General features: G+C 59.6%; 192 protein-coding genes and 12 pseudogenes (1 of these 204 cut by a window edge). 97 read left to right on the top strand and 107 right to left on the bottom strand.

The features are described from left to right. From ASG35_RS30150 to ASG35_RS31730, 6 genes are all read right to left on the bottom strand, one after another. Positions 1-324, bottom strand: partial view of a type II toxin-antitoxin system VapC family toxin gene (locus tag ASG35_RS30150; protein ID WP_056366683.1) — the 5' portion only. The gene continues 78 nt to the left of window position 1, outside the view; 324 of the gene's 402 nt are visible here — the first part of the coding sequence; it begins with the start codon at positions 322-324; its stop codon lies beyond the left edge, outside the window. Beyond that, positions 324-560 carry an antitoxin gene (locus ASG35_RS30145; protein WP_056366680.1) on the bottom strand — a complete coding sequence of 79 codons (237 nt, stop codon included), beginning with the start codon at positions 558-560 and terminating at the stop codon, positions 324-326. Before ASG35_RS30145 ends, ASG35_RS30150 begins: the two co-directional genes overlap by 1 nt. A gap of 318 nt (positions 561-878) precedes the next feature. After that, complete coding sequence (locus ASG35_RS30140; RefSeq protein ID WP_056366678.1) at positions 879-1,499, bottom strand: hypothetical protein; 621 nt, start codon at positions 1,497-1,499, stop codon at positions 879-881. Between the two features lie 54 nt (positions 1,500-1,553). Beyond that, on the bottom strand, positions 1,554-1,982 hold the full coding sequence (locus ASG35_RS30135; protein ID WP_056366675.1) for a DUF3597 domain-containing protein: 429 nt from the start codon (positions 1,980-1,982) through the stop codon (positions 1,554-1,556). Positions 1,983-2,285: 303 nt separating this feature from the next. Further along, positions 2,286-4,415, bottom strand: a complete 2,130-nt coding sequence (locus tag ASG35_RS30130; protein ID WP_056366672.1) for a phosphocholine-specific phospholipase C — start codon at positions 4,413-4,415, stop codon at positions 2,286-2,288. A 75-nt stretch (positions 4,416-4,490) separates the two neighbouring features. Next, on the bottom strand, positions 4,491-4,748 hold the full coding sequence (locus ASG35_RS31730; protein WP_156393446.1) for a hypothetical protein: 258 nt from the start codon (positions 4,746-4,748) through the stop codon (positions 4,491-4,493). 225 nt (positions 4,749-4,973) lie between these two features. On the opposite strand from ASG35_RS31730, the gene ASG35_RS30125 reads away from it, so the two are divergent. Then, complete coding sequence (locus ASG35_RS30125) at positions 4,974-5,390, top strand: MarR family winged helix-turn-helix transcriptional regulator (protein ID WP_056366669.1); 417 nt, start codon at positions 4,974-4,976, stop codon at positions 5,388-5,390. Positions 5,391-5,434: 44 nt separating this feature from the next. Continuing rightward, positions 5,435-5,824, top strand: a complete 390-nt coding sequence (locus tag ASG35_RS30120) for a tautomerase family protein (RefSeq protein ID WP_056366966.1) — start codon at positions 5,435-5,437, stop codon at positions 5,822-5,824. A gap of 32 nt (positions 5,825-5,856) precedes the next feature. On the opposite strand, the gene ASG35_RS30115 is transcribed toward ASG35_RS30120, so the two are convergent. Then, on the bottom strand, positions 5,857-6,678 hold the full coding sequence (locus ASG35_RS30115) for a response regulator transcription factor (RefSeq protein ID WP_056366665.1): 822 nt from the start codon (positions 6,676-6,678) through the stop codon (positions 5,857-5,859). Between the two features lie 154 nt (positions 6,679-6,832). Between ASG35_RS30115 and ASG35_RS30110 the strand changes: the two genes are divergently transcribed. Together ASG35_RS30110 and ASG35_RS30105 are read left to right on the top strand one after the other, a co-directional pair. Further along, complete coding sequence (locus ASG35_RS30110) at positions 6,833-7,678, top strand: carbon-nitrogen hydrolase family protein (protein ID WP_056366965.1); 846 nt, start codon at positions 6,833-6,835, stop codon at positions 7,676-7,678. A gap of 89 nt (positions 7,679-7,767) precedes the next feature. Continuing rightward, on the top strand, positions 7,768-9,126 hold the full coding sequence (locus ASG35_RS30105) for an APC family permease (RefSeq protein ID WP_056366963.1): 1,359 nt from the start codon (positions 7,768-7,770) through the stop codon (positions 9,124-9,126). A 60-nt stretch (positions 9,127-9,186) separates the two neighbouring features. Here the strand turns inward: ASG35_RS30105 and ASG35_RS30100 are convergent, their stop codons facing one another. Next, the gene (locus tag ASG35_RS30100) at positions 9,187-9,375 is read right to left on the bottom strand and encodes a hypothetical protein (RefSeq protein WP_056366662.1); all 189 of its coding nucleotides are present in this window, start codon (positions 9,373-9,375) and stop codon (positions 9,187-9,189) included. Beyond that, on the bottom strand, positions 9,359-10,114 hold the full coding sequence (locus ASG35_RS30095; protein ID WP_235527785.1) for an AraC family transcriptional regulator: 756 nt from the start codon (positions 10,112-10,114) through the stop codon (positions 9,359-9,361). Before ASG35_RS30095 ends, ASG35_RS30100 begins: the two co-directional genes overlap by 17 nt. A 148-nt stretch (positions 10,115-10,262) precedes the next feature. On the opposite strand from ASG35_RS30095, the gene ASG35_RS30090 reads away from it, so the two are divergent. Beyond that, positions 10,263-11,489 carry a CynX/NimT family MFS transporter gene (locus tag ASG35_RS30090; RefSeq protein WP_056366657.1) on the top strand — a complete coding sequence of 409 codons (1,227 nt, stop codon included), beginning with the start codon at positions 10,263-10,265 and terminating at the stop codon, positions 11,487-11,489. A gap of 69 nt (positions 11,490-11,558) precedes the next feature. On the opposite strand, the gene ASG35_RS30085 is transcribed toward ASG35_RS30090, so the two are convergent. Further along, a complete protein-coding gene (locus ASG35_RS30085; RefSeq protein ID WP_056366654.1) occupies positions 11,559-12,308 on the bottom strand; it encodes a glucose 1-dehydrogenase in 750 nt (249 codons plus the stop codon). Between the two features lie 361 nt (positions 12,309-12,669). Here ASG35_RS30085 and dhaK point away from each other — a divergent pair, with 361 nt between their 5' ends. The 3 genes from dhaK to ASG35_RS30070 all read left to right on the top strand — a co-directional run bounded on the left by dhaK (position 12,670) and on the right by ASG35_RS30070 (position 17,325). After that, positions 12,670-14,373 carry a dihydroxyacetone kinase subunit DhaK gene (gene dhaK, locus ASG35_RS30080; RefSeq protein ID WP_056366651.1) on the top strand — a complete coding sequence of 568 codons (1,704 nt, stop codon included), beginning with the start codon at positions 12,670-12,672 and terminating at the stop codon, positions 14,371-14,373. 63 nt (positions 14,374-14,436) lie between these two features. Then, positions 14,437-15,228, top strand: coding sequence for an SDR family NAD(P)-dependent oxidoreductase (locus ASG35_RS30075; RefSeq protein WP_056366646.1), 792 nt, complete (start codon positions 14,437-14,439; stop codon positions 15,226-15,228). A 525-nt stretch (positions 15,229-15,753) separates the two neighbouring features. Then, positions 15,754-17,325 carry an RNA-directed DNA polymerase gene (locus ASG35_RS30070; protein ID WP_056366643.1) on the top strand — a complete coding sequence of 524 codons (1,572 nt, stop codon included), beginning with the start codon at positions 15,754-15,756 and terminating at the stop codon, positions 17,323-17,325. A 165-nt stretch (positions 17,326-17,490) separates the two neighbouring features. Here the strand turns inward: ASG35_RS30070 and ASG35_RS30065 are convergent, their stop codons facing one another. The 6 genes and pseudogenes from ASG35_RS30065 to manD all read right to left on the bottom strand — a co-directional run bounded on the left by ASG35_RS30065 (position 17,491) and on the right by manD (position 25,883). Beyond that, positions 17,491-18,318, bottom strand: a complete 828-nt coding sequence (locus tag ASG35_RS30065) for a DUF6216 family protein (RefSeq protein ID WP_056366639.1) — start codon at positions 18,316-18,318, stop codon at positions 17,491-17,493. Positions 18,319-18,747: 429 nt separating this feature from the next. Further along, the gene (locus ASG35_RS30060; protein WP_056366636.1) at positions 18,748-20,985 is read right to left on the bottom strand and encodes an NADP-dependent isocitrate dehydrogenase; all 2,238 of its coding nucleotides are present in this window, start codon (positions 20,983-20,985) and stop codon (positions 18,748-18,750) included. A gap of 226 nt (positions 20,986-21,211) precedes the next feature. Then, on the bottom strand, positions 21,212-22,084 hold the full coding sequence (locus ASG35_RS30055; protein ID WP_082508688.1) for a GntR family transcriptional regulator: 873 nt from the start codon (positions 22,082-22,084) through the stop codon (positions 21,212-21,214). 118 nt (positions 22,085-22,202) lie between these two features. Next, a pseudogene (locus tag ASG35_RS30050) lies at positions 22,203-23,500 on the bottom strand (MFS transporter). 60 nt (positions 23,501-23,560) lie between these two features. Next, entirely contained in the window at positions 23,561-24,598 is a 1,038-nt protein-coding gene (locus tag ASG35_RS30045; RefSeq protein WP_056366633.1) for an L-idonate 5-dehydrogenase, read from the bottom strand. Positions 24,599-24,674: 76 nt separating this feature from the next. After that, positions 24,675-25,883, bottom strand: coding sequence for a D-mannonate dehydratase ManD (gene manD, locus ASG35_RS30040; protein WP_056366629.1), 1,209 nt, complete (start codon positions 25,881-25,883; stop codon positions 24,675-24,677). Positions 25,884-25,977: 94 nt separating this feature from the next. Between manD and ASG35_RS30035 the strand changes: the two genes are divergently transcribed. After that, positions 25,978-27,465 (top strand): mannitol dehydrogenase family protein, encoded by a 1,488-nt coding sequence (locus ASG35_RS30035; protein ID WP_056366626.1) that lies wholly within the window; start codon positions 25,978-25,980, stop codon positions 27,463-27,465. Positions 27,466-27,502: 37 nt separating this feature from the next. Here ASG35_RS30035 and ASG35_RS30030 read toward each other — a convergent pair whose 3' ends face one another. The 4 genes from ASG35_RS30030 to ASG35_RS30015 all read right to left on the bottom strand — a co-directional run bounded on the left by ASG35_RS30030 (position 27,503) and on the right by ASG35_RS30015 (position 29,619). Further along, positions 27,503-27,838: a copper resistance CopC family protein gene (locus ASG35_RS30030; protein ID WP_056366624.1), complete on the bottom strand. Its 336-nt coding sequence runs from the start codon at positions 27,836-27,838 to the stop codon at positions 27,503-27,505. A gap of 32 nt (positions 27,839-27,870) precedes the next feature. Continuing rightward, a complete protein-coding gene (locus ASG35_RS30025; RefSeq protein ID WP_056366621.1) occupies positions 27,871-28,767 on the bottom strand; it encodes a hypothetical protein in 897 nt (298 codons plus the stop codon). Between the two features lie 93 nt (positions 28,768-28,860). After that, positions 28,861-29,247, bottom strand: coding sequence for a DUF2946 domain-containing protein (locus ASG35_RS30020; RefSeq protein ID WP_056366619.1), 387 nt, complete (start codon positions 29,245-29,247; stop codon positions 28,861-28,863). Positions 29,248-29,304: 57 nt separating this feature from the next. After that, positions 29,305-29,619, bottom strand: a complete 315-nt coding sequence (locus ASG35_RS30015) for a putative hemolysin (protein WP_327019675.1) — start codon at positions 29,617-29,619, stop codon at positions 29,305-29,307. Positions 29,620-29,913: 294 nt separating this feature from the next. Here ASG35_RS30015 and ASG35_RS32870 point away from each other — a divergent pair. The 10 genes and pseudogenes from ASG35_RS32870 to ASG35_RS29970 form a co-directional block, all read left to right on the top strand. Beyond that, positions 29,914-32,529: pseudogene (locus ASG35_RS32870) on the top strand (two-partner secretion domain-containing protein); the annotation flags it as partial. A 162-nt stretch (positions 32,530-32,691) separates the two neighbouring features. Then, a pseudogene (locus ASG35_RS30010) lies at positions 32,692-38,483 on the top strand (hemagglutinin repeat-containing protein); the annotation flags it as partial. Positions 38,484-38,840: 357 nt separating this feature from the next. Then, positions 38,841-39,957, top strand: a pseudogene (locus ASG35_RS32415) (hemagglutinin repeat-containing protein); the annotation flags it as partial. A gap of 1 nt (position 39,958) precedes the next feature. Then, positions 39,959-41,485 (top strand): annotated as a pseudogene (locus ASG35_RS32410) (filamentous hemagglutinin); the annotation flags it as partial. Positions 41,486-41,685: 200 nt separating this feature from the next. Then, a pseudogene (locus ASG35_RS32405) lies at positions 41,686-42,241 on the top strand (hemagglutinin repeat-containing protein); the annotation flags it as partial. 32 nt (positions 42,242-42,273) lie between these two features. Further along, positions 42,274-43,194, top strand: a pseudogene (locus ASG35_RS32400) (hemagglutinin repeat-containing protein); the annotation flags it as partial. 1 nt (position 43,195) lies between these two features. Then, a pseudogene (locus ASG35_RS31860) lies at positions 43,196-44,743 on the top strand (hemagglutinin repeat-containing protein); the annotation flags it as partial. 262 nt (positions 44,744-45,005) lie between these two features. Beyond that, positions 45,006-45,914 (top strand): hypothetical protein, encoded by a 909-nt coding sequence (locus tag ASG35_RS29980; RefSeq protein WP_056366597.1) that lies wholly within the window; start codon positions 45,006-45,008, stop codon positions 45,912-45,914. Continuing rightward, positions 45,911-46,183: a hypothetical protein gene (locus ASG35_RS29975; RefSeq protein WP_056366595.1), complete on the top strand. Its 273-nt coding sequence runs from the start codon at positions 45,911-45,913 to the stop codon at positions 46,181-46,183. The genes ASG35_RS29980 and ASG35_RS29975 overlap by 4 nt, the downstream gene beginning before the upstream one ends. Before the next feature lie 438 nt (positions 46,184-46,621). Further along, a complete protein-coding gene (locus tag ASG35_RS29970) occupies positions 46,622-48,376 on the top strand; it encodes a ShlB/FhaC/HecB family hemolysin secretion/activation protein (protein ID WP_056366590.1) in 1,755 nt (584 codons plus the stop codon). A gap of 64 nt (positions 48,377-48,440) precedes the next feature. On the opposite strand, the gene ASG35_RS29965 is transcribed toward ASG35_RS29970, so the two are convergent. From ASG35_RS29965 to ASG35_RS29950, 4 genes are all read right to left on the bottom strand, one after another. Then, entirely contained in the window at positions 48,441-50,684 is a 2,244-nt protein-coding gene (locus ASG35_RS29965; protein ID WP_056366586.1) for a DEAD/DEAH box helicase, read from the bottom strand. Further along, a complete protein-coding gene (locus tag ASG35_RS29960) occupies positions 50,656-51,966 on the bottom strand; it encodes an ATP-binding protein (protein WP_056366583.1) in 1,311 nt (436 codons plus the stop codon). Before ASG35_RS29960 ends, ASG35_RS29965 begins: the two co-directional genes overlap by 29 nt. Further along, positions 51,963-54,092, bottom strand: coding sequence for a tellurite resistance TerB family protein (locus ASG35_RS29955; protein ID WP_056366579.1), 2,130 nt, complete (start codon positions 54,090-54,092; stop codon positions 51,963-51,965). Before ASG35_RS29955 ends, ASG35_RS29960 begins: the two co-directional genes overlap by 4 nt. A 205-nt stretch (positions 54,093-54,297) precedes the next feature. Continuing rightward, positions 54,298-55,185, bottom strand: a complete 888-nt coding sequence (locus tag ASG35_RS29950; protein WP_056366577.1) for a LysR family transcriptional regulator — start codon at positions 55,183-55,185, stop codon at positions 54,298-54,300. A 166-nt stretch (positions 55,186-55,351) separates the two neighbouring features. Here ASG35_RS29950 and ASG35_RS29945 point away from each other — a divergent pair, with 166 nt between their 5' ends. The 4 genes from ASG35_RS29945 (at position 55,352) to ASG35_RS29930 (ending at position 58,547) form a co-directional block, all read left to right on the top strand. Continuing rightward, complete coding sequence (locus ASG35_RS29945) at positions 55,352-56,098, top strand: SDR family NAD(P)-dependent oxidoreductase (protein ID WP_056366958.1); 747 nt, start codon at positions 55,352-55,354, stop codon at positions 56,096-56,098. A 98-nt stretch (positions 56,099-56,196) separates the two neighbouring features. Next, the gene (locus ASG35_RS29940) at positions 56,197-57,186 is read left to right on the top strand and encodes a zinc-dependent alcohol dehydrogenase family protein (RefSeq protein ID WP_056366574.1); all 990 of its coding nucleotides are present in this window, start codon (positions 56,197-56,199) and stop codon (positions 57,184-57,186) included. A 25-nt stretch (positions 57,187-57,211) separates the two neighbouring features. Next, positions 57,212-57,961 (top strand): SDR family NAD(P)-dependent oxidoreductase, encoded by a 750-nt coding sequence (locus ASG35_RS29935; protein WP_056366571.1) that lies wholly within the window; start codon positions 57,212-57,214, stop codon positions 57,959-57,961. Between the two features lie 139 nt (positions 57,962-58,100). Then, positions 58,101-58,547: an SRPBCC family protein gene (locus ASG35_RS29930; protein WP_056366567.1), complete on the top strand. Its 447-nt coding sequence runs from the start codon at positions 58,101-58,103 to the stop codon at positions 58,545-58,547. Positions 58,548-58,618: 71 nt separating this feature from the next. Here the strand turns inward: ASG35_RS29930 and ASG35_RS29925 are convergent, their stop codons facing one another. Then, positions 58,619-59,332: a dienelactone hydrolase family protein gene (locus ASG35_RS29925; protein ID WP_056366564.1), complete on the bottom strand. Its 714-nt coding sequence runs from the start codon at positions 59,330-59,332 to the stop codon at positions 58,619-58,621. Positions 59,333-59,578: 246 nt separating this feature from the next. Here ASG35_RS29925 and ASG35_RS29920 point away from each other — a divergent pair, with 246 nt between their 5' ends. Both ASG35_RS29920 and ASG35_RS29915 read left to right on the top strand, forming a co-directional pair. Then, complete coding sequence (locus ASG35_RS29920) at positions 59,579-60,301, top strand: ABC transporter substrate-binding protein (protein WP_056366561.1); 723 nt, start codon at positions 59,579-59,581, stop codon at positions 60,299-60,301. A gap of 89 nt (positions 60,302-60,390) precedes the next feature. Next, positions 60,391-61,020 carry an ABC transporter ATP-binding protein gene (locus ASG35_RS29915; protein ID WP_056366557.1) on the top strand — a complete coding sequence of 210 codons (630 nt, stop codon included), beginning with the start codon at positions 60,391-60,393 and terminating at the stop codon, positions 61,018-61,020. Positions 61,021-61,025: 5 nt separating this feature from the next. Here ASG35_RS29915 and ASG35_RS29910 read toward each other — a convergent pair whose 3' ends face one another. Beyond that, positions 61,026-61,580: a TetR/AcrR family transcriptional regulator gene (locus ASG35_RS29910; RefSeq protein ID WP_235527784.1), complete on the bottom strand. Its 555-nt coding sequence runs from the start codon at positions 61,578-61,580 to the stop codon at positions 61,026-61,028. Positions 61,581-61,824: 244 nt separating this feature from the next. Here ASG35_RS29910 and ASG35_RS29905 point away from each other — a divergent pair, with 244 nt between their 5' ends. After that, a complete protein-coding gene (locus ASG35_RS29905) occupies positions 61,825-62,115 on the top strand; it encodes a hypothetical protein (protein ID WP_082508700.1) in 291 nt (96 codons plus the stop codon). 71 nt (positions 62,116-62,186) lie between these two features. Here the strand turns inward: ASG35_RS29905 and ASG35_RS29900 are convergent, their stop codons facing one another. Both ASG35_RS29900 and ASG35_RS29895 read right to left on the bottom strand, forming a co-directional pair. Beyond that, on the bottom strand, positions 62,187-63,689 hold the full coding sequence (locus ASG35_RS29900; RefSeq protein ID WP_056366954.1) for a Dyp-type peroxidase: 1,503 nt from the start codon (positions 63,687-63,689) through the stop codon (positions 62,187-62,189). Positions 63,690-63,846: 157 nt separating this feature from the next. Next, positions 63,847-64,704: a DUF4148 domain-containing protein gene (locus tag ASG35_RS29895; RefSeq protein ID WP_162244449.1), complete on the bottom strand. Its 858-nt coding sequence runs from the start codon at positions 64,702-64,704 to the stop codon at positions 63,847-63,849. Between the two features lie 411 nt (positions 64,705-65,115). Between ASG35_RS29895 and ASG35_RS29890 the strand changes: the two genes are divergently transcribed. Then, positions 65,116-66,498 (top strand): tetratricopeptide repeat protein, encoded by a 1,383-nt coding sequence (locus ASG35_RS29890; RefSeq protein ID WP_056366547.1) that lies wholly within the window; start codon positions 65,116-65,118, stop codon positions 66,496-66,498. 21 nt (positions 66,499-66,519) lie between these two features. Here the strand turns inward: ASG35_RS29890 and ASG35_RS29885 are convergent, their stop codons facing one another. After that, positions 66,520-67,425 (bottom strand): DUF72 domain-containing protein, encoded by a 906-nt coding sequence (locus tag ASG35_RS29885; protein ID WP_056366546.1) that lies wholly within the window; start codon positions 67,423-67,425, stop codon positions 66,520-66,522. A gap of 115 nt (positions 67,426-67,540) precedes the next feature. On the opposite strand from ASG35_RS29885, the gene imuA reads away from it, so the two are divergent. From imuA to ASG35_RS31720, 4 genes are all read left to right on the top strand, one after another. Continuing rightward, on the top strand, positions 67,541-68,248 hold the full coding sequence (gene imuA, locus ASG35_RS29880) for a translesion DNA synthesis-associated protein ImuA (RefSeq protein ID WP_056366545.1): 708 nt from the start codon (positions 67,541-67,543) through the stop codon (positions 68,246-68,248). After that, a complete protein-coding gene (locus ASG35_RS29875) occupies positions 68,178-69,668 on the top strand; it encodes a Y-family DNA polymerase (RefSeq protein ID WP_056366544.1) in 1,491 nt (496 codons plus the stop codon). Before imuA ends, ASG35_RS29875 begins: the two co-directional genes overlap by 71 nt. 6 nt (positions 69,669-69,674) lie before the next feature. Continuing rightward, positions 69,675-72,824: an error-prone DNA polymerase gene (locus tag ASG35_RS29870; RefSeq protein ID WP_056366543.1), complete on the top strand. Its 3,150-nt coding sequence runs from the start codon at positions 69,675-69,677 to the stop codon at positions 72,822-72,824. Between the two features lie 194 nt (positions 72,825-73,018). Then, positions 73,019-73,834: a hypothetical protein gene (locus ASG35_RS31720; RefSeq protein WP_156393444.1), complete on the top strand. Its 816-nt coding sequence runs from the start codon at positions 73,019-73,021 to the stop codon at positions 73,832-73,834. Positions 73,835-73,873: 39 nt separating this feature from the next. Here ASG35_RS31720 and ASG35_RS29855 read toward each other — a convergent pair whose 3' ends face one another. The 5 genes from ASG35_RS29855 to ASG35_RS29835 all read right to left on the bottom strand — a co-directional run bounded on the left by ASG35_RS29855 (position 73,874) and on the right by ASG35_RS29835 (position 79,001). Next, positions 73,874-75,298, bottom strand: a complete 1,425-nt coding sequence (locus tag ASG35_RS29855; RefSeq protein ID WP_056366536.1) for an amidohydrolase family protein — start codon at positions 75,296-75,298, stop codon at positions 73,874-73,876. A gap of 10 nt (positions 75,299-75,308) precedes the next feature. Beyond that, positions 75,309-76,067, bottom strand: coding sequence for an ABC transporter permease (locus ASG35_RS29850; RefSeq protein WP_056366951.1), 759 nt, complete (start codon positions 76,065-76,067; stop codon positions 75,309-75,311). Positions 76,068-76,153: 86 nt separating this feature from the next. Further along, the gene (locus tag ASG35_RS29845) at positions 76,154-76,957 is read right to left on the bottom strand and encodes an ABC transporter ATP-binding protein (protein WP_056366533.1); all 804 of its coding nucleotides are present in this window, start codon (positions 76,955-76,957) and stop codon (positions 76,154-76,156) included. Next, the gene (locus ASG35_RS29840) at positions 76,954-77,994 is read right to left on the bottom strand and encodes an aromatic ring-hydroxylating oxygenase subunit alpha (protein ID WP_056366530.1); all 1,041 of its coding nucleotides are present in this window, start codon (positions 77,992-77,994) and stop codon (positions 76,954-76,956) included. Before ASG35_RS29840 ends, ASG35_RS29845 begins: the two co-directional genes overlap by 4 nt. 26 nt (positions 77,995-78,020) lie before the next feature. Beyond that, a complete protein-coding gene (locus ASG35_RS29835; RefSeq protein WP_056366527.1) occupies positions 78,021-79,001 on the bottom strand; it encodes an ABC transporter substrate-binding protein in 981 nt (326 codons plus the stop codon). Between the two features lie 444 nt (positions 79,002-79,445). Between ASG35_RS29835 and ASG35_RS29830 the strand changes: the two genes are divergently transcribed. The 8 genes from ASG35_RS29830 (at position 79,446) to ASG35_RS29795 (ending at position 88,685) form a co-directional block, all read left to right on the top strand. Continuing rightward, positions 79,446-80,468 carry a LacI family DNA-binding transcriptional regulator gene (locus ASG35_RS29830; protein ID WP_056366950.1) on the top strand — a complete coding sequence of 341 codons (1,023 nt, stop codon included), beginning with the start codon at positions 79,446-79,448 and terminating at the stop codon, positions 80,466-80,468. Between the two features lie 357 nt (positions 80,469-80,825). Further along, the gene (locus tag ASG35_RS29825) at positions 80,826-81,770 is read left to right on the top strand and encodes a substrate-binding domain-containing protein (protein WP_056366524.1); all 945 of its coding nucleotides are present in this window, start codon (positions 80,826-80,828) and stop codon (positions 81,768-81,770) included. Positions 81,771-81,780: 10 nt separating this feature from the next. Next, complete coding sequence (locus ASG35_RS29820) at positions 81,781-82,569, top strand: ATP-binding cassette domain-containing protein (RefSeq protein ID WP_056366521.1); 789 nt, start codon at positions 81,781-81,783, stop codon at positions 82,567-82,569. 1 nt (position 82,570) lies between these two features. Beyond that, positions 82,571-83,572 carry an ABC transporter permease gene (locus ASG35_RS29815; RefSeq protein WP_056366518.1) on the top strand — a complete coding sequence of 334 codons (1,002 nt, stop codon included), beginning with the start codon at positions 82,571-82,573 and terminating at the stop codon, positions 83,570-83,572. Between the two features lie 3 nt (positions 83,573-83,575). Beyond that, entirely contained in the window at positions 83,576-84,661 is a 1,086-nt protein-coding gene (locus ASG35_RS29810) for a phosphotriesterase family protein (protein ID WP_056366516.1), read from the top strand. Positions 84,662-84,736: 75 nt separating this feature from the next. Next, the gene (locus ASG35_RS29805; RefSeq protein WP_056366513.1) at positions 84,737-85,495 is read left to right on the top strand and encodes a glutamine amidotransferase; all 759 of its coding nucleotides are present in this window, start codon (positions 84,737-84,739) and stop codon (positions 85,493-85,495) included. A gap of 88 nt (positions 85,496-85,583) precedes the next feature. Continuing rightward, on the top strand, positions 85,584-88,022 hold the full coding sequence (locus ASG35_RS29800; protein WP_056366510.1) for a penicillin acylase family protein: 2,439 nt from the start codon (positions 85,584-85,586) through the stop codon (positions 88,020-88,022). 183 nt (positions 88,023-88,205) lie between these two features. Further along, positions 88,206-88,685 carry a DUF2501 domain-containing protein gene (locus tag ASG35_RS29795; protein WP_056366508.1) on the top strand — a complete coding sequence of 160 codons (480 nt, stop codon included), beginning with the start codon at positions 88,206-88,208 and terminating at the stop codon, positions 88,683-88,685. A gap of 89 nt (positions 88,686-88,774) precedes the next feature. On the opposite strand, the gene ASG35_RS29790 is transcribed toward ASG35_RS29795, so the two are convergent. Then, complete coding sequence (locus tag ASG35_RS29790; RefSeq protein ID WP_056366505.1) at positions 88,775-90,643, bottom strand: ABC transporter ATP-binding protein; 1,869 nt, start codon at positions 90,641-90,643, stop codon at positions 88,775-88,777. 478 nt (positions 90,644-91,121) lie between these two features. Between ASG35_RS29790 and ASG35_RS29785 the strand changes: the two genes are divergently transcribed. The 8 genes from ASG35_RS29785 to ASG35_RS29750 all read left to right on the top strand — a co-directional run bounded on the left by ASG35_RS29785 (position 91,122) and on the right by ASG35_RS29750 (position 97,831). Continuing rightward, positions 91,122-91,706 carry an RNA polymerase sigma factor gene (locus ASG35_RS29785; protein WP_056366502.1) on the top strand — a complete coding sequence of 195 codons (585 nt, stop codon included), beginning with the start codon at positions 91,122-91,124 and terminating at the stop codon, positions 91,704-91,706. After that, positions 91,703-92,143: a hypothetical protein gene (locus ASG35_RS29780; RefSeq protein ID WP_056366499.1), complete on the top strand. Its 441-nt coding sequence runs from the start codon at positions 91,703-91,705 to the stop codon at positions 92,141-92,143. The genes ASG35_RS29785 and ASG35_RS29780 overlap by 4 nt, the downstream gene beginning before the upstream one ends. Continuing rightward, positions 92,140-92,625, top strand: coding sequence for a periplasmic heavy metal sensor (locus ASG35_RS29775; RefSeq protein ID WP_235527783.1), 486 nt, complete (start codon positions 92,140-92,142; stop codon positions 92,623-92,625). Before ASG35_RS29780 ends, ASG35_RS29775 begins: the two co-directional genes overlap by 4 nt. 63 nt (positions 92,626-92,688) lie before the next feature. After that, positions 92,689-94,092, top strand: coding sequence for a DUF1800 domain-containing protein (locus ASG35_RS29770; protein WP_056366496.1), 1,404 nt, complete (start codon positions 92,689-92,691; stop codon positions 94,090-94,092). A gap of 4 nt (positions 94,093-94,096) precedes the next feature. After that, the gene (locus ASG35_RS29765) at positions 94,097-95,245 is read left to right on the top strand and encodes a DUF1501 domain-containing protein (RefSeq protein WP_056366493.1); all 1,149 of its coding nucleotides are present in this window, start codon (positions 94,097-94,099) and stop codon (positions 95,243-95,245) included. A 173-nt stretch (positions 95,246-95,418) separates the two neighbouring features. Continuing rightward, on the top strand, positions 95,419-96,048 hold the full coding sequence (locus tag ASG35_RS29760; protein WP_056366490.1) for a cysteine hydrolase: 630 nt from the start codon (positions 95,419-95,421) through the stop codon (positions 96,046-96,048). A 29-nt stretch (positions 96,049-96,077) separates the two neighbouring features. Next, on the top strand, positions 96,078-96,593 hold the full coding sequence (locus tag ASG35_RS29755; protein ID WP_056366487.1) for a winged helix-turn-helix transcriptional regulator: 516 nt from the start codon (positions 96,078-96,080) through the stop codon (positions 96,591-96,593). 167 nt (positions 96,594-96,760) lie between these two features. Next, positions 96,761-97,831, top strand: a complete 1,071-nt coding sequence (locus ASG35_RS29750) for a threonine aldolase family protein (protein ID WP_056366485.1) — start codon at positions 96,761-96,763, stop codon at positions 97,829-97,831. 13 nt (positions 97,832-97,844) lie between these two features. Here the strand turns inward: ASG35_RS29750 and ASG35_RS29745 are convergent, their stop codons facing one another. Then, on the bottom strand, positions 97,845-98,654 hold the full coding sequence (locus tag ASG35_RS29745) for an AraC family transcriptional regulator (protein WP_056366947.1): 810 nt from the start codon (positions 98,652-98,654) through the stop codon (positions 97,845-97,847). A 264-nt stretch (positions 98,655-98,918) separates the two neighbouring features. On the opposite strand from ASG35_RS29745, the gene ASG35_RS29740 reads away from it, so the two are divergent. Together ASG35_RS29740 and ASG35_RS29735 are read left to right on the top strand one after the other, a co-directional pair. Further along, a complete protein-coding gene (locus tag ASG35_RS29740) occupies positions 98,919-99,416 on the top strand; it encodes a hypothetical protein (RefSeq protein ID WP_235527782.1) in 498 nt (165 codons plus the stop codon). Positions 99,417-99,452: 36 nt separating this feature from the next. After that, positions 99,453-100,616 (top strand): PAS domain-containing sensor histidine kinase, encoded by a 1,164-nt coding sequence (locus tag ASG35_RS29735; RefSeq protein WP_056366482.1) that lies wholly within the window; start codon positions 99,453-99,455, stop codon positions 100,614-100,616. A 3-nt stretch (positions 100,617-100,619) separates the two neighbouring features. Here ASG35_RS29735 and ASG35_RS29730 read toward each other — a convergent pair whose 3' ends face one another. Continuing rightward, the gene (locus tag ASG35_RS29730) at positions 100,620-102,113 is read right to left on the bottom strand and encodes an MDR family MFS transporter (RefSeq protein ID WP_056366479.1); all 1,494 of its coding nucleotides are present in this window, start codon (positions 102,111-102,113) and stop codon (positions 100,620-100,622) included. Positions 102,114-102,296: 183 nt separating this feature from the next. On the opposite strand from ASG35_RS29730, the gene ASG35_RS29725 reads away from it, so the two are divergent. Then, a complete protein-coding gene (locus ASG35_RS29725; RefSeq protein WP_056366476.1) occupies positions 102,297-102,722 on the top strand; it encodes a GFA family protein in 426 nt (141 codons plus the stop codon). Positions 102,723-102,754: 32 nt separating this feature from the next. Here ASG35_RS29725 and ASG35_RS29720 read toward each other — a convergent pair whose 3' ends face one another. The 3 genes and pseudogenes from ASG35_RS29720 to pdxR all read right to left on the bottom strand — a co-directional run bounded on the left by ASG35_RS29720 (position 102,755) and on the right by pdxR (position 108,655). Further along, the gene (locus ASG35_RS29720) at positions 102,755-106,225 is read right to left on the bottom strand and encodes a response regulator (RefSeq protein ID WP_056366473.1); all 3,471 of its coding nucleotides are present in this window, start codon (positions 106,223-106,225) and stop codon (positions 102,755-102,757) included. Positions 106,226-106,448: 223 nt separating this feature from the next. Next, positions 106,449-107,171: pseudogene (gene mnmD / locus ASG35_RS29715) on the bottom strand (tRNA (5-methylaminomethyl-2-thiouridine)(34)-methyltransferase MnmD); the annotation flags it as partial. A 20-nt stretch (positions 107,172-107,191) separates the two neighbouring features. Then, positions 107,192-108,655: a MocR-like pyridoxine biosynthesis transcription factor PdxR gene (gene pdxR, locus ASG35_RS29710; RefSeq protein WP_056366466.1), complete on the bottom strand. Its 1,464-nt coding sequence runs from the start codon at positions 108,653-108,655 to the stop codon at positions 107,192-107,194. Between the two features lie 142 nt (positions 108,656-108,797). Between pdxR and ASG35_RS29705 the strand changes: the two genes are divergently transcribed. Together ASG35_RS29705 and ASG35_RS29700 are read left to right on the top strand one after the other, a co-directional pair. Next, complete coding sequence (locus tag ASG35_RS29705; protein ID WP_056366463.1) at positions 108,798-109,508, top strand: GNAT family N-acetyltransferase; 711 nt, start codon at positions 108,798-108,800, stop codon at positions 109,506-109,508. Next, positions 109,509-109,970 (top strand): GNAT family N-acetyltransferase, encoded by a 462-nt coding sequence (locus ASG35_RS29700; RefSeq protein WP_056366460.1) that lies wholly within the window; start codon positions 109,509-109,511, stop codon positions 109,968-109,970. A gap of 51 nt (positions 109,971-110,021) precedes the next feature. Here ASG35_RS29700 and ASG35_RS29695 read toward each other — a convergent pair whose 3' ends face one another. From ASG35_RS29695 to ASG35_RS29670, 6 genes are all read right to left on the bottom strand, one after another. Beyond that, positions 110,022-111,824, bottom strand: a complete 1,803-nt coding sequence (locus tag ASG35_RS29695; protein WP_056366457.1) for an NAD(P)/FAD-dependent oxidoreductase — start codon at positions 111,822-111,824, stop codon at positions 110,022-110,024. Between the two features lie 84 nt (positions 111,825-111,908). Continuing rightward, the gene (locus ASG35_RS29690; protein ID WP_056366453.1) at positions 111,909-113,051 is read right to left on the bottom strand and encodes a sigma-54-dependent Fis family transcriptional regulator; all 1,143 of its coding nucleotides are present in this window, start codon (positions 113,049-113,051) and stop codon (positions 111,909-111,911) included. A 152-nt stretch (positions 113,052-113,203) separates the two neighbouring features. Then, positions 113,204-115,156 carry a sigma-54-dependent Fis family transcriptional regulator gene (locus ASG35_RS29685; RefSeq protein WP_235527781.1) on the bottom strand — a complete coding sequence of 651 codons (1,953 nt, stop codon included), beginning with the start codon at positions 115,154-115,156 and terminating at the stop codon, positions 113,204-113,206. A gap of 101 nt (positions 115,157-115,257) precedes the next feature. Continuing rightward, positions 115,258-115,650: a DUF779 domain-containing protein gene (locus ASG35_RS29680; RefSeq protein ID WP_056366450.1), complete on the bottom strand. Its 393-nt coding sequence runs from the start codon at positions 115,648-115,650 to the stop codon at positions 115,258-115,260. A gap of 77 nt (positions 115,651-115,727) precedes the next feature. After that, positions 115,728-117,248, bottom strand: coding sequence for an aldehyde dehydrogenase (adh, locus tag ASG35_RS29675; RefSeq protein ID WP_056366447.1), 1,521 nt, complete (start codon positions 117,246-117,248; stop codon positions 115,728-115,730). Positions 117,249-117,448: 200 nt separating this feature from the next. Further along, positions 117,449-118,798 carry a hypothetical protein gene (locus ASG35_RS29670; protein ID WP_056366444.1) on the bottom strand — a complete coding sequence of 450 codons (1,350 nt, stop codon included), beginning with the start codon at positions 118,796-118,798 and terminating at the stop codon, positions 117,449-117,451. A gap of 218 nt (positions 118,799-119,016) precedes the next feature. Between ASG35_RS29670 and ASG35_RS29665 the strand changes: the two genes are divergently transcribed. From ASG35_RS29665 to ASG35_RS29655, 4 genes are read left to right on the top strand one after another with little or no spacing between them, the layout of a single operon-like run. Then, the gene (locus ASG35_RS29665) at positions 119,017-119,565 is read left to right on the top strand and encodes a lysozyme (protein ID WP_056366441.1); all 549 of its coding nucleotides are present in this window, start codon (positions 119,017-119,019) and stop codon (positions 119,563-119,565) included. Positions 119,566-119,578: 13 nt separating this feature from the next. Then, positions 119,579-120,613 carry a hypothetical protein gene (locus tag ASG35_RS29660; RefSeq protein WP_156393441.1) on the top strand — a complete coding sequence of 345 codons (1,035 nt, stop codon included), beginning with the start codon at positions 119,579-119,581 and terminating at the stop codon, positions 120,611-120,613. 35 nt (positions 120,614-120,648) lie between these two features. After that, complete coding sequence (locus ASG35_RS31715; protein ID WP_156393439.1) at positions 120,649-120,816, top strand: DUF2235 domain-containing protein; 168 nt, start codon at positions 120,649-120,651, stop codon at positions 120,814-120,816. Continuing rightward, positions 120,783-121,853, top strand: a complete 1,071-nt coding sequence (locus ASG35_RS29655) for a DUF2235 domain-containing protein (protein ID WP_056366436.1) — start codon at positions 120,783-120,785, stop codon at positions 121,851-121,853. Before ASG35_RS31715 ends, ASG35_RS29655 begins: the two co-directional genes overlap by 34 nt. Positions 121,854-121,907: 54 nt before the next feature. Here ASG35_RS29655 and ASG35_RS29650 read toward each other — a convergent pair whose 3' ends face one another. From ASG35_RS29650 to ASG35_RS29625, 6 genes are all read right to left on the bottom strand, one after another. Then, positions 121,908-122,240, bottom strand: coding sequence for a DUF4148 domain-containing protein (locus tag ASG35_RS29650; RefSeq protein WP_056366433.1), 333 nt, complete (start codon positions 122,238-122,240; stop codon positions 121,908-121,910). Positions 122,241-122,584: 344 nt separating this feature from the next. Further along, positions 122,585-123,652, bottom strand: coding sequence for a LacI family DNA-binding transcriptional regulator (locus tag ASG35_RS29645; protein ID WP_056366429.1), 1,068 nt, complete (start codon positions 123,650-123,652; stop codon positions 122,585-122,587). A gap of 52 nt (positions 123,653-123,704) precedes the next feature. Further along, complete coding sequence (locus ASG35_RS29640; RefSeq protein ID WP_056366943.1) at positions 123,705-125,036, bottom strand: MFS transporter; 1,332 nt, start codon at positions 125,034-125,036, stop codon at positions 123,705-123,707. Next, positions 125,036-125,767, bottom strand: coding sequence for a ribonuclease activity regulator RraA (locus tag ASG35_RS29635; protein ID WP_056366426.1), 732 nt, complete (start codon positions 125,765-125,767; stop codon positions 125,036-125,038). The genes ASG35_RS29640 and ASG35_RS29635 overlap by 1 nt, the downstream gene beginning before the upstream one ends. A gap of 22 nt (positions 125,768-125,789) precedes the next feature. Further along, on the bottom strand, positions 125,790-127,577 hold the full coding sequence (gene araD / locus ASG35_RS29630) for an L-arabinonate dehydratase (RefSeq protein WP_056366941.1): 1,788 nt from the start codon (positions 127,575-127,577) through the stop codon (positions 125,790-125,792). Between the two features lie 122 nt (positions 127,578-127,699). Next, positions 127,700-128,374, bottom strand: coding sequence for a TetR/AcrR family transcriptional regulator (locus tag ASG35_RS29625; RefSeq protein ID WP_056366425.1), 675 nt, complete (start codon positions 128,372-128,374; stop codon positions 127,700-127,702). 282 nt (positions 128,375-128,656) lie between these two features. Here ASG35_RS29625 and ASG35_RS29620 point away from each other — a divergent pair, with 282 nt between their 5' ends. Then, positions 128,657-129,007 carry a response regulator gene (locus ASG35_RS29620; protein WP_056366422.1) on the top strand — a complete coding sequence of 117 codons (351 nt, stop codon included), beginning with the start codon at positions 128,657-128,659 and terminating at the stop codon, positions 129,005-129,007. An 8-nt stretch (positions 129,008-129,015) separates the two neighbouring features. Here the strand turns inward: ASG35_RS29620 and ASG35_RS29615 are convergent, their stop codons facing one another. Then, positions 129,016-129,861 carry a phytanoyl-CoA dioxygenase family protein gene (locus ASG35_RS29615; protein ID WP_056366418.1) on the bottom strand — a complete coding sequence of 282 codons (846 nt, stop codon included), beginning with the start codon at positions 129,859-129,861 and terminating at the stop codon, positions 129,016-129,018. Between the two features lie 260 nt (positions 129,862-130,121). On the opposite strand from ASG35_RS29615, the gene ASG35_RS29605 reads away from it, so the two are divergent. The 3 genes from ASG35_RS29605 (at position 130,122) to ASG35_RS29595 (ending at position 132,509) form a co-directional block, all read left to right on the top strand. Beyond that, positions 130,122-130,655, top strand: coding sequence for a YbaK/EbsC family protein (locus ASG35_RS29605; RefSeq protein WP_056366412.1), 534 nt, complete (start codon positions 130,122-130,124; stop codon positions 130,653-130,655). A 97-nt stretch (positions 130,656-130,752) separates the two neighbouring features. Further along, positions 130,753-131,607: a CmcJ/NvfI family oxidoreductase gene (locus ASG35_RS29600; protein WP_056366940.1), complete on the top strand. Its 855-nt coding sequence runs from the start codon at positions 130,753-130,755 to the stop codon at positions 131,605-131,607. An 80-nt stretch (positions 131,608-131,687) separates the two neighbouring features. Next, positions 131,688-132,509, top strand: coding sequence for a MetQ/NlpA family ABC transporter substrate-binding protein (locus tag ASG35_RS29595; RefSeq protein WP_056366410.1), 822 nt, complete (start codon positions 131,688-131,690; stop codon positions 132,507-132,509). A 54-nt stretch (positions 132,510-132,563) separates the two neighbouring features. Here the strand turns inward: ASG35_RS29595 and ASG35_RS29590 are convergent, their stop codons facing one another. From ASG35_RS29590 to ASG35_RS29575, 4 genes are read right to left on the bottom strand one after another with little or no spacing between them, the layout of a single operon-like run. Further along, positions 132,564-133,370, bottom strand: a complete 807-nt coding sequence (locus ASG35_RS29590) for an ABC transporter permease (protein WP_056366407.1) — start codon at positions 133,368-133,370, stop codon at positions 132,564-132,566. Next, entirely contained in the window at positions 133,367-134,125 is a 759-nt protein-coding gene (locus tag ASG35_RS29585; RefSeq protein ID WP_056366404.1) for an ABC transporter ATP-binding protein, read from the bottom strand. Before ASG35_RS29585 ends, ASG35_RS29590 begins: the two co-directional genes overlap by 4 nt. Beyond that, positions 134,122-135,429, bottom strand: a complete 1,308-nt coding sequence (locus ASG35_RS29580) for an acyl-CoA thioester hydrolase/BAAT C-terminal domain-containing protein (RefSeq protein ID WP_056366401.1) — start codon at positions 135,427-135,429, stop codon at positions 134,122-134,124. Before ASG35_RS29580 ends, ASG35_RS29585 begins: the two co-directional genes overlap by 4 nt. Next, complete coding sequence (locus tag ASG35_RS29575; protein WP_235527778.1) at positions 135,426-136,529, bottom strand: ABC transporter substrate-binding protein; 1,104 nt, start codon at positions 136,527-136,529, stop codon at positions 135,426-135,428. The genes ASG35_RS29580 and ASG35_RS29575 overlap by 4 nt, the downstream gene beginning before the upstream one ends. 192 nt (positions 136,530-136,721) lie before the next feature. On the opposite strand from ASG35_RS29575, the gene ASG35_RS29570 reads away from it, so the two are divergent. Continuing rightward, positions 136,722-137,882: a GDSL-type esterase/lipase family protein gene (locus ASG35_RS29570; RefSeq protein ID WP_056366394.1), complete on the top strand. Its 1,161-nt coding sequence runs from the start codon at positions 136,722-136,724 to the stop codon at positions 137,880-137,882. A 31-nt stretch (positions 137,883-137,913) separates the two neighbouring features. Here ASG35_RS29570 and ASG35_RS29565 read toward each other — a convergent pair whose 3' ends face one another. Both ASG35_RS29565 and ASG35_RS29560 read right to left on the bottom strand, forming a co-directional pair. Next, positions 137,914-139,596 carry a purple acid phosphatase family protein gene (locus ASG35_RS29565; protein WP_056366391.1) on the bottom strand — a complete coding sequence of 561 codons (1,683 nt, stop codon included), beginning with the start codon at positions 139,594-139,596 and terminating at the stop codon, positions 137,914-137,916. 113 nt (positions 139,597-139,709) lie between these two features. Further along, entirely contained in the window at positions 139,710-140,624 is a 915-nt protein-coding gene (locus tag ASG35_RS29560; protein ID WP_056366937.1) for an AraC family transcriptional regulator, read from the bottom strand. Positions 140,625-140,779: 155 nt separating this feature from the next. On the opposite strand from ASG35_RS29560, the gene ASG35_RS29555 reads away from it, so the two are divergent. Further along, complete coding sequence (locus ASG35_RS29555) at positions 140,780-141,547, top strand: SDR family NAD(P)-dependent oxidoreductase (protein WP_056366388.1); 768 nt, start codon at positions 140,780-140,782, stop codon at positions 141,545-141,547. A gap of 45 nt (positions 141,548-141,592) precedes the next feature. On the opposite strand, the gene ASG35_RS29550 is transcribed toward ASG35_RS29555, so the two are convergent. Then, positions 141,593-142,477, bottom strand: coding sequence for a LysR family transcriptional regulator (locus ASG35_RS29550; protein WP_056366386.1), 885 nt, complete (start codon positions 142,475-142,477; stop codon positions 141,593-141,595). A gap of 99 nt (positions 142,478-142,576) precedes the next feature. On the opposite strand from ASG35_RS29550, the gene ASG35_RS29545 reads away from it, so the two are divergent. Next, positions 142,577-143,878, top strand: a complete 1,302-nt coding sequence (locus tag ASG35_RS29545; protein ID WP_056366383.1) for an aspartate aminotransferase family protein — start codon at positions 142,577-142,579, stop codon at positions 143,876-143,878. Here ASG35_RS29545 and ASG35_RS29540 read toward each other — a convergent pair whose 3' ends face one another. Then, on the bottom strand, positions 143,879-144,823 hold the full coding sequence (locus ASG35_RS29540; RefSeq protein ID WP_056366382.1) for a LysR family transcriptional regulator: 945 nt from the start codon (positions 144,821-144,823) through the stop codon (positions 143,879-143,881). A 146-nt stretch (positions 144,824-144,969) separates the two neighbouring features. Here ASG35_RS29540 and ASG35_RS29535 point away from each other — a divergent pair, with 146 nt between their 5' ends. After that, entirely contained in the window at positions 144,970-145,374 is a 405-nt protein-coding gene (locus tag ASG35_RS29535) for a RidA family protein (protein WP_056366379.1), read from the top strand. Positions 145,375-145,378: 4 nt separating this feature from the next. On the opposite strand, the gene ASG35_RS29530 is transcribed toward ASG35_RS29535, so the two are convergent. Beyond that, positions 145,379-145,666: an ArsR/SmtB family transcription factor gene (locus ASG35_RS29530; protein ID WP_056366376.1), complete on the bottom strand. Its 288-nt coding sequence runs from the start codon at positions 145,664-145,666 to the stop codon at positions 145,379-145,381. A 55-nt stretch (positions 145,667-145,721) separates the two neighbouring features. Beyond that, the gene (locus tag ASG35_RS29525) at positions 145,722-146,471 is read right to left on the bottom strand and encodes an SDR family NAD(P)-dependent oxidoreductase (RefSeq protein WP_056366373.1); all 750 of its coding nucleotides are present in this window, start codon (positions 146,469-146,471) and stop codon (positions 145,722-145,724) included. Positions 146,472-146,732: 261 nt separating this feature from the next. Between ASG35_RS29525 and ASG35_RS29520 the strand changes: the two genes are divergently transcribed. Further along, a complete protein-coding gene (locus ASG35_RS29520; RefSeq protein WP_056366369.1) occupies positions 146,733-147,416 on the top strand; it encodes a peroxiredoxin-like family protein in 684 nt (227 codons plus the stop codon). Positions 147,417-147,469: 53 nt separating this feature from the next. Here ASG35_RS29520 and ASG35_RS29515 read toward each other — a convergent pair whose 3' ends face one another. The 3 genes from ASG35_RS29515 to lpxA all read right to left on the bottom strand — a co-directional run bounded on the left by ASG35_RS29515 (position 147,470) and on the right by lpxA (position 149,857). After that, positions 147,470-148,372 (bottom strand): LysR family transcriptional regulator, encoded by a 903-nt coding sequence (locus ASG35_RS29515; protein ID WP_056366366.1) that lies wholly within the window; start codon positions 148,370-148,372, stop codon positions 147,470-147,472. Between the two features lie 103 nt (positions 148,373-148,475). Beyond that, entirely contained in the window at positions 148,476-148,949 is a 474-nt protein-coding gene (locus ASG35_RS29510) for a VOC family protein (RefSeq protein ID WP_056366363.1), read from the bottom strand. A gap of 119 nt (positions 148,950-149,068) precedes the next feature. Continuing rightward, the gene (lpxA, locus tag ASG35_RS29505; RefSeq protein WP_056366360.1) at positions 149,069-149,857 is read right to left on the bottom strand and encodes an acyl-ACP--UDP-N-acetylglucosamine O-acyltransferase; all 789 of its coding nucleotides are present in this window, start codon (positions 149,855-149,857) and stop codon (positions 149,069-149,071) included. Positions 149,858-150,041: 184 nt separating this feature from the next. Between lpxA and ASG35_RS29500 the strand changes: the two genes are divergently transcribed. The 3 genes from ASG35_RS29500 (at position 150,042) to ASG35_RS29490 (ending at position 152,145) form a co-directional block, all read left to right on the top strand. Next, positions 150,042-150,494, top strand: a complete 453-nt coding sequence (locus tag ASG35_RS29500) for a MarR family winged helix-turn-helix transcriptional regulator (protein WP_056366358.1) — start codon at positions 150,042-150,044, stop codon at positions 150,492-150,494. A 95-nt stretch (positions 150,495-150,589) separates the two neighbouring features. Continuing rightward, positions 150,590-150,919, top strand: a complete 330-nt coding sequence (locus ASG35_RS29495) for a hypothetical protein (RefSeq protein ID WP_056366355.1) — start codon at positions 150,590-150,592, stop codon at positions 150,917-150,919. Continuing rightward, positions 150,916-152,145: an MFS transporter gene (locus ASG35_RS29490; RefSeq protein ID WP_056366349.1), complete on the top strand. Its 1,230-nt coding sequence runs from the start codon at positions 150,916-150,918 to the stop codon at positions 152,143-152,145. Before ASG35_RS29495 ends, ASG35_RS29490 begins: the two co-directional genes overlap by 4 nt. 49 nt (positions 152,146-152,194) lie before the next feature. On the opposite strand, the gene ASG35_RS29485 is transcribed toward ASG35_RS29490, so the two are convergent. Beyond that, positions 152,195-152,740: a LysE family translocator gene (locus ASG35_RS29485; RefSeq protein WP_235527796.1), complete on the bottom strand. Its 546-nt coding sequence runs from the start codon at positions 152,738-152,740 to the stop codon at positions 152,195-152,197. Between ASG35_RS29485 and ASG35_RS32395 the strand changes: the two genes are divergently transcribed. Next, the gene (locus ASG35_RS32395; protein WP_235527802.1) at positions 152,646-152,840 is read left to right on the top strand and encodes a hypothetical protein; all 195 of its coding nucleotides are present in this window, start codon (positions 152,646-152,648) and stop codon (positions 152,838-152,840) included. The genes ASG35_RS29485 and ASG35_RS32395 overlap by 95 nt on opposite strands. Before the next feature lie 342 nt (positions 152,841-153,182). Here the strand turns inward: ASG35_RS32395 and alaE are convergent, their stop codons facing one another. After that, positions 153,183-153,647: an L-alanine exporter AlaE gene (gene alaE / locus ASG35_RS29480; protein WP_056366347.1), complete on the bottom strand. Its 465-nt coding sequence runs from the start codon at positions 153,645-153,647 to the stop codon at positions 153,183-153,185. Between the two features lie 145 nt (positions 153,648-153,792). On the opposite strand from alaE, the gene ASG35_RS29475 reads away from it, so the two are divergent. The 3 genes from ASG35_RS29475 (at position 153,793) to ASG35_RS29465 (ending at position 157,435) form a co-directional block, all read left to right on the top strand. Continuing rightward, positions 153,793-154,854: a catalase family peroxidase gene (locus ASG35_RS29475; RefSeq protein ID WP_056366345.1), complete on the top strand. Its 1,062-nt coding sequence runs from the start codon at positions 153,793-153,795 to the stop codon at positions 154,852-154,854. Beyond that, entirely contained in the window at positions 154,851-155,414 is a 564-nt protein-coding gene (locus tag ASG35_RS29470; RefSeq protein ID WP_056366342.1) for a cytochrome b, read from the top strand. The genes ASG35_RS29475 and ASG35_RS29470 overlap by 4 nt, the downstream gene beginning before the upstream one ends. 284 nt (positions 155,415-155,698) lie before the next feature. Beyond that, positions 155,699-157,435: an NPCBM/NEW2 domain-containing protein gene (locus ASG35_RS29465; RefSeq protein ID WP_082508679.1), complete on the top strand. Its 1,737-nt coding sequence runs from the start codon at positions 155,699-155,701 to the stop codon at positions 157,433-157,435. Positions 157,436-157,883: 448 nt separating this feature from the next. Here the strand turns inward: ASG35_RS29465 and ASG35_RS29460 are convergent, their stop codons facing one another. Next, a complete protein-coding gene (locus tag ASG35_RS29460; RefSeq protein ID WP_056366335.1) occupies positions 157,884-158,591 on the bottom strand; it encodes a GntR family transcriptional regulator in 708 nt (235 codons plus the stop codon). Between the two features lie 226 nt (positions 158,592-158,817). Here ASG35_RS29460 and ASG35_RS29455 point away from each other — a divergent pair. The 8 genes and pseudogenes from ASG35_RS29455 (at position 158,818) to ASG35_RS29420 (ending at position 169,239) form a co-directional block, all read left to right on the top strand. Beyond that, positions 158,818-160,285 (top strand): annotated as a pseudogene (locus tag ASG35_RS29455) (MmgE/PrpD family protein). A gap of 178 nt (positions 160,286-160,463) precedes the next feature. Then, on the top strand, positions 160,464-160,796 hold the full coding sequence (locus ASG35_RS31135; protein ID WP_082508678.1) for an ArsR/SmtB family transcription factor: 333 nt from the start codon (positions 160,464-160,466) through the stop codon (positions 160,794-160,796). Positions 160,797-160,923: 127 nt separating this feature from the next. Then, positions 160,924-161,694 (top strand): arsenical resistance protein ArsH, encoded by a 771-nt coding sequence (gene arsH, locus ASG35_RS29445; RefSeq protein WP_056366330.1) that lies wholly within the window; start codon positions 160,924-160,926, stop codon positions 161,692-161,694. 73 nt (positions 161,695-161,767) lie between these two features. Then, positions 161,768-162,169, top strand: coding sequence for a GFA family protein (locus tag ASG35_RS29440; RefSeq protein ID WP_056366328.1), 402 nt, complete (start codon positions 161,768-161,770; stop codon positions 162,167-162,169). Between the two features lie 266 nt (positions 162,170-162,435). Beyond that, positions 162,436-163,008: a DUF2760 domain-containing protein gene (locus ASG35_RS29435; RefSeq protein WP_056366326.1), complete on the top strand. Its 573-nt coding sequence runs from the start codon at positions 162,436-162,438 to the stop codon at positions 163,006-163,008. Next, entirely contained in the window at positions 163,005-164,858 is a 1,854-nt protein-coding gene (locus ASG35_RS29430) for an Hsp70 family protein (RefSeq protein ID WP_056366324.1), read from the top strand. The genes ASG35_RS29435 and ASG35_RS29430 overlap by 4 nt, the downstream gene beginning before the upstream one ends. A gap of 20 nt (positions 164,859-164,878) precedes the next feature. Beyond that, a complete protein-coding gene (locus tag ASG35_RS29425) occupies positions 164,879-167,668 on the top strand; it encodes an Hsp70 family protein (RefSeq protein WP_056366321.1) in 2,790 nt (929 codons plus the stop codon). Positions 167,669-167,742: 74 nt separating this feature from the next. After that, complete coding sequence (locus ASG35_RS29420) at positions 167,743-169,239, top strand: lyase family protein (protein ID WP_056366319.1); 1,497 nt, start codon at positions 167,743-167,745, stop codon at positions 169,237-169,239. On the opposite strand, the gene ASG35_RS29415 is transcribed toward ASG35_RS29420, so the two are convergent. Beyond that, entirely contained in the window at positions 169,233-169,526 is a 294-nt protein-coding gene (locus ASG35_RS29415) for a hypothetical protein (protein ID WP_156393435.1), read from the bottom strand. The genes ASG35_RS29420 and ASG35_RS29415 overlap by 7 nt on opposite strands. A 329-nt stretch (positions 169,527-169,855) precedes the next feature. On the opposite strand from ASG35_RS29415, the gene ASG35_RS29410 reads away from it, so the two are divergent. Next, positions 169,856-170,053 (top strand): hypothetical protein, encoded by a 198-nt coding sequence (locus tag ASG35_RS29410; RefSeq protein ID WP_056366313.1) that lies wholly within the window; start codon positions 169,856-169,858, stop codon positions 170,051-170,053. A 23-nt stretch (positions 170,054-170,076) separates the two neighbouring features. Here ASG35_RS29410 and ASG35_RS29405 read toward each other — a convergent pair whose 3' ends face one another. From ASG35_RS29405 to ASG35_RS29380, 6 genes are all read right to left on the bottom strand, one after another. Further along, the gene (locus ASG35_RS29405; protein ID WP_056366935.1) at positions 170,077-170,619 is read right to left on the bottom strand and encodes a DUF6622 family protein; all 543 of its coding nucleotides are present in this window, start codon (positions 170,617-170,619) and stop codon (positions 170,077-170,079) included. Positions 170,620-170,787: 168 nt separating this feature from the next. Further along, a complete protein-coding gene (locus ASG35_RS29400; RefSeq protein ID WP_056366310.1) occupies positions 170,788-171,639 on the bottom strand; it encodes a carbohydrate ABC transporter permease in 852 nt (283 codons plus the stop codon). Between the two features lie 17 nt (positions 171,640-171,656). Then, positions 171,657-172,565 carry a carbohydrate ABC transporter permease gene (locus ASG35_RS29395; RefSeq protein WP_056366309.1) on the bottom strand — a complete coding sequence of 303 codons (909 nt, stop codon included), beginning with the start codon at positions 172,563-172,565 and terminating at the stop codon, positions 171,657-171,659. 59 nt (positions 172,566-172,624) lie between these two features. Then, complete coding sequence (locus ASG35_RS29390; protein WP_056366308.1) at positions 172,625-173,869, bottom strand: ABC transporter substrate-binding protein; 1,245 nt, start codon at positions 173,867-173,869, stop codon at positions 172,625-172,627. A 10-nt stretch (positions 173,870-173,879) separates the two neighbouring features. Next, complete coding sequence (locus ASG35_RS29385) at positions 173,880-175,835, bottom strand: beta-galactosidase (RefSeq protein WP_056366306.1); 1,956 nt, start codon at positions 175,833-175,835, stop codon at positions 173,880-173,882. 11 nt (positions 175,836-175,846) lie between these two features. Further along, positions 175,847-176,989: an ABC transporter ATP-binding protein gene (locus tag ASG35_RS29380; protein WP_056366303.1), complete on the bottom strand. Its 1,143-nt coding sequence runs from the start codon at positions 176,987-176,989 to the stop codon at positions 175,847-175,849. Between the two features lie 280 nt (positions 176,990-177,269). Between ASG35_RS29380 and ASG35_RS29375 the strand changes: the two genes are divergently transcribed. Next, positions 177,270-178,289: a LacI family DNA-binding transcriptional regulator gene (locus ASG35_RS29375; RefSeq protein WP_056366302.1), complete on the top strand. Its 1,020-nt coding sequence runs from the start codon at positions 177,270-177,272 to the stop codon at positions 178,287-178,289. A 1-nt stretch (position 178,290) separates the two neighbouring features. On the opposite strand, the gene ASG35_RS29370 is transcribed toward ASG35_RS29375, so the two are convergent. Next, a complete protein-coding gene (locus ASG35_RS29370; protein WP_056366301.1) occupies positions 178,291-179,676 on the bottom strand; it encodes a dihydrolipoyl dehydrogenase family protein in 1,386 nt (461 codons plus the stop codon). Between the two features lie 171 nt (positions 179,677-179,847). Between ASG35_RS29370 and ASG35_RS29365 the strand changes: the two genes are divergently transcribed. Beyond that, a complete protein-coding gene (locus tag ASG35_RS29365; protein ID WP_056366300.1) occupies positions 179,848-180,765 on the top strand; it encodes an AraC family transcriptional regulator in 918 nt (305 codons plus the stop codon). A 6-nt stretch (positions 180,766-180,771) separates the two neighbouring features. Here ASG35_RS29365 and ASG35_RS29360 read toward each other — a convergent pair whose 3' ends face one another. Beyond that, positions 180,772-181,122 (bottom strand): DOPA 4,5-dioxygenase family protein, encoded by a 351-nt coding sequence (locus ASG35_RS29360; RefSeq protein ID WP_056366299.1) that lies wholly within the window; start codon positions 181,120-181,122, stop codon positions 180,772-180,774. 193 nt (positions 181,123-181,315) lie between these two features. Continuing rightward, entirely contained in the window at positions 181,316-182,827 is a 1,512-nt protein-coding gene (locus tag ASG35_RS29355) for a CoA-acylating methylmalonate-semialdehyde dehydrogenase (RefSeq protein ID WP_056366298.1), read from the bottom strand. A gap of 112 nt (positions 182,828-182,939) precedes the next feature. Between ASG35_RS29355 and ASG35_RS29350 the strand changes: the two genes are divergently transcribed. After that, positions 182,940-183,881: a LysR family transcriptional regulator gene (locus ASG35_RS29350; protein WP_056366933.1), complete on the top strand. Its 942-nt coding sequence runs from the start codon at positions 182,940-182,942 to the stop codon at positions 183,879-183,881. A gap of 27 nt (positions 183,882-183,908) precedes the next feature. Here the strand turns inward: ASG35_RS29350 and ASG35_RS29345 are convergent, their stop codons facing one another. Continuing rightward, complete coding sequence (locus ASG35_RS29345) at positions 183,909-184,415, bottom strand: RrF2 family transcriptional regulator (protein WP_056366297.1); 507 nt, start codon at positions 184,413-184,415, stop codon at positions 183,909-183,911. Positions 184,416-184,655: 240 nt separating this feature from the next. Between ASG35_RS29345 and ASG35_RS29340 the strand changes: the two genes are divergently transcribed. After that, entirely contained in the window at positions 184,656-185,876 is a 1,221-nt protein-coding gene (locus ASG35_RS29340) for an NAD(P)/FAD-dependent oxidoreductase (protein ID WP_056366295.1), read from the top strand. Here the strand turns inward: ASG35_RS29340 and ASG35_RS29335 are convergent. Continuing rightward, on the bottom strand, positions 185,807-187,081 hold the full coding sequence (locus ASG35_RS29335; RefSeq protein ID WP_056366294.1) for a diaminopropionate ammonia-lyase: 1,275 nt from the start codon (positions 187,079-187,081) through the stop codon (positions 185,807-185,809). The genes ASG35_RS29340 and ASG35_RS29335 overlap by 70 nt on opposite strands. Then, positions 187,081-188,256, bottom strand: coding sequence for a M20 aminoacylase family protein (locus ASG35_RS29330; RefSeq protein ID WP_056366293.1), 1,176 nt, complete (start codon positions 188,254-188,256; stop codon positions 187,081-187,083). The genes ASG35_RS29335 and ASG35_RS29330 overlap by 1 nt, the downstream gene beginning before the upstream one ends. A 146-nt stretch (positions 188,257-188,402) precedes the next feature. Here ASG35_RS29330 and ASG35_RS29325 point away from each other — a divergent pair, with 146 nt between their 5' ends. Beyond that, the gene (locus ASG35_RS29325) at positions 188,403-188,882 is read left to right on the top strand and encodes an Lrp/AsnC family transcriptional regulator (RefSeq protein WP_056366290.1); all 480 of its coding nucleotides are present in this window, start codon (positions 188,403-188,405) and stop codon (positions 188,880-188,882) included. Positions 188,883-188,885: 3 nt separating this feature from the next. Here ASG35_RS29325 and ASG35_RS29320 read toward each other — a convergent pair whose 3' ends face one another. Both ASG35_RS29320 and ASG35_RS29315 read right to left on the bottom strand, forming a co-directional pair. Then, positions 188,886-190,064, bottom strand: coding sequence for a pyridoxal phosphate-dependent aminotransferase (locus tag ASG35_RS29320; protein WP_056366280.1), 1,179 nt, complete (start codon positions 190,062-190,064; stop codon positions 188,886-188,888). Between the two features lie 47 nt (positions 190,065-190,111). Further along, complete coding sequence (locus ASG35_RS29315) at positions 190,112-191,035, bottom strand: LysR family transcriptional regulator (protein ID WP_056366277.1); 924 nt, start codon at positions 191,033-191,035, stop codon at positions 190,112-190,114. Between the two features lie 77 nt (positions 191,036-191,112). Between ASG35_RS29315 and ASG35_RS29310 the strand changes: the two genes are divergently transcribed. From ASG35_RS29310 to ASG35_RS29270, 9 genes are all read left to right on the top strand, one after another. Beyond that, complete coding sequence (locus ASG35_RS29310) at positions 191,113-191,784, top strand: HAD-IA family hydrolase (RefSeq protein ID WP_056366274.1); 672 nt, start codon at positions 191,113-191,115, stop codon at positions 191,782-191,784. Then, on the top strand, positions 191,781-192,911 hold the full coding sequence (locus ASG35_RS29305) for a DSD1 family PLP-dependent enzyme (RefSeq protein ID WP_056366271.1): 1,131 nt from the start codon (positions 191,781-191,783) through the stop codon (positions 192,909-192,911). The genes ASG35_RS29310 and ASG35_RS29305 overlap by 4 nt, the downstream gene beginning before the upstream one ends. Before the next feature lie 202 nt (positions 192,912-193,113). Continuing rightward, positions 193,114-194,196 carry a catalase family peroxidase gene (locus ASG35_RS29300; RefSeq protein WP_056366270.1) on the top strand — a complete coding sequence of 361 codons (1,083 nt, stop codon included), beginning with the start codon at positions 193,114-193,116 and terminating at the stop codon, positions 194,194-194,196. Between the two features lie 138 nt (positions 194,197-194,334). Then, positions 194,335-194,880 (top strand): RNA polymerase sigma factor, encoded by a 546-nt coding sequence (locus tag ASG35_RS29295; protein WP_056366257.1) that lies wholly within the window; start codon positions 194,335-194,337, stop codon positions 194,878-194,880. Next, positions 194,877-195,767 (top strand): anti-sigma factor family protein, encoded by an 891-nt coding sequence (locus ASG35_RS29290; RefSeq protein WP_056366254.1) that lies wholly within the window; start codon positions 194,877-194,879, stop codon positions 195,765-195,767. Before ASG35_RS29295 ends, ASG35_RS29290 begins: the two co-directional genes overlap by 4 nt. A gap of 515 nt (positions 195,768-196,282) precedes the next feature. Next, a complete protein-coding gene (locus ASG35_RS29285; protein WP_082508677.1) occupies positions 196,283-197,260 on the top strand; it encodes an anti-sigma factor family protein in 978 nt (325 codons plus the stop codon). Between the two features lie 88 nt (positions 197,261-197,348). Next, entirely contained in the window at positions 197,349-198,293 is a 945-nt protein-coding gene (locus ASG35_RS29280) for a hypothetical protein (protein WP_056366252.1), read from the top strand. Beyond that, entirely contained in the window at positions 198,290-199,183 is an 894-nt protein-coding gene (locus ASG35_RS29275) for a c-type heme family protein (protein ID WP_056366249.1), read from the top strand. Before ASG35_RS29280 ends, ASG35_RS29275 begins: the two co-directional genes overlap by 4 nt. A 2-nt stretch (positions 199,184-199,185) precedes the next feature. After that, complete coding sequence (locus ASG35_RS29270) at positions 199,186-200,577, top strand: serine/threonine-protein kinase (RefSeq protein WP_056366246.1); 1,392 nt, start codon at positions 199,186-199,188, stop codon at positions 200,575-200,577. Between the two features lies 1 nt (position 200,578). Here ASG35_RS29270 and tagF read toward each other — a convergent pair whose 3' ends face one another. From tagF to ASG35_RS29185, 17 genes are all read right to left on the bottom strand, one after another. Continuing rightward, positions 200,579-201,163, bottom strand: coding sequence for a type VI secretion system-associated protein TagF (gene tagF / locus ASG35_RS29265; protein WP_056366244.1), 585 nt, complete (start codon positions 201,161-201,163; stop codon positions 200,579-200,581). After that, entirely contained in the window at positions 201,160-204,717 is a 3,558-nt protein-coding gene (gene tssM, locus ASG35_RS29260; RefSeq protein ID WP_056366241.1) for a type VI secretion system membrane subunit TssM, read from the bottom strand. Before tssM ends, tagF begins: the two co-directional genes overlap by 4 nt. Further along, positions 204,714-206,042: a type VI secretion system protein TssL, long form gene (gene tssL / locus ASG35_RS29255; RefSeq protein WP_056366239.1), complete on the bottom strand. Its 1,329-nt coding sequence runs from the start codon at positions 206,040-206,042 to the stop codon at positions 204,714-204,716. Before tssL ends, tssM begins: the two co-directional genes overlap by 4 nt. Positions 206,043-206,057: 15 nt before the next feature. Further along, positions 206,058-207,392, bottom strand: coding sequence for a type VI secretion system baseplate subunit TssK (gene tssK, locus ASG35_RS29250; protein WP_056366237.1), 1,335 nt, complete (start codon positions 207,390-207,392; stop codon positions 206,058-206,060). Between the two features lie 4 nt (positions 207,393-207,396). Continuing rightward, entirely contained in the window at positions 207,397-208,845 is a 1,449-nt protein-coding gene (tagH, locus tag ASG35_RS29245) for a type VI secretion system-associated FHA domain protein TagH (RefSeq protein WP_056366234.1), read from the bottom strand. Between the two features lie 9 nt (positions 208,846-208,854). Continuing rightward, positions 208,855-210,831 (bottom strand): type VI secretion system Vgr family protein, encoded by a 1,977-nt coding sequence (locus ASG35_RS29240; protein ID WP_056366232.1) that lies wholly within the window; start codon positions 210,829-210,831, stop codon positions 208,855-208,857. Next, a complete protein-coding gene (gene tssH / locus ASG35_RS29235; RefSeq protein ID WP_056366229.1) occupies positions 210,818-213,421 on the bottom strand; it encodes a type VI secretion system ATPase TssH in 2,604 nt (867 codons plus the stop codon). The genes ASG35_RS29240 and tssH overlap by 14 nt, the downstream gene beginning before the upstream one ends. 2 nt (positions 213,422-213,423) lie before the next feature. Continuing rightward, positions 213,424-214,461, bottom strand: coding sequence for a type VI secretion system baseplate subunit TssG (gene tssG / locus ASG35_RS29230; RefSeq protein ID WP_056366226.1), 1,038 nt, complete (start codon positions 214,459-214,461; stop codon positions 213,424-213,426). Next, positions 214,446-216,302 carry a type VI secretion system baseplate subunit TssF gene (tssF, locus tag ASG35_RS29225; RefSeq protein WP_056366224.1) on the bottom strand — a complete coding sequence of 619 codons (1,857 nt, stop codon included), beginning with the start codon at positions 216,300-216,302 and terminating at the stop codon, positions 214,446-214,448. The genes tssG (ASG35_RS29230) and tssF (ASG35_RS29225) overlap by 16 nt, the downstream gene beginning before the upstream one ends. 33 nt (positions 216,303-216,335) lie before the next feature. Further along, positions 216,336-216,860: a type VI secretion system baseplate subunit TssE gene (gene tssE / locus ASG35_RS29220; protein ID WP_082508697.1), complete on the bottom strand. Its 525-nt coding sequence runs from the start codon at positions 216,858-216,860 to the stop codon at positions 216,336-216,338. 2 nt (positions 216,861-216,862) lie between these two features. Beyond that, on the bottom strand, positions 216,863-217,354 hold the full coding sequence (locus ASG35_RS29215; RefSeq protein WP_056366219.1) for an Hcp family type VI secretion system effector: 492 nt from the start codon (positions 217,352-217,354) through the stop codon (positions 216,863-216,865). A 68-nt stretch (positions 217,355-217,422) separates the two neighbouring features. Next, positions 217,423-218,919, bottom strand: coding sequence for a type VI secretion system contractile sheath large subunit (gene tssC / locus ASG35_RS29210; RefSeq protein ID WP_056366929.1), 1,497 nt, complete (start codon positions 218,917-218,919; stop codon positions 217,423-217,425). A gap of 69 nt (positions 218,920-218,988) precedes the next feature. Beyond that, a complete protein-coding gene (gene tssB / locus ASG35_RS29205; RefSeq protein ID WP_056366216.1) occupies positions 218,989-219,489 on the bottom strand; it encodes a type VI secretion system contractile sheath small subunit in 501 nt (166 codons plus the stop codon). A gap of 32 nt (positions 219,490-219,521) precedes the next feature. Then, positions 219,522-220,583 carry a type VI secretion system protein TssA gene (gene tssA / locus ASG35_RS29200; protein WP_056366213.1) on the bottom strand — a complete coding sequence of 354 codons (1,062 nt, stop codon included), beginning with the start codon at positions 220,581-220,583 and terminating at the stop codon, positions 219,522-219,524. 276 nt (positions 220,584-220,859) lie between these two features. After that, positions 220,860-221,522, bottom strand: coding sequence for a YceI family protein (locus tag ASG35_RS29195; RefSeq protein WP_056366927.1), 663 nt, complete (start codon positions 221,520-221,522; stop codon positions 220,860-220,862). Between the two features lie 18 nt (positions 221,523-221,540). Then, a complete protein-coding gene (locus ASG35_RS29190) occupies positions 221,541-222,023 on the bottom strand; it encodes a DUF3455 domain-containing protein (RefSeq protein ID WP_056366925.1) in 483 nt (160 codons plus the stop codon). 201 nt (positions 222,024-222,224) lie between these two features. Beyond that, positions 222,225-223,241: a 1-aminocyclopropane-1-carboxylate deaminase gene (locus ASG35_RS29185; RefSeq protein ID WP_056366210.1), complete on the bottom strand. Its 1,017-nt coding sequence runs from the start codon at positions 223,239-223,241 to the stop codon at positions 222,225-222,227. A gap of 159 nt (positions 223,242-223,400) precedes the next feature. Between ASG35_RS29185 and ASG35_RS29180 the strand changes: the two genes are divergently transcribed. Continuing rightward, positions 223,401-223,922 (top strand): Lrp/AsnC family transcriptional regulator, encoded by a 522-nt coding sequence (locus ASG35_RS29180; RefSeq protein WP_056366206.1) that lies wholly within the window; start codon positions 223,401-223,403, stop codon positions 223,920-223,922. 57 nt (positions 223,923-223,979) lie between these two features. Then, positions 223,980-224,324 carry a pyrimidine/purine nucleoside phosphorylase gene (gene ppnP / locus ASG35_RS29175; RefSeq protein WP_056366203.1) on the top strand — a complete coding sequence of 115 codons (345 nt, stop codon included), beginning with the start codon at positions 223,980-223,982 and terminating at the stop codon, positions 224,322-224,324. Positions 224,325-224,347: 23 nt separating this feature from the next. Here ppnP and tssJ read toward each other — a convergent pair whose 3' ends face one another. The 6 genes and pseudogenes from tssJ to ASG35_RS32380 all read right to left on the bottom strand — a co-directional run. Further along, a complete protein-coding gene (gene tssJ, locus ASG35_RS29170; protein ID WP_056366200.1) occupies positions 224,348-225,031 on the bottom strand; it encodes a type VI secretion system lipoprotein TssJ in 684 nt (227 codons plus the stop codon). Further along, the gene (tssG, locus tag ASG35_RS29165; RefSeq protein ID WP_056366924.1) at positions 225,028-225,996 is read right to left on the bottom strand and encodes a type VI secretion system baseplate subunit TssG; all 969 of its coding nucleotides are present in this window, start codon (positions 225,994-225,996) and stop codon (positions 225,028-225,030) included. Before tssG (ASG35_RS29165) ends, tssJ begins: the two co-directional genes overlap by 4 nt. A 74-nt stretch (positions 225,997-226,070) precedes the next feature. Further along, positions 226,071-227,885, bottom strand: a complete 1,815-nt coding sequence (gene tssF / locus ASG35_RS29160; protein WP_268761145.1) for a type VI secretion system baseplate subunit TssF — start codon at positions 227,883-227,885, stop codon at positions 226,071-226,073. After that, entirely contained in the window at positions 227,882-229,516 is a 1,635-nt protein-coding gene (tssA, locus tag ASG35_RS29155) for a type VI secretion system protein TssA (RefSeq protein ID WP_056366197.1), read from the bottom strand. Before tssA (ASG35_RS29155) ends, tssF (ASG35_RS29160) begins: the two co-directional genes overlap by 4 nt. Before the next feature lie 14 nt (positions 229,517-229,530). Then, positions 229,531-230,209: pseudogene (locus tag ASG35_RS32385) on the bottom strand (type VI secretion IcmF C-terminal domain-containing protein); the annotation flags it as partial. 1 nt (position 230,210) lies between these two features. After that, positions 230,211-230,686: pseudogene (locus tag ASG35_RS32380) on the bottom strand (ImcF-related family protein); the annotation flags it as partial.

Genomic DNA, 230,686 nt, shown 5'->3' with positions numbered 1-230,686 from the left:
GTCGAGCGCGACGGCGTGCGCTGCTATCAGCTTTTGCAGATGGTCTTTCTTCCGTCCACGCGTTGCTTCTCTTAAAGGTCCGTAGGCAGTTGCGGCGGCCACGTCGAACGGAACAACCTGGATATCTTGTCTCAACGCTTCGAGATTGCGTCGTTCTCGCTTCGGATTGGCCGCGACGCTTGCGCCATATTCCAGCTCAGCGAAAGTAATTGCCGACATCACAACATCACCAACGTAGCATTGTTCGAAACGCCGGGCGACCTGCTCCGGCTGATTCTTGATTAGATAAATGCACATGTTTGTGTCGAGCATGTAGATCGGCATTACAAAGTATCCCGATCTGCTTGTTCATGTTCGCCGCGATCGCCCACTGTGAAGTCTGGCGAAAACTTGGCGAACGTCTTTAATACGCTTCCTAGTGACTTGCGCGCTGGCCGAATTCGCAATTCATCGCCAACGCGCTCGATCTCGACCTCCAGATCCGTGCGATCGTAAGCCATTTCTGCAGGAATACGGACAGCCTGCGAATTTCCGTTTCGAAAGATCCTCGTGGTCGGCATGCTTGCTCCTTTGTGTGCACAAGGATGTACATTACAGCAAGATCAAACCCTTGTATATCCACGTGTGTACAGGCCTTTTTTTAATCACGCAACGCCATGAAAGCGTCGATCTCCAGTGCATCCGGCGATGTCGCGGGGCCATAACGCGTCACGGCAATTGCAGAAGTGCGCTCAACCGATGCACCGACAATAGCCACTTTATTCCGGTTTCCTTACCAGTTACTTCAGACGGGCGATCTCCACGCCTTTGTTGCACGGGTGAAGGGAAATTTGTGAGAACCGGGCCGCTGCGGGTACGCCCGGTTTTATGCACGTAGCTTAGCCGGCGTCCCCGTCACTGATCAGCGTCTGTGCGCCGCGAAGATGATCGACCAAATAACGCAGCAACGCGGCAATATCCCCGAACTCCACAAAGCCAGGAGTCACGCCATCGTCGAACAGCGGCGAGCCGTTCAGCTTCTCCGTGATCGTCAGGCCGTTGAACGATGCCACCGGAATGCGTTCTCCCGGTTCTATGCGAAACGTGTTGCCGCTCGTGGCGGCATCGCGAATACGCATCAGGAACTGGACCTCTGGCGTTCTCAACTCGGAGAAATCGTGCGCTTCAAAAAAGTCGGCAATGGCCAGAATCGCATTTGTCCCCGCAACGCGCAACACCACGGACAAACGTTGCGGATCCTGATGGAACGCCGTCCAAGACTCCCCCAAACCGAGCGCTTCACCTTCCACGCCAGGCGTTCCATCTTCTATGTGCGTCTGCGGCTCAGAGCGTGAACGCTTGCGTCTGAGCAACGTGTTCGCGGCCGCCAGATCGGGCGGCGTCTTGTCCTTATCGATCCATGTTCCGACCGTGCTCGCATACAGCACGAGCGCGAGCAATTGTTCCTCGATCAAGGCGATACCCAGCTCCACCGGGTCCATGCCGTTTTTCCTGACCATGTTCGTCTCCTTGTTGTTCAGCCGATTCGATTCATGAGCCGACGAAATTTGTTTTCAGTTCTTCAGGTCAGCGGGAACCTGACCGCCGTTTTCAGCGAGCTTTTCCATGACGCGTTTATGCAGCCAGATATTCATCGCGGCGCTGTCTTCCGTGCTGCCCGGATAGTTGAGTTCGGCAGCAAGCTCCGTGCGCGCATCCAGGCCGCTGTCCAGATCAAGCAGCTTCAATAAATCGACGATCGATGAACGCCAGTTCAACTGCGTGTTGATTCCAGCTTGCCTTTCGATCAATGCAGCTTCAACGTCGACAGGCGGCAGTGCGGCAACAGGAGGCTGCACGTTGCTTGCCGCAACCGTCGATCCGTTCGATGAATCTGCATTCGGCGATGGCGGGGCGGAAGGCGCGGTTGCGCCCGTCGATGCCGTATTTGCCGGATGATCCTGCGGGAATATCTTGTTAAGAATATTGGTGAAGATGCTCATGACGTTCTCCGATGGGCTTTAAAACGGGTTGTGTGCGTTACAAGCGCAACCTTCGTTCCACCATCGGCATGCGTGCCATGTCGCAAAGGCGTTCAATCCCTTCGCTCATCAATAGCGTGCTTTGCGTGCCGTCCCTGAATTGCAACGATACTGTTCCGTTGCGCATTCCTCCACGAAAAGGGCGCAAAAAAAGGCCCCAGCCGTTTCGGGCGGGGCCTTCCAAAGCCGCACGATCAACCTCTAATGCCTGCGGCAAATCATAAGCTCGGTGCTTCGTGTCAATCGCGACAACGCATTGCCAGATCAGACCAACGTGGTCACCGGCGCGACCGCTGCGGGATCGCTGATGCTCGTGCGGCCGTTTTCAACGTGACCCGCAAGACGACGAATAAACGATGAATCGTCGTTACTGGTCACCGTCAGGTCGTACCAGTGATGACTCGCGGCAAGAATCCACGGCTCTTCGATCGAACCCAGCGGCGGCACGATCACATGGCGTGGCTGCGCGCCATAAGCGTTATCGATCACCGACAATTTCGCGAATCCGCCCTGGCTCGAGAACTTGAGGAACACGTTACCGTTCGCCACATCGTATTGCGCGACGACTTCCGGATGCGCCGGCTTGTTGAAAAGACCGCCGCCCTTCGACTGCGATGCGTTGCCCGCGAATTCACGCACGAAGCCGTTCGGACCATATACGGTGAACGCATAGACGCCTGCGGTCGTGGACAGATCGAACGTTTCGCGCAAGGTCTTGCCCGCTTCGACCGTGTAGCGCCACGGACCATCGGTGCGGTTCGTTGAATACACGTAGAAGTGCGCGCCTTGAGAACCGGTATTGGCGAAATGCAATGCGAACTGCTTGCGGTCTGCATCGACCTGACCATTCACATGCAATTCATAAGGCAGCGCGCGTGCGAAACGCGTACCCGGTTCTTGCGGATCGATCACGCCCGGCACGGCGGGCACCGTCGGCGCCGGCTGCGTGGCGCACTGGTTGTCCGCGATGGTCTTGTAGTTGCTGGTATCCGGCAGCGTCGGCATTTGTGCATCCGGAGTGCGGAAGTCGAATGCCGTGGTCAGGTCGCCGCACACCGCGCGACGCCACGGCGTGATGTTCGGTTCCATCACGCCAAAACGCGTTTCAATGAAGCGAATAACCGAGGTGTGATCGAACACTTGCGAGCACACGAAACCGCCCTTCGTCCACGGCGATACAACCGTCATCGGCACACGCGGGCCGAGGCCGTACGGAAGACCATCGGCGGTATAGCTGCCGCCGCGGCCGGGATTCACGACCGTATGAAGCTCGCCGTCGGTGGTCACCGTCGACAAACCTTGGGAGCGCGATGTAGGCGGTTGCGGCGGCACCACGTGATCGAAGAAACCATCGTTCTCGTCATACATGATGAACAACACGGTCTTGCTCCAGACTTCCGGATTCGCGGTCAGTGCATCCAGAATCTGCGACGTGTATTCCGCCCCGTAAGCCGGCGTGTATTTCGGATGCTCGGAGTAGGCAGCCGGCGGGCACAGCCATGAGACTTGCGGCAGCTTGTTCGCGAGAACGTCGGCCTTGAGGTCGTCGAGAGTACGCACGGCGTTCGCGCGCTGCTGCAACGAAGAACCCTGCGGCGCGTTGATGATGTTGGTGAAGTTCTGCAGGATATTCGTGCCGTAGTTGCCGTTGAGCGGATCGGCGCCAGTGAGACCTTGCTGATAGATCTGCCAGGAGATCCCGGCAGCTTCGAGACGCTCCGGATACGTGGTCCACGAGAGCAATTGATATTGCGGCGGACCGTCGCCATCGACGTAATCATTGTTGTCGAGCAACGGACCACCGAGCGTACCGGTCGGGTCGACGGTGCCCGTCATCAAGTACGAACGGTTTGGATGCGTCGGACCCGGCATCGAGCAGAAATAAGCATCGCAGACGGTGAATGCATCGGCGAGCGCGTAGTGAAACGGAATGTCGCTGCGCAGGTGGTAGCCCATTGTCATGTCCGTCTTGTTCGCGGGCCATTGGTCGTAGCGGCCGGCGTCAATGGCTGCGTGCGTCTTGTACCAGGAATGGTCCAGGTCACCCACGCATTGCGCGCTCGTTGTCAGCGTGTTCAGATGAAACGGCAGCACGGGTTTGGTTGCATCTTTTGCGGACGGCTGGAACCATACCGGCTTGCCGTTTGGCAGCGGAATTGGGAAGCGGTCGTTGTAGCCGCGCACGCCGCGCATATGACCCATGTAGTGATCGAACGAGCGGTTCTCCTGCATGAACACGACAATATGCTCTACGTCGTTGATCGATCCCGACCGATGCGATGCAGGGATCGCGAGCGCCTTGCGAATCGACTCAGGAAAGACCGTCAGCGCGGCGGCAGCGCCGGCTGAAGTTGCGACAGTTTGCAGGAAACGGCGACGGCTATTCAATGTCATCGTGCTTCACCTTTTAGTGTGTATTGAGGGTACGGCGATACTGCTTCGATCGCGGAACGATCGAATGTGGGTGGTTCATTGCGTTGTTTCGGGCGGGGAATGCATTACCGGCGCGACCTGTTCCGCGTCTGCCGCAAGGCTTGTTTGAGCGGCGGCAATGGCGCTGCTGGCCGCCATTTCGCTCGATGGTGCGGCCTGTACCAATGGTTCTATTGCACTCGCCGGAAGAGGTGAATTGGCGGAGGCTTGCGTGGTGCTAAAACTTTCGTGATCATCTGGTCCGCACGCCGTGAGGGCGAGCGTGGTCAACGCGAGTATCGCGGTGCGTCTCATGATGTCTCCGCTTGTTCAATGCGCTTGAATGTCAGCACTAACGTTCTTGTTTCATCGCGGTCGCCAGTGTGCGGATGCTTCAAGAAAATTTTGTGAAACGTTTGCTTAGACTTGGTAAGGGCGGCTTTCTATCAGAAAGCTTACGTATTTATATCTTCGAGCTAACGGACAAACCTATTCGAAAAACTAGTTGCATAGCGAATCACTTTGCTCTATCGTACATACATGTTCGATCACTGCATTTACTTCAACACAACGGCCCTTGCGCGAACTCTCGAGCGTGAGTGGACTGCTGCGTACAAACCGTTCGGCTTGACTCCGCCACAAGGTTTCATGCTGCGTGCGATTCTTGCAAAGCCGGGAATCGTGCAAAGCGAACTTGCTGCGGAACTCGCAATTTCGCGATCCACGGCGACCAGAACGCTGGACGGTTTGCAGAAGCAGATGTTGATCGAGCGTAGATTGACGGTCTCGGACGGCCGCGAAACAGCCCTTTATCCAACCGGCGAAGCGTTGCAGATCAAAGATCAACTCAATGCTGCAAGCGCTGCGGTTACGCGGCGTCTGAAAGCTGAAATGGGCGAAGCGCGTTTTGTGGCGACGGTTGCGAACGTAAAAGAAGCGCGGTCGAGCATCGACTGATTTTTTTCCTCGATAGTTGTATAGCGAACTAAATGGAGATGAAAATGCCAATCCTGAACGTGAAAGTGAGCGGTAAAAAATCGGCTGAAAAGATCTCGGCCATCTCGGACATGCTGCTGGAATTGACTTCTTCCGTGCTGGGCAAAAAGCGCGACGTGACGGCGATCACAATTCAGTTCATCGATGCGGATAGCTGGGTGATCGCGGGAAAGCCGCTGACCGAGCACAAGAAATCAAGCTTCTACATGGACATCAAGGTTACCGACGAAACCAATACCAAAGACGAAAAGGCGCGTTACATAGCCGGGGTCTATGCAGGTTTCGCCCAGATCCTTGGCGAGGTGCACGAAGAGAGCTACATCTATGTTGAGGATGTGCGAGCGGCGTCGTACGGGTACGGCGGACGGACGCAGGAATACAGGTATCACCATTGATCAGTGAGTGAGCACACGCCGGCGCGAATGACTCAAGCGTCGGCGTGTTGCGCCCCGGGTTCGTAAAACAAGGCGAACAACTCCGACTGCGATCCAATCCCCAACTTCGCATAAATATGTTTCTTTTGCGCGCGCACGGTCTCGAACGAGATAGTCAGTTTCTCCGCTATTGCGCGCGATGAAAATCCGCTTAGCGATAACATTGCTACTTCAGTCTCGCGTGCTGTCAGCGCGCCGCGGCCGCTTTTATCGGTCAATACGACAAAGCGCGCAGGCAGTTCTGAATGCATTTCCTCACTAGCGCTCCCCGCGTCTTGCGCAACGCCGAAATTTTCGTATCGCAGACGTTGCTGCATCAATGCCAGCACCCATGGCGAAAACAAGGTCAGCAATGCTACTTCCCGTTCGTCGTAACGGCGTGTATTGCCAAGCGAAAAACCCATCGTGTAGTTTGTGTCGATGACCACGTTAAAATGCACTTCATCGCCCACGATGTTTTTCTTGAAGTAGCGCTCGTAGTATTCGGTCATCCTGAAGTTATCGGGCGCAACGTCGGCAAGCGTATAGAACCCCGATGTGCGTTGCTCGAACGCAGCAAGATAGAACGGATCCAGTTGATACAGCGCGGCAAGATAATCCTGGAACATCAGGTCGACCTTTCCGTCAGGCAGCGCCTGCTCCGCGCATACCAGCGGCGCGGCATTGCGGGCAAAACGCAGCGCGACCCAGCTATCAAAACCGATATGCCGCTCCAGCACGCGTGTAAGGCGTGCCCAGAAATGCGGACCATCGAGCGCGTCGATGGCCGAGCCGATCTCACGATGAAACGCAAGATCGTGCCATTGAAAATCCATGGTCCCCTCCGCTTGGGTCACCGGTGGTGTAACCCGGCCGGGGTAACCCCGGTGGGTAATTTCTAGCCAGAAATAATGGCTCGATAATAGTCCGAACGAAATTGCGGAATTCACAGATTCACGAATGAAAGGCATCTGGAAGGAGACGCTTCACATGCAGGCAGAACTCGCGCAAATCGCGCTGGCCGATAGCAACATTGAACACAACACGCGCCGCGTCATCGAGACTATCGGTCAAGCCGATGTTGAAGGTGGAACCAGGCTAGTGGTTTTCCCGGAAGCCACGCTGTCCGGTTTCCCCACGCGCGACAACATTGCAGATGTGGCGCAGTCTCTCGACGGCGCTGCGTTGACCGCGGTACGCGACGCTGCAAAACGCGCGGGTGTATCGGTGGCAGTGGGAATCGCCGAGCGTGAAGGCGCGCGATTCTACAACACGACTGTGCTGATCGACGAACGCGGCGAGATTGTCCTGCGATATAGAAAGACGCATCTCTGGGCATCGGACGTGGGTGTCTTCACGCCCGGCGATCGCTTCGAAACATGCTTGTGGAATGGCGTGACCGTGGGCTTGCTGATCTGCTATGACATCGAGTTTCCAGAAACGGCGCGCGCGATCGCGGCGCTCGGCACGGACCTCGCGATCGTCACCAACGGCAACATGAATCCGTTCGGGCCGGTGCATCGCAGAGCCATTACCGCGCGTGCGATGGAAAACCAGATGTTCGCGCTGATGGCGAACCGCTGCGGTTCGGGCGACGACGACCTCACCTTTCCTGGCGAGTCCGCATTGATCGACCCGTTCGGCGAAGTGGTCGCGTCAGCGGGTTCGGAAGAAATCGTGCTGACCACGCACATCGACTGGATGCGGCTAGAAGCAAGCCGTGAGCATTACCGCTATCTGCACGACGCTCGAGTGCCGCTCGGCCTCACTCCCGTCAACAACGCGGATGGCTCGCGCGCGCTTTTGATCGACGAGCGCCGCCGACGTATCGACTGAAGTTTTCCGCAGTTCCGTAGCACATGAACCGTCCGGGGCTCGCGCTCCGGGCGCGCCCGCACACGCCTGTTAAAGGTCCCGGAGATATCATGCAAAAAGCGTCAACTGAAACTGAAAATGAAACTGAAGGACAGTCGCATTTGAAACGCACGCTAGGGCTGCCGTCCGTGTTGTTGTTCGGTCTGGCTTATATGGCGCCGTTGATTGTCTACGGCACGTATGGCGTGCTCGCAAAAGCAAGCGATGACACCGCCGCCCTCGCCTATCTCATTGCGTTGGTCGCCATTGCATTTACTGCGCTGAGTTATGGCAAGCTCGCGCGGCTTTATCCGGTGGCCGGTTCCGCATATACCTACACGCGCAAAACGTTTAACGCGCATATTGGTTTTCTCATCGGTTGGGCAACGTTGCTCGATTATTTTTTCCTGCCCATGGTGATCTGGCTGATCGGCGCGGCTTACCTCAACGCGGCGTTTCCTCATGTTCCTGCATGGATCTGGATTGTCGCGTTTATCGTGTTGACGAGTGCGCTGAACATAGTCGGGATTGAACTGGCTGCGCGCTTCAACATCGTATTGATGGTCGTGCAACTCGCGATAGTCGGCTTGTTCGTGGCATTGTGCTGGCACTATGCGACAGCGGCGGCCGGGCCTGGCGGTATTGCGATGGCTGAACCTTTTTTCAAGGCGCATGTTCCGTTTGCGTCGACCATGGCGGGCGCTGCGATTGCGGCTTATTCATATCTTGGCTTCGACGCGGTTTCCACCCTCACCGAAGAGACCATCGATCCCAAGAAAAACATGCCTCGCGCAATTCTCTGGATTGCGTTGATTGGCGGCGCGATTTTTGTTCTCGCCGCTTACACGATGCAACTTGCGCATCCTGGCGTCGATTTCAAGGATACGGATTCGGCCGCGTTCGAAGTCGCCAAGATGGTCGGCGGCGATATCTTCGTGACCATCTTTCTCGCGGGTTTGATCCTCGCGCAATTCGCTTCGGGCATCTCGGCGCAAGCGAGCGTGGGACGTCTTTTATATGCAATGGGCCGCGATGAAATCCTGCCCAAGCGCATCTTCGGTTTCATCCATCCCACGTTCAAGACGCCGGCTATCAACATCGCGATTGCGGGGATCGTGGGCTTGATCGCGTTGAAGCTCGATGTGGCGACATCGACATCGTTCATCAACTTCGGCGCTTTCCTCGCGTTCACCGCGGTTAATCTTTGCGTGGTGCGCTTGTATTTGTCGGGCAATCACGGCGACAAAAGGATTGGTGTGATTGGTGGGCTGATCTTTCCGTTGATCGGCGCGATCGCGGATGTATGGTTGCTTGCGAGTCTTGAGAAAACAGCGCTTATGTTGGGTGCAATCTGGTTTGTGATCGGCATTGTTTATTTGTGCTGGATCACGCGATTGTTCCGACAAGCGCCACCGGAAGTAGTGGTTTGAAGCAGAAGGTAATAGCGCGCGCTAGAGGTGCGCGTTTGATCTTTCCACTTAAACGCCACCTTAACCCGCCAACACCTCCACGATACAAACCACCATGGTGAAGGCCCCGATGCAGCCCGCCAACGTAGCCGCTGCTTTAGCAAAAGGTGACATGTGCGCCCCGATCAATTTAGATTGAGCGCATTTTATATTGATTTGAAATAAAAACGAAAGCAAAAAGAAAGGATGGTTTTTAAGCGCCTTTTCCATCGTCCTTATCGGCGAAATAACGTGCAGGCGGCTTGCCTAGCGCTTTCTTGAACATGGTGATGAACGCGCTGACCGATTCATAGCCAAGATCCTCGGCTACGCGCTGCACGAGCGCGCCGCCAGAAAGCCGCTGCAACGCAATGATGATGTGCAGTTGCTGGCGCCATCGTCCAAAACTCATGCCGGTTTCGCGCAGCACCAAGCGCGTTAACGTACGTTCGCTCAGCGCGACCCGCGCGCCCCATTCGGCTGCGGTGCTTCGGTCGGCGGGGTCGACCGTGAGCGAATTGGCAATGTGACGCAGCTTTGCATCAGCGGAAATAGGCAGATGAAGCTGCTCGGTTTTCATCTGCGTGAGTTCGTCGAGCAAGACGCTTACGAGGCGCCCGGTAGGACCATGCACGTCATAAACCTGCGGAAGCGCGGCAAGCCGCTGAATCAATTCAATCAACAACGGCGTGAGCGATAACGTGCAGCACGTATTCGGCAACGCGGCCGCGTCTGGATCCACATAGAGAAAGCAAAGACGTCCGTTAGCGGTCACGCGATTGCTGTGCAACATGCCGCCAGGCACCCACACGCCGCATTGTGGCGGCACCATCCAGAAACCGTCGGACACTTCACACGTCACTCCGCCACGCAGCGCCACCACGAGTTGTCCCTTGCTGTGCCGATGCATCGGCAATTCGCTTTCGTTCTCCACCACGTCCACGCGCACCGCGTTAGCCGGCTGATCCATGGCGTCCGGACTAAAACTCGTCAGAGTGGCGCGAAGGCTCAACATGGCGTCTTTGACCGTATTTAGAACTATTTTGTCATTATCTCCAGATTCGTAACGGCGTCCAATGCTTAGTCTTAGAGCTTGTTAATGTCGGATCTTATTCATCGTGAATTCTCAAACCAGTCCAGTGCCAAACGTGGCGCGACCGGCCTTGCTGGTGAGCGGCATTTTGTTGATCGCCGCAAATTTGCGTGCGCCTTTTACCGGCGTTGCGCCGTTGCTCGGAATGATTCGCGCGAACGCTGGCTTGACGACCACCGAAGCAGGCATGCTGATCACCCTGCCCTTGCTCGCCTTCGCGATAGTTTCGCCGTTCGCGGCACGCGTCGCTCGCGAATACGGGCTTGAACGTTCGTTGTTCGCGGCGCTGGTTTTGATCGGCGTGGGCATTGCCGTGCGTTCCACTGGAACCGTGTGGTGCTTGTACCTTGGCACGGCGGTCATCGGCGGAGGGATTGCCTTAGGCAACGTGCTGCTGCCGAGTTTGCTCAAGCGCGATTTCTCCGATAGAACCGCTACCCTCACCTCCGCTTACGCACTCACGATGGGCGTTGGCGCAGCGATCGCATCGGTCATCGCCATTCCGCTTGCGCGCGTTTTCAATTCGGATTGGCGGCTCGTCATTGGCGCGTTTATCGTGGTGCCAATCGTCACTGCGTTGATATGGCTTCCGCAACTCGGCAGCCGCACATCGCCCTCAAGAGACACGGCTACGCCTCCTCACGGCGGCGACGTGTGGCGCTCCGCACTCGCTTGGCAAGTGACGTTGTTCCTTGGGCTGAATTCGTTCGTCTATTACGTCGCTGTCAGCTGGCTTCCAGCCATTCTTCACGATGCCGGTTTTTCCGCCGATAAAGCCGGCTCATTGCACGGTGTTCTGCAACTTGCGACAGCCGTTCCCGGCCTGCTGTTATTGCCTATTGTGAGGAAGATGAAGGATCAGCGCATGATTGCGTTTTTAGCGTCCATCACTAGCGCGCTCGGTTTGCTTGGACTGCTTTTGGCACCATCGTTTGCAATGGTGTGGATTATTTTGTTTGGCCTTGGCGCAGGCGCGACGATCATTCTTGGCCTTTCTTTTGCAAGCTTGCGCGCAAGCAATTCGCATCAGGCCGCAGCGTTATCTGGAATGAGCCAATGTGTAGGGTATTTGCTTGCGGCCGCGGGTCCGCCGCTTGTCGGACGCTTGCACGACGCATCGGGAAACTGGAACGTGGCGCTAGCGATTTGCGTAGTGCTGTGTCTGGTCATGGCGTTGCTTGGACTTTTTGCCGGACGCGCGGTCCATATTTCAAGCGCGCCATTCCGTCGAACAACGGCTAAGGTAATCTAAGTGCAAATGCAAAAAGCGGCATCGCTGACTAAAGCCGATGCCGCCAGAATGCCGCTTGCGCACTTACGTTTAGATTGATGCCATACCGCCATCGACCGTGAGTTCGATGCCCGAGATATAGCTGCTATCGTCGGATGCAAGGAACAAAGCCGGCTTGGCGATTTCTTCCGAGAGACCAATACGGCCTAGCGGCACCTGCGAAGTAATCCCTGACTTGAAGCCTTCAATTTGCTCGTCGGTCAAGCCGGTCTTGCCGAAGATCGGTGTATCGATAGGACCCGGGCTGATCGCATTCACGCGGATCTTGCGTGCCTTCAGATCCGTCGTCAACGTACGTGCCAGCGAACGTACCGCAGCTTTAGTGGCCGAATAAACGCTGAACGCTTCCATGCCTTTAGACGATGCAATCGATGCGTTCAAGATGATCGATCCGCCGTCCGGCACCAGCGGAAGCAGCTTCTGCACCGTGAAGTAAGCGCCCTTCACATTGACGTTAAAGGTTTCATCGAATTGTGCTTCCGTGACCTGATCGATTGGAGCAAGCGAACCCAAACCGGCGTTCGCAAAAATCACATCCACGCGGCCGTATTTCGCTTTCACGTGGTCGTGCAGTTTGTCCAGATCCGAGAGCTTGGAGACATCGCCCAGCACGCCTTCTGCATTTGCACCGATGCTTTCCACTGCTGCATCGAGCTCCTTCTGGCGGCGTCCCGTGATGACGACCTTCGCACCTTCCTTAGCGAAGAGTTGCGCCGTTGCCAAACCCATTCCGCTGTTTCCGCCCGTGATTACGGCGACCTTTCCTAATAGCTTTGTCATGTCAGTCCTTACGCTTAAGTGTGTTGACCGAACCAGCCCGCTCCAGGCTTTGCTCGGTCGCTAAGGATTAGCTTTTCCCGCGACCTTTGACATTGGTTGCGCGGGGTTGAGGTGACTATAGGCGCGGTGAATCGCGGGAAATAGTAGGTGGCGACGAATACACTCATCGGCTCAAACGAATAATCAAAATGCTTTCTATATGGCGCCGAGGACTTAAGCGCGTAGTACGGTGAAATTCGATGATCACTTGGCGCAAAGCAAAAGCACGAAGCGCATGCTGCCTTATCATGTAATGCAACATGTAGTACGACAGTCACGTGCTTCTGCCGCAGGTTCGCGGCTTTCAAGGAAAGAATCGGAAATGAAAAAGCTCATCAACGATGTCTCCGCCGTCGTGCCCGAAATGCTGGATGGACTCGCTGCGTTCAATCCTGGTCTGTCGTTGTTGCAAGGCAGCACGATCATTGTGCGAGCCGATGCGGAAGCCGCCGCTGCGCGCGGCGAAGTCGCGCTGATATCCGGCGGCGGTTCGGGGCACGAACCTGCGCACGGCGGTTATGTGGGACCGGGAATGCTTAGCGCGGCGGTGGCCGGCGAAGTGTTTACATCGCCTTCCACCGACGCCGTGCTCGACGCCATTCGCGCCGTCGCCGGTCCTGCGGGCGTGTTGCTTATCGTGAAGAACTACACCGGCGATCGCTTCAATTTCGGACTTGCTGCGGAGATTGCGCGTGCTGAAGGCATCGCGGTCGAAATGGTGATCGTCGCCGATGACGTCGCGTTATCCGCAAGTGGCGAACATGCCGGCCGGCGCGGTTTAGCCGGCACCGTATTCGTTCACAAGATAGCGGGCGCGGCAGCGGCGGAAGGATTGCCGTTGAGCGAAGTCGCGCAAGCGGCGCGGGACGTGGCGGCATCGCTCGGCACCATGGGCGTGGCGCTCACGCCGTGCACCGTGCCCGCAGCAGGCAAGCCCGGCTTCACGCTCGCCGACGATGAAATTGAATGGGGCCTCGGCATTCACGGCGAACCCGGCGTAGAGCGCGGCGCGCTTGTTTCCGCCGATGCCATTGTCGAGCGCTTGCTTGCGAAGATCACAGACGACCTGAAGCTCAGGTCCGGCGATCGAGTTGCGTTGCTCGTAAACAATTTGGGCGGCACGCCATCGAGTGAGTTGAGCATCGTTGCCGGATCGGCGCTTCGGACCCTTGCTGCAAGGCATATAACCGTGGAACGCGCGTGGTCCGGCACCTTCCTGAGCGCGCTGGAAATGGCGGGTGTATCGCTTACGTTAATGCGAGTCGACGATCAACGGCTAGCCCGGCTCGATGCCACCGCAACCACGAGCGCATGGCCTGCGTTGAGCGGACGCGTTGCACTGGCGTCCGTCAAGCAGGCGCCCGCCGCGCCCGTGGTTGCGAGTGGCGCGCGGCTAGCGCGTGAGTCGGCGTTGAGACGGGTTATCGAAGCCGTGTGCGCTCGCCTGCTCGAAGCCGAACCCGAGTTGACCGAGATGGATCAGCGCGTGGGCGACGGCGATCTTGGCATCAGCATGTCGCGCGCGGCGCACAGCATCCTTAAGGAGGTCGATACGTATCCCGCCGAGACCGCGCCAGCCGACGTGCTGCGGACCATGTCGGCGACCATACGACGCGTTGTTGGCGGAACATCCGGGCCGCTGTATGCGGTGATGTTGTTGCGCGCGGCTGCGGCGTTGGATGAAGCGCATGAGCCCGATGCGAAAGCCTGGTCGAAGGCATTCACCGCCGCCGTTGCAGGCGTGATGGATTTGGGCGGCGCGCAACCAGGCAACCGGACGATGGTCGATGCGTTGCATCCTGCTGCGGCCGCGCTGGACGCAGCGCTTGATAAAGGCGCGAGTGTTATCGATGGATTGAAGGCATCCGTCAGTGCCGCCACGCAAGGCGCCGAAGCTACTGCACACATGCATCCACGGCTTGGACGATCGAGTTACGTCGGCGATCGAGCGTTAGGTTTCGCCGATCCTGGCGCGCATGCGGTTGCGCTTTGGCTTGGCGCTATCGAATCGACTTTGCGAGGTTGATCGATTTTTGGTTTCAATTAGCTTAGGTCTTGGCTTTATTTATTAATAACGGAGACGAAGAAAATGGATTTGAATTTGCGCGGGAAAGTGGCTGTGTTGACGGGCGCTAGCGTGGGTATCGGCCTCGCGGTGGCGGAGGCGTTCGCGGCGGAAGGAACGGACCTGTTGTTAGCAGCGCGCAATGAAGAACGGCTAACGGACGCTGCTGAGGGCATCGCCAAGAAGTTCGGCGTCAAGGCGGTAGGTGTTTCCTGCGATGTGGCGACTGCTGCGGGCGTGGATAAGCTGGTCGCCGCGGCCAGAGACAGTTTTGGTGGCGCGGATATTCTGTTCAATAACGCGGGCACGGGCAGCAACGAGACCATCATGGACGCGCCCGATGAAAAGTGGACCGCGTATTGGGACCTGCATGTGATGGCGGCGGTGCGTCTGGCACGCGGCCTGGTGCCGATGATGAAAGCGCGCGGCGGTGGCGCGATTCTGAACAACGCATCGATTTGCGCGAGCCAACCGCTTGGGTATGAGCCGATTTATAACGTGACGAAAGCGGCGCTGATGATGCTTTCGAAAAACATGGCGAACGAGTTTATTAAAGACAACATTCGCGTGAACACGATTAATCCGGGGCTTGTGCTGACGCCGGATTGGGTGAAAACCGCGAAGCAGTTGACGCAGGATTCGGGTGGGGATTGGGAGGGACATCTGCAGCAAGTTGCGGATGAGCATGCGCCTATTCGAAGGTTTGCATCGGCGGAGGAACTGGCGGGGTTTGTGGTGTTTCTTTGTTCGGAGAAGGCGAGTTATAGCGTGGGGTCTACTTATTTTGTCGATGGGGGGATGTTGCGGGGGGTTTGAGGACCTACCCCACTTCCTTGCATCTGATCATCAAACAGAGCAGCAACACAACCCAGCACTAATTGCGAAATCATCGTTGCCACAGGTTAGGACGGTGGAAGGATCGAAGACAATTCGAAAATGAGCGTACCGCACTCAGTTCGAGACGCTGAAATCGTCAACACGTTTCGTTACTTAATTGTACTAGCCTGCTGACTTGGCCACGCCTAGGTGCTCAAGCCCGATAAGAGTCTCCCATAACGCATCCGATTCCACACAATTTTTCAAAAACTCTGTATTAACCTCGTGCCTACGCGGATTCGTGAATTTTGTCGAAATTGGTGGGTTATCAATCAATGTCCAACGTATTTTTAGGCAATTCGTGAAAAAAATAGTCATGGCAACAAGTATTTGGTCTAGCCCCACCAAACTCTTGATGTCAGCTTCGATGATTCTATTTTTGGTGCTCGTTCCGTATTCTGGAACCCACGGTCGCTCGTAATTTTTTGACCTGCCTATAATTGTTATTTATTTTTTGAGTAAACTATGAATTTGGATACTGCTTGCATCCTCAGCGTTGAGCATTTAGCGACTCACGGTCCTAGCGATATTACAAAGGAAACTCTAGAGACGGTATTGATAAAGACGCACAAACATGACTTAATAGCTGAAGTGCGTTCGAAGGTTCGAAAGGGAAATATACTTGACATGGGTTTTAAGCCTATTCAGTACATTTTAACGCCTAAAAACCGTTATGTATTCGATTATCGAAAGGCCGCCATAATCGACCCACTTTGCTTAGCAAAGTACACATCCATTGTCCTACTGGCCGCCGAGCAGATTGAGGCAGCAAGAGTCCCCATTGCGGAGAAGATTGTATATTCCTCAAGGTTTGCTCCAAAGGACGGAGCACTCTTCGATAAAAATATTGGTTATGGAGACTGGCGTGAACGTGTCAAAGAGTTAGCAAACGATGACAGCTGCACCTACGTAGTTCAATGCGATATCGCAGCCTTCTACGACAGGATTAATATCCATCGAATTCAATCTACGTTGACTGACATCGGCGTAGATGGACAGATTGTAGAATCCATAAATAACCTGTTATTACTTTGGTCCAAAAAAGACAGCTATGGAATTCCAATCGGCAACACGGCAAGTAGAATTATTTCCGAGGCCGCTTTAATCGACGTTGATCGATATCTGATAGACGAAGGGGTACGGTTCGTACGTTATGTCGATGATTTTAGAATTTTTGCGCCAAACCTTGTCACTGCTCAGCGCTGGATGAACTTGCTGACGACACGGTTGTTTAGGGACGGTTTGATGTTGAATACAGGAAAGACAAAACTATATTTATCTTCGAAAAATGACGACGCGCTACTCGTACCTGCAGAAGACACCGCGGATTCCGTTATAAAAAAAGTTACCAAACTTACTGGTGGCTACAATCGCATTGCACGGACTTTCATTATGCCCGCCAGCGAAAAGTATGATGCTTTTATAGGAATTGATATAAATAACGAGATCCAATCGCTCAAAACTCAAGGAATTCCCGAATTTTCTGGAATTCAAAAATTAATAATTGCTTGCTTAGTTCAGCAACAATTTTCATTATTAGAAAAAGTAGCAATACTGTGCGGAGAATATCTATATTCGCTAGATTACTTCGTTGATATGCTTTTAAAAAATAGTGAGGTTATCCCGCAGGAAAACAGAACGGTAATTACGGAACACTACGCGAAAATGGTTTTATCGGATGGATTTGGGTCGTTAGAATGGCATCAGGCAACGTTAGCGAAGCTTCTGTCTAGTGACGGATTTTTCAAAAAAACGGCTCTTATTCACATAATAAAAACCCCAAACAAGGATAGCGTAACTTACCCTTCAATGATCGCCCTTGAAGGGTTAACAGGACATTTGACCCGGGAAGAATTCAGGACAATCCGAGAGTGGTTCGATCGGTGTGATGAATGGGAAAAGCGAAGAATAATTAGTGCTTCGGTTGCACTGCCAGGAGAGGAAAGAAAAGCTTGGGGCCGCGCAATTAAGCCCATGCTGCAGACGGACTTTTTAGCCACGAAAATGGCCGACGACCTTATACGCGGCCGAGCGTAATAGCAGACTAACTGTTCCGATGGATTGTCCAGCAACGTAGACCTGAAAACGACGATCTTTATGCATGGCAGACTTTTGTGTTCAAACCTCCGCGGGCTCCTTAAGGAGCCTTCTTTCTCTAACGCATTAAGGCCTGCGCAGGCTCAGATTTTACGGATGACAGCGTTAATTTTTCACGCACGTTGCTAGTTTGCACGGCGCATTCTCTTTAGACCGTAACTGGTCGATCAATTCGCGTGCTCGCAAAGCGGCAATCACGCGGTGCAGGAGCTTTAACGCGGCTAAGAAGGTCAGTACCGCAATAGTTCCGAGGACTGTGCGCTGTTGCTCTATTGCGTCAATAGTCACCGCCTCAAGCTTTCCATTAGCTAGGCCGTCGCAGATCGCTAACGTCTCCGCGTCAGTCATCTTGGATACGCTAGCACCTGGAAGTGTGCGCTTCATACAGGATTCGGAATTGATTTTCCAGCGTCCCCAAATGGCATCCACGCTGCTTCCGTTACTTGAAAACCATACCTCAGACACCTTCATTTTAAAAAGCGTCGTTTTGGCGGTGAATGTGGTTGTGAGTACGGTAAAGCAGATAATTGACACGAAGAAAACACCGAATTGCCTCCAAATTAGTTTTTTACTCGGGCATTGCAACGGTTCTTCTTTGGATGGGTCAATCCATTTGCGAGCGTGCATAAGGTCTATAGGACTGATTTGGTTTCGATCCATCCAAGCCAGTAGACGATGTAAATCATTGATAGACTGGGCTGGTACACCGTAAACCACGCGAAAGCGCGCCAAGTCGAGCTGCTCGTATGAAAACGATTTAAGTCTCACATCGCTAAAGTCTTTGTCTCCAATAAATGAACTCCACACTTTTTCTCGAATGATCTGTGTGGAATTTAAGCGAAAGATCGCGTAGCCAGCTACAGCAATAAGGCCAAGAATAGGGAGAAAGTATGTAACTAGCGGACCTATTCCCGCAACAAAAATAGCATTCAAAACACGTCACCAATATTAAGTATGAGGGCGCTTCGGCATACAATGTTCTTTGGGTCTTTGCGCGTATACAAGTTTTAAAAAAGTACCCAGCTATACCGCTGCTGTTAAGCCCAAACATTGTTAGCTAAAAATACAGCGGACCACAGCGTGCATTTTCCTTTTACCGGGTGCCGTCCACGGCGGTGATTGGACGGGTTACCGCACAAACGCGGCCCTTCGGTAACTATTGTGCATGGACGAAAGGTGGTATGACGAAGATCGTGCAGCTATTCGGGGCTTTTAACGGGCGCTAATCCGCAACCGTGTCATAAGTCCATCAGCCACTCAGAAATCCCGGTTAGACCATACACAACCTCTGCAGCAATACGCAATTTGGGCACGCACCATCAATCGCCAGAGCGAGCCCAAATCGCGAGATGCCTTCTAACCTCAACCCCTCACCGTCCCCAACGCCGCATTCAGCGTCTTACTAGGCCGCATCACCGCACCAAGCTTCTCGACATCGGGCCAGTAATACCCACCAATATCAGCCGCATTCCCCTGCACCGCGGCCAGCTCGGCAACGATCGTAGCCTCATCCTCAGTCAAACGCTTCGCCAACGGCGCAAACAACCCCGCCAACTCCGCATCATCCGTCTGCTCGGCCAGTTCCTGCGCCCAATACATAGCCAGATAAAACTGGCTACCGCGGTTATCCAGCTGCCCGGTCTTCGGCGACGGATTCTTGTTGTTCTCAAGCAGCAAACCAGTCGCGGCATCGAGCGTCTTCGCAAGAACCTTGGCCTTCGCGTTACCCGTCTTGATGCCCAGATCTTCAAGCGACACAGCCAGCGCCAAGAACTCACCCAGCGAATCCCAACGCAGATGGTTTTCCTCGACCAGCTGCTTCACATGCTTAGGCGCCGAACCACCCGCGCCCGTCTCATACATCCCGCCACCCGCCATCAGCGGAACAATGGAAAGCATCTTCGCGCTGGTGCCCAACTCCATGATCGGGAACAAGTCCGTCAAGTAATCGCGAAGAATATTGCCGGTCACCGAGATCGTATCGAGCCCGCGAATCACGCGCTCAAGCGTGTAACGCATCGCGCGAACCTGCGACATGATCTGAATATCCAGGCCGCTCGTATCGTGATCCTTCAAATACGTCTCGACCTTCTTGATCATCTCGGCTTCGTGCGGACGATACGGGTCCAGCCAGAAAATCGCCGGCATGCCAGAGTTACGCGCACGCGTCACAGCAAGCTTCACCCAGTCGCGAATCGGCGCGTCCTTCACCTGGCACATGCGCCAGATATCGCCCTCTTCCACGTTCTGCGTCAACAACACTTCGCCCGTAGCAATATCGACAATCCGCGCCTCGCCCGCTTCCGGCACTTCGAACGTCTTGTCGTGCGAACCGTATTCCTCAGCCTGCTGCGCCATCAAACCGACGTTCGGCACGGTGCCCATCGTGACCGGATCGAAGTTGCCGTTGGTCTTGCAGAAGTTGATGATCTCCTGATAGATACGCGCAAACGTGCTTTCCGGAATCACGGCCTTGGTGTCTTTCGGCCGGCCATCGGCGCCCCACATCTTTCCGCCAATGCGGATCATCGCGGGCATGGATGCATCCACGATGACGTCGTTCGGCGCGTGCAGATTGGAGATGCCCTTGGCGGAATCGACCATCGCGAGTTCCGGACGATGCTCATGGCAAGCATGCATGTCGCGGATGATTTCTTCGCGCTTGGAACTCGGCAGGCTTTCAATCTTGTCGTACAGATTGACGAGGCCGTTGTTGACGTTCACGCCGAGTTCTTCGAAGAGTTTGCCGTGCTTGGCGAACGCGTCCTTATAGAAGATCTTCACTGCGTGACCGAACACGATGGGGTGCGAGACCTTCATCATGGTGGCCTTCACGTGCAACGAAAGCATCACGCCGGTTTCACGCGCGTCTTCCATCTGCTCTTCATAGAAGTCGCACAGCGCTTTCTTGCTCATGAACATGCTGTCGATGATCTCGCCATCCAGCAGCGATACCTTCGGCTTGAGCACAATGGTCTTGCCGCTCTTGGTGACGAGTTCCATCTTGACGTCGCGCGCGTGGTCGATGGTCATGGATTTTTCGCCATGATAGAAATCGCCGTGCTTCATGTGTGCAACGTGCGTGCGCGAAGCCATGCTCCACTTGGCCATGCTGTGCGGGTTCTTGCGCGCGTAGTTCTTGACGGCGGCGGGCGCGCGGCGGTCGGAGTTGCCTTCGCGCAGCACGGGATTCACAGCGCTGCCGAGACACTTTGAGTAGCGCTGGCGAATAGCCTTTTCTGCGTCGGTCTTCGGGTCTTCGGGAAAGTCGGGGATCTTGTAGCCCTTGCCCTGCAGCTCCTTGATCGCGCCAATCAACTGATGTTGCGATGCGCTGATGTTCGGCAACTTGATGATGTTGGTTTCGGGCAGCAGCGTCAGGCGACCGAGTTCGGCGAGGTTGTCGGGTACGCGTTGTTCTTCGGTCAGGAACTCGGGGAACTCACCCAGGATACGGCCGGCGACCGAGATATCGCTCGTGGTGACGTTGATTCCTGCCGGCGCGGTGAACGTGCGGATGATCGGCAGAAAGGCGTTGGTCGCCAGCAGCGGAGCCTCGTCAGTCAGGGTGTAGATGATCGTGGGTTGTTGGGTGCTCATCGCTAATCCGAGAAAAGGGAAAGAGGTTGAAATGCCGCCGGCCGCGTCACAAACCGGCTTGAATGCTGTTAACTCATGAATTTTGCCTCATTTTTCTTTCGAAGGGATTTAACCGCCTGTTTCGGATCTGGATTCGGCCGGATTTCGGGCCTTGCGGCAAGTGAGACAGCCTTCAGCCCTTGGTGTTTCGGGATGTGGAATGCCCGTGAGCGTCTTTGGCACGCTGCTATAGGGTGAGTTGAACCCGTTCCGGTTCGTCCGGCTCGAACCAGTCTGGGTTGCGCTCGGCAACCGGTTTCAGGGAGGTCAGGATTTCCCGCAGGTGGGCACGCATGGCGTCCTCGGCGCCATCGGCGTCATGCGCCTTCAGTGCGCTCACAATCCGCGCGTGCTGCTTGATGATCAACTCCAGTGGCGACACATCCGGCAAGCTCAGGTATCGCACGCGATCCATCTGCGCCTTGATGTCCTGGATAGTGTCCCACGCGGCCACGCAGTCTATGGATTGCGCGATCAGGAAATGAAAGCGTTCGTCGAGCGCAAGAAACGCGGATGTGTCGTTGACCTTTGCCGCAACTTTCTGATCGCGCAGATTGCTGGCGAGATCTGCAAGTTGCGGGTCCGTGATCGCCACCGCCGCTTTGCGCGCGACAGCGGCCTCGATGGCTTCGCGAATGAACCTGCCTTCGCGGACTCGCCTCGGCGATATCCTCTTGACGAAGGTCCCCCGTTGGGGCAAAACCTGCAGCACGCCGGACTCGACAAGTTTGATGAAGGCCTCGCGAACCGGTTGCCGCGATACCTCGAACATCTCCGACACCTCGGTTTCGGACAGCGACGTGCCGGGCACAAGCAAGCCCGAGAAGATCGCTTCCCGCAACGCGCGAAAAATCTGCTTGCCTATAGGCTCGTGCGAATCCACCTGAAGCTGGCCGCGCAAATTGGGCAGCGCGATTCGCGGTTCGGATGCGCGGCCGCGCCCTGGGGAGGTTGCAAACGCCCCAATCAACGAAGACGCGGCACCTGCCTTATTGTTCACGCTATTTGCCGAAGGCGCGCCTTGTCGCCCGGAAACCGACAGGACCTTTTTTGTCACCATGACCCGCACCTGAACGAGGAAGTAAATAGACGACGAGCCAAGCAAAAACGCTCGGCTCGTCAACTACCATACTACCACGCGACTCTTACCGGATCAGCTCTCCCGGCATTGCCCGAACCTACAACGCAGCCACCCGCCGCGTACCGACGCCTCTACCACGCGGCTCGCGAATCCATATGAATGAGCACAGCGCGCCAAGTACCGCAACGGCGCCCGCGAGCACAAAAGCGCTGCCATACGCGCCGTTTGTTGCCTGCACGATAAATCCGGTCACCGCTGGCCCGATCACTCCGGCAAGATTCGCGAGCAAATGCACGAAGCCGCCAACACCACCAACGTTCTCGCGTCGAACCGTATCCTGGATCACGGCCCAATACACGGCGCCGGTGACGTACAGGAAGAAAATGGATACGGACATCAACGCAACGGCGCCCTGCATACTCTCAACGCGGCCTGCAAAACCCACGCATACGGCCGCCGCGCCAAGGCACACTGACAAGACCATACGACGCGCGAGCAAGGGCTTTCCGGTAAGCCGCAGAATCATGTCGGTGATAAAACCGCCCGCGGCGAGACCAATGCTTCCGAGTACCCACGGGATCACAGTCGCAATACTCATGTCATGCAGCGACATATGATGGGCTTCCATGAGGTAAGTCGGGAACCACGACAGGAAGAAAACAGCACGTAGTTATACGAGAAAAATGCGAACGCCGTCGCAAGAATGATCGGCTGCTTCAGGTAGAAACCCAGGCCGATTTTCTCGCCGGCGGGTGCGCTTTCCATCGATGATGCCTGTTGTTGTCCCTCGACAATCAACGCGAGTTCATCGGCCGAGACGCGCTTGTTTTCCTGCGGCGTTTCGGTAGTGGTCAGCGACCACAAAACGAGCCACAACAGTCCAAGCAACATGATTGCGACAAACGCCCAACGCCAGCCGAACCGTATTGCCAGATAACCCACCACCGGTCCGGCAAGCGCACCACCGAGCGGCGTGCCAGAACTGATCACGCCAATCGCACTCGCTACTTCGCGGCGCGGAAACCAGTTGTTGACCATCTTGCTGTTGGACGAACTGAACGGGCCTTCGCCCATGCCGAACAGCACACGAAGCACGATCAGCGACACCAGGCTGCTTGCCAACGCTGTCGCCCCGCAGAATATCGACCATATCCCCATTGACGCGCCGAACACCTTTTTGGCGCCGATCTTGTCGGACGCCACGCCGCCAATAAAATTGAATAGCGCATAGCCGATAAAAAAGCTGCTGAACACAATGCCCATTTGCGCGTGCGAAAAGTTCAGATCCTTTTGGATCAGCGGCGCGGCGATGGAAAGCGCGGCGCGATCGAGATAGTTGATCACACCCGCAAGAAACAGCAAGCCGACTACGAACCAGCGTTGGCTTTTGAACATGGACGACTCCTGATTTACGCCTCTTTGTAATCGGGCGTTTTGGCAATGCGTAGATGGGTGTCAGTCGAATTGCAAATGGACTTTCATCGACTGGTTTCGGTCGTGCGCGACTTCGAAAGCGCGGTTGGCTTCGGCAAGTGGAAAGACGTGCGTCATCAACGGGCTCAGGTCGATCTTGCCCGTGGCGATCTCTTCGGCGGCGACAGCATATTCGCCAGTGAAACGGAACGACCCTTGGTAGCGCAACTCTTTCGCCATCACCAGGTTGGCCGCAACTGGAGATTGCCCGGCGGGCAGATTTCCCACCTGGATTACCGTGCCGCCAGCGCGGACTGCGCGCAATGCGGTATCGAGTCCGGCGGGACTGCCCGATGCCTCGATCACGACATCGAATGTACCGCGCGATTGCGACCATGCATCGACTTGCGCCTGATCGGTTGCGAGCACGGTCTGATCCGCGCCGAGCGTCGCAGCCATCTGCAACGCCTTCTCGGCCAGATCCAGTGCTACCAGACGATGCGCGCCCGCGCGTCCCGCCACCGACAATAAAATGCAGCCAATCGGTCCGCATCCAACGACAAGCGCACGCGCGCCGACGAGCGATCCTGCATGCCTCAGCGCATGCAATGCAACAGCGAGAGGTTCGGCCATGGACGCCTGCGCGAAGCCGAGCGTGTCGGGCACTGGCACGCATTGGCGCGCGGCGACGGCAATGTACTGCCGGAACATGCCCTGCATATGCGGGAACGTCGATGCACTGCCCATGAAACGCATGTTGAGGCAATGATTTGTCATACCCATCACGCAGAACCGGCATTCGCCGCAGTTGAGTCCGGGGTTCACGGCGACACGCTGCCCAACGCGCAGACTCGTCACGCCCTCGCCCAGCGCGGCAATTTCGCCGGCAACTTCGTGACCTAGCACGAATGGCTCATGCACCGCGAAGTCGCCACTCTTGCCCTTGAAGTAATACGACAGATCCGACCCGCAAATGCCCCCAGCGCGCACGCGGATCTGGACTTGGCCGGGTTGGGGTTGAGGGGCATCGACTTCATCGATACGCAAGCGCTTCGGTTCGTGAAGGACGGCTGCAAGCATGAGAGGCTCCGATAATATTGATGTGCTGCGAGGACATTGAAAAAAGGAACGCGGCAATTTGCCCAGGCAATGCGGATCACCAGTTCCAGAGCGTGCCGTCTTCCAGCCGCGCAACGGGAAGGTACGCCGGGTCGTATCGATAGCGTGCGGCGAGTTCTTCGTTTATGTCCACGCCGTGACCGGGTGCATTGCCGGGATGCATCGTGCCGCGATCGAAGGTCCACGCATGTGGAAAAACATCGAGTGCTTCCGGCGGAAAACCCATGTATTCCTGCACGCCGAAGTTCGGCACCCACAAGTCGAAATGCAACGCGGCGCCCATGCAGACCGGCGACAGATCCGACGGTCCATGACAACCTGTGCGCACCTGATAAAGCGAAGCAAAATCCGCGATGCGTTTCAGGTGTGTGATGCCGCCCGCATGTGTAAGCGTCGCGCGAATATAGTCGATCAGCTGCTCTTCAATGAGCTGCTTGCAATCCCAGATGCTGTTGAACACTTCACCCACGGCGATGGGCGTCACGGTGTGCTCGCGGATCAGGCGAAAACCGGCTTGGTTCTCAGCGGGCGTGGGGTCTTCCATCCAGAAGAGCCGATACGGTTCAACCGATTTTCCGAGACGCGCGGCTTCAATGGGTGTGAGACGGTGATGCACATCGTGTAGCAGGTGGGTATTGAAGCCGAACTTGTCGCGCACGGCTTCAAAGAGTTTCGGCACGAAGTCGAGATACTTTTCCGATGACCACGTCTGCTCTTCCACTACACCTTTCGTTGCGGGCTCATACATGCCCGAGCCCTTCGATACTCCATAAACGGATCGCATATCCGGCACGCCGCACTGAATGCGGATAGCCTGGTAGCCCTGCTCCACATGGTCCGCATAACGGTCCAGCGCTTCGGGAATATCGCGGCCCGTTGCATGCCCGTACACCATCACGCTTTCCCGCGAAGCGCCGCCAAGCAACTTGTATAGCGGCAGGTTCGCAACCTTGCCGAGTATGTCCCACAGCGCCACATCCACCGCGGCAATGGCAGTCATGGTCACCGGCCCACGCCGCCAGTAAGCGCCCTTGTACAAAAGCTGCCACATATCTTCGATGCGACCCGGGTCCCGTCCGATCAGCATCGGGCAAACATGATCCTTCAGGTAGGACGCCACGGCCAGTTCGCGGCCATTCAACGTGGCGTCGCCAATGCCATAAATCCCTTCGTCCGTCACCACTTTCAGCGTGACGAAATTGCGGCCCGGACATGTAACGATGACATCGGCACGAACAATTTTCATGGAGCATTCCTAAAGGTTCTATGGTCAGAAATAATGCTACCATACAAGTAGACTTAAACGTCAATCAAGGGTTTTCCCGGCTTAGGGTCATCAAATGAATGCTAAATCAAGACTTTCCCGCGATGCGCTGGCATCGATCGAAGAGATTTATTTGCTTGGAAGTGGTTGGCGGGATGCATCCATAGGCATCGTGCATCTGGGTATTGGGAATTTTCATCGGGCACACGAAGCCGTCTATACCGAGGAAGCCATGCTTGCCGCCGGTGGCGATTGGGCAATATGCGGCGTGACTTTGCAGGGCGACGTCACCAAGCGCGAGGCGTTGATGGCGCAAGACGGTTTGTATAGCGTGGTGGAACGCGGGCCCGAAGGTGTGAAGACGAACGTCGTGCGCGCCTTGCGTGAAGTGCTTGCCATGCCGCACGATCGTATTCGACTGTCCGAATTGCTCGCCAATACCAATGTTCGCATCGTCTCGCTGACCGTGACGGAAAAGGGCTATTGCCGTGATCCGAGATCCGGAGAAGTAGACTTCGCTCACGCCGGCGTTGCGCATGATCTTCACCACTCCACCGAGCCAGACACCGTTCCCGGCATTCTGTTTGCAGCATTGCGCGCGCGACGCGACGCGGGCATAGCGCCGTTCACGGTGCTTTCGTGCGACAACCTCTCGCACAACGGCGCGGCGTTGCGCCAGGTCGTTTGCTCATATGCCCGCGCGCTCGACGCTGACCTCGCCGCATGGATCGAACACGAAGTGGCATTTCCATCCACGATGGTGGATCGCATTGTCCCCTCCACAACCGACGCGGATCGCGACGCCGCTTCTAGCGCATTAGGCTTGTACGACGCTGCGCCAGTCCCCTGCGAACCCTTCCGGCAATGGGTAATCGAGGACCGGTTTCCGGCAGGCCGCCCTGCTTGGGATCGTGTCGGCGTCCAGTTGGTGGATGACGTCATGCCGTTCGAGCTCGCCAAGTTGCGCATGCTGAACGCAACACATTCAACGCTTGCTTATCTTTCCATGCTTGCCGGTTTCAAGACAATCGACGAGGCCATTTCCTTCCCGCCCATGCGAACGCTGATTCATTCAATGATGACGCACGAGATCGCGCCCACGCTGACCGTTCCTGCCACGTTCGATCTGATGGCGTATCGCGATGCCTTGCTCGAACGCTATTCAAATCCGGCACTCAAGCATCGCTGCGCCCAAATCGCGATGGACGGAAGTCAGAAGATTCCGCCGCGCCTGCTGGGAACGATCTCAGCGCGATTGAAACGCGGCGAATCGATCGCGCGGCTCGCGCTTGGCGTAGCAGCGTGGTTCGTATTCTTGCGCGGCCGCGCTGACGACGGTTCCACGTTTCCGATCAGTGATCCGATGGCTGCAAGGCTCACGTCACTCACGAAAACCGCGGGGAATACGACCGAAGGACTCGTCGATGCAATGCTCGGATGTCGCGAAGTGTTCGACGCCGAGCTGGCCGCGAGTGCAAACTTGCGTCATGAGTTGATTGCAGCGGTCATGCAATTGAACAAGGGGGCAAGAGCCGCGATTGAACATGCGGCTTTGCAAGCATAAAAGCCGTTCAAGGCTGGCGACCCGCCTCGAACTCGCGCTATTTCACGTCGAACGAATAATCGCCGTGCGTTCTGTGGCCGTCATCGGCTACGGCTGCCCAGTGGACCGTGTAATGCCCGGCCGGCAGAACCGGCAGCGCGACGGTCGCGATTGCCGGTTGGCTGGCATCGACCGAAGACTTCGCGGTGTTGACCTGCTTGCCGGTGGCATCGGTGACGGTGAGCGTGGTGAACGCGGGTTCCAGCGGTCCGTCGAAGGTGATCTTCACTTGCGCCGGCGAAGCCACTGAAACGCCCGCTCCCGGCTCCTGGTTTTGCGGAAACACGTGCGCGAACGCGCTGGCGGCGTACAGGAACCCGAAGGCGAGCGCCATCGAATGTATGGGTTTCACGGTGGATCTCCTGGTCACTGGAACAACGGTTTGCCGATGGTTTTTGGCGCGACGTCATCGAAGAAAATATGCGCCTGCACCAGAATGCCCACGTGCGATCCGCTCGCCCGGTTGATCGGAATCTGCGCCTCCACGCCGAACTGTCCATACCGGTTGATCCAGATGAAACCCGGGTTCACCGTGCCCGTGGTCTGCCCCTGGCTGCGCGACAACGGCACTTCAACCAGCGGGACAATGTTCGCAAGCGGCTGCGGCAACCCGAGGTCACGCACGTGCTGCTGCAGGTACGGCAGGCTGTACTGGACCGTGAAGCCGTAGTTGAACGCGTTGGGCTGACCCGCGCCCGTGGTCAGCGCGGGACCCGCTTCCGCAGTGATGGCGATCGGGCGCAAGTACGCAAGCGAATCGGGGAGATCGCCCATGCCCTTGCCGGCAAAAATCGTCGGCGAGATGGTCGAGAAGTTGTCAGCTATCGCGCGGCTTCCGGTGCCGCCAATCTCGGCATCGAGTCCAACGGATGTCATGAACTCGTGCGCCTCGTTGACGTAAAGCAGGTATTTCACGCCGACATCGAGGTTGTCGAAACCGCGCGCCTTCGGGTTGTTCTGCATCACATAGGTCTCGCCAACCGATACCGCCAGCCGCGACGTGATGAGCTTGTCGTATTCGACATCGAAGGTATTGATGCTTTGATCGCCGTCGTCGCCGGGGACGCGTTGATGGCCGTACTGGAAATTGGCTTCATCGCCGACGCCGGGATCGTCCACCGACATGGTCGATGGAAACACGCGGTCGCCCGCAATCGCGTGTGCAAGTGCCGAAGATGGCGTCAGAAAGCAGGAGATGGCAGCGGTCGAAAAAATCGACGACGCAACAAGCGGCGCCGCGCCGCGCGTTATAAGGTTTCGCATGGATGATCCGTTTAGTCTGGTGACAGGTCGCGGTCATGCCGTCGCACGCCGTTTGTCGGGCGTATGACGCAGCTATGTACCGGTGAACTCAACTCAAGACAAAACGGGTGGTGCGCGAGGCTGGACGAACGTGTACGGCTCGGCGCGCACGACGCTTTCAAAGCGCGTGGCAACCTGGTGTTGCGTAAGCCGGACCGTGATTGCGAACAGCGCCTGCACGGTCGGCACGGCTGGCATGTGGACGAGCAAGTTGCAGTAACCGCAATCCTGGCCGTCGGACATCTGGGTGTGTTTATCGGCGTCCGGATTGTCGTCAGCCGGCGCGTCTTGCATGGACTGCATTGGGCAATGTTCGTCCTGCATGCCGTCGTTGGCGTTATTTGCCGCGAGGATATGAGAAGCCGTCGGCGCGAGCGTTGCCATAAGGATCGCAAGCAATCCCAGCAGGCTGCCAATCTTCCGATAGAAACGGCTCGACATGCTGCGCCCGGTTATCCGCGGATCAGTCTCTCGCGGATTATGACATGCGGCAATCGGTCATGGCTGCGGATGATCGCGTCGGAAAAGCACCCATTCGTCGATGACTGTTCCGTCGGGCAAGTGGCAGACGCTGGATTGATTGCCGGCCGTGTCCTTGCGCGTTTCGCGTTTTCCACCAAGGCTGACGCAATAGGTCGATGCAGGATTTGCCAAACCAACGGGCTTGGGTTTTTCCACGGGTTCAGAAGATGCGCATGCGCTCATGGCGGCCGTCAATACCATCATGGCTGCACCGTTGAATAGAGAAATGGACGGGAAATTCATCGCGATAAAACCAGGCTTGTTAAAGATGGCGGCGATTATAGTCGGCATGAAGCACACCATTACTTCCGATAAGAATCAAAGCCTTGCCGCGTGTTCCCAATAGATGTCCACAGCCTTGCAAACATTTTCTGTGGACAACTGGATCGCCACGTGAGCGTCCTGCAGGCAACCGGATCGCAGCTGAACGAGGACGCCACGTCACGCCCGGAATCCCATATAGGACAAATCCGATTTGACCGAATCCGTTGTTTCCGGCTCTGGCTGATGGACTGTTTCACCCTCTGGGGATCATCTGCCGTTATTTTGTGGCTCGTTAAAAAATAGCGATACAAACGAGACCAGATGAACAAGAATAATTATCGGCTAGTCTTCAGCCGGCTGAGAAACATGCTGGTGGCCGTCGAGGAAACCGCCACGGCCTCGGGTAAGGAAGCGGGACAGATTTCGGTGCGCAGCGGAAAATCACCGGGTGTGATTTTCACGCTCCGCCAAATTGCATTCGCTGCGCTTGTGTTACTTGGCGCGCTGCCCTCGTGGTCAGGCGCGCAGATCGTTCCCGGTGGTGCAAACGCGCCGGGCGTCATCTCGACGCAAAACGGATTACCGCAGGTCAACATCAACCGGCCATCGGGCGCGGGTGTCTCGATGAATACCTACGGTCAGTTCGATGTTCAAAAGAACGGCGCCATCCTGAATAACTCGCCGACCATCGTGCAGACGCAACAAGCCGGGATGATCAACGGCAATCCGAATTTCGGGCCGGGTCAGTCGGCGCGCGTGATCGTTAATCAGGTGAACAGCCGGTCGGCGAGTCATATCAATGGGCGTGTCGAGGTCGCGGGGCAACGTGCCGAAGTGGTCATTGCGAACGGCTCGGGCATCAGCGTGAACGGTGGCGGCTTCATCAATACGTCGCGCGCGATCCTGACTACCGGCACGCCGAACTTCGCAGCCGACGGCTCGCTCTCGGGCTTCAACGTGACCGGCGGCAACATCAGCATTCAGGGCGCGGGGCTGAATGCATCGGACATCGACCAGGTGGATCTGATCGCGCGTGCCGTGCAGGCGAACGCGGCGATCTATGCGAAGAACCTGAATGTCGTGACAGGTGCGAACAGCGTGAACCACGACACGCTCAATGCGACGTCGATAGCGGGCGACGGTCCTGCTCCGGGCGTGTCTATCGACGTGAGCAATCTCGGTGGCATGTATGCGAATCGCATCGTGCTGGTGGGAACGGAGAACGGCGTGGGGGTATCGAGTAAAGGCGTGCTCGCGGCGCAAGCAGGCGACCTGACGCTGACCACGCAGGGCAAGCTCGTACTTGCCGGACAGACCAATGCGAGTGGCAACATCAATGTATCCGCGCGCGATGGTTTCGACAATAGCGGCACGACCTACGCGCAGCAGAACGTCGTGGCGAACACGTCAGGCACGCTCACGAATAGCGGCGTGATGGCCGCACAGCAGAACACGACCTTAAATGCCGCCGATGTTGCCTCAACGGGCACGCTTGGCGCGGGCGTGAACAGCGACGGCACGATTGCTAATTCAGGCGACCTGTCGGTGCTTTCGAGCGGCACGCTTACGGCAACGGGGCGAAACGAAGGCGGCGGCAATACGAACATCGGCGGCGCGTCGGTCAATCTGGCGGGTAGCAATACGTCGGCGAACGGCACGCTGGCGATCGTGGCAAACAGCGGCGACATGAACGTTTCAGGCGCGAACACGACCGCTGGCGGCGCGCTCATCGCGAGCGCTGCGGGCACGCTTGTCAATGACAACGGCAAGATGTCGGGAACATCGGTTCAGGCGAGCGCAGCGAGCCTTTCGAACCGCAGCGGTCAGCTCGTCTCAGGCAGCACGCTGAACGTCTCGACGGCACGTGAGGTAGCGAATCAGGCTGGCACGTTGCAAGCAGCAGGCGCGCTGTCCGTCAATGCAGGATCGCTCGATAACACGGGTGGCCATATCGTTTCCCTCAACGGCGACGGGCTTAATATTGCCACGAGCGGTGCGCTGAACAATGGCGCGAGCGGCGTGATTGGCGCAAACGGTGCGTTGAATCTCAACGCAGGCACGCTCGCTAACCAGGGGCAACTCAGTGCTTTAACCAGCGCATGGGTGCGCGCGCAAAGCATCGATAACCGCGCAGGCACGATCACAGCGAGCGGCGCGCTCGATGTCGCATCGGCCAACGCGCTGAACAACCAGGGCGGCACGCTCTCAGGCTCAGCCACGACCATATCCGGTTCATCGATTGACAACACCAGCGGCAACATCGAAGGCGACGCGCTTAGCGTTTCGACTTCCGGCGATCTCATCAACCGCGGTGGCAAACTCACGCAATTTGGTGCAGCGGATCAGGCGGTTCAAGCGGGTGGCACGCTGGATAATACGGGCGGCACGCTGGCATCGAACGCCAGCAATCTGCGCATCAGCGGGCAAGCGGTCACGAACGACAAAGGCAGCATCCAGCACGCAGGCATCGGTGAATTTTCGCTGAACTCGACTGGCACGATGTCGAACGTCGCGGGCAACGTGGTGACCAACGGCGCGCTCACGGCACAGGCTGGCGGGTTGAACAATACGCAAGGCGCGATCCAGGCATCGCGGCGCGCCGATGTGAATGCGGCATCGCGTGATAATACGGCCGGACGTATTGTCTCGCTTAACGGCGATGGCTTGGGGCTTACGGTCGCGGGCGCGCTTACGAACGGCGTGGGTGGGACCATCGGCACGAACGGCGCGTTGGTTATCAGCGCGGACACGCTGTCGAATCAAGGGACGCTCACGGCGACAGGCGATGCATGGCTGCACGCACAGAGCATCGACAATCACGCGGGCGCGATCACGGCGGGCAGCGCACTCACGACAACAAGCGAAGGTGCGCTGAATAACGTAGGCGGCACGCTCTCAGGCGCGGCTACGACCGTATCAGGTTCATCGATTGACAATAGCGACGGCAACATTGAAGGCGATACGCTCGCCCTCTCGGCTTCGGGCAACGTCATCAATCGCGGTGGCAAGCTCACGCAGTTCGGGACAGCCGACCAGACGATTCAGGCCGGCGGCACGCTCGATAATACAGGCGGCACGCTTGCGTCGAACGCCAACAATATGCGTATCAGCGGACAAACCGTCGCGAACGATAAAGGCAACATTCAACATGCAGGCACCGGCACACTTTCGGTGAACTCGACAGGTGGGATATCCAACGTCGCGGGCAATGTGGTGACGAATGGTGCGCTCGCGGTTCGAGCCGCCAGTGGAATGAACAACGCTCAAGGCTCAATCCAGTCATCGCGGCGTGCTGATCTGAGCGCGGCATCGCTCGATAATACGGCTGGGCGTATTGCTTCGCTTAATGGCGATGGCTTAAGTGTTGCAATCGCTGATGCACTCACGAACGGTTCGGGCGGCACGATTGGCACGAACGGCGCGTTGGATGTCCGTGCAGGCGTGCTATCGAATCAAGGGAAGCTGACCGCTGCGGGCGATGCCACGGTGTACGCGCAAAGCATCGATAACCATGCGGGCGCAATCACGGCCGGTAACGCGCTCAATATTGCATCGGCCAACGCACTGAACAACCAGCACGGCACGCTATCAGGGTCTGCCACGACCGTCTCGGCGGCATCGATTGATAACACGAATGGCGATATCAACGGCGATGCGCTCGCAATTTCGGCCTCGGGCGATCTGGTTAATCGTGGCGGTGCGCTCACACAGTACGGCACGGCCGACCAGACGATTCAAGCCGGCGGCACGCTGGATAACACAAGCGGGACGCTGGCCACCAACGCATCGAATCTCGGCATTTCGGCGCAATCCATCGTCAACAATCGCGGCACGATCCAGCATGCAGGCACGGGTACGCTCGCCGTGAACGCGGCAAACGCAGTTTCGAACGTATCAGGCAACGTCCTGAGCAACGGCGCGCTTGCGATCCAGTCAACAGGCGCGATCGACAACCAGTGGGGCACGATGCAGGCCGCGCATCGCACCACGTTTAACGGCGCATCGCTCGATAACACCGGAGGACGGATCGTCTCGCTCAATGGCGATGGACTGAGCGTCACCATGTCGGGTGCGCTCGTGAATGGTACAGCCGGAACCCTCGGCACGAACGGCACGCTGGAGGTAAGCGCTGGGACGCTGTCCAATCAAGGAACGCTCACCGCTGCCGGCGATGCCTGGGTGCGCGCGCAAAGCATCGACAATCATGCAGGCTCGATCACGGCAGGCGGAGCGCTCACCGCAGCGAGCGCTGGTGCGCTGAACAATTCAAGCGGCACGCTCTCGGGTGCGGCGACCTCTATATCCGCCGCATCCGTTGACAACACCAACGGTGATATCAACGGCGATGCGCTGGTCCTTTCCGTGTCGGGCGATCTCACCAATGAGAACGGCGCGCTTACGCAATACGGCACCACCGATCAGACGATTCAAATCGGCGGCGCGCTGAATAACGCGAGCGGTACGATTGCGACCAATGCGTCGAACCTCAGCCTTTCCGCGCAATCGATCAGCAACGATCACGGCATGATCCAGCACGCGGGTGCGGGCGCACTTTCCGTAACTTCGGCTGGCGCCCTGTCGAACGTAGGCGGCAGCGCGCAGACCAATGGCGCGCTCACAGTCGCAAGCGCAAGCTTCGACAACACGTCCGGAACGCTGCTGGCCATGCAGGCTGCGCGCGTCGACGCGGCGTCGGGCATCGTCAATCGCGATGGTTCGCTCTACGGCGGCAACGGTCTTGCCGTAACAACGCAGGGCGGCATCGACAATACGCGTGGATCGGCTCAGACGTCGGGTGATCTGCTTATCGATGCAGGCGGCACGATTACGAACGAGCAAGGCACGATCAGCGCCAACGGTACGCACGGCACGGCAAACGTGAGTGCGGCGAGCATCGATAACTCAAGCGGCAAGCTCACTAACGCGGGAGACGGGGCGACGACCATCAGCGCGTCCGAGATCACAAACACCGGCGGCACGCTCGGCGGCAACGGCGACATGACGGTAAACGCGCAGACGCTTGAAAATGACGCGGGAGCGAATTTGGTTGCGGGCGGTGCGGCGAACTTGAACGTCACGCAGCGCGTGAACAACTCAGGCGGCACGCTCTTTGGCGCCACCGCGCTGAACCTGAACCAGGTGAACGCTGTCGTGATTAACGATCACGGCGCGATACTCGGCGGCCAGGATGTATCGGTGAAGGTCGCATCGATATCCAACACGGCTGGGGCGATCCGCGCGAACCGGGACATCGATGCAAGCGGCATGGTATTGGGCAACGGCGACATGATCGCGGGCCGCGATCTGTCGCTCGCGATCACGGGCGACTATACGAACGACGCCGCCAACAACCTGCATGCCGACGGCAACATGAGCGTGAGCGCAACAGGCACGCTCACCAACACGGGCACGTTGGCGGCGAACGGTGCATTGACGGCAAGCGGCGCGAACGTCGTGAACACAGCCGATGGCGAAATCAATTCGTCATCTACGACCATCAATGCATCGGACGCGATCACGAATGCTGGGCGCATTGAAGGCGATACGGTCACAACTCACAGCGCGAGCCTCGCCAACACCGGAGCAATCATCGGGAATGACGTGACGGCAAACGCGAATGACATTACCAATACTGGCGCGGCGGCGGTCATCGCAGGGGCGAACAGCGTTCACCTTTACGCATCGAATTCCATCACGAACGCCGATGGTGCGCTGATCTACAGTCTGGGCAACCTTGAGATCGCTAGGGACGGCACGCGTGATGCGTCCGGCATGCTCGCAAACCAGACCGGCACGCTTACGAACAGCGCGGCGACCATCGAGGCGGAAGGCGACATCGATATCGCCGCGCGCACGGTGAGCAACGTACGCACGGGTGTCGTGACCGAAGCCGGCACGCCGCAGGACGCGGGCACGGCCACGCTGACCTTGTGGACCGCAGGATTGTCCGCGGGCAGCATGGGCTACTACTACAGCACGCTCTACCCTGAATGGCGATGGAGCGATGGCGCAATCGGAACCGGGGTGATCGGACACCTGATGCATCCGATCACGATCAACGTACCCGCCTCGCAGCTGACGAACCTCGATTCGAATGCGCAGAGCTTCTCGCTTGCCGTGTCGCTCACAGATACTTACTCGGCATTCGTCGGAGGCGATACATCCACGCGCACGATCACGAACAATCCGGTGCAGTATTACCAGAGCCTCACCGACAATGGCAATGGTACGTACTCCATCACGTTCTGGCCGGACTTCGATCCGAACAAAAACATCCGTCCCGATCTGGTGCGGGTGAGCGAAGCCCTGGGCAGTGACAACCACGACTACGTGGAAATGAGCCAGACGACGCAGACCACGACAACGACTGACCAGCTCGTAAGCGCAGGCAACGCGGCGATCATCCAGGCACAGGGCGCGATTCGCATCAACGCGGACAGCGGCAGTATCGACAACACCTCTTCCACCATGGCCGCAGGCGGCGATCTGGTGCGCCGTGCAACCAATGGCAGCGTGAACGACACGGGCACTGTGTTGCAGCAAACGCGCATCGACACCGCCATGTCCGATTGGTACTGGCATCAAAAGACCGGCGGCAGCAACGATTACAAAACCGATGTGCCGGACGGCATCTCGCAGACAACAACAACAGTCGATGCCCTGCCTGCCATCGCAACGTCGAACCAGACGGTGCAGACCGATGCACAGACGATCAGCATCAACTCGGTGAACCGCCAGGGGCAGACCGTGAATGGTTCGGGCGTGACCGGTGGCAGCGCGGACGGCACGCAGCTTGGCACCATTGCTGGGCAGAGCAGCAGTACAGCTGTGAGCGGTACGCAGACTGAAGCCGTTAGCGGCCAGAGCAGTAGCCAAGGCGTGAGCGGCTCGCAAACTGATCGCGTGAGTGGTCAGGGCGGCCAAGGCGGCAGCGTGAGTGGCGCGCAGGCGTCTGGCGTGAGCGGCCAAAGCAGCAACCCGCAAACGGTTGGCAGCGCGACGGGCGGCATCCCGAATCTGAAGCTTCCAGTAAGTGGTCTCTACACGTACAACACTGCACCGGATGCCACGTACCTGATCGTGACCGATCCGCGCTTCACGCAGTATTCGAGCTTCATCAGCAGCGACTACATGCTAGGTCAGCTGGGCCTCGATCCATCGAAGACGGAGAAGCGTTTGGGCGATGGCATGTATGAACAAACACTCATCCGTAACCAGGTCACACAACTGACCGGTCGCACATTCCTCACGGGCTACACCAGCAATCTGGACGAATACACGGCGCTCATGAATAGCGGCGTTGCGTATGCGAAAGAGTTCGGCCTTCAGCCGGGGCTCGCACTTAGTCCCATGCAAATGCAGCAGCTCACGACCGATATGGTATGGCTCGTGTCGCAGGATGTGACGCTGCCGGACGGCTCGCACCGGACGGTGCTGGTACCCCAGGTTTATCTCGCACAGTCGAGCACGGTCGACCTCACCCACAGCGGCGCACTCGTTGCGGGTAATGCGGTGAACCTGAACGCAAGCGGCGACGTGGCCAATAGCGGGCACGTCACGAGCAATCTGGCGACGACGATCATCGGCAACAACGTCGTGAATAGCGGCGTGATTGGCAGTAGCGGGATGACGGCGGTCGTCGCGGTTCAGGACGTGAGGAACACGAGCGGTCGCATTGGCGGCGGCGATGTCATCGTGCAGGCCGGTCGCGATGTCATCAACGAAACGCAGAGCTATGGCGTATCGAAAGACTTCAGCTCGAATTCGCTCACCGGTCGCGTGACGAACACGGGTGTGGATGCCATCGGCACGATTTCGGCGACGGGTAACGCTGTCGTGATCGCGGGGCGCGACGTGAGTCTGAACGGCGCGCTGATCCAGACCGGCGGCAATGCGGCCATCGCGGCCGGACGCGATCTGACTCTCGGCACGACCGCGCTCGTCGCCACGCGAGATGTGCAAACACATGACGCGCTCAACGGCAGCCACGACGCGATCACGCAGAACCTGGGCAGCGCGATCGTTGCAGGCGGCAGTCTCGCCACGGTGTCGGGCCGCGATACCACGCTTACGAGTGCGACCGTGAGCGCCAACGCCGACGCGACGCTGATCGCAGGCGGCAACCTGTTGGTCACAGCGACCAAGGACACGCAAACGCACAACGAGCAGTCGATGGGCGGCGAGCAGGCGCAACACGCCAATTCGAGCTACGACGAAACGGTACGGGGTTCGAACGTTAGCGCAGGCGGTAATGTCACGCTTGCAGCGGGTCAGAACGGCAGCGGCAATCTCACTGTGCTTGGCGCGACGGTCGCCACCGATGCAGCCGGCGGTGGTGTCACACTGATCTCCACGGGCGATATAACCATCGGTAGCGTGAACGAAACCCACGATGCGCAGAACTGGTCGCATAACGCGCACTCCGGGTTCCTGTCGAAAGAAACGGTCAACGACTCAGCGAGTTCGCACCAGGTTATTGCAACCGGCTCGACCGTATCGGGCGATACCGTCACGGGCGCCTCCGGTCACGACATCACGATTAGCGGTTCGACGGTCGCGGCCACGCACGATGTGACGCTTGCTGCAGCCAACAACCTCACGATCAACACCACGCAGGACACGAGCGAGAGCAGCACATTCCACGAGCAGAAGAAGTCCGGCTTCGGCGCGTTGAGCGGCGGCGGCATGACGGTGAGCTACGGCAACAGTGACCAGAAAGACGCGGCGCACGATTCATCGGTGACGAACAACGCGAGTCTCATCGGCAGCACGCATGGCAGCGTGAACCTCGCGGCAGGCAACGACCTGCATGTCACCGGCAGCGATCTGATCGCCGCGCAAAACATCACGGGCACGGGTGCGAACGTGATTATCGATGCAGCGACAGGTACNACCAGAAAGACGCGGCGCACGATTCATCGGTGACGAACAACGCGAGTCTCATCGGCAGCACGCATGGCAGCGTGAACCTCGCGGCAGGCAACGACCTGCATGTCACCGGCAGCGATCTGATCGCCGCGCAAAACATCATGGGTACGGGTGCGAACGTGATTATCGATGCAGCGACAGGTACCACGCACCACGACGAGACGCACGAGCGCAAGCAAAGCGGTTTCACGGCGGGACTTGCGGGCAGCGTGGGCGATGCGTTGAACAACGCGGTATCGCAATCCGAGGGCGTGAGTCGCAACGCGGGCAGTGGCGACAGTCGTGCCGCGGCGCTGCATGGCATCGCGGCGGCGAGCGANACGACCTGCATGTCACCGGCAGCGATCTGATCGCCGCGCAAAACATCACGGGCACGGGTGCGAACGTGATTATCGATGCAGCGACAGGTACCACGCACCACGACGAGACGCACGAGCGCAAGCAAAGCGGTTTCACGGCGGGACTTGCGGGCAGCGTGGGCGACGCGTTGAACAACGCGGTATCGCAATCCGAGGGCGTGAGTCGCAACGCGGGCAGTGGCGACAGTCGTGCCGCGGCGCTGCATGGCATCGCGGCGGCGAGCGAYGCGTACACAGTCGGYAGCGCTGCTGCGGGTGCGGCGACGGGCAAAGGTGTGCCGGACATCGGCGTGCAGGTGTCGTTCGGCTCGGCTAAAAGCAGCAGCGGCGTGAGCGAAGACCAGACGTTGAACAGCGGCGCGAACGTGCAGGCCGGTGGCACGGCGGCGTTCGTCGCAACCGGCAATGGCACGCCGGGATCGGGTAACTTGACCATAGCCGGCTCGAACGTCAGCGCGAATGATGTGATCCTGGCGGCGAAAGACACGCTCAATATCGTCAACACGACGGACACCGACTGGACGCGCAGCTCGAACAGTTCCAATAGCGCGAGCGTGGGGGTATCGGTGACGACCATGGGTGGCGCTGGCATCTCGGCATCGATGCAAAACGCCCACGGCGATGCGAACAGCGACGCGGCGATGCAGAATGCCTCGCATGTGAGCGGTGCGAATAGCGTTACCGTGGTGTCTGGCGGGGATACGAATATCATCGGCTCGCAGGTCAATGGCCGGCAGATTACGGCTGACGTGGGTGGGGATCTGAGCATCGCAAGCGTTCAGGATCTGACCACGAGTGCGGCGCATCAGAGCAGCGCGGGTGGCGGCATCGGGATCAATCAGCATGGCGGCGGTGCGAGCTTCAGCACGCAGAACGGCCATGGAGACGCGAACTACGTGGGCGTGAATGAACAGGCCGGACTTTATGCGGGCGATGGTGGCTTCGACATTACCGTGCATGGCAATACGGACTTGAAGGGTGCGGTGATCGCAAGCGATGCCACGCCGGATAAGAACACCCTGACGACGGGCACCCTCTCCTTCTCGGATATCGCAAACAGCTCGAGCTACGATGCAAANGCGGTGATCGCAAGCGATGCCACGCCGGATAAGAACACCCTGACGACGGGCACCCTCTCCTTCTCGGATATCGCAAACAGCTCGAGCTACGATGCAAAAAGCAGCGGCTTCGCAGCGGGCGGATCGCTCGGGTTGCCGGACAAGGCGGTGGGACCGTCGTCGGTGCCGAACTCGGGCGGGATTACGCCGTCTCTTAGCCAGCATGACAGCGGCAGTGACAGCGCGAGCACACGCAGCGCTGTGAGCGCGGGCACGATCAACGTCACGGACTCGGCGAACCAGACGCAGGATGTGGCGAGTTTGAGCCGCGACACATCGAACACGAACGGCATGGTCGCGAAAACACCGGACGTGAATGCATTGCTGGACAAGCAAGCTGACATGATGAACGCGGCACAAGCGGCCGGTCAGGCGGTGGCGCAGCGCATTGGTGATTATGCGCAGTCGAAGTACAAAGAGGCCGAAGCCAATCACGACCAGGCGGGTATGGACGCGTGGCGTGACGGCGGCAGTTCCAGAGCAGAAATGCAGGCTGCGGGGGCAGCCGTGGTGGCGGGTCTGGGCGGCGGAGCAGGAACGGCGGTAGCGGGCGCAGTGGGTGCGGGCGCGGTGTCGCTCGCGGCCGGTAAGTTAAACGCCCTGAGTGACGCGATAGCGGGCGCGAGTCCTACCGGAAACGCCGAGGTGGACAAGGCGCTGGGTAACATCGTCGCGAACGCGGTGGCTACCGGCGCAGGATATGTTGCCGGAAACGCTGGCGCGTTCGAAGCGGGCAATGTGGACTTGTACAATCGATCATTGCATGAGGACAGCAAGGCTAAAGAGCAGAGTTTGGCGAAGCGATTGGCCGATGCGAGCGCAGGAAAATACACTTCAGAGCAGATCGAAGCTCAGATGGCACAAATGAACCTGACGGTGAATGGTCAGACTGAATCGGGCGGTGTGCGTGTGGCGAGCGGAGCGCAGCCGCAGGATGGTACAGATTGGCAGTCATACGGCGTAAACCAGGCTGGACAGCAAGTCTGGGCTCAGAGACTTGGGCTTGGTGATCCTGATTTGCAGTCGTATATCGTGAACGGTGCGCAGGGTAGCGGCCTGTCGTATCAAGCTACAACGACAGGTTTCAATCCGGGGCTGGTGAGAGCGCCGGACTTCGTGAACTTCCAGGTTGACTACTTCGTGGGTAGTGCGTGGGGGACGTTCACGCGGGATGGAAATTCGTTCTTCGGCGGCGGATTGAATCTAGGCGTACCCAATGCTGTTGGCGCTGGCGTTGGCGTTTCCGCTGGGTACCTCAATACGGCCGAAGTAAGGCCTGGACAAACTAATGACTTCGCTGGTGGATATGCAGGGGGAGGAGCAGCGCTATACAGTGGCTTCGGCGGCGGCGTCATGGTGTCGCCAGGCAATGGGACTGCTACGGTTATAGGGATCGGAGCTGGCGTGAACGTTGGTAAGACTGATAACCCCGTCTCTGTTGGCTGGGGTTTCTCCGTGGATCAAGGAAAAACAGGGATCAGATGGTAATCATGGGACCTTCAATAACTTCAACGCCCAAGACACGAAGGCAGAAAATTATCTGGTGGTGTTGTTTCACCGCGATAATGGGTTTTATTGTGTACGTTGTACTCAAAAACATCTTCGCTTAAAACAACGAACGCGGCCGTGGTCGGGTTTGTTGTTTGCGGAAAAGACCGTTTGCAAATGGTTGTTGGGCCTAGGGAAAAATGCTCTTGCCAACGGCGGGTATATCGGATACGTACCATTTGAATGGTGCACTGATGGTCGCCACCGATGCAAGCGGCGGTGGTGTCACACTGATCTCCACAGGCGATATAACCATCGGCAGCGTGAACGAAACGCACGATGCGCAGAACTGGTCGCATAACGCGCACTCCGGGTTCCTGTCGAAAGAAACGGTCAACGACTCAGCCAGTTCGCACCACGTTATTGCAGCCGGCTCGACCGTATCGGGCGACACCGTCACGGGCGCCTCCGGTCACGACATCACGATTAGCGGTTCGACGGTCGCGGCCACGCACGATGTGACGCTTGCCGCAGCCAATAACCTCACAATCAACACCACGCAGGACACGAGCGAGAGCAGCACATTCCACGAGCACAAGAAGTCGGGCTTCGGCGCGTTGAGCGGCGGCGGCATGACGGTGAGCTACGCCAACAGTAACCAGAAAGACGCGGCGCACGATTCATCGGTGACGAACAACGCGAGTCTCATCGGCAGCACGCATGGCAGCGTGAACCTCGCGGCAGGCAACGACCTGCNGTTGAACAACGCGGTATCGCAATCCGAGGGCGTGAGTCGCAACGCGGGCAGTGGCGACAGTCGTGCCGCGGCGCTGCATGGCATCGCGGCGGCGAGCGATGCGTACACAGTCGGCAGCGCTGCTGCGGGTGCGGCGACGGGCAAAGGTGTGCCGGACATCGGCGTGCAGGTGTCGTTCGGCTCGGCTAAAAGCAGCAGCGGCGCGAGCGAAGACCAGACGTTGAACAGCGGCTCAAATGTGCAGGCCGGTGGCGCGGCGGCATTCGTGGCAACCGGCAATGGCACGCCGGGATCGGGCAACTTGACCATAGCCGGCTCGAACGTCAGCGCGAATGATGTGATCCTGGCGGCGAAGGACACACTCAATATCGTCAACACGACGGACACCGACTGGACGCGCAGCTCGAACAGTTCCAATCGCGCGAGCGTGGGGGTATCGGTGACGACCATGGGTGGCGCGGGCATCTCGGCATCGATGCAAAACGCCCACGGCGATGCGAACAGCGACGCGGCGATGCAAAATGCCTCGCATGTGAGCGGCGCGAATAGCGTTACCGTGGTGTCTGGCGGGGATACGAATATCATCGGCTCGCAGGTCAATGGCCGGCAGATTACGGCTGATGTGGGTGGGGATCTGAGCATCGCAAGCGTTCAGGATCTGACCACGAGTGCGGCGCATCAGAGCAGCGCGGGTGGCGGTATCGGGATCCGTAACGGTGGCGCTGGTGCGAGCTTTAGCGACAGCCACGGTAAGGCTAGCGGCGAGTATGCAGGGATCAATGAACAAGCCGGAATTCACGCAGGCGCTGGTGGCTTCGACATTACCGTGAAGGGCAATACCGATCTGAAAGGGGCGGTGATCGCAAGCGATGCCACGCCGGATAAGAACACCCTGACGACGGGCACCCTCTCCTTCTCGGATATCGCAAACAGCTCGAGCTACGATGCAAAANGCGGTGATCGCAAGCGATGCCACGCCGGATAAGAACACCCTGACGACGGGCACCCTCTCCTTCTCGGATATCGCAAACAGCTCGAGCTACGATGCAAAAAGCAGCGGCTTCTCAGCGGGCGGATCGCTCGGGTTGCCGGACAAGTCGGTGGGACCTTCTTCGGTGCCGAACTCGGGCGGGATTACGCCGTCTCTTAGCCAGCAGGACAGCGGCAATGACAGCGCGAGCACACGCAGCGCTGTGAGCGCAGGCACGATCAACGTCACGGACTCGGCTGACCAGACGCAGGATGTAGCCAGCCTGAACCGCGACACATCCAACACGAACGGTGCGGTCGCGAAAACGCCGGACGTGAATGCATTGCTGGACAAGCAAGCGGACATGATGAACGCGGCACAAGCGGCCGGTCAGGCGGTGGCGCAGCGCATTGGTGATTATGCGCAGTCGAAGTACAAGGAGGCCGAAGCCAATCACGATCAGGCGGGTATGGATGCGTGGCGTGACGGCGGCCCGGCGCGCGCTGAAATGCAGGCAGCGGGTGCTGCGCTCGTGGGTGGGTTAGGCGGAGGCATGACGAGCGCGGCAGGTTCGGCGGCAGGAGCTGGCCTTGCATCAATATCTGCGGGCAAGCTTAACGAACTGAGCGATTCAATCGCAAGTTCCAGTCCAACCGGTAATGCGGATATGGATCGAACGCTCGGTAACATCGTGGCCAACGTCATTGCCACGGGTGCTGGCGCGGCAGTGGGGGGCGATGCAGGAGCCACCACGGCGGCTAATGTCGATCGCTACAATAGACAACTCCACCCGGATGAATATGCGACGGCGAAAAAGGATGCAAAGATTGTCGCGCAGCAACTCGGCATCAGCGAGCAAGAGGCTGAAGGCCGGATCGTTGCTGAAATACTGCGCAACTCGGATCAACAGACGTCCCAAGATTCCGGAGGCAAAAAAGACTATGAAGTACGCAGCATAGTTGGTTGCCAGAATCTGAACTGCGACGGCTACAAGAACGATCCGAACTATGCCGATCACAGTTATAACGGCCAGTACATCGCGAGCAATCAAAGTACAAATAACGCTGGACAACAACAACTCAACGCGGGGATGACTGATGCTGAAATGCGTCAACAAAATCTCGCATACGAGCGCACGGGGAAAGCGGCAATTGCGCTAACCGCATGTCTTGTATCGGGAGGAACTGCCTGCAAAGCAGCTGCGACCGAATTAGGAATCACCACGTTGACGAACTATGCAACGGGCAAACCTGTAACTACGGCGGAGGTGATCGGCGGTTTCGTTGGGGGAGGCATTGGTGGAATCTATGGTGCCAACTTGACGGCGTGGATGGGGGAAGCTGGTGGATTAGTAGAAAAAACGGTGCTCGGTATAACCAAATTCGCTCCGACGTATGCTGGAAAGCAGGCGGGAATTCCGCTTGGCAACGCTACAAATCTAGGCGGATCGGTTGATCCACTCCTAGATCCAGCAACGAACTCGTGGTGGGGATTGAAGAATACGGTGGACAACTTGAAGAGCAAAGACTAATGAACCTCGGAACCGGTGTGCTGCTCATTACTCTGGCGTCTATGCTCTTAACATGGCTTATGTTTGGAGTAGGCATTGATAATTCTAGAAAAAAGCAGATTATCTATTGGTTAAAGTCGACAGTGTTCTTGTGGGCAGCATTAGTCCTGTGGGCTTTGTACAAAGAGCCGGAGATCAGCTTTGTGATAGTAGGAGGGGTTAGCCTGGTGTTCTCCGCACTGGCCAACCTTCTACGTTCAGGGTGGGTCTTCATGCTTCCCTAATGCATGGCAGGCAGCGTCGTGATGATCAACTTCCTTTATTCAACGTGAACACAGACGCGGCTATCGGGTTTGAATCCGACTTGCTCAATCCAGCGAACCATAAGCAGGATCGGTTTAACCGGCAGTTACATGAGGACAACCAGGCGAAGGAAAAGACGCTTGCCAAACAGATTGCCGACAAGAGCGGCGGCATGTACACGCAAGCACAGGTTGAAGATCAGATGCGCATCACGGGCGGTCTGTTTGGTGATTCGCGTGAATCAGGTGCACCTTCAACGTTGATTGGCCAAACACCAAGCGATTCAGGCGCGCAGTGGATATCGGGCGGTAAAACGGAAGACGGAAAAACGATTCTGACGCAGATCACGGCGCAGCCCGATCAAGCGTTGCAGAGTTACATTCTGGCGAATGCCGGATCCATGCCTGGCGGGGATGTGCCGAATATCGTTTATGACCAAATTGGAAAGAAAGGCTTCAGCGTGGACGTAACGGGACCGTTCACCAAGTTCGATCAGTCCGACGTGGATTATGTGCGCAACACGACTGCCGATGCTTCAGCAATGATCTCTACAAATGCTGGTCGATTTAGTGCGGCGACTGCTACTGCGGCGGCTACACCTTCACCTTACTCCGCAGGATTTGCTGCTGCGGCTTACGGTGCGACAGTTGTTATTGGAGTCGGAGCAGACGTGTTGGCCCAGATGGTCAAACCTAATGTGGGGCAGTACGCCATATCAGGTGTTACGGGACTGATCGCAGGGAATGTGTCAGATCGCTTTCCAATGCTGAGCCCAGCGGTAAACGAAACTGCTATTACCTTCAATAACAGTGGATCCGCTCAGAAAGCGCAAGATTCTTTAAATAACTATTGGAGTCAGTTCGTTAACTATTGGAGCGGGAAACGATGAAATTCCAAATCGTCGAAGACGGCAACTTCACAAGATGGGCACGAACGAGCTTACTTGTGATTGGCCTCTTGATAATGGTTCTCTCTTATAAATTTGTGCCGCCAGCGCCGTTTGGAGGGTTCTTGTTGCTTCTCGGACTGGGGATTACTGCTGTTGGGGGGTATGCAAGTAGGGCACACCTACTTCACATTAAGCCCTTTGGCAACGGCTACAAGAAAGCTCGCAAGAGCTACGAAGTGAAGGACGGCGATCAAGACGAGTCACAGTAACAACGAACCCAGCCAAGGCCGGGGTTTGTTGTTTGTGGTGCGTGTTTCAAGCGGGTAATGTGGACTTGTACAATCGGACGGGGTGCTTCTTCCAGCTATCGGCGTGAATTCCAACGGCATCGGGCATTGCTGGCGAGCGCCCCGCTCCGCACTGTTTGCTGTCGAACTAAATGCCGTCACCCCCCCGGCATCAAATTACTTCGTCATGCGATGTTAATGAGATGGGCGAACGTGAACTTCTGGCAAACTCGCGCCCCAAGTACAAAATCGCGTCGGGAAAAATTCGCGGGATCAAATCCGTGTCAGACGAAATCCGTTTGCAAGTGCTTATTGCAAACGGGGAAACGCCATTCGCCAACGGTGGGTGTGTCGGATGCGTGCGACCGGACACAGCAACAACACCGAAATGTAACTCCCAGGCTCCTGAGAAAGCACACCATGAAAATTCGAAAAAGGCTGGCGGCGCTGCCGCTTACGGCTCTCGTATCGCTTGCATCGAACGCGCAGCACGCGCCCACGCCCGCCGATGAAGCCGCGGCCGCCCGTGCCAACGCCGAGCAAAACCAGCAGATTCAACAGCAACGCGACGCACAGCAGCGCGACGCCACCGTGCAAGCGCCAGCAGTACGCTCGGCCCTCCCGATGTTCGAAGGATTCCCGCCTCTGCCAAAGGAAGCACCGTGCTTTCGCATCGAAACGTTCGCGCTCGATGTCCCGACAACTTTGCCCGATACCATACGCAGCAAAGGAGCCTCAGCCCTGTCACTGGACCCGTTCGCTTTCGCCCGCGAATGGCTCGATCACTACAAGGGCCGATGCATTGGCAAGGCGGGTATCGACGTCATGGCGAAGGCGTTGCAACGGACAATCCTTGCGCGCGGCTACGTGACCACGCGTGTCCTGCTGCCTGAGCAGGACCTCTCAAAAGGCACGCTTGCATTCGCTCTCGTTCCCGGTGTCGTGCGACAGATCCGCTTCGCCGACCCCGACACACGCGGCACTTTGATCTCAGCCTTCCCAGCCCGTGACGGCGATCTACTGGACCTTCGCGACCTCGAACAAGGTCTGGAGCAAATGAAGCGCGTTACATCGCAGGACGTGGATATGAAGATCGAGCCAACCGGTAATCCTGGCGAGAGCGATGTCGTCGTGACCGTGAAGCGTTCAAAGCCATTGAGCTTCGTCGCGTCCGTCGATAACTCGGGCACCGACGCGACCGGCAAATGGCAAGGCAACGTGAGCCTTGGCATCGACAACCCGCTCGGCCTGAACGACGTCTTCACGCTCGGCGCGAACCAGGATTTATCGTTCGGCAACAAGTCGCTCGGTTCGCATGGTTTCAATGGTTCGTACTCCGTTCCATGGGGTTACTGGCTCGCAACGCTATCCGGCAACACCAACACCTATTATCAGCAGATTGCGGGGGTGAACCAGACGTTTGTGTCGAGCGGAAATTCGCAAACGGCAACACTCAGACTGGCGCGCGTGCTCAGCCGCAGCCAAACAGATGTGTTCGGCGTGGAGTTTCAGTTATCGAAGCGTTTCGGTCAAAGTTTCATCGACGACACCGACATCCCGCAGCAACGCCGAAACAATACGTTCATTGAAGCTGGGCTGACCGACCGCCATTACTTTGGCGCATCGCAGTTCGATGGAACTCTCGCATACCGTCAGGGAATCGGCGGACTCGGCGCGACAGATGATCCAACACCAAGCGGTCCGACATACCGCTTTCACATGGCCGTGCTCGACGGCAACCTGTCCGTGCCCTTCGCCGTGGCTAAACAAATGTTCCGTTACGTCACGACGCTACATGCGCAGTTCACCAATGACACGCTGTTCTACCTCGATGATCTGAGCATCGGCAGTCGTTACACGGTGCGCGGTTTCGACGGCGAAACGATGCTCGCGGCAGAACGGGGCTTCTTCTGGCGCAACGAACTTCAATGGCCGATATTCCAGACGGGGCAGGCGCTCTATGCCGGGATCGATTACGGGCGCGTGTTCGGGCCTAACACGGCGTTCCTGCCCGGGACACAACTGGCGGGTGCGGTGATTGGCATCCGCGGCGGTCTGCCTGCACGCTTTGGCGGCGTCTCGTACGACCTGTTTGTTGGGACGCCCATCTACAAGCCCAGCGGCTTCCCGACCTCACGCGTGACAGTGGGCATGCAGGCCACGGCGCAGTTCTAGCGCGCCAAGGGGGAAATGGGGAGCATGGGGACATTGGATGTTCAACCGCAGCCACCAAACCCCGCTACAACCGCCCCTGATTCTCCGCCACCAACCGCCGCGCCATCTCGACCCCGCCCTCCATATCCAGCCGCAACGAAGCAAAAGCCGCGCGTTTGACATCGTCGGGAAGCGCCCAATCCCACTTTTCATTCTCTACGTTCTGAATCACGCTCAGCGCACGCGTCAGGTCCGAAGCCGATCGCGTGCCGATCTTCTGCAACACGCTCATCACGGTCTCGAACTTCGATCCCGTGATGCTCACGACCGCGCCCTGATTCCAGGCATCGATGTTCTCAGCGCGCAGCAAAACGACCAGCGCGTCGTTGATCCAATCCCCGGCCCAGGTCGCGAGCATCACGTGATTGCCTTCGCCGAATAGCGACTTGTTTGCAAGATCAGCCGCGGCGAAATATTTGCGCCCTTCTTCAAGAAGCTTCGCCGCTTTTTTATCGATGAAAACCACCGGCTGATCATCCGCCAGAACGCGCTTCATCTCGCGGCGGACTTCGTCGTGAACCATGGCGCTGGCGCCATCGAAGACGGGTGGCGCGCCGCCCCGATCCGCCGATACAAACACCGTCTTGCGCTCGGGATCGACTTCCAACACGCGCCAACGCTGACCGCCAAAGATTATCCCCTGTCCCGGAATCAGCGGACGCGCGACGGGCAGCGACCCAAGCTGCTTGCTTCCGGCAACGATGCGAAATTCGTCGTCGCTGGAAAACGATGCGTAGAACTCATAGTGATTGACGAACTTCTCGCCGCGCACGCCGTGCAACAGCAAGCCGCCTTTCTCCTGCACGATCAAATCAGCCTTGCCGAGGCTGCGCAGGATGGCGGCGAACGTGGGTTTATCGATCATGTCGAACGGACCATTTTCCACGAGCGTTTCCCACAGACCGGTCGCCGTCGCGCCGCCGCGTTCCGCGATCACGGACATGACCTGCTGCACAAAAGTCGATGCATGCAAACCACGCGCTCTCGGCGGCTCGACCCATTTTTTCTGCAGCAGAAAAACGCCGGCTATCGACTGCACGAGTCCTTCGCGAATGCGATCGGAAAAACCGGAATGCGCGTGAAGCTCCGCCTCCACGCAATAGCTGCGCAGGATCGCGGGCTCGTCCTTGCGCCGTCCCGAGCGCCCGAGCCGCTGCATCAACGCGGCCACCGAAGGCGGCGGCCCGACCTGCGCGACACTTTTCACCGCGCCAATATCGATACCCAATTCCAGCGTCGACGTACACACCGCCGTCGCCGGCCGATCGCCCGAACGCAACGCGTTCTCGGCATCTTCGCGCAGCTCCTTCGAGAGACTGCCGTGATGCGGCCAGAACTCGTTCGGATGACCATCGCGTTCGCACGCACGGCGCAACAAATCCGCGTAAAGCTCGACTTGCCGCCGGCTGTTCGGGAACACGAGATTGTTCGCGCCGCGCAGCGCGAGGTACATCTGATTGGCGATCTCGAGCGTGCTGCCGGGTACGGCGTCTTCGAGTTGCGGACTGCGGATATCGGGTTGCGTTTCAACACGCGCCGGCGTCTGCACGAAGCCTTTGATGATGAGCCGTATCTCCCGCGAGCTACCCTTCGATTCGATGATCTCAACCGGCTTCTCAGCCTTCGGCCGCAGAAACTGCGCAGCGAGTTGCATGTCGCCCAGCGTCGCCGATAACCCCACACGCGGCACGAAGCGTCCGCATACGAGATCCACGCGTTTGAGGAGCGACTGCAATTGCATGCCGCGCTCCGAGCCAATGAACGCATGCAATTCATCTACGACGATGTATCGAAGGGAACCGAACGTTGTAGCGAGCGAAGATCCTCGCGTGACGAACATGGCTTCGAGCGATTCGGGCGTGATGAGCAAGACGCCCGATGGCTTCTTGAGAAAGCGCTGCTTGCGGCTCGCCGATACATCGCCGTGCCAGCCGACAACCGGAATCTCCAGCGTCTCGCACAAGCCTTCGAGGCGCGACCATTGATCGTTGATCAGCGCCTTCAACGGGCTGATGTAAAGCACGCTCGCAGCGACGGGTTCATCGCGCAGCAGGTTCGAGAGGATCGGGAAAAACGCCGCCTCGGTTTTGCCCGCCGCCGTGGCCGCCGCGATGATCACGTCGCGATCGGCATCGATCAACGCGGGAACCGAACGCTCCTGCGCGTCGCGCAACTCGGTCCAACCTTCCTGCCAGATCCATCGGCGGATGCGTTCGTCGAGCAGGTCGAAACTTCGGGAATCAGTCGAGCCGGAAGCTGGCGAGTTCATCGTCACCGTCGGTGGGTGAAGCCGGAACCTTGGATACGCTGCCGCCGTCATCGCGCTCGATGGTCAACGCATCGATCAGTTCGCGCCAGTCGCGGCCGGGATTCTGCTCGAGCACCGCGAGAAAATCGATGAACGCCGTGATGGTGGTGCGCGGCGTGCGGAAATACGCCTCGCCCAGACGCGCCGCGCAATGCGCCATGAACGCCGGGATGGCTTCTTCGGGCACGAGCGCCTTGGCCGCGTCTCCAAAGGCGTAGACGATCCGGATCTTGTCGAGCAGCACGTAGAAGTCTTCCGGCGTGAGGCTGGCGAGCCGGATAACAGGTCCGCTGTAATCGACCAGACCGTTAGTCGCAAAAGCGTTTTCGGCAAGACGCGATTGCAGGGCCGGATAGCTGTAGAGACCGCGTTTGGTATCGAGCAGGAATTCAGGCGTGCCGCCGAGCACGAAACCCAGGCCAACGGCCGTACCCTGCAGCGAGTCGTTCAGGATGCGCAGGATCTGCTCGTAGTTCGAGTTGCGCGCGGAAACGTTCGAAAGCTTGTAGAGGTTCACGAGTTCATCGAGGCACACCATCAGGCCGCTATAACCCGCCATGCGCACAAAACGGCCGAGCAACTTCAACTGGTCGTAGATGGTTGCATCGTCGACGATGGTGCGCACGCCCAGCGCCGCGCGTGCGTCGGTGCGCGTGGAGAATTCGCCGCGCAGCCAGCGCACGGCGTCGCTCTTGAGTTGCTCGTTGCCTTCCTCGAAACCCCGGCAATACGCCGCGATGACATCGGCGAAATCGTAGCCGTTCACCATCTCGGTCAACTGGCTCAACTGCGCGCGGATCACTTCTTCGCTGGTTCTGCCCGATGCCTTCGCTTCCGTCTTCGCCTGGCCGATGAACTTCTCGACCACGCCCGCCAGCGCGCCGCCGTCGGGTTTCGTGCGCGTGGACATGTTCTTGACCAGCTCCGCGTACAGCGAACGCGCCTGGCCGCCGGACGCGTGCAAACGGCGATCCGGATTCAGGTCGGCGTGCACGGTCACGAGTTTTTTCTCAAGCGCGATCGCGCGCACGAGGTTCAGGAAGAACGTCTTGCCCGCGCCATATTCACCCACGACGATACGAAAACTCGAGCCGCCATCGGCCACGCGTTCAATGTCCTTCATCAGCGCGTCGAGTTCCCTCGCGCGGCCGACCTGGATCAGATGTTGCCCGATGCGCGGCACAACGCCGGCGCGTAGGGATTGCAGGACCGCATCGCGGTCCCTTGGGCGAATCGTTGTCATGCAGCCAGCCTTTGAGCTAATTCCTGATTGATTTCGACAGGGTCGTCCCCGTCCGTGAGCGGCTCGTCCCAGTTGTCGAGGGCGGCCTCGTTCACTTGTTCAATAGCGCCATCGAGCATCAAGTCGAGCTTTGACGCCGCTTCCTCCAGCTCGGCGCGCGTCCACGAATCGCGCGTAACTAGCAAGCGCAGGAAGTTCGAGTGAGCGCCGTCGAGACCTATCAGCGGCGCCTGCTCAGGCTCGACCGTTTTCAAGGCCGGCGCGGCGTGCGCCTCTTCCACGAACACATCGGCAAGAATCGCCGATACCCGCGCCGTCTCGTGCTTCAACGCGGCGATCCGCGCCGGATCCAGCGTGAAGTTCGCTGCGGGTTTTGCGCTGGACCCGTCCTGGTGAAGCGCGCTGTAAAGCTGTTGCGTATCCATATCCATCATCCGATACACCTTCTCCAGCGCCTTCACTTTTTCCCGCGACACCACGCCGTCCGCATTCGCGACCTGCACGAGGAGCGCCGCCAGGTCCTGCCGCGCTTTACTTGCCAGCGCTTCGATTCTTTTCCTGAATCCCGCGATGGACACGCGCTGCGCGAACTGCACGCGGCTTCTTGCTTTCAGCCGCAGCTTAAATTCTTCCTGTAATTCCGACCCAGTCTCGATTCGCTTGTCGATCACGGAAATTCCAGCGTCCGATGCATTGCCGTCGGCCATGGCCACCGTTGCAGCGAGATCGATCAAAACCGTTGCGACCGAATACGCGTCATCGGCTGGAGGAATGTCCGCATTTGCCGATGCAGCGAACAACGCCAGCGCATCGCCGGGTTTCGGTGTGCGGGCGCCAAGCCTGACATCGGGTTCCACGGCAATACCGCTCTTCCATAACACCGTGCAAAACGCCGTCATCTTGTCGCGCGTCACGTTCCCGGTGAACTTGAAGCGCCCGAGAATTTCGCCGAATGTAGAAACGCGAATCTCCTCTTGCGCAAGTTCGTCTTTGAGAACGTGGAGCGCGTGCTGCATGACGTCCGGCCACAATTCGATGGGCAACATCAGCGTTGCATCGAGCGTTCCCGCTGTGCCCGGAAATCTCCCGAGATAACGGCTATACGAGTCGAGCGCACTCGCCGAATCATTCATCAGCGATTGCAGCCGCCCGCGCGGCCCGTTGATCGCGCCGATATCCGGCAAGCCCACGAGAAAACCGGGCACCGGCAGATTCCGGAGCGCACTGAACGCCGGATCGGGACGGACTTCCAGCGTCGTGCGATTTACCGAAAGCAACATGCCGCTCTTGAAACGTTCGACGTATTTGCGCGCGAACACTTTGTCGAATTCTTCCGGGCAACGCGTCACGGCCGCGCGGCGCACAAGCAGCGGGTCCATCTTTGCCCAGGCGAGCGCCCAGCCGGCCGGGACCGGATGTTTATCGACGGCAGCTTGCGCAAACGCGACGCGCACGTCCATGGGAACCTGATACCCGATTGCCATACCGCGCGGCGCGGGTTTCTCGTACATCTTGCCGTTTCGCGACGACATCAAACCAACCGATTCCAGCAAATTACGCAGATGCTTTTGCCACGAATAATTGGCATCGATATTCAATAAACGACGCAACTCACGCGCAATGTCTTCGAATTCGCCTTCGGTTACTTTTCCGGCCGCGCCGTCGACCAGCACGCGGCGTTCGAGGCCGTAGAGGTAGAAAAACAGATAGCCGGTGTGGATGTCGGATTTTTTGCGGTCGGAGCCAAGCCATTCCAGATAGGTCCGCCGCTGCTCGCTGGTCAGCGTGCCGTAACTCAGCTCCTTGGAACCAAGCGCCGTGACCGGATTCGCGCCCATGTCGGCCAGATCCGCGCGCGGGTCGATCACGCACGCTTCGATTGACCGGGGCGTTGAACGATGAACACTGCCGAAATAGAACATGCCGCCCGAAATGGAGACATCGCCGATATCAACCGTTTGCCCAGGCGGAATCCACGCTACAGAGGATGGCGAAGGATTCCGTGGCGGCTTGATCGAGTGGCCCGTCGCGTCCGGATTTTCCGCGATGGTCACCGATACCAACGTCTCGTCGTCGCTATTGCCGTACGCGTCGCGGTCGTTGTAAGCGCCGGAAGAACTCCCCATGGATTGAACAGGCCCCTCGTGAGCGGTTTTTCAATTAACAAAAATGGTTGCAACAAGTCGAGCCAGAAGCAGGTGGATGGTCGATTAATCCAGCCATTCTTCGTTGCTTTCCTATTGATTATATTACTTATTCCCGTCTTTCACCGTGGTCGCGGGCGGTGCCGGACGGTTTCCAGAAGTGCGGCCGGCTTCATTCTTTCAGCGCTCAAACCCCGGGCGCAATCAGTTCCTGCGCTCTCGCCAGAAACATCTTCAGCACCGGCGATGCGTTCGACTTGCTGTAGCCGATCACGAGATCCACCGTCGGCGCATCGCCTTCCAGCGGCCGGCTGACGACCGACCACGGCAGCAGGTTGTTTGCGTACTCCGGCATCAGCGCAAGCCCTCGTGTGGACGCCACGAGCGACATGGCCATGGCGAGGTTGTCCACGCCGTGCTCGGGCTTGATGTCGAGGTTGTTTTCCTGCAAATACCGCACGATGACATCGTGGAGAACAGTCGCCTTGTTCGTTGCCAGAATGAACGTTTCGCCGATGAAATCCACCGGCCGTATGGCCGAGCGCGCCGTAAGCGGATGATCGCTCGGCATCAGCGTGACCAGCTTTTCACGGCTGACCACGCGATAGTCCAGATCGAAACCCGGTTCCGCCCGCAGGAACGCCAGGTCGAGCTTGCCGCGCGCGAGGGCATCGGCGAGATCGGGTGAATAGTGGCTCGACACGGTGACATCGATATTCGGCAACTCGTCGCGCAGAACCTGCATGGCGCGTGGCAGCCAGGTCATTTCCTGTCCGGTCAGGAAGCCGAGCGCGAAAACCTGCCTAGCCGGGCGCGCCGCGCGGCGCGCGGCTTCCATGGCGGCATCGACTTGCGACAAAGCTAGCCGGGCGTGGTCCAGAAACGCCTTTCCCGCCGCGGTGAGCTCAACGCCGCGCGCACTTCGGCTGAAGAGTTCCGCGCCGACTTCGTCTTCGAGGTCCCGAATCTGACGGCTAAGCGATGGCTGCGACGTATGCAGGCGCTTTTCGGCCGCGACCGTCAGGCTGCCTGTTTCGGCGACTGCTATGAAATACCGTAAATGTCGAAGCTCCATATGCCCTCTCTCTGATTGAGTCATGCTTTTCAGGCATGCCCGCCAGCCTACAAAGTCTTTTTACTTTGTGCAAGCAAAGCCTAGATTACCCATCAGGCCGCGACGCAGCGACCTCTCGCCGCTGACAAGCGCCATGCCTCACATCTATATCGGAGAAAAAAACATCATGAGCAATCTCAGTGGAAAGACGGCGCTTGTAACCGGCGCTTCACGCGGCATTGGACGCGCGGTCGCACTCGCGCTCGCCAAGGAAGGCGCGCAAGTGCTGGTGCATTACAGCCGCGGCGAAAAGGAAGCAGATGCCGTCGTTGCGGACATTCGCGCGGCCGGCGGCAATGCGCAGAAAGTTGGCGCGAACCTGCGCAATGCCGACGGTCCGCATGCGCTCGCGAAAGAAGTGCGCGCGGTCGTGGGACATCGGCTGGATATTCTGGTGGCGAATGCGGGCGTCTCGAAGGCGGCGAGTATCGAAGAAACCACTGTCGAGGACTTCGACGACCTCTTCGCCGTGAACGTCCGCGCGCCCTACTTTCTCGTTCAGCAGTTGCTGCCTGTCATGTGCAAAGGCAGCAGCGTGGTGCTGTTGTCATCGCTTGCGGCGCATGCAGTGGTGGGCAAGCTGTCCGCGTATGCATCGACGAAAGGCGCAGTCGATACCCTCGTCAGGCATTTCGCGTCGGCTTTGGGCGAGCGCGGCATTCGTGTGAACGCGGTTGCGCCGGGCGTGGTCGCCACCGAAATGTCGAGCTTCACCAAGACCGAAGAAGGCCGCAACGCCGCGACCGGCATGCAGGCGCTCAAGCGCGTCGCGCAGCCTGACGACATTGCCAGCGCGGTCGCGTTTCTCGCCTCCGATGCCGCGCGCTGGGTGACCGGCGAAACGCTGCACGTGGACGGCGGCTCGAAGCTCTGATCCGACCTGATTTTTAGCGGGCTCGTTCAAGCAGCATTCCGCTTATTTTCGTACTGTAGAAGCCGCACGGCTTCATCCATTTAATCTGGAGAAATCTCATGTCACGCACAATCAAGTTTGCACAGGCTGGTGGTCCCGACGTGCTCGAATTCATCGATACCGATGTCCCCGCGCCCGGCCCCGACGAAGTCCGCATCAACGTAAAAGCGATCGGCCTCAATCGTGCGGAATCGATGTGGCGCCTCGACGCGTATATCGAGCCGGTCAAGTTTCCGGCGGGTCTCGGCTATGAAGCGGCCGGCGTTGTGGACGCGGTCGGCAGCAACGTCACGGGTTTCGCGCCCGGCGACAAGGTGAACGTGATTCCATCGTTTTCCATGAACCAGTATTTCACCTATGGCGAGACGATCATCGCGCCGGATTACGCGGTCGTGAAGCATCCGGAATCGCTTTCGTTCGGCGAGGCGGCATCGGTCTGGATGATGTTCGTCACGGCGTACGGCGCGCTGGTCGAGGACGCGAAGGTGACCCAGGGCGACTTCGTGATCGTGCCCGCAGCCTCGAGCAGCGTAGGGCTCGCGGCGATCCAGATTGCCAACTATGCGGGCGCGACATCCATTGCGCTCACACGTACCGCCGAGAAAAAACAGCAATTGCTCGATGCAGGCGCCGCGTACGTGATCGTCACCGACGAAACCAGCCTGGTCGATGAAATCATGCGCATCACGGATGGCAAAGGCGCGCGCGTTGCCTTCGATCCCGTTGGCGGTCCGAACTTCGCGAAGCTGATATCGGCGTTGTCGTTCGGCGGTATCGCTTATATCTACGGCGCGCTCAGCGAGGACGTCACGCCGCTGCCCGTGCTCGAGATGATCGCGAAGGTGCTGACAGTGAAGGCGCACAACATCTGGCTGACGAGCGGCGATGAAACCCGCAGGAAGGCGGCCGTGGACTATGTGCTGAAGGGCTTTGAGAGCGGCGCGCTGAAGCCGGTTATCGACCGTACTTTCACGTTCGATGAAATGGTCGATGCGCATCGGTATCTGGAAACCAATGGCCAGTTCGGGAAGATCGTGGTGACGGTTTGAAACCGAGCCCTTCGAGGAGAAGCAAATGTTCAGCAATCCTGTTGTACTCATCACGGGCGCGTTGAGCGGCATTGGCCGCGCGGCCGCCTTCGCGTTCGCGCGTGACAAAGCACGCGTCGTGGTCTCGGGGCGCCGGGCCAAAGAAGGCCGGACGCTTGCTGCGGAACTCATCGCGCTCGGTGCAGAAGCGCTGTTCATACAGGCTGATGTCCGCGATGAAGAGGACGTGCGGAAGCTCGTGAATGGCACAGTCGAACGTTTCGGACGGCTGGATATAGCCGTGAATTCTGCCGGTTCGGAAGGTGAGTCGGCGCCGGTGGTGGAGCAGACGCTGGAACGCTACGCGGCCGTCTTCGATACCAACGTGCTCGGCACCTTGCTCGCCATGAAACACGAACTCCGAGCGATGTCGGCGCAGGGCGGCGGCAGTATCGTGAATATCTCTTCCACGATGGGCGCGCGCGGCGCCGCGAACGCATCGCTGTATGCGGCAAGCAAGCACGCGGTCGAAGGTCTCACCAAATCGGCGGCGCTCGAAGCGGCGGCGTTCGGCGTGCGCGTCAACGCGGTTGCGCCTGGTCCGGTGGAAACCGCCATGCTCGACCGCCTCACCGTGAACGCGGAACGCAAGGCTGCTTTTCTCGCCGCCGTACCGCTCAAGCGGGCAGGAACGCCGGATGAAATTGCGGACGCCATCCTGTTTGTATCGTCGGATAAAGCGAGTTTCATGACCGGCGAAGTCTTGCGCGTCAATGGCGGCCGAACTGCTTCATGAGGTTGGGCTTTTCATATTCGTGCCCGGGTAAAATTCGTCGGCGCCTACGGGTCTTCCCTCGTCTCGACATGTGTCGAAACCAGCGATGCCGGATCGTCGTAGAAGTATGTCCAACTCATTAGTGAAAGGTGAACACATCATGGCTACTGGAACCGTCAACCTCCATCGCGTCTTGCGCGCCACACCTGAACGCGTTTATAGAGCGTTCCTCGAAGCCGATGCGCTCGCCAAGTGGCTGCCGCCCTACGGCTTCACATGCCAGGTCCACCACTTGGATGCACGCGTTGGTGGCACGTTCAAGATGTCGTTCCGTAATTTCAGCTCCGGCAACAGCCATTCGTTCGGCGGCGAATACGTCGAACTCGTGCCGTTCGAGAAGATTCGCTATTGGGACAAATTCGACGACGCCAACCTGCCCGGCCAGATGGACGTCACCATTTCGTTGCGGCAGGTTTCGTGCGGGACCGAGGTAAGCATCGTGCAGGCAGGCATACCGGAAGTCATTCCCGAGGAAATGTGCTACCTCGGCTGGCAGGAATCGCTTCTTCAACTCGCAAAGCTGGTCGAGCCTGAAATTCCGGGCTGACCAAGTGGGTCAGCAGCTTGGCTTGGGATCATTTCAGGTAGCCCACGCGAGCGACCTGAAAGAACGCGCTTTTACTTCTGCGCCCATATCGTTTTGCCGAAGAACGTCAGCGTACGATCCCACGCCATTTGCGCCCAGACAGGGTCGTACTGAGTCCGCGAAATACGTCCGGGCCCAACCGCCGTTTCATTGGCGAACGCGTGATGCGCGAGGTATCGATGAAACTCGACATCGACATTCGCATCGCCAAGCAGCTTTTCAAGCTGGTCCACCGTTTCGCCCGGGAAGAACTCGTCCTGCGTCGCCCAATGCCCGAGCACCGGAACCTTGATCTTCGATGCATCGATGTACTCCAGTGGCGGAAATCCGTACCACACCACGCCCGCCGATACCTCCGGAATATTGCTGAGCGCAAGCAGCGTCAACGCGCCGCCCATGCAATAGCCGGTCACGGCCACGCGCGCGGATTGTGTCTTCAGATATTGCACGGCGCCGCGAATGTCCTGGCCGGCGGCATCGCCGAAATCGAGTTCGGTCAGCAAGTGATTCGCCTCCGCCTCTTCAACCGTGGTCTTGCCGCGAAACAGATCCGGCACGAGCGTTATGTACCCGGCCCGCGCGTAACGGTCGGCAACACCGCGAATCTGGTCGTTCAAGCCCCACCATTCCTGGATCACGACAATCGCCGGCGCGCCTTCGAGCTTTTCCGGCTTCGCGAGATAACCCTGGATTTCCTGCCCGTCGGGGCGCTTAAAGCTGATCATTGATCCTGGCGTCTGTTTCATGATTGGTCCTCGGTCGGTGGAACGGTGAACGGGTGAACGGGTGAACGGGTGAACGGGTGAACGGGAACCGGTAGCATAGCGCCGGCATTCGAAGATTGCGTGAACGGACACCCACGGTTTTATCCGCGCAATATTGCATTTCCTATATAAAGTGCAATCTCGCGGCAACAACGTAAGGATGAGATTCTGCTTGAGGCAGGAGCGAGACCTTACCAATAGCCGCAATATCATCGAGCCTTGACGACCATGACAATCGACGCTTTTACTCCAGCCGGACGCCTGCGTGCATCCATCAACCTAGGCAATCCGATCCTTGCCAATATGGATCCATCGACGGGAAAACCATTCGGTGTATCGATTGATCTCGCCCACGAATTTGCTCGGCGGCTCGGCGTGGAACTCGAACTGATCGTGTTCGATACCGCCGGCAAGTCCGTCGAAGCCGTCGCCGGTGAGCGCGCGGATTTCGGCTTTTTTGCCATCGACCCGGTGCGCGGCGCGAGCATCGCGTTCACGGCGCCGTATGTGCTGATCGAGGGGTTTTATCTCGTGCGCGATGCTTCGCCAATTCGCTCGAACGCCGACGTGGATCAGGCCGCCAATCGCGTCGTGGTCGGCAAAGGCAGCGCGTACGACCTGTTTCTCACGCGCGAATTGAAGGCCGCGCAGATCGTGCGCGCGCCGTCATCGCCGGCGGTGGTGCAGACGTTCATCGACCAGAATCTCGAGGTCGCTGCCGGCGTGAAGCAGCAACTTCAGGCCGATGCCGCGAAGACATCCGGCCTGCGTTTGCTCGATGAACGTTTCATGGTGATTCAGCAAGCCATGGGCACGCCGAAAAGTCGTGGCGAGGACGCTGCCAGGTTTTTGGCGTCATTCGTGGAAGAGATGAAGGCGTCCGGATTTGTCGCCGATGCGCTCAAGCGGCACGGGATTGCCGGGGCTTCGGTGGCGCCGGCGAGCGTGTGAGAGATAAATAGTCCCTGCACCCGGTTCACAATCGCTTCGCTAACCTCGCGCAGCATTCCATAACTCTTCGCGATTACAAACACCAACCCATGCTTCGATTCGAGAACCTTGGCAAACGCTACGCCGACCGCGTCATTTTCGAAGGACTGAACTATCGTGCGGGCGCAGGATGCATCACGCTAAACGATGAAAGCGGCAGCGGCAAGACCACGCTGCTCGGCATTCTTGCCGGATCGATCCCAGCCGATCAAGGCGACGTGTGGATCAACGGGCACTTACTGCGCAGCGGGCCGAAGGTGAAGTCTGCGGTCGCGTACATACCGGATGACTGCCTGCCGGGTTCCATGCAAACCGGGCGCGCGTATTTGGAACAAGTGGCATTGGAAAGGGACACGACCGTGAGCCGTGACGCGCTCGAGCTTGCCGATCGTTTTGGACTGACGCCGCATCTGGAAAAGCGCTTCGAGCAAATGTCGTTTGGAACACGCAAGAAGATCTGCCTGACGGCCGCCGCCATTGGCGGTGCGAAGGTAATCATCGCGGATGAGCCGGTCGCAGGTTTGGACGCTGCCGCGCGCGGCGTTCTGGTCGAGTTGTTCACCGAGCTCGCAAAAACGCGCCTGGTGTTGTTCTCGAGTTACGACGCCGCCTTTACGCAAGCATGCAACGCGCAAACAATCACGTTTGCCGATCTCGCGCGCAACGCGTCACAGCCATGAAACCGTCACCCGGCCGGTTTTTCCTGCACCGGTAACGTGGCGAGAAAGGCATCGATGGCTGAATTCAGCTTCGCCCGTCCCGCGCCGTCGTGAGCGTGGACCGCGAGCCCGGTGAAGAGAACCGCGCATAGCGTGGACAAGCCGTCGATATCCGCCGATACCGCAAACTCACCGTCATCGACGGCCATCGCCATCCGCTTCCTGATCAGGTCGAGGATCTGCTTCTGGCGTTTGTGCAATAGCGTGCGAAGACTTTTCTGGTCAGCACTGACGTTCATTGCGCCGAGCATCACCATGCAGCCGCGTGGTTGCGGACCGCGCGTGAACATCTCGACACTGCGCTTGAGCATGGCGCCGAGCGCATCGCGAATGTTGCGCGGTCCAGACAATGCGCGCTGGGTCGCGTCTCCCTCGAGCGCACCGTAAAGGTCGAGCGCCTCGCGAAACAGATCTTCCTTGCTGCCGAACGCGGCGTAAAGACTCGGCGAATTGATGTTCATCGCCGTGGTCAGGTCGCTGATTGCGCAGCCGTCGAAACCCTTCAGCCAGAACGTGTCCATCGCACGCGTAAGCGCGATTTGCCGGTCAAATGCCCGAGGTCTGCCTCGCCCTTTCGAAACTGCCGCATCCACTGAATCATTCATCATATTTCTCCGCGTCTCCCGATCCGTCACGATCGTGATTTCTATTTTGTAACGACCATAACAAAAAACTGGACACGGGTCAATTTTGACGCTTTAATATTCTGTATCGATCGACACATATTCAAGGCACACGCCTTTTCCGAACGAAATGGAGCTCGAAATGAAACCTGTAATTCGCGGCTTGATTGCTGCAGCTTTGGTCGTGGCATCGTCCGCCGTCGTTGCACAGACAGCTGCCGATACCGCTCAGATGGACGCCGTGGCTTCAGCGAAAAACTTCGCTGTATTTGTCGACACGCCGACAGGCTTCACGTTCGTGAAGCTGCCGGGCGGCTGGAAGTTCGCGGGCAAGGTCGGCCCGAACGACGTGAGGCATTTGCCTTCAACTGTCTTGACGTCCGTCGTCCCCGATGAACCCGTGCAAATGGCGGATGGCCAGACGGGCAAGTGAGGCGGCTATGTAGCGTTGCCATGCGCCAACCCGAACATCGGCTGGCGCATCGCTGCGGAAGCGCCGCTTCCTTATAAGGATTTGATTGCGCTGATGCTTGGCGCAAAGAAGTACGCTCCGCCTTCCAGATGGACAAAGCTCCGGAGATCGACCGTCTGTTTGTCGGCAATATTTTTTGATGCAGGGACCGCGCCGAGAAACGGATTTGTCGGATTCGGCGATTGGCCGATGATCGGATCGATACCACTTTCAGGCTGGACGAAGTTCTGGTTGTTGCACCACGTCTTCTGCACGAACTCGAACTGGTCTTCAATCGATGTGACGTAGCACTTGAAAAGGAGGCCACGTTTTTTATCGTCCGATGAGTGTCCGCTCAACGCTTCCTGTTCCGTCAACTCGGGACCAAATGCAATGCCCCGGCGCAACATGCGGTGCGTTTGCGTAAAGGCTTCGGCTTTATCGGATTCGGTATCGGTTGGCGTCGTATTGCCAAGGACGTCGTCTCGCGGATAAGCCTTCCTGATATGCGCGGCGAATGGACACTTCAAGCCGGTTCGATCATCGCCAAATTCGAATGCGTTGGTGACGGCGGTATCTTCGGCAAAATCCAGATCGTCCGCGGTCGGAGCATTGATCAATGGCGCGCCGCTTTTCCAGCGTCCGACCAGTTGCGCTCCAAACAGATTCGGGCTCGACGGATTTCCCGCGGTATTGATGCTCGCGGAAGCAGCTTTGACAGAGTGGTTGAATTCCGGAACCAGCTGCGCAAGCCGGCGAAAAACGAGGAACGCCCCGTTGTTCATGAACGGAGCCGGAGGCACCGCGTCCGGACCTTTTTCGGTGAACGAAGCAGCGTTCGGGTTTTGACTCGCGTAGCCGAACACGAACTCGCCGGGCCAGAGAAGGTCTTGCCCTTGCTGGCCTTGCGAGTCTTCGGCGCCGGGCAGAGTCGGCGTCAACGGCGTATTTGCCGCGACAATTCCTCTTACGCCGGGCTGGGACACGCCATCGGCGTAACCGAAATGTTCGTGGCCGTTGGTCGGTGCAGGCCGGACCTGACCGACTTCGGTATGAAGCAGTTTCCAACCGTTATCGCTTGCGGGCGAAAGGCGCAACGACACCACGTCCACCACTTCCTCATGCGTCGCCCCCGTGACGATGAACACGCCATGCAACGCGCCCGATGGACGCAGGATGCGCCATTGCGCCGACGGCACATCGTTCAACGCTTGCTGGCTTTTATCCATGCCATTTGCAAACGCCTGGACGCTGGTCGTATCGAAGTTCGTGGCGCCCAGTTCGCTCAGGCCTTCGAACGTAAACGCGAGATTCAGGCCGGGCGCCGGAAACAGCCGCGAACTGCCTTCGGCTTTTTTCTTGTCGACGAAAGCGCGCTGTGCCAGGCATTCCTGCGCGCTGGTAAGCGATAAGGTCTGCAGAAAGTTTCGAAACCGCTGCTTGTCGACGATCTGAAAAAACATCAGGTGTTCGTGCTGTTTTAACAGGCCGACGAGAATATCTCCCTGGATGTCATCGACTGCAAGTTGCGGCTCTAAGGTCAGATCACGTGCCATCGTCATCTCCATGCGCCTCGGCGCTTTGCTCACCACATGAACCGGGTTGCAGACCGCAATCGAGCTTTGCGATACAACCGGTTCGTCCTGCGTGGTAAACGAATGGAAACTGACGGTTTTGAAAGTTGGGATTACCCGGTTTTCTTGCTGCCGGGTTTTATCGATTCAACGTCGATGGCGAGGGTTTCGAAATAGTCGCGACACCCGGGCCGGCCGGATCGGGATTGCCGAAGCGCGGCAGGCTGCCGTCCGTGCGAGCGCGTTCGAGTTCCGCGCGGACTTGCTCGCGAGTCTTGGGTCCCGTCGACGATTCAACCACAGGCGCAGGCGCGGGCCGCACTGTCTGTTGCACGATCACCGGCGAAGACTCGACCACGGGCGCGGGTGCATGCACGACTTCGGGGACGGCATCGACTATTGCGGGCTTTGGTTTCTCGATTACTTCGGGAGTTGAAGTAACCGTTTCAGGCGGCGTATTCGTGACCGTGTTCTCCGCGGCACGGGATTGTGCTTCGCGTGCGTGAAGCGGCGCGCGATGAACAGGTTCGCGTTTTTGCGCAGCCCTTTCAACCGTGCGGCTGGCCCGAGGTATCGCACCGGATTCGGTTCGCTGCGACGCCACCACGCCTTTTCCCGATGTCGTCGGCGCAGCACTTTGCGCGACGCGTGCATCCAGATCGTGCTGGAGCGCAATGGCTTGCGGGTTGTTCATGTCGAGCGTGCGAGCGGCTCGAAGCAGCACTTCTGCCGATGCGAGATCGTTGCGCTGCAAGCTGTCGCGAACCGCCTGAAGAATCCGCGCGGGAGATTCGTCGGTGCGCATTTCCGCCGATACCGCCCCGGACGCCGGCACGCTGTCAGGCATGGCGCTGACAGAGCCGGCGTCGTCGTAGCCATCGCTTGCAGAGTGATTGTGATGAAGCGCGCTTTGCATGAGTCTCGGCAGGTATGAAGTAACCGCGAGCGCTGCAACGAAGATACCTGCAAAGACCAGCCGCTTGGGATGAGTAACCATGGTGTATGCCCTGTTATGCGCGAACATCCGCGTCCGCCAGACCGCAGCAATGCACGGTCCCAGGAATGGCTGGCAGAGGCGATGTCGGTCCGGACCGTAAAAGGCCGGCGCCCTGCCGCGAGCAACCTAATCGAGTAACTACGCGCTCGGGCGGCGTATGGATGCGCCAACATCCAGTGACTTTCGGACAACGATGGTATGAACATTGGCAATCGAACGGCGCAGCTTCCCGCGTTCCTTTATTCGATTTGCGAATTACCTTCGGCGTGAATGTACTTTGTGAAACTGCGAGCCTCTCGCAAAAGGCGGACGCGTGCCTGTTACCCTATCCTTTGCGCGGTCAAGCATCCGGAAACAGCAACGTTTAGTCCGTGCCCGGCCGATAAAAGCAACGACGTTTCAGGTGACCACATGGCGTACGACGCACAAGGACTGTTGATCTCCACGAGTACCGGTGACCGGGCAAGCGATGCATACCACTTCGTCATCGATGGATACACCCACTACAAAGCCGATCTCGGCGCGCGTCTTGCAACGCTGCTGGCACAAGATCCCGGGTTCGCGATGGCGCATGTCCTGAGCGGCTACTTCGCGATGATGCCGCTCAACGCATCGCAGCTTGGCACCGCCCGGCAGGCGCTTGCACGAGCACGACAGTACGCAGTCCACGCAACGCATCGTGAGCGTTCGCATGTCGCTGCGCTCGCGTACTGGATAGACGGCGACCTCGACCGCGCGCTGCTGGTATGGGAGGACATTCTCGCCGACCATCCGCGTGATCTGCTTGCCTTGCGTGTTCATCACAACACCGCGTTCTGGTACGGGCTTCCACAGCGCATGCTTCATCAAGTCACGAAGGTCATGCCGCACTGGAGCGATCAGCTTCCCGGCAACTCCACGATGCTGGCCTGCAGCGCGTTTGCAAACGAGGAATGCGGTCAATACGATGCCGCCGAAAAAGCCGGCTGGGCGGCGATCGAGTCCGAGCCGGAAAATCTCTGGGCAACCCATGCGCTGACCCACGTGATGGAAATGCAGGGGCGTCGCGACGAAGGTATCGAATTTCTCGATGGACTCGAGCCGCACTGGGACGCGGCGAACAATTTCAAGCATCACCTCTGGTGGCATCGTGCAATGTTTCATCTTGAACGGCGCGAATTCGACCAGGTCCTCGATCTCTACGACCAGCGTTTTCGCAACCTCTCTTCGCCGTTGCTGCAAGCAGTTCCTGACTTGTATAACGACGTGCTGAACGCCACGTCCATGCTGTCGCGACTTCAGCTTCATGGTGTAGCTGCAGGCGACCGATGGGAAGAGCTGGCGGATCTCGGCGAGGCGCGCATAGGCGACACGCTCGCGGCCCTGACGCTCCCGCACTGGATGATGGCGCTGGCCGGTGCAGAGCGCTGGCAAGCAGCGGAACGATTGCTCGATGAGATCGCCGACGCAATACCAACGCAGCGCGGCGAGCGGCAATCGATCCTGAAAGAAGCCGCGTTGCCGGTAAGCCGGGCCGTGTTGCTTCACGCGCGGCGCGATTATTCGGCGAGTGTCGATGCAATGCTTCCGGCGCTGCCTAACATGCAGCGGCTCGGCGGCAGTCACGCCCAGCGCGATGTCTTCGAGCAGTTGTTTATTGACGCCGCCATGAAGTCAGATCAGCACACTCTCGTTCGACATCATCTGGACCGGGCGCTTGCCACACATCCTGTGGCGCCGGTGCATCGCATTGGTTACGCCGCGGCGGCACGGCGCGTTGGCGGTTCTGCGCCGGAGCGCATGGTCCGGTCGTAGCCGGGAACATTGGCGGGCGGTTTACGCCTGGTCCAGAAACCCCATCAGTTTCAACGCATTGCGCTGGCCCTGGTCTTCGTAATTGGTATTGAAAATCACGTGGGTCATATCGACGGCTTTCGAGATTTCGATGATCTGGCTAGCGAGGGGATCGAGTTCCTCGTCGTTGTATTCGTAATTGAATCTCGACGACGAAGCCACCGCGCCCTTGATATTCCACGTCTCGTGATTGCGCCCGTGCAGACGGATCAGCGCCAGCCCGGGATGCGTGGTTTCCCAGATGGCCGGAATGCTGTTGGTCGATCCTTGCGGTTCGTCGACCACCACATTCACCAGCCCGCGCTCGCGTTCCATGGCGAGCGTGGAGTCGCGACGTTTTTCGTCGAACCACGTCTGGTTGCGAAATTCGACCGCCATGAGGCAGCCGTCCATGGCGCTCATGACGTCCGCGCAATGCTCGACGTGCCGCATGCCGTGCGGATTGCAGATCACCCACGGCGCGAACTGGAAATGCACCGCGCCGAGCTTGCCGGAAGCACGCAACGGTTCGATAGCTTCGAAATACCGGCACCACAATTCCTGCTGCAATTCCCCCGATAAATCCTTGTAGTACAAGCTCGTCTTGCCGTTCTGCGGCAAGTGCGGCTGCATGTCCGCCGGAAACATGTCGCGCGCCGTCTGGTGCCCCGTGAACAAGCGGAACGCCTTGATATTGAACACAAATCCGGGCGGCGTTCGCTCCGTCCACAACACGGAATTGGTCGCGTTCGGCATGGCGTAATAACTCGAATCCACTTCCACGATGGGAAAAATGGACGCGTAATGCCGCAAACGCGCCTCCGCGCTGGAACACCCCGGCGGATAAAAGCGCTTGCACTTGATGAGCGTGGGATCTGTCCACGAAGCCGTTCCGACCAGAATGCTCACCGCATCTACTCCCGCAATTATTGGCGATGGTTTCCTGCCCGACGTTTAAAAAGGGGCAGTTCCCGCCGGATCAAATTCAAGTAAAGTACTGTACATCCATACAGTTAAATTTGCCATGTCAGCCCTGCCTAAAAACGTCGAAGAGATTCACCCCGCCCTGTGGCGCGGGTCGCAACTCGCACGCTCGCACGGGCAGACGGTCGACACCGGCTACGCCATGCTCTCCGCCGAATTACCGGGCGGCGGCTGGCCGGTGGGAACGCTGATCGAGTTGCTGGTGCAGCAGCCGGGCGTGGGCGAAGTGAGACTGCTGCGCCCGGCGCTCGCTGCCGTGAGCAAACGCCCCATTGCGCTCGTGCAGCCGCCTCATATTCCGAACTCCCTTGCGTTCGCCTATCTCGGCGTGCCGCTCGACAAACTGCTCCGGCTGCGTGCGGCAAAAATGGCCGATGCCCTCTGGTCGGCCGAGCAGATTCTCAAGACCGGCAGTTGCGGCGCACTCGTTTTCTGGCAGCAACATATGCGCCCCGAGTCGCTGCGGCGGCTGCATCTGGCCGCGCAATCGTCTGAAACCCTGTTCCTGATGGTGCGCCCGCTTGCCTGCGCGCCGGATTCGTCGCCGGCTACGTTGCGGCTGGCGGTACGTCCGGCGGGCAGCGGCATTGTTGTCGATGTCATCAAGCGCAAAGGCCCGATCCGCGCCGAAAGACTGTCCGTCACCCTGCAACCTTCTCCCATTTTGCTGAGCCCTCATGCCCGTGTACGTCGGCATTCATCTACCGCGATTGTCGCTGGAAGTGTTCCGTCCACGCTGGTCGCGTAGGCCCGAGCACGGCTGCGTTGTCCTCGACCACGACAAGGTCCTGATCGTGGACCCGGCCGCGCGCGAGGCCGGCGTGCGCGTGGGCATGAAACGCGGCGGCGTGCTGACGTTGTCGCCCGACACGCTGATGTTCGAACGCGACCTGGTGAAGGAACAGGACGTGATGCGCGAGGCCGCTTTCTCGCTGATGAAATTCTCGCCCATGGTCGCCTTGTGCGACGAGGAAACCATCGTCATGGATGTGACGGCGAGCTTGCGGCTGTTCGGCGGCATCTTGAAGTTGTGTCAGCAGATGCGGGATATCGTCGGCGCAATCGGCCTCACCGCGCGCGTGAGTACGTCGCCTACGGGCCAGGGCGCGTGGCTGCTTGCCAAAGCTGCGGGCCGTGTCCATGTCAGACGGCGCGCGCTGAAAATGACGTCGCTCGAACGCAAGCTCGGCGCGCTGCCGTTTCAATCCGTGCAGGAAGTACGCGCGTTCGCGGACTGGTTCGCGGGGCTCGGCTGCAAGACCTTGAACGATATCCGGCGCCTGCCGCGCGCAGGCCTGAAAAAGCGTTGCGGCGTCGCGCTGCTCGATTCGCTGGATCGCGCATACGGCACCGCGCCCGAACTCTACGAATGGCTCGCCGTGCCGCCGGCGTTCAGCGCGCGTATCGAATTGCCGGATCGCATCGAAAATGCGGAAGCCATGCTGTTTTCCGCGCGCCGGCTGATCGTGCAAATGTGCGGCTGGCTGAGCACGCAGCAACTCGCGCTGACACATGCCACGCTCACGCTGGAACATGAGCGCGGGCGTAGCGCCATCGACCCGACGGTTATCCAGATCGCGCTCGCCGAGCCGACCTGGCACGAACATCATCTCGTGCGTCTGTTCAAGGAGCGGCTCGGGCGCACGGAACTCGTGGCGGCGGTTATCGCCATGCGGCTCGCCGCTGCAAAAATCCAGGCGGCCGAACCGCCGACCGAAACGCTTTTTCCCGAACCCGGCGGTTCGCCGGAGGACCATAACCGGCTGCTGGAATTGCTGGTTGCGCGGCTCGGGCCTGAGAACGTGCTGCGGGCGGCGCCGTCGTCGGATCATCGGCCGGAATGTGCGAACCGCTGGATTTCAGTCACCGACACGTCTCTTCCCGCCAAGCCCGAAGGCATGCCCCCGGATTTGCCGCGTCCTGCGTGGCTGCTCGAAAAGCCGTTGCAACTGATGATGAAAAATCATCGGCCGTTTTATGGCTCGCCGCTGAAAACGGTGTCGCCGGCTGAACGCATAGAAGCCGGATGGTTCGATAACAACCTGACCAGCCGCGATTATTTCGTCGCGCAGGCGAACGATCAAAGCTGCTACTGGATTTATCGGGAGCGGCCCGGCAGCGCGGAGGCCGACGATCCGCGCTGGTTTCTCCACGGCCTTTTTGGATGATGCGCCGTGGATACGACCTTCTCCACGCTGCCCGCGTATGCGGAGCTTTTTGCGTTTTCCAATTTCACATTTCTTCACGGTGCGTCGCGTGGAGAAGAGCTGGTCGCGCGCGCCAGGCAACTCGGTTATGCCGGCCTCGCGATCACCGACGAATGCTCGCTCGCGGGTGTCGTGCGCGCGCATGTGGAGGCGAAGAACCTCGACTTTCCGCTCGTGATCGGCTCGTATTTCAAGCTCGTCAACGCCGACCGGTCGCCGGCGTTCGGGCTTATCCTGCTGGCGCAGAACCGCGAGGGTTACGGCAATTTATCGGAGCTGATCACCATTGCGCGGATGCGTTCGAAGAAAGGCGAATACCTGCTCACGCCGAACGATCTCGCGCGCCCCGATAAAGAATTCGCCCATCTGCGCGGCATGCCGGATTGCCTCGCGATCCTCGTGCCCGATTTCCCCGCGAAAGAAGACGCGCTCGATGCCCAGGTCGAATGGCTCGACACCACCTTCCCGCAGCGCGCGTGGGTCGGTTTGACGCTGCATCAGCGCGCACTCGACGACATCCATAGAGGCACCGTCGAACATGTGGCCGCGCGTTACAAGGTACGTGTCGTCGCGACCGGCAACGTGGTAATGCACGTGCGATCGCGCAAGCCCTTGCAGGACACCATGACGGCTATCCGCATTGGCAAGCCTGTGTCCGAGTGCGGTTACGATCTTGCGCCGAATGCCGAGCAGCATCTGCGATCGCGGTTGCGGCTGGCGAATCTCTACCCCGAATACACGCTCGGCGAAACGCTGAACGTGCTCAAGCACTGCACGTTTTCACTCGATGAACTGCGCTACTTGTACCCCGACGAAATCATCCCGCCGGGTTATACGCACACGGCTTATTTGCGGCAGGAAACGTATACCGGCGCAAACCAGCGTTTCCCAAAGGGAATTCCGCATCAGGTTCAGGCCCAGATCGAACATGAACTCGAGTTGATCGAGCACATGAAATATGAGGCGTACTTTCTCACCGTGTATGACATCGTGCGTTTTGCGCGCAGCGAAAATATCCTGTGTCAGGGACGTGGGTCGGCGGCGAACTCGGCGGTCTGTTATTGCCTCGGCGTCACGGCCGTTGACCCGGCGCGCAGCACAATGCTCTTCGAGCGTTTCATCAGCAAGGATCGCGGGGAGCCGCCGGATATCGACGTCGATTTCGAGCATCAGCGGCGCGAGGAAGTGATCCAGTACATCTATCGGAAATATGGGCGGGACCGGACGGCGATTGCGGCGGCGGTATCCACGTACCGGCCGCGCGGCGCCTTGCGTGAAACGGGCAAGGCGCTGGGCGTCGATCCGCAAATTGTGGATCGCGTCGCGAAGTCGCACCAGTGGTTCGATAACAGCCAGGACTTGCTGCAGCGCTTCACGGAATCCGGGCTCGATCCGGCGAATCCGCTGATTCAGTCGTGGGCGTCGCTTGCCGCGCAATTGCTGAATTTTCCCCGGCATTTATCGCAGCATTCCGGCGGGTTTGTGATCAGCCGGGACAAACTCACGCGGCTGGTTCCGGTTGAAAATGCCGCGATGGTCGATCGCAGCGTCATTCAATGGGACAAGGACGATCTGGAAGCGCTCGGGCTTCTAAAAGTCGATGTCCTCGCGCTCGGCATGTTGTCCGCCATTCGACGCACACTCGATATTGTTTCGGAAAAGCGCGGCGAGCGGCTCGAAATGCACGACATTCCGCCTAAGGACAAAGCGACCTACGACATGATCTCGCGCGCGGACACCGTGGGCGTGTTCCAGATCGAATCGCGCGCGCAGATGTCGATGTTGCCGCGGCTCAAGCCGAAAGAATTCTATGACCTCGTGATCGAGGTTGCGATCGTGCGGCCGGGTCCGATTCAGGGCGGCGCGGTGCATCCGTATCTACGCCGGCGTCAGGGACTGGAGGAAGTCAAATATCCCAACGACAACCTGAAAGTCGCGCTCGAAAGAACCCTCGGCGTGCCGATCTTCCAGGAACAGGTCATGCAAATTGCGATGATCGCCGCCGGTTTCACAGCCGGTGAAGCCGATGCCTTGCGCCGCGCCATGGCCGCGTGGAAACGCAAGGGCGGCCTGGGAAAATACTACGACCGGATTGTGAACGGCATGATCGAGCGTGGTTATAAAAGGGAATTTGCAGAAGGCATATTCGAGCAGATCAAAGGCTTTGGCGAATACGGTTTTCCTGAGAGTCACGCAGCGAGTTTTGCGTTGCTCGTGTATGTCAGCAGTTGGTTGAAGTGTCATGAGCCCGCGGCATTTCTCGCCGCCATGCTCAATTCGCAGCCCATGGGTTTTTATGCTCCGTCGCAACTCGTTCAGGACGCGCGGCGACATGGCGTTGTCGTGCTTCCCGTCGATGTAACCATCAGCGGCTGGGACTCGGTGCTCGAGCGCGATGCTGCTGGCAACAAGACCGCAGTGCGAATGGGTTTGTCGCTGTTGCGGGGAATGCGTGACGGTTCGGCCGAGCGCATCGAGACCGCGCGGTCGGTGCGTCAGTTCGCAAGCGTCGGCGATCTTGCGCAACGGGCGCAGCTCGATCGGCACGATCTTCAGGTGCTCGCTGCGGCGAATGCGCTGACATCGCTGGCGGGAAACCGGCGGGAAGCGCTCTGGCAATCGGTTGCTGCCGTGCCCGACAAGGACATGCTGAACGACGCACGCGTGGAAGATGCAACGCCCATGCTCGGCGCGCCATCCGAAGCCGACGATATTGTCAGCGACTACAAGACGGTGGGTTTATCGCTTGGGCGCCATCCGCTTGAATTGCTGCGGGCGGAATTGCTTTTGCATCGATTGATGCCGGCGGCGACCTTGCACAATTATCGCAATGGCAAGCTCGCGCGTGGTTGCGGGCTGGTAACCGTGCGGCAGCGGCCGGGGACGGCGAAGGGCGTGATGTTCGTCACGCTGGAGGACGAGACGGGGAACGTGAATGTGATCGTGTGGCCGAGTCTGCTGGAAAGGCAGCGGCGCGAGGCGCTCGGCGCGACGCTGCTTGCGGTTTATGGCACCTGGCAGTGCGAGGGCGAAGTCAAGCATCTCGTCGCGCAAAGACTGGTGGACATGTCACACATGCTGGGCGGGTTGACGAGCGTCAGCCGGGATTTTCATTGAGGGTGGTTATTCCGCGGGTTTATTCAGTATCGGACTTCTCTTATTGACCGATAAATTCAACGCCCTATATTCGATGACCAGATCATAAGCAGCATCAGTGCGCAATAAGACTGCTCCGATCCTTATCGAATCGTCCGGCGTTTTAGCCCGTGGCGATTTCATTTATAGATCTGTAATCCTTAATAAACCCGTCAATGAAACAGTCCTTCGATTCAAGATTTAAACTCAGCGTGATCTCGATCACGCTCGCAAGCTCATTAATACTGGCAGCTTGCGGTGGTGGCGGTGGATCAGACTCAAGCGCATCACCGACTCCTACACCCACCCCTAAACCAACGCCTGCGCCCACACCAGCCATTTCAGACAACGTCTTTTTCTCTATGTCTCCGTCTGACGGCGTTATCACGACCATCAACAAAGCGGGTTATCTGCGGTCGACGGATATGAGCACCGCCAGTCAACCACTAAACATTGCTCTTGGCAGCACGCCAATGACAGGCACAGGTGCCTTGTCCACAGGGAACGGATGGTTGTCGGCCAACGGGTCCTTCATTCCGAGCACGGTTTCGTTGACTTTGAATTCCGATGCAACGACCTACACGCTAAAATCCCAAAGCTCGAACGGGCAGATCACAAACTCGAAACTGCAAGCATCTACTTACGTTATAACGCCGACGCTTGCCGCGCTTGCCGGCAATTTTGGAATCACCCCTTATTACCTCGTCACGGTGACCGGCGACACTTTCAGCGGACTGTTCGGTTACGAATGCGCATGGCGGGGTACATTAAGCTCGAACAGCAAAACGATCGACCTCACCCACGTGACATTCGAAAATACTAAAAACCCCACCGGCCTTGCATGTGCCCGTACCGGAAAAGAATACACCGGCACGGCCTTTTTAGAAGGTCCAAGCGTTGCCTATCCAAGAGGCACACTCGTCATTAATATAGATGACGGCGGCTCTGGCATGCCGACAATGAGCAAGCTCTATTACTTCATCCGACCGTAACGCCAACAAGGCGGCAGGAGGCGTCGCCAGGCGCGACGTCTACCCCACCTCCGCCAGCATCTCCCTGACCGCGTTTATCGATTCGCGTCTCAACGCCTGCAAATCGACGCCCTCGATAACATCCTCGCTGACGACCTTCCTGCCCGCCGAAAACAGCGCAGCCAATGAAGGCCGTCCGCCCGATGCAACCGGTCCTATCGCGGGATCGTGCAGGCCGAAGTAGCGTGGATCATCCAGCCGATACACTGCTACATCCGCCGAAAAACCCACCTTGATCCGCCCGACTTCCGGCAAGCCCAAAACGTTCGCGCCACCGGCCGTGCCCCAGTGCACGACTTCATCCACCGTCGCGGCATCCGCGCCGCCTTCAAAACTGCCACCCCGATAAACCGCCCGCGCCGCCATCCCGCGCCGCGCCCGTTGCGCGAGCCACGCCATGTGCACCTCGGAAATCATATCGGCGGCTTCATTCGATGCCGCGCCGTCCACGCCGATGGAGACCGGCACGCCCGCATCCGCCATCTCGCGGATCGGCGCAATGCCGCTGCCCAGGCGCCCGTTCGATTGCGGACAATGCGCGACACCCGTGCGCGTTTGCGCGAGCATCGCGATTTCGTCGGCGTCGAGCTTCACGAGATGCGCGTACCAGACATCGCTGCCGAGCCAGTCGTGCTCGCCGCAAAACGCGACCGGCGAACACCCGTGCATGGAATGCGCGCTGTCCTGATACGACACCGTCTCCGACAAATGGCTATGCAAACGCAAGCCGAGCCGACGCGCGACCGCCGCCGTTTGCCGCATTTCCGACGGTGAAACTGAGTACAAAACCGTGGTCGGCGCCATCACGACGCGGCGCATCGCTCGTGGCGATGCATCGTGATAAGTGGCTGCGAGCCGCTCGATATCGGCAACGTATGAATCGATGGATTCAGGCCGCAACGCACTCGGCAATTCCGCTTCCAGTTGCCGCGTTTTTGTCGCGCCGCCTCGCAGCAACACGAAACGCAAGCCGAGCTTTTCGGCTTCATCGAAGAGAATGGCCGAACTGTCGAATGGCATGCCCGGGTAATACACGTAGTTATGGTCGGCAATCGTGGTGCAGCCCGAGCGCATCAACTCGATCATCCCAATGCGCGCAGCGAGGCGGAAGCGCTTTTCATCGAACGATGCACGAAAGCGATACGGCGTCGCCGCCAGCCACGGCGTCAGCGACGCGTTGAGCCCGGCCGTATCGCCCTTGAGCAACGACTGAAACAGATGATGATGCGTGTTGACCCACGCCGGGTACACGACGCAATCCGTGGCGTCGACCACGGTCTCGCCGGCTTGCGGCGCAAGCGCGCCGATCGCCTGAATGATCTCGCCTTCCATGCGGATGTCGGGACCCGCCACGCGCGACGGATCATCAGGACTGCCTACGCCGCCGGTCATGATGGCCGCTGCATTTCGAATCAGAATACTCATGTCATTGCGCTCAAAGTTCGCTTTCGTGCCAGCCGCGCAGACCAACGCGCGACGCCCATGCCGTGATGCCGAACAGCACCACGCCCGTGACCGTGATCAGGAACAACGCAGCGAAGAGCCGCGGAATGTTCAACTGAAAACCTGCTTGCAGGATCTGATACGCGAGCCCCGCGCCGCTGCCGCCCGTGCCCGCCACGAACTCGGCCACCACCGCGCCGATCAGCGACAACCCGCTCGATATCCGCAAGCCGCCAAAAAAATACGGCAGCGCACTCGGGATGCGCAAACGCACGAGCGTCTGCCATCGTGTCGCGCGATTGATGCGGAACAGGTTGATCAGTCCCGGGTTCACGCTGCGCAGTCCAAGCGCCGTGTTCGAGATGATCGGGAACAAGGCAACAAGCGTAGCGCAGATCACAAGCGCGAAGGTCGTATCCTTCACCCAGATGATGATGAGCGGCGCGATCGCGACAATCGGCGTGACCTGCAAAAGAATTGCATACGGGAAAAAGCTCGCTTCGATCATCGGGCTTTGCACGAACAGCAAAGCAATGGTCACGCCAACGAGCGTGGCAAGCGCGAACGCAAGCAACGTGATCTCGAGCGTTGCCTCAAGCGCCGCGAACAACATGGGACCGTCCTTGAACAACTGCATCGCAATGTCATGCGGCGCGGGCACGAGATAAACCGGCACCTTGAACAACGCGCACCAGCACTCCCAAAGCAGCAGCATGACAATGCCTACAACCCACGGAGCCGCGGCTTTCATGGCTCCCGGGCGCTGCAACAGCGGTCGCCGCGGAGCTTTCGCGGTGCGCTTCACCGCGGTACGAGACGTAAGCGTCGGGCTGGCCATCATTGCACTCCCAAAGAGGTTCGATGTGCGTCGCTAATGAGATCGGAAAGCGTCTTGCAATGCTGCATGAAAGGCACGGATACGCGATACGCGTCGTCGCGCTCGGCCGGACCGTCGATCGCCACCTCGGCGATAACCCTGCCCGGCCGCGCCTGCATCACCACCACACGCTCCGACAGATACACCGACTCGTAAATGCTGTGCGTGACGAACACGACCGTCATGCCGCGCTTCTTCCACAGCGTGCGCAGATCGCTGTCGAGCTTGTTGCGCGTGAATTCGTCGAGCGCGCCGAAGGGTTCATCGAGCAGCAGCAGATCAGGCTCGGTAACGAGCGCACGCGCCAGCGACGCACGCATCTGCATGCCACCCGACAATTCGCGCGGACGCACTTTGCCGAAGTTTTCAAGGCCGACGTTTGCGAGCGCATCGGCGACACGCGCATCGGCTTCGCGCCCCGGCACGCCCGCGAGATCGAGCGGCAGACGCACGTTATCGGCGATGCTCGCCCAAGGCATCAGCGTTGCCTCCTGGAAGACCATCGACATGCGGCGGCCGCCGGATCCAACGGTATCGAAAGGCTGGTTCCACCAGCGCATATGTCCGTGCGTGGGTGTCTCGATACCCGCGAACATCTTCAGCAAGGTGCTTTTGCCGCAGCCAGAGGGTCCAAGCAGCGAGACAAAGTCACCTTGAGGAATCGTCAGCCTCACGTCTTCCAGCGCGACCGTGCCGTTTGCATAAATCTTGTCGACGCGCTGCACCGAGAGCGCAGCGGCGGCATCAAAGAGACCGGCGTTCATGCTTCATCCTCCGCCGCAATGCGGAACACTTCGCGCTCGCCATGTTCTTCGAGCAGGTTCAAGAGCATGCGGCGCATCAGCAGACCCGGCTGATCGGACGCCATGTGGCACTCCTGCTGACGGCGTATATCGATACACGCGTCATGGTCGGTCGCTTCCAGAATCTCGCGGTCTTCGTCGGTGATGGGACGGTCCCAGTCGATCAATTCCTGCGTGGAACACGCCTCTTCGCTGTCGTTCCTATAAAGCCATTGCACGAGCATCATGGTCTTGTCGTCGATAGGCGTCGCGCAGTTATAGATGATGTGATGCACGCTGCTCGCGGGATACATGCAGCCGAAGCGCCGCGAAAATGGCATGAACCAGCGGTTCACGAGATGCCGCTCGGTGACGTCGTCGGTCGTGCCCGTGATTCGAAAACTCGCTTGCGGATTGCGAATGGGCACATGCGTCTCCGCTTCGAAGCCCCATTCATTGGGACGAAATTCATACTTCGATGGCTTGGGACTTTCGAAGAGACCGAAGTTGGATTTATGCACGAAGCTGAAATGCGAATTGTCGAACGAGTTCTCCATCATGCGCAGCGGACTCGTATTCCATTGCTCGTAAAATTGCAGGATGCGCCTGTAACCCGGCGCGGATTCCTCGGGAAATTCGGGAATCGGTTGCAGCGGTTCTTCGAGCGCAACCCACGCGTAGCCGTAACGTTCTTCGCATTTGAATGATTCCACAACGGCCCGCGAAGGAATCTCGCCGCCCGCGTTCTGCGGGATCTTCACGCATTGCCCGGTGCAGTCATAGGTCCATCCGTGATAACCGCAGGCAATGTTGCCATCGGCATCCACGAAGCCTTTCGAGAGCTTGGCGGTTCTATGACAACACCGGTCGCGCAATGCATGCGGCTTGCCGCCCGCGCCTTTCCACAACACGATACCAACGCCGAGCAACGTGAACGGCTTGGGGCCATCGTCGAGATCCGACATGGGCATGATTGCGTACCAGAAGCGGCGCAGGACTTTTTGACGTGTAACCAGCATGATTCGATTCCCCTTATAAACGCCGCTTACGGCATGACCTTCGCGGTCTGGATGTACTGCAGCGTGTATGCGCTCTTGTAGTCGGTGCCGGCCTTCAGGAGCTTCGCGCCGACCATGTAGTCGTAGGTCTTTTTCCAGCGGGCATCGGTCATCGCGCCTATGCCGAGCGTGCCGGCATCGCCGCCCGTGACCAGCTTGAGCTTCTTCAGTTGCGCGACGCCGAATGCAAGCTGCGCGTCGGTCATCTCGGGATTGTCTTTCTTGATCAGCGCATTGCCCGGCGCGGGATTGGCGAGATAACTTTTCCAGCCTTCCATCGACGCCTTCACGAAACGCGCGGTGACATCGGGCCGGTCTGCAAGCGTCTTGCGCAAGCCGACGATGGTCGTGTTGTAGGGCGGATAACCATCGTCCGCGAAAAGGAAGAAGTGCGTTTTCACGTGAGCCTGATCCGCCTGGAATGTCTCCGATGACGGATACGCCTGCATCGCGACATTCGGGTCGACAAAGAACGGTTGCAGATTGAACGTGTAGGGACGCGTCTGGCTATCGGTGTAACCGTACTTGGATTTGAGCCACGGCCACCAGCTTGTCCTGCCCGCGCCCGCAACCAGGATTGTCTTGCCCTTGAGGTCGGCGAGATTTTTTACATCGTCGTGAACGAGCATGCCTTGCGGATCGAATTGAAACGATGCCGCCACCGTCGTGACCGGAATTCCCGCCTCCACGCTCGATAGAACCTGGAAGTCATAGCCAAGGATGAAATCCGCCTGTCCGCCCACGAGCAGTTGCATGCCATTGACTTGTGGACCGCCCATCTTGATGGTGACATCGAGCCCGGCCTGCTTGTAAAGCCCGGTTGCGAGCGCCTGATAAAACCCGCCGTGCTCGGCTTGTGCGTACCAGCTCGTAAGCACCGTGACGGAATCCGCGGCGTGAACGGTAGAACCGAAAATAGTGCTTGAAACAAGCACTGAAAGTTGAAAGAAGCGACGCAGGACACGCATTATTTTGACTCCGCGAGTGAACGTGGGGAGCCAGCTGCAACGCTCGAACGTGACCTTCAGGACCGATACACACAACAAGGGGAGATGTCGGGGCAACAACACGCACGCTCCTTGTTGAGCGAGATCGGACGATCCCGTTCAAACGTCGACGCTGGTCGACGTGGGCGCACGATGCGCCCCAAGAGCAATGCCCCATGCTGGTTGAAAACAGACGCACCAGACACTAGCCGCTTCTACTCTGCAATTATTCTAAGCGAGTTTTATGCCAATGGTTTTACGCGGCTTTGGCTCGATGAGCGCGTGATGCCAACGTGCACCACGCACCTGCGCGATGCGCATTCGCACCGGCAAAGTGCTCACGGATGTGGCAGCAGCGAACGACATTACAAACCCTCGCGTTACACTACGCCCGAACCCAGCGCCCAACCTGCGTGGAAACCCGAAGTGGCAAAAGTCTCTACCATTCGCGATGTTGCCGAACTGGCGGATGTATCGAAAGCGACCGTTTCGCGATACCTGAACGGTAGCCTCGTGCTTCCGCCGGACACGGCCAAACGCGTCGATGACGCCGTGCTCGCACTCAATTATCGACAGAACAGCCTTGCCCGGCGACTCAGCCTCGGAAGCAGCGAGACCATAGGTCTCGCCATGCCGGAAGTCGCGAACCCGTTTTTCGCGGAACTCGCCGATGCCGTGGAAGAAGCTGCATCGGCGAGTGGTTATGGCCTCGCGCTGTGCATCACGCGCAACAAACTCGAACGCGAGGCGCTTTATTTACGATGGCTCGACACACGCCATCTCGATGGCCTGATCTTCGCCACGAATCGTCCGGACGACGGATCGCTGAGAAAGCTGATGGGCGAGCGCGCGAACATCGTGCTCGTGGATGAAGACGTGCCGGGCGCGGATGTGCCGCGTGTTTTCGTCGACAACATCGAGGGCGGATATCAGGCAACGCGTCATCTACTCGATGCCGGCCACAAACGGATCGCGCACGTGACCGGTCCCGAAGCGCTCTTCACCGTGCAGGAGCGGCTGGCAGGATACAAACGCGCGCTTGCCGAAGCGCAAGTTCGCTTCGACCCGAAGCTTGTCTACTTCGGTTCATACGACCGCGCTTTTGGACGTGAGATCGGCACCAGGCTGATCGAAAGCGCGAAGCCGCCGACCGCGCTGTTCGCGACCAGCGACTACATTGCGGTCGGCGTGCTCGACGCTCTCCGCGAACGCGCGCTGAGCGTGCCGGACTATATGTCGATAGTCGGCTTCGACGACATGGAGTTCGGCAACCTCCTGATGCCCGCGATCACCACGGTGCGTCAGTCGGCGGCCGAACTCGGGCGCATGAGCGTGGCGCTGCTGGTATCGATGCTGACCGACAACGCGATGTCCCGTCCTCAGGTGCATCGGCTGCCGGTGCGGTTGATCGAGCGTGCGTCGGTTGCGCCGCCACGCGCGGGTTCATAGCGCTTGTCGGCAACCTCTTGAAGCGTTCACTATCAATTCCGGGTCACGCGGTTAAGCGGCCACGAGGTCTGCATCGCCCGCCTGAAGAACGGCTTCAGCCGTGTCAGCGTTGAAACCACCCGCCGCGATAATCACGCCCTTGTAGTGCTCCACGCCGCTCCAACCCTCCCCGTACTTTCCCGCATCTTTTTTTGAAAAGATTGACAGCCCAATACTCGCGGTTTAATTTTTATAAACCGGTTTACAAGCGGGTGGCGCAATGTCGGTTGCGCCCACGAAGTTTCCTTCAATTCCCCGGCCGCGCGGCTTTCAATGACCGTACAAAAAACGGCCGGATCAACCAGGAAAGGGGTTCCGATGAGCGCAGCATTGCATTTCCGCCGCATCACCGCCGTATTGCTGGGCGCGTCCTTGCTCGCCTTCGCGGGAGCCGCCGCGGCCGCCGGCAAAAAAATTGCCATGGTGCAGATCAACCAGGAGGCGCTCTTTTTCACGCAGATGGACCAGGGCGCGCAAGCCGCCGCGAAAGCCGCGGGCGCCGAACTCGCCATCTTCAATTCGAACAACGATCCGAGCGCGCAGAACAGCGCCATCGAAACGTATATCCAGCAGAAGGTCGACGCAATTCTCGTGGTTGCCATCGACGTGAACGGGATCAAACCTGCGATCACCGAAGCCAAGAAAGCGGGCATTCCGGTAGTGACCATCGACGCAGTCGTCGATGGCGACAACGCAGTGCAAGTCGGTGTGGATAACAAGAAGGTCGGCGAGGACATCGGTAAATACACGGCGAATTACATCAAGACAAACCTGGGCGGCAAGGCGAGCATCGGCGTGGTCGGCGCGCTCAACTCGTTCATCCAGAACGTGCGTCTCGACGGCTTCAAGGCGGGCATTGCGACGGTTCCGGGCGCGAAGATCGTTTCCACTGTCGATGGACAAAACGTGCAGGACACGGCGCAAACCGCCGCCGAAAACCTGATCTCCGCGAACCCGAATCTGCAGATCGTTTATGCAACCGGCGAACCCGCGTTGATTGGTTTGGTCGCGGCGACCTCGGCGCAAGATGCAACCAGCCGGGTGAAGATCGTCGGATGGGATTTGAGCGCGCAGGCCATCAAGGGAATCGATGCAGGTTTTGTCACGGCCGTCGTGCAGCAGGATCCTGAAACCGAAGGCCGCGTTGCCGTGAACTCGGCGCTGAAACTGATCAACAAGCAGCCGGTCGAAAAGAACATCTCCGTGCCGGTGACGATCGTGACGAAGGCGAACGTCGGCAAGTACCGCGCGGTGTTCAAGTAAGGAGAAGCCGATGCAAACCAATGCCGCCATCCCACGCGTACGCATGGAAAACATCACCAAGAGCTACGGCGCCGTGCAGTCGCTGCGCGGCGTCAACCTGCACGTCATGCCGGGCGAAGTGCTGGGTCTCGTCGGCGACAACGGCGCGGGTAAATCGACGGTATCGAAGGTATTGTCGGGCGCGGTGGTTCCGGACGGCGGCAGCATAGAAATCGATGGCAAGCCGGTTCATTTCACCGATCCCGGCGACGCTCGCGCGCATCACATCGAGATGGTTTATCAGGACCTGTCGCTGTGCAATACCGTCGATGTCGCCGGCAATCTGTTCCTTGGCCGCGAACCCATGCGACGCGTGTGCGGCGTGTCCGTGCTCGATCATCGAAAGATGCATCACGACGCGCGCGACATGCTGAACAATCTCGGCATTCGCATTCCGAACACGAAGCTCGACGTTGAAAACCTCTCGGGCGGGCAGCGTCAGGCCATCGCGATTTCGCGCGCGGTATCGTTCGATCCGAAAGTATTGATCATGGACGAACCCACCGCCGCGCTCGCGGTCGCCGAAGTCGAGGCGGTGCTCGACCTCGTGCGCACGATCAGCGCGCGTGGCGTGAGCGTGATCCTGATCAGTCATCGGCTGCAGGACCTGTTTCTGGTGTGCGACCGTATCAGCGTGATGTACGAAGGGCAGAACGTGGCGGACCGGAAGATCGGCGAAACGAATCTGGAAGAGATCGTCGATCTGATCGTCGGCCACAAGTTCAGCGCGCGCTCGGCGCGTGCGCTCGCGGAGAATTGACATGGAACTCGCCATGCACGACAAGTCCAAGGCGCCGCGGCTGCCGCTCAAACATATGCTCGGCCGCAATGCGGGCGTGGCGAGCATTGCAGCGTTTTTTATCGTCTGCGCCCTCGCCTTCACGTTCACCACGAACACGTTTCTCACGACCGGCAACCTGCTCAACGTGCTGCGCCAAAGCGCGCCGCTCCTGATCGTCGCCACGACAATGACGCTGGTCATCACAACGGGCGGCATTGATCTGTCGATCGGCTCGACGCTTGCGCTGGTCGGCGCGGTATCGGCGATTGCGTTGCGCGCGGGCGTGCCGGGCATTGTCGTGCTGCTCGGCGGTCTTTCGCTGGGCGCGATCATCGGCGCGATCAACGGGTACTTCATCGCGTTCGCGGGCATGCCGGCGTTTATCGTGACGCTCGGGACGCTGTCCGTTGTACGCGGCATTGCGTTGCTGATCACACAAGGTTTTTCCATACCGATAGAAAACGACGGGTGGTTCGTCGAACTCGGGCGTGGCCGCATTCTCGGCATGCCGACGCCCGCGGTGATCGCGATCGTCACCTTGCTGTGCGGCTTCGTCACGCTTCGGCATACGCGCTTCGGGCGCTACGTGACGGGCATTGGTACGAACGCGGAAGGCGTGCGTCGCGCGGGCGTCAACGTGCGCAGCGTGACCATGAAAGTGTATGTGCTGAGCGGCGCGGCAGCGGCGCTTGCCGGACTCATCACCACCGCGCGCCTGGGCAGCGGTTCATCGAATCAGGGCGTGGGCTTCGAGCTCGCGGTGATCGCCGCCGTCGTACTTGGCAGCACTGATCTGTTCGGCGGACGAGGGACGATTCTGGGCACGGTGCTCGGCGCATTGACCATCGCCGTGCTGGGCAACGGGCTGATCCTGATCAACGTCTCGCCGTTCTATACGCAGATCATTCAAGGCGCGATCATGCTGCTCGCCATCTGGCTCAACACGCGGATTTTTTCGCCGCAACGGCGCAAAAAGGCTTGAGCGATGAGTTCGATCTTTCGTCACAACGCCTCATTGCCAGTCGGAACGCGCAGCGGCCACGTAATGACCGTGCTCGGGCCGCTGCCGGTTTCGAAGATGGGCGTCACGCTGATGCACGAGCACATCTTGCTGGATGCATCGGGCAAATGGGTGCCGCCTGCCTGCTGCGGCGACAGGTTTATCGGCGAGCAGAAAGTGCATATCGGCATACTCGGCGCGCTGCGCATGAACCCGCTGATGAACCGCGACAACTGCCAGCTGTTCGACGCCGATATTGCCGTGGAAGAGCTCATGCGCTTTCGCGAACTCGGCGGCGAAACGGTGATCGATCCGACCAATCTCGGCCTTGGCCGCGATCCCGCCGCGCTGCAAAAGATTGCGCGGCGCACGGGCCTGAACATCGTGATGTCGACGGGGTTCTATCTCGAGCCTTCGCATCCGGATTACGTGAAGCACAAGTCCATCGATGAACTCGCTGCGCAACTGATTTTCGATGTCGGCGGCGCCGATGAAAAACCCGACGTGCTCGCGGGCATGATCGGCGAGATTGGTGTATCGGCGGCGTTCACCGCCAATGAAGAAAAATCGCTGCGCGCCGCCGCGCGCGCCAGCGCCGCTACGCAAGTGCCTTTGTCCGTGCATCTTCCAGGATGGGTGCGGCATGGGCATCGTGTGCTCGACATCGTGGAAGAGGAAGGCGCGGATCTGAACCACACGGTCCTGTGCCACATGAACCCGAGTCACATGGACGTCGAGTATCAGCATACGCTCGCCAAACGCGGCGCATGGCTCGAATACGACATGATCGGCATGGAGTATTTTTACGCCGATGAAAATGCGCAGTCACCATCCGACGAAGAGAACGCGCGCGCGATCAAGGCGTTGATCGACGCTGGTTTTATCGACCGGATTCTGATGTCGCAGGACGTGTTCATGAAGATCATGCTGACGCGCTTCGGCGGTCATGGCTACGGCTACATCCTCAAATATTTCGTGCCTCGTTTGCGGCGTCACGGCGTCACCAACGAACAGATCGAAACCATGATGATCACGAACCCGACGCGGGTTTTTTCGGCAGATAACCGATAACAAAACGATGTAGACCGGTTCCACCTGCGCTGCATTCCGCCGACACGGCGTGCCGCGCGTTCAAGGAGCAAACGCATGACCAAGTCTGTTCTGCTCGCCGGTGAAAGCTGGGCAAGCATGTCGATGCACGTCAAGGGCTTCGACCAGTTTCCGACCGCGACGTATCACAACGGCGCGACGATCTTTCTCGATATCTTCAAGGACAGCGAGTACAAGATCACGCATATGCCGAGTCACGAAGCGCAGGAAATGTTCCCTTCCACGCTCGAAGGCCTGCTTGCTTATGACGCGATCATCCTCTCGGATATTGGCGCGAATACGCTGTTGCTGCACCCGGACACGTGGATCAAGAGCGAGCGCACGCCGAACCGCTTGAAGCTCTTGCGCGATTATGTTGCGGCGGGCCGCGGCCTGATGATGATCGGCGGATATCTGAGTTTTCAGGGTATCAACGGCAGCGCGCGGTTCCGCAATACGCCAGTGGAAGAAGTGCTGCCCGTCACGTGTTTTCCCTACGATGACCGCGTGGAGGTTCCCGAAGGTTTCAACGCTGAAGTCGTCGCTTCGCATCCCGTGGTCGAAGGCCTTGGAACGCAATGGCCGCACTTGCTGGGTTACAACGAAGTGCAGCTCAAGCCGGATGCAACGTTGATTGCGTCGGTTCCTGAAACGGGACATCCGCTGCTCGTGGCCGGTTCGTATGGAAAAGGCCGCACGTTGGCTTGGACCAGCGACATGTCGAGTCACTGGCTGCCGCCTACGTTTTCCGCGTGGGAAGGCAACGCGCGACTGTGGACGAATTGCCTCGGCTGGCTTACATCGGACGAACACTGACCGGCGCGCTCCACGCCGTTGCAACACAGCCGTGCTATGGTTTTCGCCGTCTATCCGATCTTGACGGCGTTATTTCATACCACGCGCAATGAACCGTCCGAGCCACGCTCTCAAGAGACGCTTTTTCGTCTCGCTGACCGCTTTCATTTGTTTCCTGCTGCTGATAGTCGTGGTGGCGGGAATCGCAGGCTGGCTCGCTTTGCGCGGCAGCCTGGCGCAACTCGACGGCACGCTTGCAGCGCCGGCTTTGTCCGCGCAGGTCAGCATGGAACGCGACGCACTCGGCGTGCCGACCATCGAAGGCAGCAACCGCGATGACGTCGCGTTCGGCACCGGCTTCGTACACGCGCAGGATCGCTATTTCCAGATGGATCTGCTGCGCCGCGTCGCTGCCGGCGAGATGTCGGAGCTGGTCGGCCCCGGCGCGCTCGAACTGGACCGGCGCAACCGGCCGCATCGATTCCGCGAACGCGCGCGCAAGGCGTTCAATGCGCTGCCTGCCGCGCAGCGCCGGCTGATCGAGCATTACACGGCGGGCGTGAATGAGGGGCTTGAGGCGCTGGCGTCGCGTCCGTTCGAATACTGGGTGCTGCGTACGCCGCCCGCTCCGTGGCGCGCGGAAGACACGCTGCTGGCGGTGTACGCCATGTACTTCGACCTTCAATCCGATGAAGTCCGCCATATCCTGTCGCGCGCCGCGTTGCGCGAACGCGTGCCGGCCGACGTGTTCGCATTCCTGCTCCCCGCAACGAGCCATTGGGACGCGCCGTTCGACGTCGCCACGGCGTCCGGCGAGCAACTTCCCATACCGCCTGCAACGCGTCCGGACTGGCTGCGGTCATCGAAGGACTCGAAGGACTCCCGGCACAGCAGCACCGCCATCACGGATTCGATGATCGGCAGCAACGGATGGGCAGTCGATGCCGCCCACAGCGTGCATGGCGGCGCAATCCTCGCGAGCGACATGCATCTCGGGTTATCGTTGCCGAACATCTGGTACAGGATGTCGTTGACGTGGCCCAAAGCCGATGGCCAACCGCGCCACATCACGGGCGTCAGTCTGCCCGGTGCGCCGCTGGTGATCGCCGGGAGCAACGGTCAGATTGCGTGGGGTTTCACGAACAGCTATGGCCGTTTCATCGATCTGATTGCGTTGCAGCGCGATCCCGCCGATCCGCTCGCATATCGCGTGGCAGGCGGCAAGTGGGCGCATGCAACCGTTGTTCATGAACGCATTCTGGTCAAGGGCGAAGCGCCCGTGGACTTGCCGGTCGTCGAAACGCAATGGGGTCCGCGGATCGTCGTGGATTCGAAAGCCTTCGCGCTGCGCTGGACCGCGCACGATCCCGAAGCCGTCAACCTGAACCTTCAGCAACTCGAAGACGCCACGAACGTCGCGGACGCGCTTCACGCCGCGCAAATCAGCGGCATTCCCACGCAGAACTTCATGGTCGCGGATTCGCGCGGCGAGATTGGCTGGACGCTGGCCGGACCGCTGCCCATCCGCGATACCGCCGCCGACCCATCCACGGGAGCGCTCAGCGACCTGCCGTTCGATTCGGCGACGTACCGCGGATGGCAGGGTTATCTCGCCCCAAGTGCCTACCCGTCGCGCATCAGCCCGCCGCTTGGGCGGCTCTGGAGCGCGAACAACCGCACGTTGCCGCTCGACCAGGCCGCAATCGCGGGCGATGCCGGCGCCGACCTCGGCGCGCGTGCATCGCAGATTCGCGATGATTTGTTCGCGCTGCCGCACGCCACCGAGCGCGACATGCTCGCAATCCAGACCGACGACCGCGCGCGATGGATCGAAGTCTGGCGCGGCATCGCCCTTTCGGCGCTGGATGCAAACGCGCTGAAAAATCATCCGCAGCGCGCGGAGTTTCGTCGGCTGGTCGAGACTTGGAACGGCCGTGCAGATGTCGATGCAAGCGGCTATCGCCTCGTGCGCGCGTTCTACTTTTCTCTCTACGATGCCTGGTTCGGACAACTCGACATGGACCTCGCCGCAGCGGGTCCCCGGCTCGGCTTTCGCGCGGCGAGTTCGCGTTACAACGCCGTGATGGAAGCGCTCGCCGCGCACCGCGCGTGGATGCCGGATGGATTTGCCGACTGGCGCGCTTTCGTGCTCGACCGGATCGACCACGCGATCGCGCAACTGCCGCCAGAAACGCATCTCGCCGATGCAACCTGGGGCGAGCGTAACCGCGCGGTTATCGAGCATCCGTTTGCACGGCTCGTGCCGGCGTGGCTTCCGTGGGTGCGCGGATGGCTCGGCGCACCGCACGACGCGCTGCCAGGCGACTTCAACATGCCGCGCGTGCAGGCGCAGTCTTTCGGCGCATCGGAGCGCATGATCGTCTCGCCGGGACGCGAGCAGGACGGCATCTTCGAGATGCCCGGCGGTCAGTCAGGCAACCCGCTGTCGCCCTATTTCCTGGCGGGACACGAAGCCTGGGTACGCGGCGATACAACGCCGTTCTTGCCCGGAAAAACGCAGCATCGGCTGCTGCTGATGCAACATTAGAAACCGCGCCCGCCTTTACTTCGGACTATGTAATTGACTATCCGGAAGCGTCTCGCGGAACCAATGCATCGATTACATCCTCTGAACCCTGCGTGAGCGCAAACAAGCCGCGATCCAATCCGGCTTCGCACGCGAAAGGCACTATATTAGAGGTTCGTTTTTTGTTATCCGAAGGAGTACCGCATGAAAATCCGCACAACCCGAAACACCATTGCAGGCATAGCAATCGCGCTGTCATTGCCTTTGTTATCGATGTCCGCCGCGAACGCGCAGCTTGGCAACCTGCTCAAGGGAGGCGGCGGTTCCGACGGTTCATCGAGCGGACTCAGCAGCCTGGGCAGCATGGGCAGCGCGCTCACCGGGCAATCAGTGACATCGGGCAGCACCAGCAACGTGGCGGGCGTGCTGCAGTTCTGCATCAAGAACAATTATGTCAACGCCAACAGCGCGTCGACGGTCAAGGATTCGTTGATGAGCAAGCTGGGCGGCACGTCGGCGGCATCGCAGGACAGCGGTTATACCGACGGCGCGAACGGCCTGCTGAAAAGCAGCAACGGCAAGCAAGTCGACCTGAGCGGCGGCGGCTTGAAAGAACAGGTCACCAAGCAGGTTTGCGACAAGATCCTCTCGCAAGGGAAATCGTTGATCGGCATGGGTCAGTAAGCTATGTAAGCTTGAATTCGCTGATGTCTCGGCGGCAAAAAAAACGGTCCCGAATATGAAATTTCGGGACCGTTTTTTCTTGGCTTACATTATTTGCCCAACGCCAGCTCTGCGTCGCCAATATAACCACTCGCTTTCTTCACGAGCGCGGGTTCATCGAACTCTTTGATCGAGCCGAGCGCCTGCCGTTCATACAGCCGCCGATACAAACCGTTGTCGATCTGAATTAGCTTGTCGTGGCTGCCTTCTTCGGCAATGCGGCCTTTATCGAGCACAAGCAGCCGGTCGAGCGCCCGCACCGTCGAAAGCCGGTGCGCCACCACCAGCGTGGTCCGGCCGATCATCAGCCGTTCCATGGCTTGCTGGATCAGCATTTCGCTTTCGCTATCGAGACTCGACGTTGCTTCGTCCAGGATCAGCACGGGTGCATCTGCGAGAAACGCCCGCGCGATCGCCACGCGCTGGCGCTCACCGCCCGACAACTTGATGCCGCGCTCGCCCACCGGCGTGTCGTAACCCTGCGGCAACCTGGCGATGAAATCATGCGCGCTCGCAAGCCTTGCCGCACGTTCGATTTCCGCGTGCGTCGCGCCGGGCTTCGCATAAGCAATGTTCTCCGCAAGCGACCGATGAAACAACACCGGCTCCTGTTGCACGATCGCAATCTGACCACGCAGTGACGCTTGCCGTACATCGGCAATATTCTGCCCGTCGATAGTAATCTTCCCGCCCGAGACGTCGTAAAGACGCTGGATAAGCTTGATCAGCGTAGTCTTGCCCGAGCCCGAATGTCCAACCAGCCCGACGCGCTCACCCGACGCAATATGCACCGAGAAATCGTCGTAAAGCGGCGTGGTGTGCCCGTCATAGCAAAACGTCACGTGGTCGAAACGAATCTCGCCCTTGCTGATCGCAATGGGCCCGGCGCCCGGCTTGTCTTCAATACCGAGCGGCTGCGCCTCGAGCGAAACAAGTTCTTCCATGTCGTTCACCGAACGCTGCAGGTTGCGCACATGCATGCCGATTTCGCGCAAATAACCTTGGAGCATGAAGAACATGGTGAGCGTGAACGTAATGTCGCCAACGCTGGCCTTGCCGGCATTCCAAAGCAGCAACGCCGCGCCCAGAATGGCCACCTGCATGAGCACCAGCATGCCGCCCTGCACACCGCCGTTGATCGTGCCGCGCGCCCACGTGCGCTTCGTGCGGTGCCGCCACTTGCCGATCACGCGCGCAAGCCGCGCCTCTTCACGCGTTTCCGCGCCGAAGGCCTTCACCACGGTATTGCAACTCACCGCGTCCGCGAGCGCGCCGCCCATGCGCGTATCCCACGCGTTGCCGAGCCGCGCGGCCGGCGCCACGAATCCCAATGACAACGCCACCGTCACGCCGATATAAACCAGCGACCCGATGCCAACCACCACGCCCATCACGGCCCAGTGCGCGCCGAGCAGCGCGGTTGCGCCGACCAACATGACGACCGAAGGCAACAGCGCGATCAACAATGTGTCGTTGAGCAAGTCGAGCGCCCACATGCCGCGCGTGATCTTGCGCACGGTCGATCCGGCGAAGCTGTTGCCATGCCAGTCGGTGGAAAAGCGCTGCACGCGATGAAACGCGTCGGCGGCTATTTCGCTCATCATCCGCAACGTCAGCGCAATGATGTTCATGTACACGAGCTGGCGCAAAAGCGTCGCGCTCAAGCCCAGCGCAGCGAGCGCGCAGAACGCGGTGATCGCAGCCTCCCAGGCGAGCGCCTTGCCGGTGGCGCCGGCCGCGAGTGCATCGACGAGACGTCCCGCGAAAAGCGGCGTCAGCACGTCGGCAAGCGCCGCGAGCAACGCGAGCGCGACGATTGCGACGATCCGCCAAGGCTGTTTGCCCCAGTGAACCACGGTGAAACCGAGAACGTCCTTGAACGCCCGGCCGCCGAAATCGAGTTTTTTTGTATAGGCCATTTGCCACAGCTCGAGGCGCGAAACGCCGCGAAGCTATCCAGTCAAAATGAAAATAGAGCGACAGCCAGAGCGCGCCTGAAGCGAAAGGCGCACTAGTCAAGAACTGTCTGGAATTGGCGCGGGCTTGAGTGCCTGCGCGGACGGCGACTCAGTGATGTCGCGGCGTCGGGGAAAAGACAGCGCAAGGGAGAGCGATAGCCATTGGGTACATATGGTGCCTCCCTTTGAGAGATGAACTGCGATGAAGGATTGAACTCGAGGGTCCAACTGAGTCCCGATTTTATCAGGCGTATGCGATCCTTGCCAACACCCGCGACGAACTTTCGGCCGGGTCGTCCAGTCCGTGAAAAATTTAAAATTACGCGACGGATTTTCGATGCGCGGACGTTTAACGATTCGAAAAGACATCAACGTACGCAGTGCGCCAGGCTCGCTGACGAGCGCCGGCTGTCCAACATGTAGGGCGAGATTCAGCACATTGAACGAAGAAGATCCGGACGCGCGCCTCTTGGCCCGCATAGACGACGAGGAACCCGGCGCAGTTCGCGAGATGGTCGCGCGCAAGCTGCCGCGCCTGCTCGCGCTCGCAACCCGCATGCTGGGCGACCGTGACGAGGCGAGCGACGTGGCGCAGGAGGTGTTCATCCGCATCTGGAAGCAGGCGTCGAGCTGGCAGCGCGGGAATGCGCGCTTCGATACGTGGTTGCATCGCGTGGCGCTGAATCTTTGTTATGACCGCTTGCGCCGCCGCCATGAAGAGCCGCTGGGCGATGACATGCCGGAGCCCGCCGATCATGCGCCGCTGCCGGAAGATCAACTCGACGATACCGCCCGCGGCGAGCGCGTCGCCGTAGCGCTCGCCGCGCTGCCGGCGCGCCAGCGCGAAGCATTGGTGCTGCAGTACTACCAGGAATTATCGAATATTGAAGCCGCTGCCGTGATGGGCATCAGCGTCGACGCGCTGGAAAGCCTGCTCGCGCGAGCGCGCCGCAGCTTGCGCGGCCATCTTGCCGCCGAGCGCAACGACCGCGGCATGCACGTATCTGGAAAGGAACGCCGATGACCCCCGAACGTTTTCGCCGCCTCACCGAGGTCTACGGCGCAATGCCCGAGCATTGGCCGGAAGCCGAACGCGCCGCAGCGCAGGCGCTGATCGCGCAACGCGATCCGGAATCGCTGGCCGCACTCGCCGACGCCAGTTCGCTCGATATGTTGTTATCCGCGCATGGCGTTGCCGCGCCGAGAAACGATCTGATACGGCGCATCGTGGAATCGTCGCCGGAAGGATCTTCAGCGATAAAACCGGCGTGGAAAAAACCGAACTGGTGGCTTTCAGGCGTGGGTTTTGTCGGCGCGGGCGTGGCAGGAATTGCCGCTGGCGTCCTGGTCATTTCGCTGACTACTTCTTTCTCGGGCTCGGCCGGTCAGCCCAGTTTCTTCGATCAAACCGGTGAAAGCACCGTTTTCAGCAGCAACACGTCCGACTGGAGCGATCAATGACCATGCCGGATACCAAACCCAAGACCAAGCTCAAGACGCTGTTTATCGTATCGGCGGTGCTCAATATTTTCTTGCTCGGCACGATCGGCGGCGGCACGTATCGGTGGATGGAAAAGCAGAAAGCCGATGCAATCGCGCAGCAGCGCGGCCTGCGTTTCGCCGCCGCCGAATTGCCTCAGGAACGCCGCGATCAGCTACGCGACGCGCTCAAGCAAACGCGCCGCGAAAGCCTGCCGCTGATTCTCGACGCACGATCGGGCCGGATCGACATTGTGCAGGCGCTGCAATCGCCGCAGTTCGATCGCGCCACGCTCGATGCCGCCCTCGCCCGCACGCGTGACGCCGACATGGCCGTGCGTGCGCGCGTGGAACGCACCGTGGCTGATTTCGCTGCAACGCTTACCGCCGACGAACGGCTGAAACTCGTCGATGCATTGCAGCGTCATGGACCGCTGCACGTGGGTCCCGCGCCGAAAAAATAATGCGACGGATTCACGCGTATCGCAGCGTTCAAGCAACATGAAAATTCCTATTCTGGGGATCCCATGACAGACGTCACACCCGCTGCGATCGCGATGAATCGCTTCGGACTCGGCGCCCGTGCAGGCGAAACGGCGCCCGCCGATCCGAAACAATGGCTCGCGGCGCAGCTCACCGGCGCGACATATCAGCCGGTGCCGCCCGCGCTTGCAAATCAGCCATCGAGCAGCGTGCTCGCCGCGGATTTCGCCGAGCGTCAGAGCGCGATCCGCGCAACCGGCGCCGACGATAAAAAGGGCGTGCGCAAAACCTACAACGAGAAACTGCGCGATACGTATCGCGCCGCCGTCAACGCACGCTTCACGAGCGCGTTGCAGACGCAGGCACCGTTCGTGGAACGGCTGGTGGCGTTCTGGGCGAACCACTTTGCGGTATCGGTGGAGAAACCCGCCGTTGCCATGCTCGCCGGGTCATTCGAAACCGAAGCCATCCGTCCGCATGTGCTGGGCCGCTTCGAGGACATGCTGGTCGCCGCCGAACGTCATCCGGCCATGCAGATTTTTCTGGACCAGGCGCGCTCGGTGGGTCCCGACAGTCCTGCTGCCGAGCGCGCCGCCGCGCGTCATCCGGAGAACAAACCCGGCCTCAACGAGAACCTCGCGCGCGAGATCATGGAACTGCACACGCTCGGCGTGCGCAGCGGGTACGCGCAGGACGATGTGACGGAATTCGCGCGGGCGTTGACGGGCTGGAGTATTGGAGGGATGGGCGGAATGGGCGGCGGTGCGCGCCGCAACGACGCCGCGCCCGGACAATTCGTATTTCGCGCGCCGCAGCACGAGCCGGGAACGCGCACGATCATGGGCCGCCAATACGATCAACCCGGCGAGCAACAGGCGCTTGCCGTGCTGCACGATCTGGCCGCGTCGCCGGCGACGGCGCAGCATATCGCCGGAAAACTCGCTCGGCATTTTGTCGCCGATAACCCGCCGCAATCGCTCGTAGAACGGCTCGCCGGCGTATTCAGCGCAACGAACGGTGACCTTCCGAGCGTGTATCAGGTGCTGATCGATTCGCCGGAAGCGTGGGCGCCCGTCGATGCCAAGTTCAAGACGCCATGGGACTGGACCGTGTCGGCAATGCGAGGTCTCGGTCATGACAATCCAGGCAACATGCAGATCGCGCCCTTGCTCACGCAGCTTGGCCAGCCGGTATGGCGCCCGGGTTCTCCCGCCGGTTACGACGATATCGCCGCGAGCTGGGCCGCGCCCGATGCGCTCGTGCGCCGCGTGGAGATAGCGCAGCGTCTCGCAGCGCGCGTGGGCGATACGCTCGACGCCCGCACGCTCGGCAACCAGCTGCTTGCAGGATCGCTGAGCGATGCTACGGCATCCGAACTATCTCGCGCCGAGAGCGCACCGACCGCGCTTGCGCTTCTGCTTGTTTCCCCCGATTTTCAAAGGAGATGACGCCATGATCACGCGTCGGAATTTCTTGTGGTGCGCCGGTGCGGGCGTAGGCGCCATGCTGGTTGGGTCGCGCATGGCGTTTGCATCGGTGGAATCGGACCGGCGTTTTGTGTTCGTGATCCAGCGTGGCGCTGCCGACGGACTGAACATTGTCGTGCCTTATGCCGATCCCGCTTACGCGAAGTTGCGCGGCGCGCTCGCAATCGACCCGGCATCCGCCACGAAACTCGACGGCACGTTCGCGCTGCATCCATCGCTGGTTGAAACTGCGAAGATGTACGCAGCGCAGCAGGCGATGTTCGTGCACGCGGTTGCATCGCCGTATAGAGACCGCTCGCACTTCGACGGCCAGAACGTGCTTGAGACAGGCGGGACCACGCCGTACCAGATGAAAGACGGATGGCTGAACCGGCTGGTTTCCATGCTGCCTGCGTCGAAGGCCAACGCCATCGCGCTCGCGCCCACGGTGCCGCTCGCATTGCGCGGGCGCGCCGACGTGACGTCCTATGCGCCGTCCGGTCTTCCGCAAGCGCCCGACGATCTGCTCGTACGCGTCACGCAGCTTTATTCCGGCGATGCCCAGCTTCACGCGCTATGGACTTCCGCTATGGACGCACGCGGTCTCGCCGCCGATGCCGGCGCGCGCCAGGACCCTGCAAGTCTCGGCAAGCTTGCAGCGAGCTTCCTGGGGCGCGCGGACGGACCGCGTATTGCGATGATCGAAACCGGCGGATGGGACACGCACACGGCGCAAAACCAGCGGCTCGGCGCGCAACTCAAGGCGCTCGACACAATGATGGCAGCCATGCGCGACGGGCTCGGCGAACATTGGGCGAACACAACCGTGCTGGTCGCGACCGAGTTCGGGCGCATGGCCGCGGCGAACGGCACGGGCGGGACTGATCACGGGACGGCATCGGCGGCAATGTTGTTGGGCGGCGCCGTGCAAGGCGGCCGCATTCTCGCGGACTGGCCTGGGCTCGCGCCTTCCGCGCTCTATCAGGGACGCGATGTACGGCCGACGCTTGGACTCGATTCGTTGATTGCAGCAGCCGCTGGCGAGACGTTCGGTCTCGATCCCGCTCGCGTTCGGGCGACTCTCTTCAATCAGAAAGCCGCGAACCCAATGTCGACGAGGCTGCTTCGAACCTGATTTCCTGAAGCCGTCTTAAGCTTCTTAAGCTCTTAAAGAACATTTAAGGCCGTGTCACGGGCGAAACGCGACGCCCGTGACACGGCTTATTTTTTATTGTGCCTTTATTTTTTGAAGTAACATGCGATCACTGCCGCTGGAATCACCCCGTTCACCTTTTTCCTGGAGCCACCATGTCTGCATCGAATTATGAGCAACACAACACCGCGCTCTTGATCGTCGATCCGTATAACGACTTCATGAGCGAGGGCGGCAAGCTCTTCAATGCAATCAAGGAGACTGCCGACGCATCGCACATGTTCGATAACCTCCGCCAGATCATCCCCACCGTGCGTGCAGCGGGCATACAGGTTTTTATCGTTCCGCATCACCGGTCGCATCCGGATGACTTCGATCATTGGCAGCACATCAACATGTTCCAGCAAGCAGGGCTTCCGACCAAAGCGTTCGAGGCGGGCAGCTGGGGCGGCGAGTTCAATCCTGAATTCGGCCCGCAGCCAGGCGATGTGATCGTCAAGGAACACTGGGCACAAAGCGGTTTTGCAAACACTGATCTCGATCTGCAACTCAAGCAGCACGGAATTCAAAAGATCATTCTGGTTGGATTGATTGCGAACAGTTGCATTGAATCCACGGGGCGTTTCGGCATGGAGCTGGGCTATCATGTGACGCTTGTGAAAGACGCAACCGCCGCGTTCAGCCATGCCGGAATGATCGCGGCGGAGACCAACGGGCCCATGTTCGCGCACGCTATTCTGACGACCGAAGAGTTGCTTTCGAAACTGCCGGTGAACGTTGCGTGAGCGGATTTATCGTTTGACGGAGTGCATTGATGAGCTGGGACGATGTTTGTGAGAGTGTCTGCCCGATCGCGCGATCGCTGAGCGCGGTGGGTGACCGGTGGACACTGCTCATTCTTCGCGAGCTCAGCATGGGCTCGCGGCGCTTCGAGGAAATTCAGGCGCAAACGGGCATGTCGTCGTTCCTGTTGTCTACGCGACTGAAGCGTCTTGAGAAAGATGGCGTGATAGAACGGCGCCTGTATAACGAGCGTCCGCCGCGTTATGAGTATCACGCAACGGCCAAGGGAAAAGACCTCGATGAGGTCCTGCTTCTTCTGAGGGCGTGGCAAATGAAGTGGGACGATCCTCAAGGCGAGCAGGAGCCGGCGGTGAACCTGGTTCATAAGCGCAGCAAGAAGGTGATCGATGCGTCTTGGCGGCCGTCGCCGGGCAGCAAGCCTTTCTCTTTCGACGATACCCACGCAACTATCAGCCCCGCCTTCGCCGCAGAAAGAGAAGAACGGCGCGCGGCGTTTTTGGCGGCGACACGGCGCGGGGATTCTTGAGCAGGCAACGGTGCGTTTAGGTGGCGTTTTAAGTGGCGTTTTAGGTGGCCTTCTGCCTGGCGAATGACCTTTACCCAGCCGATCAATTTTATACAAGCGCGCCTTGGCGCTTTTCTCTAAGCTCACCGGTTTGCATCGGCAAATTCCGCCGTAGAAAGGACAAACCCGTGAATCCGCAAGCTGCATCGACACACAAAAAACCCGCGCTCGGCTTTTCCAGTGACAACATTGCGGGAGCGTCGCCGGAGGTCATCGAGGCCATGGTCGCCTGCAACGACGGCCAGTCTGCGCCATACGGCGGCGACGCGCTCACCGCGCGCGTAGAAGGCAAGCTCACCGATTTGTTCGAGCGCGATGTAGACGTGTTCCTCGTGCCCACCGGCACGACCGCGAATGCGTTGTGCCTCGCGGCCATGACGCCGCCATGGGGCAGCGTCTTCTGCCATCCGTCGAGCCACGTCAACAACGACGAATGCGGCGCGCCCGAGTTCTATACGAACGGTGCAAAGCTCGTTTCCGTCGATGGACCATCGGCGAAGATCGATCCCGCGAAATTGCGCCGCGCCGCGAACGTGAAGGTGGGCGACGTTCACGTGACGCAACCATCGTGCGTCAGCATCACGCAAGCTACGGAAGTGGGCAGCGTCTACAGCATCGATGAAATACGCGAAATCGGCGAGTTGTGCCGCGCGTCGAATATCGGCTTGCACATGGATGGCTCGCGCTTTGCGAACGCCCTCGTTTCGCTCGGTTGCACGCCCGCTGAAATGACCTGGAAAGCGGGCGTGCACGCGCTTTCTTTCGGGGCAACGAAGAACGGGGTTCCGTGCGCGGAAGCCATCGTTTTATTCGATAAAAAGCTGGCCGCCGAAATGGGTTATCGACGCAAACGCGCCGGCCATCTGTTCTCCAAGATGCGCTTTCTTTCCGCGCAGATGGATGCGTATTTGACAGACGATTTATGGCTGCACAATGCACGCCAGGCAAACGATACGGCCAGGCGTCTTCAGGACGGCATCCGGAATGTGCAAGGCGTCGAGATCTTCGGCGCTCCGCAAGCAAATATCCTTTTCTGCCGCTTGCCGGCAGCGGTTATTCAAGGGCTGCTGGCAGCGGGATTCGTCTTTTATCACGACCGATGGGAGCCGGGCGTGGTGCGCTTTGTGACGTCTTTCGCGACCACTATCGACGATGTCGATAACCTGATTGCAAACGTCGCACGCCTCGCCGCGCAATAAAATTGAAGCCGTTTTAATACCGCGATGGAGCCACGCCAAAAGCACGCCGGAACGCGCGATTGAAATGGCTCTGATCATAAAAGCCGACGTCTTGCGCGACATCGGCAATGCTTCTCGACGTGCGATGCAAAATAATCGCGGCGCGCTCCACCCGCAACCGCACCAGCCACGCATGCGGGGTCATGCCGGCAGTCTGCTTGAACAGCTTGAGGAAATGAAACCGCTCCAGTCCACAGAGCGCGGCCAGGTCGTCCAGCGAAATCTTTTGCGCCAGTTGCGCGTGGCAATAATCTTTCACGCGACGCCAGTTATCAGCAGGCAATGTGCCTTTGACAGACTGCGGCACGACCACGCGCGATTGCGTGAACAAGTGGTCGAACAACGTCAGCCATTCCGATTGCAACGACAGCGGCGCAGTGTCTGCGTTCGTCTGCATCGTGCTGTGCAGGTTGATCAGACGCGCCGCGAGCCCCGCGTTTTCGAGCAGCACGCCAGCGAGCGCGGGCTCGGCAGTCGAGCCCGCGATCTCGGCAGTCACTGCGCCGAGAAGCTCCGGCGACAACCGAAACGTCTTGAGCGTATAAGCGCTGTCGCCATGACACACGCCGTCGTGTATTTCGCCTGGCGGCATGAGGGAGATGCGTCCTGGCGCGAGGAAATCCGTATTGCCACGATGCCGCTGCCGTTGAACGCCCTCGGTCACCAAACCCACGTGATAATCGAGGTGGTAATGACGATCGAAACGAAAATCCGAAAAACGCGCTTCCCCGAGCACAAGGCCCGGAGTCGTGTTGCTGCGATGATAGGCGACCCGGTCTGGCATGTTTTTGCGGTTGCGCATGAACTTCGAACAGCAATTCTAGCGTCGATTCGGCGCGTTGATTATTCGTCAATCGGCTCGTCAATTGGCAGGTTGATACGTCGACTCGGAATCTCGCTAAGAACCGCTGTTTCGAAAATCTCCGTCCGGCGCGATATGATCGAGAAATACGAGCGATGCTCGAATGCCATCGTTATCGACTTTTGAACGACAAATAAGCGCTCCAGTCATGCCCAGCCGGGCAGACGCCAGTTTCGGCGGCGACTGGTGCATACGAACAACGACAGAAACAACGGGTCTCAAGCTTTGGATATTTTCTATTACTGGAAAGATTATGCGTCGGACATCAAGGAAGGACGCATCGGAACGCTGGGTTCGAACGGCGACAAGCTGGAGGGAATGAAGGAACGTCTCCCCCGCAAGGTCTGGACGTTTCTGACCCCAAAGACAATGAAGGGCAAGCTCCAGTTGATCGGATCGTTTCTGGTGACCGATACGAAGCCCGAGAACTTCGTACCGAAGTGGAAGCACAATCTTTTCTACGATGCCGCGTCGCCAAAGTCGGTTCTTTATCCGGATTCGGGATCTATTGCGCATATCGACGAAATAAGCGACTTCATCAATACGCGTTTTCACCCAGCAGTTCGCGCGCGATTTCAGGGCGACAAAGCCTTGCTCGAAATGGAAGCCGACGTTGTGCGCGCGCTGGAAAAACTCGTCCAGAACTACGAGACCATCCAGTTGATGGACGGCCTGAAGAAGTAACCGGCTAATCTCTTGCGACCAGAGGCGCGCGCAATCATGGCGGCTTTAAAACAATCCGGGCGGGTCAAGCACGTGCCAGTGGTTCAGCCCGATGACCCACCTTCCTCGCCCGACATTTCGTCAGAGCCCGGCTTCCCGCACGCGCTGAGTGATGTCCACTTCCGGATGCTTGTCGACGCGGTGCAGGATTACGCCATCTTCATGCTCGATCCGCGCGGTCGTGTTGCCAGCTGGAATCGCGGCGCGCAGAGCATCAAGGGCTATGCAGCCGGCGAGATCGTGGGACAGCACTTTTCGGTGTTCTATACGCCCGATGACATCGCGATTCGCAAGCCCGAAACTGAACTGGCGCAAGCGGCGATTGAGGATCGCATAGAGGACGAAGGCTGGCGCGTGCGCAAGGACGGCACGCAGTTTTGGGCAAGCGTCACGATCACCGCGATCCGCGCACCGGATGGCGCGCTTCAAGGCTTTGCAAAAGTAACGCGCGACATGACCGACCGCTTGCGGCTGATCGAATTGCAGCACGCTCGCGCGATGTCCATCCACGTGCAAAACGCGCGCGAGGAAGAAAGAGCGCGGCTTGCGCGCGAGCTTCACGACGATCTCGGCCAGCAACTGATTGCGCTCAAGATGGATGTCGCGTCGCTGGATCGCGCATCGTTGCTTGAATACGAAGAACTGCATCGCGTCAAGGCGCATTCGGCTCACTTGCAAGGCAAGATAGATACGATCATTGCTTCTGCGCGCCGTCTGGCCGGCGGCTTGAGGCCGCCAATGCTCGACGACCTGGGGCTGGAAGCCGCGCTCGAATGGCTTGCGGACGAGTTTCGCAGCCGCTATGACCTCGTTGTTACAGTGAACAACAACGCAGGTCCGCTGGATTTGTCGGCGCCGGCGGCGACAGCCGTTTTCCGGCTCGTACAGGAAGCGCTGACCAATGTCACACGCCATGCCGAGGCCACCTGGGTTCGCATCGAAATACACCAGACGCACTCGTCGCTCCATTTGCATATTGAAGACAACGGCAAAGGCGCGGTACTCGATGGCAACCGGAGCAAGAACAGTTTCGGCCTTCTCGGCATGCAGGAACGCGTGCACGAGTTGAAGGGACGGATAGCCTTTGAAAGCGCACCGTCCGACGGCTTTCGCATTCACATCGAATTGCCTCTGGACGTTGCCACGCGCAAGATCCAATAAGGTTCAGTCCTCGAGCGGCGCAAGACCCTCCACTGGCATCTTCCGCTCGCCGCCTATATCGACCTTCGGCACGAACAACAAAAATCCGACCGAAAATACGGCGATCACAAAAATGGATATGAACGTCAGATGCAACGAGTCGTGCAGCACCTGACGTATTGCGTCGCCGCTGCCAATGCTCGCCGCCTGATTTTGCAACAACGCTTTCAACTGGTCCGACGTCACTGCGGCCACGTCCTTCGAATGGCTCAGCCCGAAATTCAGGACCGCGCCGAACAAGGTCGCGCCGAGCGTGCTCCCGAGATTGCGTGAGAACAAATTCGATGCCGTCGCGCTGCCGCGCTGCGCGACATCGACGATCTCCTGGATCAGCATGAGCGAACTGACACTGGACGTTCCCATGCCAAACCCCATGATGAGCGAACCGAACGCGGCAATCAGCGGCGAACTTCCTGGCGCGAGCGTCAACAGCAACACCGCGCCGATCGGAATGAACATGCTGCCGCCAATCAGGATGGGCCGCAAACCGAAACGATGCAGCGACTTCGCGGCGAACGTCGCGCCTGCGGGCCAGCCGACCATCATCATGGTCAGGGCTAGGCCTGCGATCACAGGGGAACGATGCAACACGCCCTGCACATACATGGGCAGAAAAGTTGTCGAGCCCATCAGGATCATGCCGGACAAGACGGTCGCGCCGTTGCACGCGGCAATCGGGCGGCGGCTCCAGAGCGCGAATGAAATCATCGGCTCGGCCGCGCGTCTTTCCTGCATCAGGAAGAACAACAGGCACACCACGAACGCGCCGCCGGCCATGGATGCTTTTGTGATGTCGTCATCGCCTGCATAGGTCAGCGCCATCATCAACGAAGCGATCGTGACCATGAACAGTCCCGCGCCCGCGAAGTCGATGGACGGTCGCGCGTGCCTTTCGGACTCGCGCAGGAACATGATGAATCCTGCCGCCGATAACAGCCCGATAGGCACGTTCATCCAGAAGATCCATGCCCACGAGAAATCGCGAATGATCAAACCGCCGACCATGGGACCGACCACCGCCGAAATGGCCCACACGCTTGCAAGATAGCCCTGGACCTTGCCGCGTTCGCGCGCCGGATAAAGATCCGCGACAATAGTCAGCGTGACGGGCTGGATTGCGCCCGCGCCTACGCCCTGGATCAGCCGGAACACGATCATGGCGGGCATCGACCACGCAAAACCCGCAAGCACGGACCCGATCAGAAAAATTGCTATGCCGATAAGCGCGATCGGCTTGCGGCCATAGAGATCGGCGAGCTTGCCGAAGATGACGGTCATTGCGGTCTGCGTCAGCAGGAACGACGAGAAGACCCAGCTGTACAAATGCAGGTCGCCGAGTTGCGCAACGATCTGCGGCATGGCAGTGGAAACAATGGTGGCTTCAATGGCGACCATTGCCATCGATGCCATCACCGATGCAATGACTAACGGACGCGACGTCTGTTGGTTGCGAGGCATGAAATTGTTGTAATGGGGAACGTGGAGCGGGCGCGGGGTCTTGCCGCCGCGACGCGTGAAACGGCCGCAGCAAGGCGACCGTCCAATAGTATGAACCCTGCTAGGAATATTCGCTCGGCGGGAAAAGCCGAACCGTTCTTCCCGCATAAACTACGAGCATACGAAACCCTTTCATCCACGATCATGAATTCATCGAACGAGGTTCAGGCGAATGCGTTACTCGGCGGGAAGTGCCTGTGCGGCGCGGTCCGCTACGCGGTAAAGGACGAATTCGTTTATGCGTTGAACTGCCATTGCTCGAATTGCCGGCGTGCAATCGGTTCGGCATTCAAGCCGTTTGCGGGTATCGAGCGTCATAAGCTCACGCTCGTGCAAGGCGAGGACGCGCTGATGATCTACGGCGACGAGAACGCGTCGCACGACGTTCATTGCAAGCATTGCGGCTCACTGATGTATTCCGTCGTGCGTGAAGGCGCGTTCGCTCACGTTGCCATGGGCACGCTCGTGGATAGTCCGGGCATTCGTCCCACGGCGCACATTTTTGTAGGGTCCAAAGCGCCGTGGTACACCATCACCGACGCGTTGCCACAATACGAAGAGTTCGACTGAAACATCGGGTTGTTGCGACGCCGTGAAATGCCTTACGCCCTGATCCTTTCCAATCCCGGCAACCAGACGCGCAACAGCGAATACAACCGGTCCAGGTCGATAGGCTTCGCCAGATAATCCGTCATGCCGGCCGCGCGCGCCTGCTCCTGATCGTCCTTCATGGCCTTCGCCGTGATTGCGATGATCGGCAAGGTCTTGAAGCGGGCATCGGCGCGAATACGGCGTGTGGCTTCGAGCCCGTCCATTGCCGGCATCATCACGTCCATCAGCACCAGGTCTATATCGGGGATATCGTTGAGCTGGTCGATGGCTTCGAAACCATTGCGGGCGATATCGACCGTCATGCCTTTATGCTCAAGCGCGCTGCTGAGCGAAAAGATATTGCGGATATCGTCATCGACCAGAAGAATGCGGCGGCCTTCAAATACGCGATCACGGCCGCGCACGGTTTTCAGCATGGTTTGCCGCTCGGTAGACAGATCGGTCTCCACCTTGTGCAGGAACAGCGTGACCTCATCCAGCAAGCGCTCCGGCGAGCGTGCGCCCTTGATGATGATCGAGCGCGAATACTTGAGGAGGTCGGCTTCCTCTGCGTGCGTCAGGTTGCGTCCCGTGTAGACGATCACCGGCGGGAACGAATACATGTTCTCGCCCGACATGCGCTGAAGCAACTCGCCGCCCTGCATGTCGGGCAGTTTCAAGTCGATGATCATGCAGTCGAAAATGGTCGTGCGCAGCAACGCAAGCGCTTCTTCGCCGAACTCGACAGCGGTGATGTCTATGTCGTCATCGCCAATAAGCTGGACGATGCTTTCACGCTGGCGGGCATCGTCCTCGACCAGCAACACACGTTTGACCTTCTGCGTGAACTTGTCTTCGAGCTTGCGGAAAATGTCCTTGAGCTGGTCGCGCGTAGTCGGCTTGAGCGCATAACCAATGGCGCCGAGATGCAATGCGGCTTCTCCGCTGTCGTTGGCCGAGACCACGTGCACGGGAATATGCCGCGTCTGCGGTCCGTCCTTCAGTTGCTGCAAAACCATGAGGCCCGAACGGTCGGGCAAGCTGATATCGAGCAGGATTGCATCGGGCAAATGCTGCGCGACGAGTTGCATGGCCTCCGCCGCGGTCTGCGCAACCAGGCATCGGTAACGCATCTCGTGCGCGAGGTTGTACAGAATGCCGGCGAAGTCCACATCGTCTTCGATCACCAGCACAGAGCGCGCGCCGGCCTTCGGGTCGTTACGGTCGTCGTCATATGCGGGGACCGCTACGGCCGCGGATTCCAGCAGCGGCGCCTCGATGATCTCGACGGGCGCGGGCGGCGGCGCAGCAAGCGCGACTTCCGCCACGTCTGCGCTATCCGTCCAGCGGACCGGCAAGATCAGTTCGAACGTGCTTCCGGCGCCGAGCGCGCTCGTCACGCGGATCGTGCCGCCCAGCAGCTTCGCGAGATCGCGCGAGATGGAAAGGCCGAGTCCCGTGCCGCCGTATCGGCGGCTTGTGGTGCCGTCGGCCTGACGGAAAGCTTCGAAGATCGTCTGCTGGTTTTCGGGCGCAATACCAATGCCCGTGTCCGTCACCGCGAAGCGCACGCGATTTCCGCTCGTGCTGCTCAACGTGAGCGAGATTGCGCCCGTCTCGGTGAACTTCAACGCATTCGATATCAGGTTCTTCAGGATCTGTTCGAGGCGTCGCGAGTCCGTGAAAATGGACGCCGGCATGCCGGGTTCAATACCCACCGTAAACGCCAGCCGCTTCTGCCCGGCAAGCGGTTCGAACGTCCTCAGCAAGGACTCGGTCATGCGCGATAGCGACACGTCTTCCGGTGCGAGCTCGAGCTTGCCCGCCTCGACCTTGGAGATATCGAGAATGTCGTTGATGAGATTAAGCAGGTCGTTGCCCGCCGAGTAGATGGTGTTCGCGAACTTCACCTGTTCGTCGCTGAGATTGCCCTTGTGATTTTCGGACAGCAGCTTCGCGAGAATCAACGAACTGTTCAGCGGCGTTCGCAACTCGTGCGACATGTTGGCGAGGAACTCGGACTTGTAGCGGCTTGCGCGCTGCAAGTCTTCGGCACGCGCCTCGAGTTCGGTCTGCACCTTGTTGAGCGCTTCGTTTTTTTCATCGAGGGTCAACGCCTGGAACGTGAGCTGCTCATTGATGGTTTCGAGTTCGGCCTTTTGATTGTTCAGGTTGGATTGCGACTCTTCGAGCGCAGCCGTCTGCTCTTCGAGTTCCTCGTTCGCCGATCGCAATTCCTCTTGCTGGACCTGCAGCTCTTCGTTCAGTTGCTGCGTTTCCGCGAGCACGTCCTGCAGGCGTTCACGATACAAAGCCGCTTCCACGGACGCTCCCACGCTCGCCGATATCAGCCTGAGGAAATCGAGTTCCCTCGCCGACGCCGGCTGCATCAAGCCAAGTTCGATCACACCATTCACAGCGCCGTCGTTATCGATGGGCGTCATCACCACACTTTTCGGCGGGCTTGTTCCGAGACCCGAAGTGACCTTCAAATAGTTATCGGGAATGTCGTCGAGTTCAATTAGCCGATGGCTTTCCGCCACTTGCCCCACGAGCGTCTCCGCGTTCTCGAAGAATTGCTCGCGCGCCTCGTTCTCGCGGCTGAAGCCATAGGCAGCGACGCGGCGCAGCTTGCCGCTGTCATCGCGCACGTAAAGCGCCGCGACCACCACGCCGAGATATTGCGAAAGGAAATCGAGCATCGCCCGGCCAAGTCGCGGCAACGTCTGCTGCCCGACGAGACTCTCTGCAAGCTGGCTTTGCCCGGTTCGCAGCCATGCCTGCTGGTGCAGGACCTCGTTGTGTTCGGCCTGGGCTTGCAGTGCGTTGTCGTAGGTCTCCGACAGCTTCATCAACTCGCGGCGTCCGAACACGGCGAGCATCGCGCTCAACGAAAGACTGATCGCGAGGAAAATGGCGACGGCGGTGATCGTGACCTGCCTGGCGGTGGCGGCGCGTTCCCATCGCAGGTTCAGCTCCACGTCCATGAAATCCTTGAACTCGCGGCGGGTTTCATCGAACTCGAGCTTGCCGCGCCCCGTGCGCAGGATGCCCACGACGTCCTGATTCGCTCGCCGCATTGCGATGGTTTGTTCCGCAAAGCGTTCCCATTGCGCTTGCAACGCTTCAATGCGCTTCAGGCGTTCGACTTGTGGCGGGTTATCGCCGACAAGGTCCATCAGCGTGGAAAGCTTCGCGTTGAAACTTGCCTTGCCAAGTTGATAAGGCGCGAGAAAACTGTCGTCGCCGGTAAGCAGAAAACCGCGCTGTCCGGATTCGCGATCGACTGCAAGCTTGATCAGGTCGTTGCCGTCGCCAATCACGCGCTCCGAATGTTCGAGCCAGCTCATGGCCGAGAGCAGATAAAACAGCAGCGCCACGAACACGGCGGCCGTGGCAATTCCCGCGCTGAGCGGCAATGCGATGTTGCGTCGAATGATGCGGCGAAAGCTGTTCTGATCAACAGCACGGTGATCGGGCATTGCTTATCCCTGTTATTGAATTGAGCGCATACAAAGCGCGGTGCAGTGCTTGACGTAGTACGCGACGGCCGTCCAGATCAGGGTCTCCGCGTACGCTGGCGCAGATAATACATTTTCTCCGGCGTACTGTCGGCGATGAAAAGCGATACGACTTTCCGCGCGATTTCATTCGAGACAAAGGCGCGGAAAACGGCAATTTTTGGCCGGTTGAGAAAGTTTAATCCGGTAAATATTTCCCGATCAACATTGCGCGTTTCCAGCCAAAACCCGGGACTTTCTTGTATTGGAAACCTGCATGCAGCAAAGCACGTTTGACGTCGCCCGCACTCGTGTACGTTGAGAACGTCGCACCTTCGTTTGCCAGTGCGCCTAGCGACTCGAACACCGAAGGCGACCAGAGTTCGGGGTTTTTAGCGGGCGCGAATCCGTCGAGGAAAAACGCATCGGCGCGAAGATCCAGCGTGGGCAAGACGGTGACGGCGTCGCCGAAGATCAGCGTCAGGGTGACCTCGCCGTTATCGAAGGCGAGCGTGTGCGTGCCGGGCGTGACTTCGGGCGTGACTTCAGGCCAGGCGTCGGCGAGCGTTTGCGCGAGCGCTGCGACCGGCGCGTCGTCGATGGTCGCAGCGTGCGTGAAACGCAGGTCGCCGGCTGCGAACGGATGTTTTTCTATCGATACAAAATGCAGATGGCCGCCACGCGATGAATCCGCGCGCCACGCGGCCCACGTCGTCAGGAAGTTGATGCCCATGCCGAAGCCCGTTTCCAGCACGGTGAAATTCGGGCGTCCCTGCCACCGCGCTGGAAGGCCGTTGCCTTGCAAGAACACGTATTGCGCCTGCGCGACGCTGCCCACGACGCTGTGATAAATATCGCCATATAGCGGCGAGTAAGGCGAGCCGTTTGGGCGGAATGCGACGGTTGCAGGAATCAGCGGTTCGGACATGGATGGTTGGCGATAAAGGTTCAAGGCAGCATCGATCTTACGATCCGTGCAAGCTTTTCAACGGCGGCGTTCGCCTCGCGCTCGGGCACGCTTGCATATCCCAGCACGAGGCCGTTGTACGCTGCGATGTTGCTATCGGCAAGACAGAATTCACTGACCGGCACCGCCCACAAGCCTTCCGAACGCGCTGCGCTGCAAACGTCCACGTCGCGCAAAGGCGCGTTCAGCCGCGCGGTCAGATGCATGCCACCCGCGCCGCCGGATACCGTCAACAACTCGCCGAAATGTTGTTCGAGCGCGACTTGCAGCGCAACGCGCCTGCGCGAATACAAACCGCGCATGCGCCGCAAATGTCGCGTATATGCACCGCTTCGCATGAAGTCCGCGAGCGCGAGTTGATCGGCGGCGCGGCCCTGTCGCGATATCTCGCCGAGCGTGCGCGCGAACTCGCGTGACAGGCCGGGCGGCACCACCATGAAGCCGATGCGCAATGCGGGGAACATGGTCTTGCTGAACGTGCCGAGATAGATCACGGGCGCATTGCCGGCGAGTCCTTGCATGGCCGCGAACGGTGAGCCAGTATGACGGAACTCGCTGTCGTAATCGTCCTCTATCACCCATGCCTGATGCGCGCGAGCGTCTTCGATGATCTGCATGCGCCGCGCGATACTCAACACACTCCCAAGCGGATACTGATGCGACGGCGTCACGTAGATCAGCTTGGGCGGCGACTGCGTCCAGTGCGAACGCGCAGGCGCAATGCCGTCGGCATCAACCGGTATGGAGACGAGCGAGAGATTTGCTCCTTTGAACGCGGCGCGCGCGCCAGCATAGCCGGGATCTTCCACCCACACGCGGTCGCCGGCATCCGCCAGAATGCGTGCACACAGGTCGAGGCTCGTTTGCGTGCCGTCGGTGATGAACACCTGATCGATATCGCAACGCACGCCTCGCGATACCTTCAGGTAATCAACAAGCGCCTGGCGTAGCTCGGGCGCACCCGCGCTGTTCGCATAGCCAAGGTCGGTTGCTTCGAGCTTTCGCCATGCACGCGCGATGGCTGCGCGCCATTGCGCCATCGGAAATTCATCGAGCGCCGGCAAGCCTGGGCGAAACGATACCGCGAAGGGACTTGTCTGCTGTTCGCGCCTCAATCCGTCGATACGACGCGAAAGCTGCGCGGATTGCAGCTTTCTCTCTACAGGTTTCGATTGCGTCTGAGCGCCGACCGAAGCCACCACGGAGCCGCGCCGGCTGACATGCAGGAATCCCTCTTCGGCAAGTTGCTCGTAAGCGAACATGGCCGAATTGCGCGCAATGCGAAGCTCATTCGCAAGAACGCGTGTTGCGGGCAACCGTGTGGACGCGGGAATCAAGCCATCGAGAATGGCATCGCGCAACGCTTCATACAGCATGCGTTGCTGCGTAATCTTCCTGCCATCGAGGCGGCTTGCAAACGACGAAAAGAGTAAAGCGAGGTCCATGCGACGAGGAAGCGTTCCAAGTTGTGGCTCTAAATAAATCCGGGTTATTGGGTCTATCATTGGCGCCATCGCCATTTTATTCTTATACCAGAACCGGGCCTAAAACCCGCCGTACCAGCCATCCACCTCGACGGAGAATCGCTTGAGCACGTTTCAGAATGAATTTGCACAGCCCATTGGCGCGCCGCTCGCAAACTGGAAAGGCGCCACGCCGCCGTCGCGCATCACGCTCGAAGGCCGCTATTGCCGCCTGGTTCCGGTCGATCCCGCCACGCATCTCAACGATCTCGCCGACGCTTACAATTCAGCCACCGACGCCCGCGACTGGACGTATCTTGCAACGGGACCGTTCAGCACCTTGGAGGCTTATCGGGCGCATCTGGAAAAGCTCGCTTCGACTTCGGACCCCTTGCACTTCGCGGTTATCGACGTAACCAGCGGCAAGGCGCTCGGCACGCTCGCGCTGATGCGCATCGACCCGGCGAGCGGTGTGATCGAGGTCGGGTTTATCGCGTTCTCGCCGCTACTGAAAAAAACGCGCATTGCGACGGAAGCCATCTTCCTGCTGATGCGCCATGTCTTCGATGACCTCGGCTACCGGCGTTTCGAATGGAAGTGCGACTCGCTCAACGCGCCATCGCGCGCGGCTGCCAAGCGCTTCGGCTTCACGTTCGAAGGCATTTTCCGGCAGGCTATTGTGTATCGGTCACGCAATCGCGACACCGCGTGGTTCTCGATCATCGATCCGGAATGGCCGGCGCTCAAGTCTCAATACGAGCGCTGGCTCGATCCAAAAAATTTCGATGCCGACGGCAAGCAACTCCAACGTCTTTCCACCACAACGGAGCGCTGAATGACCGGCACAGTCCACATTCGCCCGGTCGAAGAAACCGATTACGCGGAATGGCAACCCCTTTGGGACGGCTACAACGCGTTCTATGGCCGCGCACAAGAAACCGCCTTGCCGCAGGAAATTACCGACGCAACATGGGCGCGATTTTTCGATAATAACGAACCTGTGCATGCCCTGGTCGCTGAAAGCGATGGCAAGTTGATTGGCCTTGTGCATTTTATTTATCACCGCAGCACGACCTTGCTTGGTCCGATTTGCTATCTGCAGGATTTGTTTACTGCGGAAGCCGCGCGAGGACGCGGCGTGGGCCGCAAGTTGATCAGCGGAGTTTATGCGAGCGCGAAAAGTGCCGGTTCGGAGCGCGTGTACTGGCATACCCACAAGACCAACGCGACCGCAATGAAGCTTTACGACAAGGTCGCGGAAAAGCCCGGCTTCGTGATGTACCGGCAATCTGTTTGAGGGTCGAGAGCGTGCGATGCCTTTCTTCGGCATCGCACACTTGCTACATCATCAAGACAAGTGATGCACTTTCTGCAAGCCATACACCGGCGTTTCAATGCCTTCCATGCGCGCCTTCAATTGCAGCGATAAATACTGCGAGTAATGCCGCGACTGATGCAGGTTGCCGCCATGGAACCACAACGCCTGCTGCTGCGTCGGTTTCCACATGTTGCGCTGCTCGCCTTCCCACGGTCCCGGATCCTTGGTCGTATTCGAACCCAAACCCCACACCTTGCCCACCTTGTCCGCCACCTCTCGCGAGATCAGGTCCGCAGCCCAGCCGTTCATCGATCCATAGCCGGTTGCGTAGACCACGAGATCTGCCGGAAGCTCGCTGCCGTCGCTCAGCACGACCGAATGCTCCTTCAGCTCGACCACGTCCACGCCGCTCTTCAACTTGATCTTGCCGTCCGCAACGAGATCCGAAGCACCCACGTCGATGTAATAACCCGAGCCACGCCGCAGGTATTTCATGAAGAGGCCCGAGCCGTCATCGCCGAAATCGAGCATGAAACCTCTTTTCTCCAGACGATCGTAGAACTCGGCATCGCGCTTCCTGATGGCGTCGTAGACCGGTATCTGGAACTCGTGCAGGATCTTGTATGGAAGCGATGCAAACGTCAGGTCGGCTTTCATCGTCGTCATGCCTGAGGCCACCGCGCGCTCGGAATAAAGGTCGCCGAGCGCGAGATCCATCAGCGAATCGGATTTCACGATATGCGTGGACGAACGCTGCACCATGGTCACGTCGACGCCCGCTTCCCACAACGCCGCGCAGATATCGTGCGATGAATTGTTCGCGCCGATCACAACAACCTTTTTGCCCTTGTACGCGTCAGGTCCCGGATGTTGCGAAGAATGATGCTGTTCGCCCTTGAACACATCCATGCCCTTGAACTTGGGCACGTTCGCTTTTCCCGACATGCCCGTGGCAAGCACGAGTTGCTTTGGCCGCAACGTCACCGTCTCGCCGTTGCGCTCGACTTCCACGATCCACTCGCCCGCAGCTTCGTCGTAGCGCGCGGACTTGCATGCCGTCGAGCCCCAATAGTTCAGCTCCATCACCTTCGTGTACATCTCGAGCCAGTCGCCGACCTTGTCCTTCGGCGAGAACACAGGCCAGTTGTCGGGAAACGGCAAGTACGGCATGTGGTCGTACCAGACTGGATCATGCAGGCACAGCGTTTTGTATCGAGCACGCCATGCGTCGCCCGGCTTCTCGTTCTTGTCCACGATGATAGTCGGCACGCCAAGTTGGCGCATCCGCGCGCCGAGCGCAATACCGCCTTGCCCGCCGCCCACGATCAGGCAATACGGCTGCTTTTCGTAACCCAAAGTCTGGTGCTCGGCCGCGCGTTTTTCCGTCCAGCTCGTACGGTCGGTACGCGCGCCGTGCTCGGCGCCCATCGGACGCCTCTGGCCCTTGGGCTCCTCATGTCCCTTGAGTTCGGTCATCGTGGTAAGCAGCGTCCAGATCAGGCCATCCTTCACGCGGATCAAACCCGTGCCGCGCGCGACGTCCGTTTCAAACGCGATCCACGATTGCGTCACGCCGTCGGCTTCGGTCGCCGTTTCGTTATCGGCAATCCTGAACTTCGACGGCTTGACTGCGTTCAGTTGAGAATCGAGCATCGCGGCAATCTGCTCGCGGCCTTCCATCGTCTTGATGTTCCACGTGAACGCAACGAGATCGCGCCAGTAACCGTCGGGCTGGAATAGCGCAGCGGCGGCTGCCGAGTCACCGCTTCTCAGCGCGGCTTCAAGTGACTCCAGTACTTGGGAAATCGTCTGGTTCGGATTGCTTTTTGGCATGGTCGCTCCTCCATGAGATACGGATCACTAAACATTGGTTGAAGATGGCGGGTTCTTTGCCCGCTGGATAAAATGCTGCTTACGCTAACGCCTGTGAGGCGCAACGATTCCGAATTTTGCAATACGTCTGTAAAGCGTCGCGCGCGAAACGCCCAGCGTTTGTGCGGCGATAGCCGGGCGCCACTTTGCATGGGTCATCGCAGTGATGATCCGGTTGCGCTCAAGTGCATCTGCTTCCGATAACGATGGCTGCGGCGCTTCTTTCGTCTCAAGCGTCGGCGTGCTTCTCGTCGCGCGCGCAACGGGCGGCCTAACGCGTGCATGCAACGGTGCGCCCGAGCCGATCAACCTGAACGAAATGAGGTCGCGTCCCGGGCGTGCATCGAGCAAGCGTTCTGCGCGGATATCGAAGAGTTCGCTGACATGGCGCGGCAACTCGACTAGTCCCGGCACGCATTCCTTCGCGCGCCGGTTTGCGGCGATTGCAAAACCCCGTGCATCGAATGCGATAAGAATTTCCGGCTGCGCCTCGACGTAGTGGCGGCTGCGATGCGCGAGCAACACCCAGCATTGCGTGGTCTCGTTGAGGAAGAATCCATCCTCGATCAGCAACGCGCTTTGACGCACGATATGGTTCACGAGCCGCTGGCTCTCGCGCTCTTCCGGCGAGCGCACGGCGGACGCATCCAGCACGCCGATCAACTCGCCCTGCACGCCGAAAATGGGCGACGCGCTGCACGTGAGCGCGGTGAATGCCGCGCGAAAGTGATCTGTCTTGTGCACGGTGATAGGCTCGGCATCGAGCAACACCGAAGCAACGCCGCACGTGCCCTCTTCGCGTTCGGACCAGCACGAGCCGAGATATAAACCCGCGCGCTTGAATTCGTGGCGCCGGTCGCGATCGACCCGATAGTCGATGGTCACGCCCTCTGCATCGGTCAGCATCACGCAATAATCGGCCTCGCGCACGGTCTCGTGCAGGCGTGACAAACATTGCCCCGACGCACGCAACACCGTTTCCTCACGCTGCTGCACATAACGCAATTCGGGCACGGTCAGAATCCGTGGACCGATGGTCGCGCCGGGATCGAGATGATATTGCTCCAGCGATCTCCTATACGAAGACGCAAGCCTGAGCGAATCAGCGCCCGCGCCCGCGTTCAGCGCGCGCCCTTCAATCACGCTGCGCACGCGGTCGATGTGTCTGGTCGGCGATACATACGGCATGAAAGATCTCCGGCGGATTCTGCTGTGCTCGAAGGTTCACTGAATATCAGCGCATGACGACGTTTTATCATGCGTGTTCAGGGAGATCACACCGCAGTGCACCATCGTCGTGAATGAGACATTTGTCTCATCGCATACGCATACGCATAGCATCAGCGGCGGCGCGTTTCCCCGAGCGCGGCCATCTTCCTGTACAGCGTGTTACGCGATACACCCAGCATGCGCGCCGCGGCGGAGACGTTGCCGCCGTGTGCGTCGAGCGCGGCGGAAACAGCGGAGCGCGCCAGATCATCCAGCCGCACGCTCTCCTTCGCCAAAGGCTGCAGCGTCGCGTCTTCCCGCTCGGCGAAATCTTCCGGAAGATGCTCTAGACGAATGATGGTTTCGTCGTCATCGAGCATAGCGCACGCCGTTCTGAGCACGTTCGTAAGCTGCCTGAAGTTGCCGGGCCAGGAATGCCGCGTGAAGACTTCAAGCACCTCCGAAGAAACCCTGATAACGGGACCTGTCGGGCGTTCGGTCCGAAGGATCTTTTCTATCGTCACGGCGAGGTCCGTGCGCCGGCGCAGCGGCGGCAACGTCACGAGCAAGCCATTGATCCGGTAATACAGGTCCTCACGAAATTCACCGCTGTCCACGCGTTCACGCAAGTTGCGATTGGTCGCGCAAATCAACGCGAAGTCGACGGGCACCGAGCGCGAACTTCCGAGCGGCGTCACCGTGCGTTCCTGCAACACACGCAGCAGACGGCTTTGCAGCGCGAGCGGCATGTCGCCAATTTCATCGAGGAACAAGGTACCGCCGTTGGCTTGCAGAATCTTGCCGGGCGCACCTCGTTTCGATGCTCCCGTAAACGCGCCTTCCTCGTAACCGAACAACTCGGACTCGATCAGCGTGTCGGGAATGGACGCGCAATCCACCGCGACGAACGGCCCGTCGCTTTGCGGCGAATCGCGATGCACGGCGCTTGCAAGCACCTCCTTTCCCGTCCCCGTTTCTCCGCCTATCAGAATAGGAATATTTTTGCCGATGACCTTCCGCACGCGCTCGACCAGCGCCGCGATCTGCGGATCGCCGGTCAGCAAGTAGCGCAGTCCGGACAGCTTGGCATGAGGTTCGGGCGTACGCTTGCGCGTGGTGACGTCGGTGATCTCGCTAGCGTCCGTTGCGAACGCAACCGAGGTCGTTCGCCTGAAGTCCACGTTGGCGAACACGTTCACGCCGCTCGGCAAGCGTAGCGAAACCAGGCGGTCGCCAGGCACGGTCATGCCGCTGCGCATCAGGTCGATCAGTTCGCTGCACGAGACGTTGAACAACGACGACAAGCTATGCGCTTTCAACGACGTCAGCGGCAAACCAAACTGGAATTGCGCGCTGCGATTCGCCGAGAGAAAACGTCCATCGGCGCGAAACGCTGCGATGCCTTCCATCAACGTGCCGATAAATTCAGGGCGGCCATGAAAATGAACACGCAATGCTTCAGGGAACGCACTCGTGAACAAATGATTCTCGATCATCTGCGCCGACATCTTGGCGAGCGCCATTGTGTGGCGACTGTGGCCGCGGCAATCGCCGGAAACATCGAGTACGCCGAGCAACTCGCCGAAGGGATCGAGTATTGGCACGCTGGAACATGCAAGGAACTGGTTGGCGCGCAGATAGTGCTGGTCGCCCAAGATCATGGTGGCGTCGCCGGATGCGATGGTCGTGCCCACCGCGTTGGTGCCCTGCTGCTGTTCGCTCCACAACGCACCGGCGCGCAACGCAACACGATCCGCGCGCGCGAGGAAATCGTCGTCGCCAAGGGAATGGAGAATCAGGCCTTGCGAATCTGTCAGCACAACCATGCTATGCGTGTTCGCGATCTGCCCATAAAGTGTTTCTATGACAGGCAGCGCATGTGTGCATAGCGTGCGGTTTTGCTCGCGCTTGAGCAGGAGATCCGGGTCGCCGAGCACGCTGTAGTCGGGACGCATGGTCTCCGAGAGGCCATAGTTCCGCGACCTTTCGTGAGACTGCCGGATGATGTCGAGTACTTCAATACGGCCGGCGTGATCGCTTGCCAGCGCACTGGTGCGGCCTAAAGAAACCGGGGTCATAACCATTGTCTCCTCCGCCAGCATTCGCGGAAGGAGTCGGTCTTACGCTCCGCCCGTCGCGTGGTCGATCGAGACAATGTACCACTACGCAGGGCGCCTTTTCGGCTTCAACCGGTTACATGTTCAACCGGATGTTCGTCGAGCCATGCAGATTCGGCGTCGTCGAAGAGGCGCGATCGCGTGAGGAAACGCAGGCCGCTCGGCCGCTCCAGCGAAAACATGCCGCCGTTACCCGGCACGCAGTCGATGATCAGTTGCGTGTGCTGCCAATATTCGAATTGCGAATCGCTCATGTAGAACGGCACGCCGCCGATTTCTCCGAGCTTGACGTCGGACGAACCAACCATGAATTCAGCGACCGGGAAGCACATGGGTGCGCTGCCGTCGCAACATCCACCGGACTGGTGAAACAGGATTTGCCCATGTTCGGCCTTGAGCTTGTCGATCAGTTCGATTGCCGCAGGCGTTGCGGTCACGCGCGAAACTTCGTCTTGGCTCATCAGGGTTTCCACTTAGAAAGTCGAGGAGCAAGCCGCGTTGCATTTGCCAATGCGGCTTGCCATTCACACTACCCGCTTTAGAAGAAGCCGAGCGGTTTGTCGCTGTAACTTACCAGGAGGTTTTTCGTCTGCTGATAATGATCGAGCATCATCTTGTGATTCTCGCGGCCAATGCCCGATTGCTTGTAACCACCGAACGCCGCATGCGCCGGATACGCGTGATAACAGTTCGTCCAGACGCGGCCAGCTTGAATATCGCGTCCGAATCGGTAAGCTCGCGTGCCATCGCGCGTCCACACGCCGGCGCCAAGACCGTAGAGCGTGTCGTTGGCAATTTCGAGCGCTTGCGCTTCGTCCTTGAAGGTCGTCACGGACACGACCGGCCCGAAGATTTCCTCCTGGAAAATCCGCATCTTGTTGTGGCCTTTGAAGACGGTCGGCTTGATGTAATAGCCGTTCTTCAATTCGCCATCCAGCGCATTGCGCTCGCCGCCAATCAAACATTCGGCGCCTTCCTGCTTGCCGAGATCGATGTAGGACAGGATCTTTTCGAGCTGCTCTTGCGAGGCTTGCGCGCCGATCATTGTGCTCGAATCCAGCGGATGGCCCTGGCTGATCGCGGCCACGCGCTTGAGCGCACGCTCGATGAACTTGTCGTAGATGCTCTCTTCAATCAACACCCGCGACGGGCATGTACAGACTTCGCCCTGATTCAGCGCGAACATGGCGAAACCTTCGAGCGCTTTGTCGAAGAAGCTGTCGTCGGCGTTCATCACGTCGGCAAAGAAAATATTCGGGCTCTTGCCGCCGAGTTCGAGCGTGACCGGAATCAGGTTCTGGCTCGCGTACTGCATGATCAGGCGGCCCGTGGTGGTTTCGCCGGTGAACGCAATCTTGGAAATGCGTTTGTTCGATGCCAGCGGTTTGCCCGCTTCCAGCCCGAAGCCGTTGACCACATTCAGCACGCCGGCGGGCAGCAAATCTTCGATCAGTTCGAGAAATACGAGCAACGATGCCGGCGTCTGCTCTGCCGGTTTGAGGACCACGCAATTGCCGGCGGCAAGAGCGGGCGCGAGCTTCCAGACTGCCATCAGGATCGGAAAATTCCACGGAATGATCTGCCCGACCACGCCTAGCGGCTCGTGAAAATGATAGGCGACCGTGTCGTTATCGATTTGCGAAATCCCGCCTTCCTGCGCACGCACGGCGCCGGCAAAATAGCGGAAGTGATCGATCGCGAGCGGAATATCGGCGGCCATTGTTTCGCGTAGCGGCTTGCCGTTATCGATTGTTTCCGCCACGGCGATACGCGTCAGATTCGCTTCCATCCGGTCGGCGATCTTGTTCAGGATGTTCGCGCGTTCAGTGGCCGAGGTCTTGCCCCAAGCAGTTTTTGCCTTGTGCGCTGCATCAAGTGCAAGTTCGATATCGGCTTCGCGCGAACGCGGGATGGACGTGAACGCTTCGCCTGTGATCGGCGAAATGTTGTCGAAGTATTCACCGCCTACGGGCTTGACCCATTGTCCACCAATGAAGTTGCCATACTGCTTTTTGTATGGGAAATCGGTGTTCAGGAACTGCATCTCAGCGTGATTCATGTGCGTGCTCCTCGCATGTCGGTGAGTGTGACCGTCGCCGCGAAAACGCCGCGACCGGTGGAGAGACTGCACGCGAGATGCATGCCAAGTGTTGCGCGCGGTGCTGGCGCGGCATTGAGCAATTCAGGGCGTTTTTCATTGCTCCGTTTCGGAACACTTGCGCCATACACACTGTGATCAAACAGAACACTGCGGCGCCACTACTTGGGCGGCGCGTGCCTGTCCTGACTGCTCAAATTGAAAACGCGGTTGGTCAGCGTGTCGAGCATCCGGAAGAAGCCATCGGCGGCGTAACCAGCGAGAAACGCGAGTCCCGAGGCGGTCAGCGTCATGACACCCGCGCCCGCGCTTACCTGCGTTGCAACGGACGACGGACTGAAGAACAAGCCCACCGCAACGCCCGCCATCAAGCCAAGCGGCACGCGCATCAGTGCAAGCGTTTCGTCCCTGGGCGCAAGCAGGTTGTCGGTGATCTTGTTGCCTATATCGCGCAGCAGTGACGCGACCGTGCCAACCAATGCAAAGAGGATTGGTAGGACATAGCTTGCGTAGGCAGACAACACCAGCGTGATCGATTGGATCGCTTCCTGCGGCGCCTTTTGTTCTTCGGCGGGCAAACCTGCCGTAACCAGCTTTCCCTTCTCCCATTCGCCCCTTCCAAACGCCGTGGGAAACATCCACATGAGGACTTTAGAAGGAAAGCTGTTGGCGAATGTCCCGGCGTCCGCGATCGACATCTCATAGCGCGCCTGCATATAGGACCAGTCGTTGCACAGAAGGCGGACCGCATTGGTCTGGTCTTCTATATTCGATGCATCGCATCGCTCCGGTACGGTCTTGCGGTTCGCAACGATTCTCTGACCGGCGGAGCTGGATGCATTTTCCTTATCGGCTTCAGCATAGATTTGCTGTGTGATCGCGGCGGCGGCCCTGCCATCGGTTTCGAAACGCGCGGTGATCTGCACGCCGTACGTGACGAGCCACAACAGCACGGCCGCAAATACCGTCACGGCCACGCCGATGACCGTATTGAACTTATGAATCCAGCGAAACCGGCGGGCGCTTCCAACCAGCCCGGGATAGGCCTCACGCGCCACCGAAGCACGGGTCTGCGCTTCGCGGTCGGAATCGTCCATTCCCTGGATGGGACGTTGCTCTTCCACGAATATATAGGTGTACGCAATGCTCAAACCCGTCGCTGGATACGCAAGACTGTTGAGCCGGTCTTTTACGTAGAACAGCAAGGTGGCGTCGTAGGCCTTGTCGGTTGAAGGCGATGTCGGCGGATAGCGCAGCTTGCAAATCCGCTTGATGGTTTCGAATGCGTCGAGCGTAGTGTCATGCGCCTTGCACGCGCTTTTTTCTCCGGGCGGCGTATCCGCGCTGTCCGAAGGCGATCGCGGGACTTTTCCGTCCAGGTCCCATATGTGTGCATTCGGCCGGCCCGATATGAAATCGAGCAGCAGATGCACTTCGTTCAACTCGCGGCGAAAAATGAGTTCGTCGAATGTGCCGGGATGGTGATGGTTGTTCTGGTCCGATGGCGCCATCGATTACCTCGATTTTTAATGAAGTTTTCCGGCAGTTATCGAGAAGACGATTTGAAAAGTCTGAGATTTCAAACCACGACGTAAACAACGCACGTTGTGTGGTCCAGCGCACGCCGGTTCTCTTTCAAAACTTCTTCCCTTGCTCGTTCTCCACATAGCGCCAGAGCGGCTGAACGCCTCCGCCAAAGATATTCAGCGAGCGAAGTAAGGAGAAGACCATGACCCCTCGGACTGTCTGCGATGCCGCTGTCAACCTCGTGAAGCAATATGAAGGGATCCCGGGATTCGGCGATGGCGCCGGGACTATTCGCCCCTATCTCGATCCGGTGGGTATCTGGACCATCGGCTGGGGACACGCCATTTCAAGCGGCGGCCATTTCCTACGCGGCAACGCAACGCTTGCCGAGGTCAAGGCGCTCTACCCCACCGGCATCACCGTGGCGCAGGCGGAAACGCTGCTGCAAAGCGATCTCATGCAGGCAGGAGCCGGCGTGCTGGCGGTAGTGACCGTTGCCCTCAACGACAACCAGTACGGTGCGCTGACCAGCTTCGCGTTCAACCTCGGCATTGCGAATCTTCGATCGTCCACGCTGCTGACCATGCTCAACGCGGGAAATTTCGCCGGCGCTGCGGACCAGTTTCTTCGCTGGTGCCATGCCAACGGACAAGCGTTGCCGGGATTGCTGAAACGCAGGAACGCCGAGCGCAGCTTGTTTCTGGAGCGCGTTGCGTCGGCGCCAACGGTTGTCGTCGCGCACGCCAGTTGATGCCGGAGGCCTTATGAAACGACTTTGCCGCGCCGCATTTTTGGCGCTTGCTTCAGTGCTGTTCTGCACGGGCTCGCACGCCGAGCCTTCGCTAATAGAAGGGTCACTAGGCGATGTCATCCGGGTTCCAATCGCTGTCGACTGCCCGGCGCAATCCGCTGTCCGGCAATACACGCTGATCGTCGATGGCAACAACACCGGCATCACGGCGCAAGGATGCGCGGACGATCCGCACGCCGTGTCGTTTCTGCTTGGCGGCGCAAGCGGCACGGTGCCGGCAGAGAACGCTGCGGCGTGGCATCGGCTGACCGGCTTTCCGTGGCAAGGCAACGGCTCTGCATTCGTTCGCGAGTTGTCTGCAAGTGTCGCCGATGCCGACGGCAAGCCGATTCCCGGCCCGGGCACCACGCTTAAATTCACATGGTCGCGAGGATGGCGTATTGCGGTGGCCTTTGTCATTGCCATCGCGACAGTGGCGCTCTTTCTCTTACTGGGCGCAAAGACGGCGTTGCTGCGAGACGTGGGCGCCGAGACCACCGTGCCGTTCCAGGACCGCACATTCAGCCTCGCCCGCACGCAGATGGCGTGGTGGACGGCAATCATTCTCGTGTCCTATGTCTTCGAGTGGCTTGCGCTTGGCGGCGTGCCGGCGCTCTCCGCGCAGCCGCTCGTTCTAATGGGTTTCTACAGCGTCCTCGGCGTCACCGCGCGCGGTGTGGACCTGTCGAGGCGCACGCAATTTCCACCCACCACGCCGCATTTCTTCAAGGACCTGACGAGCGATGAAGGCGGCGTCGCCGTGCATCGTGTACAGATGCTCGTCTTCACGATCGTGGTCGGCCTCATGTTTCTCAACCAGGTGTTCACCACTTGCAGCATGCCTCGATTCGATATCAACACGCTTTTGCTGCTTGGCATCAGCGGCGCGACTTACATAGGCTTCAAGACGACTGAAGCACAACCAAAACCCGATGGTTCGGCGACAACCGCCGATACGGCGGCCGACGCTTTCAAGTCGGGCTATTCCACCGGCGACGCTCACCCCTGATTCGCCGAACGTTCTTACAGACAAAAGGATTAGTTATGCCTAAGAATATTATTTTCTGCGCCGACGGCACCTGGAACGGCCCCAACTCCGGCGAGGACGACGACACGCCCAAGGCCACGAACGTATGGAAGCTGTTCCTGAACCTTGCCAGCGATCTGCATTCAGGTGCGTGGTCTACGCAACGGAACAAGAATCGTCGCTGACCGCCAGCGGAAAATGCCTGCAGGTAGCGAAATATCTGCATGGAGTCGGCGACTCGAACAACGCCATCGTCAAGATGCTGGGCGGTGTCTTTGGATGGGGTTTGATCGCGCGAATCGTTCGCGGTTATACCTTCATTTCGCGCAACTACGAAGAAGGCGACCGCATTTTCATCGTCGGGTTCAGCCGGGGTTCATACACCGCGCGAGCACTCGGTGGACTTATCGCCGATCAAGGTTTGCTGAACGCCGGGACGCTCGATCTGGCCGATCCTATAGTCGCTTACCGCAACGGCGTTGCTGCGTGGCGCGCGCATCGTTCGAACCGGGTGGCGACTATATCGAAGACGTGGAACGCCTCCATCGTTTCGTTGTTCAGGGACGTGACGAGCAGGCTGACGCTCAATCCGCCCATCGACCCGAAGGATCTGGTTCCCGGCGTCAAGATCCAGGCAATCGGCGTGTGGGACACGGTTGGCGCGTTGGGCATTCCGCTCTATGTAGAATCGAGAGATAGCCGGGTGGATGTGTTCCGCTTCGCCGATACATCGTTGAGCCCCGCTGTATTGAACGGCTTTCATGCGATCAGTGTGGATGAGCAGCGCGGCGACTTTACGCCAACGCTCTGGGACGAACGCGCGAACGTCACGCAAGTCCTCTTCCCGGGCGCGCATTCCGATGTCGGCGGCGGTTACCCGTCAACGGACAACGAAAGCGGATTGTCCGATGGTTCGCTCGCATGGATGACAAAGAAGCTGGCTACACTGGAAAACGGCATCATCTTCCAGAATCCCTACCTGCCGATGTCGCCAAGCGCCCTTGGCGTTGCCCATCAACCGTGGGCCAGTGGCGTGTTTATCGGTCTCCCGCGTGGTCCGCGCAATTTCCAGAAGTTCCTTCCGCTTCGTGCGCATTGTTCGATTCGTGATCGACTCGCTGGAAAGCCGGTGCTCGGCGATCCGTCGGGCGCGCCCGGTCCCTACATCCCTGCCGCACTTGCGGACTATTTCAAAACGATCACGATATGGGAAGAATGTTGAGGCAGTGCGCGTGGAGCATCGTGCCGAGCCGCGCCCGATGCTCCACTCACTACGTCATTGGCCTCGGTAAAGCGCTTGTGTATCGACTGCGGGTTGTGAACTTCCCGCTTGCGATGAACCGCTGGCCGACGTGCCGTACTCGCTGTTTTGCGGCGCTTGCATCCGGGCTTGCGCTTGATTGTTTTCGGCAATCCGGGCGAGCGCGGCTTGCAGGTCGGCAGGGTAAGCCGTATCGCTTGCGCTGCCGGTGTACCCGGCTTCGCGAAGCTGAACGAGTTCGTTGTTCACTTGCTCGCGGGTGATCGTCCCGCTGTTTTGCTGTGCAAACGAAATGACCGGTGCGGCCAGAACCGATAAAACAATGACCGCATAGATCGACGATTTCATAGTTACCTCCAGAAGGTTGTGTGCTGCGCCTGAATGCCAGATGCGCAGAGTATTTCCCCGGTTTGATGAAAATTAAATCGCCGGTGTTACACACGATTAATAAGTTTTCCTTATATTCCATGTAACGCCGACTCAGCTTGGCCAAGCTCAACCGTGCACCCTTCTTTTCGTAATTTCTTACTACGTGCTTCGATCAATCAAGCCAACCGCATCGACCGCCCCGGTTAATCCGGGAAAGATTGTTTTCGATCGATAAATGTAGTGTCGCCGGCAAGCGGCATTGCTGAAACCGCGCATACGAAGGGACTCGAAGGAGCCCGCCGGAAGGAGGGATACGCGCGGTTTCAGACCGTTTCGCGTTCGACGATCTGAAAGCCCACGTCGGTCACGCTCGCGTGCTGCTCGCCTTTCAAACGTGCGAGCAAACACTGCGCGGCGTTGAGACCAATATGTGTGCCGTCCACGCGCACGGTCGTGAGCGTTGGGCTTGTCTCCGAAGCGAATTCGAGGTCGCCGAATCCGCAGATGGCCAGCTGCGACGGCACGCCGATACCCCGCCGTTTCGCTTCGCCGAGCACGCCGGAGGCAAGCAGATCCGAGCCGCAAAACACGGCGTCGAGGTGAGGCTTACGTGCGAGCAATTCCGGCAGCGCGGCCTTGCCGACCGATACCGAACTCGGCGGCGCGACGATCACTTCGGCAATGTCGTGAATGCCTTCGCGGGCGAGACGTGCGCGAAAACCGGTGATGCGTGCAATGGCGCGATCATCGTTGGCAGATACGAGTCCTGGATACCGGGCGCCTCGCGCAATGAAGCGTTCGGCCACCGCAACGCCCACCTGATAATGCGAAAACCCCACGAGCATGTCGATAGGCGTGTCCGTCATGTCCCATGTCTCGACAATCGGAATGCCGACGTTGCGCAACCGTTCCCGAAGCGAATCCGTATGCGCAACACCCGTGAGCAACACGCCTTCGGGACGCCGGCTCAGCACCGCGTCGAGCAGCGTTTCCTCGCTCGTGTCGCTATAGCCGCTCAGCGCCAGAAGCACCTGATAGCCGGCCTTCGACATCGTTTCGCTGAAGACCTGGATCGTTTCCGAAAACAACGAATGCGCGATAGTCGGCACGATGGCCGCGATCAGCCGTGACTTCGACGAAGACAATCCGCCCGCAAGCCGGTTCGGCACATAACCGAGCTTCTGAACGACTTGCCGCACGCGTTCGAGCGTTTCGGGCGCGACGGTTTCGGGACTGTTGAATACGCGCGAAACGGTGATCGGCGACACGCCCGCAGCCGTGGCTACGTCGGTGATACGCAATCCCTTCGGACCGCCGCGCGTGCGCTTGACGCGTGTTGTGTTACTCGCGGCGTTATCGATGGAAAGCGCGGCGGGCTTGTCATTCGGCATGATTCACTGGAGCTAAGAAGTTCAATGCCGCCATTGTAGTTTGGCGCCGACGCTAAGCCGCTTCGGCGCGACGCTCGCGGGTGCCGCCTAATTGATCACGACGCTCGCGCCGCATCAGGATCAGCGTGACAACACCGAACGTAAACAGACAAGCGGCCGGAATCAGCATGGGCGCTTTGGTGCTGCCGCTCGCCTGCCTGACCCAAGGCACGAGATTCTGCGCTATAAAACCACCCACGTTCCCGAGCGAATTGATCGCCGCAATCCCGGCTGCCGCGCGTGCGCCGGTCAGGAACTTCGGCGGCAACGTCCAGAAACACGGCAACAACAAATACATGCATGGCGCGCCAAGGCTCAGTGCAATGAACCGCAGCGTGTTTGTCGGCAGGAAGACGCTGCCGAGGAAAAAGATTACGCCGAGCACCGCCGCGCACAACATGGCTGTCATCGTGCGGTTCGATGCGCGCAGTTTCGACGGCAGCCACAACAACACGAGCGTGGCGAGCAACCACGGGACGATGTTGATCAGGCCGTTGACTGTATTGCTCACGCCGAAGCCCTTGACCAGCGTCGGCAACCAGTAGCTCACGCCGTAGACGGACATTGAAAGCATCATGTAGTACAGCGCCATGCCGATTACACGCGGTTCGGTCACCACGCTCAGGAAGCTGCTCTTCCCGGACTCGGATTGCGCAGCCAATGCGCGTTCTTTTTCCAGCGTTGCCGCAAGCCATTTCTTTTCGGTATCCGTAATAAATCTGGCTTTGAGTGGAGACTCAGGCAAATACAGCAACACGACGGCGGTGAGCAGTATGGAAGGAATGCCGGTGACAATGAATACGAGCTGCCATCCTTGCAAACCGAACAAGCCGCCTTTGTCGAGCAGCCAGCCGCAAATGGGCGCGCCCACCATGTTGCCGAGGCTGCTGCCAATCGTAAAGTACCCAAGCATGCGTACGCGATGCCGCGATGGAAACCACAGCGTCAGGTAATAGATCACGCCCGGATAAAGCCCTGCTTCGGAAGCACCCAGAAGGAAACGCAGCACATAAAACGAGGTCGCGTTCTTCGTGAATGCAAGCAGTACGGTCACGATGCCCCACGTCAGCATGATCCGCGCGATCCATCGCGGCGCGCCGTAATTATGCAGCAACAAATTGCTCGGCACTTCAAAGATCAGATAGCCGATAAAAAACAGCGATGCACCCAGCCCATACGCGACTTCGCTCAAACCCAGACTGCCGAGCATCTGCAACTTGGCAAAGCTGATATTCGACCGGTCAATATACGCAATCAAATAAAGCAGGCCCAGGAGCGGCATCAGCCTGAGCGCGAGACGGTTGATCAGCGGCGTTTCATCGATTGAATGCTGAGCGGTATCCATCATTTTTGCGCGCGCCATGACGCATAAGCAGCAAGCGTTTCTTCGTTCGGCGGATACGTGCCGCGCAACGGCCTGCCTTCATCGATGCGCTGCGAAATGAAAATTTCCAGTTGCTCCTGGTCGGTCGCATCGCGCGCAACCTCTTCCGCCATTTCGTGCGGCACGATCACTACGCCGTCCACGTCCGCCACCACGATGTCGCCGGGATAAACCGCCACGCCGCCGCACGCTATCGGCACGTTCATATCGACTGCGTGATGTTTCGCGAGATTGAGCGGCGCGCTCGCGCCCGCGCACCAGAGCGGCAGACCGAGGCTGGAGATCGTGCCGCTGTCGCGCACGGCGCCGTCCGACACCATGCCCGCCACGCCGCGCTTTGCAAGCCGCAACGCGAGAATCGATCCTACCGATGCCACCGATCGATCGCCACGGCAATCCTGCACGAGCACGCTTCCCGGCGGCGCGCTCTCGACCGCTTTGCGTTGCGGATGATCGGGGTCCTGAAACACGCCCACGTGATCGATGTCTTCACGCGCCGGGATATTGCGCAGCGTGAACGCTGGACCAACGAGATTCGGGGCGCCCGGTTCAGGCTTGACCAGCGGCGCGACGCCTTGCAGGAAGACATTGCGCAAGCCGCGTTTGAACAATTGCGTGGTGAGCGTTGCCGTGCTGACGTGGCGCAACAGTTCGAGCGCTTCGGCGCTGACGGCGGTATCGGATGAAGTCATTTGGTCAGTACTCGGAATTGAATCAATGGATCTCGGGTTCATCGCGATTCGCGTTCGTCGCGTTCGTCGCGTTAGTCGTGTCCGCGTTCGTCACGGCCGTCAGCGGTTCTTCCAGGAAGTCGAAGTCGCAACCCTTGTTCGCTTGCGTCACGTGAAGCTGGTGCATCACACCGAAACCGCGCTCGAAAGGACGCTTCGGCGCTATCCATGCCGCATTGCGCGCGGCGAGTTCTTCGTCGCTGACATCGAGATGAAGACGCCGGCCAGGGACATCGAGCTCGATCATGTCGCCGTCGCGCACCAACGCGAGCGGACCGCCAACGAACGATTCAGGCGCCACATGCAGCACGCACGCGCCGTAGCTCGTGCCGCTCATGCGTGCGTCGGAGATGCGAACCATGTCGCGCACACCTTGTTTCAAGAGCTTTTGCGGTATGGGCAACTGGCCCCACTCGGGCATGCCCGGCGCGCCTACGGGTCCCGCGTGCTGCAGAACGATCACGGACTCGGCGGTGATCTCGAGCTCTTCGTGGTCGATACGCGCCGCCATGTCCGCGTAGTCCTTGAACACGACAGCAGGGCCGCGCGCTTTCAATAAGTGCGGTTCCATGGCGGCAGGTTTGATCACGGCGCCATCGGGCGCGAGATTGCCGGTCAGCACGGCGAGGCCGTCGCGTTCCACGATCGGGTTGTCGAACTTGCGGATGACATCGACATTGAAAATCTCGGCGCCTTCTATGTTTTCCGCGAGCGTCGTTCCGCTCACCGTCATTTGCGTGCCATCGATAAGCTTGCCCAATTCGACCAGCAGCGCGCGCAGGCCGCCCGCGTAGAAAAAGTCTTCCATCAAGTACTTGCCCGCCGGGCGCAAGTTGGCGAGCACGGGCGTGATGCGCGAGAGTTCATCGAAGCGCGCCGTCGTCAGGTCGATGCCCGCGCGCCGCGCCACCGCGACCAGATGCACGATCGCGTTTGTGGATCCCGACATGGAAAGCACGGTGGTGACGGCGTTGTCGAAGGACTTCGCGGTCAGGATGTCCGATGGTTTCTGGTCCGTCCAGACCATCTCCACGATCCGTTGCCCCGTGAGCGAAGCGAACTGTGCATGGCGCGAGTCCACGGCGGGTATCGATGAAAATCCCGGCAGGATCAGGCCGAGCGCCTCCGTCGCGGTGGTCATGGTCGATGCCGTGCCCATCGTCATGCAATGGCCTGGCGAGCGCGCAATGCCGCTTTCTATGCCCTTCCATTCCTCTTCCGTGATTTTTCCGGCGCGAAGTTCGGCCCAGTATTTCCAGGTATCGGAGCCACTGCCGAGCGTCCGGCCGTTCCAGTTGCCGCGCAACATGGGACCGGCGGGCAGGAAGATGCTCGGCAAATTCATGCTGATGGCGCCCATCAGCAGGCCGGGCGTGGTCTTGTCGCAGCCGCCCATCAGCACGCAGCCGTCGAATTGATACGACTTCAGCAGTTCCTCGGTTTCCATCGCAAGGAAGTTGCGGTAGAGCATGGTCGTGGGTTTCTGGAAGGGCTCGGCAAGCGTCATGACGGGCATCTCGACAGGAAAGCCGCCGGCTTGCCAGACGCCGCGCTTGACCTCTTCCACGCGTTGCTTGAAATGCGTGTGGCACGAGTTGATTTCGCTCCACGTGTTCACGACGGCGATGACGGGTTTGCCCATGTAGTCGGACGGGTGATAGCCCATTTGCGCGGTGCGCGAGCGGTGGCCGAAAGAGCGCAGGTCATTCACGCCATACCATCGAAAGCTTCGGAGTTCTTCTGGGGTCTTGCGTTTTGGCGCCAAGCTGATTCTCCAGGGCGGTTGGATCGTGACAGTGTTGCAAACGATGTCTTGGACGGATGGTAACGCTATCATTCGCGGTCGTCCGTAGGGGCTTTTACGGACAAACTTGCTCTTCAGCGATTGCGCCGCTATTGAATTTGCATCTGCTCGATGGTTGCATCGACCAGCGCATCGGCGTTTTCCACGCCATCGGCCGCGAGCGCAAGTCCGTTGAGACGGCCATCGATAAGCAACGTCGCCAGGCCGTGCACATAAGCCCAGGCGGCGGTCATGGCGACCGCGCGGGCGGCATCGAGCTTTGGCGACTGAGTCACATCCGTGGAGTCGTCGGTCACATCGGACAAGGCCATTGCCGATGCACGCCGCGCTTCGACCAAGGCCGGACGCGTGTTGTCCAGCATGTCCGCCCGCGACATGAGCCGGAACAAATCCGCGTTCGCCACCGCAAAACTCACGTAGCCGCGTGCGATCGCGCGCCGCCGTTGCGAGCCGGGCGGCAAACCGTGCGCGTGTTTTGCCATGGTCTCGGTGAGGCGACGATGCCCAATTGCCGCCAGTTCGCTCAGGACGCCGGCCGTATCGCCGAAATGATGTTGCGGCGCCGTGTGCGACACGCCGGCTTCACGCGCGATAGAGCGCAGGCTCAGGCCGCTGATGCCTTCGGTCCGCAGCACGGTTTCAGCTGCGGCAAGCAACGCGTTGGGGAGCGAGCCATGGTGATACGGCTTTTGCGCGGACGTTGCAGTGGAAACCTGCGTTTGTTTAGACCGTGAAACCGCTGCGGGTTTTCGGCGTTCGTTCATAAGTAAGCGCTGAGAAAACGATAAAAGAAGGTCAAAAACTTTCCAACGGAAACATGCTCTTAGGTTGTCCGGCGATTGTCAAACGCATTTCGCGGGCTTGTAACAATGACCCGCGCGATACAGACAAATGCGCCGCACCCGCGCCCCTGCAGCACTTGCGCAAGCTGGCACTGTCGTTGCATACGTTCTTCTCGAACGCGCGATCTCACTCTCGTTCACTCTTTCCCACCTGCCTTCCGGACGACAAATCCAAGCAGAAACCCGCCTAATTCCGAGGGAATCGTGCATATCCTTTTTATCGACGACCATAAAGATTCAGCCGATGCATTCGGCGAAATTGCCTCGGGCCTGGGACATAAAGTGCAGGTTGCATATGACGGCCGCGCCGCGCTGGAGCTGACGCAAGCGCAAAGCTTCGACGTGGTTTTTTTCGACATAGAATTGCCCGACGCCGACGGCCGGGAGCTTTGCCGTCAGGTGCGCGAAGAAGGTGCATCGCGCGATGCATGCGTGATTGCGGTGACCGGCCGCACCGATCTGCGCGACGACGACCTCGAACCCTTCGACGGTTATCTCCACAAACCCATCAGCCCGGCCGCTCTGGAACGCGCGCTGCGGTTCTCCGAAGGCTAAAACCGACTTCAGCGCACGGCGTTCGTGCGCCCCTCGGCGTTCGTTGCAACCGCGACGGCGTCGAGATTCTGCGGATACGGATAATTCAAGCCGAGCAATTGACGCATTGTCGGACTGGCGTTTTTCACGAACGCCTCGCCGGCCATCGCGCGCAGATCTTCCATCGGCTTGACGAACTTTGGCAGGTATTGAATCAGAACCGCACTGCGGTCCTGCGTGCTGCGATTGGGCATCGCGCAATGCCACGTCGCGCCGAAAAACACGATCGCATCGCCCGGATCCGCTTCCATGCGCTCGCAGCGCTCGAAGAATGCATCGCCTTCGCCCGGATAACGCAATTCGTGCTGCGTGTGCGGCACAAACGCGGTCGCGCCGGTCAGCGGCGTAAATGGATCGAGCGGAATGGTGATCTGCGCATTGAGCGGAAAGCTCGTGTTGATGCCGGTCGGAAACGTGGCGGGCGCGTGAAAATCCCAATACGGATAATCGATGTGCGGTTCCTGTCCCGGCCCGTCCGGCAAGATCCGGTTCGCCGCGATAGAACCCATGATGAAGTCATCGCCGAGGAAAAGGCGCATTGCCTCGACGATTATTGGATGCTCGGCCATCTCTGAAAACACGCTGCCTTTAGCCAGGAGATTCCACACGCGTCGCTGCAAATGCAAACGCTGCTCCTGCGCCGCTTGCCCCTGGAAATGCGTGACTGTTTGCGCGCGATCCTCCGAATGCATCATCACGATCCTGCGCGCCTCCGCGACCTGCGCCGGACTGAACACGTTCTTTATGCGCAACGCGCCGGGGCCTTGCAAAAGGGCATCGACCACGGCATTGGGCGTTACTGCAGTAGCTTCCATGCTGTTCACCGCTGTCTCCTGAAATATCTGCGGCGCTCCGGCCGCTATGCACTCAAGGGTAGAACAGCGCCGATGCCAATGCAACGAGAATTTCATACTTCTTTACCATGGAATTTTTATTCCAATTTTTTCGAGTGACCGGCTGTCGCGATCCGCGGCGCTGAATGCCATAAATGATTCCCTGACCGCGCGCGGCTTTGCGGTTTGCGCTACGCTGACGGCCGGATAAACCCCTTTCGTCACGCGACTTCTGCACGCCAATGAACCTGTACGAAATCAACGCAACAACCGATGTCATCCCCGCCGACCAGTTGAACACGCGCTTGCCGGCGCATGTGGCCGAAGCCATCGAAGGCCGGGACGTGGTCGTGTTCGCCGTCGCCGACGACGCCTCGGACACAGCCGATTGCAGCGCCCGCTATGGCATCCCGCTCGAGGATTGCGCGAACACCATCGTGCTTCGATACAAAAAAGACGGCGACGAACATTTCGCGGCCGTGGTGACGCTCGGTTCTCATCGGCTGGATGTGAACGGCGCCGTGCGGCAAACGCTCGGCGCGAAGAAAGTTTCGTTCGCGCCGCGCGAAGCGGCCGTGGAGCACAGCGCCATGGAATTCGGCGGGATTACCGCGTTCGGCCTGCCGACCGGCTGGCGCGTGCTGATCGAATCCGCGGTCATGACGCGCGCGCAGATCGTGATGGGCGCCGGCATCCGCACCGCAAAGCTGGTACTGACGCCCGCGGTTCTCGCTGCGTTGCCCGGTGCGGAAGTAGCGTCGATGACCGTCGCCTGAAGCACGCGCGTTCATAACCTTATGGCGTTTCCTTCGTTCAGGTTCGGCGCACGCAGGTATAGCTTTGAAAGTCCTGAGCATGGTCACGAGGAACGACATGAGCACGACATTCGAAGAACGTCCGCAGGCGCAGGCACGACGCGCAGTCAAAGCCGAGTTGAATTATCTGAAGGCCGGTGAAGGCCGCCCGGTCAACTACACTTTCGAGCCGCCACCCGGCGTGCCCTGGACCACGGGAGAACTGGAAGCACGGGAAGTGACTCTCCACGACGCCCGCGCGCTTGCCGAAGCAGGCGAGTTATCGCTCGATAAAAGCGGCTTCCAGCATGTGCGTCACGCGAGCGCCGTGAATGATTTCCGCGATGAAACCGCCATCCGCTCGACCTATTATCCCGAAGCGGAAACGTTGCTGATCGCGGCGACAGGCGCTGAAAAAATCGTCATCTTCGATCACACCATTCGTGACAGCAAAAGCGGTTCGCGAAGCACCGCGTACCTTCGCGAACCCGTGCGGCGCGTGCATAACGATCAGACTTTTTCATCGGGTCCACGGCGCGTGCGCGACCATCTTCCCGCCGACGAAGCCGCGCGCCGCCTGAATCACCGGTTCGCCATCATCAACCCGTGGCGGCCGCTCGATGTGGTCGAGCAGTTGCCACTCGCGTTATGCGACGCCCGTTCGATCGCCGCCGCCGACGTGGTGCCCGGCGACCTGGTTTATCCGGACAAGATCGGCGAGACATTCTCGTTCACGTATAACCCTGCGCATCGCTGGTATTACTTCCCCAAGCTTCGTCCCGACGAGGCCTTGCTGCTGAAGATCTACGATTCGCGCGAGGACGGTACCGCGCGCCTGACCGCGCACACGGCGTTCGAAGATCCGACGACGCTCAAAAACGCCGCGCCGCGCAGGAGTATCGAATTGCGAGCGCTGGTTTTCTGGAAGGACTGAGCGGTCGATTTAAGCACCGATCAAAACCTTCATGTTGGCAATCGTTCCGCTCCCCTCTTACCTTTTTCTAATTGCGACCCATGCCTCAATGGAAATCCTTTGCCGCCGCCATCGCGCTCGGCTTAACGTTTGCGTCGCTTGCGAGCCAAGCCGCGGAGACAAACGAATTGCGCATCGGCTTTGTTCCAGGACCCTATGCCGATGAATTCAAACTCGGCGTGGAACCGGTTTTGCGCCAAAAAGGCTATTCGATCAAGTACGTCGAATTCAGTACGGGACTGGAGGCGAATCAGGCTGTGTATCGCGGGGAAATAGCCGCCGATGTCATGCAGCACGAGGTCTACCTGAAGTCCTACAACGATCGCAACGGAACCGATCTGGTCGGCGTGGTGCAAGTTCCCACGCCGCCGATGGGCCTTTATTCCAGGAAGCATCACGCGCTCAACGAAGTCAAGGCGGGCGCGACTGTCGCGGTTCCGAACGACCCCGTCAACCTGGAGCGCGCGCTAAAAATCCTTCAGCGTATTGGCTGGATCAAAATCAAGCCGAACGCAAATCCGGTAGATGTCACCGAGCGCGATGTGATCGCCAACCCGGCGGGAATCAAGATCGTTCCGCTGGAATCGGCGCAAGCGCCGCGCGCATTGGACGACGTGGACTTCGCCGCAATCCAGGGGAATTTTGCGATTTTCAGCGGTTATAAATTGACCGATGCACTTGCGCTCGAACAGATGACGCCGCCCTACATCAACCAGGTCGTGGTCAAGGCCGCAAACAAGAATGCGCCAGTGACGCAAGCGATTGTCAACGCGTACCAGTCGCCTTCGTTTCGGCAAGCAATCCTGAACAATCGCTTCTACGATGGTTTCCGTTTGCCCGAGTACTTTGCGCGCAAGGAATAAAGTTGGATAGCGTCGCCGGTGCTGAAGACCTTGTATGGGCCAGGCAAACCGGTCTCACCCGCTACCCGCATCGGCAACTGTCCGCGTTTCTTGCTGCTCCCAAAACACCACGCGCCGCTGCACCACCCGCACGATCTGCGCGCCGCATACGCCGATCACGGCAAGCAGCACGACGCCGGCAAACATTGTCGCCACGCTCATGTTCACCGAAGCCGAGCTGATCAGGTATCCGAGGCCGCGCTGCGACGAAAGAAACTCGCCGACCACCGCGCCAATCAGCGCCAGCGAAATGCCGATCTGCAGGCCGCTGAATATCTCGGAAGCCGCCGACGGCAACTTTACGTGCAGGAACAAAAACGTGCGTGAAGCAGAAAACGCGCGGCAGGCATCGAGGAGATCCGGATCGGCACGCCGCAGCCCGTTGACCGTATTGATGAACAACGGGAAAAAACATACCAGCACCACGAGCACGATCTTCGATGCACTGCCGTATCCGCACCAGACCAGGATGATCGGGCCGAGCGCGACCTTGGGCATTGCCTGCAAGCCGGCCAGCAGCGGAAACACGAAACGCTCGAACAAGCGCGACTCGGCGAGCATGGCGCCGAACAGCACCGCCAGCACCGAGCCGATCGCGTAACCCGCCAGCGTTTCGAACACGGTCGCGCCGATGTGCGGCCACAAGGTGCCATCGGCGAAACCGCCGGCGAGCGCATTGAAGACCTGCTTCGGCGCGGGCAACACGTAGTCGGGAATGGCAAACAGCCTGACCGCGGCTTGCCACGCGGCAATCACCACGATCAGGCTCACCAGCGGATAAACAAACGCCGGCACGGCGAAGTTCGTGCGTTGCGTGGTCATTGAAAATGCCCTCTCAGGTAACGGCAGGCATCGACGAAAGCGGGCGTCGCCATGGTGTCGGCGGTGCGCGGACGATCGAGCGGAACCGCGAAGTCATCGATGATTCGACCCGGCCGCGCCGACATCACCACTACGCGGTCCGCCAGGAAAACCGCTTCAGGAATGCTGTGCGTGATGAACAGCACCGACTTGCGTTGCGCGAGCCAGATGCGCTGCAATTCGAGCGTGAGCGATTCGCGTGTCATGGCGTCGAGCGCGGCGAACGGCTCGTCCATCAGCAAGAGTTCCGGATCGTGCAGCAACATGCGTGCGAGTCCCACGCGCTGCTGCATTCCGCCCGACAACTCTGCGGGATAGTTGTCCGCGAACGCGGCGAGTCCGACGAGTTCCAGCAATTCCCGCGCGCGCGTCAACGCCGGCGCCTTGGGCAAACGCAAGGTTTGCGCGGGCAGCATGACGTTGTCGAGCACGGTTTTCCACGGCAGCAGGTTCGGCTTCTGGAACGCGACGCCCACATCTCGCCCGGGTTTATCGAGCTCTTTTCCGCCGATGCTCGCGCGGCCTTGCGTCGGCGAAATCAAACCGGCGGCGACTTTTAGCAACGTGGATTTTCCGCAGCCGGATGGTCCGAGCAACGCGACGAACTCGCCCTCTTCAATGCGCAGGTCGATGTCGCGCAACGCATCGATCACGCCAGTGCGCGTCTGGTATCGAACCGAAATATGTTCCGCGATAAAAGCAGCCGTTGCGCTCATGCGGCATGACTCGCCGAACCGCTCGCCGCTTCGATAAACCGCAACACCCGCGGCCACGAATCTTCATTCGCGTGAGCATTGGCGGCGGCCGATCCACCCGCTGTGATGCGCACGCCCGCGACCGGATGCGGCCGCGCAACGAGCGTGGTCGGCACATGGGGAAACAGGATCGAGTGCCCGGCGCCCTCATAGCGCAGATGCTCGACCGAATGCGCGAAACCGCGCTGCTCGAGGTCATCGACGATCATTGCGGCGTATCGGCTCGATGGCCAAAAACCGTCATCCGTTCCCGAGATCAGAAGGATCGGCCCGGCAATCCGCTCGGCTTCAATACGCGATCGCGCTACCGCCTCCGCGTCCTCGAGCGCCGAGACAAACGCGGGCGCCTGACGAATCGGCTCGCCGGGCGCGGGCGGATTCCTGAACGCGCTCCAGTCGGCGTGCCGGTTGTCTTGCCAGACGTGATGCAGCGCTTTGTCGCCGAGCGTCCACGCGATGGAATCCGGCGCTTCGCCGGCGGCGCCCGCGCGCAACGTGCCGTGCAACACCGCGCTCGGCACGTAACCAATCACCGCCGATACACGTTCCGGATACGTTGCGCCGAGCAACAACGCGAGCTCGGCGCCGCGCGACTGACCGGCGATCGCGACGAAGCCGTTTTTGGGTTGCACGGCCTGCCGCAACCAGTCGAGCGCGCCGGCAAAATATTCGAGCGGCGTACAGGAGATGGCCGCTGGCAAACCCGGCGCCTTGAAATAACCGAGCGCAAACGCCGCAATGCCATGCGCCGCGTACAGTGCCGCGCGCGGTTCGTTGACGCCGCCGCCCGAACCATTCAGCACGATCACAGCCGGATACGGCCCGGGCGTAGAAGGAATAAACAGCGTTCCTACGATGCCCTGCTCGCGGACCTCGCGGCGCGTGACACCATCGGCCAGGAACTGCTGGATGAATGCGCCCTGTGCCGTCGTGCCGTGGGTATCGCGAGCTTCGATTTCAGTACGCAATGGCTCGATGCTGTCCACGCCCGGCACTTCCTTCACGCAGCGCATGGACCACACAACACCCATCGCATGCGCCCCGCTCGCCGCGTAGTCGCCCGACACCGGCGCGGCGGCGCGCAGATCGACGCGGCCGGTTTCATCGGCGATAAAGCGGTTGAGGCTTTCCCATTCGCTGCCGTCGTGCTGGTTCTGCCGCGCGATGACATCGACCTCGGCATGCGGCGCGAAACCCGAGAGCACGATGTCCCTCGCCACATCGATCAACGCCGTCTGCGGCGTCACTTCAATCCGCGCGCTCATTGTTGCCTCGCGCGTGCTTGAAGCGCCGCGGCGTCGAAGCGGCTGAACTCGGGCACGAACTGATTCGAAAAGATCTGCCCGACAGGAACATCGCCCTTCGGAAATTCCCCGACCTTCTGCATCTCGGCCAGGTTTGCGCGCACGGCGGGCAGGTTGTACGCGCCCGCCTGCCGCGGTTTGCCATCGGATGTCAGCAGCACGCGATCAAGCCGGCGCTTCACTAGTTCAACCGCTTCGCGCAGGTTCTTCGTTTCGTCGCCTTGCGGTTTCGATTCCGGATGCTCGGCCCAGAACGCCTTGACGCAAAACGCGGGGTTCGCCTGACACACGATCTGCGCCTTCGTGTATGCGCGCCCGAAACGCGCGATGAGATCCGGATGCTCGGTGAACGTATCTCGATGCGCGATAAAACCATTGCCCGCGGTTTCATCGAAGACGGACGGGTAGCGGATGCGCCGGATCGGCGTGCCCGAGAGTTCCAGCATATCGTCCCAGCTGCTGTTGAAATTGAGGGCATCGACAGCGCCGGTTTTCAGCGCATGAAAACCCGCGCCCAGCGCGCCTACAGCAACGTACTCCACGTTCTCGCCGGGTTTGAGCCCTGCTTCGCGAAGCGCCGCGCGACCGCCGGGGATCGTTCCCCAACTGAGCGCGCCGACGCCGATCTTCTTGTTCTTCAGGTCGTCGAGCGTCTTCACCGGCGATGTTGCCAGCACCGCGAATTCCATCGTGTTGGACGGTACGCCGTTATAGAAATAGCGCACGGGTACAGGCGTGCCGCCATTCAGATAACTCGATAAAACCGGCTCGGCCGTTGGATAACCGAACGTGATGCGCTTGCTCGCCACTTGCGGAATCAGCGCGCCCGCACCCTGGAAAACGATCAGTTTGACGTCGAGCCCTTCTTCCTTGAAGAGCCCGAGTTTGTCGGCGGCTGCGTACGGCGCGCCGTCATGCACGGCGGGTGGAATCGCGAGACCGACCGTGACTGCGTCGAGAGCATGCGCGTTGATCGCGTTGATCAGGAGCACTGCGGCGATGATGGCTTTAGGTGGAATAGCGCGAAAACTTTTCATGTCGTGTTGTTGTGAGCTGCTCACATGCTCTCCTTGAAAGACCAACGGACTATCGTAGGCGTTCGTCACGAAATATATAACGAACAAAAGCCGCAATAGATTTGCAGCAGGTCGATAGCGTGAGCGGCTCAACCAACGCATGAAGCGAATGCGGCGTAGAAACCGGGACACTCGCGCTTGTTGTTAAGATCGGCGCTTTCCCGTTATCTCGATCACATGATCACGACGCCCATCATTCCGGCGCTGTTACGCGGTGCCATCGAATACGAACAGACCGCGCGAGGCGTGAAGCCGCATCGTCTGCCCGCTTGGGCTCGCGCGCAATGCGCCGATCCGCAACTGGCGATGGCCGAGTCGCAGCCATCGGGCGTACGGCTTGCGTTTCGCACGCGCGCGACTGATATCGAACTCGACGTCGTGCCCACGCGTTACACGTATGCCGGCGTTCCGCCCCGGCCAGCCGGCATATATGACGTGCTGATAAATGGCAAGCTTGCGCGCCAGAGCAGCGCGACGGGTGGCGACATTGTGACGATCGACATGGCGACCGGCGCTGTATCGAAGCAAACAGGCGCGGTGGCGACCCTACGTTTCATCGATCTGCCCAGCCACGACAAGAGTGTCGAAATCTGGCTGCCGTACAACGAGATCACGGAGCTCGTCGAGTTACGTAGCAACGCGCAAATCGAACCTTTTGCCAGTGAAGACAGAAAGGTTTGGCTGCATCATGGAAGCTCGATCAGCCACGGTTCGAACGGAGACAGCCCGACGTCCATATGGCCCGCTCTCGCCGCCTCTCTCGGCGGCGTTGAACTGATCAATCTCGGCTTCGGCGGCGGCGCGTTGCTCGATCCATTCACCGCACGAACCATGCGCGACACGCCCGCCGATTTGATCAGCGTGAAAATCGGCATCAACCTGGTCAACACCGACCTGATGCGCCTGCGTGCATTCACGCCGGCGGTGCACGGTTTTATCGATACGATCCGCGATTGCCATCCGTTGACGCCGCTGCTGATCGTCTCGCCAATCTACTGCCCGATCCACGAAGACACGCCCGGCCCTGGCGCATTCGATCTCGCCGCGCTCGCAACCGGCAAGGTATCGTTTCGTGCGACGGGCGATCCTGCCGAGCGCATGGCCGGGAAACTGACGCTGACCGTTATCCGGGAAGAACTGCGGCGCATTGTCGAACAACGCGCCGCCGAAGATCGCCATCTGCATTATCTCGATGGCCTCGCGCTCTACGGTCAAGCCGATTTCACCGATCTGCCGCTTCCCGATCAATTACATCCGGACGAAGCCACGCACCGGCGGATCGGAGAACGGTTTGCGAAGTTTGCTTTCGGGCGTGACGGATTGTTCGGCGAGGCGTGATCGAAGATCCGCGAGTATCCAGGCTTGCGCCCTACCCGCGCCGCTTTTTCGACAGCACGATGGTCTCGAAGAGCTCGTAATCCGCGGTCGGCGTCTGGTCGGCGCCGGGCGCGTGATAGTAGTTCATCGTGATCGTGGTGTTGCCATGCCGTGTGCCGGGATCATGATCGAACACAGCAATACCGTAGCCCGTTCCGGTATCGCGTTGCGCCGACCAGATTGCATCCTCCACGGCATCGGCCGGGCGTCGCAGAAAAGTATTCGCCGACGTGCCGGGAACAGGCCGATTCGGCTTGGTGAAGACTTGCGCCTGCGGATTGCCCGTGCCGGCGTCGAGGCCGTAGACATCGAGCGGCGCACTCGTGCCGCCGCCGCCGAGAATCAGGTGAACGGTGCCGCGCGATGTATCAATCGGATCGTTCGCGCGATGCGACGTCATGACCGGTTTCGGTTGCAGCGTATCGACACGCTCGCCGGTGACGGCATCGAATCCCGCATGATGATTGCAGCCGCGAACCGGATGGCTGCGTTCGTAGTCGTGATCGTGACCGCACAACACGAGGTCGACGCCATAGCGATCGAACAGCGGCAGCCACGCTTCGCGAATGCCTTTATCCGAGCCGTTGCCGGTCTTCGATGAACTCAGCGCATCCTGATGCATCTGCACGATGATCCAGTCGATATCGTCGTCGTCCGCTGCATGGCGCAAGGTCTTTTCGAGCCAGCGCGTCTGCTCGCCCTTGCTATAGCCGCGTATGTAGAACGAGGTGCCGGGTTCGATGGGCGGATTGCCGGTGCTCGCGGCCGGCACGAGCGGGGCCGGGCCGGCCACGAACGCGGCGGCATCCTGGTACACGACATCGTCTGCATCCAGCGATACGAACAAGATCGAGCTCACGCGAAAGCTGTACCAGCGCCCACGAAAACGCGTGCCGTTGTCGGGCAGCGTATAACGCGTGAGATATGAATCGAGGCCTTGCTCGCCGTTATGGAACTCGACCTCATGATTGCCGGGACACGGCATCCATGGCCGGTTCGCCGCCGATGTCTGCGCGTTGTTGCCAAAGTCGCGCCAGACTTCCGGCTGATGCGTGGGGTTCAGGTTGGCATAGCAAAGATCGCCGTTGAGGAGATGAAATAGCGGCTGGAAGCGCTCGACAGCTTGCACGGCAAAGCGGCTTTGCGGCGACGACAGCACCCAGCCCGTATTGGGCGTCGCGAGGTCGCCGTAGCTTGTGAAGCGGAACGGCGCGCGGCCGCGCGGCGCGGTCCGGAACGAGGCGCTGAATGGTTGCGCGGTATTGGCGTCGTTATCGGCGGTGACTTCGTATTGATACGACGTGTCCGGCTCGAGACCGTGGATCTGCGCGTGGTACGTGCAGACAATCTCGCCATTCAATCCGTCGGTATACGTGCGCTGAACGCCGTGCACGACCCGCGCGTGGCCGTTGCCAGCGGTGCTTATCCGCACGCGCGGATTCGCGGCCGGTGCGAGCGATGCCCAGCTCACGATGACTTCCTTCGACGGATCCTCGCCCCAGGTCAGGTGAATCTGCTCGGGCGTGCCGTCCGGGGCCGTGTCTGCGGCACGCGCTGCGCCGGTCATGGTGGTGGCGGCACCGGCCAGCGAGGACGCGCCCGCCAGCTTGAGGAAACTGCGCCTTGAAACGGTCGATACAGCGGCAATGGATTCGGGCTTGGTTTTGTTCGGCATGGTCAGGGTCTCGCTCCGGGGATTTTTGGGCCGACAACTGAATCCATTATTACGAGCGGTATTACCCTGTCGTGACATTCCGCGATGCCCATTGAATCAGCGGCGCATTTTCATCAACCTGTCGCTGCCCTCAACGTGACCACATCGCGCCGTGGCGGCATGCCGAACATGCGCGCATATTCGCGGCTGAATTGCGACGCGCTTTCGTAACCGACCTGAAACGCGGCTGTCTCGGCATTGGCGGCATCGGTCAGCATCAGCCGCCGTGCTTCGAGCAGGCGCAACTGCTTCTGGTACTGCAGCGGGGTCATCGACGTCAGCATCTTGAACTGTCGATGAAACGCCGAAGGACTCATCTGCGCCTGCAAGGCAAGCTCCTCGATGCGCACCGCTTCAGCGAACCGGTTGCGCAACGAATGAATCACGCTGACCACGCGATGCGCATGGCTATTGCCGAGCACGATCGCCGCGACATCGGCAGCGCGAGGACCCGTGAGCAGCCAGTAACAGATCTCCCGCATGATCGACGGATAAAGCATCGGGATGGCTTGCGGCGTGCCGAAAAGGCGCATCAGCCGCAACGCGCAATCGGCTAGCGGACCGTCGAAGTCGGTCACGAAAACGCCGTGCGCGGCTTCAACGCTCACGCCCGCCAGTTGCCGCGTGACGCCTTCGGTCGGAGCCAGACCTTCGAGCACGTCGCGCATTACGGCCTGATCGAATTCGATCACGATGCCGAGAAACGGCTCCGTCCTGCTCGCTTCCACCACACGCCCGACCGCCGGCGCCTCCACGCTGACCACGAGCGCCTGACCCGCGCGATAGTGAAACCGCTGGTTGCCGAAAATCGTCCATTTCGCGCCTTGCACGACGATGCACAACGCCGGTTTGAAGATGAGATGCGACGGCTGCTTTTCGCGGTTCGAGCGCAGAATCAACACGCCCTCGATCGGCGTCAGATACGGGCCGTCACCAGGTTGCGCGTCGGTATAACGGGTGACGGCTTCGAGCAGGGCATCATTGGACATAAGCGAAACTCCTTCGGCGCTGGAACCCCGATGATATAGGCGTTCGGGGAAAAATTCGCGCGACAGGAATAGGCAAGAAGTGTCCAAGTTCTGGCATTCAGATATCGATTTTCCAAGCGTATCGTTGGCGGACACGAACACCAACGGAGCCATCCATGTCTCAAGAAAACACCAACAAGATCGCAATCGTCACTGGCGGCAGCCGCGGGCTCGGCCGCAATACGGTGCTGAACCTGGCGAAGCGCGGTATCGATTCGATCTTCACGTATCACTCGAATCGCGCGGAAGCCGATCAGGTCGTCGCCGCGGTTCGCGAAGCGGGGCGCAACGCGATCGCCATTCAACTCGATACCGCCAACACCAGCTCCTTCGATACCTTCGCGCAAGACGTGCGCAAGGCGCTTGCCGAACTCGGCGCGCAGCGTTTCGATTTTCTGGTCAACAACGCGGGTACGTCGTTGCACAAAGCGTTCCACGAAACTACCGAAGCCGAACTGGACGCCGTCTACGCAGTGCATTTCAAAGGCGTGTTTTTCCTCACGCAAAAACTGCTGCCGATCATCAACGACGGCGGCCGCATCGTGAATATCTCTTCGGGTCTTGCGCGCTTTTCGTTTCCTGGAAGCAGCGCGTATGCGTGCATGAAAGGCGCGGTCGAGGTGCTCACGCGCTATCTTGCAAAGGAACTCGGCGAGCGGCGCATTACCGTCAATACGGTGGCGCCCGGCGCGATCGCGACGGACTTCAGCGGCGGCATGGTCCGCGACAATCCCGAAGTGAACAAGCTCGTCGCCAGCATGACAGCGCTTGGCCGCGTGGGTCATCCCGACGATATCGGCCCGATGATCGCGGCGCTGCTTTCCGACGATAACCGCTGGGTCAACGCGCAGCGCATCGAGGTATCGGGCGGGATGATCATCTGATTTGATTTGATCTGATCTGATCTGATCCAAGCCGCGCGCGTTGTTTCATAACAAGGGCAGCGTGATCCTGATGTGATCGGCGAAAACCTTGGTCAAGTGCGACGGGCGCGCGCGCTCGAACTTGAGCGTGATGCCGATGCCCGGCAATGCGGGCAGCGCAGGATCGCCATTGAGGATGCTTAGATCCGGCGCAACGGCGGTCTGCGTGATGACGGCCACGGCCTGTCCCGATCGGACCAGCGCCGTGAGGCCGGCAAGACTGCTGCTTGCATAAGCAATGCGATACGCCCTGCCCGCGCGTTGAAGCGCTTCGCAAGCCGCAACGTGATCGAGCGTGTCCGGGTCGGAAAGCGCCAGCGGCAGCGGGTCGAAGTGCGAGGCATCCAGCCCGGGATAACCGACCCAAACGAGCGGTTCACGTCGAATGATGCCGTCGTTCGCCACATTTTCCGGCAACGAGATCATCGCGAGGTCCAGCGCGTGCATCTCCAGTTGTTCGAGCAATCGCGGCGTGGGCGCGCACACGACCTCCACCAGTGCGTGCGGATGCTGGCTCGCAAACTGACGCAGCAACTGCGGCAGGAAAACGGCGGCGTAGTCGTCGGGGCAGCCAAAGCGGATCGTTCCGGACAACCCTTTGCCGGACAGATCGGCCATTGCCTCGTCGTGCAATCGCAGAATGCGCTGGGCGTGAATCAACAAGCGTTCGCCCGGATTGGTCAGCACCACGCCTCGGCCGGTGCGCTGGAACAGCGGTTGATCGACGATTTCTTCGAGGCGCTTCATCTGCTGGCTCAGCGCGGACTGGGTTCGGCCAATCCGGCTGGCCGCGCGGCTGAACGCCCGGACTTCGGCGATGACCGTAAAGGAGCGCAGCAGATCGATTTCGAGTGAAAGGCTCAAGGTATAAGGCTCACTTCTATCTTCCATTAGAACTATTCGATTCTATGAAACCAGAGAGCGAACTAGACTGCAAGCTATTCCCTCGCAGGTATTCCCTCGATTTGCCATCCGCCAAGGAGCAGCCCGGTGTCCCGAAACGACGATGCAACCTTCTGGCATAACGCCAGACATCACCTCATCCGCTACGGCGGCACCTTCGAGCCGATGATCATCGAGCGCGCCAAGGGGAGTTTTGTCTATGACGCCGACGGTCGCGCGATCCTCGATTTCACATCGGGGCAAATGAGCGCGGTGCTTGGGCATAGCCATCCGGAGATCGTGTCGGTCATCAGCGAATACGCCGGCAAGCTCGACCATCTCTTCAGCGGAATGCTCTCGCGGCCGGTAGTCGATCTCGCCAAGCGCCTCGCCGATATCACGCCGGACGGCCTCGACCGCGCGCTGTTGCTCAGCACCGGCGCGGAATCGAACGAGGCAGCCATTCGCATGGCGAAACTGGTCACGGGCAAATATGAAGTCGTGGGTTTTGCGCAATCCTGGCACGGCATGACGGGAAACGCGGCGTCCGCGACCTACAGCGCGGGCCGCAAAGGTGTCGGTCCGGCGGCGGTCGGCTCGTACGCAATTCCGGCGCCGTTTTTGTATCGGCCGCGTTTTGAGCGCAACGGCGAATACGACTATCTCGCCGAACTGGACTACGCGTTCGATCTCATCGATCGCCAGTCCAGCGGCAATCTCGCGGCGTTTATTGCAGAGCCTATTCTCAGTTCGGGCGGGATCATCGAACTGCCGCCGGGCTACATGGCCGCGCTGAAACGCAAATGCGAGGAGCGCGGCATGCTGCTGATCCTCGATGAAGCGCAAACCGGCGTTGGCCGGACGGGCACCATGTTCGCGTGCGAGCGCGATGGCATCACGCCCGACATCCTCACGTTATCGAAGACGCTCGGCGCGGGTCTGCCGCTCGCGGCCGTCGTGACGTCCGCCGCAATCGAGGAACGCGCGCACGAACTTGGCTACCTGTTCTATACCACGCACGTCTCCGATCCGCTGCCGGCCGCCATCGGCCTGCGCGTGCTGGACGTGGTCGAGCGCGAGGGACTGGTGGCACGCGCGAACGTGATGGGCGACCGGCTCAGGCGCGGGCTTTCCGGCTTGATGGATCGGTTTGATTGCATCGGCGATATTCGCGGGCGCGGGCTGCTTCTCGGCATGGAAATCGTCAAGGATCGACGCACGAAGGAACCGGCCGATGGGCTCGGCGCCAAGATCACGCGCGAGTGCATGAATCTGGGGCTCAGCATGAACATCGTGCAACTGCCTGGCATGGGCGGCGTGTTCAGGATCGCGCCGCCGCTGACTGTGAGCGACGATGAAATCGATCTCGGTCTCGATCTGCTCGGCCAAGCAATAGAACGATCGCTGTAATCACGCATCGCGCGGGCTGGCGAGAGGCGCATGGAGCGCCATCAGCCCGGCGACCCAATCGATGAAAACACGCAGCTTGGTGCTGACATGCCGGTTCGGCGGGAACGCGATGTATAGCGGCATGGGATCGAGGCGCCAGTCTTCGAACAGCGGTATCAGTTCGCCGCGCGCCACGTGTTCCTTCGACATGTATTCCGGTAGCCAAAGCACGCCCATGCCGGCAAGGCCCGCCGCGAGATAGGCGTTGCCGTCATCGACCGCGAGCACGTAGCGGCCTTGCACCTTGATGGTTTCGGTTTCGCTTGCGTCGTTCCCCATAAGACGCATGGCGTACGGAAACGCCTTGCCGGTCCGCGCCCAAAGAAATCCCACGATTCGGTGATGCGTATCCTCCAGTTCCCGCGGATGTGACGGCGTACCCGCGCGTTCCAGATAAGCCGGCGACGCAAAAACGCCGAGTTGCAGATCCCCTACGCGCCGCGCAATCAACGATTGATCCGTGATCTCGCCGCCGCGCACGACACAATCCACAGTCTCTCCGATCAGATCCACCGTGCGGTCGCTCACGCCCATGTCGAGCTGGATGTCGGGGTACTGCGCGTGGAATGCGGGCATGGCCGGCACCAGGATCATGCGTGCGAGCGGACTGGGCACGTCAACCCGCAACCGGCCTCGTGGAGATACCGACGCGCTCGACAGGCCCGTTTCGGCGTCGTCCATATCGGCGAGCAGACGCACCACGCGCTCGTAATAGACGGCGCCGTCCGCGGTCACATTGACCCGGCGCGTGGTGCGGTTGAGGAGGCGTACGCGCAACCGCGCTTCGAGTTGCTGCACGAGCTGCGTCACGCTGGTCTTGCTCATGTGCAGCGTTTCCGCTGCTTTCGTGAAGCTGCCCGATTCCACCACTCGGGCGAATGCCTGCATTGCATCGAAACGGTCCATCTATCCACGCTCCCGAATGTTCGGCGATTGTTTGCATTCTACAAACAGTGATGGCCAAACATCCCGGTTTATCTGAACGAGGCGATTCCCTAAAGTTCTTTCATTGTGATTACGGGTTAATTCCGACCCACTCATGGAGGTAACCGATGGCAACGCGTAACGTGGTTTTTCCTGCCGGACGTCGGGCGCTTTACGACCGCAATCGCTATTCGCCGGCGATCCGGTCCAATGGTTTTCTGTTCGTATCGGGGCAAGTCGGCAGCCGCGAGGACGGCTCGCCAGAACCCGAACTCACGTCGCAGGTCAGGCGCGCGTTCGGTACCCTGAACGCGATCCTCGCGGCAGCCGGCTGCACGTTCGACGACGTGGTCGACGTAACGGTTTTTATGGTCGATCCCGACTCGAACTTCGAGGCGATCTGGGAAGTCGTGCCCGAGTTTTGGGGCGACGCGCCGCACCCGACGCTGACCGCGGTCGGCGTGACCTGGCTGTACGGGTTTCAGTTCGAGATCAAGGTGATCGCGAAGCTGCCGGAGAGCGCCGAAAGCTGAACGGTCATGTCCCGGCGAGGCAATTTTCGCTGAGAAAACAGATGACCTCACGAATTGCATCGGAGTTCGCAGAGTAGTAGATGAACGTCCGCTCGCGGCGCGCGAATACGAGATTCGCGCGCGCCATGTCCTTTAGGTGAAAAGACAGGCTGGACGGAACAATGCCCAGCTTTTCAGAGATCTCGCCCGCAGACATCCCTTGCGGCCCCGCCGTCGAAAGTACTTTGAAAACAGCCATTCGCGACGTGTGCGCGATAGCGGCCAACGCGAGCATCCTGGCGTCTGCGTCCATGCTTATTGTTCGCCGTGTTGGCCGTGTTCGATTGGCCGCGTGGTCAGTGCGTTGCTCAAATCTGAGCCATGCCGCCGTCGACGGGAAGATCGATTCCCGCCACGAAGCTACTGTCGTCCGACGCGAGGAACAGCGCTGCGGCGGCAAGCTCCTCCGGGCGCCCCATGCGGCCAAGCGGAATGGCTTGCGCGAAGGTTTCGCGCAGCTTGTCCGACTCCTCCTTCGTCTCGAATTGCGAGTCGATGATCGGCGTATCCACCGGGCCCGGGCTCAACGTATTGACGCGAATTCCGCGGTCCTTGAGTTCGAGCGTCCAGGTCCGCGCAAATGAGCGGACCGCCGCTTTCGACGCACTGTACGCAGCATAAGACGCGATCGCCTTCACATTGGCGATTGACGAAGCGAGGATGATCGACCCGCCTCGGCCCATCAGCGGCAACGCTTTCTGTACCGTGAACAACAGACCTTTCGTGTTGATGCCGAAGGTTTTATCGAAATGTTCCGGGCTGATCTGATCGATGCTCTGAAGTTCGATAAACCCCGAGTTTGCGAACAGCACGTCGATCACGCCCTTGGTTTCCCTGACCTTCGCAATCAGCCGATCGAGATCGTCCTGATTGGTGACGTCGCCCTGAACCGCAACGACATTCCGGCCGATGGCTTCAACGGCTTTATCGAGTTCTGCCTGCCGCCGTCCCGTGATGAAAACGAATGCGCCTTCTTCGACAAACCGCTTCGCCGTCGCGAAACCGATACCGCTGCTGCCGCCGGTGATGACCGCAACCTTGCCTTCTAACCTGGACATGATGTTTCCCAATGAGAACGTTGTATGTGTGCCGGGCAGTCATGCCCGACCCCGCGACAAAGTTATCGGGTTCGTTTGGGAACGGCTACGCACGCTTTCGAATAACGTGAATTCCAGGCGAGAATAAATGACGCTCGATGAATCCCTATTCCGTTGCGGAATAAACCTTATGTGTTCGAGATCTCTTCCGGACCAGATGAGCACGGAAGATGATTTGATCCGTCGCAAGCAGATCGTCAACTCAACCAGTAAGGGGTATTCATGTCGCTTCAGGAAAAACTCGACGCTTTCAAGGCTGACTTCAAAGGCGGCAAAGCGCCGTACTTCGCGCCGCCGGAAATTCATCCGGTGATGGAACGGGCCACGGCCGAACTCGTTGCATCCGGCCAGGCACGCAATGCGTTGAAAGCCGGCTACATTGCGCCGGCTTTCACGCTCAATGATTCGGAGGGCGAACTGGTTTCATCGGCGGCATTGCTTGAGAAAGGGCCGCTGGTGGTGAGCTTTTATCGGGGAGCGTGGTGCCCTTATTGCAACCTCGAATTGCAGGCGCTGGAAGCATCGCTAGGCGCTTTCAAGGAGCACGGCGCCAGTCTGGTTGCCATTTCACCCCAGAACGCGGTCAATAGCCGCAAGTCCGTTCGAACCAATAATCTGAGCTTCCCGATCCTGACCGATACACATAACGACGTGGCCGCTGCCTTCGGCATCCGGTTCGAACTTCCCGGCTATCTGGTGGATCTCTACAAGGCGCTGAAGAACGATCTCCCCGCGTTCAATGGCGACGGCAGCTGGACCTTGCCGATGCCCGCACGTTACGTGATCGGACAAGACGGCACGATTCTTTATGCCGAGGTCAACCCGGACTATACGCATCGGCCTGAACCCGAGGACATGCTTCCGGTGCTCCGCCAGCAAACCGTCGCGGCGGCCAAGCTGGGCTAGAAAGGTTCCAAAATACAGTCGACAGAAACTGTGCGCGTTGGCCCGGCATCACATCAGGCCACGCGCGACTCCACGCCGGCCAGCGTTTCTTCTACGAAAGCAACGAACGCCCTTGCTTTGGCGCTTGCCATGCGCCCGGTAGGAAAGAGCGCCCACAAATCGACGCCGGGAAGGCTCCAGTCGTCGAGCACGGTAATCACCTCGCCACTTGCAAGCTCGGGCGCCAGCATCCACTCGGAGGTGACGGCGAGGCCCATGTCGGCAAGCACGGCCGCCCGCACGCCCTCCGCAGCCGTAACCCGTACGCGCCCGGAAACCACCACGGAAGTCTCCGCTGCGTCGCGAACGAACGACCAGGCCGACCCGCCGCCACCTTGCTCGTAAACAACGGCCTGATGAGAAGACAAGTCGGCCGGCGTCAGTGGTTTGCCCGCCTTGGCGAAGTACGCGGGCGTACCGAACACCCGGCGCGCGCTCGTGCCGATCTTGCGCGCGGTCATGGTCGAGTCGTCCAGCGCGCCCATTCTCAGGGCGACATCGACGCCGCGTTCAAGCAGGTCGACGTTTTCATCGTCGAGAATGATGTCGATGCAAAGTTCCGGATTGGCGTCGAGAAACATCGGCAGCCTGGGAACGATGTGAAGCCGGGCAAAAGTGACCGCCGCCGATACCCTCAGCCGGCCGGCCAGCCTGCTTGCCGCGCCCTTGGCGGCGAAGTCGGCTTCGTCGGCTTGTTCGATCGCGCGTCTCGCGTGCTCGTAATAAGCTTGACCGGCCTCGGTTGGCGTCAGGCCGCGCGTTGACCGGAGCAACAAACGCACGCCCAGGCGTTCTTCGAGTTGCGCTATAGCCTTCGATACCGCCGGTTGCCCGATGTCGAGCAGTCTCGCCGCCGCCGAAAACGATCCGGATTCGACCACGGACACGAACGTCTCCATTCCAGTCATTCGGTCCACCGCGCGCTCCTTTCTGTCATTTAACGCCCGCCCGAGGCAATCTGAAATTGCCATGCTATCAGGAGCGTTTCATCGAGGCCGCCGCGACGTTCGATCCTTCCGCTCAACCCGCCGTTCCCGCATATGCGGCTCGCAGCGCGGCGGCATCGAACTTGATCATTTTCATCATGGCTTCGGCAACACGCGTGGCTTTTACGTGATCGGTATCGGCCATCATGTCGATGAGATCGCCCGGAATGATTTGCCATGAAACGCCGAAGCGGTCCTTCAGCCAGCCGCACGCTTCGGGCGAGCCGCCGCCTTCGAGAAACGCGTTCCAGTAACGATCGATTTCATCCTGGCTGTCACAGTTGACCAGGAACGATACGGCGTGATTGAACGGGTCGCCTCCGCTCGAGCTCATGGCATAAAAGGGTTGCCCGAACAGGACGAACTCGATGAGCTTCGTGGATCCGGCGCTCGTCACCGCCGTTTTCCGGACGACGCGCGAGTCCGGAAAGATACTGGCGTAAAACGTGGCCGCCTCTTCAGCTTCGTTCGAGTACCACAAAAACGGCGTGATCTTTTGAATCGTCATTGCAATCTCCTGTCAGTGTCGGCGAATACGGCGTGGAGCCGCGTTCCGCCATAAAGACGACGAACGAAGACCATGGAAATCGACATGACGGATCGAAAACGCGAATTCCTGGTTCGAACTTATCGGATCAACCCACGAGTCGAGCGGACCAGAAAGTCGTAGAACGGCTGGACTTCAGCGTGGGCTTTTGCAATCTCGGCGATCTCCGGCTTCGCCTCCTCCAGCGTATTTCCACTTCTATAAAGCACCTTGTAAGCATTGCGGATCGCCTGGATTGCTTCCTTGCTGAAGCCGCGCCGCAGCAATCCCGTTGTGTTCACGCCATTCGGCGAAGCGTGATTGCCCTGCGCAATGACGAACGGCGGCACATCTTGCGCCACGCCTGAACAGCCGCCAACCATGACGTGTGCTCCGATCACACAGAACTGGTGAACCGCGCACATCCCGCCGATGATCACGTAATCGTCCAGGATCACATGACCGCCGAGCGTTGCATTGTTCGCCAGAATGCAATGATTGCCGACAACGCAATCGTGCGCGATATGCGCGTTGACCATCAGCAGGTTGTCGTTGCCGATCTTGGTGAGACCGCCGCCCTGAACCGTGCCTCGATGAATCGTGACGCTCTCGCGGATCTTGTTCCGGTCGCCTATTTCCACCAGCGTCGGTTCTCCGGCGTATTTCAGATCCTGGTTGTCTTCGCCGATGGTGGCGAAGGGGTAGATCGTATTGTCGCGGCCAATGCGCGTATGGCCACTCACAATGACGTGGGACTTGAGGATCGTGCCCTCGCCGATCTCTGCGTGTTCGCCGATGACGCAGTAAGGACCAATGCGAACGCCGGCGCCGATGACGGCCCCGTCTTCAATAACCGCGGTGGGATGGATGACAGCTGTTGCATCGATCATCGATATTGCCTCGTAAAAACGCCGCCTCAGTCTTCGTGGCACAAAGTCCATTGAGGGCGGCTGGATATGCGCGATTATATTGGGCCGCAGCAAGTGCGTGCCGATGACCTTTCGCCTCAGTGTTTCCAGAATATACATACAGCTAAACTGTACAGTTTTGCTGTATGTATGTTAGTCTCCGCCCATGGTCAAACAATCACCCGCTTCAGACACTCCCGAGCTGACGGCGCTTGCCGGCGAGTTGCGCATTTCCATCGGCAAATTGATTCGACGCTTGCGGGAACAGGCGCATCCAGGCGACTTCACGTCCGCCCAGAAGTCGGTTCTCCTGCGTCTCGATCGCGACGGGCCCGCAACCGTTTCCACGCTCGCCCGCGCGGAAAGCGTGCGGCCGCAATCCATGCGCGTCACGGTCGCCAGTCTCGAGACCATGGGCGCGGTCAGCGGCGAGCCGGATCCAGCCGATGGCCGGAAGACGCTCATCGCACTGACGCCCACGTTCCGGAAGACCGTCAAGGCGAGTCGCGCCGCCAAAGAGGACTGGCTGTTACGGGCCTTGCAGGCGCAGTTGTCGCCCGAGGAACAGAGCGAACTCGCGGCGGCTGTGAAACTGTTGCAACGGCTTGCCGACTTCTAGCCATTTCCAGACCCTTCAAAAATGGTGCTTGCCACGCCCGATCCGAACACCGCGCTCATCGTCGTCGATTTCCTCAACATAGGAAGCACCCGAAAATGAACTCCCTGCATCTCGTGCCGTATTTCTTCGGCGGCGTTTTTCTCACGAACGCCGTGCCGCATTTTGTCAGCGGCGTAAGGGGAGAACCGTTTCAAAGCCCGTTCGCCAAGCCGCGCGGGCAAGGCCTTTCGTCGTCGATGGTGAATGTGCTCTGGGGCTTTTTTAATCTCGTTGTGAGCTACATGCTGATCTTCCGCATCGGCGATTTCGAGTTGAAGATCACCGCCGATGCCGTTCCATTCGGGCTCGGCATCCTCGCCATGGGACTGCTGTGCGCGCGGCTGTTTGGACGCTTCCATGGCGGTGCCAAGCCAGAACGTTCATGAGCGCAGCGGCCACGGGCGTCTTCCGTTCGCTGAGGAGCTACAACTATCGGGTCTGGGCAGCCGGCGCGCTGGTGTCCAACATCGGAACCTGGATGCAGCGCACCGCGCAGGACTGGCTGGTGCTTACCCAGCTTACGCATCACAACGCATCGGCGGTGGGCGTGGTCATGTCGCTCCAGTTCGGCCCGCAATTCTTGCTGCTGCCCTGGACAGGCTTCGCGGCCGATCATTACAACCAGCGCAAGCTCCTGATCGCCACGCAGGCGGCAATGGGCGCGCTTGCGCTGGCGTTGGGCGTGCTTACGGTCACGGGCGCCGTCCATCTGTGGCACGTCTATGTGTTTGCGTTTCTGTCCGGCAGCGCCGCGGCATTCGATGCGCCCGTGCGCCAGACCTTCGTCGCGGAACTCGTCGGCGACGACGATCTGTCGAACGCGGTCGCGCTCAATTCGACCTCGTTCAACGCCGCGCGGATGATCGGACCGGCGGTCGCCGGCGTGGTCATCGCCTCGGTCGGAACCGGCTGGGCGTTCATGATCAACGGCGTCAGTTTTATCGCGGTCCTCGCCTCCTTGTCGTTGTTTCGCGTCTCCGAATTGCGCGCAAATGCGAGGGCACGCCGCACCAACGGCAGCTTCACTGAAGGATTCCGCTATGTATGGTCGCGGCCCGATCTGAAGGCGATCCTGGTCATGCTGTTTCTGATCGGCACGTTCGGACTGAACTTTCCGATATTCATATCGACCATGGCCGTGAAGGTCTTTCATACCGATGCCCGCGGTTACGGCCTGCTGTCGTCGATCATGGCCATCGGCACCATCTCTGGCGCCCTGCTCGCGGCAGGCCGTGGCAAACCGAGGTTCGTGTCGCTGCTGATCGGCGCACTGACCTTCGGGCTGGGCTGCACGCTGGCGGCCATCGCTCCGAACTACTGGTTGTTTGCAGGCGCGCTGGTTGTCATCGGCGTGGCGGCGCTGACGATTACCAATGCAACCAACACGCTGATGCAACTCTCGACCGAACCGGCCATGCGGGGACGCGTGATGGCGCTGCGTCTTGGCATCGCGCTCGGTGGCACGCCGATCGGCGCACCGATCGTAGGCTGGATCGCCGACCATCCCGGTCCGCGCTGGTCACTCGGCGTGGGCGCGGCATCGGGTTTTATCGCGGCTGCCGTGGCGGCTTATGCCATGACGCAGCGGGTGCATCGACCTCGTCGGGATTGAACGGATGCGTCCGGCCATCGAAGATGAAGGCGACACGCTTTTATATTTTTTACCTTAACGGCAGCATGATCACGCCCACGATGATCAGCACCGCTCCACCGCAACGCTTGATCAGAAGCATGCGGTCATGCGCGCAGATCTTCCGGTGGAGCAAATGCGTGGCGACCGCATACACCGACATGACCAGCACGACCACCGCCGCATCGATTGCGATAAGCGTGCCGAGTTGAGGGAGCAATGCGGAGCGTACATCGACGAGTCCGGGAATCACGGCGGCGAAAAACCCGAGCGTATTCGGATTCGCAGCCGATACCGCCGACGCTTCCAGGAACAACGCCGTACGCCGTTTGCGCGTGTTGCCCGCGGGTTGCGTCGACGTACTCGGTTTGCGCCTCACCACGCACGCCTTGATGCCGAGATAGATCAGATAGGCCGCGCCGGCAGCCCTGAGCACGATCAACAACAGCGGCGACGCGCTCAGCAACGCACTGAGTCCGAGCATGATGCTGGTCGCCATCGCAATGCGCGCGGCCAGGTTTCCAGACAGCGTGAATGCCGCCGATGACAAGCCGTATCGCGATGTGTTCCGAACCATCAGCAATGCGTTCGGGCCGGGCGAGCCGGTGGCTGCAAGCGTTGCGGTGGCGAAAGCGATCCACGCTCCGGCCGGCATGTCAGTAATCACGCGCGGTTGAAGGAACCAGAAACAGCCGGGCAAGGCGGACTGACAAGCGGATTGACATCGCAGCTCCTCGTGGATCAGTGCGGTGTGCGGATTCCACGCGTTGCATCGATGGAATTGCCTGACCGGGACTTCATTGTTCTTCAATGGCTCGGACGGTCACAGTCCCATTGCGCAGCCCCTCGATGGGAGGGACTCGGGACAAGGCCGAAGCGTCGCATTTAGATAGAACTGGCCGTACTCCGAATTTATTCCCGCTCGATTGCGGAAAGCGCGTACAGGGATGCTGGCAAGAGCAAACGCACAAGGCACGCAATTGTCTGGAGTGAAAAGCGAGGAAAACCCGATGGCGAAACTAGGTGTCGAGGCTCATTGGACGAGCGCCGCCGGGAGGCAGGCCGAACAGCTTTCTTACCGCGTTCAGAAAGGCGCCATAAGGACGTCCCAGGACGAGCATCATGACGGTCGCGCCCAGAATGCCGAACCACAAGCCGCGCCCCGAAGCACCGCTTATCGCGATGATCGCTGCATAGATCGGGACCTGGAAGCTGACGAGCGCAACGCCGTCCCACAGAACCTGGGATAGCCGGTTATCGGCTTGAGCGCGTTGCATCAGATAGTCGCGCCAGACGCCGTATGGTCGTCCTACGGGGACCATCAAGGCCGCGCCCAGGATGCGTGCATGGAGCACCTGATCCCAGCTCATCCCCGCGATAAACCGCTCGTTGATCAATCCCGTGGTCGTGAAAAACAGGATCAGCGCGGTGGTATCGGCAATAAAGGCGCGCCGGCGGTGAGAGTTATCGGTGAGATCGGGCATATTGGAATTTGACGGCGACGTTCGTCAAACGATACCAGCCCGGGCCCCAAGCGCGCGGCTACTTGGCACGCTCCGCTGTTCAATGGCACTATGTCGCCACCCTGCTTGATAACTGCCCAGCCGAATCATTGATCGGGAGAGATCGATGGCCGAGACACCGACTTCCAGTTCGTCCGCAGTTCGTTCGCTGGTCCTGATTGCAATCATCGTGGTCGCGCTGGTCGCGGCCTTCGCCTTCACGGCGGGCTGGCTCACGCCAGGACGACTGACACCATCGAAGATAGTCAATGCACTGGCGCCTCCGGGCGGACCCGTGCTCGGATTCCGCCGCAATCACGCCAAGGGCATCTGCTTTACCGGCAGCTTCGAATCGAATGGCGCGGCCGTGGCTTTATCGAAGGCGCCGATGTTCGCACCGGGCTCATATGCGGTTACCGGGCGATTCAACCTCGCCACGCCCGATCCCAAAGCGCAGGACCCGATGGTCCGGGTACGCGGCCTCAGCCTGCGCATCGTTGCGCCAGGCGGAAGCGAATGGCGCGCGGCGATGATCGACGCACCCTTCTTCCCGGTCGCCACGCCTCAGGCCTTCTATGGCCTGCTTCAGGCATCGGCCAAAACGAACGATCCAGACGCAATGAAGAATTTTGCGGCCGCTCACCCGGAGCTCGGCCATTTTGGCGCGTGGGCCGGCAGCGCACCGTGGACGGCTTCGTATGCGGAGGAGCAGTACAACAGCCTGAACAGTTTCGTCTTCACCAACGCCGCGGGTGAGGATCAGACCGTGCGCTGGTCCTTCGTGCCGGCCGCGAAGGCCGAAGCCGTGTCTCCCGATCAATTGAAGGCGCGCGGCGCCGACTTCCTCGAAACGGACATCACGCAGCGCGTGAAGAGCGGACCACAAAACTGGGCGCTCGTCGTCACCGTTGCCAATCCCGGTGACCCGACCGCCGACCCGAGCAAGGCCTGGCCGGACGACCGACGCAAAGTTGAAGCGGGCACGCTGGTGGTCAACGCCATCGAACCCGAAGCCGACGGGCCATGTCGCGATCTGAACTTCGACCCGACCGTACTCCCGAGCGGCATGCACGTTTCGGACGATCCGTTTCCCGCAGCGCGCTCGGCCGCGTATTCGGTTTCGTTCAACCGGCGCACCGCCGAGGACAAGGACTATCCGCGCCATCCGGCAGGAGGAGCCACGCCATGACCCCGAACAACGGTCGCTTCACCGCGTTGCAGCGCGCGCTTCACTGGCTCATGGCGATTTGCATTCTGGCGATGCTTTTCATCGGCGTCGGGATGGTGTCCACTGTCCGTCCTGATTATCTTTCGCTGGTGTCCATCCATAAGCCGTTGGGTATCGTGATCCTCGTGCTCGCGTTGATTCGCCTGGTGGTGAGATTGACGCGTGGTGCGCCGCCATTGCCGGCGTCCATGCCTGAACCGATGAAACTCGCCGCCCATCTCTCGCATCTCGCGTTCTACCTGCTGATGATCGGCCTTCCGCTGCTCGGCTGGGGCATGTTGTCGGCGGCTGACTATCCTGTAGTCGTGTTCGGCATGCATTTGCCGTCCATCCTGCCGCACAGCAATGGTTTGCACACGGTGCTGTGGAACCTGCACCGTGCGCTCGCGCTGTGCTTTTTCGCGCTGATCGTGGTTCATCTGGCCGCCGCGCTTTTGCATGCATTGGTAAGACGCGACGGCGTTTTCGAAGCAATGGCGCCGTGGCGTTCAGGCCGCGAGAGACGCGCTTCCGGCGACTGAACAACACGCTGTCTTCGAAGAACGCAAGCCCGTCGTTCGCAAACGCGTTCGAGCCGGGTAAACCAAGGCTATGCGTCACACACTAAATGAAAGCATCGACGTAAGCGTTCGTTAATCTCGGTCATATCGCGCCCCGACGAAAGCGAATCCTAGTATGTGGATTCGCTGCGCCGCGTCTTGCATGTGTTTATCTAAACGTCCTAATCTTGTTCCACAACATAGGAACACGATAAGCTACGTACCGGTTTCTACTAGTTAGGAACCCAAAGTAGCAGGAGACGAACATGACGATGCGTGCGGTTGGCCTGGTACACGTTTTACTAGCTCTTATCTTGCTCGCGAGTTGCGGCGGGAACAGTTCCGATGGCGGCGCGGTTTCTTCCGGCAGCCCCGACGCCGGGATCGCAAAAGCGACCGTACGTTATGCGTTGCCGCCCATGGGATGGAACTCATGGAACACGTTCGCCTGCAAGGTCAACGAGAACGTCATCAAGTCGGTAGCAGACACCATTGCCGCGAGCGGCATGGCCGCGGCAGGGTATCAATACGTGACGCAAGACGATTGTTGGGTCGGCGGACGCGATCCCGCCACCGGCCAGCTTTTCGCAAATCCGGCCACGTTTCCAGGCGGCATCAAGGCGCTTGCGGACTATGTCCATAGCAAGGGATTGAAGTTCGGGCTATACACGTCCGGCGGCGCCAACACCTGCGCCGCGCTTGCGCATGGCACGCGACCGCCGACCTATCCGCAAGGCGTCGGCGCGGGCAGCCTGGGCCATGAAAGTGTGGATGCCGCGACCTTCGCAAGCTGGGGTGTTGACTACATTAAGCTCGACTATTGCGGCGGCAATCTCAGCGCCTTCCCGGCCATGCGCGCAGGCATCGCCGCGACCGGCCGGCCGATGTACCTCAGCATCAACCCGTACAGCGCGAACCAGACCTTGCCGACCAACTTTGCATCGGACGGCACCTTGTACGTGCCCGCATATGCCGATACCTCCCGCATCTCGCAGGACATCACGAATACGTTTGCTTCGGTGACATCGATTATCGATATCAGCGCGAAAGACGCGTCGTGGACAATTCCTGGTTATTTCAACGACATGGACATGCTGGAAGTCGGCCGCGGCATGACGCCGGATCAGGACACTGCGCACTTTGCGATGTGGGCAATGATGTTGAGTCCGCTGAACGCAGGTAACGATGTCCGCAGCCAGAGCGCCAGCACGCTTGCGTTGCTGACCAATGCCGGGGCGATCTCGGTGAGTCAGGACGCGCTGGCCTTGCAGGCGGTGCCCGATTCCGCCGATAGTTCCGCCACGCTTCAGGTCTGGACCAAGCCGCTGCAAGCAAGCGGCACGCGCGCTGTCGCCATGCTCAATCGTGGATCGGCGGCTGCCACCGCCACGGTCAACTTTGCCAACCTCGCGTTGAGCGGACCCGTGCAAGTCACGAATTTGCTGACTGGCGCGGTGCTGTCGCCGGGTGGATCGTCTGGAAGTTTCAGCGCCAGCGTGCCGGCAACCGGCGTGGTTCTGCTCAAGCTGACGGGCACCGATCCCCTTGCGCTCAACGCGCCGCTCGCACTTCAGAACTGGATCTATGCGAGCACGCAATCGGGTCAGGTCGCGGCCAAGGTGTGGCCGAGCACCGATGCCTTGCCGGTCGGCGCGATCGCGGCGGCCTCTGTTATCGTCAATGGAACGTCGTATCGCGATGGTTTGACGGTGAGCGCGCCGGCGCAGATGGTTTATCGTCTCGGCGGCCACTGCAGTTCGTTCCAGAGCGATATCGGCCTGGACGCTGCAGCGAAAGGCGCGGGGACCGTGGACTTCCAGGTCTGGGCCGACAACACCATGCTCTATGACAGCGGCGTCATCAACGGATCGTCTCCGACAAAAACCGTGCGTGTGAGCCTGAGCGGTTATCAGACTCTTCGGCTGGTCGTGACCGATGCACAAGACGGTGTCGCCAACGACGTGGCCGATTGGGCAGACCCTACACTCGTTTGCGGATCATGAGAGGAAAGGCCGGCAAGCACTTGGCGTACATATTTGCTGGCATGCGATTTTGATTCAACGATGGATCAAAGAGGAAGCATCGATTATTGAAGTGCAGATAACAGATCGAACGTGATCGATGCTGTCGTTCCCATATGTGCCGCAGCGAACAGAACTGTGAGGAGGAGTGAAGCATTAAGGAGTGGAGAACATTTTCTCGGACAGCTGCGATGGACGAGAACCCTTGGAAGGCAGGATTTAAAGCGGGCCGTCTTGGACACTCCCTGGACGCTTGCCCGGACTATGCGGACGCTGAATTCTGGAACTGGTATTGCGGGTTCATCAGCGGCCGGTCGAAGCCTTTGCGCCTTGTGGTCGAGAATACAGATTCGTTGAATGGAGCGCGTGTTTCACTTCGAGATATTCCAGTGCCCTGACTTTTACATCGAGGGCGCGTGGTGCATTCTAGTCACCGCATGACACCGCTGCTACCTACAGGCACGTGATCCCACGCCAGTTCGATCGCCTGAAGTGCGCTCATCACGATCGACCGGTTCAGCGCTGCAGCAAGCACGCCATCGCGTTCCGCATACGCTTCGCAAAGCCGCTGATGGTCGGCGCAAGAACGCTGCAGACGTCCTGGAAGCGACGTACTTAGCCGCCGCAACCGGTTTGTGCGCATACGCAGGGAATCCAGCACTTCCTTGAAAATGCCGTTGCCGCACACTCGAAGTTCCTCATCGCGAAACGCCACGTTCGCCCAGAAATAACCGTCCACATCGCCCTGCTCCGCAACCTCTGCGAGACGGCCATGCGCTGTCCAAAGCGATTCGATATCAGCTTGCGTCGCGTTCTCGACTATCGCAGCCGCTACTTGTGCGTAGAGAATTCCGCGCAACTGATAGATCTCGCGCACGTCCTTCAGCTTGACCGCCGACACCCGCGGCCGATGGCGCGGCGGCCAGTCGACGAGTCCCTCGCGGCTCAAGACGAACAGCGCTTCGCGCACCGGCGTGCGGCTCACGTTGAAGCGCTTCGATAGATCCACGGAGTTCAAGTCGTCGCCCGGCAGCAGCCGGCCCTCGATAATGCCGCGCGCCACCCAGTCGACGATCTCCGCAACAGGCGTCGATTCGCCGTCCGCTTCGGTCATGCTGCTGTCGATATCGTGGTTCATCGCGTTCCTTTTCGAGTGCTGTATTGCGAGAATCAGGCCGCGCTGGATTCTAGCAAGCGGCGGTTGCGATGCTTATGCCGCAGGCCCAACGATCCCTTTCGCGTTGCCCAAAGTGTGTACACCTCCTCCCGAAATCTTGCCATCCAGCAATCATCTTCGATAAACTGGTAAAAATGTGTCGACACTTTGGTCGATACGATGCCACAAAAATTGAGGAGACAGGCTTATGTCCATGATCGACCGGCGTCATTTTCTGAAGACCAGTGCGGTGGGTGCGCTGGCATCGGCGACCGCCAGCACAACTGTCTTCGCGCAATCGCCGGACGCAAGCAGCGCGGCTTCGGCAGCCGCGGCCGCCGAAGGTCACGCGCATCCTCGCGGAATTTATCGTTAAAACCGGTTATCAGGATTTGCCCTCGGCAGCTCGCAAGGAAGGCGTGCGGACGTTGATGAACTGGGTCGGCGTCGCGGTCGGCGGCTCGCATGACGAAACGGTGAACCGGGCGGTCGCGGCGCTCACCCCGTTTTCCGGACCACCGCAAGCGAATCTGCTCGGCCGCACGGAGCGCTTCGACATCATGAATGCGGCGTTCATCAACGGTGTCAGCAGTCATATCTTCGATTACGACGATACCCATCTGAAGACCATCATCCATCCAGCCGGCCCGGTTGTGTCCGCAATCCTGGCGTATTCGCAATATCGGCCGGTGTCGGGCAAGGACTTTCTGAACGCGCTGGTACTCGGCGTGGAAACGGAATTGCGCATAGGCAATGCCGTATACCCGAATCACTACGATGTCGGCTGGCATATCACCGGCACATGCGGCGTGTTCGGTGCGGCTGCGGCAACCGGCAAGCTGATGGGTTTGAGCGTTCAGCAAATGGTGTGGGCGCTGGGACTGGCGGCATCGCAGCCGGTCGGGTTGCGGGAATCGTTCGGCTCGATGAACAAGAGCTTCAACCCGGGACGCGCCGCCGCGAACGGAATTTTCGCCGCGCTGTTGGCAGAGAAAAACTACACCAGTTCCGATGGCATGATCGAAGCGAAACGGGGTTGGGCGAACACCATCAGCACCAAACAGGATTACCGCGAAATCACCGAAGGGCTGGGTTCACATTACGAGTCGACGTTGAACACGTACAAGCCCTTTGCGTGCGGCATCGTGATTCATCCGGCCATCGACGCCGCAATCCAGCTTCGCAATCAAAACCATCTGACGGCTGACCAGATCGACCATATCGACCTTCGTGTGCATCCGCTCGTTATAGAACTGACTGGCAAGAAGACGCCGCAGATTGGACTGGAGGGCAAGTTCAGCATCTATCACGCGGTGGCGATCGCCATTATCGATGGCGCTGCCGGCGAGAAGCAGTTCAGCGACGCCAAGGTGCGCGACCCGGTAACGATCGCGCTGCGTGACAAGGTGAACGCGATCATTGACCCGTCGATCAAACCCGAACAGGTCGACATGACGATCACGCTGAAGGATGGCCGGAAGCTGCATAAGTTTATCCAGCATGCAATTGGCAGCACCGAAGTGCCTATGACAGATCAACAGCTCGAGAAAAAATTCTCGGATCTGGCCGAAGGCATTCTTTCGCCTGATCGAACGCGCAATTTGATGGATACGTGCTGGCATGTGGAGCAGCTCGATGACGCCGGGAAGATTGCGATGGCGGCGTTGCCGCAGTAGTGGTTCGTTTGTGTTTGCCGGGGAGCGATTGTCGATACGAACGCTCCGTGGCGCAAATTGTTCGCCTTGTGCCTACGAAGCTTCTCTTCTCGCGCGAGCGAATCAATCGAACCGCCAGACCGAGCCATCATTTCAACAATACTTGAAATATCGAATCGAATGCTTTATCGTTCGATGCATGAACGCTGATCTCGTTGTACGCGCCCTTGGCGCGCTTGCCCATGAATCGCGCCTCGCGATTTTTCGCTTGCTGGTCGTCGCCGGATCCGACGGCATGGCCGCCGGTGAAATAGCGAAGCAACTCGGGCTTTCCCCTTCAAGCCTGTCGTTTCATCTCAAGGATTTGTCGCATGCGGAGTTGGTGAAACCTCGGCAAGAAAGCCGCTTTATCATCTACACCGCGAATTTCGATGCCATGACGGGCCTGATCGGATTCCTGACCGAGAATTGCTGCGCCGGCGCGCCATGTGCAGCAAGTGAGCTTCCGGGCTGCTGCGACGATGCAGCTTGAGGCGCGTGCACATGGTTTGGATTTATCGCGTCATATCTGGCCAAATACGCACGATGCGCAAAGGCGATGGCGTCGTCAATCGGTCGCAGCATGGGTACGAAGCAAAACAAAACATCAGGATTCCCGAATGATACAGAATCAGCTTCTTCCGAACGTCAGCACGCCGCATCTCGACACGCCGGATCTCCGCAAACTCGAACCGCGCGCGGTTTCGCAACATGCACCACGAATTTTGCTGCTTTATGGCTCCTTGCGCCCCACGTCGTACAGCCGCTTCCTGACGCTCGAAGCCGAACGCATCCTGCGCCATTTCGGCGCCGAAACGCGGGTCTTCGATCCTCACGGCTTGCCGATAACCGACAGCGTCACGGCCGATCATCCGAAAGTGGCCGAACTGCGGGCGCTTTCGGAGTGGTCGGAAGGACAAGTGTGGTGCAGCCCTGAGCGCCATGGCACGCTGACCGCCGTCTTCAAGAATCAGATCGACTGGCTGCCGCTCGAAAGCGGCGGCGTTCGTCCCACACAAGGCCGAACGCTCGCCGTGATGCAGGTATGCGGCGGATCGCAGTCGTTCAACGCGGTCAATGCGTTACGCCTGCTCGGCCGCTGGATGCGCATGGTGACCATTCCGAACCAGTCGTCGGTGGCGAAGGCATGGCAGGAATTCGACGCGGACGGGCGGATGAAACCATCGGCTTATTACGATCGCGTTATCGATGTAATGGAAGAGCTGTACAAGTTCACGCTGCTCGTGCGCGATCGCTCGGATTACCTGACCGACCGCTACAGCGAGCGCAGGCAAGCGCATCCCGAGTTTGCGACCACGCTGGCGAGCGCCGCGATGGATCATGAAGCGGCCGGCGCCAACGCCGATACCGACGACAACGAAACCGAGTGAAAGCGCAATTCGCAACGCACACTTAAAAAGCCGATCAGGTGTAATGGAACCTTTGAAATCGAGGAGACAAAAAATGAAAGTAGAAGGCCGTTGCCATTGCGGCGCCATTGCTTATGAAGCCATTGTCGATCCCCAAAAGGCGGGGATATGCCATTGCACCGATTGCCAGACGCTTTCCGGCGCGCCCTTTCGCGCGAGCGTTCCCGCAATGGCCGGCGACTTCAGGATCTTGCGCGGCCAGCCGAAGATCTACATCAAGACTGCCGATTCCGGTACGCGACGCGCCCAGGCTTTTTGCGCCGATTGCGGCACGCCCATCTACGCGTCGGCCGCCGATAATCCCACCCAGTTCAACCTCCGCCTGGGCGCGATTGCACAACGCGCGCAGATTCCCGCGCTCAAGCAAGGCTGGTGCAGCTCGGCGCTTGCGTGGGCCAAAGACATCGAAGATTTGCCGGAGTCATCGCAACGTTGAAATCACGTAATGGCGGGCAAAACACCATCGAATAATCGATCCCGCCAAGCTTCCTTTCGCGCCCAAATCAAGCTCATCGAACGTCCGATGCCCGCCTCAGGGCAAAATACGGGTTTCGCGGCCGTTGCGCGCCTTCCGTTCACGGTGGCGCGCGGCTTGCGCCAGTAGCTTGCAATCACATTACCGAATCAAGAAACCCCGCCGGGCGCGCGTCCCGCCGGTGTCAAAGGACAGGTTGTCCTCGAAAAGCACATCAGGAGCCGTTTATGAGTGATTTGAATGCGTCGTTCCTCAGCAGATTTTCGCTGGCCGTTGGAACGTTCTTCGCCATCCTGGGCGATCGCGAAGTCGCAGCCGGCGTGCGCCGCGTGCGCAACGGCGAAGCCGCCGCGCCTGCACCAACGCCGGCCGCCGCCCCTACACCCGCGCCCGCACCCGTAGTCCGGACGATAAAAGAAGCCACCCCCGACGCCGCCCTCCAACTGCTCGGCCTTTTGCAGCGCGACGCACGCTTTATCGATTTCATCGAAGAAGACGTGGCCGCCTATTCCGATGCCGAGATCGGCGCCGCCGCGCGCCTCGTCCACGACGGCTGCCGCACAACGCTGCGCGAACATTTCACCATCCACCCGGTACGCACGGAAGCCGAAGGCAGCCGCGTGACGCTGCAAGATGGTTTCGATGCCAGCGCTATCCGCCTCACCGGCAACGTGGTCGGGCAGGCGCCGTTCAGCGGGAATCTGAGTCATCGCGGCTGGAAGGTCGAACAAGTCCGCCTGCCGAAGATGATGGAAAGCCACGATGCATCGGTGATCGCGCCGGCCGAGGTGGAACTATGAGCGACGCGCGCTATTCCATTGGCATCGACCTGGGTACGACGCATTGCGCGCTTTCCTACGTCGATCTCACCGCGAGCGATGGCGAAAAAACCGCGCAAAGCGTCTTGCCGGTCACGCAGCTCACCGGGCCGGGCGCAATCGAAGAACTCGAGTTGCTGCCGTCGTTTCTCTACCTGCCGCATCCGAGCGAATTCAGCGCCGGCGACCTGAACCTGCCGTGGACGGCCGAGCGGGATTTCGCGGTCGGCGAACTCGCGCGCAATCGCGGGGCGGCAACGCCGATCCGGCTGGTATCGAGTGCGAAAAGCTGGCTTTGCCATCCGGGCGTCAACCGGCGCGCGGCGATCTTGCCAAACGACGCGCCGCCCGAAGTCACGCGCGTTTCGCCGCTCGAAAGCTCGGTGCGTTACCTGACGCATTTGCGCGAGGCGTGGAATCACGCGCATCCGGAGGCGCCGTTCAGTGAGCAGGAAATCACTGTCACGATTCCCGCTTCCTTCGATCCCGCCGCGCGCGATCTCACGGCCGAAGCGGCGGACGCGGCGGGTTTCGGCCGCATGACCTTGCTGGAAGAACCGCAAGCCGCGCTGTATAGCTGGATCGAGATGAGCAACGGCCAGTGGCGCAAGCAGGTCCGCGTCGGCGACGTGATTCTCGTCGTCGATGTCGGCGGCGGCACCACGGACTTCTCGCTGATCGCGGTGATCGAACGCGAAGGAAACCTGGAGTTGCATCGGATTGCCGTTGGCGAGCACATCCTGCTCGGCGGCGACAACATGGACCTCGCACTCGCCTACGTGGTCGCGCGCAAGCTCGCGACGCAAGGCACGCAACCCGACGCATGGCAGCTTCGCGCGCTCACGTACGCGTGCCGGTCGGCGAAGGAAACACTTCTCACCGATCCCGCCACGGAAACCGTGCCGCTCGTGGTGCCGAGCCGGGGATCGAAGCTGATCGGCGGTTCGATCCGCACGGAACTCACGCGCGCCGAACTCACGCAAACCATTCTGGACGGCTTTTTTCCGCAAGCCGATCGTGCCGACCGGCCGGTAAGCCGCGCACGCGTGGGCCTCACGCAACTCGGTCTGCCATATGCGCAGGACGCAGCCATTCCGCGTCATCTCGCGGCGTTCCTTGGCCGTCAGGTGAACGCACTGAACGAGATCGAAGGCCTGCAAAACACGCTCCCCGATGGCGCCAGTTTCCTCCATCCCACTGCCGTGCTGTTCAACGGCGGCGTGTTCAAGTCGGACCTGCTTGCCAGCCGCATTATCGATACCGTCAACGGCTGGCTCGCGGCCGAAAACGCGCCGCCGGCTCGTCTGCTTGCGGGCGGCGACCTCGACCGCGCCGTTGCGCGCGGCGCCGCGTATTACGGTTATGTCCGGCGCGGCAAGGGCGTGCGGATTCGCGGCGGCACGGCGCGTTCGTATTACGTCGCAATCGAATCGGCGATGCCCGCCGTGCCCGGCATCGAACCGCCTGTTCAGGCGCTTTGTCTTGCGCCCTTCGGCATGGAAGAAGGCACGGAAGCCGCGTTGCCGCCGCAGGAATTCGGGCTGGTCGTGGGCGAACCGGTGCATTTCCGGTTCTTCGGTTCATCGGTGAGAAGACAGGATCAGGTCGGCACGTTGCTCGACTTCTGGGGACCCGAAGAATTGCAGGAACTCGAAGAAATCCAGGCGACACTTCCAACCGTTGGCCGCACGCCCGGCGAAGTGGTGCCCGTGAAGCTGCACGCGCGGATCACCGAAGCCGGAACGCTCGAGCTCGAAGCCTTGCCGCGCGATTCGGGCGAGCGCTGGAAGGTCGAGTTCGATGTCCGCGCGAATGCCAGCGCGAACGGCTGAACGCGAATGAAGCAACGTCAATGAAGCAATACTGCGTCGGGATCGATCTCGGCACGAGCAATACGGTCGTGGCTTACGCGGACGCTGATTCGAAAGAAATCCGCGTCTTCGATATCGATCAACTCGTAAGTCCCGGCGAGGTCGCGGGGCGGCCGCTGCTGCCGTCCGCGCGATACCACCCGGCGCCAGGAGAATTGAATCCCGGCGACCTTCAATTGCCGTGGGGCGAAACCCGTCCCGCCGATGGTCCGCAAGCGGTGATCGGCCGCCTTGCGCGCACGCTCGGCGCACAAGTGCCGGGCCGGCTCGTGGCGAGCGCGAAAAGCTGGTTGTCGCATGCATCGGTGGATCGGGTTGCGCCAATCCTGCCGTGGGGCGCGCCGGATGACGTCAGCCGAGTTTCGCCGGTTGCGGCGAGCGCCAGTTATCTCGCCCACGTGCGCGCCGCGTGGAATGCGCATTTCCCGCACTCGCGCCTCGAAACGCAGGACGTGGTGCTGACAGTGCCCGCCTCCTTCGACGACGGCGCCCGCGCCCTCACGCTCGAAGCCGCGCGCATGGCCGGTTTGCCGCAATTGCGTTTGCTCGAGGAACCGCAAGCGGCGTTTTACGACTGGTTGTTCCAGCATCGCGCCACGCTCGATACCGAACTGGCGCAGACGCGTCTCGTCCTGATTTGCGATGTCGGCGGCGGCACGACCGACCTCACGTTGATCAAGGTCGAGCTGAAAGACGGCGAGCCCGCGCTGACACGTATCGGCGTTGGCAATCATCTGATGCTCGGCGGCGACAACATGGATCTGGCGCTCGCCCATCTCGTCGAAGCGCGGATGGCGACGTCGGCGGCGAAGTTATCGGCGGGAAGTTTGTCGCAACTGGTCGAACGATGCCGCGCCGCCAAGGAACAACTGCTCGGCACAAACGCGCCGGAAGCCATGTCGATCACGCTGCTGGGCGCGGGATCGCGGATGATCGGCGGCGCGCGTTCGGTCGAAGTGACGCGGCGCGAAGTGGAACAGATCATCGTCGATGGATTTTTCCCGACGGTTGCATCGGATGAACGGCCGCGGCGCTCGCGCAGCGCGATTGTCGAGTTCGGCTTGCCTTACGCGAACGATGCCGGCATCACGCGCCACATTGCGGCGTTCCTCAACCAGCACACGACGCAATCGCGCGAGGCTTTGGGCGCGCCGGATGCCGATGCCGTCACCTTACCGGTCCCCGACACCCTGCTGCTCAACGGCGGCGTGTTCCGCGCAGAGGCGCTTGTCGCGCGTCTCACCGATACCCTCGGCGCATGGCGCGGCAAACCGCTCCACGCGCTGCACAACGACAATCCGGATGTAGCGGTGGCACGCGGCGCGGTCGCGTATGGCCTCGCGCGCGGCGGGATTGGACCGCGCATTGGCGGCGGCGCGGCGCGCAGCTACTTCCTCGTGCTGGAAGATGAAGTTGGCGGCGACCACAAAAACCAGCAAGGCATTTGTCTCCTGCCGCGCGGCACGGAAGAAGGCCGCGAAGTGTTTCTTCAGGATCGCGTGTTCACGCTGCTGCTTGGACATCCGGTCCGGTTCCATCTGGTTTCATCGACGGGAGACAGGGTTTATCAGCCGGGCGAACTCGTCGATCTTTCCGCGGGCGACTTCGTCCGGCTTCCGCCGATCGCCACCGTCGTCCAGCCGCGCTCGGCGAAAGGTCCGCGCGAAACGCGGGTGCAGCTTTCGGCGTCGTTGACGGAGCTCGGAACGCTGGAAGTGCATTGCATCGATCAAACCGATCCATCCCGGCGATGGCAGCTCGAATTCCAGCTGCGCCGCGAAGCCCCGGCCGACTCGTCGACTGTGCAGGTGCTTCATCCATCGTATGACAAGGCGCTCGAACAGATCGACCGCGCGTTCGGCGACCGCGCGCACGACGTGGACCCGAAGGAAGTCAAACGCCTGCGCGCGCAACTCGAACATCTTCTCGGCCCGCGCGATACGTGGGACAGCGCGCTGCTTCGCGAACTGTTCGGCGCGCTGTGGGAACGCGCGCGACGGCGGCGGCGCTCGGCGGATCACGAACGCCTGTGGCTGAATCTCGCCGGTTATTGCCTGCGCCCGGGCTTTGGTTATCCGCTCGATGAATGGCGCGTCGAACAACTCTGGTCCCTGTTCGACGACGGTATTCAGTATCTCAACGACGCCCAGGTCTGGTCGGAATGGTGGACCTTGTGGCGGCGCGCGGCGGGCGGCTTGAACGCGGATCAGCAAACCGCCGTGCTCGATGCCGTCGATTACGTGCAGTCCATCGCCGCGTCGCGCACGAAAACCAAAGCGCCCTTCGATGCATCGAAAACCGGTTACGCCGATATGGTGCGGCTCACGGCATCGCTTGAACGCGTGCCGGTAGAACGCAAGATCGACGCCGCGCAAAAGCTGTTCGCGCGGCTCGCAAAGCCGTCGGAAAATCATCAGGGATGGTGGGCGATCGGGCGCTTCGGCGCGCGCCGTCCGTTCTACGGCAGCGCGCACGGCGTGGTGCCGCCTGATATCGCCACGCAATGGCTCGATAGAATTGTTGCGCTCGACTGGAAGAAGGTCGAACCCGCGGCGTTCGCCGCTGCGCAGATCGCGCGTCTGACCGGCGACCGTTCGCGCGATCTGCCCGACGACGTTCGCGCGCGCGTGGTTCATCGGCTGGAAAATGCGGGCGCGCCGAAAAGCTGGATCGGGATGGTGCGTGAAGTCGTGGAACTCGATCAAGCCGACGAAGGCCGCGTATTCGGCGAATCGTTGCCGCCGGGGTTGAAACTCGTCACGAGCGCGTGAAAAGCACGTGAAAAACACGTGAGACGCGCGGCGCTTCTATAATCGCGGCTTCCCAATCCGCGACCATTCCTATCATGAGACTGCATGGCTGGGCGTTCCCGGCGGCCGTTTTGCTGTGCGCAGCGCCGGCGTTTGCACAACAGAACCCGCCCCACGATGAATTCTTCTGGCTCGGCGAAATCAACAAGGCAACCGTTGTCATCAACACGGACGAAGGTTTGCTCGACAAATCCATGGCGCCGCGTCTGGCCGCGGGCGTGGCCAAGGTTATCGCGGATGGAAACCAGCCGGGCGCCAAGCGTCCGAAGACGGTGATCACGTTCGAGCCGCTTTTGATCAAAGCCGCCGGCGAGGACATCACGTTGCTGCACGCCGGCCGTTCGAGCCAGGATATGCACGCGACCTATCGCTCGGCCATTTTGCGCGACGACCTGCTCGACCTTGCCGATCAACTGAACCAGACGACTGCGACCATCGTGCGTCTCGCCGATAAATACAAAGCCACCGTCGTGCCGAATTACACGAACGGCGTGGCGGCGCAGCCCAACAGTTACGGCCACTATCTGCTCGGCTACGTTGCAGGACTCGATCGCGATGCACAGCGAATCCGCGAGGCGTACGCGCGCGTGGACCGTTCGTCGATGGGAACAACGGTGCTCAACGGCACGAGCTGGCCGCTCGATCGCGAACGCATGGCGAAGTATCTCGGCTTCAACGCGATCGTGGATAACGCATACGACGCGTCGCAAATTTCCTCCGTCGATGAACCCGTGGAAGCCGGCGCCATTGTCACGAGCGTCGGGTTGCATACCGGCAGTTTCATCCAGGACGTGATGACGCAATACGCCGAATCGCGTCCGTGGATACTCTTGCAGGAAGGCGGCGCGAACACATATGTATCGAGCGCGATGCCGCAAAAGCGCAACCCGGGATTGCTGATCCGCACGCGCACGGACGCATCGACGGCGATATCGCAGGCCGAGGGCGTGGTCATGCTGGCGCACAACCTGCCGCCCGGCATGAGCGATCCGAAGGACGTGAAAGCCAACACCGAGATGATCGAAAGCGGCATTGCCGCGCTGAAGGGCTGGAACGAAGTGATGAACTCGCTCGTGATCAATCCGGAACGCGCGCTCGAAGAACTCAACAGTGACTGGACTGCGTCGCAGGAAGTCGCCGATGTGCTCATGCGCAAATACAAGTTGCCGTTTCGCGTCGGGCACCATTTCGCATCGACCGTGGTGGAATTCGCGCGGCAAAAGGACATCAAGCCGCTCGACTTTCCTTACGCCGACGCACAGCGCATCTACACGCAGACGGTCGCCGGCACGCCTTACGCGGGCGATCTGCCAATGAGCGAAGCCGAATTCCGCTCGACGCTGAATCCGGTTGCAATCGTCAACAATCGCGCGACAACGGGCGGCCCGCAACCGGCCGAAATGGCGCGGATGCTAAATGACGCGAACAAACGCGTGGCCGATCAGGGCAAGTGGATCAAGGACAATCGCGCGCACATTTCGAGTTCGCTTGCCCGGCTCGATACCGACTTCGGCAAAGTGTCCGGTCAGTGACCAAAAAATACATCGCATTGCACCGATCCGCCCACGCATTGCCGCGGGCGTGACATATTGCTCGTGGCGCCGCGTGTATCGGGCATGCCGCCATACGATGTGTCGGACGTGGCCTGCGCCGACATGTTCGCGTCGTGCGCAACGCCGGCTTGTCCGGCCGGACGGGCTTGTAATTGCGCCTGTGATTGCGCTTGCGACTGAGTGTCCTGCTGGCTTTCCTGCGCAATCGCGCTTCCCGCCATTGCAACCAGCAGCGCGCCACCCACAAAGAAGAAACGGGTTTTCATTTCGATACTCCTCGAAACCAGGCGCGTCACCCGTAAGCTTTCTGTGAGCGGCTCGCCACTTTTCTGCACGTGCTTTGCAAACACGTGGCAAGGCCTGACAGGCAAAAGGCGATCGGTCCGCCCTGCCCTTCAGTTATAGGCCGTGCATGGCCGATTTCACAGTGATTCGAGTGTCCTTCGCGACAGCGTCAGCGACGGAACCCTGCTTCGAGTCCCCGCGTAAGTAGGGCTGCACGAAACGGCGGACCGGTCTAATCTGAAGATGTCGTTCGCGGCCCGCTCATTGCTATATATCCCGCAGCGCTCGAACCTGATCCCGGAGAAAACCCATGATTCACCTCACCACCTGGCTTGCATCCATACTGATTGCCATGCTGGCGGTTTTCTTCATCTCGATTGCATTGCCGAATTCAGCGTCGGATGAATTGAACCGGGCATCGGCGGCTCAGGCGATTTTCACCGGCACCGGCGCAAGCGTGCCGTCAAAACATGGGCTTCCGGTTCCGGTACGGCGTAAATCGGATTGAAACCACGCGTTTTGAGTACACGCTCAAACGCGTTCGGCTAGCGTCTCCGGTGAAGCGAGCGTCGAAGCTGAAGCCGAAGCCGGCCTGAACGCCAGGCAATAAACCAGAAAACGTCCCGCGAAAATCCCGGCGACAAGACCTGAAACCAGACCGTCGAGCACAACGTAGAGCGAATCCGTTCCAGCGTGTGTAATTGCCAGTTCGACGCCAAGCCAGAATTTCGACGCAAAAGTTAGCAACATCAGGGCAAGCGGCACGATAGAACCCGGCAGCGTCACCGTCTTTTTCACGCGATCCACCGTCAGCCCTGACCGACGCGCCAGCACGACGCCTATCCCGATTCCGGCCACCGCGCCGACTATCCAGCCCAGCCCGGTATTCCATCCAGCAGCCGGTTCTTTCATCAAATGCAGCAAACCCCAGGCGGCAAACACGACCGGCACGATCGCGAGTTTGCCAAGCGGTGCTGTGGCGCCTTGCATCGCCTTGAAACCGCGCGAGAGCAGATACGCCAACAGGAACCAGACCCACACCGGCGTGCCTTGCAAAATAGCTTCGATAGACATGGTCATCTCCTTGAATCAGTTAATCTTTACAGTGGAAATATTTTGACGCCGAGCCAGATTTGCGTCAATACATCTTTCCATCGTAAAAATTAATGGAGTCGAGCGGATCCATTCCTATGCAGAACCGCCGGCAAAATCGGCTGCATTCACCGGCGGCGCGTGAAACCGTCAGCCCTTCGTTGCCCCGAATGTCAGGCCAGCCACGAAATGCCGCTGCATTGCGAAGAACATCAGCACCGAAGGGAGCGCCGCCAGGATCGACCCGGCCGACACCAGATTCCACGCCGTTACCCATTGGCCCTTGAGCGCGGCCACGCCGACCGTGATCGGCGCGGCTTCGTCGCCCTGCGTCAGACACAAGGCCCAAAAGTAATCGTTCCAGACAAACGTGAAGACGAGAATGGCAAGCGCCGCCAACGCCGGACGAATCAGCGGCAGCACGATCCGAAAGAAAACCGTCCATTCGTTCGCGCCTTCAATGCGCGCCGCCTCGACCAGTTCGAATGGCAGCTGCTTGATGAAGTTGCGCAGGAAAAGCGCGCAAAAACCCGTCTGAAACGAGATATGGAACAGGATCAGCGCACCGACCGTATTGAAGATGCCAAGCTGCAACGACAGATCGCGCACGGGAATCATCAGGATCTGGATAGGTACGAAGTTGCCTGCCACGAACGTCGCGAACAACGCCGTATTGCCGCGAAAGTTATAGATGGCCAACGCGAAACCGGCCATGGACGCAAGCACGATCGACCCAATAACCGCTGGCACCGTGATCAGCACGCTGTTCCACAGGTAGTGAAGCATGGGCGACGTGGTCAATGCATCGCTGTAATTCGCGATCAGCGAAAAGTGCCGCGGCCAACCCCAGTAATTGCCTTCCACGAGTTCATCGGAGGAACGAATGGAGGTGACCATCACCGCGATCAACGGCAAGAGCCAGATCACCAGCGCGACCGGCAGCGACAGCTTGTAAAGCGCCCGGTTGACGGGCTTCCATTTGGCGACGGGCATCGGAAACATAAAGCGCTCCTGACTTCTTAACGTTCGGTCCGCAGCATTCTGCGCAAGTGATAAACGATGTACACCATCATGATGGCGAACAGCACGACGGCAATCGCGGCCGAATAACCAATGCGGTAATACTTGATCGCCTGGTCGTACATGTAATAGGCGAGCACGGTCGAGCTTTCGTACGGACCGCCGCCGCTCATCACCGAGATCAGATCGAAACTTCGCAACGCACCGATGATGGTCACCACGATCGCCATGAACGTGGTCGGGCGCAGTTGCGGCAGGATCACGTGCCACAGCATGGTCCAGCCCTTCGCGCCTTCCATGCGCGCTGCCTCGATCTGCTCCGAGTTGAGCGACGTCAGCCCCGTGAGATACAGGATCATGCAATAGGCGGTCTGCGGCCAGAGCGCGGCGAAGATGATGCCGAAGGTGACGTATCGCGCGTCGCCGAGTACGGGAACGCCGTGGCCCAGAATGACCTTCAGCAAGCCGAAGGTCGGGTCATAGAACCAGCTGAACATCAGGCCGACCACAACACCCGACAACACGAACGGCGCAAAAAACAGCGACTTCACCACGCGTATGCCGCGCACAGCCTGGTTCAGATAAAGCGCGACCGCGAGGCCCATTGGCGGCGCCAGCAGGAACAGAATCAGCCACAAGACATTGTTCTTGAGCGCTGTATAAAACGTCGGCGCCTGAAACAATTCGATGTAGTTATCGAAGCCCGCGAAGGTTTTCTCCGTCATCCCGTCCCAGTTGTAGAAGCTGAGCGTGACGCTGGAAATGATCGGCCAGATCACGTAGATCGCGACCATGATGCACGCGGGCGCCAGGAACAGAAACGCAGCCAGCCGCTGCTGCCGCGCGGTCGCGGACATCCGCTTGCGGCGCTTCGGCTTGAGCTCTGCAACGCTGAGGGTTTCAGACATACGGTGCTCCTGGTCCTTCAAAAAAGAGCGCCCCTTCCCGCGAAGGGACGCCGTCCCGCTTACTTCTTGTAAATGCGCTTACGCGTGGCTTCGAGTTGCGCCAGGATCGCGTCCAGTTTCGTCGGATCGGAGACGAACTGCTGCATGCCCTTCATGCCTTCATCGGCCATTTCCTTGGTCATGTCGCGGTCATAGAACTGCGCGATACCGCCCTTCGTCTGCGACAAGATCTGGAAGCCGATCTTCGAGATGGGATCTTCCGGTTCGGGCGCCTTGCTGTTCGCCGGCAACGACCCAAGACCCTTCGCGAGCTGCGCGCTGATCTCGGGCGTTTCCACGAAAGCCAGGAACGTGTGCGCGTCCGCCTTGTTCTTCGCCTTCGACGGAATGTGCAGCGACTCCACCGGACCATCTTCGGCGGTCGGTACTTGACTGTCGATGATCGGGAACTGGAAGTAACCCATCTGCGGCTTGATGTTCTGCGGGAAACCGGCGGTAATGAAGGTGCCCATCAGCATCATGGCCGCCTTGCCCTGGAACAGGAACGGCTGCACGGCGTCGAGATCGTAGGAAAGCGAGTTGTCGATAAAAACCTTGCTGTCGATCAGTTCCTTCCATGCGGTGTAGACCTTCTTCACGCGCGGGTCGGTATAAGGCACGTCGCCCGCCATCAGCTTCTGGTGGAACGCGTTGCCGTTGATGCGCAAGTCGAGGTAATCGAACCATCCGGCAAGCGTCCATGCATCGCGGCCGGCGACCGCGACCGGCGCAATGCCCGCGGCCTGAAGTTTCTTGCAGGCATCGAGGAATTCAGGCCATGTCTTCGGCTCGGCGGTGATGCCGGCCTTCTGGAACAGGTCCTTCCTGTAGAACATGCCCCACGAGTAATACACGGTCGGCGCCGCGTATTGCTTGCCGTTGTACGTGGACGATTCTTTCGTCGACGCGTACATGGAATCCCAGTTGTTCTTCTTCCAGTCGGGCGTCAGGTCTTCGAACAAACCGCGTTTCGCGTAATACGCCATGCGCTCGCCGTTATGCCAGTTCACAATATCCGGCGCGACCGTCGAGAGCCATCCGGGCAGTTGGACCTTGTACGCTTCTTCATCGACGAAAGACACCTTCACGTCGATATCCGGATGCGCTTTCTTGAACGCGTCGAAGGTCTGTTGCCAGACCGTGCGCTGACTTGCACCCTTGAACGCAATGTTCACCGTCAGCGTACCCGCTTGCGCGAGGCTGGCTGTAGTCAAAGCAACGGCTAACGCCATGCCGGTCAGGCCGTGTCGAATCGAAATTTTCATACGTGTCTCCTCATCGATGAGTGTTGTTTGCTTTGTAAATCGCGACGCCTTGCGGTTCTACCTCTTCCTGCCCGACTATGAAGCTGGCTGCATCAGTTATGCGGTGGACCGTCGTGTTGTAGTTGAAGACGTAAGTCAGCGGGCCGCGCCGGCTGATGCGGATGCCTTCGGGCAATGGTTCTGCATCGAGCCCCGCCGCTTTCGCGGCTTCCTGGAAGACGGCTTGTGTCAGGGCGTCGTCGAAAATACTCGCCAGGTAGCGGATCGATCCGTGACGCAGGATGGCGGGATGACCATCGGCGAAATTGGTTTCGATCTGCACGCCTTCGCCCGCTTCGACCAGGTCGCGCCAATGACGGCCTTCGCCGCGCTTGCCGACCTTCTCGGTCACGTTGGGACGCATCGATTCCACGCGCCAGACGCGCATTGGAATCAGCTGGGCGAGTTCCGCGCCCGGCGGCAACGTGTCGGGAATGGTCAGGTTTTGCGTCTTCGATCCCGTGCGTGGTCCGAGCACGACTTGCGCGCCGCTCGCGGCAAGTCTTGCGGCAAAGTCATCCGGCACGATGGGCAGCGGCGGCACCACGATCAGCGAGTATTTATCGAAGGGCGCATCAACCGGAACGATATCGACGTCGAGGCCGAGGCTGCGCAGCGCGCTGTAGTACTCGAACGCAAAGCGCGGATAGTGAAAGTCGACGCCTTGCGGATGTATCTCGAACAGCCACTTCGCTTCATAGTCCCAGACAAGCGCGACTTTTGCGGCAACGGGCAACTCGCCGTCTTCCGTCACCACGCGATCGATCTCCTTTGCCACGAGCGACGCTTCTTCGCCGCCCAGATCGAGCTGGTTATCGGGCGTATTCAAACCTGCATGCATTTGCTCTTGCGCGAACGGCGCCTGCCGCCAGCGGAAGTACGAAACGCATCCCGCGCCGTGTGCGAAAGCTTCCCAGCTCCAGAGCTTCACCATGCCGGGCAGCGGCGCCGGATTCCAGTGCGCCCAGTTCACAGGTCCGGGTTGCTGTTCCATGACCCAGAACGGCAGCTTCGACATGCCGCGATACACATCGTGGTTGAACGATGCAAAGTCCGGATGCCCGGTGCGCAGCCACTTTGCCTTGATGGACGGATCGAACCATTGCTCTTCGAGCGCGCCGAGCGGATAGCTGTCCCACGTCGCAATATCGAGGTCCGCCGCGACCTTGTAATGATCGAATTCGGTGAAGAGCTGCATGAAGTTGTGCGCGACCGGACGCTCCGGCGAATGCGCGCGGATGATGTCCGTCTGCATGCGGTTGAAGCGCACGACTTCATCGGAGGAAAAACGGCGGAAATCCAGCCGATGCGACGGATGCGCCTCAGTCACGGTCGCGACCGGCAGATCGATCTCGTCGAAGCTGCGATATTCCATGCTCCAGAAGACCGTGCCCCACGCGGTGTTGAGCGCATCGATGCTTTCATAGCGCTGCTTCAGCCAAGCACGAAAGCGCTGCAATGCGGCTGGCGAATAACTTACCACCGTGTTGTGGCAGCCGAACTCATTGTCCGTTTGCCAGAACGCGACGGCGGGATGTTTGCCGTATCGTTCGGCCACCGCCGTGCATATTTTCTGTGATGCCTCGAAGTACGAAGGCGATGAAAAATCGTAATGACGGCGCGATCCGAACGCGCGGGGACGGCCATCCGCGCCTATCGGCAGGATGTCCGGATGACGATCGATCAGCCACTTCGGCGGCGTTGCGGTCGGCGTGCACATGACGACCTTGAGGCCTGCGCGGCCAAGCGTATCGATCGCGCGATCGAGCCAGTCCCACTGATATTCACCCGGCGACGGCTCGATCCGGCTCCACGCAAATTCCGCAATCCGGACGCGATCGATGCCAAGCGCCTTCATGCGCGCCGCATCGTCTTCCCACATCGACTCCGGCCAGTGTTCCGGGTAATAACAGACTCCAAGACGCATACGAAGCGCTCCTACGCAAAGTGAGGAATGGCGGCCGACGTGACGGCAAAACCGTCTTCGGTGAATAGATGACAGGATGCGGGCGGCACGTTGAACGCGACGTTTTCGCCTTGCTTCGGCGTCTTGTCGCCGGGCGCTTTGGCGATGAGAACCGCGCCGCCGGGTTGTTCCAGATGCAGGTAGCTGTGCTCGCCAAGTTGCTCGACAAGCGACACCGTGCGCGTGATGTGCTGCGGCTGGACGTTGCTCGCGACTGGTTCGAGATGCTCAGGACGAATACCGAGCGTCACGGTCTGATTCGGCTTCAACGCGTCGCCGTTGGCGTGGACTTCGATTTGTTCGCCGGTGCCATCGAGCGAGATCAACACACTTTCCCCATTCGCCGAAATCACGCGCGCGGGCAGGAAATTCATTCGCGGCGAGCCGATAAACCCCGCCACGAAGCGGCTCTTCGGCCGGTGATACAGCTCAAGCGGCGCGCCGACTTGCGCGATGCTGCCGTACTTGGCGGTATCGGCGCCGGCGTGCAGCAGCACGATCTTGTCGGCGAGCGTCATGGCCTCGATCTGATCGTGCGTCACGTAGACCACGCTGGCTTTATCGAATTGCTTGTGCAGGCGCGCGATCTCCACGCGCGTTTGTCCGCGCAGCGTAGCGTCGAGATTGGAAAGCGGTTCATCGAAAAGAAATACGCTCGGACTACGTACGATCGCCCGTCCGATCGCAACCCGCTGACGTTGTCCGCCGGACAACTCCTTCGGCCTTCGTTCGAGCAGCGCTTCGAGCTGCAGCACGCGGGCGGCTTCCTTCACCTTTTGATCGATGACGTCTTTTGGCGTCTTCGCGAGCGTCAGCCCGAACGCCATGTTCTGGTAGACGGTCATGTGCGGAAAGAGCGCGTAGCTCTGGAACACCATTGCCACGCCGCGCTGCGCGGCGGGTACTTCGTTGACGAGTTTCCCGTCTATATACAGGTCGCCGTCGGTGATGTCTTCCAGACCGGCGATCATGCGCAAGAGCGTGGATTTGCCGCATCCCGATGGACCGAGGAACACGCAGAACTCGTGCGCGCCGATCTCCAGATCGACATCGCGAATCACGGGCGCGTGGTCGCCATACGCTTTCTGTACTGCTCGTAAAGAGATGCTCGCCATGCCGACGTCTCCGTGTTTTACCGAGGAGACAAACGAAGGTTAAGCGCTTAACCTTCTGCCGGTGAAAAAACGATCCATCTATAGGATCGCTTTGTCTGGCTGTCTCCGTCTTGTGTTTTTGATCTGCCTTGGACGCAAATCTAGCCGTCTCCGCAGAATTACACAAATGCCGGGAAACCATCCCAAAATATGAGAACGGTGAGCGATGCTTGCACATGGCGTCGAGATCGCAGACCTTAGGCGACGTTCTGCTTAGTGTTAACCCTTCCACCGAGATCCGATGACCACTTTGGCCGAAGTTGCCGCGCGCGCGGGCGTCACGCCCGCCACCGTTTCCAACGTGCTGCGCAAACGCGGCAAGGTTGGCGACGCGACGCGGCAACGCGTGCTCGAAGCGGTGGACGCGCTGGGATATCGGCCGCATCTGACAGCGCGCGCGCTCGCTGAAGGCAGTGCGCCGACGCTCGCGCTGATGGTGTCGAGCATCGCGAATCCGTTCTATCCCGAATTTGCGCTCGCCGCCGAACGCGCGGCGCGCAAGAACGGCCGCTTCCTGATCGTCTGCAACACCAACGAAGATCCCGTGATCGCACGTGCGTATCTCGATCAGATTGCGGGGACGTTATCGGAAGGGGTGCTCGTGATGAATGCGCGGCTCGACTTCGATGACCTCGAGAAAACTCTCGCGCGCGGCACGCCGATTGTGTTGTGCATGTGGGAACGGCCGGATGTATCGCCGGGACTGCCTTGTGTGGCCGTCGATTTTTTTGCGGCGGGAACGCTCGCCGCGCAGCATTTGCTCGATCTCGGACATACGCGAATTGGCGCGATCGTCGGGAGCCAGCGCGAAGGCGTGCAAGCGGCCCGGTACGAAGGGTTCTGCAACACGCTGCGAGCGGCGGGCGTTGCGCATCCGGACCACGACGTCCGCTTCACCCGGGACGAAGTACAACGCGGTTATGAAGCTGCATCCGAATTGCTGAGCGCGCGCCCCGACCTCACCGCCATTTTCGCGACCAACGACCTGCCCGCGCTCGGCGCAATGCACGCAGCGGCCGATCGCGGCATGCGCATTCCGCAAGACCTTTCGGTAATCGGTATCACCGATATTCAGCTTGCCCGGGAATCGCGGCCGGGTTTATCGACGATTGCGGTTCCCACCGATGCCGCCGCTGCCATGGCCGTGGAATTGCTCGAAGCGTTGATAGAAAACGGCGGCCGCGACACGGCAGCGCCAATGCGCGTTGCGCCCCAGCCGGTGCTGGTGCAACGCGCATCGACGGGGCCCGTGCGCAGCTGAATCACACGCGTTCCGGCACCTTCGCGAACAGCAGGTTCAGCCCTTCCGCGATGGTCGGATGCGCCAGGATTGCGTCCCGCAACGCGGTGTACGGGAGCTTGCCGAGCATCGCCATTTGCACGACCGCCACGACCTCGCCGGCGTTTGAGCCGAACATCGTGAAGCCGAGGATGCGGTCCGAATCCGCAGCGACGACCGCCTTCATGAAACCGTGTGTGTCGCCCGTTGTGCGAGCGCGCGGGACGCCGGCCATCGGCAATTTGGCGACGCGTACGGCGATTCCCCGGCGTTGTGCGTCGCTTTCGTTGAGGCCGACGCGCGCCAGTTCCGGTTCGATAAACAACGCGTACGGAATCACGCGGTCGCGCGTGGTCAGCGTGCCGCCGGCGAGTTGCGATTTCAGCACGCGGTAATCGTCGAACGATGCATGCGTGAACATCGGCGTACCGGCCACTTCGCCGATCGCCCAGGTGTTCGGCGCGGACGTAGCGAGGCGCTCGTCGACCTTGATGAAACCGCGTGCATCGAGTTCGACGCCCGCCACATCCAGGCCGATGTTCGTAGTACGCGGCACGCGTCCGGTCGCCACGAGAATATGCGATCCGTTGAGGCTCGAACCATCGTCGAGCTCGACGGTGACGGATTCACCCGAGCGACCGCTTACACGCAGCGCCTTCACTGAAACACGCACGTCGATTCCTTCGTTCGCGAATGCGGACTCGATAGCATCGGTTACGTCCGCGTCTTCGCGCACGGCAACGCGCGCCGCTTCCTGAACGACCGTCACCTTGCTGCCAAGCCGGCGGAACGCCTGCGCCATTTCCAGCCCGATATAACCGCCGCCGATCACGATCAGATGTTCCGGCAAGGCGTCGAGCGCGAGTGCTTCGACGTGTGTCATGGGGTTGGCATCGCGCAGTCCGGGGACGTCGGGAACAGCCGCGTACGTGCCCGTGTTGATGAACACGTGATCGCCTTCCACCACACGTTCATGTCCGTCGTTCAATGCAACCTGGATGCGGCGCGGCGCTACGAAACGTCCTGTACCGAGGATCAGGTCGAAGCCCGATGCGGCGAACGCTTTTGCGTTGATATCGACCATGCCGTCCACGACATCGCGCACCCGCCGATGCACCTTCGTCATGTCGACTTTATTATCCGACGTGCCGCCTTGCAGGATGTCTGCCGATTGAACCGCGTGCATGATGCGTGCGCTCTGGATCAGCGCCTTGCTCGGAATACAGGCAATGTTGATACACGATCCGCCGATCATGCCCTCTTCCACCACGGCTACGCGCTTGCCCGATTTCGCGAGTTCCATCGCGAGGGTCTTGCCGCCTTTTCCGCCGCCCAGAAATACGTATTCGAACTTTTCGACTGTAGACATTTCAGCTCCTTTGAGTTGGTTGCGGGCCGTGCCCGTGGTGTGACTGAAATGTAGACTCGGAAAGGTGGAAAGCCCATGTCGCATCGGCTCGATTCACTGCTCGCGCGTCTCATGACGCGAAGAGATGCGCTGGTAAGATCGCTACGCCATCGCTCTCTTCTCGCAAACCTCATGGATCCACTCGACCGTCTGATCCAGTTGTCGCGCCTGCAAGGTGCGCTTGATCTGCGCTGCCTCTTAAGTGGCGAGTGGGCGCTCGACCATCCGCCGGCGCCGCCGAGCGAGGCGGTGTATCACGTCGTGCTCGAAGGGACTTGCTGGCTCAAGTTTCGCGGACAGGAAGATGTAAGGATTGCAGCCGGCGATATCGTGATGTTGCCGCGTGGCGACGCACATGTGCTGCAGGGCGTGGAATCATCGGATCAAATCGTGCCGCGCGAGATGCAGAGCCAATTCAACGGCGCGGTCACCGTGCGCACCAATTGCAGTCCGGGCGCGGCAAGCCTCGACCTGCTTTGCGGGCGATTCAACTACGCCGCGAACGCGTTGCTTATCGATGTCTTGCCGGACATCGTCAAGATGTCGTTCGCACGCGACGACGTGCCCGATCTGACGCGAATGGTAGGCATGATGCGGCGCGAATCGGCCGAGGCTGAACCGGGCGCGCATTCGATCGTATCGGCGTTATCGACCGCACTTTTCACGATGCTGCTGCGCGCGCATCTGGCGCAACAACCATCGAAGACCGACGTGCTCGCGTTGCTTGCGCATCCGCGTCTCGGGGCGTCGATCATCGCGATGCTGGAGCGCCCGGCCGAGAAGTGGACCATCGAAATGCTGGCGCAGCAATCGGCGATGTCGCGCGCGACTTATGCGCGAGCGTTCGGTGCATTGACCGACGACTCGCCGATGACCTTGCTCACGCGCATCCGCATGCAACTCGCAGGAACGTTGCTCGTGCGCACGACAAAAAGCATCGCGGAAATAGCCGACGATGTCGGCTATCAATCGGAATCGGCGTTCAGCAAGAAGTTCAAGGATACGTATGGCGCGGGTCCGGGCGCGTATCGGCAGGCGCGTCTGGCTTGATAGCCGTTACATCAGGCTGGCGAGCACCAGTTCGTGCGAGTGTCCAATCCAGACGGCGGCATCGCGATGATCGCGAAGTGCGTCGCCGGTATTCGGATGCAGGAAGACATCGAGGGAACCGTGATTGAGCGTGAGCCATTCCACGATAACGGCAAACTGCGCGGGCTCGAATGCAAGTTGATAAGACCATTGCGGATGCGGACCCACGGGTTTTTCGTGAAAGCGGCCGAGTTGAAGAATGTCGCTGAAGCGGCTGCCGATTTCCTCGCGGAGTTGCCATGCGGCGTCGCGCGTTGATGCGTTGAAGTAGACGTGGGCGTGCCACGATTTGACGGCGGAAACAGCGGGTGAATTCATGGATGCAAGCACTCAAGGATGATTTTTGCCGCATGCGTGCGGCGATTCCTGAGTGTAGCCAAAACGAGTTATGGGCGCTTGGGGTTGCCCGCAAACATGCCGCTGACAACGTGCGTAGCAAAACCTGAAAGCAGCAATCCGGCGCCAACCCCAACCCGCGAAGTCAGCACCGGATTAAGAAAACCCCTCCAAGTTATTTGCTCGTCGGCATCGCAAACTCCGCGCCCTTCTCCGTGCTTTCCGGCCACCGCTGCATGATCGATTTCTGGCGCGTATAAAACCGCACGCCTTCTTCGCCGTAAGCATGCATATCGCCGAAAAGACTGCGCTTCCAGCCACCAAAACCATGCCAGGCCATCGGCACGGGAATGGGCACATTGATCCCGACCATCCCGACTTCAATGCGGCGCCCGAACTCGCGTGCAACGTGGCCATCGCGCGTGTAGCAGGCCACGCCGTTGCCGAATTCGTGCGCGTTGATCAGATCGACGGCTTCGGTAAAGTCCTTCACCCGCACGCACGCCAGCACCGGTCCGAAAATCTCTTCCTTGTAGATGCGCATCTCGGAAGTCACGTTGTCGAACAGCGTGCCGCCGGTGAAAAAGCCTTCCTCGTGTCCGGGCACCTTCAGGCCGCGACCATCGACCACGAGCGACGCGCCTTCTTCCACGCCCAGCGCGATATAGCCTTCAATACGTTCCAGCGCCTGACGCGTCACGATCGGGCCCATCTCGGCATCGGCTTCCATGCCGTTCTTGACGATCAACGTCCGTGCGCGCTCCGCCAACCGCGGAATCAGTTTGTCCGCGACATCGCCCACCAGCACCGCGACCGAAATCGCCATGCAACGCTCGCCGGCCGATCCATAACCCGCGCCAACGAGTGCATCGATAGCTTGATCGATGTCGGCATCGGGCATCACGACCATGTGATTCTTCGCGCCGCCGAGCGCCTGCACGCGCTTGCCGTGCTGCGCGCCGGTCTGATAGATGTAATTCGCGATCGGCGTGGATCCCACGAAGCTGATGGCCTTGACATCGGGATGCACGAGCAGCGCATCGACCACGACCTTGTCACCCTGCACCACGCTGAACACGCCATCCGGCAAGCCGGCTTCCTGCAACAGCCCCGCCATGAAAAGCGACGCGGACGGATCGCGTTCGCTCGGCTTCAGGATGAAGCAATTGCCCGCCGCGATCGCGACCGGGAACATCCAGCACGGCACCATGCAAGGGAAGTTGAACGGCGTGATGCCGGCAACCACGCCAAGCGCCTGACGCGTCGTCCAGTTATCGATACCCGTAGAAACCTGCTCCGTGAAATCGCCCTTCAGCAGTTGCGGAATGCCGCAAGCAAACTCGATCACATCGATACCGCGCGACACCTCGCCTTGTGCGTCGCTGAATACCTTGCCGTGCTCGGCCGTAATGATTGCCGCGAGTTCGTCGCGATGCTTGTTCATCAATTCGAGGAAACGCAGCATCACGCGTGCACGGCGAATTGGCGGCGTTTCGCTCCAGGCAGCGAACGCTTTTTTCGCGCTGACGACGGCGTCGTCGACATCGGCAACATCGCCCAGGTGCAACGTGCGCGCTTCTGCGCCGGTCGCGGGGTTGAAGATCGGCTGGGTGCGCGTGCCCGTGCCGGGTACACGACGGCCCTGAATGAAATGGCCGACGTCCGCGCGATCGCTGAAGCTTTGCATGATGAGGCACCTGAATTGATTGAAGGAAAGTCTGTTGAGTGTAAGAACCGCGGACGCGCCTGCAAAGACGCTATGATTGAAATGATTGTTTTCTATGGTGAACAATGGGTATATGGAAACGCAACGAGTCGAGTCTCTCTGGACCCACCTTTACTGGCTGACGATCCTCGCGCAGCAAGGCAGTTATACGCGTGCGGCCACGCGCCTCGGCGTGAGCAAGGCGGCCATGAGCCAGAGAATTGTCGAGCTGGAGCGCGCTGCGGGTGTGTCGCTGGTGCAGCGCACCACGCGCAGCGTGCGACTGACGGAAGCGGGGCAACGGCTTGTGGATCAGACGCGCGGGCAATACGAAGGCATTGCGGAGAGTTTCGCGGGTGTGCGCGATTCAGCCGGGATTGCGCGCGGCGAGTTGCGCGTGACGGCACCGGTCGCGTTTGCGCGGCAACAGCTCGTGCCGCATTTATCGGCGTTCCTAAGGGCAAACCCTGAAGTGCGCGTGCAACTGGAAGTATCGGACCGCATCAGTTCGCTTGCAAGCGAAGGTTTCGATCTCGCTATCCGGCATAGCGCCGTTGCGCCCGAAACGCATGTTGCCTGGACGCTTTGCAAGACGCGATCCGTGATCGTGGCGACGCGCGCTTATTTGAAGCGCCGCGGGACGCCGTCCACTCCGCAAGAACTTGCCGCGCACGATTGCCTCTTTTATCCGCGCGCGCAGGAAGCGCCGGCGTGGACCTTCGAGCGAACGACCGGGCGAAAGTCGGCTGCGGGACGCGTCACCGTGCCGATCAGCGGGCCGTTCTCGGCGAACAATAGCGAAACCTTGCGCGATGCCGCCCTCGATGACCTGGGCGTGGCGCTGGTTCCTGATTTCAGCGCACAGGCTGCGCTGCGTGCCGGGCAACTCGTGCGGTTGTTGCCCGAATGGCAGCCTACGGGCGTTTTCGCGGAACAGCTTTATGTGGTTCGTCCATATGCGTCACACGTGCCGCGCGCGGTGACTGCGTTTGTTTCGTATTTGCGCAAGACGTTCGAAAACGGTTTTTCGGATTAACGTCTGCGTTTGAAATTTGCGTGTTTGCTAGCTCGCCGCGCGCTGGTCGATCCATTTGACGATCTCGGCGTGATACGTGCGCGGTGCTTTCGCCACCGTGCGCGCCGCGAGGCCCGCCAACGTCTGCGCTTCGAGCACCTCCTGCATACGCTTCTCCGCTTCGAGCATGACCGCGTGAATGGAACACGTGCCGCTTGTCGCCCACTTGGGTGCGGTATCGCCAAAAATTGCGCAGCGCGCGCGAATCTCGCGGCAATCGAACAACGGCTTAGGGCCATCGACAGCCTGCACTACATCGAGCACCGTGATGCGTTCCGCCGGCCGCGCGAGCGTGAATCCTCCGCGCGCGCCTTCGGTAGCAACCGTCAGGCCAGCCTTGTGAAGCTTGGTGAAAAGCTTGGCGACGTAATCCACCGATAACCCTTGCAATTCCGCCAGATCCCGCACGCTCGCCTCGCTGACGCCGGCCGGCGCATCCGTCAGGTACAGCAGGCAATGCAGCGCGTATTCGACGCCTGAACTGATGTGACTCATTCTTACTCCGACACCCTTAATCCTAGTTTCGCCATTCTATGCGTTTAGGCGATGCAAGGCAACGCTCGCCTTCTCTTTGCCGAAATTCGTAATTTCCAAGCGACATTTCACCATATAGCTGCGTTCTAAATTTTACTGACGTGCGACATTCACGCACTTGCACATTCTATCTCCGACTTGTACAGTCGTAGTTATCGCAGCAGATGACCGCGACAACCGCTTAACGAATGGAACGTGCAAATGACTCATAGTCCCAAAAGAATTCTCGTGATTGGCGCCGGCTTCGCCGGCATGTGGAGCGCGCTCGGCGCAGCTCGCCTGATCGATGCCGCAAACTTGCAAGGCGAATCAATCGAAGTCGCGTTGATTGCGCCCGAACCGCAGCTTCATGTTCGCCCGCGTCTTCACGAAGCCAATCCGCTCGGCTTGAAAGCGCCGCTGTTGCCGCTCTTCAATGCAACGGGCATTCGTTTTATCGAAGGAAGCGTGCGCGATATCAAGGCCGCGGATCATGTAGTCGAGGCAGTGGACGCCAACGGCAATACGTTCGGCGTGCAATACGACAAGCTCGTGCTTGCCAGCGGCAGCGCGCTGTTCCGCCCGAGTGTTCCGGGACTGGACACAGCGGCATTCAGCATCGATCAGATCGCCGATGCAGCGCTCCTCGAAGCACATCTACGTGGACTCGCCGATCAACCGAATACGCCTTCGCGCAATACGGTAGTCGTAGTGGGAGCGGGATTCACCGGCATCGAAATCGCGACTGAACTGCCCGAGCGCCTGCGTTCGTTTATCGACGCGAATACCACCTTTAAGGTAATCGTGATCGAACAAGCCAATGCCGTAGGTCCCGATCTTGGGATCGGACCGCGACCGGTTATCGAACAGGCGTTGAATGAACTCGGCATTGAAGTGCGTCTGAACGTTGCGGTTGGCAGTATCGATAAAGAAGGCATCGTTACGTCGGACGGCGAGCGTATCGATGCGAAGACGGTGATCTGGACGGCGGGCATGCGCGCCAATTCACTGACGAAACAGTTCAACGCCGAGCGTGACTCACTTGGCCGTCTGCACGTGGATGCGAACTTGCGCGTGCTCGGAATGGACGATGTATTCGCCGCCGGCGACGTCGCTTTTGCAGCGACAGACGACGCCGGCAACCACGCGCTGATGTCATGCCAGCATGCGATGAACATGGGCCGCTTCGCCGGGCATAACGTGGCGGCCGACATGATCGGCGGCGCGCTTTTGCCTTATCGTCAGCCTGTTTATGTGACTTGCCTCGACCTCGGATCGTGGGGCGCGGTCTTCACTGAAGGATGGGACAGGCAGATCAAGCTCGTAGGAGATGAAGCGAAGGCATTGAAGCGCCAGATCTGCACCGAGTGGATCTACCCGCCGGCAGCGGATCGCAAAGCTGCATTCGATGCCGCCGATCCAAACGTCACCGTTGTAGCCTGACCCTCGCGCCATTTGCGTTGCGCGCAGAGCACGTCCTCTGCGCGCAACGACGTCAATTCCCGATACAACGCCGGCGCAGTCGCGCCTTCCGTGTTCAGCAACAGCACTTGCGAATGTTTGTCGAGCCCGAGCGCATTACGTTCTTCCGCGTTGCCCGAAGCGTGCATCAATCCAGCGAGACCAGCCGCTCCGGATTCACCCGAAACGATGGGAATATCACGCGTTGAACCTATCGCGAGAATACGCATTGCTTCGATTGCGGCTTCGTCCGGAATGGTCATGAACGCATCGGCGAGAACGTTCAAAAAGCGCCAGGCCAACGGCGACGTTTCTCCGCATGCCAGCCCTGCCATGACCGAATCGACCGAACCTTCGGCGTTGGCCGCGGCTCCTTTCAGCGCGCTTTGATAAAGACAATCCGCCTGCATCGGTTCCACGATCACGAAGCGCGGCCGACGCTCGCCGTCACGCTCGGCGAAATAACTGATCACGCCTGCAGCCAAGCCGCCCACGCCGCCTTGAACGAACACATGCGTATAGGGCCGGCTGTTGTTTTGCTCGAGCGCTTCCGCGGCGATCGTCCCGTAGCCTTGCATCACATCGCGCGGAATGGCCTCATAGCCTTCATAGGAAGTATCGGAGACGACGTGCCACGCATGTTCCTTTGCAAGCCGCGCCGCCTCCTTCACCGACTCGTCATAATTGCCCTCGATCTGCACGATCTCGGCACCAAGCATTTCAATCGCGATCCGGCGTTCATCGTTCACATGTTTGTGCAGCACGATCACACATCGGCAGCCGATACTGCGCGCAGCCGCCGCCAGCGCGCGACCATGATTGCCATCGGTTGCGCTGATCGCGGTGAAGTCATGCAACAAAGCCTTGTAATCGCCGTTAAACAATTTGGTCGGGTCCAGATCCTGTTCCTCGAACAGCCTTCGGATCAGCCGTATCAACGCGATCGGCGCACCGAGCGCCTTAAAGCTCCCGAGCGGCGAGCGATGACCCTCGTCTTTCACGCGAATCGATCCCACGCCGAGTTTCAATGCGATATCCGGCAAGTCCCAAAGCGGAGTCGGTCCCGCGTTCAACCCGTCCCACGCGGATAACCACGCGCGGCTTTCATCGGCGGCGCGAATGTTGAGAACCTGGCGAAGCGAATCGTCGTAAGTACCGCGGCGCGCATTGGCGTTAATGTGAAGCATCAAACTTTCCTCTGGATATTTTCAACTGGTAATTTCAGGCGCACGACCTCAGCGAAATAATGCGCACCGATAGATAAAATGGCGTCATTGAAGTCGTACCGGCCGTTGTGAAGCGGCGTTGCACCCGCTTCGCCATCGGCGCCATTGCCTATGAACGCGAAGTTGCCGGGCACTACTTCAAGGAACGCGCCGAAGTCTTCTGAGATCATCATCGGCGGGACGTTGCCGTCAACGTTCTCTGCGCCCACTACGGCCGTGGCCGCAGCAACCGCGACCGGAACGCAAGAAGGCGTATTCACGGTCGGAACAAATTCATGTGTGTATTCGAAAGTGCAAAACGCGCCGTGCGCTGCGCTTATGCCTTCACACAAAGCGCGCATACGTTTTTCGAGCAGCAGTTGGACCGCTGGCGCATAACTGCGTGTATCGCCCTTGATCACCACCTCACCTGGAATCGCGTTGCGGATGCCGTCGGTGAAAAGCTCGGTGCACGACACGACTGCGGGCACGCCCGGCTCCACGTTTCTCGATACAACCGTCTGCAAAGCCAGAACTATTTCCGCCGCGATCACAATTGGATCGATGGTCATATGCGGTCGCGCCGCATGTCCACCGCGTCCATTGATACGGATAACGAAGTTATCTTCGCTTGCCATGATTCCGCCGGCGCGGGTCGATATAGTGCCTGCGCGAAGACCTGGAATGTTGTGAACGCCGTATATCTCATCGACAGGGAAGCGCTCGAAAAGCTTGTCGGCAATCATCGCCTTCGCGCCTAAGCCGTGTTCTTCCGCCGGCTGGAAAATGAAACGCACCGTGCCGTTGAAATCGCGCCGTTCGCTTAGCAATTTCGCGGCGCCCAGAACCATGCTCATGTGACCGTCATGACCGCACGCGTGCGATTTCCCCGCGTGAACCGATGCGTGGCCGCGTTCAGGCGCCTGCTCATGGATGTTGAGCGCGTCCATTTCAGCACGCAGGCCGATCACGCCGGGCCCGCCGCCGCAAACGAGATTTGCGACAAAGCCCGTCCCGCCGATGCCACGTGTTACGTCGAGTCCGAGACCTTCGAGCACGTCGGCTGCGAACGCACTGGTCTGGTGTTCCTCGAAACCCGTCTCGGGCACACGATGAAACCAGTGCCGCCATTGCAACAATTGCTGCTCGAATTCCATCGCGTGTCTCCGCTGCCGTATATGGACTCCAGTATAAGAACGCCTGATGAGAAAAAATCCCGCGAAATGCTGTATCGCTGATAATTCCAATCGATTTTTGCCACTTACACTCGATCAACACCGCATCTCTTCACCGGAACGCATTCATGGCACTTGATCGGCTTGACGTCCGCATCCTCAACTTGCTGCAAGAAAACGCGGCCACGCCATTGCGCGTTATCGCGACCGAAGCCAATGCGTCGGTCGCAACGTGCCAGCGCCGGATCGCGCAACTCAAGGCCGACGGCGTGTTGCTGAAGGAAGTCGCGATCGTCGACCGCATGCGCGTTGGGCGGCCGCTGACCGTTTTTGTATCGGTGGAACTGGACAAGCAGAACGATTCGCTGCTGCGCGCGTTCGAGCGCCGCATGGCGAACGAAGCCGATGTAATGGCGTGCTACGAGGTATCGGGGGAATTCGATTTTTTGCTGATCGTGAATTCCGCGTCGATGGAGACCTACCACGCGTTCACGCGAAGGCTCTTTTCATCGAACAACAATGTGCGCAACTTCAAGAGCAACTTCGCAATGAACTGCTCGAAGTTCGAGACGAAAATTCCTCTGGATGATCCAGAGGAATCTGCTTGATGCTCAACGCTTAATGCTTGCCACGAACGCTGCAATGCGGTCGCAGGCTTCGGCGAGACGCGCTTCATCGAGTACAAAGCCAAGCCGCACGAAACCCGCCGCGGTGTCGCCGAATGCGCTGGCGTCGAGCACGGACACGCCCTGCGCGCGAAACAATTGCCAACTGAAGTCGTAGGCGCTCAGGCCCGTGCCGGTTACGTCGACCATCATGAACATGCCGGCTTCCGGCAACAGGCAATGCAAGCCGGGCACGTTGCGCAAACGGTCGAACACAATATCGCGACGACGCCGATAAATCTCGCGCATGTCCGCAACGATCTGCGGACGGTTCTCAAGCGCGGTCATTGCGGCTTGCTGGATAAAACCCGGCAAGCCGTAAAGCATGCATAACGCCAAGCGCCCAAGATGTTCTACAAGCGTCTTCGGCCCGATCACCCAACCCACGCGCCATCCGGGCATTGCATGCGATTTCGACAAGCTGCCGATTGTGACAGTGCGCTCGGCCATGCCTTCGAGCAAAGCAATGCTGACATGCTCGCGATCGAACGTAAGGTCGGCGTAGACTTCATCGGAAACGATCCACAGGTCGTGTTTTTTCGCCAATTCGGCAATGCGCTCGAGATCGGCGCGAGGCATGACGACACCCGTAGGATTGCACGGCGTAGCGAAAAAAATGGCTTTGGTGCGCGGCGTGATCGCGGCTTCGAGCGCATCGCAATCGAGGTGAAATGCCTTCGCCGGATCCACGGCCACAGGCACGAGCGTCGCGCCGGTGACACGCACGCTTGCTTCGTAAGTCAGGTACATCGGTTCGGGCACGATGATTTCATCGCCCGCTTCGCACAAGCATAACGATGTTGCAAAGAGCCCGTTCTGTGCGCCCGCGACCACGATCACGTTGGTTTCATCAGTACCTTCAATGCCGGTCTGCCGCACATGATTCCGCGCGATGGCAGCACGAAGCGGCGCACGTCCCACCACTTCCGCGTAATGTGTGTCGCCGTCGCGCAGCGCATGAACCGCGCGGTCGACGATCACTTCAGGCGTCGCGAAATCCGGATCGCCGACGCTTAGAATGATGACGTCGTCGCCTTTATCGAACGCCTGTTGCGCTGCGTGATGAATTTCCCATGCGGCCGTGCGCTTGCCTTGCAGACGCTCGACGAGATTCGAATACTTCATGCGGCCACTCCGTTGAACGCGTTTTCGTTCGATTATAGCGATGGTTTTTATCGGTTATTCGTGGTCGCGGCGCCGAGGTTCGCCGCAAGAAAATTCAGCAGCGCCTGCACACGCGGAGCGCGGCCCTTGCGCGACGGCGCGAGCGCAATAACCGGCGCGCTGCCGAAATCCCAGTCGCCGAGAAGCCGCACGAGCTTGCCCGATGCAACCGCGTCAGCCACGTCCCATTGCGAACGCAGCACGAGTCCCAGACCGTCTTCGGCCCAGTTGCGCGCAACGCTGCCATCGTTCGTGCTGAATGCCGCCGTGACGCGAAGAGGAAGCGGCGTGGAATGTCTCGTGCCGCTTTGAGCGCGGCGCCGGCGCACGCGCCACAGGGTCACGTCTTCATCGTTTTCGCGGATGCAGATGCAATCGTGATCCAGAATTTCGCGCGGTTCACGCGGATACCCGCGCGTCGCCACATAACCGGGACTTGCGCATAACCATCGCTCGTTGGCGAACAATGGCCGCGCGGTCCACGATGTATCGCGCACCGTGCCGATCTGGATCACGACGTCGGCATCGTGACTATGCGGCCAGGGCGTTTCCAGCAGATCGAGTTGCAGCCGGATCTCCGGATTTTCACGCGCAAAACGCGCGAGCAAAGGCGCAACGTGCACGCGGCCAAAGCCGAACGGCGCAGCAATCCGGATATGGCCTGCGAGCCGCGCGGTCTGGTCGCGGAAAGTGTCGGGCAGCGCTTCGATGGCAGCGAGCAAACCCTGCGCTTCGCGTGCGAGCCGGGCGCCGTCCGCGGTCAACGACATGTTGCGTGCGTCGCGCGTGGCGAGCGTGACGCCCAGCGTTTCCTCCAGCTTCTTGAGCCGCATGGAAAGCGCCGATGTCGTCACGTTGAGCACGCGCGCCGCCGCGCTGAGCGATTCCGATCGCGCAAGCGTGGTGACGAGCCTGAGATCGGCGATTTCCATCGTTCAATTTTGCTTAAGGATAATTAAGTCTGAATTTAACCATAGCTTAATGTTTTGTCGATAAAGTCAGGGTCATCATGCCAAATCAATCTGCCTCGATTTATCCGAAAGCGGTGCTGTTCGACCTGCTGACCGCCCTGCTGGATTCATGGAGCTTGTGGAACCGCGCGGCCGGCAGCGAAACCGCGGGACGCACGTGGCGCGCGGAATATCTGCGCCTGACCTACAACTGCGGCGCGTATGTGCCATACGAAGAACTCGTGCGGCAAGCCGCATTGCAAGTCGGCTTGAACGAGTCAGCGGCGCGCATGCTGGACGCGCAATGGCTGCAACTCGCGCCATGGAGCGGCGCCCGCGACACGTTGCGCGAACTCGTCCCGCACTGCAGGCTGGCGATCGTCACGAACTGTTCGAATCGCCTTGGCCAGCAAGCCGCCGAACTGTTCGATATCGACTGGGATGTCATCGTGACAGCGGAAAACGCGGGCTTTTATAAACCCGATCCGCGTCCTTATCAGCTTGCGCTGGAACGGCTGAATGTCAGCGCGCACGATGCCGCGTTCGTCGCCGGATCGAGCTATGACATGTTCGGCACCGCGAAGCTCGGCTTGCGTACTTACTGGCATAACCGAGTGGGACTCGATCTCGTCGATGGCGCGCAAGCGCCCGAAATCGAAGCACCCACGTTCGATGCGCTGCTGCCGTGGCTGCGCGATTTCGGTTCATTGAAGGAAGGCTCTGCACCATGACGCTCGACCAGATAGAAACACCCGCAGCGCTGATCGACCGGCCGCGCATGATGCTCAATATCGAACGTATGCAGGCGCATATGAATGCGCTCGGCGTGGCGTTCAGGCCGCACGTGAAGACATCGAAGTGCGTGGAGGTCGCGCGGGCGCAGCGCAATGCAGGCGCGCGCGGCATCACGGTGTCCACGCTCAAGGAAGCGGAACAGTTCTTCGCGGCCGGCTTCAGCAACATTCTGTATGCAGTGGGAATGGTTGCGTCGAAATTACCGCGCGCACTGGCGCTGAAGCAAGCCGGTTGCGATTTGAAACTGATCGCGGATAACATCGAATCGGCTCAGGCCGTTGCGGAATTCGGCCGGCTGCACAGCGAGACGTTCGAGGTATGGATCGAAATCGATACCGACGGCCATCGCTCTGGCGTCAAGCCTGACGAGCCGCGCTTGATCGATATCGGTCATGCGTTGAATGGAAACGGCGCGCGTCTGGGCGGCGTGCTGACACACGCCGGATCGAGTTACGAACTGAATACGCCCGACGCGCTCGCCGCCCTCGCCGAACAGGAACGCGCCGGTTGCGTGCACGCCGCCGAACGCTTGCGCAAAGCGGGTTTGCCTTGCGACGTCGTCAGCGTTGGTTCCACGCCGACCGCCCTCGCCGCGCGTCATCTCGAAGGCGTGACCGAGGTTCGCGCGGGCGTTTATGTGTTCTTCGATCTCGTGATGCGCAACATCGGCGTTTGCGATACCCGCAATCTCGCGCTGAGCGTGCTGACCACGGTCATCGGTCATCAGGCGGACAAGGGCTGGGCCATTCTCGATGCCGGATGGATGGCGATGAGCCGCGATCGAGGCACGGCGAAACAGGCACACGACTACGGTTACGGCCAGCCATGTACGCTCGATGGCTCACCGCTGGAAGGCTATACATTGACCGGCGCAAATCAGGAACACGGGATTTTGGCGAATACCGGTCACGCAGATACAGACATCGTCAAGCATTTGCCGGTCGGCACGCGGCTTTTGATTCTGCCGAATCACGCCTGCGCGACCGGCGCGCAATACCCGGCTTATCACGCGCGCTCGGCCGATGACGAAGTCGAAGTGTGGGATCGCTTTTACGGCTGGTGATGTACGTCGGGCTCGTCAGACAACAAGTTGCATGACCATTCGCTAAACAAAGCCCGACACACAAACTCACCTCCAGATTTGTGTAGAAGGGTCAACAGACAACTTTTTTGTCGGACTATACTTACGGCCTTCTGACTTCCTGGCTTGCCGGCATCGCCGATCAAAGGTCGATCCCACGTTCAGCCAGAAGCCAAGCATCGCCATGACTGAAAAGCGCCGCCATTCCAGCCTGATATCCCGTTACGCCATCATTGCCGTATCCATTGGCGTCATAGCGGGATTGTTTGCGTGGACCGGCGGATGGATTCATTTAGCCCCGACTCAACAAGCGCTTACTCCAGCCCGGCTGATCGATGCATTCGAAGCCGATACCAGTCCGCATCCCGGCTTCAGGCGCAATCATGCAAAGGGCGTGTGCGTGAGCGGCCGCTTCGAGAGCAATGGCAATGGTGCGCAGCTTTCGCGGGCGAGCGTGTTCAAGCCGGGCGTCGTGCCGTTGGTCGGGCGTCTGTCGGCGCCGGGTTTCGACCCCACGCAAGAAGACGATACCGCCATGGTCCGCAGCTTCGCGCTGCGCTTTACATCGAGCGATGGCGAACAATGGCGCACGGCCATGAATTCCGTGCCCATCTTCGCCGTCAGCACGCCCGACGCGCTGTATGAGCAATTGGCTGCATTGCGGCCGGACGCCGCGAGCGGCCGCGTGGACCCCGCGAAAATGGAGATGTTTCTGGAAAAACACCCTGAAACAAGGGCTTTTCACGAATGGCTGGCGAGTCACCCGGCGTCATCGAACTTTTATAACGCCAGTTATTTCAGCATCAACGCGTTCAAATTTATCAACGCCCAAGGCACCACGCGGTTCGTCCGATGGAGCGTCGTCCCCGAAGCCACATACCAGCCGGTCAGTGCAACCATGACGCGCGATCCGGATTTTCTCGCGCACGACCTGAGCAAGCGGCTCGCGCGCGGTCCGGTGCGCTGGCATCTGATGATCACGCCGGCCGCGCCTGGAGATCCGACGAGCGACGCCACGCGCGTCTGGCCAGAAGAGCGCGAGTTGCATCGTGTGGACGCGGGGGTTTTGGTGATCGACCAGGCGGAATCGCAGATCGATGGCGCCTGCCGCGACATCAATTTCGATCCGCTGATCTTGCCGGCCGGGATCGAGCCATCGGACGATCCGCTGCTGGCGGCGCGTTCGTCGGCTTATGCGGTTTCTTTCAACCGTCGTACACGCGAAGAGGCGCAAACGGCCGAAGCGGCGGCGAACACACGGCGCTAGGCCCGCTCCAAGCCGCGGCTGGCGTGCGGCGAAATGTCCGATCTCACGTTAAACTACGCGGTTCGTTTCATGCAGCGCTCAAGTGCATGCTGCCAGCAGCACTCGGACAAGACACTGGTACCAGGAGATATTCGTTCGATGAACGGTGCAGACTTACCAAGCATGCTTCCCGAGATGCTGCCGCGCTTGTGGGCCTTCGCGCTGCGCATATCGGGCGACCGGCACGACGCCGAGGATCTCGTCCAGCGCGCGTGCCTTCGCGCGCTCGAACGGGCGCATCAGTTGCAGCCCGATACGGCTCCGTTGAGCTGGATGTTTTCGATCGTGCATTCCACCTGGATCAACGAGTTGCGTGCGCGAAGCGTGCGCAAACGTTCCAGCATGGAATGGGACGACGACTTCCTGGAAAACGTCGCCGATCCCGTCGATAAAGGCCCGGAAACCCAGCTCATGCACGGTCAGATCATCAGCGCCGTGGAGCGCCTGCCCGAAGCGCAACGCGTGGTCATGCTGCTGGTCGCCGTCGAAGGCCTGAGTTATCAGGAAGCAGCAGATGTACTCGAGGTTCCTATCGGAACCGTCATGAGCCGCTTATCGCGTGCACGGCAAGCCGTCGGCGCGCAGTTCGGCACGCAAGAACCGAAGCCAAAAGCCTCGGCGACGCGAAAGGATTCAATTGCATGAAAACCGATGAAATTACGTTAATGGCGTATGTGGACGGTGAACTGCCGCCCGACCAGCGCCATGAAGTCGAGGAACACATACGGACGTCGGCCGAAGCCGCCGAGCTGGTCGAACTGCTGAAGGCATCGCGTGTGGATTATCAGGGCGCGTTCGCCACGCAAAATTTGCCGCCTGTACCGGATTCACTGACGCAGAAAATTGAAGCGATGGCTCGGGCGCATGCCGCTCCTTCCGCCGTCAACGACAGTGCTGTGCCGGCGCCGGCCAACGTTCCCGTTCGCTCGCGCATGCGCTCGGTTCCGGCGTGGCTCGCGGCGGCATGCGTGGCCGGCGCGTTCTGCGGCGGATTGTTCCTGCGGCTCGGGCCTTTGCTCGACCATGGTGCATCTGGTTCGATGGCTTCAAGCAACCTTTCGCCATGGGTGCAAGCCGCAACGGGCTATCAAAAACTCTATACACGCGACACGCTGGCCTATGTGAGCGAGACGCAGGGAACATCGTCGAAAACGGTCGATGACATCCGCCGCGAAGACGGTCTTGCGTTACGCATTCCGGATTTGCGCAACGCGGGTCTGACGTTCAAGACGGTGCAGCGCCTGCGTTTCAACAACAAGCCGCTCGTGCAGATCGTGTATCAGCCGGAAAAAGGCGAACCTGTCGCGCTGTGCGTGATGAAAGACGTGAAACCGGATCAGGCGGTAGCGGGTCAGGACGTCGATTCCATGCGCGTGGTCACGTGGCGTCAGGCCGAGCTTAGCTACGCGCTGATCGGCAAGCCCGACGGCGTGGATCTGAATGCGGTCGGCAAGCAGATCTCGAATCGCGAAGTGGATCAACTTTTCAGCGATGCAACTTCCGTAATGCAGCCGGAACCATTGGCTGCTTGACTCTTGCGATTTTCACGCGCCGTGCGTCCATTCCGCGGCGCCGTCTTATGTGATCCACCTCAACACATAACGTGTGGTTTGCACGAAACAACGATTAAGCATCTGCACCAAATCACAGTTACACTTGTTACAGCTGCGGCTTGAGTCCAAACCACGTTGAGTTCCAGGCGTTTGAGATTAATCGCGCGTGCATGGAATTTTGCTGCAAACCCAGGTGTTCTTCATTTAGGACCGGTATAACTTTGATGCGTCGTTTGGGAAAACAACGCGGTCAAAAACCCCCGGCATGCTCCTCGCCGAGCGTTGTCGCAAGCACAACGGGTGGTTATGCTGGTTGTATAGCGGTGACGGCTTGTTTATAAATAAGCCATTAGAGAAACTGTGACGAAGCAGTAGGGTCCTCGAAGGTCGATTGCCATTCCAAATCGAATTGCTCTATTCATAGATGGAATGCAATTAAGCCAAGAGAGAAACAAGAACATAAATCATCAGCGAAAGCACACTGCTTAAGTCTTATGAAATCGGACGATATCCTGCTGATGGCCTACGTGGACGGCGAACTGCCGTTGCACGAACGCGAGGAAGTGGAGCGCGAACTGCGCACCTCTCCCGACGTGGCCGAGCGCGTTGCGCTTCTGCAGGCTTCGCGGCTGCCTTATCGCGATGCTTTTGCCGGGCAGAAGCTGCCGCCCGTTCCCGCCAGCCTCACGGCGAAGATCGAGGAAATGGCGCGAGCGGCCAAGCTCAAGGCCGAAAATCAAACCGCCCATCCCAATGTGGGCGTCAATGATCCAGTGGTAGAACGCGCGCCCGGAAGTCCGGTGGCATCGACCATTCGTTCACGGCTGCGCGTAGCCCCGGCGTGGCTCGCTGTTGCGTTCCTCGGCGGCGCATTCGCATGCGGCCTCGTACTGCGGCTCGGACCCGGCGCGGGGCCGGCATCGAATGTGGGGGCATCGATTGCATCGGTGGGAACGGGCGTGTCGCCGTGGATCACGGCCGCGGCCAGCTACCAGCAACTCTATTCGCGCGACACGGTTGCCAACGTCAATAGCGACACGGACCTCTCCATCAAGACCGTCAACGAAATCCGCCAGGACGATGGCCTTGCGCTGCGCATTCCGGACTTGAGCGCGGCGGGGCTGACGTTCAAGCGCGTGCAGCGGCTGCGCTTCAACAACAAGCCGCTCGTGCAGATTGTGTACTTGCCGAAGGAAGGCGCGCCCATTGCGCTGTGCGTGATGAAAGAGGTCAAGCCGGATGCGCCGGTGGCGGATCAGAAGGTTGCATCGATGACCGTGGTCACCTGGCGCCAGGCCGAACTCGGTTATGCGTTGATCGGGCAGCCGCAAGGCGTCGATCTGACCACGCTCGGCAAGCAGATTTCCAGCAGCCAGGTCGCGCCGCTTTTCAGCCGCGACGACTCTCGCGCGCCAAACGCTGCGCTGCTGGCATCGGTTAAAGTCCCGTTCAATTCCCGCTCCGTTTTCTAGCCGCGCGGAATAATTTCATCGCTTCGCTGTTGTGTTTAATGCGCCGGCCATTTCCTGGCTCGCGGCGCATTAACGCACAGCGAAACGCATGAGATATCGCCGCCTATACGCCCTGTTTCTGTTGCTCTCGCGCAGGTTGCGCCTCGTGCTCGCGTTCGGCTTTCTGTTCGCGGTATCGCAAGCTCACGCCGGCTGGACGATAGCCGCCGCCGACGCCCCGGCAACCGTGATTCGCGCGACGAACGTCTATCAACTAGGCGCGGGCGAAGCGTTGCGCGACGATGACCTGATCGAATCCGCGCCACGCAGCGTGGTGCAGCTTCAGGACGATGCCGGCCGCCTGCTCGCGCTCGGCGCACAGACGCGCGTGCTGCTCCAGGCAGGAACGCGCGTGTCGCTGCTCGATGGCTGGCTGAAGGTCGCGCAGACGTGCGCAACGCAGCCGTGCGCAGCGACAGTCATCGATACAGAACGAGGCGCTCTCGAACTTGGAGCGAACTCAGCGGCGGTCATCGCGGCACTTCCTGGCGCCGAAGGAAGCAAGTCGACCGTCGCCGTCTTCAGCGAAAGCGGCACGCAAACGTTGGCCGCTTCAGCGCACCGAAACGCGGTCGCACCAGGCAGCTTTGCATATGCAATCGCAAACACGCCGCCGCAAATTGCGCAGCGTCCGTCGAGCGCGTTTCTCGCCGACATGCCCGTCGCTTTTCGCGATGCATTGCAACGTGTGCCGGTTACGCCAGCCGCACACGACCACGCGATAAAACCGCTGCGCGCCGCAAGCTACGACGATGTCTCCGCGTGGCTCACAAGCGACCTGCCTGCGCGCAAGCGCTTCCCCGCGCGCTTCCGGCCGCGCCTGAGCGACCCCGCGTTTCGCCGCGCCATCGATCAAAACCTCAAGGCGCTGCCCGAGTGGCGCGTCCTGCTCTATCCGCCCGCGCCGCATCCCGATGCCCGCCAACGCGCGTTGCAAAGCCTTCGCGTCAACACCTCCGCGCTGCCCGCGAACTCACTGTATCAACACCCATGAAACGCAAACTCTCTCTTAGCGCCAAGTTCAACCTCGTCTTCCTGATCGTCTTCGCCATCGGCCTGAGCGCGGCGGGTGTGGTCGCAGACCGTTTGTTGCAAAAGCAGGCGCTCGATGAAACCGTCCACGACGCGAACGTGCTCATCAGCGCGGCTGCGTCGATGCAAAGCTACACCGCGACCCACGTCACGCCGCTGCTCGCCACGCAGATCAAATACCAGTTCGTGCCCGAATCCATTCCGGCGTTCTCGGCCATCGAAATGCTGAACCTGCTGCAAAAGGATTTTCCGAACTTCTCGTACAAGTCGACCATGCTCAATCCGACCAATCCCCGCGACCGGCCGACGGATTGGGAAACGGACGTGATCACGCATCTGCACGATCACCCCGACCTGAAGCAGATGACCGGCCAGCGCGTTTCATCCGGCAACCCGACCTTGTTCCTCGCGCGGCCGAGCCGCATCACGGACGTGGCGTGCATGCAATGCCACAGCACGCCGAGCGCGGCGCCCGCCACCATGATCGATAAATATGGCTCGGCGAACGGTTTCGGCTGGGCCATGAACGACGTGATCGGCGCGGAGTTTGTATCGGTGCCGATGACGCAACCCATAGAACGCGGACGCGCCGTGTGGCGCACGTTCATGCTGTCGCTCACCGCGGTGTTCGCGGTGGTGCTGATCGTGATGAACGTGATGGTGAACCTGCTGATCACGCGGCCCATTCAGTCGCTCTCGCGCGCCGCCGATGAAATGAGTCTCGGCAAGCTCGCCGAAACGCCGCTGCCAACGGGTGGATCGGATGAGATTGCGTCACTGGCGGTATCGTTTGGACGCATGCGGACGAGCTTGATCGAGGCGTTCAAGATCCTCGATGAAAGCGCGAACTGATCATGACCGCATCCGCCGATACCCCGACTGAACTCGGCCGATACCGCATCGAGCGCGTGCTCGGACGTGGCGCGATGGGCGTGGTGTATCTCGCGTTCGATCCGCAGATCGAGCGCCATGTCGCGCTTAAAACCATCCGCAACGAGTTGTTGCCGGCAGGTTCCGACGGCGAGTCGATGCACGACCTGACCGCGCGTTTTCTGAACGAAGCGCGGGCGGCCGGGCGTCTTGCGCATCCGAATATTGTGTCGGTTCATGATTACGGCGAGGCGGGAGACACGGCGTACATCACGATGGAATATGTGCGCGGAGAAAGTCTCGCCGCGCGTCTCGCGCAACATGCCCGCGCTCAGACTCGCATTGAACCGGCGCGTGCTTTGGGTTGCTTTGTGCAACTACTCGATGCACTCGACTACGCGCATCATGAGGGTGTGATTCATCGCGATATCAAGCCGGCAAATTTGCTGATCACGCAGCGCGGCGAATGCAAGATCACGGACTTCGGCATTGCGCGGATTGAAGCGTCGCATCTCACGCAACTGGGCACGGTGATCGGCACGCCCAGCTACATGTCGCCGGAACAGTTCACGGGTGAGACCATCGATGCGCGCGCCGATCTTTTTTCCGCCGCGGTCGTGCTGTATGAAATGCTGACGGGCGTATGTCCGTTCGCCGGCACCCCGACCGCCGTCATGCGGCAAGTGCTGAGCGACACGCCTATGCTGCCATCGGAGCGCGCACCGGGCTTGCCGGCTTTCACCGATGCGATGTTGATGAAAGCGCTTTCGAAGCGGCCCGGGGATCGATATAACTCCGCGCGCGAATGGCGCGACGTGCTGCTGGGCGCGCTCGGCGCCGCTCAATCCAGCGACAGCGATCAGACCGTCATTGCGTTTGCGAAGCCGGTTGCGTTGCTGGAAGCGCCCGAACTCGCCGAGCCTTCAATGGAATGGCCGCCCGAGTTGATCGCGCAACTGGAGGAGCGGCTGGCGAGTCACGTGGGGCCGGTCGCGACGATCCTGCTGCGACGTGCCACGGCCAGGGCTTCGGACTTCAACGCATTGCGCGAGCGGCTCGCCGCGCATTTTCCGACCGATGCCGCACGGCGCGATTTCAATTCGCTTTTGATGCGTCTGGAAACGCCGGGGAATGGCTCGCGGGTTTCATCGAGTATCGGACGGACTGCAACGCCCGCGAGTATCGAACCCGACGTGCTGCAGGACGCAACGCTGAAACTCGCCGCCTATGTCGGGCCGATAGCACGGGTTATCGTGGCGCGCGCCGCCGCGAACGTGCCAGACGTCGATACGTTCTACGAACGTTTGATTGCGTCCGTGCAGGACGCGAAAGACGGCAATGCGTTGCGGCGGGATCTTGGTATCGCGCCTAATTAATTTAGCCTTCCAGCAACCGCAGGAACAACGCTGTATTGAGCGCACCTTCGTGCTTGTGCAGCACTTGCGCGCTCGTCCACCACACGCTCGCCGCATCGCTTTCGCTCAAGAACTGCCTGAACGTATCGCGCCAGACGAGCGTTTCAGCATCGCTATCGAGGTGCTCCAGTTCCGACTCGAACTCCGTCAGCGAGAACTTCGCCTTCAACGTCGATAACGCGAGACCCGCTGCATGTTCGTACCAGACCGGACTGCTACGCAGCCATTCGCCCAAGACCGCCCGATCCATCGACCGCGCGACCACGAACGGAAAATAGCGCCCGACCGCATCGATCCCGGGCATCAACACGCCTGCATATGCGGCGTCATCGATCACGCCCGGTTTCATCGCGAAGCACCATAACGGCATGCCGAGAAAGTCTTGCAGCCATGCATCGCCGAGATGGTGTTGAGCCGTTAGCAAACCGCGTTGCAGCCACGCGTCCCATTGCACGACAAACTCATGCGATAAACCCCGTCCCACGAAATCGCCATGCGTGCGCACTTTTCCGTAGAAGCCCGTGCAGGTCTCTCCAAGCGTGGTCATAGTTGCGCCGGGCAGCGGAAGCGATCGAGCACGCCCGCGCGAAACGGATTGACCACGCTGCTCGCGGTGAGATCGACGGAGACCAGGCCGCCGCCGAACGCCGCTTTGAAATGATCAGGCTGACCGGCGGGCGCGATCCGGGCGGTATCGAGAAGATGAAACAAGGCCCACGGACCGTCCGCGTGCGGCGCACTCGATGATGCCGGATCGAGTTCAACATGCGCCTGTCCCGTGCCCTTGCCGCTCGGCCATTGGAAGGCGGCGGTTGCGCCCGGCGTGCTGTCCGTTGCGACCAGTTGCAGACCGTCTATATCGAGTACGAAACGTTTGACGGATGGATCGATGGACGCGAGCTTCGCCGAAAATCGCACCGATACATCATGGCCGCCGTCGCGAAACAACGCATCGCGAATCTGCGCGGCGTTCTGAAACTGCGCGAGGACGTCATCGGGTATGCCGAGCGAGCGCGCTTCGGGCCGCCAGCGCCACACGGCGCCCGACGTATCCACGCGGTTCTGCAGGTTCTTCTGGAAGAAGTCATCGATCAAACCGCCCGGCCCGAGAATGCGCCCGAAATCATCCGGCGCGGCGTCACGTGTTGAGGTTCGCACCAGCGGATAGCGGCCGTCGAGCGCTTGCCTGCAGGCCGGCGCAACCGTCGACGCCCACAGCGCGCGAAGCTGCGCGCGCTGGCTCTGGACTTGCACGGTATCGGCGTTATCGGCGACGCCTTGCAGCACCGAACCTAGCGGCGCGGGCGCGCCTTGCGCGAGCAGCTTGAGACGGTCGAGCGAACTCGTGGGCGGCAAGGGCAGCGATTGTTTGCGCGCGGAATCGACCGCTTGCAGCGTGGCGGCAGCTTCCTTCAATGCACCAATGGAATCGTCGATAGGCGCACCCGACGTCGCTCCCGGCTTGCCCGCGAGATCATGCAGCGACTGGAAATGCGCGTTGACGAGCGCGGCGCTGTCGGCGGTGGCAGCGGGTTGCGCGGCTGAACTACCGAGGCTCTTGCGCAATGCATCGAATTTGCCGGTGGAAGCGTCCGCGTTCGAAACAGGCGCAACGAACGTAGTCTCATTCGATGCCGCCTCAATCAGCGCGCGCAACGGCGAATTCTGCGAGCCCATCAGGTTCGCCACGCGTGCGCCCTGGTCAGGCGCGGAAAACGGCACGACGCCGACATCGCCAAGCAGACCGTCCCATTGCCGGATGCTTTCCTCGCAATACAAACGCGTCAGCGCCGTGCGAAGGTCATCGATACCCGCAGCATCCGGCTTCGTCTCCGCGCGCCCCAGCACCCAGTCGTCTTTCGCGATATTGGCGAGCGTCATCTCGCGCAAACGCAGGAACGCGGTGAAGCCGGCTTGCGTATAAGCGCCGTCGATACCCTGCGTCAACGGCGTCCCGCTCTTGCGCACGAACACGAGCAGACCACTCGGCCCCGCGGCCTTGGCGATGGAAAAATCCGCGAGATGCAACTGCGTAAGCTGTTGCTGGATGCGGCTGTTCAGGCGTTGCGCAAGCGGCACGCGGCTCAATGTGGAGCGCGCCTGGGCGATCAGGTTCTGGTCGAGCGGCAGGTTTGAATCGAACTGTCCACGACGGAACAGCGCTTCGAGATGCTGGTCGATACTCGCGCGTTGTGCGTCGCTTGCCGTCTTCAGCGGACCGCGTTGCCAGTCACGCATGGCCCAGTTTCTCAGCGCGTCGGGATCGTAATGCGTCGGGTCGCCGAGCATCAGGTACGCGCGCAGCACTTCGTATTGAAGCGCGGCATTGTTGGCGTCGCCCCTGCGCAACTCCTCTTCCATGCGCTGCACAACGATAGGCAACAACGTCTGGCGCAGCAAACGCTGATAGACACGCTGTGCTTCGGCACCGAGCTTCTCGCGTTGATCGAGACCGAGCTTCGCCCACCAGACATCGCCGCCGCTTTCGCGTTCGGCTTCGCCGCCGGGAAGATCACGGGCTGCATCGAGTACGGGAAGAACGGCGAGCGGATCGTCACCCAGCGTGGTTTGCTGCACGCGTTGCTGAAGCGCGGCGATCTGCTGCCGGCTTTCTTCAACGAAGCGGCGGTTCGCGCGATCGCTCACGAAAAGGCCGATCAATCCCGCGATCAGCACCGCGCCGACCACGCCGATGGCAATCTGCTGGAACCGCGCGCGCCGCCGCTCTACACGCGGGTTGCTGCCCGCAAGACCGGCTTCCTCGAAGATCACATCGCGGAGCAGACGCTTCACGAAATACGCGCGTCCACTCGATGTATCGGCGAGCAGCACTTCGCGTTGCAAGCCGAGCGCCGCCGCCATGGAACTCATCATGCGATCCAGCGGACGGCCGCTTTGCGTGCCGCTCGTGAAGTACACGCCGCGCAACAACGCAGCGCGATCAAAGCGCGATTCGCTGAACGCATCGTCGAGAAAACGCTGCAACGACCCTTCTATACCCGCAAATTGCTGCGGGAAGGAATAAATCAGCGCGCGACGCCGCACATCGGTTTCCTGCTGCATGCGTTGCAACACCCGATCCTGAAGTTGCCGATGCAGCAGACGGAATTCATCGGGGAAACGCTGCAGCGGTTGCTCCGCGTTTTCCGTCTCGTCGTCGGGCGAATGCGGGAAGGTCATGCCCCAGACTTGCTCGCGTTCGTCGCGGCCGAGGTCATCGAAAAATTCGGAAAAGCCCGAAAGCATGTCGCTCTTCGTGACCACTACGTACACGGGAAAACGCATGCCGAGCTGCTTGTTCAACTCGCTCAGGCGTTCACGAACCGACGCCGCATGCGCCGAGCGCTGGGCGTCGGTCTGCTGCAACAAATCCGCCGCCGATACCACCACCATCACGCCGTTGAGCGGTCGGCGCGGACGATACTTCCGCAACATCGCGAGGAAGCCGAGCCATGCGCCGCGATCCGCTTCGGCGTGGCTGTCTTGCGTGGTAAAGCGGCCGGCGGTGTCGAGGAGAACGGCGTCGTCAGTGAACCACCAGTCGCAATGACGCGTGCCGCCCACGCCGCCAATGGCTTGCGAGCCTAAACGATCCGCCAAAGGAAAACGCAGACCGGAATGAACCAGCGCCGTGGTCTTCCCGGCGCCCGGCGCACCGACAAACATGTACCAGGGCAAGTCGTAAATGGTCTGGCGGCGCGCGCCGAACCACGACTTCCAGCCTTTGCTGTCTTTACCGGTTGGCGTGCTGCGCAAAGTCTTCAACGCTTCTTCGAAGCGCGTGCGCAGGATGGAAAGATCGGCATCGGCGGCCTTGCGCGCTTCGCTCGGTTCGCGATTCGCCGGGTTCACCGAATCCGCAATCAGGCTGCGCACAAAGCTGGAACTCGCAAGCCGCGCCTTCAAAGCACGCGAACCGAAATACACCGCCCAGCCGGCGAACAGCAGCGCGATCACGATCCATCGGCTTGTTGCACTGCCTAGCGGCGCACTGCTGTTGAACGCAAGCAACGGTCCCTCGAACCACACGATGAACCCCAGCGCCATCACGCCGAAGAACGACACGACGACCGGCTTTCTGAATCCGCTTAACCATCTCATGACGCGGCTCCTGGCGAGAGAATCACGATGGCGACGCGACGATTTTTCGCGCGGCCGGCAGGGGTATCGTTCGATGCGATCGGTTCGGTATCGCCCCGCCCTTCCGAACTCAGACGGGCCGGCGAGTTGATCCGCGCGGCGATGATGGCGCGCACGGTGTCGGCGCGTGCCTGCGAGAGCGCCACGTTCGACGGAAACCGCGCCGAGATGATGCGCTGGTTGTCGGTATGGCCGATCACCACGACATTGCCCGGCTTGTCCTGCAATGCATCCGCAATGCGCTGCATCAACGGCGCGAAATGCGGATCGAGATCGGCGCTGCCCGATGCAAACAATTGCGTGCCCGTCGCCGTGTTGTTGATGGTGACGGTGGTGCGATCCGCGGAATCGCCGACCGTGACCAGGCCTTGCGCGATTTCCGGCGCGAGGAAACCGGCGAGCGTGGCGGCGAGTTTGGGCGCTGCATCGACCTTCGATGCCAGCACGGGCGCGGGCGCCACGCGTATCGACCGCATGGATGCAAATACCGGATCGGAAAAGTCATTGATCCGGAAGCTCAATATCAGGCTCGCGGTAACGAGCACGAACGCGGCGAGCGCAAGCGCGACCCACAGCGGCACGAATTGCAGCAAGCGCTTGCGTTCACGCGGAGCCGGCTGCCAATGCGGCGACAACGCACGCTCGACGGGCGCACGCTGCGCGCGAATCATTTGTTCGAGGCGTTCGCGGATCACGTCGAGTTGCGTCTTGCCGCCTTCGATCAGGCGATATCGTCCGTCGAAACCGAGTGCGAGCATCACGTAGATCAGTTCGAGCAGATCGACATCGATAGCCGGTGTTTGTGCAAGACGTTGCAGGATCACGAACAAACGTTCGCCGCCCGATGCTTCGTTGTGGAACGTCACGAGCAGACTGCGGCGGCCCCATACGCCCGCGCCCCACGGTGTGGCGGCAATCGATTCATCGATAAACGTGCACAGGCAATAGCGCGCCGGACCGAGTTGCGCGTCGGGCACGCCGAACGCGCGGCCATTGGTTTCGAATGTGCGCACCATCTGGATCAGCTGCGTACGCAATGCTTCGAGGTCCGGGTGGCTCGTCAGGCGGCGCAACGGCAACGCGAGTTCGAGCAACGGGTTCGCGGCGCGCAACAGCGGGTTGCGGCCGGCGAGCGTGGCATCGAGCGGCGCCAACGCAGGCGCCGCTGCTGCGGATTTCAGCGTGGCCGGGCGTTCGCGCTTGAGGCCGGGCGTGGGCATCATGATCGTGCGCGCGGCGTCGAGGAAACCCGAATCGTCGACGGCCGGATCTGTTTCGTTAGTCATTGCAGTGTCCTTGTTTCATCGGCGGATGGCCCAGCATTCCATGGTCAAGCCGGGGAATTCGCCGGCCACATGCAACGCCATGCCGGCCGATGCATTGAGCGCTTGCCAGCCATCGTTCTTGTCATCGAGTTCGAAATAGGTAAAACCCGCATGGAACGGAAGCTGGCGCGGCGCGACCGGCAATGCACGCAAGCCGATGCCCGGCAACTGCAGGTTGACGAGATCGCGGATCTTCTCGACTGCGCCGATCTTTACCTGACTGCCGAATGCGGACAGCAGCGTTTCAGTCGATACCTGTGCTCGCACCGCGAGCACGAAGGTCGCATTCGCGAACAGCGAGCGGTCCGCAACCAGCGCCACGCGCAGGCCGTATTTGCGTTCCTCGAGCGGTATCGATACAACGCCTGGATCGGCTACCCGGCTCAAGGCAAGACGCAACGCTTCGATCACCGGCGTGAACGTTTCCTTCAACCGGTCATGCCGATACACTGGGAACACAGGCGGCCGGCGGTCGCGCTGACTGAAGGTCGCAAGCTCGCCCGCAAGCTGCACGGTGGCCTGAAACAGCGCCTCGGGATGCAATCCTGTCATCGATCCAAAATGCGCGACCAGCGGCTGCGCGCGGTTGACGATCTGCAGCAACAGGAAGTCGGAAATCTCCGCCATGCCCGCGGCTTCGGGTTGCGATAACCGCCCCGCTAGCGCCTCGCCACGTTGTTGCAGCAAGCCATGAAGCTCGGTTGAAAAACGCGCGAGCTTGCTCGCCACGGTGAAGTCGAGACACGGCGGGCAATACTCATCGTCGAGCACCACACGCGAATCGCTCAGGCGTTCCACCACGCGCGCGACGCCCACATAAGCATGCGCATTAGCAACATCGGGTTCGAGCGCAAGCTTCAATCGCAGCTTGCCGACTTGCAGCAAGGTGCTGACGGCATCGGGGTCGTTGCTGTCGTGAACATCGAATTCTTCCGCCCGATAACGCGCGAGATTGTCCGCGCGTTCTGGGCCGCCGGATTCAGTGGCGCCCGGCCGGCGCACCGGCAACGCGAGCACGACGAGCAGGTTCGCCGTGCCTTCGGGAATGTCGAGTGGCTCGGGCAGGTCGTCATCGGCGGGAAGGTTGAAAGGCGTGCCGTCGGGCAAGACACCGGCCGCCGAACGCAGCGCGAGTTTGCCGAGTTTCAGCAACGCTTCATCGATTTCCACCGATGTGAATCCCCAACCGTAAGCCCGCAAGCTTTCAACGCGCGCTTCGAGTTGTGTCTGTACGTACCGGTCGTGCTGCTGCAAATGCTGCGGCTGCAGGAACATGCCTTCCGACCAGATGACCTTGCTATTCCAGTACATGGCGTTATTCGCTTGGGGTTGAACGCGTGAGCGCGTCGAGCTGCGCCTGATACGCGCGGCTAAAGGGTTCTCCAAAGGTGCGCTGGAAGTCGTCGCCGGCATCGCGCGCAACGTGCTCCCATGTATCGACGAAACGCTGCCAGAGGCGTGCGCGGCGATTGCTTAGCAGTCCGTCGAGACCCTTCGCCGGTTCCACCGATTTGTCGATGGTCACGGGATCGATCCGCGACATTGCGTGTTCGAGCGCCGCGCGCATGCCTGCGACGACCGCAAGTTCGTGCGCCTGGATATCGTGGAAAGCTTCTTGCAGCGCGTCTTCGGGCGCGAGATAACCTGCGCCGCGCGCACCGAGCATTTGAGTGAGCGCCATGTCAACGTCGGGGAAAAACTTGAGCGGATTGTTGTCGCGCTCTTCGATCAACGTCATTGCAATGCGCGTCTCGCGCTTGGCCATCGAGCGGGAACGCAGTGCGGTCATGGTGCCTTGCGTCGCCACGCGCAACATGCCGCCGACCAGACGCGCGAGGTCGGGCGCGGGAATGTGGCGGACGGTGCTGGCGTCGATGCCGAGGCCTTCGAGAAGCGCAGCGAGCGTGGCGCTGTCGTTGCCATTGCGGTCGGCGATGGGCGCAGCGGGCTTCGGCTCAGGCAGCGGCGCATCGGGCTCCTGCATTTCCATCGGCGGGATAAACGGATCGAAGTCCTCGGGCAGGATTGCAGCCATTGGTTCATCCAACGGCGGCAATGCAGGGACCGAGGACATCGCGCGTTCCGGCGATACATGCTCGAAACCCTTGCTCGATCCCGATACCATGAATGAAGACGCATCCGGTCTGGCCGGACCAAAGCCGAGCGGACGTTCGGACGCACCCAGCGCATCGATCAGTTCCTGATTTGCGTTCACACCGAATCGCGCAGGTTCGCGCAGGAGCGGCGTAGCCGCGAGCGGATCGGGCATGAACGGTGTGTCTGCGCGGCTCTCTCTCGATGCCTCGTGCGGCGCATTCCAGTCGTCAGGAATCAGCGGCGCGACGGGTTTCACGTCCCAGTCCGGCTTTTCCGGCGAAGGCGCGGACGGCGCCGGCACATCCGGACGCGTCATCATGGTCATGTTCTGCATATCCTGCTCGATGGATACAACGAGCGAATACGGTCCGATGCGCAAACGGTTTTTATCGTGAAGTTGCGCCTCGCGCGAACCATCGAGAATCTGATCGTTCAGCACAGTCGGATTGCTGCCTGAATCGATCAACACGAACGACCCGTCGCGCCATTCAATACGTGCCTGCACGCGCGAGATTGCACGTTGCGTATCGGGCAGCACCACGGTGCACTCGGGCGCGCGGCCGAGCGTGCCGCCGGTTGCATCGAGTTCGATGTTCCGCGGCGTGCTCATGTCGCCACCGCTCAGCGTCAGCCCGAGTCTTGCTGTGTTGGCATCATTCAATGACATGCGATCTCCTTATTTGGCGACTTGGCGCGTGCCGTCGTCGGCGTCGCGCGGCGGTGTCGGCGGCGGTGGCGGCACACTCACCGGAACGGGTGGAATGCCGGGACCGATGGGTATTGGGAAGCTCGACATCTCGATGGTCTCCGGACCGATCAAGATGTACGAAGCGCCGGCACGCAACGCGATAGTCGCGGTCGCCTCGATCTCAACGGCCATACCCGCCTTGATCTGCACCACCATGCCGGCATTCAGCGAATACGCTTCGCCAACGAACTGGTTATGCGTGGTCATGGTCGCGGCCGTTACGCCGCCAAGCACGCTCGACTTGCTGCTGCCCATCACGGTGTCGTTCCGGGTGCCGTTCGTCTTCACAAATTCGCTGCCGCTCACGCTTAAATGACGATCGTGTTTTACGTTCATCAGCGCGTCGTGCTTGACCCATGTCTCGTGATCTCGCTCGGCGTGAAAGAACAGTTGTTCATCGCCCTTGCGGTCGTCGAGACGCACTTCGTTGTAACCGCTTCCGCCTTTAGTCGAGTTGCTCTTGAGCGTGGAAATGGCCGCGTTTGCAGGCAGCTCATACGGCGGCATGTTGGTCGAGTTGTAGACCGCGCCCGTTATTACCGGCCGATCCGGATCGCCCTCGATGAACTCCACGAGCACCTCTTGCCCGATGCGCGGAAGCTGCATGGAGCCCCAGCGTTTGTTGGCCCAGCTCTGCGATACACGCACCCAACAACGGTCGAATTTCTGCGCGCCCGATGATTGTGCAAGCTGCTCCCAATGAAACTGGACCTTCACGCGGCCGTATTGATCGGTGAGGATTTCATCGCCATCGGGACCCACGACCACAGCCGTTTGCGGGCCACCAACACGCGGCTCAGGCGTGGTGCGGGCAGTACGGAAAGTGTTATCGGCGCGAATGGCCTTGAAGCTGCAATCGAAGATCGGCAACGTGCTGTCACTCGTCGATACATATGCGTCGGAGACAATCTCCGCGCGCGTTTCCGTGATCAGATACTGACGATCCTGCTCGGTCGCCGGATGATCGCGCAAGCGAATCAGGCCGCCCGGAATGAGACCGCGCGATGTGCTGCGTGCATCGATGGAATCATTTTGGGTCTGATGGATTTCCACGTTCACGCGTGCAAGACGGTCGCCATCGGCGGCCTTGATGTGACCCGTCAAATGCTCCTGCATGACATAGCGCGCGGGATCGAAGGGCGCGGCGCGGGTCGCACGCGAGACGAGCCCGTGACTGTTACTCACCGATGCCTTCTCGAAGTCGTACTCGTTGACTTCATACCGGCCGGTCTGCAACGTTGCGCCCGATACCCACCGGTACACGCATTCCTCGTCCTGGTCAGGCCTGTCCCATGCTTGATATGGAATCGTCTCGTAGTGCGCAATGGGTCTATGTTCGCTGTTTGAATCGGCCAATACGAGCGTGTGTTTGCCGCCCGTATGCTCGAAAAAATAATGGATGCCTTCGCGTTCGAGCAAGCGGCTGACAAAGTCGAAATCGGTCTCGCGATACTGCACGCAATGTTCGAGCGCAGGATAATTTGCGCTGCAGGCGTTGCGAAAGTCGATGTCGAATGGTTCGAATACGGCGCTCACGATCTGCGGCACCGTTTTCTGATAAAAGAACCTTCTATGCGACGATTGCGTCAGCAGCCACAACCTAGGATGCACGATCGCTTCGTAACGTGCCATGCGGTTATGCGTGGTATCGCCGGGAACAATCAAGCGAAGCGTGGTGACAATTCCGTTGAACTGCCGCTCGCCGCTCACCGGATAATCGAGCGTCACGGAAAGGTTCTGGCCAAGCACATCGCCCGGGTCTATGTCATTACGCGGGCTCAGAAAAGCGAGCTGAAACTCGCTCATGCGACCGAGCGCTTCAGTTGTCGACATGCGCATGAACACGGCCGTGTCGCCGAGCGCGGCGCACTCCATGCGAACGTGGCGAGTGCTAGTCGAAGGCATAGGTGAACTCCTCTGCTTCAACGCCTACATGCACGCGAGCAAGCGTCTCTCCATCTATCACGCGAGACAGGAATTCCGTGCTGATACGCGGCAGGAGACTGTTCGTCAAGATCGCATCGATCATGCGGCCGCCGCTTTCAAGACGCGTGCAACGCACGGCGATCTGGGCTACGACGTTTTCATCGAAGGTGAAAGGCACTTGATGTGTACGCGTCACGCGCTCCGCAACGCGGCCCAGTTGCAGACGAATGATGGATCGCAGCATCGCGTCGCTCAGCGGGTAATACGGGATCGTGACCATTCGGCCGAGCAATGCCGGCGGGAACGTGTGCAGGAGTTCCGCGTGCAGTTGTTCTTCAATGGTTTCCATTGCCGGCATGTTCTGCGGATCGCGACACAGATGCGCGATGCACTCGGTTCCCGCATTCGTGGTCAGCAGGATTAGCGTGTTGCGAAAGTCGATGGATCGGCCTTCGCTATCTTCCATCCAGCCTTTGTCGAAGACCTGGAAAAAGAGCTCGTGCACGTCGGGATGCGCCTTCTCCACCTCGTCGAGCAGCACGACGCTATGCGGCCGGCGACGCACCGCTTCGGTCAGCACCCCGCCTTCGCCAAATCCAACATAACCGGGCGGCGCGCCCTTCAACAACGAGACCGTATGTGCTTCCTGATACTCGCTCATGTTGATGGTGATGAGGTTCTGCTCACCTCCATAAAGCAGCTCGGCGAGCGCAAGCGCGGTTTCCGTCTTGCCCACGCCCGAGGTTCCCGCGAGCATGAACACGCCGACCGGTTTGTCCGGATTGTCGAGTCCCGCACGCGACGTGCGAATGCGCCGCGCGATCATCTCGGTTGCGTGACCCTGACCAATGATCCGACGGTCCAGTAACTCACCCAGGCGCAGTACGTTATCGATATCGTTCTTCACCATCTTGAGAACCGGCACCCCGGTCCAGTCCTGGACCACGGCGGCGACCGCCTGACGATCCACGCTGGGCAGTATCAACGGCGCATCGCCCTGGTGGTCGGCGAGCAACGCCTGTTGCGTTCTGAGCGCGGCGAGATCGGCGCCCGGAGCACCATCGCGCAATTGCGCACGGCGCGCGAGAATGTCCTTCACGAGTTCGCGCTCGGTCTTCCACCGCGCGTCGAGCTGAGCGAGCCGTTGCGTTTCTTCTTCCAGCGCCATCAGTGCCACCTCATGACGCGCGGTTGTGTCTATACCGATGAGGCTTTCGCGCGCGATCACTTCCAGTTCGGTCGTCAACGCCGCAATGCGCTTTTGTGCGTCGTCCACTGCGGGTGGTGTCGCGTGCTGGCTTACCGCAACACGCGCGCAGGCGGTATCGAGGAGGCTGACGGACTTGTCGGGCAACTGGCGCGCCGGAATGTATCGATGCGACAAACGCACGGCGGCTTCAATGGCCTCGTCGAGAACCTGCACGCCGTGATGCTGTTCGAGCGCGCCTGCAATGCCACGCATCATGGTGATGGCGCGTGCTTCGTCGGGTTCGCGCACTTGGACGACCTGGAAGCGTCGCGTCAGCGCGGGATCTTTCTCGATGTAACGCCGATACTCCGACCACGTAGTCGCCGCAATCGTGCGGACCGTTCCGCGAGCAAGCGCGGGCTTCAGCAGGTTCGCAGCGTCGCCGGTTCCAGCCGTGCCGCCCGCGCCCACGAGCGTATGCGCTTCATCGATAAAAAGGATCACCGGACGTTGCGCCGACTGCACCTCTTCGAGCACTTGACGCAAACGCGTTTCGAACTCGCCCTTTACGCCGGCGCCGGCTTGAAGCAATGCAACGTCGAGCGTGCGCAGCGTGACGTCGCGAAGCATGGGCGGCACATCGCCAGCAACGATCCGCTGCGCGAGACCTTCGACCACGGCGGTCTTTCCCACGCCCGCTTCGCCCGTCAACAGCGGGTTGTTCTGGCGACGGCGCATGAGGATATCGATAACCTGACGAATCTCTTCGTCGCGTCCAACGATCGCATCGAGCTTGCCCGAGCGCGCTTGTTCCGTCAGGTCGACTGTGAAGCGTTGCAACGCATCCTGGTTGGTTACAGGCGCAGTAGCAACCGCCGGCGTTGCATTGGAGGGCTGCACATTCTCCGGCGAATCCGCGAGCAAAAGATCGAAGTCGTCCACGAGGTCATCGAGATTCACGCGATCGAATTCGCGCGAGATCCCGCGCAGCGCGTTGCGCAAGGACGGCGTCTTCAATGCGCCGACAATCAAATGCGCACTTCTCACTTTCGATGCATTAAACAACAACGACGCATACACCCAGCCGCGCTCGACCGCTTCTTCCAGTTGCGAAGAAATGTCCGTGATCGACGTGGACCCGCGCGGCAATCGATCCAGCGCTTCAGTCAGATCGCGAGCCAGCGCCGATGGCTCCACGCCAAAATGCTTGATGATCCGATGCAGATCCGAGTCGGTCGAATTGAGCACTTGATGCAGCCAGTGCGTCAGCTCGACATACGGATTGCCGCGCAAACGACAGAACGTCGTGGCACTTTCCATCGCGCGATAGCTGAGTGTGTCGAGTTTGCCGAACATCACGGCGCGGCTGATTTCTGCCATGGTTAATCCTGTGCGAGAGTCTTGACGCGGCCGTCGGGGCCGAGCGGTTTGAGTAGGAGTTGCGTTGCATCGGACGATGCAGGACGCGCTAATAACCACGTCGTGTAGCCGAGTCGTTGTTTCGATCCGAGCGCGAGACGCGGCACGTCGGTGCGCCGCAATTGCAGATTCAGGTCCCATTCGAGCGGATCGCGCACGTAGTTGCGGATCCAGTCGGCGAGACGCGCGAGGCTCGCACCGCCAGGCAGGAAGCGCTGATAGTCGACCATCGAAAGCGGACCGAGGACAACGCGAAACTTGTGCTGCCGGTCCCACGCGCGAGCGCCGAGCATGGTTCCAATACCGAGGCGACCGCTTTCATCGGCGGCACCGAGACGGCTCAGCGAACGCGCCGGCAAGTCGATCCAATGACCGACGTTTTGCTTCAATTCGACCGGTACGTTAAAGAAACGCATCAACACCAGACGCAAACCCGCGGCATGACGAGTCGGACCGCTGAGCACGCCGGCGAAGTGAAGCTTCGCGAAATCCGGAATGCTGTCGCGATTGCGCAGCGCCGGTTCGCCGAGTCCGAACGTGCTGCCTACATACGCGGAAAAACGATCACCGTTGTTGCGGTCCAGGCTGACTGTGGGCTGCGCCACCGACCATGATCGATAAAACAGCGATGTCATACGGTGATGGAACACATCGAGAAAGCGCGCGAAGGTCGGATCGTTTGCATTGCGCGTTCTATCGCGAATATATTCGGTCAAGTGCGTCGGCATCGGACCATTCGGCCCGAGTAAGCCGAAGAAATTCACGGTGAGTTTCGGCGCCTTTTCACCGTCGCCGTTCACGCTGAAATTGCGCAGCGTGGTCGGGAAGAAAATGAGGTCGGGTTCCTGACCGAAGCGCACGGCGTCGTCGCGCGGACGAAGCGATGAACCCACGCGCGGCAAGCCCGGATAGGCGCATTCGAGCAAGCGCACGGCCTGGAAAAAGTCGAAGCTCTTTGCGCCGTCAGAGAGGCGATCGAGGATCGTCACAGCGTTTTGCATGATCCGCTCCCCGGCGCCCAGCGCATGATTTCGCCACGCGTCGTGCTCGTGACAACGGTCTCCGTGAACGAGTTCAGCGACACGTATTGCGTAAAGAAGCGCGCGAGCACCGCGCCGAATAGAAACGCGCTTGCACCCTCGAAGCCGGTTTCATCGATAAGCAGGTTGATCTCGAGGCCCCGCCCAAACACGATTGGTCCACGCGATGGCAAACGTCGCGTGACCGCGTGGGTATTGATAGAACGAAGGCCATCGATCTGAAGCGCCGCCGCGCCGTCGCCAGCGGGCGCGTAGAGGCCGAGCAGATCACGCATGGCCTGCGCGCCTTGGCCGTCATCGCTATCCACAAGCGACGCATAATTCAGCGACAAATGACTCAGCAAGCGCCAGGCAACCGGACCCTCCGCGTACGACGGCAACGGCCTGCTCGGACCGCCAATGCAACGCGCGCTGAGCACGGGCACTTCCAGATCGACGGTGAAATCGGTCGCTGAATCGCCGAGCGGCATGGTCAGCGTCAGGTCGCGATTCGTGCACAGCACGTTTAATCCAAGCTGATGAAGTTCGCCCGGATATGGCGCGTCGGTTGTATCGACTAAAGCGATGAACGTCTCGCTGCCGAGGTAATTCGAGCGCATGCCGCGTTCGTTTTGGCGCGATGAAGGCAGGCGTTTCTCGCGGCGTATTTGATAAAACGCACCATCGCCCGAGTCGGGAACACCCATGTCGCGCGCGCGATAAAACGGCTGGAACGGCAACTCGGCGCCGCCGCCCGCGCGATATCCGGTCACGCCCTGGATCTGATAGACCTCGAAGTCCATCGGCCGCGTGCGATCCACCACCACGTGATGCTCGAACTGTTCGCCGGTTACAGCAATGCGGTCGGTGCGCCGAGGAAACAGGTTGATACACGGTGTGCAGTGAAGCGCAAAGTGAGATCCATCGACAAGTTGTTCGAGCGTCTGATCCGCTCGCGAGAGCAAGATGATCAAATCGATTTCGTCGCGGTCGCAACGGGCCATGCTTGGTTTGAGTCCATCGATGGAAACGAACATGAAGCGCTGAGAAAACGCGAAATACTCTTGCAGCAAGCGATATCCGGGAAACGACTGACCGCTCACTGGAAGCAAGGCTTCGTCGTCGGAGAAGCCGATCGGTCGGATAGACGAAGCCGGCAACAGCTTGCCTTCAACGACTACACCAAGCGTCGAGCCGAGCAACAACTCATATAAACGCGCTGGCAAACCCTCTCCGCCGCGCAAATAAAGCGGCAGATTATCGAGCGAAATATCGCTGAATTTTTTGTTGTTCAGCGCGCGCAAGCGCAGGCGCAATCCCGCTTTCACGCCGCGCGGCAAAGCAACGTCCACACCCGCGAGGGAGCCTGTATGCGTGAACAAACGCGCTTCCAACAATTCGATGGGCCACATCGTCATTGCATGCGCCGTGCGGAATTCACAACGCGTGGAACTTTCACCGTCCAGCCTTCCATGCAAGGCCGTTCCGCGGGGAACCTGCACGCCATCGGCGAGCGACGGATGTGTCATGTCGGGCTGCACTTCCACGATCGTCATTGCCGGCGTGGGCGCAAGATAATGCGGGTAGACCAGCTCTGCGAGATGCTGCGTGAAGCGTGGAAACTCGGCGTCGATCTTCATCTGCACGCGCGCCGAGAGAAAGCTAAAACCTTCCAGCAAGCGCTCAACGTACGGATCGGCGCATTCGAAACTTTCAAGCCCGAGTCGTCCCGCGACCTTCGGGAATTCCTTCGCGAATTCCCCGCCCATCTCGCGGACGTGCTGAAGCTCCTGGCTGTAATACTCGATCAGTTTTGGATTCATGGTCGGGGTTCGGGTCGGTGACAACGGGGATTTTTAATTCGCGCCGGGTTGTTCGGACACGTTGACTTTCCCTGCTTCGAGGTCGAGTTCGGTCCGCAGATAAAGACGTTCGGGAACGGGATGCGCATGCAGATCCCCTTCCACGATGAACGCAATCGCGTTGTGCTGACCGGTCGTTACGCCGGACTGCACCGCGCGCACGCGCAACGTGCCGGGAATGATTCGCGGCTCGAACGCGCGGATGGTATCGGCCATCAGACGTTCGATCTGCACGATGTCCACATTCGACGCGCTCTTGCCGGCAAGATCGGAGAAGCCGAAATTCAGCACCGAGTTCGCGACATGCGGAAAATGCCCGATCTCCTGCGCTGCGGATATTCCCTGCGCATTCAAAAGCCAGCCGAGATCGCGCATCACGCTTTGTCGCAGCGCACGCGCCGAACTCGCACGTTGCTCCCGCACTTCGCGGGTGGCATCGCGATCATGATCGGTCAGGCGTTCGAGCAGCGAAGGCTGGATGCGTCCCGCGTTGCGCGCGATCGTCGGCGGCTTTGTCACGATCACGCTTCCGCGTTAGCAGGAATATTCCACTTGCTTTCGACCACGCCACCCAGCGCCGAGCCGGATGTCGGATCCTGCTGCTGATAACTCACGTGAAATTTTTCGAAGTTGAGCGTCACCGTTTCGGTGAAACGATCCTCGCCGTCCGAACCACCCGTCGAATAATTCGTCACCAGTACTTTTTCCAGTTCGATGATGTAGTACTCGAGCGGCTTCGTTCCGCCAGCCTTGCGCACCGTCAGCTTGCCGGTCGGATAATGCTTGCCGGTCGTGCATGCCGTGACGATGGAAGGCGTAGAACGGTCGGTGTATTTGGTGACCGACAGATCCTGGACCGCAACCTTGCCGCCGCCGCCGCCCGTGCCCAGATGCATCGTCCCGGACTGGCTCATGCCCCAGCTCCACGAGAGGATGTCGATCTCATCCTTATGCACCGAATCCAGCGATTCGCCCTTGACGGTACCGAGATCCAAGAAAATATCGACTGCCATGATTTGGGTTCCTAAATAGGTTATTGCGATTGAACAAACGTTCGGGTCGAGCCCGGGACTAAATAAAGCTACGCGGCCTTGGCTGTCGGCAACTTCGAGACAAGGCGCAATGAAACGGTAAGACCTTCGAGTTGATAATGCGGACGCAAGAAGAACTTCGAGGTGTAGTAGCCCGGATTACCTTCCACTTCTTCCACGACCACCTCGGCAGCGGCAAGCGGACGGCGCGCCTTGGTCAACTCCGACGAGTTCTCGGGATCGCCATCCACGTACTGAAGAATCCAGTCCTGCAGCCATCGCTGCATATCGTCCTTCTCCTTGAAACTGCCGACCTTGTCGCGTGCGATGCATTTCAAGTAGTGCGCAAAGCGGCTGCAAGCAAACAGATATGGCAAGCGCGCTGCGAGGTTCGCGTTAGCGGTTGCATCCGGATCTTCGTATTCGACCGGCTTGTTCAAAGATTGCGCACCAATGAACGCGGCAAAGTCCGAGTTCTTCTTGTGCACGAGCGGCATGAAACCGTTCTTGGCAAGTTCAGCTTCACGACGATCGCTGATTGCGATTTCGGTCGGGCACTTCATGTCGACACCGCCGTCATCGGTCGGGAATGCATGAACCGGCAGATTCTCGACCGCGCCACCCGACTCAATGCCGCGAATCCGCGAGCACCATCCGTAGGTCTTGAACGAACGATTGATATTCACAGCCATTGCGTAGGCTGCATTTGCCCAAGCGTATTTTGATGCATCCGCGCCGACCGTATCTTCCTCGAAGTCGAACTCTTCGACCGGGCTCGTCTTTGCGCCATAAGGCGTGCGAGCGAGGAACCGCGGCATGGCCAGGCCGATATAACGTGAATCTTCGGAGTCGCGCAGCGAGCGCCATGCGGCGTGCTCCGGCGTCTGGAATATCTTGGTCAGGTCGCGCGGGTTGGCGAGCTCCTGCCATGAGTCCATCAACATCACCGCCGGGTCGGCACCCGCGATAAACGGTGCATGCGCCGCCGCCGATATCTTGCCCATCTGCGTGAGGAAATCGACGTCGGGGCCGCTGTTGTCGAAGTAATAATCTGCCACTAGCGCACCATAAGGCTCGCCACCAAACTGCCCGTACTCTTCTTCATAGAGCTTCTTAAAGAGCGGACTCTGATCCCACGCCACGCCCTTGTATTTGCGCAACGAACGATGCAAGTCGTTCTTCGATATGTTCAGCACGCGCAGCTTGAGCGTCTCGTCGCTTTCGGTGTTCGTCACCAGATAATGCAGACCGCGCCACGCGCTTTCGAGTTGCTGAAACTGCTCGGTATGCAGGATCACGTTCACTTGCGCGCTGAGCTTTTCATCGATCTTCGCAATCAGCGATTCGATAGTCGCAAGCGCGTCGTCTGATACGAGATGCGTGTCTTGCAGCACTTGTTCCGCGAGCGTGCGGACCGCGGTTTCCACTGCTTCCTTGGCTTTATCCGTGCGCGGCTTGAACGCCTTTTGCAAGAGGCGCCCAAAGTCGCCGGACGCGTCCGCCTCGGTTGTCTGCGTCTCTTGTGGGTTGATCGTCTGTTGTTGCATGTTGTCGCTGGCATCTGCCATGATCGGTCCTCGTGGCTTACTGATTGATTGAGATCCAGGCGCGCGAGATTACTCTTGCGGCTTGGGCGCAGACGCTAGCGCACTGAGAAGTGCCGGGTCTTCCAGCAGCTTGCTGACCAGCTTTTCCGCGTCGGTCTTGCCGTCCATGTAGGTCAGCAGGTTCTGCAACTGGCTGCGTGCCTCGAGCAATTTCGCAAGCGGCTCGACCTTGCGGGCAATCGCCGCCGGCGAGAAGTCGTCCATGCTTTCGAAGGTCATATCCACACCCATCTTGCCGTTGCCCGTCAGCGTGTTTTCGACCTGCATGGCAACGCGCGGCTTCATGGAACGAAGGCGTTCGTCGAAGTTGTCGATGTCGATTTCGAGGAACTTTCGATCCGCCACCGGCTGCAGCGATTCTTCAGGAGTCCCTGACAAATCCGATAAAACACCCATTACAAAAGGCAAATTGACCTTCTTCTCCGAGCCGTAGATCTCGACGTCGTATTCAATTTGCACGCGCGGCGCACGGTTGCGTGCAATGAATTTTTGACTGCTTTCCTTAGCCATCTTCCTGTTCTCCAGTGAATGAATCGAACGAGCTATTCGGGTGCCGACATGCCGGCTGTTCCAACTACGCTGGTCAGTTGAGCCAGCCCTTCGGGTGCAAGGTCCTTCAGTAAATCGACGAACGATTTGTCGACGAGTCCTCGTGCGCGGTGCAACAGCAGCGGCACGGGACTGGAGGGTTCGTGGCGCGCGTAGTAGTCGCAAAGCCGGTCGATCGTGGCGATCACGTCGGCGCGTGTGGCGAGCTGGTTTGCCGACGCCGCCGAGGTGCCTGTTACGGGCGTTGCTTGAGACGGATCGACTGCATCAGGGTCGGACGACTTACCGATACCCAGCTTCGTCAAGCACTCTCCAAGCAGTGCCTCGCCTCGCCTAAGCGGTGTTTTCAATGCAACCAGGTCCAGCGCTTGCGCCACGCCGACGTGTTCCGCCAGTACGGTTTCAATCCGCTCCGCATGCTTCAGTGCGGCGCTGAACGCGGCTTTGAGCGATACAGCGCGATCGATTGCGGCCGCGGTCGCCGCTTCGATTTCCGCAAGGCTCATGACCGCGCGCGCAGCGGGCGGCATCATGTCGCCAGTCGCGTAGAACCACTCACGCAACGTGACCGGCAACGTTTGCGACGGAAGCTGCGGCAACAACGGGGTATCGAGAAGCTCCCCAAGCACGCCGGTTGCATCTACGAACGCCGCGAGCGCATTGATACGTGCGGTTGAATCGTTGCCATCGCTGGCATCGAGTTGCGGGTGTACATCGTCCCAATGACGTTCCAGGAGACCGCTTGCAAGCGCGAGTCCATCAGCGAGGCCCAGCATGCCAACGATCGCGAGCCGCGCACGCGACAAGAACGCGACGACTCTCAAGTCGCGGCTACGCGACATCAGTTCCATGCATAACGCATTCGCCGCAGTCCAGTCGGCGGGCACGGCTGCAACAACGGTCTTGCCATATTCCGCTTCCGGCTTTCCGTTGACTGCGTCCTCCAGCAGCCGGAACGATGTGTCGTATTCAAGATCCACGCCGCACGCAGAGTCCGCCGAGATGTCTTCGAGCCAGGCAGTCCATTCGATGTGCGTGATGAATTCAGGTGTCATGTCGGTGCTTCAGAACGGATCGGTTAGGTAACTTGTTAAAGCGCTGATTGATGCGCCTCTTACCTAACAAAACATCTTGAAGCGCGGTTTATTCCGTATTGTTTTGGCGCGTATTCGATTGAAGATGTTTCCGAATGAAACAAGGGTTTCCTGCGAGAAGGGAAGCAGGTATTTAGTACTTTGGCACGTGGTGACAAAACCATCGGATAACTAAACGATCAGGACTTAAAAAAAGCGCGCCGTATCCAGGGCGCGCTTTCTTATCCTTCGCTTAGCTCATTGAGACGCCGCTGGCGCATCGGCATCGAACTCAGCCTGAATCGCGACATGCACGTCGTCGCCCACTGCGGGATACCATGTCGATAAACCAAATTGAGCGCGGCTGAAATGACTATCGGCGGAAAAACCGATTGTCTCCTTTTTTGTCAGCGGATCTTTCGCGTGCCCGTTGAACGTAACCGCAAGCGTCACCGGACGTGTCGTGCCGCGTATGGTCAGGTCCCCGGTCAACTCGCCCTTTTGATCGCCCGTGCGTTTGAACTGCGTGCTGACAAAACGAATGGTCGGGTACGTGTCCACGTTCAGCACGTCGGTTCCCTTGATCATCTTGTTGAGGATCGGGACGTTGGTGTCGAGACTGTTTGCATCGATAGTCGCCTCAACCGTGCTTTGGTCCATGCCACCCGCGTTCCAGTTCAGTTGTGCATCGACTTTATCGAAGCGCATGACAAAGCGCGAATACTTGAAGTGGTCTACGTCGAAGCTGACATTCCAGTGGTGTTCGTCGAGCTTATAGCGCCCGGCCGGAACGCTGGCTTCATTCGGCGATACAGAATGCGTGACCACGCTTATTGCAGTGCAAGCGGACAGCGAGACCAATCCCGCCACGACCAGTCCGGCCCGAAAGGTGCGCAGGTTCGATAAAAATCTGGATTGCATCATGGCTGTCCTTGCACGCTACTTGTAGAAGACGTAGTTCGCGAGATAGGGAGAACTGCCCGTCTGGTGTTCCGATGTACACGCAGCCGCCGGCATCAGGCCGCCAACGGTATTGATCCGCTGGACATATCGAATGCTGGACAGCGTACCGTTTGCGCCGGCGCTATGCGTTTCGAGTAATAGCTGCGGAATACTTTCAGTCGTGACGCTGGGCGTTTGCGCCAGCACGTGACCGACTATACGACTGCCATCATCTGCTTGCCACGACGGTCCGGCCGCGTGCCTGATCACGGCTTGCCCACTGGGATCGTAGAGCGTTGCGAGTGGACTCTGGAATATCCACGCAAGATGATGTTGCGCATCGTACTCGCAGGAATAGACCTGCACGCCTGAAGCCGTCGTCGACATAACCTGTTCCGCTTGTTGTGGTTCAATTGACGAAGCGTCAAACACGGCCGAACACGTGGTCATTGCTGAAAGAAACAGCACGGCTGCAGGCATGGAACGATCGAACAAAATGGACATGGAATCCCCGTTTGATAGTGGTTTCTCCTGGCTGCTTGTGACACAACACTCCATGCCCCGGGTCTATTCCATCGATAAATAAAACGCTTAGCCGCCGTCAAGTCTTCGTAAGGAACTTAGCGGCGGCTAGGCGCCAATCATTAAACGAATGGAACGCCAAGCTTATTCCCTTGGCGCTCAACCCTCCCGGAAAATGAAGCTATAGGCGTTAAGCGCCGGCACGCCGCCAAGATGCGCGTAAAGCACCTTCGATCCCGACGGAAATTCGCCCCGCTTGACCCGGTCGATCATCCCGTGCATGGACTTGCCTTCGTAGACTGGATCGGTCAGGACGCCTTCCAGCTTTGCGCAGAGCCGGATTGCATCGAGCGTACCCTCATTCGGCAGACCATATTCGGGGCCACCGTAACGCTCGTCCAGAACGATATCCTTTGCCGTGATGTCCCGCCCTAGCTCGACCTTCTCCGCTGTTTGCCGCGCTATCCGGTGGATCTGCTCGCGAGTCTTTTCCGGTTTGGCCGATGCATCGATGCCGATCACGCGATCCGCGCGGCCATCGGCGGCAAAACCGACGACCATGCCCGCTTGCGTGCTGCCCGTCACCGAGCACACCACGATGTAATCGAACTTGAAGCCCAGCTCCGCTTCCTGCTGCCGCACTTCCTCTGCAAAGCCCACGAATCCAAGGCCGCCGAGCGGATGGTCCGAGCAGCCCGCCGGAATGGCGTAAGGTTTGCCGCCAGCCTGCCTGACGCTTTCGAGCGCGTCCTCCCAACTCTTGCGAAAGCCGATATCGAAACCGTCCGCCGCGAGCCGCACATCGGCGCCCATGATTCGCGACATCTGGATATTTCCGACACGGTCATACACCGCGTCCGAATAGTTGACCCAGTTCTCCTGCACCAGCACGCATTTCATGCCCAGATGCGCGGCGACGGCGGCAACCTGGCGCGTCTGGTTCGACTGAATTCCGCCGATGGACACCAGCGTATCGCAACCTTGCGCGATTGCTTCGGGGATCAGATATTCGAGCTTGCGAGTTTTATTGCCGCCAAATGCCAGGCCGCTATTGCAGTCCTCACGCTTGGCATACAACTCGACTTTGCCGCCAAGATGTTCCGACAAACGCTTGAGCGGCTGGATCGGCGTAGGGCCGAAGGTTAGTGCATGCCGCGGAAATTTCTTCAGGTTCATGTCTCGCTCCGATGATCAGCCAAGTCGTCGCAACCATTTGCGTCGATACGAACATGGTAGAAAAATTCCTGGCAATCAGTGTTGCAAAGAAAAATGCTTTATCTTTATTAGCGCGGTTTAATCGGGCTATATGCTTAATTAACGTGTGGATAAACGACAATGAACGCAACAAAAGTTCGTGCCAGTTTAAGGAGCGCTGCCAAGAAGCCCGACTTGTCAGGCAATGAGATTGATCGCGTCGACCGCGCAATCCTTCGGCAGTTGCAACGCGATGCCTCCATCTCCAATGTCGCGCTTGCCGCGAAGGTGAATCTAAGCGCGCCGGCCTGCTTGCGTCGAGTGGAACGGTTAAAGCAGGCGGGGTTTATTAGCGGAATTGTCGCGTTGCTGGCGCCTAAGAAATTGAACGCTGGAATGCTGGTGATGATTGGGGTGGTGCTGGATCGATCGACGCCCGAGTCCTTCGCGGCTTTCGAAAAAGCCGCGCAAAAAGTGTCCGGCTGCATGGAATGCCACGTTGTGACGGGTGAGTTCGATTACTTCATGCTGATCCGCACACGCGACAGCGAGAGCTTCAACAAGCTCCATGCCGAGCAATTGCTTTATTTGCCGGGCGTGCGGCAAGTGCGCAGTTTCATGGTGCTCAAGGAGATTTTATCTACGACGAGTTTTCCCGTATAAACTCCATGATCATATTAAAATGCCGCCAATACTCAACCGCATCAGGGACTCTTACGCATGACATCGGACACGACCAACACCGACACCAACAACACGCAATTCGATAACGCCTCGATCATCAAGCGCGCGAACATCTACTTCGATGGAAAATGCGTTTCGCATACGGTCCTTCTCAGCGACGGAACCCGCAAGACGCTCGGCGTTATCTTTCCTGCGTCGCTGACATTTTCGACACAAGCGGCAGAAAAAATCGATGTCAACGCGGGCCGCTGTCGCGTGCGAAACCCCGGCGAAGAACAATGGCGCGAGTACGGCCCCGGTGAATCGATCTCGGTGCCGGCGAATACGAGTTTCGATATCGAAGTGGTTGAGACGCTGGATTACGTCTGCCATTATTTCTGATTCGTGTTGAGCGCGACCAGATGTCAGTCGGCCGGTCGCGCCCAGTCGTCACGTGAAGAGACGAGCTTTGCTGTTGGTCTCGATACCGCGCCTTGCGTCGTTGAAACCGTTTTACGGGGCTGAGGATCGGCCGTTTGTCGAGGCGTACTGCGTACCGTTGGCTGTTGCGTGACCGCTTGCGATCCCTTGCCAATAAGCGTCATCGAACTATCCCTCACCTCGATGCGAACCGGATCGCCCTGTTTCCACTGCTTGCGTGGCAACACGATCCGCCATGTTTCACGCTGACTGTCTTCTCTAAAGAACGCAACGATCGCAACGAACTGCGCGTCGTCATTCATCGGCTCGCTGATGCTGGCATTCGCGTTAGGTCTAAGCACGACATCCGTTGCGCTCAACAGATCGGGCTTCAAGGCATCCAGATCATTGCTTTCCAACCGCGCGTAGTCGAGTTGCTCGAACGCCTGTGGCGTCTTCAATTGATATACGCGAACCACCGTCGATAACGATTGTCCCGCGCCGCTTGTGTTGATCGACGACCGGCTCACGAGGTCGAGGTTCATGGTCTTGATCTGAGTTGTGAATGCCCATTTCGCTGCGTCCACGGTGCCGGTTTTCACCGATTGCGCCACGCCGCAAGCGCCTAAAGCCAATGTAGTGCAGACCGCGGCGAAAAGGACTGCGCGGTGCATCGTTCTATTAATCATATGCGTCGTTCCGTTGTATTGCTCTGACCGGTCCACGTGCCAAGCTGCACGCGCGTGATTGCGCCCGTTTTGAAAGGGCGCTCGACTTGCTGAAATTGACTTGTGTACCCAAGACGAACCTGCGCTGAAGCAATATCCGCACGTGGCATCAGCTCCGGCAAGACGTGCATTTCCAGTTGTGCATTCGCCTCGTATCCAAGATAAAAGCGCAGCAGCGCCATGATCTCGCTATGGAGTTGGCGACCCGGCGTAAGGCCCAACACCGACTCGCGTGTTGCAGGCGTGATGACCACGCGCACGCAGTTGCCGCGGTCGTAAAATCCGCGTCCGAGTACGCAGTTTTCGCCTAAAGCCGTCGGTTCGAAGTCGTTGAGTTGAATCCAGACAGGATGGAATTCGGTAACGGCGATGTTTGCATCGGGCACGGCATGTTGCAGCACGCCCGCAAGCCCTTCTGCGGTACGCGTGCGCTGGCTCGCCAAGCCCAGCATTGAAAGCAGCTTGCGCGTGCCGACCGTCTGCTCAATTTCTGAATGCCCGATTCCCAATCCCACGAGGCTGACGAGGCAGCGCGAGACATCGTCCGTGCCGCCTTTTTTAAAGCCAGCGGGAAATCGATACTTCCGCCATGCTCTGTAAAACTGCGTTGCGATCCGATGATGAAACATGTCGAGGAACGCCGACAGCGGCTCGGCGCCGTCGCGGTTCTGCGCGATTTCATCGATGAAATACGATGGCATGCGCGCGTCCACACCATAAAGCCCGAGGAACGTCGTGCGCACGGATGCGGGTTTCGATGCATCGTCGTAGTCGTATTCAACTGCATCGATCTCCTTGCCCGGAAAGCCCAGGCGTCGACGCGAACGAAAGCGCACCAGATCGTTCGATGGCGAATCCGTGGTGCCAAGCGGTGCTTCCTCGGGCGCGGCGAGTTCGAGTAACTCGCAAAATCGCATGAAGTTCATCTGCGTGGCGTTTTGCAGCAACGCAGGTAACAGCGCGGGTGACAACGCAGATACCAAGGCAGAAAGCGGCGCGTTCAAAACGGCGCTCCTTCGCCTTTGCAATCGGCGAACGTGATGCGGCGCCCCGTTGGCAACGAGACGATCACGAGTCGCGTGTACAGGTTCACGGTTGCGTAGAGCGCGAGAAAACGATTGAGCATTTCGCCGAACAACGCGAGGTCGCCGTCGCCGGCGAACTTGTCGCTTTGCAGCGTGACTTCAATTTCCACGCCGCGCAGCAAACCGCCTTTGACGAGCTTTTGCAGCGGCCGATGTTTCACATCGGTGATCGCTTCAATGCGACGGCGATTCAGTTCGCCATCGGTCCAGTCGTAGAGCGCGAGCGAGCCGCGCAGGATCTCGGCATCGAGTAACGAGAGATAGTTCGGCGCGAGATGCGAGAGCACGCGCCAATGAAAACGGTCGCCCGTTGGCGGATAAACCGGCAACGTGGGCGCCGTCAGATTCCTCACCGATGTCACGTTCGTAAAACCACTGCTCGTGCGATGGATGCTGGCCTCCCTCAAGCCCTTGCGCGGCAGCATGCCGTTCGTGCCCGTCACCGAAAGCGACAGCGTCTCGTCCTGCAACGCAGTCTCGCTTTCCCACGCGTGACCGCCCAGCACCACCCATGTGTCGAAGCGTCCGGACGGCCCGCGTCGCGAGCGAGTATGAAAATAACGCTCGGGCATTTCATGGCGCAACATGCCGCCCCTATGTCGAAACGATGCAAACGGCGCGTACTCGAAACGCGAGCCGTTCGAGGTTTCGAAGCCGACGACTTCGTCGACCGAATACGCTTCGACAAAATCTCCGCTCTGCTTGACCGCGTGCACCCGATACTCGGTTTCGAAGTGCGAGACGATAAGCGGATCGGCCTGAATCTTGAAGAGATTAATGATCGGCGTGCAAAAGAGCCGCACGTTGTCGGCGGTGAAACGCATGTCGTCGGGATACGGCTGCGCGAGAACGATCTCGACATCGAAATACGGCGCGCTCTGGGGAATCAATTGCATGTCGAGGCCCACGAGATCCACGAACATGAACTTCTCGGGGAACGTGAAATATTCGAGCAGCAGTTGATAGCCGCCGAATGCGTTATCGGCTTTCGGCCACAGACGTTCGTCCGTTCTAAAACCTGCAGGTTCGATGTGCAAGCCGTGCATGCTTTGGGGCAAGCCCGGGCGGTCGACCGGATACCCAGGCACGCGAACGTGCACGGCGAGCGGCGCAGCGGTGAGCGCCGTGTAAAGCGCGAGCGCAACAGGCCGGTCTGCGTTGAGATATACGCGCAACCGTGGAACCTGCATTTGCGCGCGCGGAATCTGCGGCTGCAATTCCAGGCGAAGCTTGATCACCGAGCGGCCGTCCTCGCGCGCGTAGCTATTCGCTTCGATCAGCTTGAGCGGATACAAATCGACGGGTTGCGTCGTGCGGTAAACGCACTCCACGCGCTGCTCGCCGACAGCAATCGGATCGGCGAGCACTTCGAGGCCGGCCGCGAGCACCTCATGACTTTGCAACGATCCATGCGTGGGCGTAACTTCGAGTATCGAAAGCGATGGAATCATCCGAAGATAATGCGGCCACAACATACTGACGAGGCCTTCGGTGAGCTCGGGTAACTCGTCGTCGAGCTTCTGGCGCAAGCGGCCAACGAGGAACGCGAAGCCTTCGAACAAGCGTTCAACGTGTGGATCGCGTTCGCCTACGCGATCGATATTGAGCATGCGCGCACGCTCGGGAAACGCTTGCGCGAATTCCTTGCCCGCGTCGCGCAGGTAGCGCATTTCGGCTTCGTAGTAGCGCAAGACTTCGTTGTCTTTGGAGGGGTGTACGGCTTTAGTCACGATGTCTTGTTCGCTGAATCCAGTGCGACGGCGCGCGCGGCATCGATTGCCGTCAGTTCGCCAATGAGCGTCTCAATGCGTTGTGCAAGCGTCGCCTTGTCGGCGTCCTTGCGGTTCATGCGCACCTTGAGCAAGCGCATCAAATGTTGCTTGGCTTCGAAGGCGAGCGACGGTTCCCATGCGGGCAGCTTGAAGCGATGCGTGGAGGTATCGAGCGTGGTGAGCAGATGCATCGCCGTGTCCGGACGATCTGCGCGCTCGGCAATGCGCGCCATCACCATCTGCCGCACAAAACGGTCGCGTTCGCCGTCTTGCGCGGGGAGACTTTGCAGCCAGTGGAATGCGGTATCGAGTCCTTGTTGCGTGGCGAGTTCCAGCGCCTTGGATTCCGTTTCAACCCAGTCGATGTTCGCCGATTGTGCGGCAACCGTGCTCGACGTTTCGTTGCGAGTCGAGTCACGCGCGCTTGCATGCCGCGCGATCCATTCGAGCGTGGTGTCGTTGGCGAAAGGCGTGCCATCGGAGAAAGAAAGCAGGTGAAAACCCGGAAGACGTTCGAGCATCAAAGCGCAATCGGTTGCGGCTACATCGCGCACCGGCACATAGTCGCCACCCGCCTGCTCCTGGGCGACGAACGCGTAATACTGAAGGTCGAGCCAGAAATGATTCGCACCTTCGGCGAAGGCGAGTTCTACCTTGTCGAGCAGTTCGAGCCACTGTTTTTGTGCGAGGACACGCTTGAGCTGGACGCGAAGTTCCGCGCGCGGCGGCACGAGCCGCGTGCGGCTATCCGGATCGCACGGCGGAACTTCGGTCAGCGTGTCCCATCGGATGCAGCGCATCAAACGGTACGCCGCAAAATAACCTTGCGGCTGCTCGCGCAGGAACAACGCCATCTCGCGCGCACGATCGAGTAAATCGCGGCTCGACGAAACGTTGCTTGGCGCATGCACGGACGCAACCGCTTTGCCCGGATTGACCGGTGCCGACGCCATCAGCGCGGGATGATCGGTTGCCTTGGGCGACTCCACGCGGCCTTCGAATCGCCGATACAACGCGCTCAGTTGTGGACGTGCGTTCTCAGGCCATTTCGCGGTGTCCTCGGTGATCAATGCAACGGCGGAAAGCGCGCGTTCGAGCACGTCGCCGGTCAACCCTTGCACACGATCGAGCCGGTCGGCGAACGTCGATCCCGCGAGCCATTCGAGCGCGGCTTTGCGCGTTTCCACCCGCGCAGGCAATAGGTCCGTGCCGAAACGATCGATCATGGCCGAGAGCAACTCGAAGCCCGCTGCAACGCCTTCCGCGCCATCGCGGCGCATGCGGCCGTAGAGGTAATAGACCGCGACGCGTACGTCCTTGGCCGTGTGCTTGAGCAAACGTTCGGCGGTATCGACGATAAGCGTGTCATCGATATCCGAGAGCTTTGCGACCTGCTCCTTGATAGCGAGAAAACCGTCGTCGTAGCCCGGGTCTTCGCCCACTTGCGCGGCGAGTGTGGCGACATCGCCTGGATGCAACTCGACGATCGGTTGAAGCCACGCGTCCCACTTTGCTTGTGCGGATCGTGCGAGGTCGGATGGCGCGCGCGTGCCGAACAGCGCGTTAAGGAGCTTGGAGAAGTTGATCATGTCATGTACTCGTTTTACGTTTGGTCCGGCAACGGCGTGACGGCGTGTTTCGCCGCTTCTACGGCGGCTTTTGGCAATGGCGGTGGGTTCGGGCTTCGGTCCGTGTTCGTTGTGCGCGGCTTATCGATGAACATGCGATTCGGCAGCACAAAACCTTTTAGCGCGAGCAGTTCGAGCGGACCTTTGCCAACGTCCGTGCGCATCAAATAGCTCAGCGGATAACTCACGTTCGCGGGCGGCGCCGTAAGCGGTTGTTGCGTGATGAGGCTGTCGAGCGCCGGGATTTGTTGTGGTGCTGTTGCTGTGAGGTCGCGGGTCGCGCTGGTCCAGTCGTCTGCGTTGCGTGCGCTCGAGTGCGAAGGTGCTTTCGCGATGACTGAAGTTGTTGGCATCGCAACTACTTGTACACTTCGCCGCGTATCCGGTGCTGCCTGCCAGGTCAGCTGAAACGTGGCGCTATCGATAGGTTCAACCTTCGCACGTTCGAGCATGCGCACAAGCGCCCAGCGTCCGCCGAACTCGAAGTTCTTGCTCGTTCCCGCCGTCTCGGTTTGCCATTGCAATCGCGTACCCGCCACTTGCGGATCGTTCGATGGCCACATCAACCCGTGCCACGTTTCACGCTGGTTGTAGTAGTGAAGCTTTTGCGTGTCGATGGTGAGCAGCGTGTCCGTGATGCCGGGTGTCGGCACGNGGCCACATCAACCCGTGCCACGTTTCACGCTGGTTGTAGTAGTGAAGCTTTTGCGTGTCGATGGTGAGCAGCGTGTCCGTGATGCCGGGTGTCGGCACAGGCTTGAAATCGAACCGATATTGCGGCTCACCTTGCGCCATCAAGTGGCCCGCAATGCGCTGCAGCGTGTTCACCGCTTTGATGAACGATGGATCGAATTGCAGCGCGCCGCCTCGCGTGTTCACCTCTACCCATTGATCGCCCTGCAACTCCAGGACGCCTGCAAGCTGCGTGTTCAGGAACGTCGAAATCATTCCGCCTTGTGGTCGCAGGAACCGCGCGAGCTCGGGAATCGATGCATCGTTATCGGTGTTATCAAACGGATAGCGCCCCGCGAACGACTTGTTCCAGGTCGCGACGATGGTCTGGCGCCAAGCATCGTTCAGACTCGCCTGCGCGGGTTGCAGAACGATTTGCGTGGCCTGCGCGACGGGCCG

It is taken from the genome of Burkholderia sp. Leaf177 (assembly GCF_001424345.1).
GTDB lineage: Bacteria > Pseudomonadota > Gammaproteobacteria > Burkholderiales > Burkholderiaceae > Caballeronia.
Note: the sequence above shows the minus strand (reverse complement) of the source record. Positions and strands in the feature narration are given on the sequence as shown.

Excerpts from the sequence above, each read along its gene's own strand:
- ASG35_RS30145 (WP_056366680.1), bottom strand. The coding sequence starts at position 560 with ATGCCGACCACGAGGATCTTTCGAAACGGAAATTCGCAGGCTGTCCGT.
- ASG35_RS30140 (WP_056366678.1), bottom strand. The coding sequence starts at position 1,499 with ATGGTCAGGAAAAACGGCATGGACCCGGTGGAGCTGGGTATCGCCTTG.
- ASG35_RS30135 (WP_056366675.1), bottom strand. The coding sequence starts at position 1,982 with ATGAGCATCTTCACCAATATTCTTAACAAGATATTCCCGCAGGATCAT.
- ASG35_RS30130 (WP_056366672.1), bottom strand. The coding sequence starts at position 4,415 with ATGACATTGAATAGCCGTCGCCGTTTCCTGCAAACTGTCGCAACTTCA.
- ASG35_RS31730 (WP_156393446.1), bottom strand. The coding sequence starts at position 4,748 with ATGAGACGCACCGCGATACTCGCGTTGACCACGCTCGCCCTCACGGCG.
- ASG35_RS30125 (WP_056366669.1), top strand. The coding sequence starts at position 4,974 with ATGTTCGATCACTGCATTTACTTCAACACAACGGCCCTTGCGCGAACT.
- ASG35_RS30120 (WP_056366966.1), top strand. The coding sequence starts at position 5,435 with ATGCCAATCCTGAACGTGAAAGTGAGCGGTAAAAAATCGGCTGAAAAG.
- ASG35_RS30115 (WP_056366665.1), bottom strand. The coding sequence starts at position 6,678 with ATGGATTTTCAATGGCACGATCTTGCGTTTCATCGTGAGATCGGCTCG.
- ASG35_RS30110 (WP_056366965.1), top strand. The coding sequence starts at position 6,833 with ATGCAGGCAGAACTCGCGCAAATCGCGCTGGCCGATAGCAACATTGAA.
- ASG35_RS30105 (WP_056366963.1), top strand. The coding sequence starts at position 7,768 with ATGCAAAAAGCGTCAACTGAAACTGAAAATGAAACTGAAGGACAGTCG.
- ASG35_RS30100 (WP_056366662.1), bottom strand. The coding sequence starts at position 9,375 with ATGGAAAAGGCGCTTAAAAACCATCCTTTCTTTTTGCTTTCGTTTTTA.
- ASG35_RS30095 (WP_235527785.1), bottom strand. The coding sequence starts at position 10,114 with ATGGATCAGCCGGCTAACGCGGTGCGCGTGGACGTGGTGGAGAACGAA.
- ASG35_RS30085 (WP_056366654.1), bottom strand. The coding sequence starts at position 12,308 with ATGACAAAGCTATTAGGAAAGGTCGCCGTAATCACGGGCGGAAACAGC.
- dhaK (WP_056366651.1), top strand. The coding sequence starts at position 12,670 with ATGAAAAAGCTCATCAACGATGTCTCCGCCGTCGTGCCCGAAATGCTG.
- ASG35_RS30075 (WP_056366646.1), top strand. The coding sequence starts at position 14,437 with ATGGATTTGAATTTGCGCGGGAAAGTGGCTGTGTTGACGGGCGCTAGC.
- ASG35_RS30070 (WP_056366643.1), top strand. The coding sequence starts at position 15,754 with ATGAATTTGGATACTGCTTGCATCCTCAGCGTTGAGCATTTAGCGACT.
- ASG35_RS30060 (WP_056366636.1), bottom strand. The coding sequence starts at position 20,985 with ATGAGCACCCAACAACCCACGATCATCTACACCCTGACTGACGAGGCT.
- ASG35_RS30055 (WP_082508688.1), bottom strand. The coding sequence starts at position 22,084 with ATGGTGACAAAAAAGGTCCTGTCGGTTTCCGGGCGACAAGGCGCGCCT.
- ASG35_RS30045 (WP_056366633.1), bottom strand. The coding sequence starts at position 24,598 with ATGCTTGCAGCCGTCCTTCACGAACCGAAGCGCTTGCGTATCGATGAA.
- manD (WP_056366629.1), bottom strand. The coding sequence starts at position 25,883 with ATGAAAATTGTTCGTGCCGATGTCATCGTTACATGTCCGGGCCGCAAT.
- ASG35_RS30035 (WP_056366626.1), top strand. The coding sequence starts at position 25,978 with ATGAATGCTAAATCAAGACTTTCCCGCGATGCGCTGGCATCGATCGAA.
- ASG35_RS30030 (WP_056366624.1), bottom strand. The coding sequence starts at position 27,838 with ATGGCGCTCGCCTTCGGGTTCCTGTACGCCGCCAGCGCGTTCGCGCAC.
- ASG35_RS30025 (WP_056366621.1), bottom strand. The coding sequence starts at position 28,767 with ATGCGAAACCTTATAACGCGCGGCGCGGCGCCGCTTGTTGCGTCGTCG.
- ASG35_RS30020 (WP_056366619.1), bottom strand. The coding sequence starts at position 29,247 with ATGTCGAGCCGTTTCTATCGGAAGATTGGCAGCCTGCTGGGATTGCTT.
- ASG35_RS30015 (WP_327019675.1), bottom strand. The coding sequence starts at position 29,619 with ATGCCGACTATAATCGCCGCCATCTTTAACAAGCCTGGTTTTATCGCG.
- ASG35_RS29980 (WP_056366597.1), top strand. The coding sequence starts at position 45,006 with ATGCATGGCAGGCAGCGTCGTGATGATCAACTTCCTTTATTCAACGTG.
- ASG35_RS29975 (WP_056366595.1), top strand. The coding sequence starts at position 45,911 with ATGAAATTCCAAATCGTCGAAGACGGCAACTTCACAAGATGGGCACGA.
- ASG35_RS29970 (WP_056366590.1), top strand. The coding sequence starts at position 46,622 with ATGAAAATTCGAAAAAGGCTGGCGGCGCTGCCGCTTACGGCTCTCGTA.
- ASG35_RS29965 (WP_056366586.1), bottom strand. The coding sequence starts at position 50,684 with ATGAACTCGCCAGCTTCCGGCTCGACTGATTCCCGAAGTTTCGACCTG.
- ASG35_RS29960 (WP_056366583.1), bottom strand. The coding sequence starts at position 51,966 with ATGACAACGATTCGCCCAAGGGACCGCGATGCGGTCCTGCAATCCCTA.
- ASG35_RS29955 (WP_056366579.1), bottom strand. The coding sequence starts at position 54,092 with ATGGGGAGTTCTTCCGGCGCTTACAACGACCGCGACGCGTACGGCAAT.
- ASG35_RS29950 (WP_056366577.1), bottom strand. The coding sequence starts at position 55,185 with ATGGAGCTTCGACATTTACGGTATTTCATAGCAGTCGCCGAAACAGGC.
- ASG35_RS29945 (WP_056366958.1), top strand. The coding sequence starts at position 55,352 with ATGAGCAATCTCAGTGGAAAGACGGCGCTTGTAACCGGCGCTTCACGC.
- ASG35_RS29940 (WP_056366574.1), top strand. The coding sequence starts at position 56,197 with ATGTCACGCACAATCAAGTTTGCACAGGCTGGTGGTCCCGACGTGCTC.
- ASG35_RS29935 (WP_056366571.1), top strand. The coding sequence starts at position 57,212 with ATGTTCAGCAATCCTGTTGTACTCATCACGGGCGCGTTGAGCGGCATT.
- ASG35_RS29930 (WP_056366567.1), top strand. The coding sequence starts at position 58,101 with ATGGCTACTGGAACCGTCAACCTCCATCGCGTCTTGCGCGCCACACCT.
- ASG35_RS29925 (WP_056366564.1), bottom strand. The coding sequence starts at position 59,332 with ATGAAACAGACGCCAGGATCAATGATCAGCTTTAAGCGCCCCGACGGG.
- ASG35_RS29920 (WP_056366561.1), top strand. The coding sequence starts at position 59,579 with ATGACAATCGACGCTTTTACTCCAGCCGGACGCCTGCGTGCATCCATC.
- ASG35_RS29915 (WP_056366557.1), top strand. The coding sequence starts at position 60,391 with ATGCTTCGATTCGAGAACCTTGGCAAACGCTACGCCGACCGCGTCATT.
- ASG35_RS29910 (WP_235527784.1), bottom strand. The coding sequence starts at position 61,580 with ATGGACACGTTCTGGCTGAAGGGTTTCGACGGCTGCGCAATCAGCGAC.
- ASG35_RS29905 (WP_082508700.1), top strand. The coding sequence starts at position 61,825 with ATGAAACCTGTAATTCGCGGCTTGATTGCTGCAGCTTTGGTCGTGGCA.
- ASG35_RS29900 (WP_056366954.1), bottom strand. The coding sequence starts at position 63,689 with ATGGCACGTGATCTGACCTTAGAGCCGCAACTTGCAGTCGATGACATC.
- ASG35_RS29895 (WP_162244449.1), bottom strand. The coding sequence starts at position 64,704 with ATGGTTACTCATCCCAAGCGGCTGGTCTTTGCAGGTATCTTCGTTGCA.
- ASG35_RS29890 (WP_056366547.1), top strand. The coding sequence starts at position 65,116 with ATGGCGTACGACGCACAAGGACTGTTGATCTCCACGAGTACCGGTGAC.
- imuA (WP_056366545.1), top strand. The coding sequence starts at position 67,541 with ATGTCAGCCCTGCCTAAAAACGTCGAAGAGATTCACCCCGCCCTGTGG.
- ASG35_RS29875 (WP_056366544.1), top strand. The coding sequence starts at position 68,178 with ATGCCCGTGTACGTCGGCATTCATCTACCGCGATTGTCGCTGGAAGTG.
- ASG35_RS31720 (WP_156393444.1), top strand. The coding sequence starts at position 73,019 with ATGAAACAGTCCTTCGATTCAAGATTTAAACTCAGCGTGATCTCGATC.
- ASG35_RS29855 (WP_056366536.1), bottom strand. The coding sequence starts at position 75,298 with ATGAGTATTCTGATTCGAAATGCAGCGGCCATCATGACCGGCGGCGTA.
- ASG35_RS29850 (WP_056366951.1), bottom strand. The coding sequence starts at position 76,067 with ATGAAAGCCGCGGCTCCGTGGGTTGTAGGCATTGTCATGCTGCTGCTT.
- ASG35_RS29845 (WP_056366533.1), bottom strand. The coding sequence starts at position 76,957 with ATGAACGCCGGTCTCTTTGATGCCGCCGCTGCGCTCTCGGTGCAGCGC.
- ASG35_RS29840 (WP_056366530.1), bottom strand. The coding sequence starts at position 77,994 with ATGCTGGTTACACGTCAAAAAGTCCTGCGCCGCTTCTGGTACGCAATC.
- ASG35_RS29835 (WP_056366527.1), bottom strand. The coding sequence starts at position 79,001 with ATGCGTGTCCTGCGTCGCTTCTTTCAACTTTCAGTGCTTGTTTCAAGC.
- ASG35_RS29825 (WP_056366524.1), top strand. The coding sequence starts at position 80,826 with ATGAGCGCAGCATTGCATTTCCGCCGCATCACCGCCGTATTGCTGGGC.
- ASG35_RS29820 (WP_056366521.1), top strand. The coding sequence starts at position 81,781 with ATGCAAACCAATGCCGCCATCCCACGCGTACGCATGGAAAACATCACC.
- ASG35_RS29815 (WP_056366518.1), top strand. The coding sequence starts at position 82,571 with ATGGAACTCGCCATGCACGACAAGTCCAAGGCGCCGCGGCTGCCGCTC.
- ASG35_RS29810 (WP_056366516.1), top strand. The coding sequence starts at position 83,576 with ATGAGTTCGATCTTTCGTCACAACGCCTCATTGCCAGTCGGAACGCGC.
- ASG35_RS29805 (WP_056366513.1), top strand. The coding sequence starts at position 84,737 with ATGACCAAGTCTGTTCTGCTCGCCGGTGAAAGCTGGGCAAGCATGTCG.
- ASG35_RS29800 (WP_056366510.1), top strand. The coding sequence starts at position 85,584 with ATGAACCGTCCGAGCCACGCTCTCAAGAGACGCTTTTTCGTCTCGCTG.
- ASG35_RS29795 (WP_056366508.1), top strand. The coding sequence starts at position 88,206 with ATGAAAATCCGCACAACCCGAAACACCATTGCAGGCATAGCAATCGCG.
- ASG35_RS29790 (WP_056366505.1), bottom strand. The coding sequence starts at position 90,643 with ATGGCCTATACAAAAAAACTCGATTTCGGCGGCCGGGCGTTCAAGGAC.
- ASG35_RS29780 (WP_056366499.1), top strand. The coding sequence starts at position 91,703 with ATGACCCCCGAACGTTTTCGCCGCCTCACCGAGGTCTACGGCGCAATG.
- ASG35_RS29775 (WP_235527783.1), top strand. The coding sequence starts at position 92,140 with ATGACCATGCCGGATACCAAACCCAAGACCAAGCTCAAGACGCTGTTT.
- ASG35_RS29770 (WP_056366496.1), top strand. The coding sequence starts at position 92,689 with ATGACAGACGTCACACCCGCTGCGATCGCGATGAATCGCTTCGGACTC.
- ASG35_RS29765 (WP_056366493.1), top strand. The coding sequence starts at position 94,097 with ATGATCACGCGTCGGAATTTCTTGTGGTGCGCCGGTGCGGGCGTAGGC.
- ASG35_RS29760 (WP_056366490.1), top strand. The coding sequence starts at position 95,419 with ATGTCTGCATCGAATTATGAGCAACACAACACCGCGCTCTTGATCGTC.
- ASG35_RS29755 (WP_056366487.1), top strand. The coding sequence starts at position 96,078 with ATGAGCTGGGACGATGTTTGTGAGAGTGTCTGCCCGATCGCGCGATCG.
- ASG35_RS29745 (WP_056366947.1), bottom strand. The coding sequence starts at position 98,654 with ATGCCAGACCGGGTCGCCTATCATCGCAGCAACACGACTCCGGGCCTT.
- ASG35_RS29735 (WP_056366482.1), top strand. The coding sequence starts at position 99,453 with ATGGCGGCTTTAAAACAATCCGGGCGGGTCAAGCACGTGCCAGTGGTT.
- ASG35_RS29730 (WP_056366479.1), bottom strand. The coding sequence starts at position 102,113 with ATGCCTCGCAACCAACAGACGTCGCGTCCGTTAGTCATTGCATCGGTG.
- ASG35_RS29725 (WP_056366476.1), top strand. The coding sequence starts at position 102,297 with ATGAATTCATCGAACGAGGTTCAGGCGAATGCGTTACTCGGCGGGAAG.
- ASG35_RS29720 (WP_056366473.1), bottom strand. The coding sequence starts at position 106,225 with ATGCCCGATCACCGTGCTGTTGATCAGAACAGCTTTCGCCGCATCATT.
- pdxR (WP_056366466.1), bottom strand. The coding sequence starts at position 108,655 with ATGGACCTCGCTTTACTCTTTTCGTCGTTTGCAAGCCGCCTCGATGGC.
- ASG35_RS29700 (WP_056366460.1), top strand. The coding sequence starts at position 109,509 with ATGACCGGCACAGTCCACATTCGCCCGGTCGAAGAAACCGATTACGCG.
- ASG35_RS29695 (WP_056366457.1), bottom strand. The coding sequence starts at position 111,824 with ATGCCAAAAAGCAATCCGAACCAGACGATTTCCCAAGTACTGGAGTCA.
- ASG35_RS29690 (WP_056366453.1), bottom strand. The coding sequence starts at position 113,051 with ATGCCGTATGTATCGCCGACCAGACACATCGACCGCGTGCGCAGCGTG.
- ASG35_RS29685 (WP_235527781.1), bottom strand. The coding sequence starts at position 115,156 with ATGGTTATGACCCCGGTTTCTTTAGGCCGCACCAGTGCGCTGGCAAGC.
- ASG35_RS29680 (WP_056366450.1), bottom strand. The coding sequence starts at position 115,650 with ATGAGCCAAGACGAAGTTTCGCGCGTGACCGCAACGCCTGCGGCAATC.
- adh (WP_056366447.1), bottom strand. The coding sequence starts at position 117,248 with ATGAATCACGCTGAGATGCAGTTCCTGAACACCGATTTCCCATACAAA.
- ASG35_RS29670 (WP_056366444.1), bottom strand. The coding sequence starts at position 118,798 with ATGGCGCCATCGGACCAGAACAACCATCACCATCCCGGCACATTCGAC.
- ASG35_RS29665 (WP_056366441.1), top strand. The coding sequence starts at position 119,017 with ATGACCCCTCGGACTGTCTGCGATGCCGCTGTCAACCTCGTGAAGCAA.
- ASG35_RS29660 (WP_156393441.1), top strand. The coding sequence starts at position 119,579 with ATGAAACGACTTTGCCGCGCCGCATTTTTGGCGCTTGCTTCAGTGCTG.
- ASG35_RS31715 (WP_156393439.1), top strand. The coding sequence starts at position 120,649 with ATGCCTAAGAATATTATTTTCTGCGCCGACGGCACCTGGAACGGCCCC.
- ASG35_RS29650 (WP_056366433.1), bottom strand. The coding sequence starts at position 122,240 with ATGAAATCGTCGATCTATGCGGTCATTGTTTTATCGGTTCTGGCCGCA.
- ASG35_RS29645 (WP_056366429.1), bottom strand. The coding sequence starts at position 123,652 with ATGCCGAATGACAAGCCCGCCGCGCTTTCCATCGATAACGCCGCGAGT.
- ASG35_RS29640 (WP_056366943.1), bottom strand. The coding sequence starts at position 125,036 with ATGGATACCGCTCAGCATTCAATCGATGAAACGCCGCTGATCAACCGT.
- ASG35_RS29635 (WP_056366426.1), bottom strand. The coding sequence starts at position 125,767 with ATGACTTCATCCGATACCGCCGTCAGCGCCGAAGCGCTCGAACTGTTG.
- ASG35_RS29625 (WP_056366425.1), bottom strand. The coding sequence starts at position 128,374 with ATGAACGAACGCCGAAAACCCGCAGCGGTTTCACGGTCTAAACAAACG.
- ASG35_RS29615 (WP_056366418.1), bottom strand. The coding sequence starts at position 129,861 with ATGGAAGCTACTGCAGTAACGCCCAATGCCGTGGTCGATGCCCTTTTG.
- ASG35_RS29605 (WP_056366412.1), top strand. The coding sequence starts at position 130,122 with ATGAACCTGTACGAAATCAACGCAACAACCGATGTCATCCCCGCCGAC.
- ASG35_RS29600 (WP_056366940.1), top strand. The coding sequence starts at position 130,753 with ATGAGCACGACATTCGAAGAACGTCCGCAGGCGCAGGCACGACGCGCA.
- ASG35_RS29595 (WP_056366410.1), top strand. The coding sequence starts at position 131,688 with ATGCCTCAATGGAAATCCTTTGCCGCCGCCATCGCGCTCGGCTTAACG.
- ASG35_RS29590 (WP_056366407.1), bottom strand. The coding sequence starts at position 133,370 with ATGACCACGCAACGCACGAACTTCGCCGTGCCGGCGTTTGTTTATCCG.
- ASG35_RS29585 (WP_056366404.1), bottom strand. The coding sequence starts at position 134,125 with ATGAGCGCAACGGCTGCTTTTATCGCGGAACATATTTCGGTTCGATAC.
- ASG35_RS29580 (WP_056366401.1), bottom strand. The coding sequence starts at position 135,429 with ATGAGCGCGCGGATTGAAGTGACGCCGCAGACGGCGTTGATCGATGTG.
- ASG35_RS29570 (WP_056366394.1), top strand. The coding sequence starts at position 136,722 with ATGATCACGACGCCCATCATTCCGGCGCTGTTACGCGGTGCCATCGAA.
- ASG35_RS29565 (WP_056366391.1), bottom strand. The coding sequence starts at position 139,596 with ATGCCGAACAAAACCAAGCCCGAATCCATTGCCGCTGTATCGACCGTT.
- ASG35_RS29560 (WP_056366937.1), bottom strand. The coding sequence starts at position 140,624 with ATGTCCAATGATGCCCTGCTCGAAGCCGTCACCCGTTATACCGACGCG.
- ASG35_RS29555 (WP_056366388.1), top strand. The coding sequence starts at position 140,780 with ATGTCTCAAGAAAACACCAACAAGATCGCAATCGTCACTGGCGGCAGC.
- ASG35_RS29550 (WP_056366386.1), bottom strand. The coding sequence starts at position 142,477 with ATGGAAGATAGAAGTGAGCCTTATACCTTGAGCCTTTCACTCGAAATC.
- ASG35_RS29540 (WP_056366382.1), bottom strand. The coding sequence starts at position 144,823 with ATGGACCGTTTCGATGCAATGCAGGCATTCGCCCGAGTGGTGGAATCG.
- ASG35_RS29535 (WP_056366379.1), top strand. The coding sequence starts at position 144,970 with ATGGCAACGCGTAACGTGGTTTTTCCTGCCGGACGTCGGGCGCTTTAC.
- ASG35_RS29530 (WP_056366376.1), bottom strand. The coding sequence starts at position 145,666 with ATGGACGCAGACGCCAGGATGCTCGCGTTGGCCGCTATCGCGCACACG.
- ASG35_RS29525 (WP_056366373.1), bottom strand. The coding sequence starts at position 146,471 with ATGTCCAGGTTAGAAGGCAAGGTTGCGGTCATCACCGGCGGCAGCAGC.
- ASG35_RS29520 (WP_056366369.1), top strand. The coding sequence starts at position 146,733 with ATGTCGCTTCAGGAAAAACTCGACGCTTTCAAGGCTGACTTCAAAGGC.
- ASG35_RS29510 (WP_056366363.1), bottom strand. The coding sequence starts at position 148,949 with ATGACGATTCAAAAGATCACGCCGTTTTTGTGGTACTCGAACGAAGCT.
- lpxA (WP_056366360.1), bottom strand. The coding sequence starts at position 149,857 with ATGATCGATGCAACAGCTGTCATCCATCCCACCGCGGTTATTGAAGAC.
- ASG35_RS29500 (WP_056366358.1), top strand. The coding sequence starts at position 150,042 with ATGGTCAAACAATCACCCGCTTCAGACACTCCCGAGCTGACGGCGCTT.
- ASG35_RS29495 (WP_056366355.1), top strand. The coding sequence starts at position 150,590 with ATGAACTCCCTGCATCTCGTGCCGTATTTCTTCGGCGGCGTTTTTCTC.
- ASG35_RS29490 (WP_056366349.1), top strand. The coding sequence starts at position 150,916 with ATGAGCGCAGCGGCCACGGGCGTCTTCCGTTCGCTGAGGAGCTACAAC.
- ASG35_RS32395 (WP_235527802.1), top strand. The coding sequence starts at position 152,646 with ATGATGCTGGTCGCCATCGCAATGCGCGCGGCCAGGTTTCCAGACAGC.
- ASG35_RS29485 (WP_235527796.1), bottom strand. The coding sequence starts at position 152,740 with ATGGTTCGGAACACATCGCGATACGGCTTGTCATCGGCGGCATTCACG.
- alaE (WP_056366347.1), bottom strand. The coding sequence starts at position 153,647 with ATGCCCGATCTCACCGATAACTCTCACCGCCGGCGCGCCTTTATTGCC.
- ASG35_RS29475 (WP_056366345.1), top strand. The coding sequence starts at position 153,793 with ATGGCCGAGACACCGACTTCCAGTTCGTCCGCAGTTCGTTCGCTGGTC.
- ASG35_RS29470 (WP_056366342.1), top strand. The coding sequence starts at position 154,851 with ATGACCCCGAACAACGGTCGCTTCACCGCGTTGCAGCGCGCGCTTCAC.
- ASG35_RS29465 (WP_082508679.1), top strand. The coding sequence starts at position 155,699 with ATGACGATGCGTGCGGTTGGCCTGGTACACGTTTTACTAGCTCTTATC.
- ASG35_RS29460 (WP_056366335.1), bottom strand. The coding sequence starts at position 158,591 with ATGAACCACGATATCGACAGCAGCATGACCGAAGCGGACGGCGAATCG.
- ASG35_RS31135 (WP_082508678.1), top strand. The coding sequence starts at position 160,464 with ATGAACGCTGATCTCGTTGTACGCGCCCTTGGCGCGCTTGCCCATGAA.
- arsH (WP_056366330.1), top strand. The coding sequence starts at position 160,924 with ATGATACAGAATCAGCTTCTTCCGAACGTCAGCACGCCGCATCTCGAC.
- ASG35_RS29440 (WP_056366328.1), top strand. The coding sequence starts at position 161,768 with ATGAAAGTAGAAGGCCGTTGCCATTGCGGCGCCATTGCTTATGAAGCC.
- ASG35_RS29435 (WP_056366326.1), top strand. The coding sequence starts at position 162,436 with ATGAGTGATTTGAATGCGTCGTTCCTCAGCAGATTTTCGCTGGCCGTT.
- ASG35_RS29430 (WP_056366324.1), top strand. The coding sequence starts at position 163,005 with ATGAGCGACGCGCGCTATTCCATTGGCATCGACCTGGGTACGACGCAT.
- ASG35_RS29425 (WP_056366321.1), top strand. The coding sequence starts at position 164,879 with ATGAAGCAATACTGCGTCGGGATCGATCTCGGCACGAGCAATACGGTC.
- ASG35_RS29420 (WP_056366319.1), top strand. The coding sequence starts at position 167,743 with ATGAGACTGCATGGCTGGGCGTTCCCGGCGGCCGTTTTGCTGTGCGCA.
- ASG35_RS29415 (WP_156393435.1), bottom strand. The coding sequence starts at position 169,526 with ATGAAAACCCGTTTCTTCTTTGTGGGTGGCGCGCTGCTGGTTGCAATG.
- ASG35_RS29410 (WP_056366313.1), top strand. The coding sequence starts at position 169,856 with ATGATTCACCTCACCACCTGGCTTGCATCCATACTGATTGCCATGCTG.
- ASG35_RS29405 (WP_056366935.1), bottom strand. The coding sequence starts at position 170,619 with ATGTCTATCGAAGCTATTTTGCAAGGCACGCCGGTGTGGGTCTGGTTC.
- ASG35_RS29400 (WP_056366310.1), bottom strand. The coding sequence starts at position 171,639 with ATGTTTCCGATGCCCGTCGCCAAATGGAAGCCCGTCAACCGGGCGCTT.
- ASG35_RS29395 (WP_056366309.1), bottom strand. The coding sequence starts at position 172,565 with ATGTCTGAAACCCTCAGCGTTGCAGAGCTCAAGCCGAAGCGCCGCAAG.
- ASG35_RS29390 (WP_056366308.1), bottom strand. The coding sequence starts at position 173,869 with ATGAAAATTTCGATTCGACACGGCCTGACCGGCATGGCGTTAGCCGTT.
- ASG35_RS29385 (WP_056366306.1), bottom strand. The coding sequence starts at position 175,835 with ATGCGTCTTGGAGTCTGTTATTACCCGGAACACTGGCCGGAGTCGATG.
- ASG35_RS29380 (WP_056366303.1), bottom strand. The coding sequence starts at position 176,989 with ATGGCGAGCATCTCTTTACGAGCAGTACAGAAAGCGTATGGCGACCAC.
- ASG35_RS29375 (WP_056366302.1), top strand. The coding sequence starts at position 177,270 with ATGACCACTTTGGCCGAAGTTGCCGCGCGCGCGGGCGTCACGCCCGCC.
- ASG35_RS29370 (WP_056366301.1), bottom strand. The coding sequence starts at position 179,676 with ATGTCTACAGTCGAAAAGTTCGAATACGTATTTCTGGGCGGCGGAAAA.
- ASG35_RS29365 (WP_056366300.1), top strand. The coding sequence starts at position 179,848 with ATGGATCCACTCGACCGTCTGATCCAGTTGTCGCGCCTGCAAGGTGCG.
- ASG35_RS29360 (WP_056366299.1), bottom strand. The coding sequence starts at position 181,122 with ATGAATTCACCCGCTGTTTCCGCCGTCAAATCGTGGCACGCCCACGTC.
- ASG35_RS29355 (WP_056366298.1), bottom strand. The coding sequence starts at position 182,827 with ATGCAAAGCTTCAGCGATCGCGCGGACGTCGGCCATTTCATTCAGGGC.
- ASG35_RS29350 (WP_056366933.1), top strand. The coding sequence starts at position 182,940 with ATGGAAACGCAACGAGTCGAGTCTCTCTGGACCCACCTTTACTGGCTG.
- ASG35_RS29345 (WP_056366297.1), bottom strand. The coding sequence starts at position 184,415 with ATGAGTCACATCAGTTCAGGCGTCGAATACGCGCTGCATTGCCTGCTG.
- ASG35_RS29340 (WP_056366295.1), top strand. The coding sequence starts at position 184,656 with ATGACTCATAGTCCCAAAAGAATTCTCGTGATTGGCGCCGGCTTCGCC.
- ASG35_RS29335 (WP_056366294.1), bottom strand. The coding sequence starts at position 187,081 with ATGCTTCACATTAACGCCAATGCGCGCCGCGGTACTTACGACGATTCG.
- ASG35_RS29330 (WP_056366293.1), bottom strand. The coding sequence starts at position 188,256 with ATGGAATTCGAGCAGCAATTGTTGCAATGGCGGCACTGGTTTCATCGT.
- ASG35_RS29325 (WP_056366290.1), top strand. The coding sequence starts at position 188,403 with ATGGCACTTGATCGGCTTGACGTCCGCATCCTCAACTTGCTGCAAGAA.
- ASG35_RS29320 (WP_056366280.1), bottom strand. The coding sequence starts at position 190,064 with ATGAAGTATTCGAATCTCGTCGAGCGTCTGCAAGGCAAGCGCACGGCC.
- ASG35_RS29315 (WP_056366277.1), bottom strand. The coding sequence starts at position 191,035 with ATGGAAATCGCCGATCTCAGGCTCGTCACCACGCTTGCGCGATCGGAA.
- ASG35_RS29310 (WP_056366274.1), top strand. The coding sequence starts at position 191,113 with ATGCCAAATCAATCTGCCTCGATTTATCCGAAAGCGGTGCTGTTCGAC.
- ASG35_RS29305 (WP_056366271.1), top strand. The coding sequence starts at position 191,781 with ATGACGCTCGACCAGATAGAAACACCCGCAGCGCTGATCGACCGGCCG.
- ASG35_RS29300 (WP_056366270.1), top strand. The coding sequence starts at position 193,114 with ATGACTGAAAAGCGCCGCCATTCCAGCCTGATATCCCGTTACGCCATC.
- ASG35_RS29295 (WP_056366257.1), top strand. The coding sequence starts at position 194,335 with ATGAACGGTGCAGACTTACCAAGCATGCTTCCCGAGATGCTGCCGCGC.
- ASG35_RS29290 (WP_056366254.1), top strand. The coding sequence starts at position 194,877 with ATGAAAACCGATGAAATTACGTTAATGGCGTATGTGGACGGTGAACTG.
- ASG35_RS29285 (WP_082508677.1), top strand. The coding sequence starts at position 196,283 with ATGAAATCGGACGATATCCTGCTGATGGCCTACGTGGACGGCGAACTG.
- ASG35_RS29280 (WP_056366252.1), top strand. The coding sequence starts at position 197,349 with ATGAGATATCGCCGCCTATACGCCCTGTTTCTGTTGCTCTCGCGCAGG.
- ASG35_RS29275 (WP_056366249.1), top strand. The coding sequence starts at position 198,290 with ATGAAACGCAAACTCTCTCTTAGCGCCAAGTTCAACCTCGTCTTCCTG.
- ASG35_RS29270 (WP_056366246.1), top strand. The coding sequence starts at position 199,186 with ATGACCGCATCCGCCGATACCCCGACTGAACTCGGCCGATACCGCATC.
- tagF (WP_056366244.1), bottom strand. The coding sequence starts at position 201,163 with ATGACCACGCTTGGAGAGACCTGCACGGGCTTCTACGGAAAAGTGCGC.
- tssM (WP_056366241.1), bottom strand. The coding sequence starts at position 204,717 with ATGAGATGGTTAAGCGGATTCAGAAAGCCGGTCGTCGTGTCGTTCTTC.
- tssL (WP_056366239.1), bottom strand. The coding sequence starts at position 206,042 with ATGACTAACGAAACAGATCCGGCCGTCGACGATTCGGGTTTCCTCGAC.
- tssK (WP_056366237.1), bottom strand. The coding sequence starts at position 207,392 with ATGTACTGGAATAGCAAGGTCATCTGGTCGGAAGGCATGTTCCTGCAG.
- tagH (WP_056366234.1), bottom strand. The coding sequence starts at position 208,845 with ATGTCATTGAATGATGCCAACACAGCAAGACTCGGGCTGACGCTGAGC.
- ASG35_RS29240 (WP_056366232.1), bottom strand. The coding sequence starts at position 210,831 with ATGCCTTCGACTAGCACTCGCCACGTTCGCATGGAGTGCGCCGCGCTC.
- tssH (WP_056366229.1), bottom strand. The coding sequence starts at position 213,421 with ATGGCAGAAATCAGCCGCGCCGTGATGTTCGGCAAACTCGACACACTC.
- tssG (WP_056366226.1), bottom strand. The coding sequence starts at position 214,461 with ATGCAAAACGCTGTGACGATCCTCGATCGCCTCTCTGACGGCGCAAAG.
- tssF (WP_056366224.1), bottom strand. The coding sequence starts at position 216,302 with ATGAATCCAAAACTGATCGAGTATTACAGCCAGGAGCTTCAGCACGTC.
- ASG35_RS29215 (WP_056366219.1), bottom strand. The coding sequence starts at position 217,354 with ATGGCAGTCGATATTTTCTTGGATCTCGGTACCGTCAAGGGCGAATCG.
- tssC (WP_056366929.1), bottom strand. The coding sequence starts at position 218,919 with ATGCAACAACAGACGATCAACCCACAAGAGACGCAGACAACCGAGGCG.
- tssB (WP_056366216.1), bottom strand. The coding sequence starts at position 219,489 with ATGGCTAAGGAAAGCAGTCAAAAATTCATTGCACGCAACCGTGCGCCG.
- tssA (WP_056366213.1), bottom strand. The coding sequence starts at position 220,583 with ATGACACCTGAATTCATCACGCACATCGAATGGACTGCCTGGCTCGAA.
- ASG35_RS29195 (WP_056366927.1), bottom strand. The coding sequence starts at position 221,522 with ATGCAATCCAGATTTTTATCGAACCTGCGCACCTTTCGGGCCGGACTG.
- ASG35_RS29190 (WP_056366925.1), bottom strand. The coding sequence starts at position 222,023 with ATGCCTGCAGCCGTGCTGTTTCTTTCAGCAATGACCACGTGTTCGGCC.
- ASG35_RS29185 (WP_056366210.1), bottom strand. The coding sequence starts at position 223,241 with ATGAACCTGAAGAAATTTCCGCGGCATGCACTAACCTTCGGCCCTACG.
- ASG35_RS29180 (WP_056366206.1), top strand. The coding sequence starts at position 223,401 with ATGAACGCAACAAAAGTTCGTGCCAGTTTAAGGAGCGCTGCCAAGAAG.
- ppnP (WP_056366203.1), top strand. The coding sequence starts at position 223,980 with ATGACATCGGACACGACCAACACCGACACCAACAACACGCAATTCGAT.
- tssJ (WP_056366200.1), bottom strand. The coding sequence starts at position 225,031 with ATGATTAATAGAACGATGCACCGCGCAGTCCTTTTCGCCGCGGTCTGC.
- tssG (WP_056366924.1), bottom strand. The coding sequence starts at position 225,996 with ATGAACTTCATGCGATTTTGCGAGTTACTCGAACTCGCCGCGCCCGAG.
- tssA (WP_056366197.1), bottom strand. The coding sequence starts at position 229,516 with ATGATCAACTTCTCCAAGCTCCTTAACGCGCTGTTCGGCACGCGCGCG.